The organism is Pseudomonas sp. S06B 330 (assembly GCF_002845275.2).
GTDB lineage: Bacteria > Pseudomonadota > Gammaproteobacteria > Pseudomonadales > Pseudomonadaceae > Aquipseudomonas.
Genome location: NZ_CP088149.1, coordinates 921143 through 1151828, shown reverse-complemented (window position 1 = coordinate 1151828; position 230686 = coordinate 921143). Strand labels below are relative to the sequence as shown.

The window sequence follows — 230686 nt, the reverse complement described above, 5'->3', positions numbered from 1 at the left end:
GCGCTACGCTGCTGTTCGCCTTTGGCTTGGGCACCGTGTTTTCGATCGGGCGCATGCTGCAAGGGGCGCACTTCTTTTCGCATAACGTGTGGACGGCGGTGTTCTGCTGGCTGATCAGCCTGGGCTGTTACTACTGGGTGCTGTACCGCAAGCCTGTGCGGATGAACGCTTCGCAACCGATTACCGACCAACGCCAACTACAGCGTTGAGTCCTAAGCACCCCAAAAACATCCTCCCCTCGACGTTACGTGAACCCAAAAAAAAGATTCTTCACGGGTTATCGGGGAAGATGCTCTTGGGCTTGGGCTTGGGCTTGGGCTTGGGCTTGGGGGCTTATCCATTCAATGCGGCGATGCTGCCGGCCCCTTCCGCCCTTACGGCGGCTGGAACTGTCCCCAGGTAGCGGACGCCAAGAAGCGATACTTAAATCGCTCTCTTGGAGGTTGCCATGTACCCAAGCACTCGCCGTAACTATACCGATGAGTTCAAGGCTCAAGCCGTCGCATTAGCTGAAAGCGTTGGCAGAACCGAAGCTGCCCGCCAGCTAGAGATGTCCGTGAAAACGCTGGATAACTGGGTTGATGCCACGCGCAGAGGCCAGCCGTTGAGTTCACCTGAACGCAAGCCCATCACCAAGGAAGACAGTGAACTCGCTCGCCTGCGGGCCGAGATTGCCGAGCTAAAAATGGAGCGTGAAATCCTAAAAAAGGCGGCGGTATTCTTTGCCAAAGAGTCCAGGTGAGATACGCCTTCGTCGCTACTGAACGGACTCAATACCCCGTACGTGTGTTGTGTCGGGTGATGGATGTCTCGGTTTCAGGTTTCTACGATTACACGCACCGTCAGTCTCGCCCTGACCCTGACGCTCAAATTCGCATTGAGTTGCGTAAGGCCTATGCGGCCAGTCGAAACACCTACGGCCGGCCACGGCTAGTGGCAGCCTTGCGCCAGAAATTGCACGCGGTGGGCCACAAACGGGTTAGGCGGTTGATGCAGGAGGAGCAGATACGGGGCAAGTCCAAAGGCAGTTTCAGGCCCTGCACCACGGACAGCCACCATTACTTGCCGGTTGCAAGTAATGTGCTGGCGCGTCAGTTTTCCATCGATAACCTCACGCCAACCTGGGTCAGTGATATCACCTATCTCCCAACCAAGGAAGGTTGGTTGTATCTGGCCATAGTGTTGAGTATCCAAACCCGCCAGATACTGGGTTACAGCTTGTCTGATCGAATGCCTGACGACTTGGTCGAACGCGCGTTTCTGAACGCCTGGAGCGCCTGCTCTGGCGCCAACGGAGCGGTATTTCACTCCGATCAGGGCCGTCAGTACGCGAGCAGTAAGTTTCGCCTGACACTGGCCAAGAAGGACTTCACACAGAGCATGAGCCGAAGGGGAAACTGTTGGGACAACGCGGTGGCCGAGAGCTTTTTCGCTACGCTGAAAAGAGAGGAGGCTTGCGGGATCTACCCCACGAAAAAACAGGCGCAGTTATCAATCGCCAGTTACATCCATGGGTTTTACAACAGCAGCCGACTGCACTCTGCGCTGGGCTACCGTTCTCCGAACGAATATGCCAAAGGCTTGAGGCAGAGGGCTGGATAACCAGCTTCTTGGCGTCCGCTACCTGGGGGCAGACCCAGCAAAACCGCTGGCTCCTGCATACGGCCCTACGCTACGCTTCGGGTCCCCTCGCTCCGGCACCTTCCGGGGCCACGCGGCCTACGACTTGCTTCGCCAAGTCTACGTCTCGCGTCTTCGGCTACGCCGAAGGTGCTGCGCACTGCCCCTACAGGTACCTCCACTCAGCCTCCTGAAGTCGCAGATTGCGGCGCCTGAATTTACGCGTATGAAGATCAAGATCACAATTGGTCAGCAAGTACCTGCAATGGGGTTCGGCTATCCACTGCAAAACGTGCGCTCGAAGATAACGCCAGCCTAGGCGCCGTCCGTAACTTCGCGACTTCAGGAGGCCGAGTGGAGGTGTCTGGAGGGGGTAGGTGCGCAGCACCCTTCGGCGTAGCCGAAGTCGCGAGACGGAGACTTTGCGAAGCAAGTCGTAGGCCGCGATCCCCCGGAAGGCACCGGAGCGAGGGGACCCGAAGCGTAGCGTAGGGCCGTATGAATGGAGCGGGCGGTTTTGGTTCCTTTTGCCAAGACAAAAGGGACCCGCCGTAAAGGCGGAAGGGGCCAGTAGCGTCGCCACATCGACCGGATAAGTTCACGTTCTAAACACCCAGCACCAGCACCAGCACCAAAAACATCTTCCCGAGATTCCGTGAACCAAAAAAAAGCCCCGCACTAAGCGGGGCTTTTTCTCAAGCGGGTAAGGCTGGCTTACATCATGCCGCCCATGCCGCCCATACCACCCATGCCGCCCATGTCTGGCATACCGCCGCCAGCAGAAGCTTCAACAGGTGCATCAGCAACCATGGCTTCGGTAGTGATCATCAGACCACCGATCGAAGCTGCAGCTTGCAGTGCCGAACGCGTTACTTTGGCTGGATCGAGGATACCCATTTCGATCATGTCGCCGTACTCGCCGGTAGCAGCGTTGTAACCGAAGTTACCCGAACCCTGCTTGACCTTGTCGACCACGACGCTTGGCTCGTCGCCAGCGTTGGCAACGATCTGACGCAGAGGCGCTTCAACAGCGCGACGCAGCAGTTGGATACCAACGTTCTGGTCTTCGTTGTCGCCTTTGAGCTCGGAGATAGCCTGCAGCGAGCGCACCAGGGCAACACCACCGCCAGGTACCACGCCTTCTTCAACGGCTGCACGGGTAGCGTGCAGGGCGTCTTCAACGCGGGCTTTCTTCTCTTTCATTTCAACTTCGGTGCCTGCACCGACCTTGATCACGGCAACACCGCCAGCCAGCTTGGCCAGACGCTCTTGCAGTTTTTCACGGTCGTAGTCCGAAGAAGTCTCTTCGATCTGGGCACGGATCTGCTTGACGCGTGCTTCGATGTCGGCTTCCTGACCAGCGCCATCAATGATGGTGGTGTTTTCTTTGGACAAGGTGACACGCTTGGCGTTACCCAGGTGCTCCAGGGTAGCGGACTCCAGGCTCAGGCCGATTTCTTCGGAGATCACGGTACCGCCGGTCAGAACAGCGATGTCCTGCAGCATGGCCTTGCGGCGGTCGCCGAAGCCTGGTGCCTTGACCGCTGCAACCTTGACGATGCCGCGCATGTTGTTGACAACCAGGGTCGCCAGCGCTTCGCCTTCAACGTCTTCAGCGACGATCAGCAGCGGACGGCCGGCCTTGGCAACGGCTTCCAGAACGGGCAGCAGTTCACGGATGTTGGAGATTTTCTTGTCAACCAGCAGCAGCAGCGGGCCATCCAGCTCGGCGACCATGGTGTCTGGCTTGTTGACGAAGTAAGGGGACAGGTAGCCGCGGTCGAACTGCATGCCTTCTACGACCGACAGTTCGTTTTCCAGGCCCGAGCCTTCTTCAACGGTGATCACGCCTTCTTTACCGACTTTTTCCATGGCTTCGGCGATGATGTCACCGATGGAGTTGTCGGAGTTGGCAGAGATGGTACCTACCTGAGCGATGGCCTTGGAGTCGGCGCATGGCTTGGACAGGGACTTCAGCTCTTTGACGATGGCGATGGTGGCCTTGTCGATACCGCGCTTGAGGTCCATCGGGTTCATGCCGGCAGCAACGGCTTTCAGGCCTTCGCTAACGATGGCTTGAGCCAGAACGGTTGCAGTAGTGGTACCGTCACCCGCTTCGTCGTTGGCCTTGGAGGCAACATCTTTGAGCAGCTGGGCGCCCATGTTTTCGAAAGCGTCTTTGAGTTCGATTTCTTTGGCAACCGACACACCGTCTTTGGTGATGGTCGGAGCGCCGAAGCTCTTGGCCAGAACAACGTTACGGCCTTTCGGGCCCAGGGTCGCTTTTACTGCGTCAGCCAGAACGTTGACACCAACGAGCATTTTTTTACGGGCGGAGTCGCCGAATTTTACGTCTTTAGCAGCCATGATCGTTTAATCCTTGAATACTTTGGAGTAACGGGAAACCAGCGGAATCAGCCTTCGATAACAGCGAGAATCTCGTTCTCAGCCATTACCAGCAGGTCTTCGCCGTCAACTTTCACAGTGTTGCTGCCCGAGTAAGGGCCGAAAACCACCTTGTCACCCACTTTCACGGCCAGCGCACGCACTTCACCGTTGTCCAGGATGCGACCGGTACCTACAGCGACGATTTCGCCACGGTTAGGTTTTTCAGCGGCCGAACCTGGCAGAACGATACCGCCAGCGGTTTTCGATTCTTCTTCGCTGCGACGGATAACGACGCGGTCATGCAGAGGACGAAGCTTCATTGTCGATCTCTCCTAATTGTGGTTTTCATCGGCCGGTATCGACACCGGCAGGTTGATGCTTGCGGCGTAGCCGCTCGTAGCCCGCACTGCGAACTACGCATGTAATGTCCGGGGCAAGCCCCCGGAAACCTTGCGGTAACCCCTACATGAGGTCGCCAAGATCAATTACAAGGCTTGCACATGAAATTTTTTAGCGATTGCGCCTATACAGCAGAACGGCCCCGCTGGGGCCGTTCGAACAATCGCTTACAGGTTACAGATCGCGAGGATCCCGCAGGTTAGGCGGATCACGCGGATCACGGTGCTCGTACTCACCCTCGATCACGTTCGGCTGGCGCGGCTGTCCATTAGCGCTGCCGGGACGCGTCATGAACGGATCATCACCAAAGGCACGCTGGCGCATCGCCTGGGCTTCTGCGCGCGCGCGCATCTTGCGCCCAATCAGTCGACGGGTGAACGGCAACAGGAAGATCAGGCCAATCACGTCACTGATAAAACCTGGCAACAGCAGCAGGCCGCCACCCAGGGCCAGCATCAAGCCTTGGAACATGTCTTCAGCTGGCAATTCGCCACGCTGCATACTCTCACGGGCACGCAGCGCGGTAGCCAGACCGGCCACCCGCACGACCAGCACCCCCAGGGCGGAACCCGCGATGATCAGCAGCAACGCCGGAAAGAAGCCGATCGCGGTGCTGACCTTGAAGAACACATACAGCTCCAGCACCGGAAAAATCAAAAACAGCAATAGAAAAGCACGCATCAATGGTTCCTCTGCGCAAGAAGTCCTTGCAGTACACCTTTAATGGTTGCGATCAAACGCCATTTCAACCCTGAACGCTCTCACGAGCCGGCCATTGATCAGCACGGGCCAGAAAAACCAATGCTTCGCGCACTTGTATCGGCGTATTGCAAGGCGCTGCGAACGGCAGCCAGTGCAGCCCCTGGCCAATGCGCAGGTGCATGCCTTCGCTGTCGACGCCGACCATTTGCGCAGCGACGCCCTGCGGCAGGCCCGTGAGCTGGACATAATGGGCAATGGCATTGGCGTGATCGCTGTTCATGTGTTCAACCATGCTCAACTCAGCCTTGCCAGCGAACGGATTGGCCAGGCTCAGGTGATCAACCCAGTGGATCGCACCAAAGCCGCCGATGTAACGGTGGCGCACCGGCTTGAGCACCCAGAAGTCGAAATCGTGGGCTTTGTGGTAGTTGCTCGATTCAGGGAAATAGCGGTAATAGCGCTCGGCAGCAGCTTCAACCACCGCAGGCTCATCGAGCTTTTGCGCATTGGCCAGAACGGTCAGACGACCAACGGCCTGCACGTCTTCAGCGTCACGCTCGCCCACCAACAGCGAACATTTGGAATCTTTTTGCAGGTTATGGGTGTGCTGGGCGATCCGGCTGATCAGAATCAGCGGATTGCCGTCGGCATCCAGGCAGTACGGCACCACTGAACCAAAGGGAAACCCCGGCATCGACTTGGAATGGGTCGACAGGACTCCCCGGTATTCCTTGAGCAGCAGCTCCCGGGCCTGTTGTGCGACTTTTGCGCTCACGGTGTGACTCCCGACTCGACATCATTCTGAAGGTTGACCGGACACCAGGTCCGACCAGGAAATTAACCGTCAAAATAATCATTATCGTCGGCGGTTGCCAGCAGACTTACCACGTCACGCCAAAGCCTGCGGTGTAACGGGTCTTGTCCAGATCGCTATCGCGGGTACCGCTGATGACATCTTTCTCTGCCTTGAGATTGAGCGAAGCCCACTCGGTGACCTTGTAGCGCAGACCAACTTCGGCATCCAGCGCATAGTTAGCCACACCATCCAGCGGTTTGCCGACTTCACCATTGGTGAAGAACTCGACGCGCTTGCCGATCAGGTAGCGGTTGTAGTCCCATTTCATGGCCAGGGAATAGAAGTTGTCCTTGCCGCCATCGGCATATTCATAGTCGGTGCGGTTGACCAGCGACCCCAGGGAGAACGCGCCCAGTTCGTCATCCCAGAACTGATAACCCGGACCGGTACCGACGGTGCGCTGGCGGGCCAGGTCTTCGATATGGTCACGCTTGTATTCAAGACGTCCTTGCCAGAACCACTTCTCGGTCAGGAAGCGGTCAAGCGCGTACTCGGCGCTCCAGTTATTGGTGGTGGTCTCGTCGTCCTTGCTCTCGCGGTTGTACTCGCCTTCGGCCTGATGACGCCAGCGACCATGGCGGGCCGTGGTCTTGAAGTCGAGGTCATAGTCGTCGCTGTCAGATTCGGCACGCTGGTAGTCCATCGCCAGGTCCACGTTACCTTTGACCACCAGATCTTCGACCACCGGCTTTGGTTTCATGATCTGCTGGATACTGGCCAGTTCGACGGTCTTCGGCGTCTCACCGTTGGCCAGGGTCACCTTGCCGTCATCGGCGGCGTGCAATGACTTGGCTTTCTCACCGCTGTAAGCATCTTGTTTGACCAGCAGTTCCTGGTCGCTTTCCAGGGTCTTGACCTGCTTCCAGTCCAGGGCGATGGAGCCACCGTACTCCGTCTTGATCAGCAGCTTGCCGCCATCGAACACGCTAATCTTGCCACTGAGCCGGTCACCGTTTTTCATCCAGACGGTGTCGGCAAGCGCCGACGAACTGGCGGCAATGATCGCAAGGCTGAACAAGACTCTAGAAGACATAAGCAGTTACGGACTCTGATTTGCAAAAAAGTCGGGCATTATCCTGATACCCGCCCGTAGAGCAAGGACTGACCCACCCCATGCCAATGAGTTCAATACCTGATTGCCCGACGAACGTGCCGGATTCGCCTGCACCCCCTGCGAGGCGGCGATGAACGCGCGCCCTGGCGATCCGACAGAAAATGCCGAAGCCCGACGAATGGCGCTCTATCTGGTGCTGGGTCAAGTGCCGGCGGGCAAGGTCGTCAGCTATGGTCAACTGGCTGACCTGGCAGGCCTGGGCCGCGCAGCGCGCTGGGTCGGGCGTACCTTAAGTCAGCTGCCTGCGGACACTCAGTTGCCCTGGCACCGGGTCCTGGGGGCAGGTGGTCGGCTGAGTCTGGCCTTGGGCACCCCCTCAGGCGACGAGCAGCGCGCACGACTACGAGCAGAAGGCATCACTCTGCACAATAATCGTGTGGATATGTTGCGCCATGGCTGGCGCCCGATGGAGCACAGCGGTTAGAGTGCGCGCTTTGTTTTCGTAAACTTGAGGCAGATGTTGGCCCATGCCCCGTAAAACCTGGCGCGCTGCGCTCGCTGCCTATGCCAGCCCGTCTACCCTGGTGCTGTTACTGCTCGGCTTTGCCGCCGGCTTGCCCTACATGCTGGTGTTTTCGACCCTGTCGGTATGGCTGCGCGAGGCCGGGGTGGCCCGCGAGACCATTGGTTATGCCAGTCTGATCGGCCTGGCCTATGCCTTTAAATGGGTCTGGTCGCCACTACTCGACCAATGGCGCCTGCCACTGCTTGGCAAACTCGGCCGACGTCGCTCCTGGCTGGTGCTGTCACAGGTACTGGTAGTGATTGGGCTGGTGGGCATGGGCTTCTGTGATCCACAAAAGCACCTGTCCTGGCTGATTGCCCTAGCAGTACTGGTCGCCTTCGCCTCAGCCACCCAAGACATCGCTGTCGACGCCTACCGCCTGGAAATCGCCGACGATCAACGCCAGGCCGCCCTCGCTGCCAGCTACATGGCCGGCTATCGGGTTGCTGCGCTGCTGGCCACCGCGGGCGCCCTGTTCTTCGCCGAAGGCTTTGGCTCTACCGGTTTCAGCTATCTGCACAAAGCCTGGACCGGCACCTATGTGCTGTTCGGTGTGCTGATGCTGCCAGCGGTCATCACGACGTTGCTGATGCGCGAACCCCCAGTGCCGCTGCGCACCCAACTATCGGCTGCCCGTTATGGCCTGGTCCATCAACTGGCCTCGGTGTTTGTGCTGATCATTCTGCTGGTGTCAGTACCGGCCACCTTCACCCAGTTGTTCAATACCGATTTCGCCAGCGTACTGTTCGAAGACGCAAGCCTTTTGGACCTGCTGCTCGAAGACCGCGCCTTCCTGCGAGCGATCCTCTACATCACCCTGACTGCATTGTGCCTGTCGTCCATGGGCCGTCGCGGCCTGGCGCCGGTGCTGACACCGGTCAACGACTTCATCCTGCGCTACCGCTGGCAAGCCCTGCTACTGCTTGGGCTCATCGCCACCTACCGGATGTCCGATACGGTGATGGGGGTGATGGCCAACGTGTTCTATATCGACCAAGGCTTCACCAAGGACCAGATCGCCAGTGTCAGCAAGATCTTCGGCCTGATCATGACCCTGGTCGGCGCCGGTATGGGCGGCTTGCTGATCGTACGCTTCGGTATCTTGCCGATTCTGTTCATCGGCGGCGTGGCTTCAGCTGCGACCAACATCCTGTTCCTGATGCTCGCCGACATGGGCCCGAACCTGCAGATGCTGGTGGTGACCATTTCCCTGGACAACTTCAGTTCGGGCCTGGCTACATCGGCATTCGTCGCCTACCTGTCGAGCCTGACCAACCTGAAGTTCTCGGCAACCCAATATGCGCTGCTCAGCTCGATCATGCTGCTGTTGCCGCGTCTGATCGGTGGCTATTCAGGGGTGATGGTGGAAAAGTTCGGTTACCACGACTTCTTCCTGATCACAGCCTTGCTCGGTGTGCCGACGCTGATCCTGATCGCCCTACAGTGGCGTCAGGAGCAAGGCCGCGGCAAGCAGCTGCCCAGCGACAACTCCGTCGCCGAACAGCGCCCCTGACGGCCTCTGAGGCGCTTGCCAGGATTATCCCGGCATCGCCTCAGACTGTGCACAAGCCGCACCCAGAACGATCTTCAGCGGCCATAGCGCCAGGACACCTGCCACCCCCGCCGCCACGGCGAAGCTGAGTAGGCTCGCCCCGGCGCCGAGCAGTGCCAGCAAGGCGCCCCCCAGGCCCAACAGGGCAATGGTGATCATGCCCAGCATGGCCGAAACCAGGCCCTTGCTCTGCTCACTGGAGAACAGCGTCATGCGGTACAGCACCGCGTTGGCGATACCCAGCCCCAAGGCATACATCGACATCCCCGCCACCAGGCTCGGAACACTGGGCACCAACCAAGTGGCCAGCATCATGCCCAGCAGTCCCACCAGGTACGGCCACAGCGCACCACGCACCAGGCTGTTGAGCGCATAGCGGTCGGCGATACGGTTGATGATCAGGTTACCCAGGATCAGGCCGGCGAACACTGGTAGTTGCCACAGTGCATAATCGAGGGTGCTCAAGCCTTCGTCGTGAATCAGCAGCACGGGCGACAGACCGATCCAACCAATCAACGGCAACCCCACCAGGCCCAGCGCCGCGCTACCCGCCACAAAGCGACGGTTGCCCAGCAGCTGGGCATAGCCGGCCAACAGTGACTGCAGGTGGATCGGCTGGAAGTCCAGTCGCGAGCCATCGCGGCGCTCCACACCCAACGTCTCTGGCATGAAGCGGTACAACGCAATCCAGGACAGCACCGCGCAAGCACCGAAGATCACAAACAGCCAACGCCACGACACCCACTCCAGCAGCAGGGTACCCACCAGTGGCCCGAGCAGTGGCGACAGCAGGGCGATATTGGCCAGCAAGGCCATCATTCGCACCGCATCGGCCTCGCTGAACGCCTCGTTCAAGGCCGGGTAACTGACCGTCACCACAAAGCCCAGGCCAATGCCCTGCAGCAGCCTCAGCAGGTTGAACCATTCGATGCCCTCAACCCAGAAGGTCGCCAGGCACGTCACGCAGAACATCGCACAGCCCACCAGCAACAGCGGCCGGCGGCCATAGCGATCAGCCAACGGGCCGATCAGCCATTGCAGCAACACGCCGCCGAGCAGGTAGAGATTCAAGGCATGGGGAATGAATTCAGGGCTGGCGTGCAAATCACCGACCACTACCGGCATGGCGGGCATCACCACATCGCTGGCGAGGTAGGTCAGCAGTTCGAACAGCGCCAGGGTCATCGCAAAGCAGAACGCTCGCAACGGGGTGATGTTGATCAACGGGGTAAGCATGATGAGACCGGCAAACAGAGGTAAGCCAGCCTATATGCCAGAAAGGCGGGAGCGCAGATAGCGCCAAGACGTGAACAAGTGTAATGCCGTGGGGGCGGATTCATCCGCGAAGGGTCGCCACGCGACCGCAATGGACTGCTGTACAGTCCCTCGCGGCAGTCCGGCGCCCCGGTGAATCCGCCCCCACGAAGGCTTTACTGCACCGCTGCTTCCTGCACCACACGGATTACCCGCTGTGGAAAGGGAATGTCGATACCCTCCTCCTTCAGACGATCACGCGCATGCTCGTTGAGCATGAACACCACATCCCAGTAATCGGCAGTGTTAACCCAGATCCGCAAGGACAGGGTGATCGAGCTATCGCCGAGCATCGACACCACCGCCTGCGGCGCCGGATCCTGGTGGACACGGGGGTCTTTGGCCAGTTCCAGCAGCACCTGACGGGCCTTCTGCAGATCGGCTTCGTAATCGACACCCACATCAAATACAACTTTGCGGGTTGGCTGACGGTTGGTGTTGGTGATGATGCCGTTGGACAGGCTGCCGTTAGGCAGAATCACGGTTTTGTTATCACCGGTACGCAGCACGGTATGAAAGATCTGGATGCTGTCGACGGTACCGGCAACACCTTGGGCTTCGATCCAGTCGCCGAGGCGGAATGGACGGAACAGCAGGATCAGCACGCCACCGGCAAAGTTGGCCAGGCTGCCTTGCAACGCCAGACCGATGGCCAGGCCCGCGGCACCAATGGCAGCAACAAACGAGGTGGTTTCGATGCCGATCATCGAGGCTACGCTGACCACCAGCAAAATCTTCAGAATGATGTTCGCCAGGCTGCTGATAAAGCCTTGCAGGGCCAGGTCGGCGTTGCGCAAGGCAAGCAGTTTGCTCAGCCGGTAGGTCACCTTGTTGATCACCCACCAGCCAATGGCAAGGGTCAGCAGTGCCAGCAACAGGCGGCTGCCATATTCCATGATCAAGGGAACCCAGGTTTGCGACGTTTTAACCAGCTGATCGACTTCAGCACTCAAATCCATAATGTTCTCCTGATGCCGAGGGGCAAAAGCTGTATAAATCGCGCCGCAATCGTTTCAGCGGCACCAAGAACCTCGGACGCCAAAACGGCGCCAAGGTTCCCAAGCACGTTGATCAGTCGCGGAAGTTGTTGAACTGCAGCGGCATACCGAACTCTTTGGCGCGCAGGGCGGCAATGGCTTCCTGCAGGTCGTCACGCTTCTTGCCGGTGACCCGCACTTGCTCGCCCTGGATGGCGGCCTGAACCTTGAGTTTGGCGTCTTTGATGTGCGCAACAATCTTCTTCGCCAGTTCCTTGTCGATGCCTTCCTTGAGGGTGGCATCCTGCTTCATCAGTTTGCCGGAGGCGTAGGCATCTTTGACTTCCAGGCACTGGACGTCGATCTTGCGCTTGACCAGGGCCAGCTTGAGGATCTCGATCATCGCTTCCAGCTGGAACTCGGCTTCAGCGGTCAGGGCGACAGTCAGTTCCTTTTCCTTGAACTCGAAGCTGCCCTTGCCCTTGAGGTCATAACGACGGTCCAGATCTTTGACTGCGTTTTCCACAGCGTTGGTGACTTCGTGCTTGTCCAGTTCCGATACCACGTCGAACGACGGCATACCTTCTCTCCAAAAAATAAACGCACGCTCGCCGCTCTAATATAAGAGCGCGATGGAGCGCGCAGGGTTTGACGGTTAAAATACCGGCTCATTATAACGGTTGCGAAACGCTGATGAGCAGCACCTGGCATATTCTCGGCGCCGGCAGTCTCGGCAGCCTTTGGGCCTGCCGCCTGGCCCGTGCGGGCAAAGCGGTCCGCTTGATCCTGCGCGATACCCAGCGCCTGCAGTCCTATGAAACGGCCGGCGGCCTGACCCTGATCGAAAAGGGCGAGGCGCAACTGCACGCGATTCCGGCGCAAACCGTACACGACAGCACGCCCATTCATCGCCTGCTGGTGGCCTGCAAGGCCTACGATGCCGAACACGCGGTTGCACAACTGGCGCCACGCTTGGCCAATGGCGCCGAACTGATCTTGCTGCAAAACGGCCTGGGCAGCCAGGATGCAGTCGCCAATCAAGTCCCCCATGCACGCTGCCTATTCGCCTCAAGCACTGAAGGCGCGTTTCGTGAGGCCGATTGGCAAGTCAATTTCGCCGGTCACGGCTTCAACTGGCTGGGCGACCCGGCCAACCCCTTGACCCCCGAGTGGCTGGATGAGCTGAACGACGCCGGGATTCCCCACCAGTGGACACCGGACATCCTCACCCGCCTATGGCGAAAACTGGCGCTCAATTGCGCCATCAATCCACTGACGGTGCTGCACGACTGCCGCAACGGTGGCCTTCAGGAGCACCATTGCGAAGTGGCGACCCTTTGTGTGGAACTCGCTGAACTGCTGCAATGCTGCGGCCAGCCCGAAGCGGCCGATGGCCTCAACGAGGAAGTTGAACGGGTGATCAAAGCCACCGCCGCCAACTACTCTTCCATGTACCAGGATGTACGCCAGGGCCGGCGTACTGAAATCCACTACCTGCTTGGTCACGCCTGTCGCGTCGCCAGCCGTCATGGCCTGGAGTTGCCGCACCTGGAACGCCTCTATCGTCGCCTGCTCGAACACCTGAGTGCGCGCCGATTGCCCTGCGACTGAAGGCAGCGTTACCCTGCCCTTTCACCCACTGACCGGGATCCCGCTATCACATGACGCTGCGCGAACGCCTGGAAAACCTGCCGGTCGGGCAGAAACTGCTGGCCGCCTTGCTGGTCCTGTTGATCACCATTTTGCTGGTGGCCAACCTGACGTTCATCAGCGCCGCCTACTGGATTTCCCAGGAAAGCATGGCGCCGCAGGCCCTGCAGACCATTGGCCGATTGGTGGCCAATCCGCAACTGTCCTCCCAAGCGGCCAATTCACCCGACGCCGCCAACGCCCTGCTCAAAGAACTCGACAGCTATACGCCGTTGCGCGCAGCGGCAGTGTACGGCAGCGACGGCAAACTGCTCGCACAGCTGCAACACGGTGAGCAACTGCCGCTGCCCACGCGCTACCGGCATATCGAGAACTGGCGTCTGACCGAGTTTCGCAGCACTCAACTGACCAAGTTGAACCGCCCTGGCAGCCCTCCTGGCTACCTGTTGATGGTGGCCAGCAGCGAACTGCCGATGGCCTTCTACACCGGCATCCTCACCGCTAGCCTCGGCATCCTGGTGTTCAGCATTCTGCTGTGGATGGTCATTGCCCGGCAGATCAAGCGCCTGATCACGCAGCCGATCGACCAGCTCGAACAGTTGTCACGCCAGGTCACCCGCGAGGAAAACTATTCCCTGCGCGCCAAGCGCGGCAATGACGATGAGATCGGTAGCCTGGCGGAAGCGTTCAACACCATGTTGTCGCGTATCGAAGCACGCGAGCAGCAGCTCAAGCGCGCACGTGACGAGTTCCAGGACGCCTATGACCAGGCCCAAGGCCTGGCCGAGGAAACCCGCCACACCAACCGCAAGCTGGAGCTGGAAGTTCAGGTCCGCAGCAAGATCGAGAAGAAACTCACCGGCTTTCAGAACTACCTCAACAGCATCATCGACTCCATGCCCTCGGCACTGATTGCCCTCGATGAACAGCTCTACGTGACCCAGTGGAACCAGGAAGCCAGCGCGCTCTCAGGCACGCCGCTGGATGAAGCCCTGAACCAGCCGATCTTTCTCGCCTTCGAGCCGCTCAAGCCGTTCCTTCCACAGCTCAAGGAAAGTGTCGAGAAGCATCGGGTAGCGAAGATTGAGCGGGTGACCTGGACCAAAGGTGAAGATGCCCGGCATTACGCCCTGACCTTCTATCCGTTGATGGGCGGGGGCGGACGCGGCGTAGTGATCCGCATCGACGACATCACCCAGCGCCTGTCGCTGGAAGAAATGATGGTGCAATCGGAGAAGATGCTCTCAGTCGGGGGCCTGGCCGCTGGCATGGCTCATGAAATCAACAACCCACTGGGCGCGATCCTGCACAACGTGCAGAACATTCGCCGGCGCCTGTCGCCAGAGCTGGCGAAGAATCAAGAGCAGGCCAACGAATTGGGCATCGACCTGCCGATCGTCAACCGCTACCTGGAAAGCCGCGAAGTCCCGCAGTTGCTCGATGGCATCCAGCAAGCCGGAGCGCGCGCAGCCAAGATTGTCACCCACATGCTCAGCTTCAGTCGGCGCAGCAATCGCCAGCTGGCCCCCTGCGACTTGCCGGCACTGATCGACCAGGCCGTGGAGATTGCCGGCAACGACTTCGACCTGACCATCGGCTTTGATTTCAAGGGCCAGGCCATCATCCGCCAGTTCGACCCCAATCTGGGGCCGGTGCCCTGCACGGCTAACGAACTGGAGCAAGTGCTGCTCAACCTACTGAAAAACGCCGCGCAGGCCATCCACCTGCGAGAAGACGACAGCGAGCCGGGACGCATCATCCTGCGCACCCGCTTGAACCCGCCGTGGGCAGAGATCCAGGTCGAAGACAACGGCGTCGGCATGCCTGAAACAGTGCGCAAACGCACCTTCGAACCGTTCTTCACCACCAAGGAAATCGGCCAGGGCACGGGCCTGGGCCTGTCGGTGTCGTATTTCATCATCACCAACAACCACAAAGGCCAGATGGAGGTGCAATCAGCACCGGGACAAGGCACCTGTTTTACCTTGCGCCTGCCACTGGCCAACAGCTCGCCGGTTGTCGTCGAGCCACAGAAAATGGAGTCTTGAACATGGGTTTTCGCTTGTCGAAGATCTACACCCGTACCGGCGACAAAGGCCAAACCGGCCTGGGCGACGGCCGTCGAGTACCGAAGGATCATCCGCGGATTGAGGCCATTGGCGAGGTCGACAGCCTCAATAGTCAGATAGGTCTGCTGCTGGCCGGGCTGGCTGAACAGGGGCTTGAGGAAGTCATCGAGGTTTTGGCGCCTTGCCAGCATCGGCTGTTTGACCTCGGTGGCGAGCTGGCGATGCCTAGCTACCAGGCGCTGAACAGTGCTGAAGTGCTGCGTCTGGAGGCGGCCATTGATCGCTGGAACGAGGAGCTGGGGCCGCTGGAAAACTTCATTCTGCCCAGTGGTTCGGCGCTGATTGCCCAAGCCCACGTCTGCCGCAGCCTGGCGCGCAGTGCCGAGCGGCGCTGTCAGCAGCTCAATAGTGTCGAGCCACTGGCGGGGGTTGGTTTGGCGTACATCAATCGCTTGTCGGATCTGCTGTTTGTCGCGGCGCGCTTGATTGCTCGGCGCCAGGGAGTAGCAGAGGTGCTTTGGCAGGCTGCGACGAAACCCTGATACTGATTCGTCGCCGCTGCCGTCAGGCTGCGATCGGGCGTGAAAAGGCCGTCATCCAGGCCCATCGCGGTGACTGGATGACGACTGCTTCGCAGCCGATCGCAGCATCACGGCAGCGGCTACAGGCCCCCAGGCTATTCTGCTGGCCAGAAAGCGCGAATCCCCGCCACACCCTGGGCACCATACTGCCAGGCCTTCTCGCGCTCAGCAGCGCCTACCCCACCCAGCAGATACACAGGCTTGCTGAAACCTTCAATCAGCCGCTGCGCCTGCTCCCAGCCCAACGGCTGAGCATCCGGATGCGTCTGAGTCGCCTGCACCGGCGACAAGGTGACGAAGTCGACCCCCATCTGCTCTGCCAGATCCAGTTCTTCGGCGCTATGACAAGACGCTGCCAACCAACGTTCCTTAGGGAACGGCCGGCCCTTGCTGGCGTACTTGTGCAATTGCTCAGAGGTCAGGTGCCAGCCGGCCGCTGGAAAGTCGCCCAACCACTCCAGCGGCCCCTTGAGCATCAATTGCGCCTTGCCGGCACACAGCCCCACCGCATCCACGGCGACGTCACGGTATTTGGGGTCGTACATGTTCGGCGCACGCAGCTGGACCAGTTTGATCCCACCGGCAATGGCTTTCTGAATACCGCGAAGCATCTGCGGCACTTCCAGCCCTTCTGGGGTAATCAGATACTCACCCGGCAAACGCGCCGCCGCCACGATCGGTCGATTGGCCTCGGGGAAGTCATACTGCGGCAATTCACGGGCGCTTACCCAGGCCAGCGGTTGACCTTCGGCGCCATGGGGCTCGCCGGTAAAACCACTGACTTCCCAGACATCCAGCAACACCTGTTTGTCTGGGTAGTCGTGCTTAATCTTGATCAATGGCCGCGCGGCAGTAACGACAATACCCAGCTCTTCGTTCAGCTCACGACCCAAGGCGACTTCCACCGCCTCGCCATCCTCGACCTTGCCGCCGGGGAATTCCCACAGGCCACCTTGATGCTGGGTATCAGCGCGACGGGCAATCAGGATACGACCGTCAGCACCGCGAATGACCGCTGCGGCTACATGTACACGCTTCACCCTTCACGCTCCGCCAGGCCAGCTTTTTGCCAGGCCTGGAAGGCTGGCCACTGGTAAATGGTTTCGATATAGCTTGCCGCGTCAGCTGGCACGTCCACCCGATAGGTACGCAAGCGCACGGCAATCGGAGCGAAGAACGCATCGGCCAGGCTCGGCTGACCGAACAGGAACGGACCGCTGTCTTTGGCAGCCAGACGACATTCGGACCACAGCGCGACGATACGGTCGATGTCCACCTGAACTTCCAGGGAAACATTCTCCAGCGCTTCATCGCGGGACAGATCGAACGGCATGTTGCCACGCAGGGCGAAGAAGCCACTGTGCATCTGCGCACAGGCAGAACGGGCCTGGGCGCGCGCAGCGACATCGGTCGGCCACAGATTGGCTTCGGGGTGACGTTCAGCCAGGTATTCAGCAATCGCCAGGGAGTCGGCAATGATGCCGTGCTCACACTTGAGCAGTGGCACCTTGGCTGTCGGCGAGAACTCCAGCAGCCGCGTGCGGGTGTCAGGCTGGTTGAGTTTGATCAGGGTTTCTTCGTAGCTAGCACCGGCCAGTTCAAGGGCCAACGCGGCGCGCAGCGACCAGGAAGAATACAGCTTGTCGCCGATGATCAGGTGGTAACTCATGGTTCGGCTCCAGAGTTTGAGAAGAGAAAGGTCCTTTGGACCTTATCGCTGGCAAGGCCAGCTCCCACAGGGCTATGCGTGCCCCTTGTGGAAGCCGGCCTTGCCGGCAATCAGCCGCACAGCGGCTGGAAGTACATCAAGTACGGTACTCAGCGTTGATTTTCACGTACTCGTGGGACAGATCAGTGGTCCAGATGGTTTCGCTGCACTGGCCACGGCCGAGCTCGATACGGATGGTGATTTCCTCTTCAGCCATCACCGCCGAACCTTGAGCTTCGGTGTAACTGGCGCTACGGCCGCCTTTGCTGGCGATGCAGACATCACCCAGGTACACATCGATCAGGCTGACATCCAGCTCAGGCACACCGGCACGGCCGACGGCAGCCAGAATCCGGCCCCAGTTCGGGTCGGAGGCGAACAGAGCGGTCTTGATCAGTGGTGAGTGGGCCACGGCATAACCGACATCCAGGCATTCCTGATGGTTGCCGCCGCCGTTGACTTCGACAGTGACGAACTTGGTCGCGCCCTCGCCATCACGAACAATGGCTTGAGCCACGTCCATGCACACCTCGAACACCGCTTTTTTCAGCGCTTCAAACAGTGGCCCCTTGGCCTCGGTGACTTCAGCGACATCCGCTTTGCCCGTAGCGATCAGCATGCAGCAATCGTTGGTCGAGGTGTCGCCATCGATGGTGATGCGGTTGAACGACTTGTTGGCGCCGTCGAGCATCAGGTCCTTGAGCACCTGCGGGGCGACCTTGGCGTCGGTGGCGATGTAACCGAGCATAGTGGCCATGTTCGGGCGGATCATCCCGGCGCCTTTGCTGATGCCGGTAACCGTGATGGTTACGCCTTCGTGCTGGAATTGACGGCTGGCACCCTTGGGCAGGGTATCAGTGGTCATGATGCCGGTCGCCGCAGCGGCCCAGTTGTTTTCCGACAGATCGTCCAGTGCAGCCTGCAGGGCGCCTTCGATTTTCTCGACCGGCAGTGGCTCACCGATTACACCGGTGGAAAACGGCAATACAGCGCTGGCATCGACGCCTGTCAGTTCAGCCAGCTTGGCGCAGGTACGCTCGGCAGCCGCCAGGCCTGGAGCGCCAGTACCGGCGTTGGCATTACCGGTGTTGGTCAGCAGGTAGCGCACGGTGCCTTGCACGCGTTGCTTGGCCAGAATCACTGGCGCTGCGCAGAACGCATTGAGGGTGAACACGCCAGCAACGCTTGAACCTTCGGCGCAGCGCATGACCACCACGTCCTTGCGCCCCGGGCGCTTGATACCCGCAGAGGCGATGCCGAGTTCAAAACCTGGAACCGGGTGCAACGTTGGCAAAGGACCAAGACCAACAGCCATGAAAGCGCTCCTAGAAAAAGTACACCGGGTCGAATAAGCCGGTGCTTGAGATGGAACAACGCCGCGACGGTACGGGACCGGTCGCGGCGTGGTGTTCGTGAATCAGCGGACTGCCGGGCAGATGGCGTTAGTTGATCTGACCGTGGCAGTGCTTGAACTTCTTACCCGAACCACACCAGCACAGCTCGTTGCGGCCCAGCTTCTGCTCGTTGCGCACCGGGGCAGCGGCGACAGCGACTTCAGCGCCCTCTTCCTCTTGCTCCTCGACGTGCTCAAGCCCTGGGGCCGCCGCGTGCTGGAACTGCATGCGTGCAGCCAGTTCTTCTGCTTCGCGGCGCAGACGCGCCTCTTCTTCGGCCGGATCTTCGCGACGCACCTGAACGTGCGAGAGCACGCGGATGGTGTCGCGCTTGATCGAGTCGAGCAGTTCCTGGAACAGGTTGAACGACTCGCGCTTGTACTCCTGCTTCGGGTTCTTCTGCGCGTAACCACGCAGGTGAATACCGTGACGCAGGTGGTCCATGGTCGACAGGTGGTCTTTCCACAGGTCATCCAGAACGCGCAGCAGAATCTGCTTCTCGAAGGTGCGCAGGGCTTCGGCGCTGGCCTGCTCTTCCTTCTCGTTGTAGGCCGCCAGCAGCTCGGTCATGAGCTTCTCGCGCAGGGTTTCTTCGTACAGGTGATCGTCTTCGTCGAGCCACTGCTGGATTGGCAGCTTAACCCCGAAATCGCTGGCCAGCGCAGCTTCCAGACCGACTACGTCCCACTGCTCAGGCAGCGATTGCGGCGGAATGTGCTGGGCGACGGTGGCGTCGAGCACTTCCTGACGGAAGTCGGCAATGGTGTCACCAATGTTGTCGGCTGCCAGCAGGCTGTTACGCATGTGGTAGATGACTTTACGTTGCTCGTTGGCGACGTCGTCGAACTCCAGCAGCTGTTTACGAATGTCGAAGTTGCGACCTTCGACCTTGCGCTGGGCTTTCTCGATGGCGTTGGTGACCATGCGGTGCTCGATGGCCTCACCGGACTGCATGCCCAGCGCCTTCATGAAGTTCTTCACCCGGTCAGAGGCGAAGATACGCATCAGGCTGTCTTCGAGCGACAGGTAGAAACGGCTCGAACCCGGGTCACCCTGACGACCGGCACGGCCGCGCAGCTGGTTGTCGATACGACGCGACTCGTGACGCTCGGAAGCGATCACATGCAGGCCACCGGACTCGATCACCTGCTGATGACGCTTCTGCCAGTCGGCCTTGATCTGCGCGATCTGCTCCGGCGTCGGGTTCTCCATGGCCGCGACTTCGACTTCCCAGTTACCGCCCAGGAGAATGTCAGTACCTCGACCGGCCATGTTGGTAGCAATGGTCAGCGCACCCGGACGACCGGCTTGCGCGATGATCTCGGCTTCCTTCTCGTGGTACTTGGCGTTCAGTACCTTGTGATCGATGCCTTCCTTTTGCAGCAGGTTGGACATGTGCTCGGAGGTTTCGATAGTCGCCGTACCGACCAGGACAGGACGACCTTGGGTCATGCTTTCCTTGATGTCGGCAATGATCGCAGCGTACTTCTCTTCCGCGGTCAGGTACACCAGGTCGTTGTAGTCCTTACGCGCCAGCGGCTTGTTCGGCGGAATGACCATAACGTTGAGGTTATAGATCTGGGCGAACTCGAAAGCTTCGGTATCAGCAGTACCGGTCATGCCGGACAGCTTGTTGTACAGACGGAAGTAGTTCTGGAAGGTGGTCGACGCCAAGGTCTGGCTTTCGGCCTGGATGTTCAGGTTTTCCTTCGCTTCGATGGCCTGGTGCAGGCCTTCGGACAGGCGACGGCCCGGCATGGTACGCCCGGTGTGTTCGTCGATCAGCAACACCTGACCGTCCTGAACGATGTACTCGACGTTGCGATGGAACAGCTTGTGCGCACGCAGGCCAGCGTAGACGTGGGTCAGCAGGCCGAGGTTGTGCGCCGAGTAGAGGCTCTCGCCTTCGGCCAGCAGGCCGACCTGAGCGAGCATCTCTTCGATGAACTGGTGGCCCGCTTCGTTGAGTTCGACCTGACGGCTCTTCTCATCGATCTTGTAGTGGCCTTCCTGGGTAACTTCACCCTCGACTTCCTCGATGTGCTGCTTGAGGCGCGGGATCAGCTTGTTGATTTCGATGTACAGCTTGGAGCTGTCTTCGGCTTGGCCGGAGATGATCAGCGGAGTCCGCGCTTCGTCGATCAGGATGGAGTCGACTTCGTCGATCACGGCGAAATTCAGCTCGCGCTGGAATTTCTCTTCCATGCTGAACGCCATGTTGTCGCGCAGGTAGTCGAAACCGAATTCGTTGTTGGTGCCGTAGGTGATATCGGCAGCATAGGCCGCGCGCTTTTCTTCAGGCGGCTGGAACGGCGTGACAACGCCGACCGTCAGGCCGAGGAATTCATACAACGGACGCATCCAGTTGGCGTCACGGCGGGCCAGGTAGTCGTTGACCGTGACCACGTGCACACCTTTGCCGGACAGTGCATTGAGGTACACGCCCAGGGTTGCGACCAAGGTCTTGCCTTCACCGGTACGCATTTCTGCGATAGTGCCTTCGTGCAAGGCCATGCCGCCGATCAGCTGAACATCGAAGTGGCGCATGCCCATGACCCGCTTGCCGGCCTCACGCGCGACGGCGAAGGCCTCTGGCAGCAGTTGATCGAGGGTCTCGCCTTTGGCCAGACGCTCTTTGAACTCTGCGGTCTTGGCACGCAGCTGTTCGTCCGAGAGGGCGACCATCTTCTCTTCGAAGGCATTGACGGACTGCACCGCCTTGAGCAGGCGTTTCACCTCGCGCTCGTTCTTGCTTCCAAAAAGTTTTTTTAACAAAGGCGCAAACATATCGACAGGATCTTCCACACATAGGGATGGAGGGCGGCCCCGTGAGTCGCCCGTGCAGCCCTTATGGCCGCATGCGAACGAGCATTCTACCCGGAAACGACGGTGAGGAAAGTGGCGGATGTCCACGATGCTGGCACAGCGCTTTGACGGGGCTTTTTTACAATAAGGGCTTTTTTCACAACTTCAACCCATGGGCAACATGAAGTTTTTTCCATAAACACCCGGACAAGGCGCCGACCGGGGGATCTGATAAGATGCCGGTACTGTAACTTCAGGTGTCCTTTCATGGCTTTTCGCCCCTTGCCGGCCCGCGCACCCGCTGTACTGCTGCGCGAAGCCCGGCCGCTCAAAGCCCTGTTCAGCCAGGCCCAACGCCTGGCGCAACTGCAGAAGCTGCTCGACAGCCAGCTGCAGCCGGCTGCCCGGGAGCATTGCCATATCGCCTCGTGGCGCGAAGGTACCCTGCTGCTGATCGTCACCGACGGTCATTGGGCCACACGCCTGCGCTACCAGCAAAAACGCCTGCAACGCCAGCTGCAGACGCTGGAAGCCTTCAGCAGCCTGACCCGGATTCTGTTCAAGGTGCAACCGCCGACTACCCAGAGTCGGGCTATCGGGCATACCGCCGACCTTTCCAGCCGTGCAGCGGAAAATATCCAGGCAACCGCCGAAGGTATCACTGACCCGAAACTGCGCGCAGCGCTGGAGCGCTTGGCCAGTCATGCGCGAGACAAGGACAGCGCTGGCAGTACTAATTCGTAGCCGCTGCTGCCAGGCTGCGATCGGCTGCGCAGCAGTCGTCATCCAAGCGCTGCGAGGGGCCTGATTGGCGGCCGTTTCACGCCCGATCGCAGCCTGGCGGCAGCGGCTACAGCCCCACGTTCAGTTGTGCAGGCATAAAAAAGGCCACCCGAAGGTGGCCTTAATCAATCACTAGAGAGAGTGTTCGAACTTACACTGCCGCAACCGGACGCATGTAAGAGATCGGTGCCGTACTGGCATCTTCGAAAGTCACCACTTCCCAGGCATCGGTTTCCTCGATCAGCTTGCGCAGCAGCTGGTTGTTCAGCGCGTGTCCGGACTTGTAGCCCTTGAACTCGCCGATCAGGCTGTTGCCCAGCAGGTAGAGGTCGCCGATGGCGTCGAGGATCTTGTGCTTGACGAATTCGTCTTCGTAACGAAGACCGTCTTCATTGAGCACACCGTCCTTGTCGACCACGATGGCGTTTTCGACGCTGCCGCCGAGCGCGAGATTGTGCTTGCGCAGGTACTCGATATCGCTCATGAACCCGAAGGTCCGGGCGCGGCTGACTTCCTTCACAAACGAGGTGCTGGAAAAGTCCACGCTGGCACTTTGGGTCCGGTTACGGAACACCGGGTGATCGAAATCGATCTCGAAACTCACCTTGAACCCGTCGAACGGCAGGAAAGTGGCGCGCTTGTCGCCATCTTCCACTGTCACTTCGCGCAGGATGCGGATGAATTTCTTCGCTGCGTCCTGTTCTTCCAGGCCGGCAGATTGAATCAGGAATACAAAGGGCCCTGCGCTACCGTCCATGATCGGCACTTCGGACGCGGAGAGCTCGACGTAGGCGTTATCGATGCCCAGGCCAGCCATGGCCGAGAGCAAGTGCTCAACCGTGTCTACCTTGGTATCGCCATTGACCAGTGTCGTCGACATGGTGGTCTCGCCGACATTTGCCGCGCGGGCAGGAATTTCCACCACGGGGTCGAGGTCGGCACGGCGAAATACGATGCCGGTATCCACAGGTGCAGGTTTGAGGGTCAGGTAAACCTTTTCCCCGGAGTGCAGGCCGACACCTGTGGCACGGATAATATTTTTCAGGGTGCGTTGTTTAATCATGGCATTGGCCGCTTCAGCGCAAATTGCGAACTGGTATCAACAAAGACTGGGGATAATACCAGACCCGGCCTTTGCTGAACACCAATCACCCTTATACCCCTGATAAATTTCATCAATCGGCCTGACGACGCAGGAATGCCGGGATGTCCAGGTAATCCAGATCGTCTTGCGGATTGAGTTTAGCGGCAGCGGCTGCACCGGCATGCGCCTGATTGCGCATTACGGTCGGGCGCTCCAGGTCACGGTAGTTCACCGACGACTGCTCCTGACGCACAGGTGCCGGAGCGGCAGTCTGCATGGCAGCGGTTTGCATGGTGTTGTCGATGACCTTGACCGGCTTCTCGATCTTCGCGCCCAGGCCCGTGGCAACCACGGTCACGTGCAGCTCGTCGCGCATGTCTGGATCGATAACGGTACCGACCTTGACCATGGCGTGATCGGAAGCGAAGGCTTCAATGATGCTACCGACGTCCGAGTACTCACCCAGCGACAGGTCAGGACCTGCGGTGATGTTGACCAGGATGCCGCGAGCGCCCTGCAGGTTGACGTCTTCGAGCAGCGGGTTACGGATGGCCGCTTCAGTCGCTTCACGCGCACGGTTCGGACCGCTGGCGCAGCCAGTGCCCATCATCGCCATGCCCATTTCGCTCATCACGGTACGCACGTCGGCAAAGTCGACGTTGATCATGCCCGGACGCTTGATGATGTCGGAGATACCGCGAACGGCACCGGCCAGAACGTCGTCAGCCTTGGCGAAAGCCGACAGCAAGCTGGCGTCTTTGCCGAGGATGGTCAGCAGCTTTTCGTTCGGGATGGTGATCAGCGAGTCGACGCTGTCAGCCAGTGCACGGATGCCTTCATCGGCAATCTGCATGCGCTTGCGACCTTCGAACGGGAACGGACGGGTCACCACCGCAACGGTGAGGATACCCAGCTCCTTGGCCACTTCGGCGATGATCGGCGCAGCACCGGTACCGGTACCACCACCCATGCCGGTGGTGATGAACACCATGTTGGTGCCCTGCAGCACTTCAGCGATGCGCTCACGGTCTTCCAGCGCGGCCTGACGACCGACTTCCGGATTGGCACCAGCACCCAGGCCTTTGGTCACGCCGGTACCCAGTTGCAGAATGGTACGTGCGCCAATGTTTTTCAGCGCCTGAGCATCGGTGTTGGCGCAGATGAACTCAACGCCTTCGATGTTGCTCTTGACCATATGATTGACGGCGTTGCCACCGCCGCCACCGACACCGATCACTTTGATGACCGGGCTTTGCGGGACGTTGTCTACGAGCTCGAACATTTTCCCTCTCCTTACAGTTCTCTAGTTTTTGCGCCTACTACTACTGCTTTGAAACTTTAAAAGTTGCCTTTGACCCAGCGGGTGAAACGCTCTAGCGCTGGGGCTTTTGGTTCATCGCCATAGTTGTTGTTACTGGTACCGGTCAGGCTGACGCCGTCGGACTGCTTCTGCAGGCCGTAGGTCAGCAGACCGACACCGGTGGAATAGATCGGGTTGCGCACCACGTCGCTCAGACCCCGAACGCTGTGCGGCACGCCCAGGCGTACCGGCATGTGGAAAATCTCTTCGGCCAGCTCCACTGCACCTTCCATCTTCGAGGTGCCGCCGGTCAGGACGATGCCCGCCGGGACCAGGTCCTCGTAGCCGCTGCGACGCAGCTCGGCCTGGATCAGGGTGAACAGTTCGTCGTAACGCGGCTCGACCACTTCAGCCAAGGCCTGACGCGACAGTTCGCGCGGTGGACGGTCGCCAACACTTGGTACCTTGATGGTTTCACCGGCACCGGCCAGCTTGGCCAGGGCGCAGGCGTAGCGGATCTTGATCTCTTCGGCGTACTGGGTCGGGGTACGCAGGGCCATGGCGATGTCGTTGGTCACCTGATCACCGGCAATCGGGATCACCGCGGTGTGACGGATCGCGCCTTCGGTGAAGATGGCGATGTCGGTGGTACCACCACCGATGTCGACCAGGCACACGCCCAGCTCTTTCTCGTCATCGGTCAGCACCGAGTAGGCCGAGGCCAGTTGCTCAAGGATGATGTCGTCGATTTCCAGGCCACAGCGACGCACGCACTTCTCGATGTTCTGCGCGGCATTGACGGCACAGGTGACCACGTGAACCTTGGCTTCCAGACGCACGCCGGACATGCCCAGTGGCTCGCGCACGCCTTCCTGGTTGTCGATCACATAGTCCTGCGGCAGGGTGTGCAGGACCCGCTGATCAGCCGGAATGGCAACAGCCTGGGCGGCGTCGAGGACGCGCTCAAGGTCAGCTGCACTGACTTCACGGTCGCGAATCGCAACGATACCGTGGGAGTTCAGGCTACGGATGTGATTGCCGGCCACGCCAACAAAGGCCGAGTGGATCCGGCAGCCGGCCATCAGCTGGGCTTCTTCCACTGCCCGCTGGATCGACTGCACGGTCGATTCGATATTGACCACCACGCCCTTCTTCAGCCCGCGCGAAGGATGGGTGCCGATACCGACGATTTCCAGGGTACCGTCGGCCGCGACTTCGCCTACCAGCGCCACTACCTTGGAGGTGCCGATATCGAGCCCGACGATCATTTTGCCGCTATGCGCATTTGCCATGGTCCTGCCTCTCTCTAATTCTTCGCAACGGCGGGTTGGGCCGTCGTCGGTGCAATCGGTTCCCGCCAGCCAACGGCCAGGCCATTGGCGTAACGCAGATCGATGCGGGCGATTTTGGTGATCTGTTCTTTGAGTGTCTTGTCGTAAATGGCAATGAAGCGGCGCATTTTTTCCACCAGATGGTCGCGCCCCAGCAGCAGTTCGATACCTGGCCCAGCGCTGCCAGCGCCGGTGGTCAGGAACCAGCTGCCGCGCTCGCGCACTTCCAGCCGGGCAATCGAAAAGCCCATTGGCCGCAACATCTGGCTCAGTACCTGATATTGCTGCATCACTTGTTGCTGCGCCCGCTGCGGCCCGAACAGCTGCGGCAGGTGCTCGTAGTTGGCCAGCTCGCGCGGGGTAAAGGCCTGGCCCTGGTTATTGAGCAAGGCTTCTTCGCCCCAACGCGCGACCGGCAACTGTTCTTCCAGACGGATCACGACTTCATCCGGCCAGACCCGACGCACTTCGGCATGGGCGATCCACGGCATCTTCTCCAGTTCCGCGCGCATGCTGGCCAGGTCGACAGTGAAGAAGCTGGCAGCCACATACGGGGCAATGCGTTGCTGCACCGCTTGCTGGCTGATGTAACTCAGATCACCCTGCACGGCGATCTTGGTGATCGGCCGGTCGGCGTACGGCATCAACCGTTGCGCACCTTCGTAGGCGCCAAAACCGGCGACAACCAGCAGCACCGGCCAGAGCAGGCGCTTGAAGACGCTGAAGTTGGCCTTGGGCAGGCGCGCCGACAGCGGCTCTTTGGCCACCATCCGGCTGGCACCACGCGGCACCGGCTTGCTGCGGCCGGTGGCGGGTTGCTGATGACGTAACATCGCGCCTTGCATGGGTTTAACCTCGCGCCGGGGCGCTGGCCGCCAGGATCGCCAGCACTAACTGCTGGAAGTCCAGGCCGGCCGCGCGTGCCGCCATAGGGACCAGGCTGTGATCAGTCATGCCTGGTGCGGTGTTGACTTCGAGCAGCCAGAAATTACCCTGCTCATCCTGCATGACATCCAGCCGCCCCCAGCCTGCGATGCCAACGGCGTCACAGGCACGGGCAGTCAGTTCGATCAGTTCTTGTTCCTTTTCAGCGCTCAAGCCACAAGGAATCCGGTACTGGGTATCGGAAGCCAGGTACTTGGCGTCGTAGTCGTAGAACGTGTGCGGCGTGCCCAGGGCGATCGGTGGCAACACCTGACCACGCAGGGTCGCGATAGTGAACTCCGGACCATGAATCCATTGTTCGACCAACACTTGCGAATCGTAGGTGGCGGCGTCCTTCCAGGCGGCGATCAATTCATCGACGCTGGTCACTTTCGCCATACCGATACTGGAACCTTCATGGGCCGGTTTGACGATCAAAGGGAAGCCCAGTTCCGTGCCCGCCAAAATACAGTCAGCTTCGCTGCTCAGCACGGCGTGACGCGGCGTTGGAATCCCCAGGCTCTGCCACACCTGCTTGGTGCGCAGCTTGTCCATGGCCAGGGCCGAGGCAAGGATGCCACTACCGGTGTAAGGAATGCCCAGGCATTCGAGCAGGCCCTGCATGCTGCCGTCTTCACCGCCACGACCGTGAAGGATGATGAAGGCGCGATCGATCTTCTCGCTCTGCAGACGATCGAGCAGGTCGTCACCGACATCGATGGCAACCACGTCGACACCAGCGCTGGTCAGCGCGTCGATCACTGCTGCGCCGGATTTCAGCGACACCTCACGCTCGGCACTCTTGCCACCGTAGAGCACGGCGACGCGGCCAAAGTCTTTCACAGCAATAGTGGAGTGCAATTTTTCGTAGGCGTTCACAGTCATTTCGACTTCCCCTGACTGGCAACAGCACCAGCGAACAACGGACTCTTGAGTAATTGCGGGGCCAGGCCACCGATATCACCGGCCCCCTGGCACAGCAGGATGTCGCCAGTACGCAGCAGCGGCTTGACCAATGGTGCAAGCTCAATGCCACGTTCGATGTAGATCGGGTCGAGCTGACCGCGCTGACGAATGCTGTGGCACAGCTGACGGCTATCAGCCCCCGGGATCGGCTCTTCACCGGCCGGATAGACTTCCATCAGCAGCAACACGTTGGCATCGGCCAGAACCTGAACGAAATCGTCGTACAGGTCACGGGTGCGGCTGTAACGGTGTGGTTGATACACCATCACCAGGCGCCGCTCCGGCCAGCCACCGCGCACCGCCTTGATCACCGCCGCCACTTCCGTCGGGTGGTGACCGTAGTCGTCGACCAACATCACGCTGCCACCGTCCACCGGCAACTCGCCGTAGACCTGGAAGCGTCGCCCTACCCCTTGGAACCCGGACAGGCCCTGGACGATGGCCGCATCGCTGATGCCTTCGTCAGTGGCAATGGCGATGGTCGCCAGGGCGTTGAGCACATTGTGGTTGCCCGGCATGTTGACCGACACATCCAGCGGCTCGCGGTCGCGGCGCAGCACGGTGAAGTGAGTCTGCATGCCTGACTGACGAACATTGATCGCACGCACGTCGGCTTCTTCGCTGAAACCATACGTGACCGCCGGACGCTTGACCTGCGGCAGGATCTCACGCACCACCGGATCGTCCAGGCACATCACCGCCAGGCCGTAGAACGGCAGGTTGTGCAGGAACTCAACGAAGGTTTTCTTCAACTTGTTGAAGTCGCCTTCGTAGGTTGCCATGTGGTCGGCGTCGATGTTGGTGACCACCGCTACCAGCGGCTGCAGGTGCAGAAAGCTGGCGTCACTTTCGTCGGCTTCGGCGATCAGATAACGGCTGGTACCGAGCTGGGCATTGGTACCTGCTGCATTCAGACGACCACCGATGACAAAGGTCGGGTCCAGGCCTCCGGCGGCAAACACCGAGGCCAGCAAGCTGGTGGTGGTGGTCTTGCCATGGGTACCGGCGACCGCGATGCCGTGGCGGTAGCGCATCAACTCAGCCAGCATTTCGGCACGTGGCACCACCGGGATCCGCCGCTCAAGCGCGGTGGCAACTTCCGGGTTGGAGGTATTGATGGCGCTGGAGACCACCAGCACATCAGCGCTGGCGGCGTTCTCGGCACGGTGGCCGATGAAGATTTGCGCACCAAAGGATTCCAGGCGCTCGGTGACGGCCGAGGTCTTGAGGTCGGAGCCCGAGACCTGGTAACCCAGGTTCAGCAAGACCTCAGCGATCCCGCACATACCCACGCCGCCGATACCGACGAAATGGATGCGGCGGATACGGCGCATTTCCGGTTGTGGCATGGCTTTCTTGCTTTCAACCATGGGCCACCTCCAGACAGATATCGACCACGGTGCGGGTGGCCGCGGGTTTTGCCAGGCGCCGGGCAGTGGCGGCCATGGTGGTGAGTTTTTCCGGTTGCATCAGCACCTCGTTCAGGCGTTCAGCGAGTTGCGCTGCGCCAGTTGTCGCTTGTGGCATCAGGAAGGCAGCGCCTTCGCGGGCCAGATAATGAGCGTTGTGGGTCTGGTGATCGTCGATGGCATGGGGCAATGGCACCAGCATCGATGGCAAGCCGGCCGCAGCCAGCTCACTGACGGTCAGCGCGCCGGCGCGGCAGACCACCAGATCGGCCCAGGCGTATGCCTTGGCCATGTCCTTGATGAACGGCTCTACCTGAGCCTCGACTCCAGCTTCGCGGTAACGCTCGGCGGTAATCTGGTCATGCTGTTTACCTGCCTGGTGGAATACCTCGGGACGAACGTCCGCGGGCACCTGGGCCAAGGCTTGAGGCAGCAATTTGTTCAGCGGTTCGGCGCCCAGGCTTCCGCCCAGCACCAGCAAGCGTGGCCGACGTGCGTCCAGCGACTCGCGTGGGGTGTCCATGAACAGTTCGCTGCGCACCGGATTGCCGGTGGTACGCAACTTGTCCGATGTGGCAAATGTGCCGGGGAAAGCTTCGCAGACTCGGCCGGCCAACGGCACCAGCAGCCGATTGGCGGTACCGGCGCGGGCATTTTGCTCGTGCACCACGACAGGCACGCCGCACAGCTTGGCGGCAACACCGCCAGGGCCAGTCACATACCCACCGAAGCCAACCACACAAACCGGCTTGAGCTGGGCAATGATGCGCCGCGCCTGCAACACCGCCTTGATCAGGGTGAACGGTGCCTTGAGCAGCGACAGCTTGCCCTTGCCACGCAGGCCGGTGACCTGGATCAGGTGCAGCGGCAAGCCCGCCTGGGGCACCAGTTCGTTTTCGATACCACGCGGGGTGCCCAGCCAGTGCACGCTGTAACCGCGCGCCTGGAACTCACGGGCGCAGGCCAGGGCCGGGAACACGTGTCCACCGGTGCCGCCAGCCATGATCAGTACATTCTTGCCGTCAGCGGCCATGATGTGGCTCCTCGGCAAAATCGCTTTCATCAAATTCGTGTTCTTCGCTGCCCAAGTGGGTGCGACTCTCCCATTCGATCCGCAGCAACAGTCCAACACAGGCGCAGCAGATCACCAGCGAGCTACCGCCGTAGCTGAGGAACGGCAGGGTCAGACCCTTGGTCGGCAGCAGGCCGACGTTTACGCCGATGTTGATCAGGAACTGACCAATCCACAGGAAGGCCAGACCAAAGGCCATGTAGGCAGCAAAGAACTGCTTGGCTTTCTCGGCCCACAAGCCGATGTACAAAGCACGTACGGTGACGAACACGAACAGCGCCACGGTAACCAGCGAGCCAACGACGCCCAGCTCTTCAGCCAACACCGAAAACACGAAGTCAGTGTGCGCTTCAGGCAGGTAGAACTGCTTCTGTACACTGTTGCCCAGGCCAACGCCGAGCCACTCGCCACGACCGAAGGCGATCAGCGCCTGGGTCAGCTGGTAACCGGAACCGAACTGATCAGACCAGGGATCGGTAAAAGTAATCAGACGCGCCATCCGGTAGGGCTGGGCCTGAACCAGAACAAACACTGCGCCCACCGCCAACACCACCATCAAGCTGAAGCGGAACAACCCCACCCCGCCGAGGAACAACATCGCGGCTGCCGCGCCCATCATCACGACCGTGGCACCGAAGTCCGGCTCCATCAGCAACAGGCCTGCCATGGGCAGCAGGACGATGAACGGTTTGAAGAAGCCCATCCAGCTTTCACGCACCTCGGTCTGACGCCGCACCAGGTAACCGGCCAGGTAAATGACCACGAAGACCTTGGCGATTTCCGAGGGCTGGACGTTAAAGAAGCTGAAACCGATCCAGCGCATCGAACCGTTCACTTCGCGACCAATGCCCGGAATCAGCACCATCACCAGCAAGGCAAAGGCGCCGACCAGCATGGTGAAGCCCATCTTCTGCCAGGTGGCGATCGGCACCATCATGGTGACGATGCAGGCGAACACACCAATGGCCACATACACCAGGTGGCGGAACATGTGATACAGCGGATTACCCGACTGCACCGCGGCGACTTCCGAAGAGGCCGAGGTGATCATCACCAGGCCGAGGCCGAGCAGCGCCAGGCACCCGGCGAGCATGGCGAAATCGAGGTCGACACCGCGACCGCTGATCAGCGGCGACGGATAGGGCTTGATCATGCCGAAGATCATGCCAGCCCTCCTACGGCTTGAGCGAACAGGCGCCCACGCTCTTCAAAATTCTTGAACATGTCGAGACTGGCGCACGCCGGCGACAGCAGCACGGCATCGCCAGGCTGAGCCAACTCGGCCGAACGCTGTACGGCTTCATCGAGGGTCTTGACCCGAATCAGTGGTACTTCATCACCCAGCGCTTGAGCCAACAGCTCAGCGTCGCGGCCGAGCAACACCACTGCGCGGCAGTGAGCGGCAACCGGTGCACGCAAGGCGCTGAAGTCAGCGCCTTTGCCATCGCCACCGGCAACCAGTATCAGCTTGCCGTCGATATCGGCACCCAGGCCTTCGATGGCGGCCAGCGCCGCACCGACGTTGGTGGCCTTGGAATCGTCATACCAGCTCACACCGTTGCGCTCACGTAACCATTGGCAACGATGGGCAAGACCGGCAAAGGTGCGCAGGCTGGAGAGCATGGCATCCATCGGCAGGCCAACGGCATGACCCAGGGCCAATGCCGCCAGGGCGTTGGACTGGTTATGGGCGCCACGAATCTTCAATTCACGAACCGGCATCAGGTTCTGGAACTCAAAGGCCAGGTATTTCTCACCGTTCTCTTCGCGCAGGCCAAAGGCCTTGAAGTCAGGTGCATTGAGACCGAAGGTCCACAACGGTTGGCCCTCGGCCAGCAGCGGACGGCTGAGCGCGTCCTGGCGGTTGACCACCACTTGCCGTGCACCACGGAAAATCCGGTGCTTGGCCAAGTGGTAGGCCGGCAGGCCGCTGTAGCGGTCCATGTGGTCTTCGCTGACGTTGAGCACGGTGGCGACTTCAGCATTGAGCTGGTCGGTGGTTTCCAGCTGGAAACTCGACAGTTCCATGACATACAACTCGACGTCATCGCTGAGCAGGTCCAGCGCCGGGGTACCGAGGTTGCCACCCACCGCCACACACTTGCCGGCCGCAGCGGCCATTTCGCCGACCAAAGTGGTCACCGTGCTTTTCGCATTGGAGCCGCTGATGGCGATGATCGGCGCCTTGGCATTGCGGGCGAACAGTTCGATGTCACCGGACAGTTTCACGCCGCGGGCAGCGGCTTGCTGCAAGGCCGGTGTCGCCAGTGCCAGGCCAGGGCTGACATACAGTTCGTCAGCGCGGCAGAGAAACTCGACGTCCAGTTCGCCACAGCGCACTTCCACCTGCGGGTAATCACGGCGCAGGGTTTCCAGTTCCGGGGGTTGCTCACGGGTGTCGGCGACCGCAAAGGCAACGCCCCGGTTCGCCAGGAAGCGAACCAGGGACATGCCGCTCTTGCCGAGGCCGACAACGATGCGGAAGTGGTCAGAAGCGATCAGTGACACGCGTTTCTACCTCAGTTTCAGGGTGGCAAGGCCGATCAGCACCAGAATCACAGTGATAATCCAGAAGCGGACGATCACCCGTGGCTCGGGCCAACCCTTGAGTTCAAAGTGGTGATGGATCGGGGCCATGCGAAACACTCGCTTGCCGGTCAACTTGAACGAGGCCACCTGGATCACCACCGAGAGGGTCTCCATGACGAACACGCCGCCCATGATGAACAGGACGATTTCCTGGCGCACGATGACCGCAATGGTGCCCAGTGCAGCACCCAGTGCCAGGGCACCGACGTCGCCCATGAACACTTGCGCCGGATAGGTGTTGAACCAGAGAAAACCCAGACCGGCACCGATCAATGCGCCGCAGAACACGATCAACTCACCGGCGCCCGGCACGTAAGGAATCAGCAGGTATTCGGCGAATTTCACGTTACCCGACAGGTAGCAGAAGATACCCAGGGCACCACCGACCATGACCGTCGGCATGATCGCCAGGCCATCGAGGCCATCAGTCAGGTTCACGGCGTTGCTCGAACCGACGATGACGAAGTAGGTCAGGACCACGAAACCGATCCCCAGCGGGATGGTGACATCCTTGAGCATTGGCACGATCAGCGTGGTTTCGACGCTGGTCGGTGCAGTCATATAAAGGAAGATCGCCGCACCGAGGCCAAACACCGACTGCCAGAAATATTTCCAGCGGCTTGGCAGGCCGCGCGAGTTCTTCTCGATCACCTTGCGGTAGTCATCGACCCAGCCAATGGCGCCAAACAGCAGGGTAACGATCAATACCACCCACACGTAGCGGTTGGTCAGGTCAGCCCACAGCAGAGTGCTGATACCGATGGCTGAAAGAATCAATGCGCCACCCATGGTCGGGGTGCCGGACTTGGACAGGTGCGATTGCGGGCCGTCGTTACGAACCGCTTGGCCAATCTGGCGAATCTGCAGGGTACGAATCATCCAGGGGCCCAACCACAGGGCCAGCGACAACGCGGTCAGTACACCCAGAATCCCACGCAGGGACAGGTACTGAAAGACCGCGAAGCCTTTGTAGAACTGTTGCAGATACTCAGCCAGCAGCAGCAGCATTAATGTTTCTCCCCGCTGGAACCGCACAAAGCCACCACGACGTTCTCCATCGCAGCGCTGCGCGAACCCTTGATCAAAATAGTGGTATTGGTGGCCTGCTCGGCGGCGCGAACGGCGGCGATCAGGTCAGCTTGATTAGCGAAATGTTGGGCATTGGCACCGAACGCTGCGACTGCGTGCGTCATGTTCGAGCCCACGGCATACAGTGCCGAAACCTTGTCCTTGGCGTACTCGCCTACCTGCCGATGTCCTTCCTCAGCCCACTGGCCCAATTCGCCGATATCCCCGAGCACCAGGACGGTGCGTCCGGAAAAGCCGGCGAGTATATCAACGGCAGCGCACATGGAGGTGGGGTTTGCATTGTAAGTGTCATCAATTACCCGCACCCCGTTCGGTGCCATCTGCACCACAGTGCGGCCCTTGACCGGTTGCACGGCATTCAAGCCCTGGACAATACCGTCCAGTGTCAGACCAAAGGCATGCGCAGCGGCAGCAGCGGCCAGCGCATTGCTGACGTTATGGCTGCCGAGCAGATTGAGCTGGACCCGCGCTACACCCAAGGGGCTGTGCAGGTCGAACGACGGGCAGCCACGCTCATCATGAGCGATATTGCCCGCGTGAAAATCCGCTGCGCTGTTGTGCAGCGCGAACGTTTGCACCGCACGATTACCAGCGCGCTGTTTCCAGATGCCAAAGGCTTTGTCATCAAGGTTCAATACGGCAACGCCATTCTGATCCAGACCTTCAAGGATTTCGCCTTTGGCTTCGACAATCTTCTCTGGCCCGCCGAACTCGCCAACATGAGCAGTTCCGGCATTGTTGATCAGCGCTACCTGCGGCTTGGTCAAGCCAACGGTGTAGGCGATCTCGCCAATGCGCGAAGCGCCCAGCTCGATGACCGCAGCGGTATGCTCCGGAGCGATTTCGAGCAGCGTCAGCGGCGCACCAAGGTCGTTGTTCAGGTTGCCGCGCGTAGCCAGGACCTGACCACGGGTGCGCAGGATGCTGGCAAGCATTTCCTTGACCGTGGTTTTGCCGCTGGAACCGGTGATGGCGGCGACCGGCTTGTCGAACGCAGCGCGATTGAGTGCACCGAGTTGCCCCAAGGCCAGCCGGCAATCGGCAACCAGCAGTTGCGGCAAATCGCTACCGGGCACTTCGCGCTCGACCAGGGCCGCCACGGCGCCCTTGGCCTGCACGTCATTGAGGTAATCGTGGCCATCGAAACGTGGGCCGGCCAGGGCGACGAACAACTGCCCGGCAACGATTGCGCGGCTGTCGATGCTGACTCCGGTGAAGGTTGCATCGTCACCCACCAGACGTCCCTGCAGAGCGGCGGTCAACTGACTGAGGGTCAAGGGCTTAAGCATCAGCAACCTCCCAGACAGCGAGTGCTTTCTCGGCTTCGACCAGATCGGAAAAATCGTGGCGCTGGCCGTTGATCTCCTGATAGTCCTCGTGGCCCTTGCCGGCCAGGACGATGACATCATCAGCCGCGGCGCCAGCAATCAGCTGGGCAATGGCCGCGCCACGGCCAGTAACGAACTCGACGGCATCAACCTGGACAAAGCCTGGACGGATGTCGGCAAAAATTTGCTGCGGGTCTTCGCTACGCGGGTTGTCATCGGTCACCAAGACGCGATCAGCCAGGCGCTCTGCCACTTCGGCCATCAATGGACGCTTGCCGCGATCACGATCACCGCCGCAGCCGAACAGGCACAGCAACTGGCCCTTGGCGTGCGGACGCAGTGCTTGCAGCACCTGCTCCAATGCGTCCGGCGTGTGTGCGTAATCAACTACTACCAACGGCTTACTGCCACCGCCGAGGCGCTGCATGCGGCCAATCGGCCCTTCCAGCAACGGGGTGACCTTGAGAATTTCATCCAGCGCATAGTCCAGCGCCAGCAGAGTACCGACGGCCGCCAGCATGTTGCTCAGGTTGAAACGGCCGAGCAGTCGGCTGCGCAAGGTGCGCTCACCCTGGGCGGTGACGATCACGGCGCGCACGCCGTCGTCGTCAAAATGCGCTTCGCGGCAATACAGCGAAGCGGCGCTGTCTTTGAGGCTGTAGCTGATCAGGCGCGACTCGGCCTGCTCAGCGGCCAGGCGACGACCGAAGTCATCGTCGAGATTAACCACCCGGCAGCGCAGGTTCGGCCAGGCGAACAGGCGCGCCTTGGCGTCTTCATATGCCTGCATGCTGCCGTGGTAATCCAGATGATCACGCGACAGGTTGGTCATCACTGCGATATCGAATTCCAGGGCGGCAACCCGACCCTGATCCAGGGCATGGGAGGAGACCTCCATGGCGACAGCTTTCGCCCCACCCTTCTTCAAGTCATTCAGGGTTGCCTGCACCGCAATCGGATCAGGCGTGGTCAGCCGACCGCTTTGCAGTTCGCCATAAAAGCCGGTACCAAGCGTGCCGATCAGGCCGCAGCGCTGACCGAGCTTGTCCAATGCCTGGGCAACCAGTTGCGTAACGCTGGTCTTGCCGTTGGTGCCCGTGACCCCCACCAGATCCAGCTGACGGCTCGGTTCGCCATAGAAGCGCCCGGCAATGTCCGAGAGCTGGGCAATCAGGCCCTTGACCGGAATCAGCGGTGCTTCCGTGATTGGCAGCACGGTGGCGCCCTGCGCTTCATAAGCGACTGCAGCCGCGCCGCGCTTGAGCGCGTCGGCAATATGGTCGCGACCATCCACCTGCGCACCTGGCACCGCCAGGAACAGGTCACCTGGGCGAATGTTACGGCTGTCCAGGGTCAGCTCGCGGATCAACGGATCGCGGCTGGCCTGGGCGAAAAGTTTGCTCAACGGCATCGTCATTATCCACGCCCTCCTTTGGCGGGCGCAGCATCAACCTGCTGCTGTGGTGTCGCCGGCGGTAGGTTATCCGGCGGAATATTCATCAGGCGCAACGTGCCGGACATGACCTTGCTAAAGACTGGCGCCGAGACCAGGCCACCGAAGTAGCCGCCCTTGCTCGGCTCGTCGATGACCACCACCACGGCGTAACGCGGATCGCTCATCGGGCCGAAACCGGCGAACAACGAGCGGTAAGAATTCTCGGTGTAACCTTTGGAACCGATGGTCGCCTTACGCGCCGTACCACTCTTGCCGCCCACGTGATAGAACGGCACCTGGGCACGGAACACACCGCGCGGCGCTTCAATAACCTGCTGGACCATACCTTGGATAGTCTTGGCGACGTCCACCGGCACGACCTGCGTGGACTCCGGCGCCTTGTCGACCTTAAGGATGCTCAGCGGCACCATCTTGCCGTCGTTGGCCAGCGCAGCGTACGCATGAACCAGTTGCAAGGCGGTCACCGACAGGCCATAGCCATAGGACAGCGTTGCCGTTTCGGCCTTGCGCCACTCGCGGTGATTAGGCAGGTTACCGACCCGCTCACCTGGGAAGCCCAGACCGGTGTATTGGCCCAGGCCGAGCTGGGACATCACCCGGTAGATCGATTCACCACCGATATCGAAGGCGATCTTGCTCATGCCGACGTTACTGGAATTGATCAGAATGCCAGTCAGGTCGAGGATCGGACCTTCACTGCGCGATACGTCACGAATGGTGTAACGGCCCAGCTGCAAGGTGCCCGGATACACTTCAACCTTGTCGGTCGGCTTCCAGCGCCCGCTTTGCAGAGCAGCACTCATGGACAACGGCTTGACCGTGGAACCGGGCTCGAACACGTCGATGATTGCGCGGTTACGCATGGCCGCCGGGAACATGCTGCGACGGTTGTTCGGGTTGTAGGTGGGCTGGTTGACCATGGCCAGCACTTCACCGGTTTTAACGTCGAGAATCACCAGACTGCCGGCTTTGGCTTCCTGCTCGGCAATGGCGTTGCGCAGTTCACGGGTGGCCAGGTATTGCAGGCGCAGGTCGATGGACAACGCCAAGGTCTTTCCGGCCTTGGCGTTTTTGGTCACCTGGATGTCTTTAATCAACCGGCCACGCCGGTCCTTGATGACTTGCCGCTTGCCGGGTACCCCAGCGAGCCATTCGTCATACGCAAGCTCGACCCCTTCTCGACCGTGGTCATCAAGGTCGGTAAAGCCGACCATGTGCGCGGCGACATCGCCGGCCGGGTAGAAACGCCGAAATTCCTCGATGCCGTAGACACCAGGAATTTTCAGATCGAGGATCACCTGCCCTTGTTCCGGGGTCAAACCCCGCACCAGGTAGATGAATTCCTTGCTGGCTTGTTGTTCCAGGCGCTGGGCCAACTGTTGCGGGCTCTGCTTGAGGGCGGCGGCCAAGGCTGGCCAGCGGTCCTTATAGGCCTGCATTTCCTTGGGGTTGGCCCACAGGGTGGTGACCGGCGTACTGACCGCCAAGGGTTCACCGTTACGGTCGGTGATCAACCCGCGGTGCGCAGGAATCGGGATATGACGCAGGCTGCGAGCGTCGCCCTGACCTTTGAGGAAGTCACGGTCAACCACCTGCAGGTCGATGATGCGCCAGGCAATCGCGCCGACCATCAATGCCAACAAGGCGATGACCACGCGGAACCGCCACGGGTAGAGGGCGCCTTCGAGCTTCATCATGGCGCCACCATCCGTACTTCATCGGCGGCAGGAATGCGCATCTGCAGTTGTTCGCTGGCCAGGTTCTCGATGCGACTGTGGGCAGTCCAGGTGCTTTGCTCAAGAATCAACCGGCCCCACTCGGCCTGGGCCTTGTCGCGCTCGCTGAGTTCACCGTACAGGGTGTTGAGCAACTGACGGTTCCAGTGCGCGCTGTACGACACCGCTACCGATGAAACGAGCACGGCAATGAACAGCAGAAGCATCAGGAAGCTTCCGCCTGGCAAAGGCTTGGCGAACAAGCGGCTCACCGCAGCTTCTCGGCAACGCGCATGACCGCACTGCGTGAACGCGGGTTGGCCTTGAGCTCGGCTTCGGAGGCGAACTGGGCCTTACCGTGGACCTTGATCTTCGGCTCGAAATGCTTGTGCTGCACCGGCAGGTTGCGCGGCAGGTTGTCGGACTCACCCTTGACCAGCTTGCGCATGAACAGTTTGACGATACGGTCTTCCAGGGAATGGAAGCTGATCACTACCAGACGCCCACCGACTTCCAACGCTTCAAGCGCGGCCTCAAGGCCAGCCTCAAGGTCGCCGAGTTCATTGTTTACGTGAATACGCAGGCCCTGGAAGGCGCGGGTTGCCGGGTTCTTGCCCTTTTCCCAGGCAGGGTTGGCAACCTTGAGCACTTCGGCCAGGTCAGCGGTGCGTTCAAACGGCTGAATTTCGCGACGCGCCACCACTGCATTGGCCATACGCTTGGCAAAGCGCTCTTCGCCATATTCTTTGAATACACGGGCGATTTCTTCGGCCGGGGCAGTGGCGATGAACTCAGCGGCGCTAATGCCACGACTCGGGTCCATACGCATGTCCAGCGGACCGTCATTGAGGAAACTGAAACCGCGCTCGGGGTCATCAAGCTGTGGCGACGACACGCCCAGGTCCATCAAGATGCCGCTGACTTTGCCCGCCAGCCCACGCTGGGCAACCTCATCGCCCAGCTCGGCAAAACTGCGCTGCACAATGACAAAGCGGCCGTCTTCGGCCGCCAGCGCTTGCCCAGTGGCAATCGCTTGAGGATCCTTGTCAAAACCCAGCAGCCGGCCCTGCGGCCCGAGCTTGCTGAGGATCAGCCGACTGTGACCGCCACGCCCGAAGGTGCCATCCAGATAGCAGCCATCGTCGCGTACGGCGAGAGCCTCAACGGCTTCGTCAAGCAGTACGGTGATGTGGTTAAAGCCGCTATCTATAGTCACAGGATCAAATCACGCAGTTCATCAGGCATGGCGCCCGGTTGTTGAATAGCTGCAAGATCGGCTGCCGAAACTGCGTTCCAGGCATCCTCATCCCACAGTTGAAATTTGTTCAGTTGCCCTACCAGCATCGCCTTCTTGTCGAGCTTGGCGTATTCACGCAAACGCGGAGGCACCAAGAAGCGCCCACTGCCATCAAGCTCCAGATCCACCGCATTGCCGATCAGCAGACGCTGCAGGCGACGGTTCTCTTCACGCAATGACGGCAAGGCGCGCAACTTGGCTTCAATCAGCTCCCACTCATCGAGCGGGTATACACATAAGCAGGGATCCACCGCGTCGATCGTCACAATCAACTGCCCGGAACTACGCGAATCGAGCTCGTCACGGTACCGGCTCGGCATTGCGAGACGGCCCTTTGCGTCGAGGTTGATGGCGTTTGCTCCGCGGAACACGGCTGCGATTCCCCACTTGTTTGCTTTTTTGTGTTCAGAAAACCCACTTCATGCCACTTTCTGCCACTTGCGCACACTATAGGAATCCGCCTACCACACCGTCAAGGCACGCTTATAAGGAAATCCCTTACAGATCGGAGATTTAGCGCAATGTAGGAAGAAGAAACGACAAAGCGGAGAGGTTTTTGACGAAAAAAATCAAACCCATACAGACAAATAGAGTCCGAAGTTAAAGTGATTTATTAAGAGTAAGATTTTTTCGGTATTACAAAGACACATCTGCTATCGATTCAAGCAGGAGGGGAAGAGGTGGAGAGTCGATCTGTAAGCCGGGTTCTGTCGAGGACAGTCATTCCTCTACGATGGCCATCACTGGACACCTTTAGCAACCTACCCGGTTCCAACGCGGGCCGCGCCATATGGAACCCTATTTGGTCTTGCTCCGAGTGGGGTTTACCTAGCCACGAACTGTTGCCAGTCGTGCGGTGCGCTCTTACCGCACCTTTTCACCCTTACCGGCACCGAAGTGCTTAGGCGGTTGTTTTCTGTGGCACTTTCCGTAGGCTCGCGCCCCCCAGGCGTTACCTGGCACTCTGCCCTATGGAGCCCGGACTTTCCTCCCCCCTCTTTTGCGGAACAAAAGAAGGCAGCGACTGTCCGATCGACTCTCCGCCGCAAAGGTTAACGGCAGCGGCGCTCAAGAACAAGCGATAAAACAAATAGTAGCACCAAGCCACTATTTGTCTTTCTGTTTTTCCAGGGCCGCCTGATACAGCACATTCTTGCGCACCCCGGTAATTTCCGCCGCCAGTGCCGCCGCCCGCTTGAGCGGCATCTCCGCCAGCAGCAGGTCGAGCACACGCATCGCCTCGCTACTGACGGCCTGCTCGTCTTCCGGCGCGGTCCAGCCCGCGACCAGCACCACGCACTCGCCACGCTGCTGATTGCTGTCAGCCTCGACGAACGCACGCAGCTCACCCAGTGGCAGCCCCTTGAGGGTTTCAAAGGTCTTGGTCAGCTCACGGGCCAGCAACGCTGGGCGCTCTGCACCAAACACCTCTTCCATGTCTTGCAAGCACTCCAGAATACGGTGTGGCGCTTCATAGAAGATCAGGGTGCGCGGCTCTTCCTTGACCTGACTTAGACGTGCCCGCCGGCCGACTGCCTTGGCTGGCAGGAACCCCTCAAAGATGAACCGGTCAGAAGGCAGCCCCGCTGCCGACAACGCGGCAACCAAGGCACAAGCGCCCGGCACCGGCACCACAGCAATACCCGCGGCACGCGCCTGGCGCACCAGGTGATAGCCCGGATCGGAAATCAGCGGCGTGCCGGCATCAGAGATCAACGCAACGTTATCACCTGCCAGCAATCGGGTGAGAAAGCGACTGCCTTCATCCCGCTCGTTGTGCTCATGGCAAGCTGCCAAAGGTGTATTGATGCCAAAGTGCTGCAGCAAACGAATCGAATGACGGGTGTCCTCTGCGGCAATCAGGGCCACATCACTGAGCACTTTCAGTGCCCGCGCACTCATGTCATCCAGGTTGCCGATGGGCGTGGCCACCACGTAAAGCGCGCCAGCAGTGGATTGGGAAGCCCCTGGAACATCAGTCACAGCACACACCTATCGTGTTGAACAAAGCGCCATTGTAGCCCGACTGACGGCAACAATGCGTAACCAGCAGTGCCTACACAGTGCGTTCCAGCACCTATATTGAAGGATTAACACCAGTAACATCGCGCCCCGGCCAGCGCTTGGGTACAATTGCCCGTTAATTTGATCGAGTAACAGGACCTTTACATGATCGCTTGCCTGCGGCTGTTCACAGCCCTTTGCCTCGCCGCCCTGCTGGCAGCCTGCGCCAGCTCGCCTTCGTCGAGCCTCGGCGAACTGCCACGCACCCCGGACGCCAGCATCGAGCAATTGCTTGAACAGGCCGCCACCAGCAAGACACCCGAACAAGCCGCCCTGCTGCGCCTGAGCGCCGCCGACCTGGCTTACCGGCAGAAGGATAACGTCCGTGCGGCGAAAATCCTCGAGCAGGTACCAGTCGACCAACTCAAGCCGGCCCAACAGGTTTTCGCCAGTACGCTGAGCGCTGAGCTGGCCATGACCCGCAACCAGCCCAAGGCTGCCCTGACCGCCCTGAGCCATCCAAGCCTGGCGCGCCTGGGCGAACTGCCAGAAGAGCAACAGGCTCGCACCCTCAGCGTGCAAGCTGCCGCCCTGGAAGCCGACGGCCAGACCTTGAGCGCCGCCAAGGCCCGCGTGCAACTGGCGCCACTGCTCAGCGCCAATGCTGCCAGCGCCAACAACGACGCGATCTGGAACCTGGTCGCGGCCCTCCCCAGCGATCAGCTGCAAGGCGTTGCCACTGGCAACGACACCCTGGCCGGCTGGGCCAGCCTGGCCCTGGCCGTGAAAAGCGCCGGGACCCTGGAGCAGCAACAGTCCGCCATCGACACCTGGCGCAGCCAGCACCCTGACCACCCAGCAGCTCTGCAACTGCCGCTGCCGCTGGTCAAGCTCAAGGAACTGGCCAGCCAACCGCTGACCAAAATTGCCTTGCTGCTGCCACAGGAAGGTCAACTGGCCGGTGTTGCCCGCGCCCTGCGTGACGGCTTCATGGCGGCACACTTCCAGGCGCAACAAGCCGGCCAGAAGCCGCCTGCCATCGAAGTGTTCGACAGCTCGCGCCTGACCTCCCTGGATGACTTCTATCGCCAGGCCCAGGCCGCCGGTGTGCAATTGGTGGTTGGCCCGCTGGAAAAACCGCTGGTCAAGCAACTCGCCTCTCGCCCACAACTGCCAATCACCACCCTGGCCCTGAACTACAGCGATGCAGGCCAGAATGGCCCGGCACAACTGTTCCAGTTTGGCCTGGCCGCCGAAGACGAAGCCCGCGAAGTATCGCGTCGCGCCCGCGCCGACGGCATGGTTCGCGCCGTTGCCCTGGTACCTCGTGGCGAATGGGGTGACCGCGTACTCAAGGCGTTCCGCCAGGATTGGGAAGCCAACGGCGGTACCCTGCTCGCTGCCGAACATATTGACCAACCGGTAGCCCTGGCCCAGCAGATCGCCGACCTGTTCCAGCTGCGCCAGAGCGAAGGCCGCGCCAAGAGCCTGCAGAACACTGTCGGCGGCACCGTTTCGGCTCAGCCGTCGCGCCGCCAGGACATCGACTTCATCTTCCTTGCTGCCACCCCACAACAAGGCCAGCAGATCAAGCCGACTCTCAACTTCCAGTACGCCGGTGATGTACCGGTCTACGCCACTTCCCACTTGTACAGTGCCAGCGGTGACGTCAACCAGTACAACGACATGAACGGCATTCGCTTCTGCGAAACCCCATGGCTGCTCGACACCAACAACAGCCTGCGCCAGCAGGTCGTGACCCAGTGGCCACAAGCGGCCGGCAGCCTTGGCCGCCTGTACGCCATGGGCATCGATGCCTACAGCCTGGCGCCTCGTTTGGGTCAGCTCAAGGCACTGCCAGACAACCGCATCGAAGGCTTCTCCGGCAGCCTGAGCATGAACCCGAACCAGCGCATTGAGCGTCAACTGCCATGGGCCGAGTTCTCCGGCGGCCAGGTCAAGCGCCTGCCCGACACCCCACGCTGATGCCTGACAGTTCGCGCCAACAGGCAGGCCAGGCCGCCGAGCGACACGCCCTTGAGTACCTTCAAGGGCAAGGCCTGCACCTGCTGGCGCAGAACTGGCGATGCAAACTTGGCGAGCTTGATCTGGTCATGCTCGACAGCGATACAGTAGTATTTGTCGAAGTTCGCTATCGGTTGCACGCGAACTTTGGCGGTGCACTCGGCAGTATCGACGGGCGCAAGCAGGACAAACTGGTGCTAGCCGCCGAGTCTTTTCTGCACAAGGAAACACGCTGGGCCAACCACCCCTGCCGTTTCGATGTGATCGCCGTGCAAGGCAGAGGCCACTCGGGCCAAGCGCTCCAATGGCTGAAAAACGCCTTCGACTGCTGAGCCCGCCCTGACCCGGCACGTTTACCCCTTTAACTTTTTTGCTCTTTGCTTCGCGGGCCGCACAGTCATGTGCCGGGACCTTTTCTGTACACTCCCGACACGCCCGACCAGCCGCCCTACTTAAGGTCTTACTGATGGACATGCAATCCCGAATTCGCCAGCTTTTTCAGGCCAGCATCAACACCAAGCAACAGGCGATGGAAGTCCTTGCACCGCACATCGAGCAAGCCAGTCAGGTCATGGTCAACGCGCTGCTCAACGAAGGCAAAATGCTCGCTTGCGGCAATGGCGGCTCGGCCGGCGACGCCCAGCACTTCTCCTCCGAGTTGCTCAACCGCTTCGAACGTGAGCGCCCGAGCCTGCCGGCCATCGCTTTGACCACCGACAGCTCGACCATCACCTCGATTGCCAACGACTACAGCTACAACGAAATCTTCTCCAAGCAGATCCGCGCCCTGGGCCAACCAGGTGACGTATTGCTGGCAATTTCGACCAGCGGTAACTCGGCAAACATCATTCAGGCGATCCAGGCCGCACATGATCGCGAAATGATTGTCGTAGCTCTGACCGGACGCGATGGTGGCGGCATGGCCTCACTGCTGTTGCCCGAGGACGTCGAAATCCGCGTTCCAGCCAACGTCACCGCACGTATCCAGGAAGTCCACCTGCTGGCGATCCACTGCCTCTGCGACCTGATCGACAGCCAATTGTTCGGGAGTGAAGAATGACCCCTAAGCGCATCGGCCTGATGGCCCTGACCCTTTGCCTGAGCCTCAGTGGCTGCAGCTCGGTCCTTACCGCCACCCGCGACAAGCCGATCGAAGATGATCGCGGCACCCGCACCTTCGGTAGCAAGATCGATGACTCACTGATCGAAACCAAAGTCGCGGTGAACGTGGCCAAAGCCAGCCCCGATCTGGACAAGAACTCGCATATCGTTGTCAGCAGCTTCAACGGTATCGTGCTGCTGGCCGGACAAACCCCGCGCGCCGACCTCAAGAGCCTGGCCGAACAGGCTGCAGGCCAGGTCCAGCGGGTAAAAAAGGTGCATAACGAACTGCAAGTGCTGCCACCCTCCTCGCTGCTGGCGCGCAACAACGACGCCTGGCTGACCACCAAGATCAAGACCCAAATGCTCACCGACAGCAACATTCCCGGTTCGCGGATCAAGGTAATCACTGAGAACGGCATCGTTTACTTGCTCGGCCTGCTGACTCAACAGGAAGCCACTCGCGCCACCAACCTGGTGCAGGGCGTGTCGGGCGTGCAGAAGATCGTCAAGCTGTTCGAATACATCGACTGAATACCCGGGCCTGCTGTGCAGGCCATCGCTGACAAGGCCAGCCCCCCATAGTTTTGCATTTGTGCACGCCATCCTATGGGAGCCGGCCTTGCCGGAGATGGGACGCAACGCGCCCCTAGCCCTTACATTCAATCTGCCTAGGAAGTACCCATGAAAAACGGCCTGCTGCCAACCCTGCTGATCGGCGCTTTCGCCACACTGGCTGGCTGCTCCACCCCAAGCCTGATCACCCTCAACGATGGCCGCGAATTTCAGGCTGTCGACGCCCCACGCTTTGAGCGCAGCTCGGGCTTCTACGAGTTCGAACAGCTGGACGGCAAAGTGACCCGCGTCAACAAGGACCAGGTCCGCACCATCACCGACCTGTAATCAGGACGGATAAAAAAAGGCGATCCACATGGATCGCCTTTTTTTGTTACTTCACAACCTTCAGACTCGGACGCCCGCTGGGGCGTGGCGGCTGGCCACCGGCCGGTGGGCCATCGTCATCCGGCTCAACACCATCGTCCTCTTCGTATTCATCATCTTCAAGCACGGGCGGCTCGAGCTCAAAGACCATACCCTGGCCATTTTCCCGGGCATAAATACCGAGAATCGCACCGGCAGGCACGAACAGGGTATGAGCAACCCCGCCAAAGCGCCCCTCGAAGCTCACAGCCTCGTTATCCATGTGCAGGTGGCGTACGGCACTGGGTGAGATGTTCAAGACGATCTGGCCATCGCTGGTGAAGCCCTGGGGCACTTGTACCGCTGGGTACTCAGCGTTGACCAGCATATGCGGGGTGCAGTCGTTGTCCACGATCCACTCATAGAGTGCACGTACCAAATAGGGGCGACTGGAGTTCATCGACAGCTCCTTAAAACCTAGCGCATTTCACGTTCAGCAGCGGACAGGCTTGCCTGGAAAGCTTCGCGGGCAAACTGTCGCTCCATGTAATCGAGCAACGGCTTGGCCGGCCGCGGCAGTTCAATTCCCAACACTGGCAAACGCCAGAGTATGGGCAGTAGACAACAATCGACCAGACTTTGCTCCTCACTGAGGAAACACGGCTTGTCGGCAAACAACGGCGACACGCCGGTCAGGCTTTCGCGCAGCTCCTTGCGCGCCTGCACACGCGCCGCTTCCTTGCTGCGCGGGTCGAGAATCAAATCAACCAGTGCACACCAATCGCGCTGGATGCGATGGATCAGCAGCCGGCTGTTGGCCCGCGCCACCGGGTAGACCGGCAACAGCGGTGGATGCGGATAACGCTCGTCGAGGTATTCCATCACCACGGTCGACTCGTACAACGCCAGGTCGCGATCGACCAGGGTTGGCACGCCGCCATAGGGGTTCACTTCGACCAGCTTGGGCGGCAAGCGTCCGGGATCGACATTGATGATCTCGACGCTGACGCCCTTCTCGGCGAGAACGATGCGCACCCGATGAGAATAATGGTCAGCGGGGTCGGAGTAGCAGGCTAACCGGTTGGTCACGCCCATAGTGGTCCTCCTCGCGATGAAATTATAAAAGCTACAAATGCAAACGCGCCCTGCAGGCGCCTCCGTATTCCAGAGGCCCCCCAGGGCGCGCTCAACTACCAGAAACTACTGCGTGATCAGTGCACGTCCTTCCAGTATTCGCGCTTAAGCAGGTAAGCGAATATGAAGAAGAAGGCCAGGTACAGTAACACGTAGGTACCGATGCGCTGACTTTCCAGTTTGACCGGGTTGGCCGAGTAGGCCAGGAAGGTCACCAGGTTCTTGACCTTCTCGTCGAACTGCTCTTCGGTCAGGGTACCGGATTTCGGCTCCACGGTCAGCTGGTCACATGCTTCGTGAGTCAATGGCGTGCCGGTCAACGGGTCGAATTGCTTCTTGCCATCCACCTCCGTCTGCACCTGTTTGCAGCCAATTACCTGATTGCCTTGCAGGCCAACCAGCACGTTAGGCATGCCGACGTTCGGGAACACCTTGTTGTTCACGCCATAAGGACGCGACTTGTCCTCGTAGAAGCTGCGCAGGTAGGTGTACAGCCAGTCAGTACCACGCACCCGGGCGACCAGGGTCAGGTCAGGCGGCGCGGCGCCGAACCAGGTCTTGGCATCGTCAGGCCTCATGCCGATCTTCATGTGATCGCCAATCTTGGCACCCGTGAACACCAGGTTCTCGAGCATCAGCTCGTGGGGAATACCCAGGTCGTCGGCAACACGCTCGTAACGCTGGAACTTGGCGCTGTGGCAACCCATGCAATAGTTGGCAAAGGTGCGTGCGCCGTCCTGCATGGCAGCCTTGTCGGCCAGATCGATATCAACCTTGTCCAGTACCACGCCGGTTTCGGCCGCGAAGGTCAACGAGGGCATCACTGCCAGAATCAATACTGCAAATAGCTTTTTCATCAGCCAGTCACCCTTTCCGGAACCGGTTTGGTCTTCTCAAGCCGGGTGTAGAACGGCATCAGAAGGAAGTAGGCGAAATACAGGAAGGTGCATACCTGCGACAGCAGTGTGCGACCCGGGGTTGGTGACAGTACACCGAGCACACCGAGGATCACGAACGAGATGCAGAACACCAGCAGCCAAACCTTGCTCATCCAGCCCTTGTAGCGCATGGACTTGACCGGACTGCGGTCGAGCCATGGCAGCACGAACAGCACGGCAATCGCAGCACCCATGGCGATAACGCCGAGGAGTTTGTCTGGAACCGCCCGCAGGATCGCGTAGAACGGGGTGAAGTACCAGACCGGGGCAATGTGTTCAGGGGTCTTGAAGGCGTTGGCCTGCTCGAAGTTCGGTTTCTCCAGGAAGTAACCGCCCATTTCCGGGAAGAAGAACACCACGGCACAGAACACGAAGAGGAACACGACGACGCCGACGATATCCTTCACGGTGTAGTAAGGGTGGAAGGCAATGCCATCAAGCGGCACACCGTTCTCATCCTTGTGCTTCTTGATATCGACACCATCAGGGTTGTTCGAACCCACCTCGTGCAACGCCAGGATGTGCAACACCACCAGACCGAGAATAACGATCGGCAGGGCCACCACGTGCAAGGCGAAGAAGCGGTTCAGGGTGATGCCGGAAATCAGGTAGTCACCACGGATCCACTGGGTCAGGTCATCGCCGATCACTGGAATCGCGCCGAACAGCGAGATGATCACCTGGGCACCCCAGTAAGACATCTGCCCCCACGGCAGCAGGTAGCCCATGAAGGCTTCCGCCATCAGCGCCAGGTAGATCAGCATACCGAACACCCAGACCAGCTCACGCGGCTTCTGGTACGAGCCGTAGAGCAGACCGCGGAACATGTGCAGGTAAACGACAATGAAGAATGCCGACGCGCCGGTGGAGTGCAAGTAGCGCAGGATCCAGCCGTACTCGACGTCACGCATGATGTATTCGACCGAAGCAAAGGCTTCTTCGGCCGACGGCGTGAAGCTCATGGTCAGCCAGACGCCGGTGACGATCTGGTTAACCAGCACCAGCAGTGCCAAGGAGCCGAAAAAGTAGAAGAAGTTGAAGTTCTTCGGTGCGTAATACTTGCTGAGATGGTCTTCCCACATCTTGGTCGCGGGGAAGCGGGCGTCAACCCAGTCCATGAACTTACTCATCACGCGTTCTCCTGATCGACGCCGACGACAATGATGTCGTCCGACTCATAAGAGTGCGGCGGCACTGGCAGATTGAGCGGCGCCGGCTGGGACTTGTAGACGCGGCCAGCCAGGTCGTAGTGCGAGCCGTGGCAGGGACAGAAGTAACCGCCAACCCACTTGGGACCCAGATCAACCGGGGCGACTTCAGGACGGAAGGTTGGCGAGCAGCCCAGGTGGGTGCACAGACCGACCAACACCAGGATCTCCGGCTTGATCGCACGGTTTTCCGGGTTGACGTAAGTCGGTTGAACCGATGCCTTGGATTCAGGGTCGGAGAGGTCGCCAGTGATCTTCTTGAGGTTGCCGAGGATCTCTTCGGTGCGACGGACGATGAAGACCGGCTGGCCACGCCATTCAGCAATCATCTGCTGCCCTGGCTCCACCTTGGCAATATTGACCTTCACCGGTGCACCTGCGGCTTTCGCCTTGGCACTGGGGAACCATGACCCCACGAACGGGACCGCAGCCCCCACCGCTCCTGCAGCACCCACCACGGATGTGGCTGCTACGAGGAAGCGACGCCGGCCTGCATTGACGCCGTCATTGCTCATTCAGTCCTCTCCCATCAGCTTTATGGCCTGTTACAACAGGCATCTACTAAGTAATTTCTGAACTGCTAAAAATTTGCCGCATGGTAATGAAAAGACCCTGCTCTGACAAGGTGATTAGCCTGTAACCAAGGCGCAATCCCTTGTAGCTCTTGACTTGCGTCTATGCGGCAAGTTGTCACAGTAAAGAACAGCATAGTTATTCAAGACATAAAAAAAGCCCGGTTCCACAAGGAACCGGGCTTTTTTTGAACGCCGAAGCGAAATTAACGCTTGGAGTACTGAGGACGCTTACGTGCTTTACGCAGACCCACTTTCTTACGCTCAACTTCACGAGCGTCACGGGTAACGAAGCCAGCTTTGCGCAGAGCGCCACGCAGGGTTTCGTCGTAGTCCATCAGTGCACGGGTGATACCGTGACGGATTGCACCGGCCTGGCCGCTGACACCACCACCGATAACGGTGACGTAGATGTCGAACTTTTCGGTGGTTTCGGTCAGTTCCAGCGGCTGGCGTACTACCATGCGCGCGGTTTCACGACCGAAGAACACGTCCAGAGAACGGTTGTTGATAGAGATGTTACCGGTACCTGGACGCAGGAAAACGCGAGCGGTTGCGGTCTTGCGACGGCCAGTGCCGTAATTTTGAGTCGCCGACATAATGAACTATTCCGTTAAATCTTCAGTTCTTGGGGCTGCTGAGCAGTATGAGGGTGAGCAGCGCCCGCATAGACTTTCAGCTTACGGTACATGTCGCGACCCAGTGGGTTTTTAGGCAGCATGCCTTTAACCGCGGTCTCGATCACGCGCTCTGGGGCCTTGGCGATCAACTTCTCGAAGTTGATTTCCTTGATACCGCCCGGGAAGCCGGAGTGGGAGTAGTACATTTTGTCCGTGGTCTTGGCGCCAGTCACACGGATCTGCTCGGCGTTGATGACGACGATGTAGTCACCGGTATCAACGTGAGGAGTGTATTCTGGTTTGTGCTTGCCACGCAGACGGGTAGCGATTTCGGTAGCCAGACGACCCAGGGTCTGACCAGCGGCGTCAACTACGAACCAGTCGCGCTTTACTGTTTCCGGTTTAGCAGTAAAAGTTTTCATTCTTTATAGCCTCAGGGGCCGCCCAGCGAAAATAAGACGGCGGATCTTACTGGATAGTGCGCACCTTGACAAGTCAAGGACACAGCCGCACACGGACGCTATCGGGGGCTCGGGTCAGCGCGTCCAATATTCGGCAGGGTTCTACTATGAAGCGGGGCATCACTCCCACAACACGGAGAGGGGCTGAATTATCCAGATTGCGAAAAAAAATTCAACCTGCTTTTATGCTTCTTTTGTCAGGGACACGCCAATGGACTACCGCCAGCTGGGCCGCACCGACCTCAATGTCAGCGCACTGTGCCTGGGCACCATGACCTGGGGCGAGCAGAATGAGCAGGCCGAGGCATTCACCCAGATCGAACGCGCCAAGGCCGCCGGGATCAATTTCATCGACACTGCCGAGATGTATCCGGTGCCTCCCCGCCCGGAAACCTATGCCGCCACCGAGCGCATCATCGGCAACTGGTTCAAGGCCCGCGGCGATCGCGCCGACTGGATCCTGGCGAGCAAAGTCGCAGGCCCGGGCAACGGCATCAGCCACATCCGCGACGGCCAGCTCAAACACAACCGCCAGCATATCGTCGCCGCCCTGGACGACAGCCTCAAACGCCTGCAGACCGACTGGATCGACCTTTACCAACTGCACTGGCCGGAGCGCAGCACTAACTTCTTCGGCAAGCTGGGTTACCAGCACCTGCCCCAGGACCACTTCACCCCGCTGGAAGAAACCCTGGAAGTGCTCGACGAACAGGTCAAGGCCGGCAAGATCCGTCATATCGGTCTGTCCAACGAAACCCCGTGGGGCACCATGAAGTTCCTGCAGCTGGCCGAGAGCCGTGGCTGGAGCCGCGCGGTGTCGATCCAGAACCCGTACAACCTGCTCAACCGCAGCTTCGAAGTGGGCCTGGCGGAAATTGCCATCCGTGAACAGTGCGGCTTGCTGGCGTACTCGCCGCTGGCCTTTGGCATGCTCTCGGGCAAGTACGAAGACGGCGCACGGCCAGAGAAAGGCCGCCTGACCCTGTTCAGCCGTTTCTCGCGCTACTCCAACCCGCAAACCGTGGCGGCCTGCAGCCGCTACGTGAAGCTGGCCCAGGAGCACGGCCTGGACCCGGCGCAGATGGCCCTGGCCTTCGTCACCCGCCAGCCTTTCGTGACCAGCAACATCATCGGTGCGACCACCCTGGAACAACTGGACAGCAACCTGGCCAGCTTCGACCTCAAACTCTCTGACGAACTGTTGGCAGCCATCGAGGCCATCCATCAGGACCAGCCTAACCCGGCGCCCTGAGTCGCGTGAGCGGTTCCCGTGCAGCGCGCGGGAACCGAGGGTAGACACAACGGCCAAAAAATAAGACGATCCAGCCGGTGATTGACCACTCTACCCTATAAGAATAAAGAAAATGATGTTTACCCAACCCAGCGCCTCCTTGCGCCGCGTCAGTATCCTGGCCATCGACAACGTCTTCGCTTCCACGCTGATGCAGGCAAAAGACTTCTTCCACCTGGCCAGCTTGCGCTACGGCAAACAATTGGGCCTGGGTTTGAAACCCATGTTCGAGACCCGCCTGGTCAGCCCTGACGGCGAGCCGGTGCGCAGCTTCAGCGATGTCCTGCTACCGGTGGACAGCGGCCTGGAACAGGCCGATGTGATCATCCTGCCGGCCTTCTGGGACGATTTCGATGCCATCTGCCAGCGTTATCCACAGGTCTTGCCCTGGCTGCGCGAGCAGCACGCCCGCGGCGCGGTGCTCTGCGGCGAAGCCAGTGGTGTGTTCTGGCTGGCCGAGGCCGGCCTGCTCGACGGCAAGGAAGCGACCACCTACTGGCGCTTCTTCAACCAGTTTGCCGAACGCTTCCCCAACGTCAGCCTGAATCAGGACAAGCACCTGACCGACGCCGACAACCTCTATTGCGCAGGTGGCACCACGTCAGCCTGCGACCTGTACATCTACCTGATCGAGCGTTTCTGCGGCGCCAATGTCGCCCAGGCGGTGGCCCGCGATATCCTCTACGAGGTGCAGCGCAACTACACCCCGGGGCGTATGGGATTTGGCGGCCAGAAGCTGCACCAGGACCTGATCATCCTGCAGATCCAGCAGTGGCTTGAAGAACACTTTGCCGACAAGTTCCGCTTCGAAGATGTAGCGCGCAACCACGGCATGAGCATCCGCAACTTCATGCGCCGCTTCCAGAGCGCGACCGGTGACAAGCCGTTGCATTACCTGCAACGCCTGCGCATCGAAACGGCCAAGGGTTTGCTGTCAGGCACGCGCAAGAGCATCAAAACCATCAGCTACGAGGTGGGCTATGACGATGCTAGTTTCTTTGCCCGGCTGTTCAGGCAACATACGGAGTTGTCGCCGAATCAGTACCGGCAGCAGTTCATGCAGGAGGCCTGAGGCCCCCATCGTCGGCAAGGCCGGCTCCCACAAAGATCGGTGTGGGAGCCGGCCTTGCCGGCGATGAAGGCACCACAGCCTTAAGGCTTATGCGCCCGCGACAGGAATTCGTGGGACTGCATTTCCAGCAAACGGCTGAGGGTCCGCTGGAATTCGAAGGTCAGGCGACCACCGGTGTACAAATCCTTGAGCTCAACTTCAGCCGAGATGATCAGCTTGACGTTGCGGTCATAGAATTCGTCGACCATGTTGATGAAACGCCGGGCGATGTCATCCGTGGCCACGCTCATCTGCTCAACGTCGCTAAGCAGCACGGCATGGAAAATCTTGCCCAGTTCGATGTAATCGTTCTGGCTACGCGGACCGTCGCACAGCTCACGGAAATCGAACCAGGCCACGTCATCACAGGTGCGCAAGGCACGGATTTCGCGGTTTTCGATCATCAGTACATCGTTTTCCACCGCCTGGGTGCACTCTGGCGTCAGCGCCTTGAAACTCTTGCGCAGGCTTTCGTGCGCCGCTGCGTCCAGCGGGAAGTGGAACAGTTCGGCCTGCTCCAGGTGACGCAGGCGATAGTCGACGCCGCTGTCGACGTTGACGATATCGGTGTTCTGCTTGATCAGGGCGATGGCCGGCAGGAAGCGTGCACGCTGCAGGCCGTCCTTGTACAAACCATCAGGGACGATGTTGGAGGTGGCCACCAGGGTCACGCCGTTCTTGAACAGCTCCTCCATCAAGGTGCCGAGGATCATCGCGTCGGTAATGTCGGAGACGAAGAACTCGTCGAAGCAGATAACCCGCGCCTCGTCGGAGAAACGCTTGGCAATGACGGTCAGCGGATTCTTCTCGCCCTTGAGGGTTTTCATTTCCTCGTGCACGCGCTTCATGAAGCGGTGGAAGTGCGTACGCACCTTCTGCTTGAACGGCAGCGCCTCGAAGAAGGTATCGACCAGGTAGGTCTTGCCGCGCCCTACCCCACCCCAGAAGTACAAGCCCTTGACCGGTGCCTGCTCCTTCTTGCCGAACAACTTGCCGAACACACCAGGCTTGTTGTTCTGCGCCGCGATCAGATCGTCGTACAGGCGCTGCAGATGACGCACCGCAGTTTCCTGCGCCGCATCATGGAAGAATTCGGGACGTTTCAGATCTGCTTGATATCGTTCTAGGGGCGTCATAATTCGTTAGCAAGGTAACAAAAACGGGCCGTCACTGTAGCGACGGCCCTGGAGAATGGCAATCAGACTTGCGTCAGACCGTTTAGTCCTGCTGCGGTTGCAACGCTACGCGCAGGCTGTCGATAGCGGCATCGCGTGCAGCCTCATCGGCCAGCTCAGGGCCATCGGCAACGCACTGACCTTCCAGCCACAGGCTGAAGCCCAGGCCCTCTGTACGCACGTCCAGCTCACCGCCCTGTTGCAGCTGCTTACTTACCGCACCCGCAGTCTTGCCATCGGCGAAGTTGCGCGACAGCAGCAATTGCTCGCCATCGGCGGCCAGCAGGCGGAAACGGAAGCTGCCGTCGTCTTCACGGAAGCTGACAAAGCGCGCGGCCTTGGCAGCTTTCTTCTTCACCTGGGCAGGCCCCTGCTCAATGCTGCGGAACGAGCGCAGGCCAACCGCTTCACGCAGTTGCTCAAGGAACGGTGTGGCCACCTTGCGGGCTTTTTGCGCACCGACCAGCAAGATATCTTCAAGGTCGGCCGGGCGGCTGATCAGTTGGTGATAACGCTCGCGAGGCTCGCTCAACTGGCCATCGAGCAACTGGAACAGGCGCTGCTTGGCTTCGCCCCAGCCCAGCCCCTGCAGCAGTTCGCTACGGAACTCATCGGCTTGCGCCGGCGTGGCGAAGGCCTGGAACAGGGTGAACAGGTGCGAGTTGTCCGGGTCTTTGGCTTCACCCGGAGCGCGCGAGTCGGTGACGATCCGCGAGATGGCGTCCTTCATGTCCTTGGCGCTGGTGAACAACGGGATGGTGTTGTCATAGCTCTTGGACATCTTGCGCCCATCGAGCCCTGGCAAGGTCGCCACGCTTTCTTCAATCAGTGCTTCGGGCATGGCAAAGAACTCCTTGCCCTGGCCGAACAGGTGGTTGAAGCGCTGGCCGATGTCGCGGGCCATCTCCACGTGCTGGATCTGGTCACGACCGACCGGCACCTTGTTGGCGTTGAACATCAGAATGTCGGCGGCCATCAGCACCGGGTAGCTGTACAGGCCCATACTGATACCGGCATCCGGGTCTTCACCGCTCTCGACGTTCTTGTCCACCGAGGCTTTGTAGGCGTGTGCGCGGTTGAGCAGGCCCTTGGCCGCGACGCAGGTCAGCAGCCAGGTCAGCTCGGGGATTTCGGGGATGTCGGACTGGCGATAGAAGGTCACCCGTTCCGGGTCCAGGCCACCGGCCAGCCAGGTTGCGGCGATTTCCAGACGCGAGCGCTGGATGCGCTGCGGGTCATCGCATTTGATCAGGGCGTGGTAGTCGGCCAGGAAGTAGAACGAGTCGACACCGGGCTCACGGCTGGCGAGAATCGCCGGGCGAATGGCACCGGCGTAGTTGCCCAGGTGAGGCGTGCCCGTGGTGGTGATACCGGTAAGGATGCGCGTAGTCATGGGTAATCGCTTATCAGGCTTGTATCAGTTCGAAAGGCGCGGCAGCACCAGTTCCTTGAGGTCGGTGAGCTTGCCATGGAAAAAGTGTCCGCATTCTGCCACTTTCAGCAGCTCATGGGGGCGCGTGAGTGCGTCAGACCAGTCGTAGACCAGCTGCGGATCAATCACTTCGTCGGTTTCCGGCTGGATCACACTCAGGGCGCAGGCCTGTGGCAAGGTGTCGTGATCCTTCAGGCGCATCACCGCTGGGGCCACCATGAACAGTTGCTTGAGCGCCACACCCTGAGCCTCCAGGCGGCCGCCAAGGCTGGCGGCGACAAAGCCACCGAAGGAAAAGCCCATCAGCGTCAGGGGCAGACCTGCATGCTGTGCCAGCAGCCAGGTTGCTGCGGCCTGAGCATCGTCCACTTCACCGCTGCCCATGTCATGGCTGCCGGCACTGGCGCCGACGCCGCGGTAATTGAAACGCAAGGTAATGTAACCGGCATCGCGGGCAGTGCGTTGCAGCATCGACACCACTTTGTTGGTCATGGTCCCGCCCTGCACCGGGTTGGGGTGACACAGCAGCACCACGCCGCGTGGCTCGGCGACATCCAGGTACAGGGCTTCCAGTTGGCCGACCGGGCCATCGATGAATACAGGGGTTTCGCGGATAAGCAAGGATAAACTCCGTGACCTCGGAAAGGGTCGACTCGTCTAGCTGAATGATTCTGTCTGAGATATTTGCGATCGTTCGCGGTATACAGCGCAGGTCCGAGCCGTTAACGTAAAGCAAAGCCGTTTATAGAGGAAGGACTCGTGGAACTCTCGCTCTTAGTTTGGTTGTTGCCGACCCTGGCCCTCGTCGTGGGTGTCGTCGTTGGTTTCCTGGTCGCCCGGCTGCTGCCCAATGCTGCACCGAGCAGCACCCAGCGGCAGCTGGATGATATCCAGGAACGCTTCGACAGCTACCAGAATGAGGTGGTTACCCACTTCAACAGCACTGCTGCGCTGGTCAAGAAACTGACTCAAAGTTACCAGGAAGTTCAGGACCATCTAGCCGAAGGCGCCAACCGCCTGGCCCTGGACGAACTGACCCGCCAGCGCCTGCTGGCCTCACTGCATTCGGAAGCGGCCCAGGCCCCGCGTGATCGCCTGACCCCACCCAAGGACGCCGAAGTGCCACGCGACTACGCACCGAAAGCGCCGAACTCGCCAGGCATGCTCGATGAGCATTACGGGCTCAAGCGCTGAAAACACAAACCCCGCCGATTGGCGGGGTTTTTTATTGGGGTCTTGGATTGAGTCACTTTGACGCCAACTGTCACAGCGCACGCCAAAAACCTTAATTGAGCGCAAGAACGCTTTAACTTACCGTCCCAGTACAAACTCGACATCCACGCCTGCAGATGAAAAAAGCGTATTGTAAAATTCCTCAAACCCTGGCGAGATGAAAAACAAATCCCCGCATTCGTTCTGCTCAGCAATATCAACATCACGTGTCAAGCCAGGCTCATGAAGGTGGGTTCTATCCCAGTAATAAACACCCTCACGCCCAGGTGTACTGATTAACACATATGGATTGCCACCTCCATCCTCCCCGATAGCAAGCACATCCCCAACGAATGCTAACTCATCAATGTATTGGTTATTAAAACAAACGAGACAATTGCACTGCTCATCTGGCGACAGCCCAAAAAACCGGTCAAAACTGATGACACCGCCTGCCACCATGGCCAATGAAATCTCTCCATAGTCAGGCAAAGCAAAATAAAGCCCATTCATCCTACGCAAAAAATCTTTATAGGATTTTGGGAGCACTCTATTGATTGCAGACTCAACCGATACGGCTTGCGATTGCGTCAACCCCTGCTTATATACAAAAAGCTCTGACCCTTCCGGGCTAAGGCCCGAGGGTTTCAAAACAGGTCACTCACGCTTTGTCTCCGGAAAAACAAGAAACATTATTTTATTTCCATAGACACCCTGCAAAGTCCCCTGGCCGTTGTAGCCGCTGCCGCTAGGCTGCGATCGGCCGTGAAACGGCCGCAAAACCGGAGTAGCCCAATTGCGACTGCTCTGCAGTCGATCGCAGCCTGACGGCAGCGGCTACGTTGCTAACCGTTCCAAGGCGCCGCCCCCGCCCTTTGGCCATAACGCTCCAAAGCCTGATCCAGCACCCGCCGCTCAAGCCCGCCCTGACGCACCAAACTATGCAAACTGGCCAGCACGATACTGAAACGGTCAACTTCGAAAAACCGCCGCAACTGCTGACGGGTATCACTGCGGCCAAAGCCATCGGTACCCAACGTGGTGTAAGGCGCCTGCACATACTCTGCAATCAACTGCGGCCAAGCACGCACGTAGTCCGTGGCGGCAATCACCGGGGCACTGCCGTTCAGACAACGCTCGACATGGCTGACCTCACTATTGCCCTGCCCTAGCCGACTGTCACGATCAACCTCCCGCGCCTCCCGCGCCAATTCGCTGAAGCTGGTGACACTGAACACTTCACTCGCAATCTGCCAATCACTGGCCAGCAACTCACTGGCCGCAATGACCTCGCGCAAAATCGCCCCCGAGCCAAGCAAGCGCACTTGCCCGTGAGCATCCGCCACCCGCTGTTCGACATAACGGTACATGCCGCGCAACACCTCTTCATGCACCTGCGCTGGCAGGGAAGGTTGTGGATAGTTTTCGTTCATGACCGCCACATAGTGAAACTCGTCGTGCTGCTCGGTGAGCATGCGCCGCGCTGCGTGTTCGAGAATCACCGCCAGCTCGCCTGCAAAGCACGGCTCCCAGGCCCGGCAGTTGGGCACCATCGCGGCCATCACCAGACTCGAACCGTCTTGGTGCTGCAGCCCCTCCCCGCCCAACGTCGTGCGCCCGGCCGTAGCGCCCAGCAGCAATCCACGGGCACGCTGGTCGGCGGCCGCCCAGATCAGGTCGCCGACGCGCTGAAAGCCAAACATCGAGTAATAGATGTACACCGGCAGCATCGGCTCGCCGTGTACCGCGTAGGAGGTTGCCGCCGCGACCCAGGAGGAAATCGCCCCGGCTTCGGTAATGCCCTCTTCAAGCAGTTGGCCATCACGGGCTTCCTTGTACGACAGCAGCGAGCCGGCGTCCTCAGGCTCATAGCACTGGCCCAGAGGTGAGTAGATGCCGATCTGACGGAACAGGCTGGCCATACCGAAGGTGCGCGCCTCATCAGCGACGATCGGCACCAAGCGCGGCCCCAGCTCTGGCGCCTTGAGCCAGGCGCTGAGCATCCGCACCGCAGCCATGGTGGTGGACATTTCCTTGCCGTCAGCCTGTAAGGCAAAACCGCCCATCGTCTCCAGCGCGGGCACCGGCACCGGAGAAGCGTCGCTGCGTCGAGCAGGCAATGCTCCCCCGAGCGCAGCGCGGCGCTCACGCAAATAGCGCATTTCCGGGCTGTCGTCGGCCGGGCGATAAAACTGCAATTGCTCGACCTGAGTGTCGCTGAGCGGCAGATGAAAGCGATCACGAAACGCCAGCAAAGCCTGCACATCGAGCTTCTTGGCCTGGTGCGCAGTCATCCGCGATTCACCAGCGCTGCTCATGCCATAACCTTTCTTGGTCTTGGCCAGAATCACCGTCGGCCGCCCTTTGCAGGCCTTGGCCGCCGCGAAGGCGGCGTACAGCTTGCGAAAATCGTGACCGCCGCGCTTGAGCGCGCTGATCTCGGCAGAGCTCATGTGTTCGACCAGTTTCTGCAGGGCCGGATGCTGGTTGAAAAAGTGTTCAAGGTTGTAGGCACCGTCCTTGGCGCCGAGGTTCTGGAACTGGCCATCGGGTGTCGCCGCCAGCTGACGCAACAATACGTGCTCACTGTCGCGGGCAAACAGTGCATCCCACTCCGAGCCCCAGAGCACTTTGATCACATTCCAGCCAGCACCACTGAACAGTGCCTCAAGTTCCTGAATGATCTGGCCGTTGCCGCGTACCGGGCCATCCAGGCGCTGCAGGTTGCAGTTGACCACAAAGGTGAGGTTATCCAGCTGTTCACGCGCCGCCAGGGTCAGGCCGGCAATGGATTCCGGCTCATCCATCTCACCGTCACCAAATACACCCCAGACATGCCGGACGCGGGTGTCGAGCAGTTGGCGGTTGTGCAGGTAACGCATGAAGCGCGCCTGGTAGATGGCATTGATCGGCCCTATACCCATGGACCCTGTCGGAAATTGCCAGAAGTCGGGCATCAGCCAAGGGTGTGGATAAGAGCACAGGCCATTGCCTGCTACCTCCTGGCGATAACGGGCCAATTGCTCGGCACTGAGCCGTCCCTCAAGAAACGCCCGCGCATAAATACCAGGCGCCGAATGCGGCTGGAAGAACACCAGGTCGGCGGTCCGCTGCCCGGTCCCCGTCTCGCCGCGAAAGAAATGCTGGAAGCCGACCTCGAAGATTTCCGCTGCCGAGGCATAACTGGCGATGTGCCCACCCAGGTCGCCATAGGCGTGGTTGGCGCGCATTACCATGGCCAGGGCATTCCAGCGCAGCAAACTGGTGATCCGCTCATCAAGTTCCAGATCGCCGGGGTAGCCCCCCTGCTGCTCCACCGACAAGGTATTGCGGTACGCTGAAAACGCCTGCGCGCCACGCTCCACGCCCAGTTCACGAGCATGAGCTTCTAGCTGTTCAAGCAGAAACCGCGCGCGTTCAGGGCCGCAGTGCTGCAGCGTTGAATCCAGGGCGTCGAGCCATTCGGCGGTTTCGCCCGGATCACTGTCAGCCTGTGGATCGTCACCGGGGCGCTGCGGCACCCCCTCACCCGGCACAAGGGTCATCATTGCCACCATTGCGTTGACCTCTTCCTTGGCGGTTTCAGGCACAGGCCTTCAGGGCCTGCTCGATATCGGCCAGCAGGTCTTCGATATCTTCAAGACCGACTGACAGCCGGACCAAACCTTCGGAGATGCCATACTGCGCACGCTCCTCAGGGGTATAGCTGGAGTGGGTCATGCTTGCCGGGTGCTGGGCCAGGGATTCAGCATCGCCGAGGCTGACGGCACGGCTGAACAACTGCAGGGCATTCATAAAGCGGCGCCCAGCGCTGATCCCGCCCTTGAGCTCGAAGGCGATCATGCCGCCCGGCAAACGCATCTGCTGCTGGGCTAAATCGTATTGAGGGAAGCTGGGCAAGCCAGGATAGTTGATCAGCTCCACCGCCGGATGCTGCTGCAGGTACTCGGCAATCGTCTGGGCGTTGCTGCAATGACGCTCCATGCGCAAGGTCAGGGTCTTCATGCCGCGCATCAGCAACGCGGCGTCTTGCGGTGACATGACCGCGCCGGTCATGTCTTTGAGCCCTTCGAGTCGCACCCGATCAACCAGCGCCTTGCGCCCGATTACTAGGCCGGCCGTAATGTCGCCATGGCCGCTGAGGTATTTGGTCGCCGAATGCACCACCAGGTCGGCGCCCAGTTCCAGCGGGCGCTGCAGGTACGGCGTGCAGTAGGTGTTGTCGACTACCACGGTGATGTCGTGCTGGTGGGCAAGTTTCGCTACCGCAGCGATATCGGCCATCTGCATGTTCGGGTTGGCCGGCGTTTCGAAGTAGATCACTTTGGTGCGTGCGCTGATCGCGTCTTCCAACGCTTGCAGGTCGGTCATATCGACATGGCGGACCTTGACCCCGAACTCACCAATACCGTGGTGCAGGAAGGCAAAGGTACAACCATACAAGGTACGCCCGACCAACACTTCATCGCCGGGGCGTAGCAGCGTCCATAGCGTGGCAGTGATCGCGCCCATTCCCGACGCCAGTGCCAAACCGGCTTCACCGCCCTCAAGCGAAGCCATGCGGTCTTCCAGCAGGGCCAGGGTGGGGTTGGAAATACGCGTATAGAAATATCCGCCCTGCTCGCCGGCAAAGCAGGCTGCGCCGTACTCAACCGTAGGAAATGCGAACGTGGCGGTCTGATAGACCGGCGGAACCAGTGAGCCGTGGTTGGCCAATGGGTCATAACCGTGGTGGATGGCACGGGTAGCAAAACCTGAATCCTTGGTGGAGCCGCTCATGACAACAGCCTCTTGTGGTTTGATCTAAGCTTATGCCACTGAGGTGCTGATTTTTTTCCAAATACAACCACTACAGACGGTGGTTATTAACAAGAAAACCATGAATTCAGGCCATGGAGGGCAAATCATGCCTACCGCCATCGACCGTACCGACCGCGCCCTATTGGCGGCCCTGCAGGACAACGCCCGACTGACCATTTCCGAGCTGGCCGACAACGTCGCCCTGACTACCTCACCGTGCTGGCGGCGGGTCAAACTGCTTGAAGAGAACGGCTACATCACCGGCTACCAAGCTGTGCTTTCACCCAAGGCATTGGGCTTTGGTGTGACGGCGTTCGTCAGCATCATGATGGACTCGCACTCCAAGGACATGGCCCGAGCCTTTGAGCAGCGGCTGATGGAGATCCCCGAGATTGTCGCCTGCCACAACATCTCTGGGCGCTATGACTTTTTGCTGGAGATCCTGGCGCGAGACCTGGAGTCGTTTGGTGAGTTTGCCAGGGAGGTCCTGCAAACCTTGCCGGGGGTGAAGGAGATCTATTCGAGCTTCTCGTTCAAGGCGGTGAAAGAGAAGCGGGTGATTCCGGTGTCGGAGAAGCATATTTGAATACAAACACGACCATCTGGAAAAGCATTTGTAGGTACTCATGCTCACCGGGAGAGTGACATCTTACGTCAAAGCAGCTTTGGCCTACAGTGAAATGGGAAGCTTAGATATTTCCTCACTACTCGCACCGAGAGATCATTGCACCCTCCCGGCACGAGGCAGTGACACCAAATGAAATATACATTGATTATTATCACAATTACCTTGTCCGCATGCAGCAATGGACGATTTACGCTAACCGAACCACTTTACGAACGACAATTCAAATGTGATATGGACCAAAATATGCAACTGTGCAACAGAGACAACTAAAAATCCCAAGTGTAGACTGGAAAATTAAAGAGCTCTTTGTAAGGCTTAGGTTTTGGGATCCGTCCTGGAACAAAACCGGTCCGCGCCCAACGGACATCACCTGATCGCTGATCATAAATGACCAGATTGCCATCATCCCGAAGAACCAGGCAGTTATTGTACCAATAGGATTTATCAGTTGCATGAGTGCTCTCGGCTATCCATAACCTTCCTCTGGAAGGATCATATAAAAAACCAGAGTTACTCACTATAAAGTGTGTTTTTTCGCGCATCTTCTTTCTATTGATCGTCTTACTGAAGGGTTGTCTAGCATCAGCCACCCAGATCAGTTTTCCATCCTGCTCAACCACTAAGTTTCCGTCAGATCTCAAGCGGCAATAATATCTTCCATTTTCGGATCTCAGAAACTGACCTGGCGAAAGCGTTTGATTAGGGGGCAGGAGCATTGAGCCTGAGCTCTGAAAGTTAGTGTACTTAACAGGCATTGCGAACCTCATCATTTATTCAATGAGATTTCAAAATACGGCTCAGCTGAAAGGATACTGCGGTAAACATATACCTCACCACCTGCACAGGTACTTTTGTCTTGACAACAAAAAACCCCACCAAGGTGGGGTTTTTTTGTTCATCCGCAATGCTTAGATCGCGCCACGCTTACGCAGCAGCTCCAGCACCTGCTTGACGCCCTCTTCCACGCTGACGTTCTGGGTATCGACCACCAGGTCGGCATCCAGCGGCACGTCATACGGGAAGCTTTCGCCAGGAATGTTGTCGCCGCCAGCAGCATACAAGCCTTGCGGGTCACGCTCACGGCAGGCCATTGGCGAGGCCTGGACGTATACGGTGACAAGACGCTCCTTACCGATCAGGGCCTTGGCCTGTTCGCGGCCTTCGGCATCCGGGGCAACGAAGGCGGCCAGGGTCAGCAGGCCAGCTTCGTTAAACTGACGCGCTACGTGAGCAGCACGACGCCAGTTCTCGGTACGCCCGGCGCGGTCCTGTGGCAGGCCTTTGTTCAGGTCGTGACGCAGGTTCTGGCCATCAAGCACATACACCGCACGGCCCATGTCAAACAGCTTGCGCTCCACCGCGTAAGCCAAGGTGCTCTTGCCCGCGCCCGACAGGCCGCTGAACAGCACGGTGGCCGGTTGCTGACCAAAACGCAGGGCACGCTCTGCAGTGTCAACATGGGACAGTTTGCCGTGCTGACCGACGGTGCCGTGTGGCACAACCGGCGGCGCGATGATCATGCCGGCACCCACGGTGCCGTTGGTCAGGCGGTCGATGACAATGAAGGCACCGGTGGTGCGGTTGCTGTCATAGCCGTCCAGGGCAATCGGCGCGTCGAGGCTGACCTTGACCTTGCCGATTTCATTCAATTGCAGAGCACTGGCAGCGCCCTGCTCCAAGGTGTTCACATCAACCTTGTGGGCGATGCTGGCAATCGAGCCCGGCACATAGCTGGTGGCGCGCTTGATGTCGTACTTTTTGCCCGGCAGCATCGGTTCTTCAGCCATCCACACCAACATGGCGTCGAACTGGTCAGTGACCGGTGGAACGTTGTCGGCATGCACCAGCAGGTCACCACGGGAGATGTCGATTTCATCTTCCATGGTCAGGGTCACAGCCTGGCCCGGGCCGGCGTTCTCCAGCTCACCTTCGAAGGTGACAATGGATTTGACCCGGCTGCTCTTGCCCGATGGCAGCACGACGATTTCGTCGCCCTTGTGTACCACGCCACTGGCCAGGGTGCCGGCAAAGCCGCGGAAGTTCAGGTTCGGACGGTTGACGTACTGCACCGGGAAACGCAAGTCGGTGAAGTTGCGGTCGGCAGCCACTTCAACGGTCTCGAGGATTTCCATCAGCGCAGGGCCGGTGTACCACGGCGAACGCTCGCTGCGGTTGACCACGTTGTCGCCCTTGAGCGCCGACATCGGCACAAAGTGCAGGCTGCTCGGGGCCATGTTGATGGCTTCGGCAAACTGCAGGTAGTCGGCCTTGATGCTGTCGAACACGCCCTCATCGAAGCCCTTGAGGTCCATCTTGTTCACCGCCACGACGATGTGCTTGATGCCCAACAGGGACGCGATGTAGCTGTGGCGACGGGTCTGGGTCTGTACGCCGTAACGGGCATCGACGAGGATGATCGCCAGGTCACAGGTGGAAGCACCGGTGGCCATGTTGCGGGTGTACTGCTCATGGCCGGGGGTATCGGCAATGATGAATTTGCGCTTGGCGGTGGAGAAATAGCGGTAGGCCACATCAATAGTGATGCCCTGCTCCCGCTCAGCCTGCAGGCCGTCAACCAGCAGCGCCAGGTCGATATCGTCACCGGTAGTGCCGACTTTCTTCGAATCGCGGGTGATGGCTTCCAGATGGTCTTCGTAGATCATCTTCGAGTCGTGCAGCAGGCGCCCGATCAGGGTGCTCTTGCCGTCATCAACGTTCCCGCAGGTCAAAAAGCGCAGCAGTTCTTTACGTTCGTGCTGGGCCAGGTAAGCGAGGATATCCTCGCTGATCAATTCCGATTGGTGCGACATGGTCTGACCCTAACTTAGAAATAGCCTTGACGTTTTTTGTCTTCCATCGAGCCTGCGCCATCGTGGTCGATGACTCGGCCCTGACGCTCGGACGTACGGGTCAGGAGCATTTCCTGAATGATGTCCGTAAGGCTTTCGGCCTCGGACTCCACCGCCCCGGTCAACGGGTAGCAGCCAAGAGTACGGAAGCGCACTTTCTTTTTGACGATGCGGGCTTTTTCTTCATCCGAGAGGTGCTCAAGGATGCGCTGGTCATCGATCATGATCAGGGTGCCGTTCTTCTCGATTACTTCGCGCTCGGCAGCGAAGTACAGCGGCACAATCGGGATGCCTTCGAGGTAGATGTACTGCCAGATGTCCAGCTCGGTCCAGTTCGACAGCGGGAAGACGCGAATCGATTCGCCCTTGTTGACCTTGCCGTTGTAAACGTTCCACAGCTCCGGGCGCTGGTTTTTCGGATCCCAGCGGTGCTTGCTGTCGCGGAACGAGTACACGCGTTCCTTGGCCCGCGACTTCTCTTCGTCGCGCCGCGCACCACCGAAGGCAGCATCGAAGCCGTACTTGTCGAGCGCCTGCTTGAGGCCCTCGGTCTTCATGATGTCGGTGTGCTTGGCACTGCCGTGAGTGAACGGGTTGATGCCCTGGGCGATGCCGTCCGGGTTCACATGAGTGATCAACTCCAGGCCCATTTCCTCGACCATCTTGTCGCGGAAGCTGTACATCTCCTGGAATTTCCACTGGGTGTCGACGTGCATCACCGGAAACGGCAACTTGCCCGGAAAGAAGGCTTTGCGTGCCAGGTGCAGCATCACGGCCGAATCCTTGCCGATCGAGTACAGCATCACCGGGTTATCGAACTCAGCGGCCACCTCACGAATGATGTGGATGCTCTCCGCCTCCAACTGTTTCAAATGCGTCAGTTTGTCGACCATAGCTACTCACGGAAATACGATCTTATGGACGGCCAGCGGGCCGTGTTCGAGCGGGCCACTTTATCACAGCACTCGATTCTATTTAGGCGCCCAACTAGAACGAAACAGTATAAGAATATACCCTGCCGTTTTAGCCTCAGATCGGGTTCGGACAGTCGATAAACAGGTGCTCCAGGGCGAAACGCCGCGCCAGGTAGTCGCCCAGGGCCTGCACGCCGTAACGCTCGGTGGCATGGTGACCGGCGGCGATAAAACTGATGCCGTTTTCCCGGGCGCTGTGGAAGGTCTGCTCAGACGCCTCGCCACTGAGGAACAGGTCGACACCAGCAGCAATCGCCTGATCGATGTAGCCCTGCCCACCACCGGTACACCAGCCAACCCGGCGAACCACCTGATCACCTTCAATCAACAGCGGTTCGCGGCCCATGACCTCTTGCACCTTGCGAGCAAAGTCGCGCGCCGACATCGGCTCGGCCAGCGAGCCGACCAGGCCGACGACCCGCAGGTTGTCCGGGTCGAGCGGGCCTTCAACGGTAATGTCGAGCTGGCGCGCCAGCTGTACGTTGTTACCCACCTCAGGGTGCAGGTCCAGCGGCAGGTGGTAGGCCAGCAGGCTCAGGTCATTGTTGAGCAAGGTCTTCAGGCGACGTTGCTTCATGCCGGTAATGCACGGGTTCTCACCCTTCCAGAAATAGCCGTGGTGCACCAGCACCAGGTCGGCATCGGCTTCAACCGCCGCATCCAGCAGCGCTTGGCTGGCAGTGACGCCGCTGACGATGCGAGTAACTTGCGGCCGCCCTTCTACCTGCAGGCCATTCGGGCAGTAATCCTGGATTTTTGCGCTGCCAAGGTAGCGTTCGGCTTCCTCGACCAGGGTGCTCAGGGCAACAGCCATGAAAAGACTCCTCAAATTCGCAGTTCAGCGTGGCACAAGGCCCCGTATAATGACCGCTATTATGGGCCGTCGCCGGGTTTGGGGAAACCGACGGCGGTTGCCTGGGGGCCCGCACGCTGTAGCAATGGCTCGTCGCGATTTAACAGTTCCTGCACGGCTTCTGCCGCAGTATGATCGCGCGCGCTCGCTCCCTCGCAGTTCAAGCGGCCCTCTGCCCACTCCCAGGATTCGTTCAATGTTCAAGGCTTTGCGTTACTTTGGCTGGCCGCTGCTGGTCGGCGTGTTAATCGCCCTGCTGATCATCCAGCGTTTTCCGCAATGGGTCGGCTTGCCCAGCCAGGACGTCAACCTGCAACAGGCACCACAAACCTCGCGCATCATGCAGGGCCCGGTGTCCTATGCCGACGCAGTGAGCATTGCGGCCCCTGCGGTAGCCAACCTGTACACCACCAAAGTGGTCAACAAGACCGCCCACCCGCTGTTCGAAGACCCGCAGTTCCGCCGTTTCTTCGGCGACAACCTGCCCAAGCAACGACGCTGGGAGTCGAGCCTGGGCTCGGCGGTGATCATGAGCCCGGAAGGCTACCTGCTGACCAACAACCATGTAACCTCCGGTGCCGATCAGATCGTGGTGGCGCTCAAGGATGGTCGTGAAACCCTGGCACGGGTCATCGGTAGCGACCCGGAAACCGACCTGGCGGTGCTCAAGATCGACCTCAAGAACCTGCCGTCGATCACCATCGGCCGCTCCGACAACATTCATATCGGTGACGTCGCCCTGGCCATCGGTAACCCCTTCGGTGTCGGCCAGACCGTGACCATGGGCATCATCAGCGCCACCGGCCGCAACCAGCTGGGCCTGAACAACTACGAAGACTTCATCCAGACCGACGCGGCGATCAACCCGGGCAACTCCGGCGGTGCACTGGTGGATGCCAGCGGCAACCTGACCGGCATCAACACGGCGATCTTCTCCAAATCCGGCGGCTCCCAAGGCATCGGCTTTGCCATTCCGACCAAGCTGGCCTTGGAGGTGATGAAGTCAATCATCGAACACGGTCAGGTGATCCGTGGCTGGCTGGGGATCGAAGTGCAGCCGCTGAGCCAGGAGCTGGCCGAGTCGTTTGGCATGCAAGGGCGTCCGGGTATTGTCGTGGCGGGCATCTTCCGCGACGGTCCGGCGCAAAAGGCCGGCCTGCAACTGGGTGACGTGATCCTCAGCATCAACGGCGAACCGGCCGGTGATGGTCGTCGCTCGATGAACCAGGTGGCGCGTATCAAACCCAACGACAAGGTGGCGATCCAGGTCATGCGTAACGGCAAGGAGCTGAAGCTGACCGCTGAGATCGGCCTGCGTCCACCGCCTGCGCCGGCGGCCAAAGAAGAAGAGTGATCCCCGTAGCCGCTGCCGCCAGGCTGCGATCGGGCGTGAAACGGCCGCCATCCGAGCCCATTATGGTGACAGAATGGCGACTGTTTCGCAGCCGATCGCAGCCTGGCGGCAGCGGCTACGGGGCAGTTGTCAGTGCAGGATCTGACTGAGGAACAACTGGGTCCGCTCGTTCTGCGGCCGGTCGAAGAAGTCATCCGGCGCCGCCTGTTCAACGATCTCGCCTTTGTCCATGAAGATCACCCGGTTCGCCACGGTTCGGGCAAATCCCATCTCGTGGGTCACACACAGCATGGTCATGCCGTCTTCCGCCAGGCTGACCATGGTGTCGAGCACTTCCTTGACCATCTCTGGATCAAGCGCCGAGGTGGGTTCGTCGAACAACATGATTTTAGGTTTCATGCACAGCGCCCGGGCAATGGCCACACGCTGCTGCTGACCACCGGACAGCTGCCCAGGAAACTTGTTGGCCTGCTCCGGAATCCGCACCCGCTCCAGATAGTGCATGGCGATTTCCTCGGCCTTGCGCTTGGGTAGCTTGCGCACCCACATCGGCGCCAGGGTGCAGTTCTGCAGGATGGTCAGGTGCGGGAACAAGTTGAAATGCTGGAACACCATGCCGACTTCACGGCGGATCGCTTCGATCTGCTTGAGGTCGTTGGTCAGCTCCACGCCATCAACCACGATACGGCCCTGTTGATGCTCTTCCAGGCGGTTGAGGCAGCGGATGGTGGTCGACTTGCCCGACCCCGACGGGCCACACAGAACGATTCGCTCGCCCTGGCGCACATTGAGGTTGATGTCCTTGAGCACGTGGAACTGGCCGTACCACTTGTTCACGCCCTGCATCTGAATAATGCCTTCAGGGCTCACAGGCTGTTTGATCGCTTCACTCATGGGAACACTCCTAACGCTTGTGGCCTGTGTCCAGCTTGCGCTCCAGATGCATGGAGTAGCGGGACATACCGAAACAGAAAATCCAGAAAACCAGGGCGGCGAATACATAGCCCTCGGTCGCCATGCCCAGCCAGGTCGGGTCGGCAGCGGCTTGTTTGACACTGTTGAGCAGGTCAAACAGGCCGATAATGATCACCAGGCTTGTGTCCTTGAACAGGGCAATGAAGGTGTTGACGATGCCGGGAATCACCAGCTTCAGGGCTTGCGGCAAGATCACCAGGCCCATCGAACGCCAGTAACCCAGGCCCATCGCGGCGGCCGCTTCGTACTGGCCCTTGGGGATGGCTTGCAAGCCACCGCGCACCACTTCAGCGATGTACGCCGACTGGAACAGGATCACCCCGATCATCGCCCGCAACAGCTTGTCGAAGCTCATGCCCTCGGGCAGGAACAACGGCAGCATTACCGAGGACATGAACAGCACGGTGATCAGCGGTACGCCACGCCAGAACTCGATGAAGGTCACACACACCACCTTCACCGCCGGCATGTTCGAGCGCCGACCCAATGCCAGCAAAATGCCCAACGGCAAGGCGCCGACGATACCGACGGTGGCGATCACCAACGTCAGCATCAACCCGCCCCATTTGTTGGTTGGCACCGTGTCCAGCCCCAGGTAACCACCGTGCAGCAAGGTGAAGGCAATGATCGGGTACAGCACCAAGAAGCTCAGGCCATAGATTGCCTTGTGCGGGAAGCGCGCAATAAACAAGGGCGCCGCACCGATTACCGCCAGCCACACGGTCAGGTCAACACGCCAGCGCAGTTCACTCGGGTAGTAGCCGTACATGAACTGACCGAAACGCTGCTGGATGAACACCCAACAGGCGCCCTCTTTGGTGCAGTCGGCGCGGGTGGTGCCGACCCAGTTGGCGTCGAAGATCGACCATTGCAGCAGCGGCGGCACGATCAGCCAGACCAGGTACAAGGCCAACAGCGTCAGCAGGGTGTTGAGCCAGCTGGAGAACAGATTGGCGCGCATCCACGCCAGCACGCCGACGGTTTTCACCGGCGGCGGCATATCGGGTTTGAAAACATGGGTAGTCATGCGCGTGTCCTCACCGCTCGATCAGCGCAATGCGCTTGTTGTACCAGTTCATCAGCAGGGAAATGCTGATGCTGATCGCCAGGTAGACGCTCATGGTGATGGCAATCACTTCGATCGCCTGACCGGTCTGGTTGAGCACGGTCCCCGCAAACAACGACACCATCTCCGGGTAGCCGATACCGGCCGCCAGCGACGAGTTCTTCGCCAGGTTCAGGTACTGGCTGGTTAACGGTGGAATGATCACCCGCAGCGCCTGAGGGATAATCACCTTGCGCAGCGTCGGCCCTTCACGCAGGCCCAGCGAGCGGGCCGCCTCGGTCTGGCCGTAGCTGACCGAGCGAATCCCCGAGCGCACGATTTCAGCGATAAAGGCTGCGGTGTAAATGGTCAGGGCCAACGTCAGGGCCAGCAGCTCCGGGATCAACACCCAGCCGCCGACAAAGTTGAAGCCTTTGAGTTGCGGTATTTCCCAGTGAACGGGGCTACCGAACATCAACACACTCAGCGCCGGTATCCCGAAAAACAGAAACAACCCAACCCAGAACTTGTGAAACGGCTCGCCCGAGGCCTCAAAGCGCCGGTTGGCCAGACGTACCATCAGCACAATGGCGATGATCGCCAGTGCCAGGCTGACGACAAATGGCCAGAATCCTTCGGCCATGGAAGCACCGGGCATGTTCACGCCGCGGTTGCTGATAAAGAACGCGTCATTGATGTTGATACTGCCCCGCGGTCCCGGCAGGGTCAGGAACACTGCGAAGTACCAGAACAGGATCTGCAACAGCGGTGGGATGTTACGGAAAGTCTCGACATACACCGTGGCCAGCTTGTTGATCATCCAGTTCGGTGACAAACGGGCCACACCGATGATGAACCCCAGCAGGGTCGCGAAGATGATGCCGATAAAGGTCACCAGCAGCGTGTTGAGCAAACCGATGACGAACACCCGGGCATAACTGTCCTGCTCGGTGTAGGAGATCAGGTGTTGGGCGATACCAAAACCAGCACTACGTTCAAGAAAGTCGAAACCCGAGGTGATGCCCCGGTGCTGCAGGTTGGTCTGGGTGTTGTGGAACAAGTACCAGCCCAGGCCGACCACAAAGACAATAGTGAGAATCTGAAATAGCCACGCACGCACACGTGGATCGCTCAGGGACAGGCCCTTGGGTGCGCCGATTGAATTTTGCATGTAATGCCCCGGAAAAAAGGGAACCGAACACCCTGCGGCGGCCGTTCGCCGCCACAGGGTGTAGCCATCAGCGCACGGGTGGTGCGTACTGGATGCCGCCGTTGTTCCACAGGGCGTTCAGACCGCGATCGATCTGCAGCGGGGTTTCCTTACCCAGGTTCTTCTCGAAGACTTCGCCGTAGTTGCCGACCTGCTTGACGATCTGCACAACCCAGTCCTTAGGCAGCTTGAGGTCCTTGCCGTACTCACCGTCGGCGCCGAGCATACGGGCCACGTCAGGGTTTTTGGTGGACTTGGCTTCGGCCTCGACGTTCTTCGAGGTGACGCCCATTTCTTCGGCATTGAGCATGGCGAACAGGGTCCACTTGACGATGCTGAACCACTCTTCATCGCCTTTGCGTACCACTGGGCCCAGCGGTTCCTTGGAAATGGTTTCTGGCAGTACCACGTAGTCGGCCGGGGCCGCCAGCTTGGAGCGCTGTGCGTAAAGCTGCGACTTGTCCGACGTCAGCACGTCGCAACGGCCGGACTCCAGCGACTTGGCGCTTTCGTCGGAGGTGTCGAAGGTGATCGGGGTGTACTTCAGGCCATTGGCGCGGAAGTAGTCGGAGACGTTGAGCTCGGTAGTGGTACCGGCCTGGATGCAGATGGTTGCACCGTCCAGCTCTTTAGCGCTGGAAACACCAAGCTTTTTGTTAACCAGAAAGCCGATGCCGTCATAGTAGGTAACACCGGCGAACACCAGGCCCATGCCAGCGTCACGCGAGCTGGTCCAGGTGGTGTTACGCGACAGCACGTCGACTTCGCCGGACTGCAGCGCGGTGAAGCGCTCCTTGGCATTGAGCTGGCTGAATTTGACCTTGGTAGCATCGCCAAACACCGCCGCGGCTACTGCGCGGCAGACGTCGGCGTCGATACCGACGATGTTGCCCTTGGCATCCGGAACCGAGAAGCCCGGCAAGCCATCACTGACGCCACACTGAACGAAGCCCTTTTTCTGCACGGCATCCAGGGTCGCACCGGCTTGTGCGATACCACTGATACCCAGCACGGTAGCAGCGGTAACCACTGCCAGGGTGGATTTCAACATCTTCATTCAAACCTCCAGTCTTGCTCTTATTGTGTTGAGCCGGGATTGCACCGCACCCTTATGAGGCGCATCCGACCCGTGTTGGCTTGTTTTTGGGTCAATTGGCGCAATGCGCTGTTCTGTGACAGCCTTGGGGACCGCTAACGGGTGTTACCGTCCAAAACGTGTAACCTCGCATCTGGAGTTTCATAGCAAAGCGCGTACCACACTGAGCGGCTAAAGCGTTTCAGTTCCCGTCAAGAGGGAAACTTGCAGCGTTGCGACAGGTTTTTCCCGGATTTACCCGACGCGCCTTCATTCCATGCACGCAAACAAGAGCGCGCGCACTTTTTCGGAGCACTCATGACCCACCCATTGATTCTTGAACCGCAAAAAACCGCAGACGCCTGTGTGATCTGGTTGCACGGCCTTGGGGCCGACCGTTACGACTTCATGCCGGTTGCCGAAGCCTTGCAGGAAGTACTGTTGACCACCCGTTTCGTCATGCCGCAGGCGCCAACCCGGCCGGTGACCATCAACGGTGGCTATGAAATGCCCAGCTGGTACGACATCAAGGCCATGACCCCGGCACGGGCGATCGACGAGGATCAGCTACAAGCCTCGGCCGATGAGGTGATTAGCCTGATCAAGGCCGAGCAGGCAAAAGGCATCGACCTGGCACGCATTGTCCTTGCCGGTTTTTCCCAGGGTGGCGCGGTGGTACTGCACACCGCTTATATAAAGTGGCAAGAAGCCTTGGGCGGGGTGATCGCCCTGTCGACCTATGCGCCGACCTTTGTTCAGGAGCGCCAGGTGAGCGCCTGCCAACAGCGCACCCCGGCCCTGTGCCTGCACGGTGTCTATGACCCGGTGGTACTGCCGGCCATGGGTCGCAGCGCCTACGAACACCTCAAGCACTGGGGCGTCACCACCGAATGGAAGGAATACCCGATGGAGCATGCGGTACTGCCCGAGGAAATCAACGATATCGGCGTCTGGCTGGCCGAACGCCTGCGCTAAAAGAAGACTTCCCTGTAGTTGTCAGTGCAATCCACTACGCCGCGCCCGTTTCTTGCATTACACTGGCCGGCGTACATTCCTTAACCAATTGATGAGATGACCGTGCTCAAAGCACTCAAGAAGATGTTCGGCAAGAGCGAGGTTGAGCAACTCGCCACCGAAACCGCTGCCCCCGTGAAGCAGCCCCCTGCACCACCCAAGGCCCCTGCCCCGGCCGCACCGCTCAAGCCTGAGGTCGCCACAGCACCGGCACGCGCCGAAAAGCCGGCCGAAGCTAAACCGCGCCGTGAGCGCAAGCCAAAACCTGCAGCCTCCACCTGGAAGCTGGAAGATTTCGTGGTCGAGCCGCAAGAAGGCAAGACCCGTTTCCATGACTTCAAGCTCTCGCCCGAGCTGATGCATGCGATCCATGACCTGGGCTTCCCTTACTGCACGCCGATCCAGGCGCAGGTATTGGGTTACACCCTGAGTGGCAAGGACGCCATTGGCCGCGCCCAGACTGGCACCGGCAAGACCGCAGCCTTCCTGATTTCGATCATCTCCCAGCTGCAGCAGACCCCACCGCCGAAAGAGCGCTACATGGGCGAGCCGCGTGCGCTGATCATCGCCCCGACCCGTGAGCTGGTGGTGCAGATCGCCAAGGACGCCGCTGCGCTGACCAAGTACACCGGCCTGAACGTGATGACCTTCGTCGGCGGCATGGACTTCGACAAGCAGCTCAAGGCCCTCGAAGCGCGCCACTGCGACATCCTGGTTGCCACCCCAGGCCGCCTGCTGGACTTCAACCAGCGCGGTGAAGCCCACCTGGACATGGTCGAGGTACTGGTACTGGACGAAGCCGACCGCATGCTCGACATGGGGTTCATCCCTCAGGTTCGGCAGATCATCCGCCAGACCCCACCGAAGAGCGAGCGCCAGACCCTGCTGTTCTCCGCCACCTTCACCGAAGACGTGATGAACCTGGCCAAGCAGTGGACCACCGACCCCGCGATTGTCGAGATCGAACCGGAGAACGTTGCCAGCGAAACCGTCGAGCAGCATGTCTACGCCGTAGCCGGCGCCGACAAGTACAAGCTGCTGTACAACCTGGTGACCGAGAACAAGTGGGAACGGGTCATGGTCTTCGCCAACCGCAAGGATGAAGTGCGGCGCATCGAAGAACGCCTGGTACGCGACGGCGTCAACGCCGCCCAGCTCTCGGGTGACGTGCCGCAGCACAAGCGCATCAAGACCCTGGAGAACTTCCGTGAAGGCCGCATCACCGTGCTGGTCGCCACCGACGTCGCCGGTCGCGGTATTCACATTGATGGCATCAGCCATGTGATCAACTTTACCCTGCCGGAAGATCCAGACGACTACGTGCACCGTATCGGCCGTACCGGTCGTGCCGGCACCAGCGGCGTGTCGATCAGCTTCGCCGGTGAGGATGACTCCTACCAGTTGCCGGCGATTGAAACGCTGCTGGGTCGCAAAATCAGCTGTGAAATGCCACCAACTGAACTGCTCAAGGCGGTGCCGCACAAGCATCACTGATTGCGCGTGGGTGAAAAAGGCACCGCGGGCTCGTCCCTCGGTGCCTTTTGCATTTTCAGACCAACGATATTGCCCAAATATACAAAGAGTCCATAATAGACAAAATAGTTTATTTGGAGTCTCGTATGTCCGCGCCTCTCGTCATCGATCAACAGCACGCTCGCCAGTTGCTTTCGCAAGTGGATGTCCCCCAGATCCTGCGCAACCTGTTCCGTGACCTGGCGGCCGGACAAGCCGTGCAGCCACCGCAGCAACTGGTGGAGTTTCCGGCGGGCAAGGGCGACTTCATCAATTATGGCGGTGTGCTCGCCAACGAAGGCGTCTACGGGGTCAAGACCTCGCCATACATCGTCCGTGAGCAAGGCCCACTGGTTACCGCCTGGACCCTGCTGATGTCCATGCACAGCGGTCAACCGCTGCTGCTGTGCGATGCCGGTGAATTGACCACCGCCCGTACCGCTGCCACCACCGCAGTCGCGGTCGACGCCCTGGCACCGAACAGTGCCCGCCGCCTGACCCTAATCGGCAGCGGCCCGATTGCCCGGGCGCACCTGCACTATGTCCGTGACCTGCGTGAATGGCAGGATATCCGTCTGTATTCGCCAAGCCTGGCCGAACAAAGCGCCGCCCAGCGCCAGTCATGGCTCGACCTGGATTCACGCCTGACGCTCTGCGACAACCTCGAAGCGGCTGTAGCGGATGCCGATGTGATCATGCTGTGCACCTCATCAGCGATCCCGGTCATCGACCCGGACAGCTTGAGCAAACCGGCCCTGATCACCTCGATCAGCACCAACGCCGTACGTGCCCATGAGGTTCCGCCTACCAGCCTCAGCGCCATGGACGTGTACTGCGACTACCGCCTGACCACACCGGGCAGCGCCGGGGAGATGCGCATCGCCGCCGAACAACATGGTTGGCAAGCCGAAGCCATCGTCGGCGACCTGGCGCAGCTGTTGAGCGGTCAGGCCCCTGCCCCGAGCTACCAACGTCACGCCTTCTTCCGCTCCATCGGCCTGGGCCTGGAAGACATCGCCCTGGCCAATGCCTTGTACCGCTTGCAGTGCGCCGACTGAGGAGACCTTCATGCAACAGGCTGATTTCATCATCATTGGTGCCGGTATTGCGGGGGCCTCTACCGGCTATTGGCTGGCGAGTCAGGGCCGGGTGCTACTGCTCGAACGTGAGCCGCAACCTGGCTACCACTCCACTGGCCGTTCGGCAGCGCTGTACACCGCCGCCTATGGCACGCCGCAGGTGCGTGCGCTGACCTTGGCCAGCCGGGCATTCTTCGACAATCCTCCAACAGGTTTTGCCGAGCACCCGTTGCTCAGCCCACGCGGGGAAATGACCGTTGACCTCAGCGGCGATCCCGACGAACTGCAGCGCCAGTACCAGAGTGCCAAGGCCTGCGTGCCGGAGGTCGAACTGCTCAGCGCCGACCAGGCCTGCGCCCGCCTGCCGGTGTTACGCCGCGACAAAGTCCACGGTGCGCTCTACGACCCAAGCGCCAGCGATATCGACACCGATGCCCTGCACCAGGGTTACTTGCGCGGTATCCGCCGCCAACAAGGCGAGGTCCACAGCGATTGCGAGGTCCAGCACCTGAGCCGTGCTGACGACGGCCACTGGCAGGTGCAGACCAGCCGTGGCACCTTCAGCGCGCCGGTACTGATCAACGCTGCCGGTGCCTGGGCCGACCAGATCGGTGTACTGGCCGGTGCCCAGCCGCTTGGCCTGCAACCCAAGCGCCGCGCCGCCTTCATCTTCGCTGGCCCCGAGGGTATCGACAGTCACGCCTGGCCAATGCTGGTGAGCCTCGACGAATCGTTCTACATGAAACCCGACGCCGGCATGCTGCTCGGCTCGCCGGCCAACGCCGACCCAGTCGAACCGCACGACGTGCAGGCCGAAGAGCTGGACATCGCCATGGGTATCTACCAAATCGAAGAAGCCACCACGCTGAGCATTCGCCGCCCCACCCGGACCTGGGCCGGCCTGCGCAGTTTTGTCGCCGATGGCGACCTCGTGGCCGGCTTCGACCCCCACGTGCCGGGCCTGTTCTGGGTGGCAGCCCAGGGTGGCTACGGCATCCAGACCTCGCCCGCCATGGGACAGGCCAGCGCCGCGCTGGTGCGTGGCGACGACCTGCCCGAGGCCCTCAAAGGGTTTGGCCTGAACGCCGAGATGCTGTCCCCGCGCCGCCTGCACAGGTGACGCCTCGCCGCGATTGCGGCACACTCGCAGCGCCCTTGTGCCAAGGGCGCTGACACCGCCTGGAGCCTGCCTGAATGTCGACACCTCGCCGCGACCCTGCCCTGGACAATTACCGGGCCATCGCCGATGCCATTGCTACCCTGTTCTTTCCCCACGCCGAGGTGGTGCTGCACGACCTGCGCAGCCAGAAGATCGACTACATCGCCAATAACCTGTCCAAACGTGAGATTGGTGATGATGCGGCGCTGGAAGACATGCTTGAGACCGGCACCGAGGAAACCAACATCGGCCCCTACGAGAAGCTCAACTGGGACGGGCAAAAAATCCGTTCACTGAGTACCGTATTGCGCAATGAGGCTGGCACGCCACTGGCGGTGCTGTGCATCAACCTGAACATTTCCCTGTTCGAGAACGCCAAAGCCGCACTGGACCTGTTCCTGTCGCCGAGCAAGCTGATCCCCCAGCCTGATGCGCTGTTTCGCGACGACTGGCAGGAGCGTATCAACACCTTTCTCAACAACTGGCTGCGTCAGCGCCAGCTGAGCCTGAACCTGCTGACCCGCGAGCACAAACGTGAACTGGTGCTAGCCCTGCACGCCGAAGGCGCCTTCAAGGGCAAGAGTGCGGCCAACTACGTGGCCAATGTGCTGGGGATGGGGCGGGCGACGGTGTACAAACACCTGAAGGAACTCAAGGCCTGAATCGCTCCAGGCCTTGAGCGCGGCGATCAATCGCCGTAGATGTCGGACTTGAAGTACTTCGACTGGATCTTTTGATACTCGCCATTGGCCCGCAGTGCGTCGATGGCGCTGTTGAGCTGGCTGACCAGTTCGCCATTGCCCTTGCGTACCGCGATGCCGGCGCCTTCACCGACGTATTTCGGGTCTTTGAGCTCGGGACCGGTGAAGGCATAGTCCGCGCCGCGCGGCATCGACAGGAAGTCATCCAGCGGAATGGTATCGGCGAAAATCGCATCAACGCGACCGGATGCCAGGTCCATGTAGATTTCTTCGTTGTTGCTGTAGCGCTTGATGGTAATGCCTTTGGGTTCGAGCACTTCAGTGGCATAGCGATCGGTGGTGGTGGCGCGCTGCACACCGACGGTCTTGCCCTTGAGGGCGGCATACTGGTCATCGACCACCGCGCCCTTCTTCATCACCAGCCGCGACGAGGTGAAGTAGTACTTGTGGGTGAAATCCACCGACTTCTTGCGCTCGTCAGTGATGGTCATCGACGACAGTGCGGCGTCGATCTTCTTCACTTTCAACGACGGGATCAGGCCATCGAACTCCACCTCGGTCCATGCACACTTGACCTGCATCTGCGCGCATAAAGCGTTGCCGATGTCGTAGTCGAAGCCGACGATCTCACCTTTGTCGTTTTTCGAGGCGAAGGGGGGATAGGCGGCTTCAATGCCAATGCGCAAGGTTTTCTCGGCGGCGAACAGGCTGCTGCTGGCCAACAGGCTCAGGGCCAGACCGCTGATCAGGGTGAACTTCTTCATGCTGGGTCTCTCTCGCTCGTTGTTGGAGGTGTGTTGCAAGACAGAGGGAAAGGGGAGGCACGGGTCGGCCTGGAATTATTTTGTACTTATAATTCCATACTGGACTTTTCCGTATAAAAATACAACATCGAAGTACAGTGCCGTAGCCGCTGCCGACAGGCTGCGATCGGGCGTATAACGGCCGTTATTCAGGCCCATCATAGTGACTGGATGACGACTGCTTCGCAGCCGATCGCAGCCTGTCGGCAGCGGCTACAAATTGCCTACCAACGCCCGGCGGCGTCTTCGTCACTCTGCTTGCCTTCAACCCAACGCGGGCCGTCGCCTGTCTGTTCTTTCTTCCAGAACGGCGCGCGGGTTTTGAGGTAGTCCATGATGAAATTGCAGGCATCGAACGCTGCCTGACGATGGGCGCTGGCCACACCAACAAAGACAATCGGTTCACCCGGCTCAAGCGCGCCAATACGATGCAGCACCTCGACCTTGAGCAGCGGCCAACGCTGCTCAGCCTCAACGACGATCTTGGCCAGTGCCTTTTCGGTCATCCCCGGGTAATGTTCCAGAAGCATCCCGGCCACTTCCTGACCATCATTGAAGTCACGCACATAGCCAACAAAGCCGACTACCGCGCCGACGCCGACATTGGCGGCATGCATGGCATTGACCTCAACACCCGGATCAAACGCCTGGGTCTGGACTCGAACGCTCATCTCAGCCTCCGGTCACGGGCGGAAAGAACGCGACTTCGTCGCCGTCGACTACCGCTTCGTCGAGCTTGCACAGCTCTTCGTTACGCGCGCACATCAGGTTTTGTTCGCTCAGAACTTCGTACTTGCCGCCCTTCGTGAGCAACGCAATGCGCACGTCGTCCAGCGTCGCGAACTCACCTTCAAGCTTCTCGCTATCCATTCCCAGGGCTTCCCGGTAACGGGCGAAATACATCACCTTAATGCTCATTTCACGTCATCCGCCTGGTAATGGCCGCTCTTGCCGCCGAGCTTTTCCAGCACGCGCACGCCATCGATGATCATGCCGCGATCAACTGCCTTGCACATATCGTAAATGGTCAGCGCAGTGACACTGGCAGCGGTCAGCGCTTCCATTTCCACGCCGGTCTGCCCGGCCAGCTTGCAACGGGCAACGATGTAGACGGTGTCATTGCCTTCGGCACTGAGCTCGACCTTGACGCTGGTCAGCAGCAACGGGTGGCACAGCGGGATCAGGTCACTGGTCTTTTTCGCTGCCTGGATACCGGCAATACGCGCCACAGCGAAGACATCACCCTTCGGGTGCTCGCCATCGACAATCATCTTCAGGGTTTCGGGGAGCATGCGCACCCGCGCTTCAGCCACCGCCTCACGCGAGGTCACAGCTTTTTCGGTAACGTCGACCATATTGGCGCGACCTTGGGAATCGAGATGAGTCAGCACAGCCTTCCTCCTGTTCAGGAGCAAAGAGTGTAAACCCTAGGGTCAGGATATCGCAGCGAAAAAAAGCCGGGCGGCATGGCCGCCCGGTGATTGAGGGTTACAGGTGCGATTCGGCGTATTCGGCCAGAATCGACCGTGGCACACCCTGCAGGGTGATGTGCACTCCGTTGGGGAAATCCTTGAAACGCTCGGTCAGGTAGGTCAGGCCGGAGCTGGTGGCGGACAGGTAAGGGGTATCGATCTGCGCCAGGTTACCCAGGCAGATCACTTTCGAACCGGTACCGGCACGGGTGATGATGGTTTTCATCTGGTGCGGGGTGAGGTTCTGGCATTCGTCGATCAGGATCAGGCTCTGCTGGAAGCTGCGACCGCGAATGTAGTTCAGCGACTTGAACTGCAGCGGCACCCGTTCAAGGATGTAATCGACACTGCCATGGGTGTTTTCATCATCCATGTGCAACGCTTCGAGGTTGTCGGTGATGGCCCCCAGCCAGGGCTCCATTTTTTCTGCTTCGGTACCCGGCAGGAAGCCGATCTCCTGATCCAGCCCCTGCACGCTGCGGGTGGCAATGATGCGCCGGTAGCGCTTGCTGACCATGGTCTGCTCAATGGCCGCAGCCAAGGCCAGGATAGTTTTACCGGAGCCGGCAGCACCGGTCAGGTTGACCAGGTGAATGTCCGGATCGAGCAGTGCAAACAACGCCAGGCTCTGATGAATGTCGCGCGGTTTCAGGCCCCAGGCTTCCTGGTGCAACAGCGGCTCCTGGTGCAGGTCGAGTAGCAGCAGCTCGTCTTCCTTGATGCCCTTGATCCAGCCGACGAAGCCCTGCTCATCAATGATGAACTCGTTGATGTGCACCGCAGGCAGGTTGTCGATCATCTGCACCCGATGCCAGGTGCGACCATGGTCCTGACGGGTTTCGACTTTGCTGACCCGGTCCCAGAACGAACCGGTAACGCTATGATAGCCCTTGGACAGCAGCGATACGTCGTCAACCAGTTGGTCAGTACTGTAGTCCTCGGCCGCGATCCCACAGGCGCGGGCCTTGAGGCGCATGTTGATGTCTTTGGTCACCAGCACCACGTCCAGTTCCTTGCGCCGACTGCGCAGTTCCAGCAACTGGTTGATGATGATGTTGTCGTTGAGGTTTTCCGGCAGTAAGCGGTTCGGCTCGTTGCGCGGGCTCATCAGAATCGACAGAAAGCCCTTGGGCCCGCTCTTGCCGCGCTGGATCGGTACGCCCAGCTCGACATCGGCAGGCGACGCATCGCCCAGGGTCTGGTCGATCAGGCGGATGGCCTGGCGACATTCAGCAGCGATGGTTTGTTTTCCGGTCTTGAGCTTGTCGAGCTCCTCCAGCACCGTCATCGGGATGGCGACGTGGTGCTCCTCGAAGTTAAGCAAGGCGTTTGGATCGTGGATCAGTACATTGGTATCGAGCACATAAAGGATTGGCTGGTTGGAGGAAGTGGTGCGTCCTTGATCATCCATACTCGGTCACCTTTGTGGGAGCCATACGACGCAATACCTAAACGGTGCTGCGCCGTGAAGTGGCCGCCGGTTCTCCCCTGCTCCGCGTCGTTACGGTAGGGAAGCTGCCCACAGAGCGTGATGCCCAATGACGCCACCTGTGATGCAGGGTTCGGCGGTCTGTCTTCTTGATACCGCAAAACCCATGACGGGAAAAAGCATTTTTACGTATTTTTGAAGTTTATTTTTCGCCATGGCATTTAGACCTTGGCCTGTGGTCAAAGCACCGCTACAGTCATAAATCCAGCCCCATGAAATGCGCTTAAGATTTTCTTGCTGAGCAGGCCGTTTTCAGCCTGATTTCAGATGTTGCCCGCGTAATGCCGGCAATCTTCCCAGCCAATCCCGCTCTGCGCCGTCTGTTTCAGCAGCCAGGCCACAGCGTCCTGTGCCTTGGGCTGCACGTCATGAAACTGAATCACGCCACGGCGCCACAGCAGCATCAGGGTCAACACCCGTTGCGCCGACTGTTCGGCGCTCAGCGCGCCCTGGTCCTGGGCATCAATGTTCCACAGCAGCACGTGCAGCCCTTGGCTGGCAAAGAACCCTCCGCTGTCGGCACGGCGCTGGCCATAGGGTGGCCTGAACAGCGGCACATACTGATCGGGCAGGTCCGCCTGCACCCGCGCCTGACTGCGCAGCACCGATTGCTGCCAGTCCTGCCATTGCCCATGGGAGCGATACTGCCAACCTTGAATCCCCACGCACTGGCCTTTGTAGAGGGCGCGCAGGTCTGCCAGCGAGGTCTTGTCGCGGCGCATTTGCAGGCTGTTGCCGAGCACGAAGAAGGTCGCGCCGAGCTTCTGTCGACGCAGATAGTCGGTCAGGCTATCGGTGCCGCCGACCGGGCCTGGGCCTGAGTCGAAGGTCAGCATGAACAGCCGGTCGTTGAGTTCATCGCCATTGCGTTCGCTGTCCGAATAACGCTCGATCTCGCTGGCGGTCTGCGGAAACAACGCAGCTTTGCGCAGCAGCTCGTTCAGGTAACGCTGGTGAAACTCGCCACTGGGTTCAGCCCAACTGGCGTAGAAAGAGTCGCTGGCCACTTCGAACTTCGCCGCCTGCCGACGCAGTTCGGCCTGACCGTCAATGGCATAACAGAATGAAGCATCCTGCTCGCAGCTCTGCTGGGCCAGATCATAGTTGCGCCACAACTGTTGCCACAGGCGCAAACGCACTTGATTGATCGAGGCCAGGTTGATCTGTTTAAGCCCCAGGCGCGCTGCCAGTGCCGACTCATCGAGCGCTTCGCTGGCCTCCAGGGCTTGAGCGAAGGCGAGAATTTCGGCCCGTGAGGCCACATCGAACAATGCCGGGCTGTCGATCTGTTCAGGCCAGTAGCTGCGCTCGAAGGTCGCCACTGGCACAGGCGCTGCTTGCACGGCAACGCTCAATAGTCCGCTCAGTAGTAGAAAAGCAATGCGCACGGTCAAACTCTCCGATTTCCTCGCCGCGCACTATAACGTCAAGCGTCGGGATGGTCTGTGGCTATCGACGTCATAGCTGGAGATCAGCGCCCTCGGCCCGTAGAATCGGTCCCACGATTCAAGGAGCCTGACCCATGCTGACGGTGATTTCCCCCGCCAAGACCCTCGACTACGACACCCCGCCGGTAACCCAGCGCTACACCCAGCCGCAGTACCTGGATGATTCCCAGGAACTGATCGTGCAACTGCGCGAGCTGTCGCCTGCGCAAATCAGCGAGCTGATGCACCTCTCCGACAAGCTCGCCGGCCTCAACACCGCGCGCTTCGGCAGCTGGACCCCGGCCTTCAGCCCCGATAACGCCAAGCAGGCGTTGCTGGCCTTCAAGGGTGACGTATACACGGGTCTCGACGCCGAAAGCCTCAGTGAAGACGACTTCAGCTACGCCCAGGACCACCTGCGCATGCTCTCGGGTCTGTACGGCCTGCTACGTCCGCTGGACCTGATGCAACCCTACCGTCTGGAAATGGGCACCAAGCTGGCCAATGCCCGTGGTAAGGACCTGTATGCCTTCTGGGGCACGCGCATCAGCGAATGGCTGAACCAGGCCTTGGCCGAGCAAGGTGACGACCTGCTGCTGAACCTGGCCAGCAACGAATACTTCAGTGCGGTCAAACGCAACGCCCTCAAGGCGCGGATCATCAACACCGAATTTCGCGACTTCAAGAATGGCCAGTACAAGATCATCAGTTTTTACGCCAAGAAAGCCCGCGGCATGATGAGCCGCTTCGTGATCCAGGAACGCATCAACGATCCCGAGCAGCTCAAGCAGTTCGATGTACAGGGCTACTACTACAGTGCCGAGCAGTCGAAGCCGGATAACCTGGTGTTCCTGCGCGATCATCCAGACGCGTAACTCCCCCTCGGGCTGCCCTGCAGCCCATCGCCGGCAAGGCCGACTCCCACAGAAAATACATACACCTGATCCCGTGGGAGCTGGCCTTGCCAGCCGTCAAGTTCGCCATATTTCCGGCGCCAATTAACCGCCTCTTATTTTTTATCGCAAAACGCCATAAGACCGTTCGTAGTTTTTTGACGAATTTCGAAAAATAATTTTCGATACTGGCACAAAAATATCTCCCCTCGCGTTCGTCCTTTATATACAGGGACGAAACTGCCCCGTGCTATCAAAGTGAAAGTACTGGCACTTTGAAAAATAGTTAAAAATCTTTCACGGCCACTGAACCGCCTTCGGAACTTATCCCCTCGCCCATCGCTCATACCACCCGTAACGATTCTCGAGCGTCGTGTGAGAGATGACCTACAGCACTATTGGAGGCGCACAGAAACTGTGCACTTCAATAACGCCGACATGAATGTCGACAATTTAACTTCAGTTACACCCAGGAGATCCGCGCCCAATAAAATCGTCCTAGTGGTTGATTTCAAAGGATTTTATCCACTTGAAAAAGCAAGCACTGCAGTATCTAAAATCAGAACTGCAATAAAGACGGCTGCATTTAAGGGCACGTCCACAATTATTGGCCATTGGCTGCCAACTTAGAGTGCAGACTATTTTGTACTCCCTATTTATATGCCTGCGAACGGTGAAGTGACATCTTTTTGCCACAACTCCGCTCGCCCGGAAACTGCTGGTTAATCAACCCGGTCTGGCTCTGCTAGTTGAGCCGGCATGATAAACACATGAGGTGATAGCGATGCGTATCAGCATCTTTGGTTTGGGTTATGTAGGTGCAGTCTGTGCAGGCTGCCTGTCCGCACGGGGTCATGAAGTGATTGGCGTGGATGTTTCCAAGACCAAGATCGACCTGATCAACCAGGGCAAATCGCCAATTGTCGAACCCGGGCTTGAAGCACTCTTGCAACAGGGCATCGATACCGGTCGCCTGCGTGGCACCACCGATTTTGCCGCAGCGATCCGCGACAGCGACCTGTCGATGATCTGCGTCGGCACCCCAAGCAAAAAGAATGGCGACCTGGGCCTTGAGTACATCGAGTCGGTGTGCCGCGAGATCGGGTTTGTACTGCGCGAAAAAGCCAGCCGCCATACCATCGTGGTGCGCAGCACCGTCCTGCCAGGCACGGTCAAGAACGTGGTCATCCCAATCCTCGAAGACTGCTCGGGGAAAAAAGCCGGTGTCGATTTCGGCGTGGCGGTGAACCCGGAGTTCCTGCGTGAAAGCACCGCGATCAACGACTACGACCAGCCACCGATGACCGTTATCGGCGAACTGGACAAGGCCAGCGGCGACGTTCTGCAATCGCTCTATGAGGAACTCGACGCACCGATCATCCGCAAGGACATCGAAGTGGCCGAGATGATCAAGTACACCTGCAACGTCTGGCACGCGGCCAAGGTGACCTTCGCCAACGAGATCGGCAACATCGCCAAAGCGGTCGGCGTCGATGGCCGTGAAGTGATGGACGTGGTTTGCCAGGACAAGGCCCTGAACCTGTCGCAGTACTACATGCGCCCAGGTTTCGCCTTCGGCGGCTCGTGCCTGCCCAAGGACGTACGCGCCCTGACCTACCGCGCCAGTAGCCTGGACGTCAAAGCTCCGCTGCTCAACTCGCTGATGACCAGCAACGAATCGCAGGTACAAAACGCCTTCGACATCATCGAAAGCCACGACAAGCGCAAGGTCGCCCTGCTCGGCCTGAGCTTCAAGGCCGGCACCGATGACCTGCGTGAAAGCCCGCTGGTGGAACTGGCCGAGCGCCTGATCGGCAAGGGTTATGACCTGAACATCTACGACAGCAACGTCGAGTACGCCCGTGTGCACGGTGCGAACAAGGACTACATCGAGTCGAAGATCCCGCATGTCTCGTCGCTGCTCAATTCCGACTTCGACCAAGTCATCAAACATGCCGACGTGATTGTGCTGGGCAACCGCGACGAGAAGTTCCGCGCCCTCGCCCAACAAGCCCCTGAAGGCAAGCAGGTCATCGACCTGGTCGGTTTCATGAGCAAGGCCACCTCCCCGGCCACCCGCACCGAAGGCATCTGCTGGTAACCCGGCAGGCGGCGCAGGGCCTTAGGGCCCTGCGCAACACCCTATTCTCCCCCCTGGATACGGATGCAGAACATGCAAAGGCTCAAGCACGGCCTGCTACAGGTCGCCGGTTGGTTGTTCTACGTGAGCCTGCTCATGTTGATCGCCCTGGCCTTGCCCAACTCCATTTTCGACCCCGACTCGAAGGATTTCATTTTCCTCGTCGGCGCCGTCGGTATCTGGCGCTATTCCATGGGTGCCACGCACTTTGTGCGCGGCATGCTGTTTCTCTACGTGGTCTACCCACTGCTGCGGCGCAAGGTGCGCAAGCTGGGCAGCGCCGCTGATCCGTCCCACGTTTACCTGATGGTCACCAGCTTTCGCATCGACGCCTTGACCACCGCCCAGGTCTACAGCTCGGTAATCCGTGAAGCGATCGACTGTGGCTACCCGACCACGGTGGTGTGTTCACTGGTGGAAATGTCCGATGAGTTGCTGGTGAAAAGCCTCTGGGAAAAATTCAATCCGCCCGACCGCGTCACCCTGGACTTCGTGCGTATCGCCGGTACCGGCAAGCGTGACGGCCTGGCCTATGGCTTCCGTGCCATCTCCCGCCACCTGCCAGACGAGAACGCCGTCGTGGCGGTGATCGACGGCGACACCGTGCTCGGTGAAGGCGTGGTACGCAAGACCGTGCCCTGGTTCAAGCTGTTCGGCAATGTCGGTGGCCTGACCACCAACGAGTTCTGCGAAGTGCGCGGCGGTTACATCATGAGCGAGTGGCACAAACTGCGCTTCGCCCAACGCCACATCAACATGTGCTCGATGGCCCTGTCCAAACGCGTGTTGACCATGACCGGACGTATGTCGGTATTTCGCGCTGCCGTGGTGACCAACCCCGAGTTCATCAAGGACGTTGAAAACGACTCGCTGCAGCACTGGCGCCTGGGTCGCTTCAAGTTCCTTACCGGTGACGACAAGTCCAGCTGGTTCAGCCTCATGCGCCTGGGCTACGACACTTTCTACGTGCCGGACGCAGCGATCAACACGGTCGAGCACCCACCGGAAAAAAGCTTCATCAAAGCCAGCCGCAAGCTGATGTACCGCTGGTATGGCAACAACCTGCGGCAGAACTCACGGGCCCTGGGCCTGGGTATCCGTCGCTTGGGCCTGTTCACCAGCGTGGTGCTGTTCGACCAGCGGGTGTCGATGTGGACCAGCCTGCTGGGCCTGACTGTCGCGGTGATTGCCAGCCTCAAGTTCGGCCCTGGGTTCCTCTTGGTCTACCTGCTGTGGATCGGCATCACCCGCCTGATCCTGACCCTCATGTTGCTGTGCTCCGGCCACAAGATCGGCCCGGCCTACCCGCTGATTCTTTATTACAACCAGATCGTCGGCGCGATCATGAAGATCTACGTGTTCTTCCGCCTCGACAAGCAGTCCTGGACGCGCCAGCCCACTGCCCTCAAACGCGACCTCGCCAGCTTTCAACAATGGTTCAACACCTGGTCCTCCCGGACCATGACCTTCTCGGCGGCCAGCATCTTCATTGCTGTGCTGTTCATGGTCGTGTGAGCCGGAACCCGATTGGATTAAACAGGAACAAATCGCCATGAATACCGCCGTGAACGTCAATGTCGTGCATGAGTCCGAAGCCCAGCGCCAGCACGCCCGGGTGCGCATCCCGGCCAAGCTGCGCTACCTGGGGAGCAACCGCGAAACCCTGGAAGTGAAGGTCGACGACCTGTCTGCCGGGGGCCTGAGCTTCCATGCCAAGCACCCGCTGAAAGTCGGCGAGGTGTTGCGCGGCCGCTTGCAGTTCACCGTCGACAAACTTGGCCTGGCCATGGACATCGAGTTCCAGGTGCGCTCGTTCGATACCTCCAGTGGGCGTACCGGCGTGCAGTTCCAGAACCTTGAACCCCGCGATATTGCCACCCTGCGCCACATCATCACCTCGCACCTGTCCGGCGAGCTGATCACCATGGGTGACGTGCTCAGCACCCTGCAGCGCGACAACTTCACCAAGGCGCGCAAGCAGAAAGACAGCAGCGGCGGCATGAGTGCGTTCGGCCGCCTGCGTGCGGTGACCTTCAGCCTCGGTGTGTTCGTGGTCGGCGTCGCTGCCTTCGGTTTCATCGCCAAGTCGGTGTACGGCGTGTACTTCGTCAGCCATGCCCAGGCCGGTGTGGTCAGCGTGCCGACCACCAACGTCACCATGCCTCGCGATGGCACCGTGCAAAGCCTGGTCGAGAGTGGCGGCAGCATCGTCAAGGGGGCGCCGTTGGCGTCGTTCAGCACCAGCATGCTGGACATGCTCAAAGGCCACCTGGATGACCAACAACTGGAGCCGAGCAAAGTCGAAGAACTGTTCGGCAAGCAAATGAGCGGCACCCTGACCAGCCCTTGCGATTGCGTGGTCGCCCGCCAGTTGGTGGATGACGGCCAGTACGCAAGCAAAGGCCAGGTGATCTTCCAACTGATTCCGCGCACCACCAATCCCATCGTCGAAGCACGCTTCAGCTATCGCCAGTTCGACGACGTCAAACCGGGTAACCGGGTCGACTTCCAGATTGCCGGTGAAGACCAATGGCGCACGGGCGAGATCGTCAGCAGCACCAGCCTCAACAGCGAAGACCTGTCGTCGGATATCCGCGTGCAGATCAAGCCACAGGGCGCTCTGCCCAGCGAACTGGCCGGTCGCCCGGTAGCGGTCGACAGCAATCGTGGCCCGTCGCTGGACTGGCTGATCGACAAAGCCGTAGCCCGTGGCCTTTAAGGGAGACATGCCGGTGAACGCCAAGAACACCACCCTTTCTGTGGGCGCCGGCCTTGCCGGCGATGGGCTGCACAGCAGCGCCAACGGTTCCAGCGCGCGGATGATGTTGTGCAGCCTGGCCCTCGCGGTCAGCCTGGCCGGTTGCGCCGGCCTGCCCGACCAGCGCCTGGCCAACGAAGCGCTCAAGCGTGGCGACACCGCCCTGGCCGAACAGAACTACCGGCAGTTGGCAGACCTGGGTTACAGCGAGGCGCAAGTGGGCCTGGCCGATATCCAGGTGGAAACCCGCGATCCGGCCAAGCTCAAGGAAGCCGAAGCCACCTACCGCGCCGCCGCCGACATTTCGCCACGCGCCCAGGCCCGTCTTGGTCGCCTGCTGGCTGCCAAACCCGACGCCACTGAAGCCGAACGTCAGGAAGCCGAAACCCTGCTGAAAAAAGCCTTCGCCAATGGCGAGGGCAACACCCTGATCCCGTTGGCGATGCTCTACCTGCAATACCCGCAGAGCTTCCCCAACACCCATGCACAACAGCAGATCGATCAGTGGCGCGCCGCCGGCTACCCGGAAGCAGGCTTGGCCCAGGTCCTGCTGTACCGCACCCAGAACACCTACGATCAGCACCTGGACGAAGTCGAGCGCATCTGCAAGGCCGCACTGACCACCACCGACGTTTGCTACGTCGAACTGGCAACCGTTTACCAGAAACGCGGCCAGACCGAGCAGCAAGCCGCGTTGATCGAGCAAGTCAAAGGCGCCTACCAGCGCGGCATGATTCCAGCCACCCGCGTCGACAGCGTCGCCCGTGTGCTGGCCGACCGTAGCCTGGGTCAGACCGACGAAAAAACCGCCCAGGCACTGCTTGAGCAAGTGGCGCCCGTCAACCCGGCCTCCTGGGTCAGCCTGGCGCAGTTGATTTACGACTTCCCCGAGCTTGGCGACACCGACAAGCTGATGGAGTACATCGACAAGGGCCGTGCGGCTGAGCAACCCCGTGCCGAACTGCTGCTCGGTCGCCTGTACTACGAAGGCAAGACCGTTCCGGCCGATGCAAAAAAAGCCGAACGCCACCTGCAAAGCGCCGCCGACGCGGGTGAAATCAGCGCGCATTACTACCTCGGTCAACTGTACCGCCGTGGCTACCTGGGCAAGGTCGACCCGCAGAAAGCGGTCGATCATCTGCTCACTGCCGCCCGCGGCGGCCAGCTGAGTGCCGACTACGCCCTGGCGCAATTGTTCAGCGAAGGCCATGGCATTCGCCAGGACCTGGTCAACGCCTGGGTCTTCAGCCAACTGGCGCAGGCCAACCCCAGCGAACAATCCCAGGCGCTGGCCGCCGAGCTCGACCAGCAACTCACCCCACCCCAAAAAGCCCAGGCCGAACGCCTGTTGCAACAAGAGCGCCAGGCCCGTGGCGCCATCGGCCAAGGCGCAGGCGCCCTGGCCCTGCAAGCTGTGCAAGCACCTGAAGAAGGCGAGGATTCCCTATGACGCTCAATCCGTGGATGAAAGCCGGCCTTGGCCTTGGCTTCGCCCTGCTGTGGTCGTGCCCGACCCTGGCGGCCATGACCGCTGAAAAGAACTTTGGCCTGGATGTAAAAATCACCGGCCAGTCCGAGGATGACCGAGATCTGGGCACCCGCTCTGGTGGCGACGTCAACGGTGTAGGTCTGGACCTGCGCCCTTGGGTGTACGGCGAGCGTGGTAACTGGAGTGCCTTTGCCATGGGCCAGGCGGTGACGGCCACCGACATCATCGAAACAGACACTCTGCGCCAGTCCGGTGATGGCGCTGAATCCGACAGTGGCCGCGCCGATGGCCGCGAAGCGGACAAAAGTTACCTGGCGATGCGTGAATTCTGGGTCGGCTACAGCGGCTTCACCGCCTACCCGGGCGAGGAATTGCGCTTCGGTCGCCAGCGCCTGCGCAACGAAGATGGCATGTGGCGCGACACCAACATCGAAGCGCTGAACTGGACGTTCGACACCACCCTGCTACGCGCCAACGTCGGCGTTGCCGAGCGTTTCAGCGAATACCGCACTGACCTCACCGAGCTGGCCCCGCAAGACAAGGATCGCCTGCATGTCTACGGCGATATTGCCACCCAGTGGACGCCGGGGCATTGGGTCGGCGTGCGCGCTCACCACACCCATGACGGTGGCAACCTGAAAAATCCAGGCGAGACCGTCGATGAGCTGGACAAGACCCGCACCGGCGATCTGACCTGGCTGGGCCTTGAGGCCAACAGCGACGCCTACAACTGGCGCAACCAGAACCCGGTCAATTACTGGGGTAGCGTGACCTGGCTGACCGGTGATCGCGACAGCCTCAACACCACCACGGTCAACGGCGAACAAGTGGCCAGCGGCAAGCAAAGTGGTGACGTCAATGCCTGGGCCACCGATCTGGGTGTTCGCTTTCGCCTTGATCCAAACTGGCAGGTCGGTGCCGCCTATGCCCGCGGCAGTGGCGGCGGTGGCAGCGACGGTTCGAGCAACTACGAGCAGACTGGCCTTGAGAGCAACCGCTCCAACTTCACCGGCACCCGCTCGCGGGTCCACCGCTTCGGTGAAGCTTTCCGTGGCGAACTCGGCAACCTGCAGGCGGCCACCCTGTTCACCTCCTGGCAACTGCGCGACGACTACGACGCCAGCCTGATCTATCACAAGTTCTGGCGCGTTGACGGTGACCAGAACATCGGCAGCAGCGGCATCAATGCCGTGGTCGATGACAACGGCATCAACCGTCCGCTGATCCAGGGCGAGAAAGACCTCGGTCAGGAGATGGACCTGGTGGTCACCAAGTACTTCAAACAGGGTCTGTTGCCAGCCGCCTTGAGCCAGTCGATCGACGAGCCTTCGGCCCTGGTGCGTTTCCGTGGCGGCGTGTTCAAGCCGGGTGATGCCTATGGCAAGGAAGCGGACTCGTACATGCACCGCGCCTTCGTCGACGTGATCTGGCGCTTCTGATGCCTGGAGTGCACTGATATGAGCCTTCAATCAAACACCCTGCACGGCTTGCTGGCCGGCTCGCTGCTGCTGGCCAGCAGTATCGCCCTGGCCAACAGCCAGGCACCGCTGCCCGTGGCCAAGGAACTGCAACAGGCCAAGACCTACACGGTCAGCAGCGCGCCGATCGAGCCGCTGCAAATTCCGGCGCCGACCCTGCCTGACCTGTCCGGCTACACCTATGACGCCGTGCAGAAAAAGATTCAGCGTGCGCACAAGGGCAAGGTTTCAGTGCGGCGCATGCTGCAGGAAGATGCACTCAAGGAGTTCATCGGCGGCGACAACAAGATGGCTGAATGGGTGGCGCGTCAGCACGGCATCCCCCAGGCGATCTTCATCGACGACGGCCATGTGAACTTCACTGAGCTGAGCAAACGCGTGCCTAAGCAGTACCTCAGTGAAACCTCGCCAGGTGTGTACCTGGCGCGGCTGCCGATCGTGGTCGGGCAAAAAGGCGTGCTGGAGATTGATGGCAAGGTCAAGGAGCTGCGCCTGTCCCAGGAAGGCGGCGCGTTCATCGTCAACGACGGCAAACTGTTCGTCAGCGATACCCAGGTGACCGGCTGGCGCGAAAAGGACAACGGCCCGGCGACCTTCCGCTCGCCCAACGAATTCCGCCCGTTCCTGCTGTCCTGGGGCGGCACCGAGACGTACATCGTCAACAGCAAGATGGCCAGTTTTGGCTATGCCAAGAGTAAGTCGTACGGGGTGAGTATTTCCCAGTACACGCCGAACATGGCCAAGCAGATGAACCGTCCGGAACCTACCGGCTGGATCATCGGCTCGGAATTCAGCGACATGTGGTACGGCTTCTACTGCTACGAAACCAGTGACTTTGTGGTCAAGGACAGCACCTACCGCGACAACATCGTCTACGGTATCGACCCCCACGACCGTTCGCATCGGCTGATCATCGCCGGCAACACCGTGCACGGCACCAAGAAAAAACACGGGATCATCGTGTCCCGTGAGGTCAACGACAGCTGGATCATCAACAACAAGAGCTACGACAACAAACTCTCGGGCGTGGTGATCGACCGTAACAGCGTCAACAACCTGATCGCCTACAACGAGATTTACCGCAACCACACCGACGGCATCACCCTGTACGAAAGCGGCGACAACCTGATCTGGGGCAACAAGCTGATCAGCAACCGCCGCCACGGCATTCGCGTGCGTAACAGCGTGAACATTCGTCTGTACGAAAACGTCGCCATGGCCAATGGCCTGGTGGGTGTGTACGGGCACATCAAGGACCTTTCCGACACTGACCGCGACATCGCCCTCGACCCGTTCGACACCAAGGTCTCGCTGATCGTCGTCGGCGGTGAACTGGCGGCCAACGGCAGCGGCCCGCTGTCGATCGACTCGCCGTTGAGTGTGGAACTGTACCGGGTGTCGATGCTGGCACCGAGCAAGGCCAGCGGTATCAGCTTTTCCGGGGTGCTGGGTGAGCGTCAGGACGAGATCCTCGACCTGATGGTGCGCCAGCAGAAAGCCGTATTGATCGACCCGGTCGAGCGCCAGACCGAAATGGCGGATTAAGGAAGCCACGACATGACTCCACATCTGATGAAATTGCTTGGTCTGAGTGCTGCCGTGCTGGCGATCAGCAACGCCGCGCAGGCCGACACCGTCCAGGCGCCGACCTTCACCGCTGCGCCGTGCTGCCAGTTGTGCCCCGAAGCGCATGACGCCAGCCGCTACACCACCCGCTACCAGCAGAACTTCACCACCCTGGTGCAAGCCCAGGGTGACTGGCTGTTCCGTACTCGCGAAGACCTGCGTACCGAGTTCAACACCACCCCGGCCGGCTACAAACGCTTGCAGCAGTTGCACGACGCTTTCAAGGCCCGTGGCGTCGAGCTGGTAGTGGTCTACCAGCCGACTCGCGGCCTGGTGAACCGCAACATGCTCAAGCCTGCCGAAAAAGCGGCGTTCAACTACGAAAAGGCCTTGGGCAACTACCAGGCCATGCTCGCCCGCTTCAGCAAAATGGGCTACAACGTGCCCGACCTGTCGCCACTGACCAACGAGCAACTGGCCGCTGCTGAACAGGGCAAGGATTTCTACTTCCGCGGTGACCAGCACTGGACGCCTTACGGCGCCGAGCGTGCGGCCAAAATTGTGGCTGACACCGTGCACAAGATGCCCGCGTTCGAGGGCATTCCACGGCGCGAATTCGAAAGCCACAAGTCCGGACGCATGGGCAAGACCGGCACCCTGCACAACGTTGCCGGGCAATTGTGCGGCACCAGCTACGCCGTGCAGTACATGGACCAGTTCACCACCGAGCCCAAGGGCGAGAGCGGCAGTGACGACCTCTTCGGCGACTCCGGCAACCCGCAGATCACCCTGGTCGGCACCAGTCACAGCGGCAAGAACTACAACTTCTCCGGTTTCCTGGAGCAGTACATCGGTGCCGATGTACTCAACGTCGCCTTCCCCGGCGGCGGTCTTGAGGGCTCGATGATCCAGTACCTGGGCAGCGATGACTTCAAGAACAACCCACCGAAAATCCTCATCTGGGAATTCTCGCCGCTGTATCGCCTGGACCAGGAAACCATCTGGCGGCAGATGCTCGCGTTGCTCGACAACGGCTGTGAGGGCCGGCCTGCGCAGATGCACGCCAGTGCCACGCTCAAACCGGGCAAGAACGAGCTGATGGTCAACGGCAAGGGTGGCGTGATCAAGGACCTGACCAATGGCCGTCACCAGCTGGACATCAAGTTCGAGGACACCTCGGTCAAGGTCCTGCAGGCTACCCTCTGGTACCTCAACGGCCGTCACGAAGACGTCAAGATCGAAAAGCCCGAGACCTCCGACACCGATGGCCGCTTCGCCTTCCAGCTGCGCGAGGATGAAGACTGGGCCAGCCAGACCCTGCTTGCCGTAGAAGTTCAGGGCCCAGAAAGCGGTACCCAGAAGGTCGAGGCCACGCTGTGTAAACGCAACAACTTCGCCGGCAATGCGCAACGTACCGCGCACGCCGGCCAGTGAGGCGCACATGAACAGATTCAACAAAATCGCCGCCCCCACCCTGCTCGCCCTGGCCTTGTTCGGCCCGGCCGCGCAGGCTGCCGGGCTGGTGCCGCCACAGGGTTACTACGCCGGTATCGAAAAGCTCAAGACCGGCCCCAGCGACTATAAGTGCGAAGCCATCCCCACGCCTTACACCGGCAAGCTGCAGTTTCGCAGCAAGTACGAAGGCTCGGACAAGGCCCGTGCGACCCTGAACAAGGACTCGGAAAAAGCCTTCCGCGAATCAACCGCGAACATCACCACGCTGGAGCGCGGCGTCAGTAAGCAGGTCATGCAGTACATGCGCGACGGCCGCCCGCAACAGCTCGATTGCACCCTGGCGTGGCTGGGTAGTTGGGCCCGCGCCGATGCGCTGATGTCCACCGACTACAACCATACCGGCAAGTCCATGCGCAAATGGGCGCTGGGTAGCCTGAGCTCGTCTTGGCTGCACTTGAAGTTCTCCAACTCCAAGCCGCTCGCCGCGCACCAGCAGGAAGCCGAGCAGATCGAGAAATGGTTCGCGCGCCTGGCCGATCAAGTGGTCAAGGACTGGAGCGATCTGCCCCTGGAGAAGATCAACAATCACTCCTACTGGGCTGCCTGGTCGGTGATGGCGACTGCCGTGGCCACAGACCGCCGCGACCTGTTCGACTGGTCGGTAAAGGAATACCGGGTGGCTGCCAACCAGGTCGATGCCCAGGGCTTCTTGCCCAATGAGCTCAAGCGCAAGCAGCGCGCCCTGGCTTACCACAACTACGCCTTGCCGCCGCTGGCGATGATCGCCAGCTTCGCTCAGGCCAATGGCGTCGATGTGCGTCCAGAAAACAACGGTGCGCTCAAGCGTCTGGGTGAGCGGGTGCTGTCCGGGTCGAAAGACCCGAGCCCGTTCAAGGCCAAGAACGGTGAAAAGCAGAACATGGACGACCTCAAGATCGACAGCAAATACGCCTGGCTCGAACCCTGGTGCAGCCTCTACCGCTGCAGCGCCGACGAGCTGGAGCGTAAGCGCGACATGCAGCCGTTCAAGAGTTTCCGCCTCGGTGGCGACCTGACCCGGGTCTATGACCCGCAGGCTGAACAGAAAAAGTAAGGCTCACTGCAGAACCTGTGGGAGCTGGCAAGCCAGCCCTCACAGGGTGAGTCAGTTTGGTTGCCTCCGGTGGTTTTCCACGGGGGGTTTGGGGGGCTGCTGCCCCGATATGGATAACGACAAGGAGAGATCGGGATGGTGTTCTCGTCCAATGTGTTTCTGTTCCTGTTCCTGCCGATCTTTCTCGGCTTGTACTACTTGAGCGGGCAACGCTATCGCAACGCCCTGTTGCTGCTGGCCAGCTACATCTTCTACGCCTGGTGGCGGGTGGACTTCCTGGCGCTGTTTGCCGGAGTCACCCTGTGGAACTACTGGATCGGCCTGAAAGTCGGTGCCGCCGGTGTGCGCACCAAGTCGGCGCAGCGCTGGCTGCTGCTCGGGGTAGCGGTCGACCTGTGCATCCTCGGCTACTTCAAGTACGCCAACTTCGGTGTCGACAGCCTCAACGCGATCATGACCTCGTTCGGTCTTGAGCCCTTCATCCTCACCCACGTGCTGTTGCCGATCGGGATCTCGTTCTACATCTTCGAATCGATCAGTTACATCATCGACGTTTACCGTGGCGACACCCCGGCCACGCGTAACCTGATCGACTTTGCCGCGTTCGTGGCGATCTTCCCGCACCTGATCGCCGGCCCCGTGCTGCGCTTCAAGGACCTGGCCGACCAGTTCAACCACCGCACCCACACCCTGGACAAGTTCTCCGAAGGCTGCACGCGGTTCATGCAGGGCTTTATCAAGAAGGTGTTCATTGCCGACACCCTGGCCGTGGTCGCCGACCATTGCTTCGCCCTGCAGAACCCCACTACCGGTGACGCCTGGCTCGGCGCCCTGGCCTACACCGCGCAGCTGTACTTCGACTTCTCCGGCTACAGCGACATGGCCATCGGCTTGGGCTTGATGATGGGTTTCCGCTTTATGGAAAACTTCAAGCAGCCGTACATCAGCCAGTCAATCACCGAGTTCTGGCGGCGCTGGCACATCAGCTTGTCGACCTGGCTGCGCGACTACCTGTACATCACCCTTGGTGGTAACCGTGGCGGCACCCTCGCCACCTACCGCAACCTGTTCCTGACCATGCTCCTTGGGGGGCTGTGGCACGGCGCCAACTTCACCTACATCATCTGGGGTGCCTGGCACGGCATGTGGTTGGCCATCGAGCGGGCCCTGGGCCTTGACACCAACCCGCAGCGCTTCAACCCGATCAAGTGGGCCTTCACCTTCCTCCTGGTGGTGGTCGGCTGGGTGATCTTCCGTGCAGAGAACCTCGACGTCGCCGGGCGGATGTACGGCGCCATGTTCAGCTTCGGTGACTGGCAGCTGTCCGAGCTCAACCGCGCCAACCTCACCGGCCTGCAAGTGGCAACACTGGCGTTGGCCTACGCAACCCTGGCGTTCTTCGGCCTGCGCGACTTCTACCGCAACGCCAAGCCAACGCCCAAAGCCAGCCCGGTGGCCGTGCATGCCGACGGCAGCCTGAGCCTGGACTGGGGCCTGTACGTCACCCGCGCGCTGGTCCTGCTGTTGTTCGTCGCCTCGATCCTCAAACTCTCGGCGCAAAGCTACTCGCCGTTCCTCTACTTCCAGTTCTGAGTGAGCCGACCATGACCCGATCATTACGCAAACTCTACTCCGCGCTGTTCATGCTCCTGCTGCTGGGCCTTGGCCTGTGGTCGCTAGGTGGCTTGGGCAGCTTCCAGCGCACCGCGCAGATGAGTGTGCTCGACGGCAAGCTGGCCAAGGCCGCCGAGACGCACTACGACGAGCAATTCCCGCTCAAGCGCATCGGTACCAACCTGTGGGCGGCGCTGGACTTCAAACTGTTCAACGAAGGCCGTCCCGGCGTGGTCCTGGGCCGCGAGCAGTGGCTGTTCAGCGACGAGGAGTTCAAGCCGGTCGCCAACAGCGATCAGTTCGAGCAGGAAAACCTGGCACTGATCCGCGGTGTGCGTGACACCTTGCAACAGCGCGGTGTGCAGCTGGTGCTGGCCATCGTGCCAGCCAAGGCGCGCCTTTACAGCGAGTACCTGGGCGAGCAGACCCCAGCCAGCCTGCACGGTGACCTGTACAACGAGTTCCATGCTCAGGCCCGTCAGGCTGGCGTGTTTGCCCCGGACCTGCTGGCGCCACTGACAACAGCCAAAGCCCGTGGCCAGCTGTTCCTGCGCACCGACACCCACTGGACGCCAATGGGCGCCGAGGTGGTTGCCCAGCACCTGGCCGAAGCCGTCAGCCGCCAGAACCTGCTCAGCGGCGAGCCGCAGCAGTTCATCACCGAACAGCGCCAGAGTGCACCGTACAAAGGCGACCTGACCAACTTCCTGCCGCTCGACCCGCTGTTCAGCAACCTGCTGCCGGCACCGGACACCTTGCAACAGCGCAGCACCCGCCCGGCCGAAGCAGCGGTAGAAAGTGGCGATGCACTGTTCGCCGACAACGAAATCCCGGTGGCGCTGGTTGGCACCAGCTACAGCGCCAACCCCAACTGGAACTTCCTCGGTGCCCTGCAGCAGGCCTTGCGCAGCGACGTGGTCAATTACGCCGAAGACGGCCATGGCCCGCTGCTGCCGATGCTCAAGTACCTCAAGAGCGACGCCTTCAAGGACAGCGCCCCACAGGTGCTGATCTGGGAGTTCCCGGAACGCTATCTGCCAATGAAGAACGACCTCAGCGACTTCGACCCGCAGTGGATCGCTGAACTGAAGAAAACCCGAACTGCCAACCAAGACCTGGCTCTGTCGTCCACCCGGACGCAAAACTGAAGAGGAAACATCCATGACCTTGCACACTACCAAGCACCGCATCGCCAAAGCCTGCGCCCTGGCCGCAGGTCTGAGTCTGCTCTCCCTGCAGGCCTTTGCCGGCGCCGACGCCGCGCTGTATGGCCCCAGCGCGCCGAAAGGCTCGACCTTCGTGCGCATCTACAACGCCAGCAACCAGGCGGTCAGCGCCAGTGTCGGCAACACCCAGATCAACGAGGTGGCCGCTCAGGCCAGCAGCGACTTCAGCTTCATGCCACAAGGCGATTACAGCGCCAAAGTCGGCAGCCAGAGCGTGCCGGTAAAGCTCGCCTCCGATCACTACTACACCCTGGTCAACAACGCCTCGGGCAAACCGCAACTGGTCGAGGAGCCGCCGTTCAAGAACAAGCAGAAATCCCTGGTGCGGGTGCAGAACCTAAGCGACCAGGCCCTAACCCTGAAAACCGCCGACGGCAAGACCGAAGTGGTCAAGCCGGTAGCCGCCAAGGCCCGTGGCGAGCGTGAGATCAACCCGGTCAAGGTCAGCCTGGCCCTGTATGAAGGCGACAAAAAAGTCAGCGATCTGAAGCCGGTGGCTCTGGAACGCGGCGAAGCAGCGGTGCTTTACGTCACCGGATCCGGCAGCAACCTGTCGCCGGTCTGGGTCAAGCGCCCGGTATCGACCCGTTAATCAACTGCCTCTTTCAATCTTCGGAGAACACTCATGATTCCAGTCATCCTGTCCGGCGGTAGCGGTTCGCGTCTGTGGCCCTTGTCGCGCAAGCAATTCCCTAAACAGTTCCTGGCCCTGACCGGTGAACACACCTTGTTCCAGCAAACCATTGAACGTCTGGTGTTCGAAGGCATGGACACGCCACTGGTGGTCTGCAACAAGGACCACAAGTTCATCGTCAACGAGCAACTGAGCAACCTGAAGCTGCAAACCCAGGGCATCCTGCTCGAACCTTTCGGTCGTAACACCGCTCCGGCGGTGGCACTGGCGGCAATGAAACTGGTCAATGAAGGCCGTGACGAGCTGATGCTGGTGCTGCCGGCCGACCACGTGATCGACGACCAGAAAGCCCTGCAACGTGCCCTGGCCCTGGCCACCGTGGCGGCCGAACGTGGCGAGATGGTGCTGTTCGGCGTGCCGGCGACCAAACCGGAAACCGGTTATGGCTACATCAAATCAAGCCAGGACGCACTGCTGCCCGAAGGTGTCAGCCGGGTTGCCCAGTTCGTTGAAAAGCCCGATGAGAAGCGCGCCAAGGAGTTCGTCCAGGCCGGTGGTTACTTCTGGAACAGCGGCATGTTCCTGTTCCGTGCCAGCCGCTTCCTTGAAGAGCTGAAAAAGCATGACCCGGACATCTACGACACCTGCCTGCTGACCCTGGAACGCAGCATCGAGGATGGCGACAACCTGAGCATCGACGATGCCACCTTCGCCTGCTGCCCGGACAACTCCATCGACTACGCGGTGATGGAGAAGACCCAGCGCGCCTGCGTGGTGCCGCTGAGTGCCGGCTGGAGCGATGTCGGTTGCTGGTCGTCGCTGTGGGACGTGCACGAAAAAGACACCAACGGCAACGTCACCAAAGGCGATGTGGTGGTCCAGGACAGCCGCAACTGCATGATCCATGGCAACGGCAAACTGGTGTCGGTGATTGGTCTTGAGAACATCGTTGTGGTCGAGACCAAAGACGCGATGATGATTGCCCACAAGGACAAGGTCCAGGGCGTCAAGCAACTGGTCAATACCCTCAACGAGCAGGGCCGCAGTGAAACCCAGAACCACTGTGAAGTGTATCGTCCGTGGGGTTCCTACGACTCGGTGGACATGGGGGGGCGCTTCCAGGTCAAGCACATCACGGTCAAACCGGGCGCCTGCCTGTCACTGCAAATGCACCACCACCGTGCCGAGCACTGGATCGTGGTGTCGGGCACAGCCGAGGTGACCTGCGATGAGAACGTGTTCCTGCTCACCGAAAACCAGTCCACCTACATCCCCATCGCCTCGGTGCACCGCCTGCGCAACCCGGGCAAGATCCCGCTGGAGATCATCGAAGTGCAGTCGGGCAGCTACCTGGGTGAAGACGATATTGAGCGTTTCGAAGATATCTATGGCCGCTCGACGCCGCTAGAGCGCGGGATTTCGATCAAGACCATCGCCCAGTAACACAAGCCCGTAGCCGCTGCCGCCAGGCTGCGATCGGCTGCGAAGCAGTCGTCAATCAGTCACCCCCAGGGGTCTGAATGACGGTCGTTTCACACCCGATCGCAGCCAGGCGGCAGCGCTTACGCATCAATAGCTCCGACAAGCAGGCATTTTTGCGGTTAGGATAAAAGCACACCCGCACACAAGGCTGTGTTCATGCTTATCGGCGCTTTTCTCGTCCTCACCTGGCTGGTCCTGCTGCTGCGCTACCCGGCCAAAGCCCTGCCCATTTCCCTGTCGGCAATATTCGGCCTGGGACTGGTGGCGCTCTGGGTGATCTGGCAAGACAACCGCGAAACCCGCCAACTGGCCCGCCTGGACCTGCGTCTGACCTACGCCCCCGACAGTTGCCCGGCCGATCGCCCCCTGCGTGTGCACATGAAAAACGGCAACGACGTGCCCTTGCAGACATTGCGCTGGCGCGTAGCGGCTTATGCGCCAGGCGATAGCGTCAACCTCAGCGAAAATACCTACGGTGCACCACGCTATCGTGGCCCAGGTGATCTGCAACCTGGGACCGAATGGAGTGATTGCCTGCCCTTACCTCCCTTGCGCTCGGGTTATCGCCCGCAATCCCTGGAGTTCAGGGCCGAACAGCTGCGCGGCAACTTTTCCAACTAACGAAGGATCGTCCATGCCCATCGTCCTCATCACAGGTTGTTCCAGCGGTATTGGCCGCGCCCTGGCCGACTGTTTCAAACAGGCCGGCCATGAGGTCTGGGCCACAGCGCGTAAAGCCGAAGATGTAGCGCGCCTGCAGTCGGCCGGCTTTACCGGACGACAGCTGGACGTCAACGACGCCCAGGCCCTGCAACGCTTGAGTGCGGAAATCGAATCGGCCCATGGTGGACTCGACATCCTCATCAACAACGCCGGCTACGGCGCCATGGGCCCGCTGCTCGATGGTGGTGTCGAGGCTATGCACCGCCAGTTCGAAACCAATGTCTTCGCCCTGGTTGGCGTCACCCGCGCGCTGTTCCCGGCGTTGCGCCGCAACAAGGGATTGGTGGTGAACATCGGCAGCGTTTCCGGTGTGCTGGTCACGCCATTTGCCGGGGCCTACTGTGCCTCCAAAGCCGCCGTGCATGCCCTGAGCGATGCCCTGCGCCTGGAGCTGGCGCCGATGGGCATCCGCGTCATGGAGGTGCAACCGGGCGCCATCGCCACGCAGTTTGCCGACAACGCCCAGACCCAAGCCGAACAGGTGCTGGCCGCCGACTCACCGTGGTGGCCGTTGCGCGAACAGATCCATGCCCGTGCTCGCGCCTCTCAAGACCACCCAACGTCGGCTGCGGATTTCGCCCAAGGGCTGCTCGCCGCAGTGCAAAAACAGCCTACGCCAGCATTGGTGCGTCTGGGCAACGGCAGCCGTGCGCTGCCGTTAATGGCCCGCTGGCTGCCGCGCATGCTCCTGGATACCGTGCTGAAAAAGCGCTTCGGCCTTAGCCGCCCGCTGTAACGGCTGCGGTCATTGCCGGATCGAAGGCCTGCCAGCCACCGCCCAGTGCCTTGTACAAACCCACCAAGGCCTGGGACACACTCGCGGAGCTCTCCACCCATTGCTCCTCGCTGGCCAGCAAGGCCCCCTGGACACTGAGTACATTGAGGAAATCCACCGCGCCTTCCACGTACTGCTGCTGCGCCGTCTGCAGGGCAATGCGGTTTTGCCGCACGGCTTCGGCCAACAGGTCGCGGCGCAACTGACTGGCGTTATACAGGCGCAGCACATCGTCGATTTCATGCCAGGCGCGCAGCACCACCTGCTGATAGTGCAAGGCCGCTTCCTGCTGCTGCGCTTCACGCAGTTGGAGCACACCCCGCAGGCGTCCGCCGTCGAAAATCGGCAGGCTCAACTGCGGCCCGATACCGAAACGGCGCGAATCCCACCCGCCAAAATCGGACAACTGCAGCGCTTGAAAGCCAACGCTGCCTGACAGACGAATGCTCGGATAAAAATCCGCCTTGGCCACACCGATGCTGGCGGTGGCCGCATGCAATTGGGCGGCTGCCTGAAGAATGTCCGGACGGCGCTCGGCCAGTTCCGAGGGTACGCCGATGGCAAAGCGTTGCTGCGGCGCCGGCATGGCGCCAGGCGCCAGCAGTTCAGCCTGCAAGCTGCGCGGCGGTTCGGCCAGCAACAGGCTCAAGGCGTTGATCAATTGCGCCTGGCGTTCCTCCAAGGTGGGCAGGCGTGCTTCAATCGAAGCCACTTGCGCACTGGCCTGGGCCACGTCCAGTGCCGTGGCGACACCATCGCGCAAACGCATTTGCGACAGGCGCAAACTATGGCGCGAGACCTCAAGGTTTTCCTGCGTCACAGCCAGGGTACTCTGCACCGCACGCAGCTGAATGTAATTGCCCGCCGTCTCGGCCAGCAACGACAACAGCACGCCCCGACGGTCATTCTCGGCGACCTCCACTACCGCGTCGGCGGCTTCGACTTGCCGCCTGACCCGCCCCCACAAATCCAGCTCCCAACTGGCCGTCAGATCCCCCTGCCACAAGTTGAAGGCTGACTTGCCGCCCTCACCGGACGGATCATTGAGGCCCTGCGCGCTGTTGCGGGCGCGGTTGTAGCCGGCGCCGAGATCGACAGCTGGGGTCTGCTCCGAGGCGATGCTGGCACGCAATGCCCGGCTTTGCAGTAGACGTGCACTGGCAATCTGCAAGTCGAGGTTGCGCTGACTGGCACGCTCGATCAGTTCACTGAGTTTGGCGTCATGAAAGTCCTCCCACCAGCGTTGCTGCAGCGGCTCAGCCTGGGCCTGGCTTGGCGCGGGTTGCTCCTGCAGGGGTGCCCAACTGGCAGGTGCCTGGCTGGAAGGTGTGTGAAAGTCCGGGCCCAGGGTACAACCGGCCAGCAAGCTCAACAGCAAGGGGGATAAGGCGAACGCAGGTTTCATCGGGTGCTGACCTCATTGCCCACGGCCAATTTGGCGCGGGTGTCGATGGTTGCCACCACCGACATGCCCACGCGCAGACGCTGGAGCAAAGGCTGATCGGCATCGAAGACGATCTTCACCGGAATGCGCTGCACCACTTTGGTGAAATTGCCGGTGGCATTGTCCGGCTTGACCGCAGCGAAGGTGACGCCGGTCGCCGGCGCGATACTTTCAACGTGGCCCTTCAGGTACTCATCGGCAAAGGTATCAACACGGATCTGCACCGGTTGCCCGGGCTGCACATGGGTCAGCTGGGTTTCCTGGAAATTACCGAGCACATAGGCGTGTGCCAACGGCACCACCGACAGCAGTTTCGCGCCCGGATTAACGTAGGCGCCAACCCGCAGCGCACGCTCACCGACCATGCCGTCGATGGGCGCCACAATGCGGGTATACGACAGATCCAGCTGCGCCCGCTCCAGGCTTGCCTGGGCATGCTTCAAACCGCCTTCGGCACTGTCAACTTGCGCGCTGAGAATATCCACCTGCTTGCGCGCAGCAGCCAGCGCCGCGTGTGAATTGTTCAGCCGGGCACTGGCCTGATCGACCCGGCTGCGAGCCTGCTGAGCGTTTTGCACAGTACCGGCGCCCTGCTCGGCCAAGCGGCTGTGGCGCGTCAACTCATGGTTGGCGAACGCCAGTTCAGCCTGATCGCCATTCACCGCCGCCTGCGCCTGAGCGATCAGCGAGGCCTGCCGTTCGAGGGTGGCCCGCGCATTGTGCTGCTGCGCAGTGGACACCAACAGTTGCGCCTGCGCCGCCGCCAGGGCGGCCTGATAATCACGGTCGTCAATCAACGCCAGCACTTGCCCGGCCTTGACCTGCTGGTTGTCGTCGACCAGCACCTGTTTGATGAAGCCTGCCACCTTCGGCGCGACCACCGTGTAGTCAGCTGAAACATAGGCATCGTTGGTACTCTGTTCGCTAGCGCCGCCCAGCATCAGCGGTACGCAGAGGCCAACCACGCCGGCAAGCACCAGCGCGGCCACGATCAAGGCGGTTTTTCGATGAGTCGTTATTGTCGTCATGTGTATCTCTCAGAACAGGTACCTAGGCCACCGCTCGCGGTGGATAGATTCGTGTAGGCACAAAAGGAATCAGCAGGATCAAGGCAGCGGCGAGCACCGCCATGCACAGGTAGAGGTCAGCCGAGGTCAGCACCAGGGCTTGCTCGTGAATGCGTTTGGCCAGGCCCGGCGCCGTGCTGTCGGCTAATGGCGAGTTGCCCAGGTTGTCGACCAGCACGTTGGAATGAAAATGGCGGCGCAGCGTGGTCAGGGCCTCGAGCAAACCGGTGGCGACCACCGAGGCCAGGCCCTTGACGGTATTGAACCAGGCGGAAGCGAAGGGACCGTCCTGCGGGCTCATGCCACCAGTGGCAAGCATCAGCAACGGCAGCACGGCCATCGGTTGGCCGAAGATGTGCAGCATCTGCAGCAGGTAGAAGTTGTCGCGAATCCACACACTGGTGAGCTGGCTGCCGAGCCCGCAGGACAACGCCAGCATGCCCAGGCCGATGGCCAGGACCCAACGGCAATCCACCGCACGGATGTTGCACAAGGCGGCGGTCAGCGGCAGCGCGAGCAACTGTGGCAACGCCACCAGCAGCATCAGCGGCGCGGTCTGCGCCGGGCGATAGCCCTGAATCTGGGTAAGGTAACTGGAGGGAATGAGGATCGCCGCAGTCAGCACGATCAACACCCCAAACAGCGTCACCAGCGCGTGGGTTAGGTTGCGGGTCTTGAGCATCTGCAACTTGAAGAACGGCAGCGGCTCAGACCATTCGTTGCACAGGAACACCACCAGCAGCACCAGACCACCGCCGAGCAACCAACAAATCAGCGGCGAGTCGAACCAACCCAGGCGATCGCCCAGGGTCAGGCCGATGACCAACGAGCAGATCGCCGGTAAACCGAGCAGCAGGCCACGCCAGTCGAACTGCTTGAAGCGTTCCAGGCGCAGCGGGTCCTGCGGCAGGCCCCAGGCCACGCAGGCCATGGCCAGCAATGACGGTACAACGATCTGCCAGAAAGCCCATTGCCAACCGACGTACTCCGTCCACAAGCCTGCCAACGGCGTACCGAGGTTGGGCCCGAAGGTGGCCGTCAGGGCATAGCCGGCAAGGCCATAGACTTTGATCCCCGGCGGCAGAAAGCGCAGGGCGACACTCATCAGCATCGGCGGCAAGGCGCCCGACGCCAGGCCCTGCAAAATGCGCAACAGCATCAGGCTGGAAAGGTTGGGGGCATAGGGTTGCAACAGCCCCAGTAGGGCGAAGGCACTGATCGCACAGAGGGTGAAACGGCGCAGGGAAAAGGTCACGGCCAGCCACGGCGAAAAGGCCATGGCCGAGACTGAGGCGGCGGCATACACGGCAATCAACCAGGCGCCTTCATCGGCACCGATGAACATTGCGCCACGGATGTCGGCCAGCGAGGCCTTGGTGACCATCTCATTAAGGCCGGCACAGAGCACCGCCAGCAACACCCCCACTAACCCGACCACGATGCGCAGGCCAAATACCGCAGGCGTTGCGGGGCTGGCCACAGGCACGGGCGCGACAGCAGCGGGCAGCGCGGTTAACGAACTCATTAAAGACATCTCCGGGGGGAACAACTACCGGCAGAAGTCTATGAAGCGGCAATGATGACGAAAACTGACATATTGGCAGTTTACGAGTGCAGCAAACGCAATCCTGGCGTCAAAGGCTCTCGCTACAGCAGGCCTTGAGTGTCTGGCGCAACCAGCGGTGGGCCGGATCGTTGTCAAAACGCGGGTGCCAGGCCTGCATCACCGTCACCCGCTCCATCGGCAGCGGAATACGGAACGAACGCAGCGGCAGGCCGAGCTTGGTCACACTGGTAAGAATGTTGGCCGGCATGGGCAGCAACAGGTCGGAGTCAGGCAGGGAAAACATCGCCGAGTGAAAGCTTGGGGTGATCAACGCGACGTGGCGTTGCACCTTGTAGTTGGCCAATTCCAGATCTATCGGGCCATTGGCGCGACCCCGGCGCGACACGCTGATCTGCGGGTAGGCGGCAAAGCGTTCGGGGGTGATCGGTTCGTCGAAGATCGGGTGATCCTGGCGGGCCAGGCCGACATAGATGGTGTTGAACAGGCTCTGTACCTTGATTTCCGGCCCCAGGTCGATGGTCGAGCTGACAATCAGGTCGTTGCGCCCATCGCGCAAAATCGAGTCGTCATCACCGCCACTTTCCGGCACAAAGCGCAGCACGGTGCGTGGCGCTTGCTCATGCATGGCACGCAGCAACTGCGCGCCATACAGCGCGATAAACAGATCATTGGTGCGAATGCTGAAGGTCCGCTCCAAGGTGGCCAATTCCACTTCCTCTCGGCTGCGAAACACCAGCCCGGCCTGCTCAACCAGCGCCCGCACCTGCTCGTGCAAGGCCAGCGCCCGTGGCGTCGGCACCAGGCCGCGACCGGCGCGGACCAGGATCGGATCACCGATGGCCTCGCGGATACGCCCCAGCGTCCGGCTCATGGCAGCCGGGCTCAGGTTCATGCGCCGCGCCGCGCCAACCACACTGCCTTCATCGAGCAGGGCGTCAAGGGCAACCAACAGGTTCATATCCGGGATCTGCATTGCCAGGCATCCAAGGGGGTCAGAAAGGACAATGTTACCAGCTTGGCAGCGGCGTCCGTGTTGCGCCGGACACAACTACACAGTGCATGGCAGGCCCTTTATCTGCGCCGAGCGTTGGCCAACAATGAGCGGCTCGACTTTGTCCTCGTGGAGCCCTGCATGCTCAGCCCCGTCTTGATCGCCATTGATGGCTCCAGCGCCTCGGAAGGTTTGCTGGAACTTGCACAACAGTACTGTCAGCCGGCCAACCACCGTTTGCATGTGGTGCTGGCTATCGACGGTGCGTTTGCGTTGGACCGCGTGACAGCCTTTGAGCAACAGGAGTATCCGGCCGCCACTGACGAACAGCGCCATGCCAGCCTGGCCCTGCAGCAGGCGCTGCAACGGTTGCGCGGGTTAGGCTTTGAGAGCGAGGGCAAACTGGTTCAGGGCGAACCGGTAGCGGTGATTGTCAGCCAAGCCCGCACGCTTGACTGTGCCTTGATCATCATGGGCCACCGCCACCTGAACCGCCTGGGGCGCTTGCTGGATCCGTCGATCAGCAACAAGGTCATCGATCAGTTGAGCTGCCCCGTGTTGGTGGACTCCCGGCACGCCTGAAACGCATCGCCGGCAAGAACGGCTCCCCCAGTGTCGAGTGCAACACCGATCATTGTGGGAGCCGGCCTTGCCGGCGATGGGTCACCCCCTAACCCTGATCTTTTGCGGGTTTGACCACCACGGTACAGGTCGTCCCCGCCGCCAGCAGAAACCCTTCCGGCACTTCATCGATGTGAATCCGCACCGGCACCCGCTGGGCCAGACGCACCCAGTTGAAGGTCGGGTTTACATCGGCGATCAACTCGCGGCTTTCCGGGTTGTCACGGTCGTAGATGCCACGGGAAATACTCTCCACATGGCCCTTGAGCACTTCCCCGCTCATCATCTGCAGGTCAGCCTGGTCACCGACGTTCACATGCGGCAGCTTGGTCTCTTCGAAAAAGCCGTAGACCCAGAAGGAGTCCTTGTCGACCACTGCCATCTTCGGCTCACCGGTGCGCGCATAGTCACCCCGATGGACGTTGAGGTTGGTCACATAGCCGTCGACGGTCGCCAGAATTCGGGTGCGCTTAAGATCAAGCTCTGCAGCCGCCAGTTGCGCCTGGGCATGCTGATAATCCGCCAGGGCCGAGTTGGCGATGTTGCTGGCGTCGTCGCGGTTCTCGCGGGAGATCACCAGGTTGTCCAAGTCGGCGCGCCGATGCGCGTTGACCTTACGCATTTCCCAGGTGGCTTTGCGTGAGGCGACCAGGGCCTGGGCCTGCTTGACCGCCACTTCATAATGCTCAGGATCGATCTGCAGCAGCACATCGCCCTTCTTCACCAACTGGTTATCACGCACCGGCACATCAACCACATAGCCCGGTACATCGGCGGCAACGTTGATGATGTCCGCGCGCACCCGCCCGTCACGGGTCCAGGGTGTGTTCATGTAGTGCACCCAGAGCTGGCGGCCGATCACCACGGCAGCTGCCAGCACGAGCAAGGTGGCGATCAGGCTGAAAAACTTTTTCATCAACAGGGGTCTCAACGGTAGAGAGTCAGGGCCATGGCGCCGAACAGACAGATAAACAGACACAGGCGCAACAGCGCCGGATGCCAGAAAAACCGGTAACCGTCATAGCTTGCGATGAACCGGTCCAGGCCCCAGGCGAGCCCGGCGGCGAACAGGAACATCAAGGTCATGGTCGGCATGTAGACGCCGTGGAAGGCGATTTCACGAGGCATGGGGCTGTCCTTGGGCCGGGGCCAGGGCGGCCAGCGGCGACTGGGGGTCGAGCAGCGAAGTACGGATGAAGTGCAGGTAGCTCTGCACGCGACGCAGGGCCGAGGTATCGAAGTGCCGGGCAAAAGGTTCGTCGGTGGCCAGCACGCGGCTGATCGCGTGGTCTACCGCTACCAGGGCACGCTCGTGGTTGCTCGCGCTCGGTTGCAGGAACAAGCGCGCCAGGGCCCGGCCCATGACCCGGATCGCCTGACGCCAGGGCTGCGATTCGGCGTAGCACGGGTGCACCGGCAAAATGGCCTGTTCCTTGCGCAGTTCGATGATCGCGTGCCCCACCTCCAGCACCAGGAACATCCAGCGCAGCAGGTTGCTCTGCACCATCGGTTTACCGGCCGCCAGGCCATAGGCCTGGTGCAGCAGGTCACGCGTGCGGCTTTCGAAGGCCGAACCGAGGCCACGCAAGCGACCGCTGATGGCGAACAGCACCTGGCTGCGCAGATCCTGCTCCAGGCGACTCCACAACCAGCGGCTGTTGGGCGGCAGAATGATCGCCCCGGCAGCGGCGCACACCAGCATGCCGATCACCATGGCGATGTAGTCGTTGATGAAGTTGTAGGGGTTGTAGACGGTCAGGTTGTCCGGCACGGAGCCGGTGGCAAAGAAGATCAGCAGCCCCAGGCCAACCCCGGCGTAGGCAGGGCGCGAAGCGAGGAAGGCGCCGAACACGAACACCGGCGCCAGGACCAGGCACAGCAAAGGAAAGCCATCAATCCAGGGGAACACGAAGAAGGTTTCAAAAAAGCCGACGAAGGCACCGAACAAGGTCCCGCAGGCCATCTGAAAAGACATCCGCTTGGGGTTTGGCGAGGCCGCCGACAGCCCTACAGTAGCGGCCGCAATCAGGGTCATCATCGCCCCGCTCGGCCAGGCCGTGGCGATCCAGAAGCTGCCCAACACCAGCAAAATGAACGAGGCCCTCACCCCCGCCGCCAGCGACACCATCCAGTTGGTCTGCGCCACGTAGGGTTCATCCCACTGCTCGCGGGCATGGTTGTGCTCGGCCAGCGAAGCGTGGGTCAGCGCGTAGCTGTACAGGTCATCGACAAAGCGATAAAGCAGTTCGTAAGCGGTGTGAAAATCCAGCAGGTCAGCATCGCTCGGCCCGCTCTCGACATAGGCGGCACGCAAGCTGCGCACCCGCTCCGGCAAGCCTTCCTTGTAGGCGGCCAATTGCTCGGCCAAGCGCGCGGCGTCGGCGCTGGTCAGCGCCCGACCGGCATAGCCTTCGAGCAGATCCGCCAGCGCGTTGAGGCCGGGCTCGATCGCCGGGACGATCTGCAACGGGCCACGCAAACGCAGGCGTTCAAGCAACTGGTGCAAGGCGTTGAAGCGCGTGGTGATGGCCATGAACTCGCTGTTCATGCGCCCCAGCCGGCCATTGCGGCGGCGCATGTGCGGATCTTCGAAGGCGGTGACGTTGCGCAGGCTTTCCAGGCCCACTGCTTCGGCGATGAAACGCACGTTGCTGCTTTCGAAGCGGTCGCGCTGGCTGTCGCCGCGCAGGCCTTCGATAACGAATCCGGCGAACACACCGAAGCGTTGGTACAGGGCATTGCGCATGGCCGCGCCCGCCGACTGCGGCAGGATCGCGGCGCTGACCAGGGTCGACACCAGAATCCCCAGGGAGATTTCCAGCACCCGCCAGACCGCCGCCATAAACGCCCCATCAGGGTGTTGCAACGCCGGCAGGCCGACCATCGCGGCGGTGTAACCGGCGAGCACAAAGCCATAGGCCTGGAAGGTCCGATAGCGCATGGCACCGGCTGAGCACAGGCCCACCCAGATCGCCAGGCTCGGCAGGAACAGTTCGGTGTTCTGTGGAAACAATGCAATCAGCGCGACCATCATCGACGAGCCGGCCAGCGTCCCCAGCAGTCGCCAAAAGCTCTTGGCAAAGACATGCCCGCTCTGCGGCTGCATGACGATGAACACGGTGATCATCGCCGTGCGCGGCTGCGGCAACTCCAGGCGCATGGCCAGCCACAACGTCAGAAACGCCGCGCTAAGGACTTTGAAGATGTAAACCCAGGTCACCCCGTCAGTGCGTGCCCACTCAAAGAAACCACGGCGCCACTCCAGGGTTGCCAACCAGCGAAACGGCAGTGTCAGTGCGCTCATTCGGCGTGGCTCGGCTTATCGAAAACAGCCAGGGTTGCCGGGGTTTTCGGCGCCTGCTGTTTATCTTCGCCCGGCACGTCTTTACCGGCGCCCAAACCGCCGCCCAAGGCGGTGACCAGTTCGGCATGCGCCGTCAAACGAGCGGCCTGCACTTGCTGCTGGATCTGTTGCTGGCGAAACAGCAAGGTTTGCGCATTGAGCACGTTGAGGTAATCGGTCAGCCCGCGCTGGAAGGCGATCATGGCAATGTCATAAGTCTTCTGCGCCGACGCCACCGATTTGGCAGCGAAATGCTGTTGCTCGTTCATCGACTCACGGCGAATCAACTGATCGGAAATACCCTTGAGCGCCTCGACCACGGTCTGGTTGTAGCGCGCCACGGCGATGTCATAACCGGCCGAGGCGACACCCAATTGCGAGCGCAGGCGGCCGCCGTCGAACACTGGCAGGCTGATGGCCGGACCGACGTTGTAGTTGAACTTGCGCCCAGTGAGAAACTCCAGTGGACCACCGCCAGTGGCCATGAAGCCAAGCCCGCCGACCAGGTCGACGTTGGGGAAAAACCCGGCATAGGCGACGTCGATACCGCGCGCTTGGGCGGCGACTTGCCAGCGGCTGGCGACTACGTCCGGACGCTGGCCCACCAGCTCGGCAGGCAAGGCCGAAGGCAACTTCAAGGCGGCACCAAGGGCCAGTTGCGGACGCTGCAGTTGCGCCCCCTCCCCTGGGCCTTTGCCCGCCAGGGCCGCCAACTGGTTACGCGCCAGGGCGATTTCTTCGTTCAGGGCATCGAGCTGGCGATGGGTTTCCGGCAGTGGGGTCTGCGCCTGACTGACTTCAAAATGGGTGCCAATACCACCGGCCAGGCGCCGTTCGGCAAGGGCCAGAATCTGCTCCTGCTGCTCAAGCTCAGCCTTGACGATATCGCGCTGGGCAAAGTGCAGGGACAGCTGGATGTACACCTTGACGATGTTATTCTGCAGTTCCAGCTGAGCCTGACGCAATTGCGCCGCGCTCATGTGGGCCATGTCCACGGCCTGCTCGCTGGCATTGCGTTCGCGGCCCCAGAGGTCCAGGGCATAACTGAAGCCAAGGGCGGCGTTGTTGTCCCAAGTGTTGGCCCCCGACAACGCACCCGGCCCATAGAACTGGTCTTCAGGCCAGTTGTGGCGCTTGAGTGTCGACTCGCCGTTGACCTGCAGTTTCTCGGCCGACTCGACCACTCCGGCCATCGCTTTGGCCTCGCGCACACGGGCGGCGGCCATGGCCATGCTCGGGCTGTTGCTGACGGCCAGGGCGATCCAGCGGTCGAGTTGTGGATCGCCATAGGCACGCCACCACTGCTGCTCAGGCCAGTGGGCATCACGGGCGGCCTCGCGGATCGCCTCGTCGGTGGTCAGGGTATTGGCTTGCAGCGTCTTGCTTTGCGGGGCGATGCCCCAAGTTCCGATACAGCCGCTCAAGGTCAAGCTAAAGGCACAGACACTGAGCGCATTGAGCGCTCTGATGATGCGACGCGGCACAGCTGCAAATTCCCGACATAGAAAGTGGATAACGCTTGGAGACGCAATTCTAGGGGGCGGCTGCACTGGCGATAAGCGTGTATTACTGCGAATCTTTGTTACGAAAACAGCGATAATCCGGCTTTAGTCTGAAGACCGCCTCGGTTACTTCATGTCACAATTTGTCGTCTACTTTGAGAGCGACCCATGGACACCCTGCAAAACATGCGTGCTTTTAGCTGCGTAGCGCAAGTCGGCAGCTTTACTGCCGCCGCTGTGCAACTGGATACGACCACCGCCAACGTTTCGCGGGCGGTCTCCAATCTTGAAGCCCATCTGCAAACACGCCTGCTCAACCGTACCACCCGCCGTATCGCCCTGACCGAAGCCGGCAAGCGTTACCTGATGCGCTGCGAACAGATCCTCACCTATGTCGAGGAAGCTGAGGCCGAGGCCAGCGACGCCCATGCCCGCCCCGCCGGTCAGCTGAAGGTGCACTCGATGACTGGCGTCGGCCAGCACTTCGTCATTGATGCCATCGCCCGGTACCGCGAAACCCACCCGGACGTGACCTTCGACCTGACCATGGCTAACCGCGTGCCAGACCTGCTCGATGAGGGTTATGACGTGTCCATCGTGCTGGCCAGCGAGCTGCCGGACTCGGGCTTCGTTTCCCAGCGCCTGGGGATTACCTACAGCATCGTCTGCGCCTCGCCTGATTACGTCAGTCGCCACGGCGTTGCGCACAAGCCCAGCGACCTGCTCAACCACGCCTGCCTGCGCATGGTCAGCCCGGTGATCCCGCTGGAGAAATGGCTATTCGACGGGCCGGAAGGTCAGGAAGTGGTCAACATTACCCAGGCGCCGTTCCAGGTGAACTCGGCCGATGCGATGAAAACCGCAATCCGCAGCGGCATGGGTGTCGGTGTTTTGCCGATCTACTCGGCCATCGACGGGCTGCGCGATGGCTCGCTGGTACGGGTGATGCCCGATTACCGGTTGCAGGAACTGAACCTGTACGCGATCTACCCGTCACGCCAATACCTGGATGCCAAGATCAAGACCTGGGTCGAGTACCTGCGTAACTCGTTGCCGGAAATCCTCGCCGCCCACGAGGCCGACCTCAAGACCCACGAGTTGCTGATCGCCAACTGAAATCTTGCTGCACAGAGGCGGTGGAGAATGATAGCGTGCTACCCATTCTCCACCGCCCGCAGAGATTTCGCCGATGAAAAAGACCGTCCTTGCCTTCAGCCGTATCACTCCGGCGATGGTCGAACGCCTGCAGCAAGACTTCAATGTGATCGTGCCGAACCCCAAGCTCGGCGATATCAGTGCCCAGTTCAATGAAGCGCTGCCCGAGGCCCATGGCCTGATCGGCGTTGGTCGCAAGCTTGGCGAAGCGCAGCTGGCCAATGCCAGCAAACTCGAAGTGGTATCGAGTGTCTCGGTGGGCTACGACAACTACGACCTGAACTACTTCAATGAGCGCGGCATTGCCCTGACCAATACCCCTGACGTGCTCACTGAAAGCACCGCCGACCTGGGTTTCGCCCTGCTCATGGGCTGTGCCCGTCGCGTCGCCGAGCTCGATGCCTGGACCAAGGCCGGGCAATGGCAAGGCACCGTCGGCCCGGCGCAGTTTGGCAGCGATGTGCACGGTAAAACCCTGGGTATCGTCGGTTTGGGCAACATCGGTGCGGCGATTGCCCGTCGGGGTCATTTCGGCTTCAACATGCCGATCATCTACAGCGGCAACTCGCGCAAGACGGCACTGGAACAAGAACTCGGTGCCCAGTTCCGTAGCCTTGATCAGTTGCTGGCCGAAGCCGATTTCGTTTGCCTGGTGGTGCCGCTCGGTGCGCAGACCAAACACCTGATCAGCAGCCGTGAGCTGCAGTTGATGAAGCCCAGTGCCTTCCTGATCAACGTATCGCGTGGGCCTGTAGTGGATGAAGCCGCACTGGTGCAAGCCCTGCGCAATGGCACCCTCCGCGGCGCCGGGCTGGACGTGTACGAGAAGGAACCGCTGAGCGAATCGCCGTTGTTCCAGTTGCCCAATGCCCTGACCTTGCCCCACGTTGGCTCGGCCACTGCCGAAACCCGTGATGCCATGGCCAACCGGGCGATTGATAACCTGCGCAGCGCCCTGCTCGGCGAGCGGCCGCGTGATCTGGTCAACCCGCAGGTATGGAAATAACCGGGCCCAAGCAGAAACCTTGTGGGAGCCGGCCTTGCCGGCGATGAGCCCCACAGCCGACGGTTACCTCAAGGCCACTGCAGGTGTAGCCACCTTGGCCTTGGGTTTCCTGAACACCAGCACATTCCCCAGCATCACCAGCACCAGGCCAAACAGCGCCGGCGCTGTCCACTGATACCCCTCATAGAACGCCGATACATTCAACGCCACCAGCGGGAACAACACTGTGCAGTAGGCCGCACGTTCCGGGCCCATGCGTCCAACCAATGTCAGGTAGGCCGTAAAGCCGATCACCGACCCCGGAATTACCAGGTACAGCAGCGAACCGATGTAGCGCGTGTTCCACTCCATATCGAAAGGAATGCCGCTGAACAGGCAGTACACCGCGAGCATCCCGGCCCCATAGAGCATGCCCCAGGCATTGGTGGTCATCGGCCGCAGGCCGGTCTTCTGTTGCAAGCTGGAAAGCAGGTTGCCGGCCGAGAAGCACAAGGTGCCGAGCAGGGCCAACGCGAGACCGATCAGGGTTTCACGACTCGCTGCGTGCCCCGAAAGCTCTGGCCAGAACAACAAACCCAAGCCGCCCAACCCTAACGCGCCCCCGCCCAAGACATTGGCCGCGATTTTCTGGCCGAAGAACACCCGTGCGTTGAGCGCATTCCACAGCGTTGCCGTGGAAAACACCACCGCAATCAGGCCACTGGGAATCCATTGACTGGCCGTCAGGAAGCACATGAAGTTAACGCAAAACAGGCAAAGCCCCTGTGCTAGGCAGATGCCATGGCCGCGCCGGTTCATCGGCTGCAAGCGCCGACTGAGCAGGAGGATGGCGAACAGAATCAGACCGGCCAGGGCGAAGCGATAAACAATCGACACGGGAATGGCGACCACGCCCAATTGCAGTTTCAGGGCGATCCAGGTGGTGCCCCAGATCAATACGGTCAGCAGGTACAACGACAGGTTCATGGCAGCACTCCTCGCATCTAGGTCACCAGTCTCCTGCCTGCTGGGCGGTACGCGCTTGCACATTCTTGCGCTTTTGCGCTGCCCACTGCTGCCAGGCATTGCCCAGCGGAGTAGGATGGCCGCCAGAGGTATCGATCATGAATCCGTTGGACCATCTGCACGTTTTCAAAGCCATGCACGACTCGCCCCATGCTCGCCTGGAACACAGCGCGCACCTGGGTGACGGCCTGGCCGCAGCCCTCTGGAACAACCGCCATGATGCCCGCGACTACGAAGCACCCACCCACCACACCCTGTCCTGTTACATCGCCGACGGCACCGGCACCTTTCGCCGCGAGCAACCCGCACACAAAGGCGCGCCGAACAAGCTGTGCATCATGCCCGCCGGCTCGGCTTCCAACTGGGTGGTCAACGGCTCGATTCGCCTGGCGCACCTGTACATCAGCCAGGAACAGTTCGCCCTCGGTTGCGTCAGCCTGCTCGACCGCGAACCGCGTGAACTGCAATTGCAGGAAGCAACCTTCCTTGACGATCCCGAGCAAGCCCGGCGTTTTCGCCAACTGATCGCTCTGAACTGGGATGAACCGGGCGAGCGCCTGCTGACCAGCACCCTGGCCCACGAAATTCTCGATCACGCCGTGCTCAGCCAGGTCGGACTGCGCCAGGGCTTACGCCTTAAAGGGGGGCTGGCCGCGCACCAGCGCCGGCAATTGAGCGACTACATCGAGGGACGTCTGGACCAGCCCTTGAGCCTGGGTGAGCTGGCGGCGCTGTGTAACCTGTCCGAATACCACTTTGCGCGGATGTTCCGCGAAAGCTTCGGTCTGCCGCCGCACCAGTACCTGTTGGCCCGGCGTCTGGCCATGGCCCGTCAGTTGCTGCGTTTTGGCGAGCTACCCTTGGGCGAAGTCGCACTGCAGTGCGGCTTTGCCAGCGCCAGCCATTTCAGCAACCGCTTTCGCCAGGCACTGGGGGCTACACCTGGCGCCTACCGCGCAGCCTTCAGGCGCTAGCGCCGCTTACGCAGCGAGCACCAGCACAGGCCCCAGCACCAGACTCAGCCCCAGCAACCCCAACAACACACGCGGTTGATAGGGCAGCAAGAACACCCACAGCGTGACGCCTGCCATCAACACGGCAAACAGCTCGACCAGGCCCATGGCCCAGCCACTGTGGTGCACGGCCAGGCTCAACGCTGTCAGCAGCAACAACCAACCGCCAATGCGCAAGGCGCGCAAACGCAACGCGCTGGGTGGCGCACCGAGCAGTTCCTTGTAGTGCTTTTCCATCGCCAGACACAGGCAGGCAAAGCCGGCAAAACCGAACAGGGCAATGGCCAACATCAACTCACCTCGCTTTCGATCAGGTTGGCGCTGGCCGCTTTTGCCGCTTTGGGCGCACGCTTGGCCACCGCCGGCGGACGCCACATCTTGCCAGCCCCCCAGGCCAGGAACAGGCCACAACCCAGGGCGGTCAGGTCGAACCCGGCCATCGCCCAGTCACCCGCCGGGATGGAATGAAGCAAACCTTGGCGGGTGGTCAGCTGGTTGAGCAACGGCAAACCAGCCCACAGCAGCGCCGCCAAGCCCAACTGCTCGGCCCACGCTCGGCGCCCCGGGCGCAGCATGGCGTGCAACAGCGACAATGCCCAGAGCAGGAAGAAGCTGTTGACCTCCCAGCCAGCACGCCCCTCCAGCCCCACCGGCAACAAGCGGTTGGCCCAGAAGAAGGCCGCCGTCCCCAGCAGCAAGCCGCTCATGCTGGCGATGTTCAGCACCTCCACCAGACGCAGCTCGAAGGGTTGCGTGCCGCTCTTGGCGTGCTTGAGTTGACGCTTGCCCAGCCACAGGACCAGGCCAGTGCCGATCACCGCCGTACCGGCCACCCCGAAGAAGAAGTACAGCCAACGCAACCAGGGACCCGCAAACATGCCCATGTGCAGGCCGTACATGCCCCCTGATATCAACACTGGTGTCGCTTCATTGCTACTGCTCGTTTGCAGCGTGCCGTTAACCCCGTCAAATACCCAACCACCACCACGCTGGTAGGCAATGCGCTCACCGCCATGGCGAGAGAACCGTACCCGAGCATTCTGGTCACCGGGGTTCTGCACCTCGATCCAGCCCGGGCGACTGCCCGGCGCTTGTTCCTGGAACTTCTGGTACAACGTCGGAAGCGCCAGCAATGGCGCGGCAACGCCGGCCACCTTGACTTGTTCAGGCGCGCCGAACAGGTCGTTGAAGTAGCCGCGGGTGTTGTCACCGTAACTGGCGATGATGCTCGCCGGCATCACCAGCGCCATGAAAATCACCAGGCTGCTGTAGCTGATCATCAGGTGAAACGGCAGCACCAGCACGCCGATGGCGTTGTGGCCATCGAGCCAGGAACGCTGGCCTTTGCCTGGGCGGAAGGTGAAGAACTCCTTGAAGATCTTCTTGTGGGTAATGATGCCGGTCACCAAGCCCAAGAGCATGATGAACGCAGCAAAGGTCGACAACCAGCGCCCCCAGGGGTGAGGCATTTCCAGCTGGAAATGGAAGCGATAGAAGAAGTCGCCGCCGCGCGTTTCCCGGGTCAGGACTTCAGCGCCCGTAGCAGGGTCCAGGGTTTTCTCGATGAAGCCACGGCGCCCGGCACCCTCGGCGCGCCAGCCGACACTCAGCGCCGGCTCACGCGCGTCAGGCAGGCGAATGAACCAGCTGCCGGCGCCCGGCGCATGTTCCTGAAGATAGTCTTGGGCCAGGGCCAGACTGGTCAGCGGCTCCAGTGGCCGAACCTGCACCTCAGGCTGAGCCCAGTGATTAATCTCTTCCTTGAAGTAGGACATCGTCCCGGTGAGGAAAATCGCGAACAACAGCCAGCCGAAGATCAAGCCGGTCCAGGTGTGCAACCAGGCCATGGCCTGGCGAAAGCCCTCTTTCATCCGTTTTTCATCCAGTAGGCCAAGCCATTGATGGCACCCAGTACCAGGCTCGGCAGCAGCACGCCTAGCCATGCCCGCCAGGCGCTACGACAGGCAAAGCACCAGAGGAAGGCCACCAGGTAGAAAAGAAACGACAGCATCATCCCGCTGATCACTGCTTCTGCTTTGGGCAGCGGTGCCAGCAGGGTGATGCAGACGCTGGCCATGGCCGCCAACAGATAACCACCGAACACTGCAGCCAGGCAGCGGGAGGTCACGGCCAGGCGATAACTAAACGCCAGCCCGGCAGCTTTGCTTTTCATGGCATCCATCCATTGTGAAGGGCCAGTGATAGTAATGATTTATATTCTCACAAGCAAAGCCACCGGGCACCGCCTCAGAACGACAGGTCCATACCCACGGTGTAGCGGCGACCATCAAGCACGGTCTGGTAGTCCTCGTAGTCGACTTCCTTGTTGAACACGTTGTACACACCCGCCAGCAGCTTGAGGTTCTTGGTTACCCGGTAAGTACCGCCCAGATCGACAAAGGTGTACGACGGCGTGCCATCGGACATGGTGGTGCGCCCCAGGTAGTCAGAAGTCTTGCCGCGGTAGTTGACCCGCGCCCAGGTGCCCAACTGATCGGTGGTCTGCCAGTCGAGGGTGGCGTTGAACATGTGCCGTGGCATCTGGTTCAGCGGCTTGCCCTTCTGTGGCCCGCTCTTTTGCTCGGAGTCGGTGAAGGTGTAGTTGCTGGCCAGCTTCAGGCTCTGGGTGATCTCCCAATCCAGCGTTGCTTCGATGCCCTGCATCGTCGCCTCGTCAACGTTCACCCGATCACTGATGAACTTGTACGACGTACCACCAATCTGGCATTGGCCCGAGGCATTGCCGGTGCTGTCGGTGCAGCGGCGGGTTTCGGTGATCTTGTCCTTGAAGTCGGTATTGAACACGGTAAGGCCGGTGGAGACCCCTTCCAGGCTGTCCCAGACCACGCCGATTTCCTGGCTCAAGCTCTTCTCAGGCTTGAGGTTGGAATTGCCAACGATGATCGCCGGATCGCCACCACCACCGGTGATCTGCCCCCAGTCATCCACCGCCGCACGGATATCCGGCGAGCGATAACCGCTGGATACACCGCCCTTGACGGTCCAGTGGTCGGTAAAGTGGTACACGCCGTACAAACGTGGCGACCAATGCGTGCCGTAGTTTTCGTCGCGGTCCATGCGCAGGCCGGCGGTCAGCGCGAAGGCTTCGGTCAGACGCCACTCGTCTTCGGCAAACAGCGCCCAGGACCAACGCGTGAGCTGGTTGACGCTGGACGCCGACGCCAGCTGGTTGCCTTCGTCGGTGAGGTCTTCGTACTTGTACTGGCCACCAACCGTGGTGATGTGCGACTCGCTGAAGTACGACATCTGTGTGTTGAGCACAGTGTTTTCCAGCTCCATGCGCCGGGCCGGGTTTTCGATCTTCTCGCGTTGCAGGTAGCTGTCTGTGGTGATGCTTTCCCAACGCCCGGAGTGGGAAATCGAGAAATTGGTGCGGTCGTAATCCTGTTGGCTGTCGGAAGACCGCGCCGAACGCCCTACGTTGGCATAACGCTCCTGCTCGGATTTGCCGGCCTCGAAGGTGATGTCGTTGTGTTCGTCGGGGGTGAACGACAGCTTGGCGGTGCCGCTGTCGGTGCTCTGTTCGTTAAAACCGTTGACGATGTGGTCTTCGTCACGGTGGGAGGTTAGCCCGTACAACTGCAAGCCGACCAGGTTAGGGATCAGCGGCCCGGAAACGAAGGCACTGGTGCTGTTGTAGTCACCCGAATCGGAACGGTCCTGGAAGGTGGCTTCACTGCGCACGCCGCCGTACCAGTTCGGCGTCACCTTGCGAGTGATGATGTTGATTACCCCACCCATGGCGTCAGAACCATACAGCGACGACATTGGCCCACGTACCACTTCAATGCGCTCGATTGCCTCAAGCGGCGGCATCCAGCCTTGCTCGATACCGGCACCGTCACTGTTGGGGCGGGTCGCCCGCGAGTCCTGGCGCTTGCCGTCGACCAGCATCAGCGTGTACTTGGAAGCCATGCCACGGATGCTGATGTCGCTTGAGCTGGCCCCCCCAGTGATCACTACACCCGGAACATCACGCAAGGCGTCGGTGACATCACGGTAGGACTTGTTCTCGATCTGCTCACGGGTAATCACCGAAATCGACGCCGGTGCATCCTTGATTTGCTGGGAGAAGCCGGAGGCGGTGACGACCACGTTGTCCAGTTCCATAGGCTTTTGGCCTTCGGCACTGGCCTGGCTGGTGTAAAGCGAGCAAAGGGTTAGCGCAAGGCAGGATCGGGTGAAAAGCGGGGCCACGTGGAGCTCTCCCTGAGAAATGTAAAGATTCGGTAAACCAATCAGGGGTGAATGCTATTTATTCTCAAATGAGAGTAAAGATTATTTACGATATTTACATTTTCCGATCTGAACTTTCCCGCCAGTCAGGCGCTGATTGCCGAGCAGCCTGTGAAACCACTACAATGAGAACAATTCTTATTCTGTTGCGCATTCTGGCGCCGGAGTGTTCACGGTGCCCAGTGCCCCCTCTTCCTCGCTCGAAGGCCTCTACCACGCCCATCACAACTGGTTGACCGGTTGGTTGCGCCAACGCCTGGGCTGCCCGGACAACGCTGCAGACCTGGCCCAGGACACCTTTATGCGTCTGCTGCAGGCGCGCGAGACACCGGTGCTCAACGAGCCACGAGCGTTCCTCACCACCGTCGCCAAGCGCGTGCTGTTCAACCACTACCGGCGTCAGGATCTGGAGCGTGCCTACTACCAAGCGCTGGCACAGTTGCCTGAGGAACTGGCGCCCTCAGAGGAACACCGGGCAATCATCCTGCAAACCCTGCTGGAGCTTGACCGCCTGCTTGATGGTCTGGCACCGCGGGTCAAGCGCGCGTTTCTGTTGGCTCAGGTCGACGGCTTGAGCTACGGCGAGATCGCCGCGCAACTGAACATCTCGCTGGCCACGGTCAAGCGCTACCTGAACAAGGCAGCCATGCGCTGTTACTTTGCCCTGTGAGCGGCGTGCATCAGGAGTTCTCACCGCGCGTAGCCGAGCAGGCCGTGCACTGGCTGATCGAAATGCAGGGTGGCGCCCTGGATCCGCGCCAACAGCAAGCCATGCAGCACTGGCTGCAGGCCCATGAAGAACATCGCCGGGCCTGGGAGCATATCCAGCGAGTCAATCAGCGCCTGCGCGGGCTGTCTTCACCGCTGGCCCATGCAGCGCTGCAGGCTCCGCGTTCGGCCAGTCGTCGGCGAGCCCTCAAAACCTTGTTGATCCTGGGTGTAGGCGGCGCCGCCGGATTGACTCTGCAACAGCACAACCCGCTGCCGACCTTGCTTGCCGACTACCGCAGCCCAGTGGGCGAGCGTCGCCGCCAGTCGCTCGACGACGGCAGCGTGCTGCAGTTGAATACCCGCAGCGCCGCCGATGTGCGCTTCGATGTCCAGCAGCGCCTGGTGCGCCTGCTCGAAGGCGAAATACAGCTCACCGTCGCCAACGATACGCGCCCCCTGCACCTGCTCACCGATTTCGGCCTGCTGCAATTGAGCAGCGGCCAGTACAACCTGCGCCACTACCCGCACTACAGCCAACTTGCGGTCTATCAGGGTAATGCCAGCCTGGCCGGCAATGAACTGAGCGCAGGTCGGCAAGCCCGTTTCAACGGCCCGCAATGGCAGGCCAACCAGGCCCTGGACCGCAACGCCGGAGCCTGGGTCGACGGCATGCTGGTGGCTGCGCATATGCGTCTGGGCGACTTTCTCGACGAGTTGGGGCGTTATCGCCGCGGTCAGCTCAACTGCGCTCCCGAGGCTGCCGAACTGCTGATTTCCGGCAGTTATCCACTGGCTGACAGCGAGCGCATTCTCGACCTGCTCGAAGTCGCCTTGCCAGTGCGCGTACGACGCTTTACCCGCTACTGGGTGACGGTCGAAGCACGCGCCTGAAAAATGATTGAAACCACCTGAGCCGTTTTTGCATCTCGCGTGACAGAGAAGGCAGAACCCTTTGCTATGACCTTCTCAAGGACCCCTTGCATGCCTCCTCGCCCGAGCCCACTCGCCCAGTCCCTTCGCGCCCTGCTGTTCGGTGCAGGCTTGAGCGCTGTCGCCGTTCCCACCCTGGCCGAAAACGCCGCCGCGCGCACCTATCACATTGCTCCGATGTTGCTGGAAAACGCCTTGAATCAATTCGGCCGGGAAAGCGGCGTGCTGATCTCGTTTGGCTCCCAGGTCACCAGCGGCGTGCAGAGCCCAGGTCTGGATGGCCAGTTCAGCCCACAACAAGCGCTGGACATTCTGCTCCAGGATAGCGGCCTGCAAGCCCGTGCGGAGGGTGAAAACGCCTTCAGTCTGCAACCGCAGGCAGCCACCCATGCCCCTCTGGAGTTGGGTACTTCGACCGTGGTCGGGGACTGGCTGGGTGTGGCCGAGCAGGACAATGTCTTCGAACACCCTGGCGCCCGTGATGTGATTCGCCGTGAAGCGTTCGAACGCCAAGGTGCCACTACCGCCCGTGAAGTGCTCAACCGTATTCCCGGGGTCAACGCCCCGGAAAACAACGGCACCGGCAGCCATGACATGGCACTGAACTTCGGCATTCGTGGCCTCAACCCACGCCTGGCGGCGCGCTCCACCGTACTGATGGACGGCATTCCAGTACCCTTCGCGCCTTACGGTCAGCCACAGCTGTCGTTCGCTCCGATCAGCATGGGCAACATGGATGCCGTCGATGTCGTACGGGGCGGCGGCGCAGTACGTTACGGGCCACAGAACGTCGGCGGTATCGTCAACTTCGTGACCCGGGCGATCCCGGATGAGCCAACGGTCAAAGCCGGTTTCCAGACCCAGACCAGCCCCTCTTCCAGCCACGATGGCTTCAAGACCAGCGCCAACCTGCTCGCCGGCGGCACCAACGACAATGGTTTGGGTGGTGCCCTGCTTTACTCCGGTACCCGTGGCGGCGACTGGCGCGAGCACAGCGATACGCAGATTGACGACCTGATTCTCAAAGGCAAGCTGCAGCTCGACGAGGCCAACAGCCTGCACGCCATGGCTCAGTACTACGAGGGTGAAGCGCAGATGCCCGGCGGCTTGAGCGTTGCCGACTACGACGCCGATCCGTACCAGTCGACGCGCCTTCAGGACAAGTTCTGGGGGCGCCGAACGATGTTCAATTTCGGTTACGACTACAAGGAAGACGCCCGCCAGTTCAGCGTCAACAGCTTCTTCACCAAAACCTTGCGCAGTGGCTATCTGGACCAAGGCAACTTCGTTTCGCTGTCGCCGCGCGAGTACTGGGTGCGCGGTATTGAAACGCGCTTCTCCCAGGGTTTTGCCTTGGGTGAAAGCTGGCATGAAGTCGGCGTCGGCTACCGCTACATCAACGAGGCTGGCCACGAACTACGCTACCGCGAACCGATCAGCGCCAACCAGTTGCCGACCACCGCCAGCCGCAACGATCGCGACACCCGTGGCGGCACCGAAGCCCACGCGATTTTCCTCGATGACCGCATCGACATCGGCCGCTGGACCATCACCCCGGGCATCCGCTACGAGATGATCGACTCCGAGCAGAGCAACAAGCTCACTGGCCAGCACTACCAGGGCGACTACAACACCGCTTTGCCGGCGCTGAACATGATGTACCACCTGACCGACACCTGGAACCTGTATGGCAATACCGAAGGCTCGTTCGGCAGCGTGCAGTACAGCCAGATGCCCAATCGCGTCAGCAGCGGTGAGGTCAAACCGGAAAAGGCCCGCACCTGGGAGCTGGGAACCCGCTACGACGATGGCCTGTTGCAGGCCGAGATCGGCGCCTTCCTGATCAACTTCGACAACCAGTACGAAAGCAACCAGACCAACGATTCAGTGATCGCCCGTGGCGAAACCCGCCACCAGGGAATCGAGACCAGCGTGAAGTACGCACTCGAAGGTCTGAACACGGCATTGGCAGGGTTTGACGTGTATGCAACTTACGCCTTTGTCGATGCGAAAATCCGCGAAGATGGGCCGAACAAAGGCAATCGCGTGCCGTTCTCCTCTCGTCACAAAGGCACGCTGGGCGTTGGCTACAGCGAAGGTCAATGGCAACTGAACCTGGACAGCACTTACCAGAGCGACCAGTTCGCCGACAACGCCAACACCTCCAGCGAAAGTGCCGATGGCAGCAACGGCCGCATCCCTGGCTACATGCTGTTCAGCAGCCGTGCGGCCTATGATTTCGGCCCGCAACTGTCGAACCTGAACGTTGCTGTTGGCGTGAAGAATATCTTCAATCACCAGTACTACACGCGCTCCTTTGATGACAACAACAAGGGCAAGTATGTCGGTGAACCTCGTACGGTATACCTGCAGACCTCTGTCGCGTTTTGATCCACGGCATGCAAAAGCCCGGCCGAGACCGGGCTTTTTGCAACAAGAAATTTATCTTTGCAAAGGGGTTGAAATCTCGCGCCAAGTGCCTGACCTTGTAGTCAAGAGGCGATGGTTCTCACAGGCCGCAAAGGCCCCATCGATTCTCTTGCGAGCTAGCTGAATAAGGGATTGAACTATGCAAATCCAAGTCAATAGCGACAACCATATTCAAGGCAACATTCGACTGAAAGAGTGGGTCCGCAGCACCGTAGAAAGCACGCTCGAACGTTTTGACGAAGACCTCACCCGCGTTGAGGTCCACCTGCGCGACGAGAATGGCGACAAGCCAGGTCCGCACGACAAACGCTGCCAGATGGAGGCACGCCCAAAAGGCCATCAACCGATTTCCGTGAGTCATAAATCCGCATCGCTCGACCAGGCTGTCGAGGGTGCTGCCATCAAGCTCAATCATGCCCTGGAGCACTTCTACGGCAAACTGCGCAGCAAACGCGCCGTTGCCCAGCAAACCGCTGACGACGCCCAGAATGACGGCCTGCTACAGGAAGAGTTCCTGGAAAACGAGCAAGCTCGCAGTATTAGTTGAATGACATAACGCAGACGGTAAAAAGGCGAGCCTCAGGGCTCGCCTTTTTTTTGGTTGTTCACGAATTATCCGCTGGCAATCAGCACGTGCTGTAGCCGCTGCCGAGGCACGAGGTTGCGATCGACTGCAGAGCAGCCGCAACTCGGGCACCTCGTTGGGCCCGGCGAATTGCGACGGCTTGGTTTTGCGGCCGTTTCACGCCCGATCGCAGCCTTACGGCAGCGGCTACCCCACAAAGCCAGTGCCCCTTTCCCATGTAACGGCGAAACGTCAGGCCGGAAAGGTCATTTGCCTTCCTCAATCTCCTTGCCACTAGCATCAATCGCCTTGGTCGACGGGTACTGGTACGAGGCATAGCGCACCACCAGAATGGCAAACGCCAACAGCAGGATGCCACCACACACGTACAGCAAGCCGACATCCGGCGCCTTGTGGTGTGAGACGTCGCCAATCAGCAAGCGGGTCAATGCAGTGATCGCCACGTAGAGCAGGAAGCGGATCGGCATGTGGTTGGTCTTGAAGTAGATCCCCACCATCGCCCCAAGCTCGAGGTAGATGAACAGCAGTAGGATGTCATCGACGCTGATACCGCCCTTGCTGAGCATATCGATGAAGGTCGCCACCGCCGCATAAGCGGTGATTGCACCAATACCGAACAGGGCCAGGTAGTGAAACGCTTCGACGCAGAGATTGCCCAGCGAGTCCGCCGAGCCATGCAGGCCCTTGCGCAGTTTGTCAGCCCATTTGATGTTCACGATTTCGGTTTCCTTGATACGGCTGGAAGGATGATGCGGCATGCGCATGACGCTTTGTCTGCATGCAGTAAAAAGGCCAGGCACCCTAGTTGAGAAGGCGACCAAATGCCGCAAGGCACAGCCATTGCTGGCTGTGCCTTGTCCTATTCAGCGTAACGCGGGAAAAACGCGTTATTCGAGGGCTGACGCTGGGCCGAAGAACTCGTAGCGGCTTTGCTTCTCAGGTACACCCAAGCCCTTGAGGTGGCGCTTGATCGTCGCCATGAAGCCTTTAGGGCCAAGGAAGTAGGCATCCACATCACGCTCTTGTGGCAACCACTCACCCAGTTGCTCGGCGCTGAGCAGGCCGACGGCATCGGCAGGCTCACTGACTCCATCGTCTTCGGCGTAGCAGTAGAAACGCTGGACTTGCGGATGACGCGCCGCCAGTTCATCGACCCAGTCGCGGAAGGCATGCACCGCGCCATTGCGCGCGCAGTGGATAAAGTGCACCAGGCGCCCACTCTCCAGTGCGGCCTCGAGCATCGGCAGGGTCGGGGTGATGCCGACGCCGCCACTGATCAATACCAGCGGTTTGTCGCTAGCGCTCAAGGTGAACTCGCCCGCTGGCGGGAACAGCTTGATAGTGTCGCCTTCGACCAACTGCTCGTGCAGGTAGTTGGAGACTTTGCCACCCGCTTCGCGCTTGACGCTGATGCGGTACTGACCGGCATCGCTCAGGGCCGACAACGAATAGTTACGACGCTGCTCCTCACCATCGATGAACAGCTGCAGGCCAATGTACTGGCCCGGTAGCGCCTTGAGAATCGCGCCACCGTCGACCGGGGCAAAGTAGAAGGAGGTGATTTCACTGCTTTCTTCGACGCGCTGCACCAGTTTGAAATCGCGCGCACCACGCCAGCCGCCAGGGGCAGCAGCTTTTTGATCGTACATATCGCCTTCAGCACCGATGAGGATATCGGCCAATTGCTGATAGGCCGCGCCCCAGGCCGCGATCACCTCAGGAGTGGCGATTTCCTTGCCGAGGACTTCTTCGATGGCGCGCAGCAGGCAGCTACCAACGATCGGGTAATGTTCCGGAAGGATCTGCAAGGCCACATGCTTGTTGATGATCTGACCGACCAGACCGCCCAGCTGTTCGAGCTGGTCGATGTGCCGGGCGTACATCAGTACACCGTTGGCCAGAGCCCGCGGCTGGTCGCCGCTGGCCTGGTGCGCCTGGTTGAACAGCGGACGCACCTCGGGGTATTCGCTGAGCATCAACTTGTAGAAGTGAGTCGTCAGCGCTTCACCGCCGCTTTCCAGCAGGGGAACAGTGGCTTTGACGATCGCACGATCCTGGGCATTGAGCATGGATGACTCCTGAGCCTGTGGCTTCTTGATGAATGTCTTTGCTATTACAGTTTCCATGCCAACTTTAAAAACCATATAAATCAGCTACTTATAAAGTAATGAGTCATAAAGACCACACCTGATATATAGTCAATTAGACCAACTGGAGTCTTTATGACCACAAAACCACTGCTTACCGCCTTGCTGCCGCTGGTCAGCGATCTGGCCCGCGACTTGCCCGAGCGCGAGCGCTACCGACGCCTGCTCAACGCCATGCGCAGCCTACTGCCCTGCGATGCGGCCGCCCTGCTGCGCCTGGATGGCGAATGGCTGGTGCCGCTGGCGGTCGATGGCTTGAGCACCGACACCCTTGGCCGACGCTTCAAAGTCAACGAACACCCACGCTTCGCGGCGATTCTCAGCAACGACGCGCCCACTCGTTTTGCCAGCGACAGCGAACTGCCCGACCCCTACGACGGCTTGGTCGAAGGCCTGCACCAGCACCTGGAGGTCCATGACTGCATGGGCTGCCCGCTTTTTGTCGATGAGCAGCCATGGGGCCTGATCACCCTTGACGCCCTGGATCCGGAGCAGTTCCAGCAGGTCGAACTTGATGCCCTGCAGGCTTTTGCCAGCCTGGCAGCAGCCACGGTCAATGTCGCCGAGCGCATCGAACGCCTGGCATTGCGCGCCGAAGATGAGCACGAACGGGCCGAGGTCTATCGCCAGGCCAGCGGCCAGCAACACAAGGAACTGATCGGTCAGAGTAAAGCGCATAAGCGCCTGCTGGAGGAGATTCAGCTGGTCGGCAGCAGCGATCTGACCGTACTGATCACTGGGGAAACCGGGGTCGGCAAGGAACTGGTCGCCCAGGCCATCCACCAGACCTCGAGCCGTGCCGACAAGCCGATGATCAGCCTCAACTGCGCTGCCTTGCCCGATACCCTGGTGGAGAGCGAGTTGTTCGGCCATGTCCGGGGTGCCTTTACCGGTGCGGTGGGCGAGCGACGCGGCAAGTTCGAATTGGCCAACGGTGGCACGCTGTTTCTCGACGAAGTCGGCGAACTGTCCCTGACGGTACAGGCCAAGCTACTGCGCGTACTGCAGAGCGGGCAGTTACAGCGTCTGGGCTCGGACCAGGAGCACCGCGTCGATGTGCGCCTGATCGCCGCCACCAATCGCGACCTGGCTGATGAAGTGCGGGCCGGGCGCTATCGCGCCGACTTCTATCACCGCCTGAGTGTCTACCCGTTGCTGGTGCCTGCGCTGCGCGAACGCGGGCGCGATGTGTTGCTGCTCAGCGGTTACTTTCTCGAACAGAATCGCTCGCGCATGGGCCTGGGCAGCCTGCGCTTGAGCAGCGAAGCCCAAGCCGCCCTGCTGGCCTATGACTGGCCAGGGAACGTGCGCGAACTTGAGCACTTGATCGGCCGCTCGGCGCTCAAAGCCCTTGGTCAGCACCGCCAGCGCCCGAAAATCCTGACCCTGGACGCCACTGACCTGGACCTTAAACCACTCGAACCTGTGCTCAACCACGCCCCGGCGGCGTTGCCTGCCGATGCAGCGCTGCCGGGTGGCGACCTGCGTCAGGCCCTGGACGACTACCAGCGTCAACTGATCCAGGCATGCCTTGAACGCCATCAACACAATTGGGCCAGCTCCGCCCGCGAATTGGGCCTGGACCGGGCCAACCTTGGTCGCCTGGCCAAGCGCTTGGGTCTACGCTGATTTGAGATTAAAGCCAGGGGATGGCGGGTCGATAACCTGGCATCTCCGCCTAATTCAACCTGTCCTGAAGGTGCCTATGGCCTCGCACAATGCCCGCGCCGACTCGCTGTCGCTGCTGCTGTTCACCCTGCGCAGCGGCAAGCTGATGGCAATCAACCTGCTCAAGGTCAGTGAAATCATCCCCTGCCCGGCGCTGACCAAACTGCCGGAGTCGCACCCGCACGTCAAAGGCGTGGCCACCCTGCGCGGCAACACCCTGTCGGTGATCGACCTGTCGCGCGCCATCGGCGAACGGCCATTGGAAGATCCCCAGGGCGGCTGCCTGATCGTCACCGACATCAGCCGTTCCAAGCAGGGCCTGCATGTACAGGCGGTGAGCAAGATCGTCCATTGCCTGAGCACCGACATCAAGCCGCCGCCCTATGGCTCGGGCAACAAATCGTTCATCACCGGGGTAACCCGGGTCGACAACACCTTGGTTCAGGTGCTGGATATCGAAAAGGTCATCCACGGTATCGCCCCGCCTGCCCCTGAAGTGGTCAACAGCGAACTGAACGCAGATGACGCTGCGGTGCTTGCCGCCACCAATATCCTCGTGGTCGATGACAGCCAGGTTGCGCTGCAACAATCGGTGCACACCCTGCGCAACCTCGGCATCGAATGCCACACCGCACGCAGCGCCAAGGATGCGATCAACACCCTGCTCGAACTGCAAGGCACCGATCAGGAGATTAACGTGGTGGTCTCGGACATCGAAATGTCCGAGATGGACGGCTATGCCTTCACCCGCACCCTGCGCGACACCCCGGATTTCAAGCACCTCTACGTACTGCTGCACACCTCGCTGGACAGCGCGATGAACAGCGAAAAAGCCAGGCTCGCCGGGGCCAACGCTGTCCTGACCAAGTTCTCCTCGCCAGAGCTGACCGACTGCCTGATCGTCGCTGCCCGGGCAGTGGCGTTCGAAGAGAACTGACACATAACCGATGCGTGCAGTGCTTGAATGTGCCTGAACCTCAGGCACAATCGAGCCACTGACTATCGAGTTACTGCCATGAAAGCCATCGGATTCATCCTACTCGGCTGCGCTGCGTTCACGTCCCTCGCCCAGGCCTCCAGCGATCAGGCCTGGAACGCGTACTACGCGCAGATGAACGAACACTGCATCGCCGCCAGTGGGCTGAAAAACGTCACGGTCCTGGGTAAGCCTGCCGAGTTCGACGACCGTGTCGGCTACAGCGCACTGCTGCTCGAAGGCCATTACCCGCAAAAGCACATGAACAACCGCAAAGGCACCGAGCTGTGCCTGTACGAACGCCAGCGTAAAGCCGCCTTCGTCACCGAATGGGCCCCCGCCAAACCGTGAACACTGTACAAGCCCACGATATCCGCTTCGACTGCACCGGCTGCGGCAAATGCTGCACCGGCCACCATGTGCCTTTGACCCTGAGCGAGGCCCGTCAGTGGGCTGGCTCAGGTGGCCAGGTCATCGTCCTCATCGAAGCATTCCTGGCCAATGGCCTGGGTTTGCCGGCCGATCAACATGAACATGCGATGCGTCGCTCCTGGCCGGTGCCTTGCGGCAGCACCGAGGCCCATGTGGCGATTACCTTTGCTGCCTTCAACCCGGAGCGCTGCCGCAATCTGGATGTTGATGACCGCTGCACGATCTACGAAACCCGTCCTTTGGTCTGCCGTATCTACCCGATGGAGATCAACCCGCATATCCCCTTGCGCCCCGAAGCCAAGGACTGCCCCAGCGAGGCCTGGCAAAGCGGCCCGCCGCTGATTCATGGCCAGCAGTTGGTCGACCGCCGTCTAGCCGAACTGATCGAACGCTCGCGCCAGGCTGACCGTGACGATATCCGCGGCAAGGTCGCCATCTGCCAGGCCCTGGGCATCGACACCAGCGCCCTGAAGGGCAATGGCTTTACCGCCTACCTACCCGATACCCAGGCTCTGGCCCAGGCCCTGCAACAGGTGCAGACAGCAGGCCAGATCAGCACTTGGACCCTGCATGTGCTCGACCCACACCTGTGCGAGCAACTGCAAGCGTGCGGTGCTCAGATACGCAGCGAAGCAGCCGATCACTACAGTTTCATCGGCTTCTGATCACGCTCAGTGACAACGCCGCCAGAACTCGGCGGCCAAGCGCCGCAGGTCTTCGGCCAGTGCCGCCACGTCGCTGGCGCTGAGGTGGCTCTGCTGACCGACCTGCACGGTTGACTCACTGGCCTGGCGAATGCTGATGATGTTGCGGTTGATGCTCTCACTGACCTGACTCTGCTGCTCCACCGCCGCGGCGATCTGCACACTCATCTCGCTGATCTGGTTGACCCGCAGGCTGATGCCATCCAGCGCGCTGGCTGCACGCTTTGCCTGATCGACACTGTGCCCGGCATGCTCACTGCTCTGCTGCATCACCTGCACGGCATCGCGGGTGCTGTTCTGCAGGACGCTGATCATGCGCTGAATCTCATGGGTCGATTGTGCCGTGCGCTGCGCCAAACCGCGTACCTCATCAGCGACCACGGCAAAGCCACGACCCTGGTCACCGGCGCGGGCCGCTTCGATGGCGGCATTAAGCGCCAGCAGATTGGTCTGCTCCGCAATCTCGCGGATCACCTCCACCACCCCGGTAATCTCGCTGCTGTGGCTCTGCAGATTGTGGATAACCTCAGTGGCCACAGTCAGCGAATTGGCCAGTTCCTGAATCGCGCAGCGGTTGAGGTCGACCAACTGATGGCCGGCACGGGTCTCCCCTTCGGCTTGATCAGCGGCCTGGGACGCTTGCTGAGCGTTGCTTGCGACCTGAGCGACGCTGGTGGCCATCTGGTTGATGGCCGTTGCGATCTGGTCGGCTTCACCCTGCTGCTCCAGGCTATTGCTATGGCTGCTTTGCAACGACTGCGCCAGCGAACCGCTGTGCCCGGCCAGGCGTCGAGAAGTGTCGCCAATGCGTCCGACCACTGCGCCGAGCTGGCCCTTGAGCATACGCAGGGCAAAATCAATCTGACCGATGCCATCACGCCGGCCGGTGTACAGCTGCTGGCTCAACGGATTATCAGCAATCGCCAGCGCCTCGGCACACAGACGCTGGAACGGTTTGAGCGCCGCGAGAATCACCAACGCGCTCAAACCACTGGCGAGCAACACCTCCAACAGGCCTTGCCAGGGCAGCACCGGTAACAACAGGCGGCTGAGCACCGATACCAACACCAGGCCAAGGGTCACCCCCGCCCACAGTTGCCCACCTAGCCCAAGCACCGGCAAACGCTGCCACCAGGGCTTTCGACCGCTACGCAACTGTGCATAACACCGCTCGGCCGCTTCCACCTGCTCGGCGCTAGGCTTGGTCCGCACCGATTGGTACTCCACCGTGTGGCCCTGACTGGCAATGGGCGAAACAAAAGCGCTGACCCAGTAATGATCGCCGTTCTTGCAACGGTTCTTCACCAGCCCCATCCACGACTGGCCGCTTTTGAGGGTTTGCCACATCTGCTCGAATGCCTGTGGCGGCATGTCCGGGTGACGGACGATATGGTGCGCGTTACCCAACAGCTCTTCACGGCTGAACCCGCTGATCTTGACGAAATCGTCATTGGCGTAGGTGATCACACTGGAGAGGTCGGTGGTGGAAAGGATATTGGCGTCACCGGGATAATCCATATTGCGACCGGTCACAGGCATATTGCTCTTCATCGGAGGCACTCGTTGTTGTTTGGAGAATCGGCAGGGCGTACGACTCTAGTGGCAAATTGACTCGATTCCTTGATCCAACGCAGGATATTGGCAATTTGCCATCAGCGAGTTTTTACTGTGGGAGCTGGCCTTGCCAGCGATACAGACACCGCGCAATCGCTGACACCGCGCCCATTTCAGCGCCAGCAAGACCAGCTCCCACATAGTTCCTACAGGATTCGCGGAATTTGCTGACAGCGCTGTCAGCTAGCCGTCACCCTGCTGACCCGATCTGCCAGCTATAAACTAGGCATCGCCCTGAGATCTCACCTATGCGTATCCACCCCCGCTCTCTTGTGATCTGCATTGCTTTGTTTGCACTGGCAGGTGTCGCCTTTTGGTTGTTCGGCCGCTCGGGCGAGGAAAAAACCGTTCGTACCAGCGTCATTCCCGTGCGTGTCGTTGCGGTCAAACAACAGGACGTGCCGCGCTATGTCAGCGGCATCGGTTCGGTACTGTCACTGCACAGCGTGGTAATCCGCCCGCAGGTCGAAGGCGTGCTGACGCGCTTACTGGTCAAAGAAGGTGAGTGGGTCAAGCAAGGTGATCTGTTGGCCACCATTGACGATCGGGCGATCCGCGCCAGCCTCGAGCAGGCCAAAGCGCAGCTGGGTCAGAGCCAGGCGCAGTTGAAGGTCGCCGGGGTCGACCTCAAGCGTTACCAACTGCTCAGCACCGACAACGGCGTATCGCGCCAGACCCTGGACCAACAGCAGGCGCTGTTCAATCAGTTGCAAGCCACAGTGCTGGGCAATCAGGCGGCGATTGCCGCCGCACAGGTGCAATTATCCTATACCCGGATCCTCTCACCCGTGACCGGCAGGGTCGGCATCCGCAATGTCGATGAAGGCAACTTTCTACGCGTAGCCGATGCTCAAGGGCTGTTCAGCGTCACTCAGATCGACCCGATCGGCGTCGAGTTCTCACTACCGCAAAACATGCTGCCGACCTTGCAAGGGCTGCTTAAAGCCCAACCCGCAGCTGTGGTTCAGGCCTACCTGGAAGGCGATGGCGACAGCAGCGGTACCTTGCTGGCGGAAGGTCATCTGACCCTGATCGACAATCAGGTCGCGGCCAACACCGGGACCATTCGGGTCAAGGCCGAATTTGCCAATGCCGACGCCCGTCTCTGGCCTGGCCAACTGGTTACCCTGAAACTGCAGACTGCCCTTGAACAGGACGCATTGGTGGTCCCCCCACAAGTGGTGCAGCGCGGCATCGATGGCCACTACGTCTACCGCCTGGTCGACAATAAAGTCGAAAGCGTGCCGGTCAACGTGGTGTATCAGGACAGCACCCTGAACATCATTGCCGGGGTCCGCAAGGGTGACAAACTGGTCTCCGATGGTCAGTCGCGGCTCAAACCGGGCGCCACCGTTGAAGTGGCGGCTGAAACCGCCGCCCCCGAAGAAGTTGCCAAGCGCCGGGAGCAACCATGAACGCTCGCGGCTCGATCTCGGCCTGGTGCATCGACCGCCCGATCGCCACCCTGCTGCTGACCTTCGCTCTGGTTCTGCTCGGCGTCATTGCCTTTCCGCGCCTGCCGGTCGCGCCCTTGCCCGAGGCTGACTTTCCGACGATTCAGGTCACCGCCCAACTGCCAGGGGCCAGCCCGGAAACCATGGCCTCCTCGGTGGCGACACCGCTGGAGGTGCAGTTCAGCGCCATTCCCGGCATGACCCAGATGACCTCCAGCAGTGCTTTGGGTTCAACCAACCTGATCTTGCAGTTCACCCTGGAAAAAAGCATCGATACCGCCGCCCAGGAAGTCCAGGCAGCGATCAACACGGCCACTGCGCGTCTGCCCCAGGACATGCCCAGCCCACCCACCTGGCGCAAGGTCAACCCAGCTGACAGCCCGGTGCTGATCCTCACGGTCAGCTCGAACCAGATGCCGGCCAACGAACTGAGCGACTACGCCGAAACCCTGCTGGCCCGGCAATTGAGTCAGATCAATGGGGTCGGCCTGATCAACATTACCGGCCAATTGCGCCCGGCGATCCGCGTCCAGGCCCAGCCGGAAAAACTCGCCGCCCTCGGCCTGACCCTGGCCGATCTGCGCCAGTCGATCCAGCAGACCAGCCTGAACCTGGCCAAAGGCGCACTGTATGGTGAAAGCAGCGTTTCGACCCTGGCAACCAATGACCAACTGTTTCACCCCGACGAATATGCCCAGTTGATCGTCTCCTACCGCGACGGCGCGCCGGTCCACCTCAAGGACGTCGCCAAGGTCATCAACGGTGCCGAAAACGCCTACGTCAAAGCCTGGTCCGGTGAACAGCAAGGCCTGAACCTGGTGGTGTTCCGCCAACCCGGGGCGAACATCGTCGAGACCGTGGACGGCATCATGGAGGCCTTGCCACGGCTGGAGCAGATGCTCCCGGCGGCGGTCCAGGTCTCGGTGCTCAACGACCGCACCCAGACCATTCGCGCCTCATTGCATGAGGTGGAAATCACCCTGATGATTGCAGTGATGCTGGTGATCGGGGTGATGGCGCTGTTCCTGCGCCAATGGTCGGCGACCTTGATCGTTTCCAGCGTGCTCGGCGTGTCGCTGATTGCCAGCTTTGCCCTGATGTACCTGTTCGGTTTCAGCCTGAACAACCTGACGCTGGTGGCCATCGTCATCGCCGTGGGCTTTGTCGTCGATGACGCGATTGTGGTGGTGGAGAACATTCACCGGCACCTGGAAGCCGGCGACAGCAAGCGCGAGGCGGCAATCAAGGGTGCTGGCGAGATCGGCTTCACCGTGGTTTCGATCAGTTTCTCCCTGGTGGCGGCGTTTATTCCGTTGCTGTTCATGGGCGGTGTGGTCGGTCGTCTGTTCAAGGAGTTCGCCCTCACCGCCACCTCGACCATCCTGATTTCAGTGGTGGTCTCGCTGACCCTGGCGCCAACCCTGTGCGCCTTGTTCATGGAGCGTCCCGACCACCATAACCAACACAAGGTCACCTTTGGCGATCGTCTGCTGGCCTGGTACGAGCGCATCCTGGTCAAGGCGCTGGCTCATCAGCGCCTGATGATGAGCATCTTCGGCATCACCCTGGCTTTGGCTGTAGCCGGTTATGTCGCCATTCCCAAGGGGTTCTTCCCGTTGCAGGACACCGGATTTGTCCTTGGCACATCTGAAGGTGCTGCTGACATTTCCTATCCTGACATGATCAAAAAACACCAAGCGCTGGCCAAAATTATCGAGGCCGATCCAGCCGTGCGAGCGTTTTCCCATGCAGTTGGCGTCACTGGCAGCAACCAGACCATCGCCAATGGCCGTTTTTGGATCACGCTCAAGAACCGTGACGAACGCGATGTTTCGGCCAGCGAGTTGATTGACCGCCTGCGTCCAAAACTGGCCAAGGTGCCGGGCATCGTCCTGTACATGCGTGCCAGCCAAGATATCAACCTGAGCTCCGGCCCCACCCGCAGCCAGTACCAATACGTACTAAAGAGCAACGACGGCGCCGCCCTGAACCTGTGGACCCAACGCCTGACCGAGCGCCTGAAAGACAGCCCGGCCTTTCGCGATCTGTCCAACGACCTGCAACTGGGCGCCAGTGTCACCCGCATCGAAATCGATCGCCGCGCCGCGGCACGTTTCGGCCTGACCACCACCGACATCGACCAGGCGCTGTATGACGCCTTCGGCCAGCGCCAGATCAGCGAGTTCCAGACCGAGACCAACCAGTACAAGGTGATCCTTGAGCTCGATGCCCGCCAGCGCGGCAAAGCCGAAAGCCTCAATTACTTCTACCTGCGCTCACCGCTGAGCGGCGAAATGGTGCCGTTGTCGGTGCTGGCCAAGGTTGCGCCGCCAAGTACCGGGCCATTATCGATCAGCCATGACGGCCTGTTCCCGGCGGCCAACCTGTCGTTCAACCTGGCCCCAGGCGTGGCCTTGGGCGATGCCGTGCAGATCCTCGAACGCACCCAGCGGGAACTGGGCATGCCCGATTCGATCATCGGCAATTTCCAGGGTGCCGCCCAGGCGTTCCAGAGTTCACTGTCGAGCCAGCCGTGGTTGATCCTCGCGGCATTGGTGGCGGTGTACATCATCCTCGGCGTGCTCTATGAGAGCTTCGTCCATCCGCTGACCATCATCTCCACCCTGCCCTCCGCCGGGCTCGGGGCGCTGGCTCTGCTGTGGCTCAGTGGTCAGGACTTCAGCATCATGGGCCTGATCGGCATCGTGCTGCTGATCGGTATCGTCAAGAAGAACGGCATCCTGCTGATCGACTTTGCCCTGGATGCCCAGCGCACCCTCGGCTTGAGCCCTGAGCAGGCCATCCACCAAGCCTGCCTGACGCGTTTTCGACCGATCATGATGACCACCCTCGCCGCCTTGCTCGGTGCCGTGCCGTTGATGTTCGGCATGGGGGCCGGGGCCGAGCTGCGCCAACCGCTGGGCATCGCCGTGGTCGGCGGATTGCTGGTCAGCCAGGCGCTGACACTGTTCACCACGCCAATCATATACTTGGCCCTGGAGCGTCTGTTCCATCGGCGTCAGGCGCCGCAAAGCGGGGCGCAGCCCACTGCCAGTTGAGAACCGATCATGCGTGTGCTGATTATCGAAGATGAACAAAAAACCGCCGACTACCTGCATCGCGGTTTGAGCGAACAGGGTTTTACCGTCGACCTGGCGCGTGACGGCATCGATGGCCTGCACCTGGCCCTGGAAGGTGACTACGCGGTGATCGTACTCGACGTCATGCTCCCCGGCCTGGACGGTTATGGCGTGCTGCGCGCACTGCGGGCACGCAAGCAAACACCGGTGATCATGCTGACCGCACGTGAACGGGTCGAAGACCGCATTCATGGCTTGCGCGAAGGCGCCGACGACTACCTGGGCAAGCCCTTCTCGTTCCTAGAACTGGTCGCCCGCCTGCAAGCACTGACCCGCCGCAGTGGCAATCACGAGCCAGTGCAAATCCAGGTCGCCGACCTCTGGGTCGACCTGATCAGCCGCAAGGCCACGCGTGCCGGCCAGCGCCTGGAACTGACCGCCAAGGAATTCTCGCTACTCAGTGTGCTAGCCCGACGCCATGGCGAAATCCTCTCCAAGACCGCCATCGCCGAGCTGGTCTGGGACATCAATTTCGACAGCGACGCCAACGTCGTCGAAGTGGCGATCAAGCGCCTGCGCGCCAAGCTCGACGGCCCTTTTGAAACCAAGCTGCTGCATACCATCCGAGGCATGGGCTATGTTCTGGAAAACCGTGCCGACTAACTCCATTGCCTTGCGCCTGAGCGCTCTGTTTACCCTGGTGGCGCTGGGGGTGTTCCTGCTGATTGGCAGCGCACTGTACAAGCAGGTCGACCGGAGCCTGGACCTGCTGCCCGTCGCGGAGCTGGAAGCACGCTTCAGCGTCCTGGAGTCGTCGCTCACCCGTTATGACACCACCGAGCACTGGGCCAAGATCACCAACAAGCTCAACCTGCTCAGCGAAGAAGACCGGCGTATTCGCTTCTGGGTGGTCAGCGGCCAACTCCCTTTTGAATACGGTCATCCCGATGCCAGTATCCGCGCCTTCGCCCAGGGTTCGCTGGGCATGCGTGACTTGCATCTGGCCGACAACCCCTACCCGTTCAAGGTGCTGGTCAGTGAGTTGCCCGCCATGGGCGCACGCCCGGCACTGCGCTTCTTGATCGCCATCGACACCGAAACGTTCTGGCAGACCCAGCACACCTTGCTGGTGGCGATTATCAGTTTGTCGGTGTTTGGCGTGTTGCTCGCCTCGCTGCTCGGTTACTGGGTGGCGCGCGTTGGCTTGCGGCCGCTGCGCAGGCTGTCAGACGAAGCCCAGAAACTGGCGCCACCGCGCCTGAGCGGCCGCCTGCAGCTCTCGGACCTGCCGCCGGAAGTGGCGCAATTTGCCAGTGCCTTCAACTCCACCCTGGAGCGGGTCGACCAGGCCTACAGCCGCCTGGAAGCCTTCAATGCTGACGTCGCCCACGAATTGCGCTCGCCGCTGACCAACCTGATCGGCCAGACCCAGGTCGCCCTGACCCGCGGCCGCAGTGCCGAGCATTACTTCGAAGTGCTGCAGTCGAACCTGGAAGAACTCGAACGCTTGCGCACCATCATCAACGACATGCTGTTCCTGGCCAGCGCCGACCAAGGCAGCAAGGCCACGGCACTGACCTGCAGCTCACTGGCCGAAGAAGTGGCGGCGACCCTCGACTACCTGGATTACATCCTTGAGGACGCGCAGGTGCGTGTCGACGTCAGTGGCGACGCGCAAGCGCACATTGAAAAAGCCCAATTGCGCCGGGCATTGATCAACCTGATCAACAACGCCGTGCAGCACACCGCCGCCCAGCAGGTCATCCAGGTGAGCATCGAACAGCGCGACGGACAGATCAGCATCGCCGTGAGCAACCCAGGCCCGGCAATCGACGAGGCGCATCTGCCGATGCTGTTCGAACGCTTCTACCGGGTCGATGCGGCGCGCAACAGCGGCAGTGGCAACCATGGCTTGGGCCTGGCCATCGTCAAGGCCATTGCCCTGATGCATGGTGGCAGCGTTTTTGTGCGCAGCCAGGCCGGGGCCAATACCTTCGGGATTCTGTTGCCGGCTTGAGGGCCTCATCGCCGGCAAGGCCAGCTCCCACAAGGAATCAGTGGGAACCGCCATGACTATTGCTTCATACGCAACAGTACTTCTCGAAAAAGTAACTTTTTCTCACGGGCATTTCCGACTAATTTAGTCAAACCTACTTAACACTTGCCCCGCAAGAAGGTTGTTGTAAATGTCCAATAGTATGGGTGTAGCCAGCGTATTTATCCTGTCTTCCCTGTTATTGTCGCCTCTGGCCATGGCCGAGGAATCGCCAGCGTTTGTCGCTCGCAATGCAGAGCTTTCCGCCGCCCACGAACAGGCGCGCCAAGCCTTTGCCAGCCAATCTGAGCAATCGCCAGAAGCCGCAGAACAGACAGCTTCTCAGGTTTCCTCGAGTGACGCAGCAGACAGCTGACCGCCCCTGCGTTTCTCCCCTCGACTCCTTTGGCTCCCACACAGGTGACTTGTGCGCTTGTGCGGTTGTCTTTCAAAGCCGCTGATAATCAGCGGCTTTTTTTTCGCGTGTCGAAAAGTGCCAGTGCACTGGCCCATTTGTTCATAAAAAGATCAGCTTTCGCACAATAAAAATTGCCCTACCTTCACCTCAAGGAGTCCACACCGGTGAACACCGCTTTACGCTTCACCCCCCTGTTCGTTGCAGTTGCTGCAACGATCCCGTTCAACGCCCAGGCTGAAGAGGAAAAAGCTGAAGGCTTTATCAACGGTTCCAGCCTGAACGTGCACGCACGCAACTATTACCTCAACCGCAACCAGCTGGACCGCGGTGTGCGTGATAGTCGGGAATGGGGACAGGGTTTTCTCGGAAAATTCGAATCAGGCTACACCCAAGGCACGGTTGGCTTCGGCCTGGACGCCCATGCCATGCTGGGGCTGAAACTCGATGGCGGCGCGGGCACCTCCGGTACCAGTATCCTGCCGATCAACACCCAAGGCGATGGCGAGCCGGGCAAGGCCCCTGATTCGTTCTCGACTGCCGGTGCCGCGCTCAAACTCAAGGCCTTCGACACCGAACTCAAGGCTGGCGACCTGTTTCTGACCAACCCGGTGATCGCCGGCGGTGAGTCGCGCATGCTGCCGCAGACCTTCCGTGGCGTCAGCCTGACCAACAACAGCATTGCAGGCCTGATGCTCGAAGGCGGCCAAGCGAGTTTCACCAAGCCTTACAACCAGAGCGGCCATCGCCGTATCGACACCTACTACGGCGCCCTGCCGGACGACCGTGAGAGCCGTCACCTGAACTGGGCCGGTATGGCCTGGAGCGGCGTGCCTAACCTGACCTCGAGCCTGTATGCCTCCGAGCTCAAGGATATCTGGAACCAGTACTACTTCGATCTCGACTACACCTACAAGGTCAACGACCTGGTCAGCCTCAACCCCGGCCTGCACTTCTACCACACCCAGGACACCGGCCAGGCGCTACTGGGTAATATCGACAACAACACCTACAGCCTGCACTTCACCGTCAATGTCGGCTACAACAGCCTCACCGCGGTGTACCAGCGGGTCAACGGCAATACCCCGTTCGACTACATCAACCAGGGCGACAGCATCTACCTGGACAACTCGAACATGTACTCGGACTTCAACGGCCCTAACGAGCGTTCGTGGAAGCTGAAATACGCCTACGACTTCACCGGTCAGGGGATTCCCGGCCTGACCTCGATCATTTCCTACTCGAGCGGTGAACTGGACCTGACCAAGGTCGACCCCAACAGCATCGGCTACGGTGAACACTGGTACAGCGCCGAGGGCAAGAACGCCCGTCACTGGGAGCGCGACTTCGACCTGCAGTACGTGTTCCAGGAAGGCAACCTCAAAGACCTTTCGGTACTGCTGCGCTGGGCCAGCCACCGTGGCAGTCAGGGCTACTCGCAGATTGACCGAGACGTCGACGAATACCGGGTGATTATCGACTACCCGCTGAATATCTTCTGATCTCCCCACGGGAACGAGAGCTGGCAATCTAGTCAGCTCTTTCCGTCGGTTCAATACCAAAGTTTCTTGTTCGGCAATCGCGCGGCACCTAGAATACCGCCGCCGCGTGACCATGCCGCGACTCTTCTGACGGTCTTCGCCTGCTGCGACCATGACTTTGCCTTCCCGATCCAAGCGATCTGCCCTGTACAAGTCTCATCCGGAGCTGATCCTGAACCTGGGCAGTTGCCTTGCGGTGCTCGCTATCGTGGCCATCGTCAGCTACCTGGTAGCGCGTGAGCGCAGCAACATCGAGCAGGGCGCCGCGCGCCAGGCGAGCAACATCGTCCAACTGATCGAAAGCGACATCGTGCGCAATGTCGAACTCTACGACCTGTCCCTGCGTGGCTTGATCTGGGCGGTGAAGCAGCCGCAATTGCAGGCGCTACCGGCCCCGGTGCGCCAACAATTGTTGTTCAACCAAGCCTTCACCATGCCGATACGCGGCGACATTCTCTGGCTCGATGCTCAGGGTAATGTAGCGGCCGACTCCACCAGCGTAGTCCCACGCCAGGCCAACTTCGCTGACAGTAAGGTATTTCAGGCCCATCGCCAGAACGCTGACCTGGGGTTGGTGATCAGCCCGCCGTTCAAAGCGCGCCTGGGTAATCTGGACTGGTGCATCAGCTTCAGCCGGCGTATTTCCGGCCCCAACGGCGAGTTTGCCGGGGTGGCCGCTGGCGCCTTGCGCCTGTCGTACTTCACTGACCTGTTCAAGCGTCTGGATATCGGCAAGGACGGCAGCATTAGCCTGATCAATACCAGCGGTGTATTGCTGGCACGTCAGTCCAGTACCCCGGACGACTCGCTGATCGGGGCCAACTTCGCCGAGCGTCCAAACTTCAAGCGCTTGCTCGCGGACGGCAAAGGCAGCTTCAGCGCCTATTCCGGGATCAATGGCAAGCCTCGGCTGTACACCTTCGCCCGGGTTGCCGAGCTGCCGTTGATCGTTCTGGTGGCGCGCTCAGGTGATGAAGTGTTCGCCTCCTGGCGGCGCACGGCCTTGCTGGTCAGTTGCGCAACCGGCGTGTTGTGTATTGGCATCCTCTGGCTGACCTTGCTGCTCGGGCGCGAGCTGCGTCGTCGTCACTGCGCCGAACAGGACCTGGCGGAACTGGCGGCCACCGATAGCCTCACCGGCCTTGCCAACCGCCGCCAGCTCGATCAGGTGCTGCGCCGCGAATGGTCACGGGCGCAGCGCAATCACCGTGCGCTGGCGGTGTTGATGGTCGATGTCGATCACTTCAAGGCCTTCAATGAACGCCATGGTCACCAAGGTGGAGACGAAGCCCTGCGCGCAGTCGCCACGGCCATTGCCCGCAGCATCCGCCGCCCGGCAGACTTGGCGGCGCGCTATGGTGGCGAAGAGTTTCTGGTGGTGTTGCCTGAGACTGAACGCCATGGTGCACAGGTACTGGCTGAACGTATTCGCCGTAGCGTTGAAGCGCTGCCAGCGTTTGCTGATGACACCAAGCCTGTGACCGTGAGTATTGGCATCGGCTGCTACAAACCAGGCACCCAGCAAGATCTGGCGACCTTGCTGGGCAGCGCTGACGATGCGCTCTACTGTGCTAAGCGCAATGGCCGCAATCGCGTGGAAACCGCACCTTAAGAGCGGGCCCGCGCTTCGTTGCGCAGCGCCTTGACCTGGTCATGGTTGCGCTGCACGCCATGGTACTGGCGTTCGACCAGCGCATAAACTTCGGAGCCTGGCGCCATGCTCAGCTTGCCGAGCTTTTCCAGGGCATCCTTATACGCCTTCAAAGCATGGTCCTCACCGCGCTCCACCTCGTTGAGCACTGCTTCTTCGTCCTTGCCGGTGAGCATCGACTTGAGGTTGACCCAACCACGGTGCAAGTCACCGCTGACACTGGTGGACGTTTCAGGGTCGCCACCGAGAGCCCGCACCTGATGCTGAAGCTCAGAAGCGGCAGTGCCGCACTCGCCAGCACGCTGCAGGAAGTAGGTTTTCAGCCGGGGATTTTTCACGTCCTCGGCAGAGGTGTTGAAACCCTTTTCACCATCCTTGCTGAATTCGATCAGTTCGTTGAGGACCGAAATGACGTCTTTGTTTGGGCTGGTCATGACACGACTCCTTTGCATGAGGAAAGATGCAAAGAGATGGAGCAGTGTTCGTGCCAGATTCAGACAAATAATTATTTAGTTAAATTTCAATGACTTACGATTAATTGAACTCTTGTCTTGCAAGCGTTCTGCATGATCTGTCCTTTGGCCTTCATGCAGATTGCATGTATGTTCGAAGCTTCTCTTACAGAATTACGCTCGATGAATCCAGAAACTCTCGAACTGTTGGTCACTCGTGAAATGCCTTTCGGTAAATACCAGGGCCGACTGATCGCCGATTTGCCCGGCCATTACCTGGCCTGGTTTGCCCGCCAAGGCTTCCCCAAGGGCGAGCTGGGTGGCATGTTGGCGCTGATGCACGAGATCGACCATAACGGCCTCGGCGAGCTGCTGGTGCCGCTGCGCAAGAAGCACCGACGGTAGCCGGCGCCGAGGCACGGGGCTGCGATCGACTGCATGGCAGTCGCAACTCGGGCACCTCGTTGGGCCTGGCGAATCGCGGTGGCCAGAATTTGCGGGCGTTTCACGCCCGATCGCAGCCTTACGGCAGCGGCTACCAAGGGCCTGTCAAGGCAGGTACACACGCCCACCCGCCTGTGCTCAGGCTTTCACTGGCTGTACCGCCAACTCGACTACTTCGCTGCGCTTGAGCACGGCATACACCACGGCCGTCAACAGACTGCCAGCGAGGATCGCCAGCAGGTACAGCAAGGCATGGTTGATGGCGTTGGGTATCAGCATGACGAACAGACCACCATGCGGCGCCATCAGCTTGCAGCCAAAATACATCGACAGCGCCCCGGTCAGCGCACCGCCAGCAATACTGGCCGGAATCACCCGTAGCGGATCCTTGGCAGCAAAGGGAATCGCCCCTTCCGAGATAAAGCACAAGCCCAGCACAAACGCCGCCTTGCCGGCTTCACGCTCGCTCTGGGCGAACTTGCGCCGGGCGATGAAGCTGGCGATACCCAAGCCAATCGGCGGCACCATCCCGGCGGCCATGGTCGCCGCCATCGGGGCGTAACTCTGCGACGCCAGCAACCCCACGGAAAAGGCGTAAGCGGCCTTGTTGATAGGCCCGCCCAGGTCCACACACATCATCCCGCCGAGCAACACACCAAGCAGAATCGCGTTGGTGGTGCCCATGCTGTCGAGAAAGTGGGTCAGGCCTTCGAGCATCCCCGCAACCGGCTTGCCAACCACATAAATCATCACTAAACCGGTGAACAAACTGGCCAACAAGGGAATGATCAGGATCGGCTTGAGCGCATCCAGGCTACTGGGCAAGCGCACCCAGCGGCTGATCGCCTTGGCGCTGTAGCCGGCAAGAAAGCCGGCGACGATGCCGCCAATAAACCCGGCCCCCAAAGTACTGGCCAGCAGGCCGCCAATCATTCCCGGCGCCAGCCCAGGACGGTCGGCAATCGAGTAGGCGATGTAACCGGCCAGAAGCGGCACCATCAACTTGAACGCCGCCTCGCCACCGATCTGCATCAGCGCCGCGGGCAAGGTGCCGGGCTCTTTGTAGGCTTCGATGCCAAACACAAATGACAAGGCGATCAGCAATCCACCTGCCACCACCATCGGCAACATGAACGAGACACCGGTTAGCAGGTGCTTGTACACCCCGGTTTTCTCGCTTTTGGTCGCACTGGCATTAGCGTTTTGCCCCGAGGCCTCTTCGCGACCTTCCGCCAAGGCTTTGTTCAAGGTGGCCTGGGCCTGCTTCAACGCAATGCCAGTGCCACAGCGATAGATACGCTTGCCGGCAAAACGCTCGGTGGGCACCTCGATGTCGGCAGCCAGCAGCACCACATCGGCCTCGGCAATGGCCGCAGGCGACAAAGGATTGCGCGCCCCTACCGAGCCCTGAGTCTCGACCGTCAACTGGTAACCCAGTTGCTGCGCGGCCTGCTGCAAGGCTTCGGCGGCCATGAAGGTGTGAGCAACACCCGTCGGGCAGGCAGTGATAGCGACGATTTTTGCGCTGCGTTCGACAGGCGCTGATTGCGCTGCACTGACCGGCTGATACACCTCAGCCTTTTCTGCCGCGTCAGAGAGAAAATGCTGAGCATCCACCAAGGCCTTGGCCGGCGTGCTCTGAAACAAGCGCTTACCGGCAAAGCGCTGCAAGTCCAGCGGGCCGGTGCTGACCACCAGCACCCAGTCGGCGGCAGCGATCACCGCCTCGGACAATTGCCGTTGTGGCTGCTGCGGGTCATGCACCTCGACACTGGTGCTCCAGCCTAAACGCTGCGCGGCCGCTTCCAGCAGGCGTGCGCTGAGTACACTGGAGACCTGACCGTTGGGGCAGGCGGTGACAATGGCAATGTTCATCTGCAGCCCTCTTGTTGTTCTTCGCATAGGCGCACAGCGTGCTCAAGTTGCGCCAGCTGGGTGCGGTCATTGATGCCAAAACCGATCTGGGTCACCGCCTGCGCAGCAATTGCGGTGGCCAGGCGCAAGGTCTGCTGTGGGGTAGCGGGGCTGAGCAGACCATGCACCATACCGGCCAGCAGTGAGTCACCGGCGCCGACCGTGCTGGCTACCTTGACCGATGGCGGCACAGCCGTGATTGCGCGCTCTTGGTGGAACCAATTGACCCCCTGCTCCCCTTGGGACACCACCACATGCTCGACGCCTTGGGCGATCAGCTGGCGCGCCGCCGCTTGTTGTTCGGCAAAGCTGTGCACCGGGCTACCGAGCACTTCGCTCAGTTCATCGGTGTTGGGCTTGACCAGCCAAGGGGCCGATTGCAGGCCCGCGCGCAGGGCTTCACCGCTGCTGTCCAAGGCGACCTTCAGGCCCATGGCCTTGAAGCGCTCAAGGAGCTGCTGCAACCATTGAGGGCTGATGCCACGCGGCAGGCTGCCGGCCACCACTACCGCGTCATGACCTGGGGCGATTCGGACCAGCCTGGCCAGCAATTGATCACAAGCCTGCTCATCGACCTGCGGGCCGGGGCCATTGATGTCGGTGACGCGGCCATCGGCTTCCACCAGTTTGATGTTGCAGCGGGTTTCACCTGGCACGCGAACAAAGCAATCGGCAAAGCCACGGCGGGCAATCAGCGCTTCGAACGGCTGCAGGTTGTCCGCACCAAGGAAGCCTGCGACGGTCACGCTATGACCAAGGTCGGCGAGCACCTGCGCAACGTTCAGGCCCTTGCCCGCCGCGTGGCTGTGCTGGGACTGACTGCGGTTGACCTGGCCGCTGTGCAAGGCGTCCAGGCTGACGGTGAGGTCCAGCGCCGGGTTGAGGGTCAGGGTGAGTATCTTGGCCATTCAATCGTTCTCCACCAGCGCCCGTACGGCGCTGGCACTGCCCTGCAACAACGCTTGCTGAGCAAGTTGCCGGGCGTGTTCATAGTTCAGTTCGCGGACTTGGGCCTTAACTTCAGCAATGCTGCGCGCCGCCACGCTCAGCTCATCGACACCCAGCCCGAGCAGCACGGCGACCGCTTGCGGGTCAGCCGCCAGTTCGCCGCATACCCCCACCCATTTGCCATGGGCATGGGCGGCGCGCACGGTCATGTCGATCAGCTGCAACACTGCCGGGTGCAGGCCATCGGCCTGCGCCGACAGGCTCGGGTGACCGCGGTCGATGGCCAAGGTGTACTGGGTCAGGTCGTTGGTGCCAATGCTGAAGAAATCCACTTCGCGGGCCAGCACCGGCGCCAGCAAGGCCGCCGAAGGCACCTCGATCATGATCCCCAGTTGCAGGTCGCTAACGCTGATTTCTTCGCGCAGGCGCTCGACCATGGCCCGCGCCTGTTGCCACTCCTCAAGCTGGCCGACCATCGGGAACATGATCCGCAACGGTCGGTCCCCCGCTGCGCGCAACAAAGCACGCAACTGGCTCTCCATCACCTGCGGACGTTGCAGGGTCAGGCGAATGCCACGCACCCCGAGGAAAGGGTTTTCTTCCTTGGCTATCGGCCAATACGGCAGCGGCTTGTCACCGCCCACGTCCAGGGTGCGCACGACCAGTGGCCGACCGCCGAGGCCGTCGAGGACACGGCGGTACTCGGCCTCCTGCAGTGCTTCGTCCGGAGCCTGTTGATGGGCCATGAAAATCAGTTCCGTGCGCAGTAGGCCGACGCCTTCGGCGCCCTGATCGACCACCGCGTCGATGCCCTTGCTGTCGCCGATGTTGGCGAACACTTCAATGGCATGCCCATCGCGAGTCACCGCGGGCTCCAATCGATGTTCGCGGGCCAACTGTAAGCGCTGCTCACGACGCTCACGCTCAGCCAGGGCTCGCTGCAGCTCGTCGGCCGGCGGCGCTACCTGCAGGCGGCCACGCTGACCATCGAGCAACAGCGCAGTGCCCGCAGCGATCAACAGCACCGCATCGCCGGCACCGACCACCGCCGCAATGCCCAGGGCGCGAGCGACAATGGCGCTGTGGGCGGTAGCGCCACCACGGGCCGTGAGAATCCCGGCGACGCGGGTCGGGTCCAGGCGGGCGACATCCGATGGGCCGACCTCCTCCATCACTAACACGTAAGGTTGCTCGGGCGCCGGGCTGTCGGCTTCGCCACACAGTTGCGCAAGCACGCGGCGGCCAATGTCGCGCAAGTCGGCCGCGCGCTCAGCGAGCAAGGCATCTTTCAGGGCCTCCTGCTGGCGCGCCGCGTTGTCGATCACCGCCATCCACGCTGCCGGAGCACTTTCGCCCTGACGCAAGCGCTGGTCGACTTCATCACCCAGGTCAGGGTCGGCGAGCATTTCCTGGTGGGTGATGAAGATTTCGCCGATGGCCTTGGCCTGGCTGCGCTGGATCAGTGCTTCGATCTCGGCATTGACCGCCGCCAGCGCCTGCTGCAAACGCTGACGCTCAATCGGCAGCGACTCACCGCGCAGCGGATAGTCGAAGTCACGCGCCACCTGAATATGCGCCGGCCCGCTGGCAATGCCCGGCGCGGCCGCCACGCCCTGGATCACTGCGCCAGCTAGCGGGGCAAGCAACTCAGGCTCGGGGAACATTGCAGGCGCGGCCGCAACCGGCGCGGCCAGCGCCTCGACTTCTTCACCCAGGCCTTGTTCGATAGCGGCCAGCAACGCCGGTAACGCATCGGCGGCAACGTTAGGCTCGGCAATGATTTCCAGCACCTGACCTCGGCGGGCACCGAGGCTGAGCAGTTTGCTCAGGCTCTTGGCCGATACGGCGGCCTGACCACTGTCGACCAGGCGCAAACGAACTTCACCGTCAAAGGCCTTGGCCAGTTGCGCCAGCACCTTGGCCGGGCGCGCATGCAGGCCATGGGCATTGGCTAGAGCGATACGCGCACTGGGCCAATCGGCCGGCACTTCGCCGCCCAGCACTTCAAGCACCGCGCGGCTGCTGGTGGCGCGGCACAGTTCCTGGCCACGGCCCTCAATCAACAGCGTGCACAAGCGTTCAAGCAGGGCCTGGTGGGCCGCACCGAGGCTGGCCAGACAGAATACCCCCTGCACCGGCTGCTCGCGAAAACGCAGAGGTTGCTGCGGGGTGACAAACGCCAGCCCCGGCTGACGCACCGCCTGCTCACTGTGCAACCACCACAGGCCTTCACCCAGAGGCAGCGGCTCGACCTGTTGCAGCACCCCGGCAAAAGCGCCACTGACACACTCAGCGCGGTGCAATAGGCGCGCAGCACGCCAGACCAACTCGTCGAAGTCTTCCGCGGGCACGCCCAGACCGATCATCTGTGCATCCAGTGCCAGCTCCTGCGGTGCGCCTTGCAGCAGCTTCAACAGCGCCTCGGCAGAGCTCGCCCGACGCAAGGCCTCAGCCAGATCGGTTTCGCCCAACGCACGGGTCAGCAGCTGCAGCAAACGCAAATGCTCATCGGAGCGCGCAGCGATGCCGATGGCCAGGTACACCCGCTGGCCATCACCCCAATCCACACCCTCAGGAAACTGCAGCAGACGCACGCCGGTGGTAAACACCTGATCACGGGTTTGCGGTGTGCCGTGCGGGATGGCAATACCCTGGCCCAGAAAGGTCGAGCCCTGCGCCTCACGCGCTTGCAGACCGGTCAGGTAGCCGTCGGCAACCAGGCCATCACGGACCAGGTGCTCGGCCAGAAGCTGCAGCGCCGCCGACTTATCCACAGCCGACTGGCCCATGGATATCTGCTCTACAGTGAGCTCGAGCATGACCTTCTCCTTTGCAGCACCAGGCGGGTGCTGAGGTATTGTTGTGAATTTTTCAACATAGGGCCAGTTGCTAGCAGCCCTCGGCAGGCGTTGGTAGGGCAGAAAAGTCGCCTGCTGAAACGATTAATCTGGAATTGTGAGCACGTTACTCGATAATCTTCGATCAATGAAGCCCCATCTTGTCGGACAATTGCGACAATGGTCGTCTGCGCCTTGATCCCTGGATCGGCGACAATTCCCGGTCAGGCTGCGCAAGCAGCCGCGGTATAACAAGGAATTTGCGGTGAAACTCAGCGATATCGCCCGTCTGGCCGGTGTGTCCGTGACCACTGCCAGCTATGTCATCAATGGCAAGGCCGAACAGCAACGCATCAGCAGCAGCACGGTGGAACGTGTGCGTGCGGTGGTCGAAGCCCATGGCTTCACCCCCAACCCGCAGGCCGCCGGCCTGCGTAGCCGACACACCAAGACCCTGGGGTTCATTCTCCCGGACCTGGAAAACCCCAGCTACGCACGCATCGCCAAACAACTGGAACAAGGCGCCCGGGCCAAAGGCTACCAACTGCTGATTGCCAGCAGCGACGACCAGCCCGAGAGCGAGCGCCAGCTGCAACAGCTGTTTCGCGCCCGCCGTTGCGATGCGCTGTTTGTCGCCAGTTGCTTGCCGGCCGGTGATGACAGCTATCGCCAGTTGCAAGCCAAAGGCCTACCGGTCATCGCCATCGACCGTAGCCTGGACCCGGCGCATTTCTGCTCAGTGGTCAGCGACGACCGCAACGCCAGCCTGCAGCTGACCCGCAGCCTGCTCGACAGCGCGCCCCAGCACATCGCCCTGATCGGTGCGCGCCCGGAGCTGAGCGTCAGCCAGGCCCGTGCCGGTGGTTTCGACGAAGCCTTGCAAGGGTTCAGCGGCAAGATCAGCCGCTACCAGGGCGAAGCCTTCAGTCGCGAATGCGGCCAGCGCCTGATGAACGAACTGATCGCCGACATCGGTGGCCTGCCTGATGCCTTGGTCACCACCTCGTATGTGCTGTTGCAAGGGGTGTTCGATGTGCTCCAGGCGCGCCCGGCCGACTCACGCAGCCTGCGCCTGGGCACCTTTGGAGACAACCAGTTGCTCGACTTCCTGCCGCTGCCGGTCAACGCCATGGCCCAGCAGCATGGGGTGATGGCCGAAACCGCCTTGAAGCTGGCCCTGGCTGCCGTTGAAGAAAAGCACTACGAACCCGGTGTACATGCCGTAGGTCGAACCTTCAAACAGCGGATCAGCAAGGCCTGAACATGCGCCTGATCGATACCCACACCCATCTGGACTTTCCAGATTTCGACCCCGACCGCTCGGCCTTGCTGGCCAACGCACGGGCTGCGGGTGTCGAACGCATGGTGGTGTTGGGCGTGTGTCAGGACAACTGGCAGCGGGTGTGGGATTTGGTGTGCAGCGATCCGCAGTTGTACGCCGCATTCGGCCTGCACCCGGTTTACCTCGATCAGCATCGCGCGGAGCATGTGCGGGAACTGGGTGACTGGTTGAGCCGCCTGCGCGGCGAACGCCAGTTGTGCGCTGTGGGTGAATTTGGCCTGGACTACTACCTGCCCGAGCTCGACCGCGAGCGCCAGCAACAGCTGTTCGAAGCGCAACTGCAACTGGCCGTCGACTTCAACCTGCCTGCCCTGCTGCACGTGCGGCGCAGCCATGCGGCGGTGATTGCCACACTCAAACGCTTCAAACTGCAACGCGGCGGCATCATCCATGCGTTCGCGGGCAGCTATGAAGAAGCCCGCGAGTACCACAAGCTCGGTTTCAAGCTGGGCCTTGGCGGTGCGGCCACCTGGCCACAGGCACTGCGTTTGCACAAAGTGCTGCCGCAGTTGCCATTGGACAGCCTGGTGCTGGAAACCGATGCCCCGGACATGGCCCCGGCGATGTTTGCGGGGGTGCGTAACAGCCCTGAGCATCTGCCGCAGATTGCCCAGGCGCTGGCGCAGGTGATCGGGATCGAGGTGGAACGGTTGGCTGAGGTGAGTACGCATAATGCGTGTGAGGTGTTTGGGTGGTAGCTCACAGACTGCCACACCAACCGTAGCCGCTGCCGCCAGGCTGCGATCGGGCGCGAAGCGGCCGCCGTTCCGCCCCATCTCGGTAGCAGATGACGACTGCTGCGCAGCCGATCGCAGCCTGGCGGCAGCGGCTACCAGGTGGGTTCAAAGCGTCGTCGCCTGCCCATTGCGATCCAGCTCAAACACCTTGTTGCCCTGCAACCGTTCCTTCAGCCAGCGCTGCGCTTTGTCCAGCGGACGTTGCCGGGTCCATAGCAAGTCGACACCAACGTGCCAATCGGTAAACGGATAAGCCGACAATTGCAGCTCCACCAACTCCCCTCGGGCCAGTTCATTCTGAATCAACTGTTGAGGCAAGGTGGCCCAGCCAAGACCAGCACGGACCATTTCCAGTAACGCCAGGTAGCTTTCCGCCTGCCAGGTCTGGGTCGAACGCAGGTATTCACTGCTGGGCAACTTACTGGCATGCGCGCTGAAGGCCAAGCGTCGATGCACATGCAGGTCGTCAAAGGTCACCTGGGCTTTCTGCGCCAGCGGGTGCCTGGCGTGGCAGACGTGCAGCATGATCAGCTTGCCCAACTGCTGAAACGCCAGTTCCTTGGAGTATCCAGGCTGGGAGAACGCCACCCCCAGCACTGCCTCACCCCTGGCCACCAATTCGCTAACGTCACCATGAACCGGGTGACGGACGATCAAGTCCACATAGGGAAAGGTCTGCTCAAACGCTTTGAGTACCGGCATGAGGGGGCCAAAGGGCGTTTCAATCGCCAAGGTCAGGCTGGGCTCGACGCTGTCAGACAAACAATCCGCATGCGCCTCCAGCGTCAGGCAGCGCTCAAGAATAGCCTCGGCCTGCACCAACATCTTGTAGCCACTGGCGGTCAGCGTCGGACTGCGGCTGGCCCGGTCGAACAGTTCGACGCCAAGGTCGGCTTCCAGGTTGGCAATGGCGGCACTGATCGTTGACTGCGTCTTGCCCAACTTGCGCCCGGCAGCTGAGAACGAACCGCTTTTTACCGCCTCGACAAACATCAGCAACTGGTCCAGTGAAAAGCGCAAAGTGCCCGCTCCTTAAGCCGAAAGTGAAAATGCCTGCCGCCCCGGTGATCCTGCCGTTGGCCAAGTCCTTATGCAAGGGCCTCTTCCATCGACCCAGTCGATGGTTACTAACTTGTCTCATCGCCCTCGGCGTTCAACTATAGCCACGACGTCAGTAGTTCCTGCCCGCACGCCCCAACAACAATAAAGCTGCACCCTCAGGAGACATAGGACATGAGCACAAATCGGGTTCATCCAGTGGACGAAGTCTTGCCCCTGCGCCAGTTGTTCACCTTTGGTCTACAACATGTGCTGGTGATGTACGCCGGCGCGGTGGCAGTACCGTTGATTCTCGGCAGTGCCTTGGGGCTGAGCTCGGCGCAGGTGATTCTGCTGATCAATGCCAACCTGTTGACCTCCGGTATCGCGACGCTGATTCAGACCATCGGCTTCTGGAAGTTCGGCGCGCGCCTGCCGATGATCCAGGGCTGTTCGTTCATCGCACTGGCGCCAATGATCATGATCGGCAAGGAGTTCGGCCTCAGTCAGATCTTCGGGGCGGTGATCGCCGCAGGCTTTATCACCATTGCCCTGGCGCCGATCTTCAGTCGCCTGCTGCGCTTCTTCCCACCCGTGGTGATCGGCAGCCTGATCACCATCATCGGTATCTCGTTGATGCCCGCCGCGGCAATTTGGCTGGGGGGCGGTAACCCTGGCGCCGAGGACTTCGGCAACCCCGCCAACTTGCTGCTGGGCCTGGTAACCGTGGCCATCACCCTGGTGATCTACGCCAAGTTTTCCGGCTTTATCGGCAACCTCAGCGTGCTCATCGGTTTGTTCGCCGGCAGCTTGATCGCCGCCGCTTTCGGCATGACCAACTTCAGCCGAGTAGGCGATGCAGCCTGGTTCGAACTGAGCCCGCCGATGGCCTTTGGCGCGCCCGAGTTCTCGTTAATGCCCATCTTGATCATGACCCTGGCAATGCTGGTGATCATGGCCGAGACCACCGGCAACTGCCTGGCCATCGGCAAGCTGACCGGCAAGCCGACCACCCAACAGACGCTGGGCAATGCCTTCCGCGCCGATGGCCTGTCGACCATGCTCGGCGGCTTGTTCAACAGCTTTCCCTACAACGCCTTTACCCAGAACACAGGTTTGATCGCGCTCTCCAACGTCAAGAGCCGCTTCGTGGTCGCCGCGGCCGGCGCGATCATGGTGCTGATGGGCTTGTTCCCCAAACTCGGCGCCCTGATTGCCGCCGTCCCTACCCCGGTGCTCGGCGGTTGCGCAATCGTCATGTTCGGCATGACCACCGTCGCCGGTATTCAAGAGTTGTCGCGCGTGCAGTTCGAAGGCACCCGCAACGGCATCATCGTCGCGGTTTCGGTGAGCGTCGGCGTGCTGCCGATGTCCTTCCCTGCCCTGTTCGAACACGCCAACGGCACGCTCAAGCTGATCCTTGAGAGCGGCATCTTCCTCGGTGCGATCACCGCCATCGTGCTCAACGTACTGCTCAACAACGACAAGAAATCCACCGCCGACGTCAGCGCCGATGCCGTGGAAGTGACGGACTGATAGACCCCTTTAGACTGCCAAGGAGTTACCGATGACCAACCTCAATCAGCTCATCCCCGCAGGCGTTTCCGAGCTCGACCTGCTGTTGCTGCGCCGCAGCATTACCCTGTCCACCGCTGCCCGCGAGCGCGGCCGTCACCCTTTTGCGGCCTTGGTCGCCGACCGCGACGGCAATGTGATTGCCGAAGCCGGGAACAACTCCATGCCCCCTGAAGGCGACCCAACCCAGCATGCGGAACTGGCGGCTGCAGCACTGGCGGCCAAAAAACTTTCACCACAAGAGCTGGCCGACTGCACCCTGTACACCAGTGCCGAGCCGTGCTGCATGTGCGCTGGCGCGGTGTACTGGACCGGCATTGGCCGCGTGGTCTATGCCTTGTCGGAGCATGCGCTGCTGGGCCTGACTGGCGACCATCCGGAGAACCCGACCTTCTCCCTGCCCTGCCGTGAAGTTTTCGCCAAAGGCCAGCGCACAATCAACGTGGTAGGCCCGCTGCTGGAAGACGAAGCGGCCGAATCGCACAAAGGCTTCTGGTCATGAACGGCGGGATTTCCATCCACATCGTCGACGTCGCCAGCGGCCGGGTTGCCGAAGGCCTGGAGGTACGCCTGGAACGTCTGGAGGCAGGCCAGCGGCAGTTGATCTGCCAGGGCCGCATTGGTGGCAATGGCCTGCTGCCGGAGTTGGACGAATGCAAAGCGCAGTGTGCGGTCGGCGTGTATGAAGTGAGCCTGCAGGTGGCCGATTTTTATCGTGCCCAAGGGCTGACGCTGCCGGCCGTGCCGTTTCTGGATGAACTGGTGTACCGCTTTGGTGTGGCCGATACCGCCCAGCACTACCATCTACCGATCAAGCTGACAGCCTGGGGAGTGTCATGCTTTCGGGGCGGGGCCTGATAGTGTTGTAGCCGCTGCCGTGAGGCTGCGATCGGGCGTGAAGCGGCCGCAAAACCTGATCGCAGCGAATCGTCAGGGCCAACGCGGCGCCTGAGTTACGACTGCCCTGCAGCCGATCGCAGCCTCGTACCTCGGCAGCGGCTACAGCTGCAAGATGAACGTGGCCATCGCCTGCAGATCTTCCGCGCTTAGCTGGGTAAACGGTGGCATCGGCACAGCCCCCCATTTACCGCTGCCACCCTGCCGAATGCTCGCCGTCACCTTGGCCAATGCCTGGGAATCACTGGCGTACTTGGCCGCCACGTCGCGATACGCCGGGCCCACCACTTTTTGCTCAATCGTGTGACACGACAGACAGGCATTGTTCTGCAGCAAGGCCATGGCATCGACCTTTGCAGCAGGCGCCGCCGAGGCCTGCGCCTTTGGCGGGAACGAAGCGGCCTGCACATCAGCATCACTGGCCTTGGCACTGCCATAGGTCACCGCCAGGTAGGCGCCGATCACGCTCACATCCTGATCGCTGATCGGCGCGCCATACACCTTCTGCATCTTGCCCGCTTCGGCTGTCCACTGCGCCAGGCTCATGCCCGGCGGTTGGAAGTTGATGTAGTCGGCAGAATGGCAGGTGGAGCATTTTTGCTGGGCCAACGCGTAACCTGGCAGGTCATTGGCTTCGAACGCCGCCGTTTCCGGCGGCAAGGTGATCGTAAGGGGCGCAGCCTCCACACTGGCCATCCAGGTCAGCTGAAATGCACACAGCAGCATCGTCATGCGGGTCATACAGGCCTCCTCAGGCGACGGTCACGTGGGTGGTTTCAACGACGTGACGGCGGTAGCCGCCGGGGTTCCAGTCGGCGCGCAGCGGCTGGGTTTCGCCCGCACTGTTACTGGCGCGCACCATCAGTTGCGTGGCGCCGTTGTGGGTAAAGGTGATCGGCAGCGTCCACTCCCGGAACGAGAAACGCCCAAGGTCCTCGCCAAGCGTGGCGTCTTGCCAACGCTGACCACCGTCAATCGACACCTGCACCTTGTTGACGCCAACACCCCCGTCGAACGCGATGCCCTTAAGCAACACGCTCTTGTTCAGCGGCAACACCTGACCCTGTTTAACGCTGGTGATGAAACTGCGCACCGGCAACTTGGAAATCGGCCGTGTTTTCGCCGCCGTGGTCCCAGGTGCGACACAGAAGCACTCGTTGTCCGGCACCTGATACCCCTTGGCCATGAAGAAACCGTCAAAGGTGTGGTCCAGCACTTCGATCTCGCTCAGGTGCTTGATCCAGTAGGTGCCGAAATAGCCGGGCACCACCAAACGGATCGGGTAACCGTTGAGAAATGGCAGGTCAGTGCCGTTCATCGACCAGGCAATCATCGGCTCACCGTCCATGGCATGGCTGATGTCCAGCGCCTTGATGAACTCCGGCGTGCTCGCCAGCACCGGCTTGTCGAGCCCGCGAAAGGTCACCTGCTTGGCCTCGGCGTTAACCCCGGCCTTTTCCAGAATCGTCTTGACCGACACCCCTACCCAGCGTGCATTGCCCATTGAGCCATTGCCCAACTGCGCACCAAACACCCGAGGCATCGAGAAACCACGGCTGTTGCCCGAACACTGATTTACCGCCACCACCTCGATTGGCTCGGCGAGGGCTTTAAGCTCCGCCAGGGACAGAGACAGTGATGTGTTGACCGAACCTTTGACCGTCAGCCGGTAACTGTCCGGGTCGATGCTGGTAGGAAAGTTGGCCAGATGGTAACGAACAAAAAATGCGTCATTCGGCGTGATTGGCCCTTCGTTGAACACCGAGAACGGCGTTTCCAGATGCGGCGGGCGGGTGGTCACCAAGGTCAACGGGCGCTTCTGTGGGTATTGCACCAGCGGCCGTGGGCCAGCGGCGAAGGTCACCTCTTCGACGTTCTCGTCCGCCGCCTTTACCAGACTTGCCAGCGGCGAGGCCACCACTGCCAGGGCGAAGGCATCGCGCAGAACACGTCGACGGCCAAGGTTGCTGGTGCCTATAAACCTGAACTTCATGCTGCGCTCCCTGTGATGGCGTTCCTGAAAGGCAACTGACAGCGCCCTGTCAGTTTTTGTAGAGCCCTTCAGTATCGTCACCTGCAGATTCACTGCTTTTCATTGAGCGTCAGCGGTTTGGCAATTGATGACAGGCGCGAGGTCGGATATGACTCATCAGAACCAGCCGGTATCTTCCTCCAGCTCTGCACGGCACTGCTTAAGCTGCGCACCGTAATTTCTTGCCTGCTGCTCCACCTTGCGCGCCACCTGCATCAGCCAGGGCTTGCTGCGGTAAGTGCCGCGGCTAAAACCGCCGCGCCCTTCGTGGTACGCCAGGTACTGGTTGTAGGTGTCCCACTTGGAGATGCCCAACTGGCGTTGAGTACCGTCGGTGTACCAACCGATGAACATGACAGCGTCGTCGAAGTTGTCCCGCGAGCCGCCATTGCCCGTGCCACTCTTGTACTCACCCCAGACCGGGTCCTGGGCTTGCGCATAGCCATAGGCCGAACTGACCCGCCCCCATGGAATCACCCACAGCAGGTAGTCACGCGGCGGCAGCGCATCGTGCACAAAACTGCTTTCCTGCTTCATGATCGCCATCGCCACGTTTTGCGGCGTGCCGTACTTTTCCTGCATCTCTAACGAATCTTCGTACCAGTCAGGGTACTCACGGAAGATATTGCAGAGATTGTTCTGGTCCCTGGGTGGCGCGGTAGCACAGCCCGTCAAACCCACCAATAGCAGCAAGAGTGCCCAAATTCGCCCTTGTTTCATCCATCGCCCCAGCAAGAAATGAGGGCTTATTGTGCCCTTCGTATTTAGCGCAGCGCCTGATTCGGAGCAGGTTGCGGTGAGAACCTATGATGGTGCGTGCCTGGGTAGGGTCACCACGGTAGGGAGCGCAATTGTAACCAGTGGTCGCCGAAGGTGGCAGTTTAGAATGACGGGGTTGATAGCGCAGCCGTACAGGCTCCACTACGCTGCGAATCGGCTGATTGGAACGTGGGCGATGTAGGCGCAAATGATGAATGTTGAGATTGTCAGAATTGACCATAAGCAGTGCTTGCCCCTCAGGCAGCAGGTACTGTGGCCGGACTTCCCGCTGAAGCACAGCTATGTGCCTGGGGATGAACAGGCCGAACATTATGCGGTTACCCTCGGCAACCAACTGCTGTGCTGCCTGTCGGTATTTGCCTTGGGCGAGGGCCTGTACCAGATCCGAAAATTCGCCACTGCTGCTGAGTTTCAAGGCCAAGGCCTGGGCAGCGCGTTACTGAGCCATGCCATCAGCGAAACGCAAAAGGCCGATGCGACGGCGATTACGCTGTCCGCCAGAGAAACGGCCACGGGTTTCTATGAAAAGTTTGGCTTTAGCGTCAGCGCAGAGCGTTTCGAGCGCCATGGTGTTCGCTATGTGACCATGCTGCTCGAGTTAAGCAAAAGCGTCGACTGACCTCATCGGACATCAAAGAGAAAAGCACGATGAACCTGACAATCCGTAACGAACAAGCCGGTTCGGGCTCGGGCCCATTTCTGTAGGGCCAGATTGTCAGGGCCAAGGGGTAGGTTCCGCCTTGATGGACTTAAAGGCCAAGTCGACCTGTTCGACCCTGCCCCAGGATCGAACAGGTAATAGCGTTAAAAGCTCCAGTCCTCAGCGTGAACCAATCGACAGAATGGCCCCGCCAAGGTCGCATTATGGTGAGCAATAATCGCCTGCGCACTGAGTTCCGGGGTATCAGCGCAGGTATGCCCATCGGCAACCAACACAGCATCGAAGCCAAGATCGCGCGCTGCGCGGCAGGTGCTGTCGACACAGTATTGAGTCTTCATGCCGGCAATTACCACGCCGTCGCAACCACGCTCACGTAATTGAGTGGCGAGGTCAGTCATGGCAAAGGCATTGGGGCGACTCTTTTCAAAGATCACCTCATCGCCCTGAAGCTGCAGTTCCTGCACCAGCTCCGTAAGCGGGCTACCCGGCTCGATAGGCGAGCCCGCCGGGCCTATGTGACGGGCGAGAAAGATGGGGGCCCCTGCCTTTCTGGCCTTGCCCATCAGAGCATTCAACGTGCTGAGCAGCGCCTCGCTACGCCAAGGCTTTTCCGGGCCGTGAACAAGGCCGACCTGCATGTCGAGAATCAAGAGTGCGTGCATGGAGCGTTTCCTTACGTGCTAGCCAGCGAATCAGGGGCAAAAAAAAGACCCTGTCCATTGCTGGCGGGTCTTTGGGGTTCGCGGACTTTCTAGCTCACGACACCTCACACGACCCGCCTCGGGCGGTCGCGGTGTTGGTGGTTGATTGAATGCAGAGCTTGGTCATGACGTTGACGTTATCTCTAGAACATATGCCTTGCAAGTGAGCAAGGCGCGCGTGACGGTGGTTTTGTAACAGGGAGCCACCGAAGAGGTGCTTCAAGGCATCGAATCTTCAGAATTTCCTGATTCCCTGTAGTCCATTTCCGAATCATACTTTCGCCGCGCTTAAGCCATTGCAGTGGTCCCGCTGGGGTTCTAGTCTCACTCGGTCGTTGCCTATTTCAACGACCGGTTTTGACAGGCCGCCTACACCGTGGACATGTGCAAGTCTTTATGGCGATTGTACGTGGGGCACCTTCGTGTGCGCCGAGTTCTCCGGTGTTCGGTCTGTCAACCCGCGTACAGTTGCCACCCATTTGTTTGACAGCAGATTCGTGGCGGCTCCACTCACCGGGAGGCACCATGTTGAAGATCGTTCCTGATCCCCCGCATCACAGTAACCATTCCCTCGAAGACATCCTCGTCCAAATATCCGAATACCTGGTCTGCGCACTGACTGTCGCTCAGCAGACGGTACTACTCCACCCCAACCCTCCAGGCCAGGTTTTGACCTTGGCCACCATGCATGAAATCGACAATGCCCGCAGTTTGGTTGAAGTGGCGTTGAGCAAGGTGCAGATGAAGCACTGAGGTATCTGTGGATAAGCGCCAGCGTTGCTCAGGCAAGGCTGGCCGCTTGCAACGTAGTACATGCCAGGAGAGGTAGGGATGAACGAGGAATCGATTGAAGGCCGCATTGCAGATCTCAAAACAACAGGGGTGGGCGTGTTCGGCGCAAGCCTGAGCGGGACCTGTTCCGAAAATCTGTTCCGGGTTGAACCAGGGCACAGTGCGGATTTTGTTTTGGAGCAAGCGACGATGCTTATGGCTTATGTGAACAAATTGACCCTGCATGTGATGTTCGAACAGGATGAGGCGATGCTCTGCGCGGCACATTACCTGAGCGGAATGGCCAAGGCGCTGGTTGAGGATGTGGCGCATGGGATGGTGGTGGGGTGTTCAGCAGGTGATAGTAAGGCAGGTTGATGATTGGCGTTGGTCTGAACAATTCGGCGCTTTTCGTTTTGGCGAGGTAACAATGAGACAAGTATCTCAATAGCTTTGATTGCCGGATTAATGTTAGTGCCGATGACATTTACTTATTTCGCCATTGCCTTCATCGCACACAAGCATATTGAGACCATCGAAGAGCATCTAGCCAATTGCTCCTACGTCAAAACCATAAAGGATGTATATTCAAATGCCGGCCGGCTCGGTAAGGTCATGCGCGACGGAATCATTGGCGCACTGCTATTGGTGCCTGCACTTAGTGCCCGAAGATAAAATAGCCATAGCAGGATGCTAAGGACTACTTTGCCCCCGAACTACTGGCGTGACGCAGGTGACTCCACGTTTTGGCCTGCAGCCCACTGCCAACGGTGAACGTCAACAAACGGCTGTGGATTCAACCGGTCGATGCAACACACTAGATTCTGTGTAAGCAGGAGGAGTGTTGCAGATGAAGCAAAGGCCTCGGATCTATTACACCGAAACCCAGAAAGCGCTGATGTGGGAGCACTGGCGAAAGGGAGACTCTCTCCAGCAGATCGCGCAGTTGTTTGACCGTAATCACTCATCGATACAGCGCATTCTGGCGGAGACCGGAGGCATCCAGCCTCCTGTGCGTCATCGCTCACGATTGGCGTTGTCATTGGCAGAGCGCGAGGAGATTTCACGTGCTGTAGTGGCAGGGAAATCGATCCGTTCGGTGGCATCACTACTCGGGCGAGCACCTTCTACTATCAGCCGCGAGATCAAGCGCAACGGCGGTCTTGGAAGCTATCGAGCAAGTCAGGCCGAGCAAGCTGCCTGGAGCCGAGCATGTCGCCCCAAGATCTGTAAACTGGCTAAGAACCCAACAGCGGCGCAGATCGTAGCAAGCAAGCTCCAATTGCAGTGGTCGCCGGAGCAAATTGCCGGATGGTTAAAGCGCGAATTTCCAGATGATGCGAGCTCTCAGGTGTCACACGAAACGATCTATCGAACCCTCTTCATTCAAGCCCGTGGAGCCCTGAAGAAGGAATTGCTAGAGCACTTGCGGCGCACCCGTGCAATGCGCCGTTCGCGCCATCACACGCAGAAGAATGAGAACCACGGCAAGATTAGCGATACGGTCTCAATCAGTGAGCGTCCAGCTACGGTTGAAGATCGAGCAGTACCCGGCCACTGGGAAGGTGATCTGTTGTTCGGCAGCAAGAACAGTCAAATCGCCACGCTTGTCGAGCGCCATACCCGCTATGTGATGCTGGTGAAAGTTGCCAGCAAGGACACCGAGTCGGTGATCAACGCGCTCATCGAAAACGCTCGTCTGCTGCCCCAGGAGCTTTACAGGTCACTGACCTGGGACAGGGGCAAAGAGATGGCCGCCCATAAGCGTTTCACATTGGCGACCGACATAAAGGTCTATTTCTGTGACCCTCAAAATCCTTGGCAGCGTGGGTCAAACGAAAATACCAACGGCCTGCTACGGCAGTATTTTCCCAAGGGCACCGACATTTCGGTCTACACGCAGGACCAGCTCAATGCAGTGGCGAGGGCGCTGAATGAACGTCCTCGGAAGACACTAAACTACGAAACACCGGCAGACAGGTTTAGCCAGTGTGTTGCATCGACCGGTTGAATCCACAACCCATAGTTGACTTTGGCAACAGGCAGCTACGGCCATGCGTAGTCGCTGGTTGATTGCCTCGTATGACGATGGCGTTGGCTAAACAGCTTCAAGGCAGATGTGCGATTCGCTAGCCCTGAAGGCTATAGAAAATTCTGTAATGGCCTATTGAAATCAAAAGATCATGCCTCCATGTGTGAGGAATCCCTAGGAGGACAGCACATGGCTCGCGCGCAAACCCAGTTTGAAAGCTTTCATCGGACGATTCTTTTTGGCTACGACAGCAGCCAGGACCTTCGTGACAGAAGAGATACCCTACTTTCCGACCTGAAGAAAAACATCAGTGCGGATGCGCCTCCTTACAGAACCTTCACTCAGGGTAGCTATGCGCTGGACACCGGTATCCATCCGCTGGATGGCAATCCGGATATGGACGTAGGCGTCCTCTTTGAATGTTCGCCTAGCGACTATCCCGATCCTCTGGTTTTGAAAAAGTACGTTCGCGATGCATTAGTGCGGCACAACCGCACTGTTAACATTCGCCGTCCCTGTGTGACCGTCACCTATTACAGAGACGAAACTCCCCTCCATCACATCGACCTTGCCGTTTATTGCTCGAACGCCACCGGACAAACTCAAATCGCCTGGTGCAGAGAAAGCACTCCACTAGCTGACAGGGAGTGGAAACCGTCCGAAGCCCGGGAGCTTACAGAGAAGATTACCAGTCAGTTCTCTGGTAGCGACCGTGACCAGTTCCGCCGATGTGTCCGAGCGCTCAAGCGTTGGCGAGATGAAAAAATCGGCCACAAAAACACCCCGAGCATTGGTCTGACTGTGGCGGCCTACAACTGGTTCGTACCTCGCTATGACAGCATCGATGGCAAGCCCATCGACCTGCTTGCACTGCGAGACCTCGTAGATGCAATGCTTGCCCGGTGGACGGGCTCGCGCCTGCACGTCAATCTTCCGGTTGCGCCGCACAGCGATCTCTTTGAGCGGATGACAGACACCCAAATGACTGACCTCAAGAGCCGACTTGAAGAGCTGCGTGATGCCTTAAACGAGGCGGATGCACAGGCCGATACCCATGAGGCATGCAAAATACTGAGTAAGAAATTTGGCGAAGACTTCCCGGTCCCAGAAAAGTCCGACACTACCAAGCAAGCCTCTGCGGGGGTGAGCACTTCTGGTCGTTCCGCTTGAGCGAGATCCAAAAGGCTTTTGTCACCAAGGTTGAGCTAACGCTACGAGAGCTTGGCGCAGAAATCGTTGCGTTCGATCAAAAGCTTCAAGGGCCTGCATGGGACATCATACTTGATAGAGACGGATGCACATGGCCGTTGCGACTAGTCACAGCTGGCTGGAGTGTTGATGAGCTTCCTGTAATCTATTGGCGCAGGCCAACACCAATTTGGGGATGGCCTCACGTCAGCAGCGCAGGCGATGTATGCGTAAGTGATCGGGAAGGTCTGGAGTACGATCCAGAGGATGTGCCTGGGGTACTCGAATGGTTACTCCAAGAGGCATTCAGATTACTCGCCCGCGCCTCAGCCATGGCTGAGGATGAGCGCCAGCTTAACTTTGCCGATGAGTTGGAAGGTTATCTGCGCAATGACGGCTCATCGTCAGTAATCCTTGACGAGAAGCTCGATACCACCAAGCCCCTTTATGCCGAGGTCGCCTTCAAGAGAAGGGGTAGAAGTGGCCCTATGACGGCAAAGGTATGCCGGGTAAATCAAGGGACAACACAGCTATCCGACTCTCATCAAGAGCGTTTAGGGCTCCTTGATGTCACCATCCATCAAATCGATGGGCTTATGAGCGAATGGGGAAACGACTGGTGGGACATCTTCCTAAGCAGACTGTCGCCCTCCCAGCACGCTATTGCCGTCGCGCCCAAAAAACGGGGCGTCGTTCTGCGTGTACCTAGCAGCTTTGGGCACTCACTATTACTGCTCTACTGGGGACTGCGCCCAGCAAAGATGCGGTCCACGTATCTCCTACAGCGGCGGGATCATGAGTACTTGGTCCAACGTACAGGCGGAGCACCAGACATGCGCCACGTCATTGTTGCCGGCTGTGGCTCTATAGGGTCCCGCGTGGCCGAACATCTTGCCCTAGCGGGGATTAGCAAAATCACTCTCGTGGACAGTGATAAATTCAGTCCTGACAACCTGGGTAGGCATGTACTTGGGAAGCAGTCGATTTCCAAGTTCAAGGTTGATGAGCTAGCAACCCTGCTGAAAGAGCGGATGCCTGGCATTCAGATCGAAGTTAGAGCAACCAATGTCCAAGCAGTGCTGGCTAATGGAGAGCTAGCCGGGGTTGACGCTATAGTGCTTGCAACCGGTAACTCGACTCTCGAACGCTCCATCGCTCGAAGAGCATTCAGGGAGCGGTGGCCATCGTTGATCGTATCCACAAGTGTTGAAGCAGCTGGCCTGGGCGGCCATGCAATTGCTATGCGCCCAGGCACTCCAGGATGTCTAGACTGCTTATATATAGATCCGGACACGCAGACCCCCCTCCCTAGTATGCGCACCTCCCTAATGGCTCCCGGCCAAAAAGTAACTCGCCAATTGACAGGCTGTGGTGCTTTCACACCTTATTCCGCACTAGACGCGACTCGGACAGCGACCCTCGCTGCTGAGCGTGTGCTAACCGATGTTCCTCTCTACTCACGCTGGGCGGGGGAGGCGGTTCTCGCCAAGACAGAAGGGATACAGTCGTCAGCTACGTACGACGCCCTTCGCACCCGACGCATAGCCTCAGACGTCACGCCATCCGAATACGCCCAGCCGAGGTGTCCATGCTGCAGCGTTTGACTAGTGGGCACGTCGTATGGGAGGCCAAAGAGGGCGCCTGCGGATCTCTATCACCGGACGTGATAAAGAAACTTTCCAAATGGTCGCAAAAGCGCATCTACTCGAAAGAGGCAGGCGGCTTGATACTAGGCTTTGTTGATAGCGAGACGAATGGTTTATTGGCAGAGGAGCTTACAGTCCCTGGACCAGGGGATCAGCGCTCTAGGACAAGCTTTTTCAGAAGCGAGAGGCATCAACGAGAAGCCGAATATTGGAATATGCAAACAAATTGCAAAGGTACTCAGTTAGGCCTTTGGCATACTCATCCTGAGGCTAATCCAACACCTTCCGGTACCGATCTCAGTGATTGTGAGCGAGTATTAAGAAATGGAAGATTTGACTGCAATGGCCTCCTTTATCTGATTGTAGGAACGCAAACTATCGGTTGCTGGCATGCGCAAGTTGGCCGGCCACTCTACCTTCTAGGGCATTTTAAACCATGAAATCTGATAGATTGATGGATCGAATATTTGATCTTCTTACCTTATATTTTCGAAGAACTCCAGCAGGTTTACTTCTCAGCGCCGGAGTCACCTTGATGCTGGGCGGGCCATGGCTTGCTGCAAAATTGGTTTTCCGTAAAGAGTCCGCTGATGGCAGCTACATTACAGGGGAAATAAATACGACTGAAGCAGAGTGGTGGGTCAATGCCGCATGCTTAGGTGTTGGAGCACTACTAATTTCAGTCGGTATATATTTCACCTGGACTACATTTCAGGAGCAGCGCAGAAAACTAGTAGTAGCTCTAGAATTGCGCGGACTGAGTCAAACCGCTGATAGCCCGCTTCAAAGCGCGATTCCCTCTCTGGCTCTCGGCCGGAGAGAATCCATATTCATTGATGTACGCCAGCTCATTCAAGGCACAACAGCACAAAAGCATGAAGCTGTAAGCGCCGTAAACCTAATCCCCATTCGTCTCAAGCAACTCAAAGATGGCAGAGATCGCGAGGATCTGAGCGTCTATGCTGGAGGGCTAGCACCTGTTCCACTCTTGTTTCTCACAGGTAACCTACTAGCAGCGGAAAGCAAAATCCATTGGCTTGACTGGAATAGAAAGACATCCAAGTGGCTGTCGCCGGATGAGGGGGTCGATCTAACTGATTCTCTACCTATAAACTATGAGCCAGTATATCAAGACGTGATTTTGGCTTTTTCGGTCTCGTACCCCATTAATCGACCAGAGCTAGAAACTGCCTTCCCTGAAACTAATATTGTTGAGCTTAAAATAGATAGTCCAGCCCCGGGCATAGTTGTCAGCGAAACGTCTATTCAAAGGCTCATGCAAGATTTCATGAACTGTATAGCCGCCCTAAAGGCCAAAGGCGCAAAGAGAGTCCACCTAATCCTAGCCGCACCCAGTATTCTCTCCATCAGGCTTGGCTCGTGTTATGCGGGGCGCAACATGCCTGAATTAATAATCTACCAATATCAGCAGGCCCAGAAGCAAAACCCTTACCCCTGGGGGATTCGCATGCCAAACTCAGAAAGCAACCATGGCGAACTAGTTGTTAGGCAAGCACTTCAGTCAATAAATCATGCTTAATTGAAGCTCCCCGGAAAATCAGATTCCGGGAAGCGTCTCCTTTTGGCCTTGATCGGCCTTACACGAAGGGCCGCTCTGGGACGTTTTCTGTTGTTCCCCATCTAGGATTTGAAGCGGGTGATCGTAGCCCTCACTGGAGCCAAAATTCTCCCAGTTCGATTCTGATGTCGATTAGCCTGCAGGATATGCACTCTTCGCCCAAGTCCTTCGAAGTTGAAGGGGTAGCTCTCAGCCCGGCGCTGGTCGAAAAGTTGTCGGGCAAGCCCGCTCCGGCACTGAGCGACGCGTATCCTAGCGGCATGTCCGACGAATACGGTCTGGAGTCCATTTCTCAAGGCACCGTCGTGCTTCAGGCCACGGATCCCTCGGTAACCGTTTCCAGATCCAGATGCATCGCCAGTCATAATTCACCGCCCGCTGGGAGGGGGCTCCATCCGACATCAGCGGATGACCGCAGATGTCATTTGTGTCAATTAAGACGCGTAAAAACGTCTTTGCTACTGAATGTGTCAGAAGTAACACGCTCTGTCTGATTCCCCGATTCTGGCCTTGTATTGCACATATTGGATCCATCATGATGATGGCATATCGACCTCGCACCGCTGACGGTCGAATGTGAGATATCGAATCCTCTGGAGGCTGCATGGACGCCCACGTTTCACCCCAGTCGATAGATCGTTTCGATCCATCCCGGAAAACCGAACAGTTTGTCATCCTGCCATCCGAGATTCGTGATGATGGCTGGATGAGCATCAGCACCTATCAGGACATCGCGAAAACGACTGATACCTTGCCTGACAAAGGGCTGGAACTGACTGTACTAGGCCTGTTCGGCGAGGTTGGTAGCCTGCTGAGTGCCTTCAAAAAGCGACAACGCGATCAATCTGCATTCAAGCGTTACAACGCGACGATCATGGAGGAGCTGGGAGACACGCTGTGGTATTTTTCGACGCTCGCAACGCGCGCTCAGCTTGACCTTTCGACCATCGCTCAAAAGGCTTTTCTTGGCCTCACTGATTGGTACAAAGTGAAGCCGGCAGACCCTAGCCTCGGGTTCGCAGAGTTGCAGAATCGTGCAGGCCATCCCATTCCGGAAGAGACGTTCAGTATTCAAGTGCTCGCCTTGGCCGGCTGCGTCGGTGATCTGCTTAACGACTTCAAGGCTGGCTCATTAACTCGCAATGGCGACCACCTTTCTGCTCATATGGTGGAAATCTTCCGGGCCTTAGTCGCCGCAGCAGACTCAGCCAATGTGGACATAGGCGAGGCGGCGCTCGAAAACGTCAAGAAAACCTTCAGCCGATGGCCTGCGCAGATTACTTACCCACGGCGCTTCGACGTTGATATGCCCAAAAACGAACGATTCCCCTCAAGGCTGGAATTCTTCATCGCCGAAGAAACCGCCGGAGAGAAGCAGTACGTCATTCAGAAATGCAACAAGATCATCATTGGTGACCGGCTGACTGATAATAAAATGGAGCGCGATGACTACCGCTTCCACGATGTCTTCCACTTGGCTTTCGCGGTTCACCTCGGGTGGTCTCCCGTACTTAGGGCGCTGCTACACCTGAAGCGCAAATGCGATCCCGAACTTGACGAAAATCAGGACGGCGCTCGGGCAATTCTCATTGAAGAAGGCGTGGCCACATTTATCTTCGGTCGCGGACTAGGCTGCAGCCTGTTCGAAGGCATCGATCGCGTTGACTATGACCTGCTGAAGTCCATTCAAGATTTCGTCAAAGGCTATGAAGTCGACTGGTGTGCTTTGTGGCAATGGGAAAAAGCAATTCTGGACGGCTTCAGCATCTTCCGGCAGCTCGTCGGTAAACGAAAAGGCTATGTCATCGCTGACTTCGAGAATCACACGATCAGTTTTCGCGAAGGCAGTGACGACGATGAATAGCATTTGGCAAGACCCTCAGTCTCGAACGACACCGAGTGCTTAATTCCCTAAAACTCTTTCATCAGCCATAAATCAGTGAGGAGCTCAGATCATGAATAGCGGTAATGCATGTATCGTCTTTACCACAGGGCTTGAGCCGAAAGCCCAGGCAGTCTGTCAACAATTGAACGCGCATGGTTTCAATGTCTGTATGGCCGCGGCCGAGCAGGAAGAAGTCGAAGCCGCACAAGCAGCGCAACCCGTGTCGGAGGAGGTTCAAAGCTGTATTGACAATGCAGTGATCAGTATTTTCCTGATTCCCGAGGAGGGTTACGAGTGCCTTGAAGGGGCAGCAGGGCATGCAGTGACTTGTGGCAAAACCATTGTGGCCATCGCCGAAAATGTTGCGTCGTTGCCCCAAGTATTTGACGACCATGCCAGCTCCGTTTTAACCATAGCCAGCACACGCCTGAGCGACGTTATCCAGGGGACTCAGGTTTGGGAACGAGCGGAGGGCAATCCGAGCACTGAGCGCAAGATTAACCGGGTCAAGTGCCAATGAGCGATGTACCAAGAGTGTTCTCGTACAAGCTTGTGAGGGATTACGGCTTTGCACCGAATCCCTTCCACGGCATCTGCACGCTGGGCACATGCAAACCACAGATCAGAAAATCAGCCCAGGTTGGTGACATCATTGTCGGCTGTGGCAGCACCGCACTGCACCTGGAAGGAAGGGCCATCTTCGCAATGCGTGTCACGCGGAAGCTTTCTTTCCAAGAGTACTGGGAGGATGAATCCTTCCGCATCAAGCGGCCAAATCTATATTCCAGCCAAAGCATGGCTTTTGGCGACAACATCTATCATCGCGACGGTGAGTCCTGGTTGCAGGAAGACTCGCATCACAGCTTTGAAGGTGGCCAGTTAAACCATGCGAACCTCCTACGCGACACCAGCTCGGACAACGTTTTGATTGGAGACGAATTCGTCTACTGGGGGGCAAATGCACTACAAATCCCGGAACATTTGCGTAATCACGCAGGCGAAGACCTCTATCCGGCGGGGCGAAATTATCAGTGCAATTTCTCTCCTGAGTTCAGAGCTCAGGTGGATGCCTGGCTAAAAGGATTTCCTAAGCGAGGCTATCTCGGCAGGCCGGCTTCCTGGCGCTGATCTAATGATGAATGACAACCCCCCCTCAGTTAATGGGGGGTGGATTTTTCAGCCGCTCACCAGATGTCGGAGCCGTCTATCACTAAGCGTTTGATCTCAGGTGCGGTGATCATGAACAATTCCCGCCCGGTTGGCCATGCATTCCAGTCAAACGGCTACGGTTTGTACAACCTAAGGGTCATGCTCCTCAGTGACCAGCCAGCGCAATCGATGACTACCGCTTCCACGAGGCCTTCCTTGTGGTCTACGTTGCCTTCCTCGGTTGGTCGTAGATCCGGTGTGTCCGGCAATAAGAGGACGATGGCGGAGCTGATCGTCAGGGAAGGCATCGCGGTATGGATCATCAACAATTTTTGGAGCCGAAAATGTTGTACCGGCGCCTAGCCAGGCGCGCTGGATTGCAGTGTGCTAAAACAGATCATGAGCATGGTCGAAGGATCCTAGGCCGATACGTACTAGCAGTCAGTGGGAAAAGTCTCCCTCGAACCTGACTTCAGGACTCTCGCAGGTTGAAGAGACACTGGTTCGGTACCGTACATGTCAACGGGCGCATAGCCACAGTGCAACTTGAACCCTTAAAACTAAAGAGCAGCCATGACCCCTAACGCCTTTGTGAATGCACTGTCAGAGCTGAAGCTAGACAACGTGTTCAATCCTTACGCTGACAAATGCCCTGTCCATGATCGCAGCGATGCTGTCGCCGCGCGCCGGCGTAATCTTCGTGGCTACCTCAAAGCTGCGACCGATATCGGTGTTGACACTATCTGGATGGGACGAGACCTCGGGTACCGAGGAGGGCGTAGGACCGGGTTAGCACTGACCGATGAGTTCCACCTACCCGAAATGATGGAGCGCTATCCCGGTTCAACTTTCAAGCAGGCAACGGTTGGCCCTGCGGTGGTCGAGCGTACTGCGTCCGAGATCTGGTCCGTGCTCAGAGCACTTACCCTCCCGCCGCTGCTGTGGAACGTATTCCCGTTTCATCCCCATGAGCCTGGCAATCCATTCACCAACCGGAAATTCACTGCACATGAACTACAAAAGGTCGACCAACTCAACGAGACGCTGATCAAATGGTTGGGAGTACGCCGGGTTGTAGCCATTGGCGGAGATGCTTATAACTACGCAAGCCGCTTCGATGTTGAAGTCGTTCCAATCCGCCATCCGAGTTACGGCGGCATCAAAGATTTCCGCAACGGGATGAGCGCCTTGTACAAAATTCCCGTGGAGACATTCAGCTCGAAACGCCAAGGCTCGCTGTTCTGATCAGGAAAACGCTGCGAGCATCAGGTAAGCGGCGCGTTCGTTGCCTCAATAATGCATGGATGGAAATACAGGTCAGGCGCCTCACTCCCGGTCGGCCTTGTCGTTGACGAACTCGTGCAAAATTATCAGTCCGCGCATGCTTGACTAAGCCTCCTGCCCTCACCAATGCAATTGATGCACCTCCCTCAGTTCTAGCTTGTCATCAGTCAGATACAAACCGGGAGGAGTCGGTCTGGACTTAGTCATCGGATTGCCGCGGTCGGTCTACGGTTTCCACAACAGCATTCAAAGCGAATCCGTCGTGTTCAGGTTTTTCTGGTTCCCGATTGCGGAGGAGCCTTGTGGAAGGTGGGATCAGGTTTTCGAGGATGCGTTGAGGGTTCTCAGGCGGGCGGGTTTTTGCGGTGCATTTGGAGGCGACCGGTTAGGTTCTGGCAAGGCTTTGCCTTACATCGCCAGCAATGTTGGCTCCCAGCATATGCGAAGATGGATCGGGTTTGGCCGGTTGGCGCTGGACGCGGCCGGAGATTTATTGCGCGTCCAAGGGCTTATTCGCCGGCCGCGGCTGCGTAACGCAAAGGGCAGCAATGGGGCTTTTATGCCGCTCCCTACCTAGCATTAAAGTGGGTGGTCGTAGCTCTCATTGGAGCCCAAAAATTTCCAGTTCGATTCCACGGAAAGCCATAACTAGCTGATTTGTTTATAGATACCCTATGAGGTACATCAAAAAATCCACCAAATTCCAGCCCCACGAAAACCGGGCCCTCCCGGCCAACAACCGTCCGTCTGTCTCCGCACCAGTTCAGGTTCCATTGAAGGCTTTCAAAATCTCTGGAACCCCCGAAAAACCCGCCTTCTGGCGGTTTTTTTTCGTTATGGTCGCAAGCTGACCATTCGCGAATGGCAGCAATGGGGTGTGGATTGCTGTCAGTCGTACCCATCGAAATCAGACCCTCGCTCAGAGGTTGAACACCCACGTTTTCTGTAAACGACAAGCGAGCAGCCGCACGGTCAGCAAATAGTAGTACCGCGTCGCATCGCTGCGTCGATTTAGGCGATGCTCAAGAAACCAAGCCACATGCTTTTTCTGCCAAGCCCAAGGCGTCTGTCGCTGCCAGCATTCCGAGATTTCAGCTTGGATGATTCTCGCCTGCCGCAAATGGCGTAACCGCGTTGCGTGCGATCCGGTCAGCACGCCGGCCAAGAACAACTCCATATCGAATGGTTTACTCATGTGCATCCTCCAATGTAGGCAGCGACCACATCGATCCGAGCGTGCCCCAGCTCGTAGCTGATTTGCCTCCGGGCTTCACGATCAAGGTTCCTTTCTAACTGGTGACAGTGGCCGCCATTGATAGGTGCGTGGTGCTGTGTGATTTGCTCATAGCGCTCACAGGCGTACGCCGACCGTAGCTCATGGAAGCCTTTGAGATCGTGTGAATGCAGGATTTCCCGCGCAGGGCGAATGATTTCTCGCAGAAGATTCAGGTAGCTTTCGTGTGGCGCAATCAGGTTGCGGCTACCCCCAGGCGACACTTGCAGTGCAAACTCAAGTGCACCTCGCATATGGTCGTCCACCGCAATCCAACGTGGCGCCGACGCTCCAGCGCGGCCACCTTTGGTGCCGTCCTGAATGTTGATCCTGCCTAGGTCTTCAGCCTCACGGCTCAGCCGTGGCAGATCAGCCAAGATGGCCTCACGCAAGCGCATACCGGTGGTTCGCGCCAACAGAATGATCGCGGCAGCCCTTAGCTGATGATGGCGGCAAAGCGCATCGACGATCTGTTTAACCTGTTCGCGGTCTTGGCCTTGCGGCACCGAGTTGCGAACTCCGCTCCGCTGCATACCCAACGCCTTACTCGGACTTGGAAGTTTCACATGCTGATCACCGCGAAGCGCCGCCATGGTCCTGTTAACGCTGGATAGCCGATTTTGTGCGGTGCTGACGGCGAGGTCACCGCGCCCAACCACGTCGCGCAGATATGCCGCGTAGTCGGCCAACACTTTCCGATCAATCCGCCGCGCATCATTGATACCTGGCCCTTTTTCGGAGCGGCACCACTTCACGAATGCCTGCCATCGACCACTGTGCGCCTTGACCGTACCGTAGTGGCCACCGCCGAACATGTCTTTCAGTGCCTGCGGCCCTGCGTAGCTTAATTGCCTGCCGTAGTCGAAATTACGACCATCGCGTCTACCCATCAATGCCATATCGGTCACCTCATCTGCCGTTCTCCGACCCTCGCCCCACGTCATCCCGCCAAGAATGCTGAGTGTTATCAGGGATCAAGGCCCCTGCGACCTGTGGGGATGTCCTCTAACGCGGGACTGGCGGCTCCTTACGTCCGGGAGCAAGGGCATCTCATGATCCGGCCTCCTGAGCACCGTTACCGGTGGGCGGGTGGAGGCTGCATTGGCTGACGAGACCATTGCGCGAGATCCTGAGCCAGGTGCAAGCAGCAATGCGATGACCGGGGCATGCCTGACTGTCAGTCAGGTGCAGTCCCTCCTTGGCCTGCGGCACCATCATCTACAGCGCTGTTGCTGGTGACATCGGCGTTTGTCACGCCGATTGTCACGAGTGGAGTAGCCGCAAAGCCAGGAGCGATGAGGGCTGCAGCAGTGTCAGGAGAGCCCGTCTCTTTCCAGTGAAAGAGACGGGCGCAGGTTGGCGCAAGATTCGGCCAAGCGGATAGGTTGCTGCAGGGCAGCGAAGTAGGAGGTATTGCCTGGCGCACGAGGACCATGATCTGAAGTAGGCATCCATCACCGGGGAGGTGACCGGGCGAGCTGCCGGACGCGAATCGCCATTTGGGGGGGAGAACCACCGCGAGAGCGGCGTGACCTTTAAGGTTCGGGTCACCTGGGGTGCTGTCATCGACAGCGCTTGCACGGCCAGTTCTACGCCTGTGGATAAACCCGGTCAAGGATCGAAATTCGGCGCTATTGAGGACGTGAAATGCGGTTATCCACCGGTGGAATTCCGTGGTAAATCCTGGACAACATCGTGGCTTTTAGCTCTTCAAAGTGAGGTCCATCCAAACAGGGCGGCTTTGCAGCCCTGCTTGGATGGACCCGCGTGAAAGAGCAGCCAGCGCCGATCTTGCAGGCTCACCCACGATTGAATGCGCCATGGCCATTTGGCAAGGCTGTGACATTATCGCCTACCGGATGGGCAAACTCATGCGGAGTGACATGGCCCGACCTGTTGGCATCGATGTAATTACTCCACCAAGCCATGATCAACCGACGCTGCTCCAAAAATTGGGCCTTATGGATGTACGCAGCGCGCACGCGGTTACGTTCCTGATGACTCATCTGCCGCTCAATCGCCGCGTCCGTCCACAGCCCTGATTCGAGCAAGGCACTACAAGCCATGGTCCTGAAACCATGCCCGCAGATGTCCTTGGTGGTGTCGTACCCCATATTGCGCAGCACCTGGTTAACCGTATTCTCCGACAAGGGTTTCCAGTACCTGTGATCACCGGGCAACACCAGTTCAGAGAACCGATTCAAGCTGCGTAGCCGTTCAAGGATTTCGATGACTTGAGGCGACAGCGGCACTATCTGAATGTCCCCACTCATCTTGGTCCCGCGTGTGGAATAGCGGACACCTTCAATCGGCTTACGGGTATCGGGGATCTCCCACATCGCCCGTTGCAGGTCGAATTCATCCCACCGCGCGAAGCGCAGTTCGCTGGAGCGCACGAATACATGCAGCGTCAGCAGCACTGCGAGCCGGGTCAGCTCGCGACCGGTGTAGTTGTCGATTCGGCTCAACAATTCAGGAAGGCGGTTCAGCGAGAGCGCAGGACGGTGCACGGTACGCGGCGCCTGAATCGAGCCAGCCAGATCGAGCGCCGGATTTTGAGTGATCTGTCGCGCTCGCTTAGCGCCCCGCATGATCGTAGATAGGTAGTTCTGCACACGCAGCGCAACATCCATCGTGCCGCGATCTTTGACTCGCTGGGTGACCTCAAGCAGATCATGGGTGTCGAGCTCAGCGATAGGCCGCTGACCAATCAGTGGAAACACATGGGTGCGCAACCTGCTCAGCACCGTCTTGGCATGGCCCTCAGTCCAGCGCCGGGACATTTCGACGTGCCACTCCAAAGCGACGGTTTCAAACAGAAGACTCGCACGCTGGGCAGCGATCTTGGCCTTCTGCTTTTCTTCCATCGGATCAAGGTTGTCGAGCAACAAAGCCTTGGCCTCATCACGCTTGGTCCTCGCGACGGCCAACGAAACGATGGGGTACTTGCCGATGATCAGCGTGCCTTCCTTGCCACTGGGTTTGAAATACCGCAGCCGCCAAGTCTTCGAGCCACAGGGCGTGACGTACAGGTACATACCCCCGCCGTCGAACAGTTTGTAGGCGCGATCACGCGGTTTGGCCGTGCGGCATTTGAGGTCGCTGAGCGGAATGGCTAGGCGTGGCATAGGGGTACGTTCTCCATTCAGGAAAGACGCTGTACCCCAAAAATACCCCCGGTTATTGGGGATTTTGTTGGTTCCCGACGAAGGGTCGTGGAAACAAAAAACCGGCCAGAAGGCCGGTTTAGAGGGCTTCCAAAGCATTCAGCGGAATGCAGTGGAGCTGGATGTGGTGCCGGAGACAGGAATCGAACCTGCGACCTTCGCGTTACGAGTGCGCTGCTCTACCGACTGAGCTACACCGGCGTGGCGTCAACGCTACCACTGCCGGATCGCTTACGCAATTCACTGTTTAATAACAGCTATTGCTCACTGCGCAGCAGCACTTTCGGCGGCCTTGCAACCGGCTGGGGCGAGGTCTTCGCTGAGGTCGCTGGTGCATGCCCACCCCGTGGTCGAACGGGTCAGGGTGAGGGTTTTGCCCTGAGCGATGGCCGGGGCGTCGGCCAGGGTGCAGACGATGCTGCCAACGCCAGTAGCCGCTGTGCCGGTGGCGGTGATGGCGCAGTTGCTGGTGCTGGCCTGGCCTCCCAGGGCGGCGACGTCGGTGACGTCTTTGCCTTCGTTCAGGCGCAGGTCGAACGGGGTTTTCAGCGCGGATATTTCAACCAGCGCGGCGGTCGCTTTGGTTCGCACCTGGTGGTTGGTGTACAGGGGTAAGGCGATGGTCGCCAGGATGCCAATGATCGCAACCACGATCATCAGTTCAATCAAGGTAATGCCGCGTTGCCCTTTCATGGACGTTCTCCCTCGCAAAATCGGTTCGTGTCGGCAGCGCACCTGGTGTGGCTGCGAACAGGCGCGCCAGTAGGCCCGAATAGACACCTTTTGTCACCCTGCGCCTGTGATTCGGCCATGCTCGCTCGACTACTCTAGTGAGCGGCGGGCACCTCTGCTCGCTGCACCAGCCACGAAGCTGTTTCGGGGTTTGTGCGGGCCACGCCACAAGGATGTCGCGATGACCGAAAAAACCTATTGCTACCGCTGGCAAGGGACCTCTGCACAAGGGGCGCTGGTGTGTGGCGAAAGCCGCGGGCGCAGCCCTGCCCTGCTGCGCGCTGAGTTACGCAAGCGCGGTATTCGCCCTGGCAGGATCGAGCGGGCACACGCGGGGCTCTGGCGCCGACAGAGTACGCTGGGCACTCGCGAGCTGAGCCAGTTCAGCCGCCAACTGGCGAGTTTGATCTGCTCGGGCGTGGCGCTGGTGCAGGCGCTTGAGGTGATTGCCCAGAGCAGCAGCAATTCGGCGCTGACCACCCTGCTTGGCGCGCTGAAAACTGATATCGGCGCAGGCTGCACTCTGGCCGATGCCTTGCGCAGGCAGCCGCGCTATTTCGATGCGCTGTACTGCAACCTGATTGCGGCCGGTGAACAGTCGGGCAGTCTGGAAACGGTGCTGGAGCAGGTCGCCAATCTGCAGGAGCAGCGCCAAGCCATGCGTGCTCGGTTGAAGAAGGCCATGACGTATCCACTGATTGTGCTGCTGACCGGTTTGGGCGTTTCCAGTTTGTTGCTGCTCGAGGTGGTGCCGCAGTTTCAGGCGATGTTCAGTGGTTTTGGCGCTGAGTTGCCGGCCTTTACGCGGCGGGTGATTGGTTTGTCCGATTGGTTGAGGCAGTACTTCGGTTGGTTGTTGCTGTGCCTGCTCGGCGTTGGCTGGAGCCTGCGCCAGGCCTATCGACGTCAGGCGGCTTTTCGGCTGCGCTGTTTGGGCCTGGCCTTGAAGCTGCCGATTGTTGGCGACTTGCTGAGCAATGCCGCCCTCGCCCGCTTCGCCCGCACCTTGTCGACGTCGTTTGCAGCCGGAGTGCCGCTGGTGGAGGCGCTGGGGCCGGTGGCCGGTGCCTGTGGCAATCCGTTGTATGAGCAAGCGGTGCTACGCCTGCGCAAGGACCTCGCCAGTGGCCAGTCCTTGAGCTTGGCGATCGCCAGCAGCGGTCTGTTTCCGCGGCTGATGCAACAGATGTGCGCCATCGGTGAGACAGGCGGGACGCTGGACGCTATGCTCGCCAGAGTCGCCAGCCATTATGAAAGCGCCGTCGAGCGCTTGCTGGACAACCTGGCCAGCCTGCTCGAACCTTTGATTGTGTTGATTCTCGGGCTGCTGGTGGGCAGCCTGGTGATCGCCATGTACCTGCCAATCTTTCAGCTGGGTAGTGTGATCTGAACATGGACCTGATGGATACGCTGGCCAGCCAGCCGCTGCTGTACCTGGGTTTTGCCCTGCTGCTGGGGCTGGTCGTCGGCAGTTTTCTCAACGTGCTGGTGCATCGTTTGCCGATCATGCTGCAACGCCAGTGGCAGGTGGAAGCGCGGGAGGTGCTCGACCTGCCCGAAGAAGCCACGCCTGAGCGTTACAACCTGTGCCTGCCCGCTTCACAGTGCCCGCAGTGCGGGCATCGTATTCGCCCTTGGGAAAACATCCCGGTAGTGAGTTACCTGTTGTTGCGTGGGCGCTGTTCCCGTTGCCGCAGCGCCATCAGCGTGCGCTATCCGTTGGTAGAACTGGGCTGCGCAGCGCTGACGGTGTTTGTCGCCTGGCAACTGGGGGCCAGCAGCAGTACGGTCGTCGTGCTGTTGTTCAGTTGGGGCCTGCTGGCCATGAGCCTGATCGACATCGAGCACCGGCTGTTACCCGATGTGCTGGGGCTGCCGCTGTTGTGGCTGGGGCTTATCGTCAATGCCTTCGGGTTGCTGGTGCCGCTTGAGGATGCGCTGTGGGGCGCGGTTGTCGGCTATTTGAGCCTGTGGTCGATGTTCTGGCTGTTCAAGCTCATCACCGGCAAGGAAGGCATGGGCTACGGCGACTTCAAGTTGCTGGCGCTGATCGGCGCCTGGGGCGGTTGGCAGGTTCTGCCGCTGACGCTGCTGTTGTCGTCGGTGCTGGGGGCGGTGATCGGGCTGATTATGCTGCGGGTTAAAGGCCTCAAGGCCAGTACGCCGATCCCCTTTGGTCCTTATCTGGCCATCGCGGGCTGGATCGCTCTGCTCTGGGGTGGTCAAATAACCACTTCTTACCTGAAATTCTCTGGATTGTGATGACCACCGCTGCTTTCACTCCCTGGATTCTCGGCCTCACCGGCGGCATCGGCAGTGGCAAAAGCGCTGCGGCGCAACGCTTTGTCGAACTGGGTGTGCACCTGGTCGATGCCGATCAGGCCGCGCGCTGGGTGGTCGAACCCGGGCGTCCGGCCCTGGCCAGTATCGTTGAGCGCTTCGGCGCCGGTGTACTGCAGGAGGACGGGCAACTGAACCGTGCGGCGCTACGCGAGCTGATCTTTGCCGATCCGGAGCAACGGCGTTGGCTGGAGGGGCTGCTGCACCCCCTGATCGGTCAGGAGATTTTCAGTTACCTGGCCAAGGCGGAGTCGCCGTATGCGGTGTTCGTTTCGCCGCTGATGGTCGAATCCGGCCAGTTTCAGCGCACCCAACGCCTGCTGGTGATCGATGCCCCGACCGAGCTGCAAGTGCAGCGCACGCTGCTGCGCGACCAGACCAGCCCGGAACAGGTCCAGGCCATTCTCAAGGCCCAGGCCAGCCGCGAAGAGCGCCTGCGCCATGCCCATGATGTGCTGGTCAATGACCGCGACCTGAGCTGGCTGCATTCGGAGGTCGACCGCCTGCACCACTTTTACCTGACTTTGCGAGGAGGCCAAGCATGAGCCAACCCATGACCGTAGAATGCCCAACCTGTGGCGCCCCTGTTGAATGGACCGAAGCCAGTGCGTTTCGGCCGTTCTGTTCCGATCGCTGCAAGTTGATCGACCTGGGGGCCTGGGCCGCTGAAGAGCACAAGATTCCGGTAGCACCGGATGCTGAAGACGATCTGTTCTCTGGCGAGCTCGAGCCACGCGCCCACCATTGATCCTCAGCGCCCGGAGTCGTCGTCCTTCCACGGTGCCTGCAAATAGCGGGTGCGGTTGAAGGTCTCCAGCCACTCCGGGCAGAACACTACCAGGGCGCTGACCACCATGCCGTTGATGAAGGCTTCGGGGAAGATGATCAGCCACAGGTAGCCGATAAAGTCTTCAATCCACTCCGGCATGACGAACAGCCCGTCGTACCACAACAGGCCCAGTCCGATCAGCAGGCACAGCAGTGCCGCCAAGGCTGCGGCAAAAAATCCCGAACAGAAGATGTAAACGAAGAGGTTTTTCGGCTGCGCGCGTTCGACCAGAATGGCGCAGGCTTCGGTGACCAGCACCGGCAGGCCGATGAACAACAGGCCGTTGACGCCCATGGCCGCGAGGTCCTGGCGCCCCATCAATATGAGCCCGATCTGGGCCAGCAAACCGCCAACAATCGCCAGCGGCCAATCCAGCAGCAAGGTCACCGCCGTCATACCGATGAAGTGGTAAGACACGCCGTTGTCAAAGTCGCGCCTGACCAGCCACAAGGCAAACAACGCGAACACCGTGCCGAACAGCAGGTGCTGGCGGCGACTGTCGGTGAACAGTTCAACCCAGCGCGTCCGCGCCACCGCCCACACCAGCAGCACGACATAACCGACCCAGCCCAGGGTCAGGCTGTGGTCAGACAGCACTTGAGCATCAATCACGGACCTGCGCCCTTCTACGATGGAAGTGCTGGCAGTCTACACCTGCAGACAGTGACCAGCGCCGCCAACGACTTTATTCATGAAGCCACAATTGAACGCTAAGCTTGTCCCCATGGACGACTCAGACTACTTGCGCCTGCTCACTATTCAGGCCGAACAAGCCAATGCGTTTCTTTCCAATGCCCGTAAATGGGAACGCGAGCGTTGGGTCTGCCAGCGCCTGCTGCAAGGCTTGAACATTCCTTACCGCAGCGAAGACTTCAGCCCTGCTGGCCAGGAGCCGCCTGATGTACTGTTTCGTGACGCGGCCTTCGAGGTGTTTTTCGTTCTCGACGAAGGCCGTCGGCTCAATGATGAATGGCGCGAGGAGTTGCAACGCCGACGCAGCGCCTTTTCCTTGAGCCAATTGGTACGCCGCGAGGCGCGGCCACGGCGCATCAGTGCCCAGGAGCTGCTGCAACGCCTGGCGCCAACCTTGCGCAAAAAATCCCACAACTACCAGGAACGCGGGCTCGACCTGAGCGAACTGGACATCATCGCCTTCGCCAGCCTCAAGCGCGAAGTGCTTGACCTCAACAGCCACTTCCCACCGCCCACCGAATACCTGCGCCAGGGCTGGCGCTCGCTGTCACTGGTTGGGCCGACCTTCGCCCGAGTGCTGTTTGCCCACCCGGACGCACCGGATTTTCTGCGCGGCAACCTGGGGCGCAGCATTGTCTTCGACGTGGGCATCAGCCTTTGAGCTGGCCCCCTGCCAACGCGTAATGGCATAAATTCGGCGGCGGTGATACAAAGCGCAATCATTCGTCATTAAGACGGCGCTGTGACTGCGCGCTGAGCCCTGGGCAAACTACTACAGTGAACCGTGTAGCTTCTTTTCAGTCACAAGCGTCTACCTGACGAGGCCCTCATGACCAGCCGCCTGAATCCCGAAGACCAACGTCGTGTCGATCAATACCTGCAAGCCCCCCAGCATCAAGTCGAGCGCAAGCCTTTCCGGCCGTGGCTGCTCCTTTGCATGGTGGTGCTGGTGACGATTGGCCTGGGCTTGTTGAGCCGCCTCTTGAGTAACCTGGTGCTATGAGCTGCCTTGCGCTCGCCCGAACCGCCCGCCCTGTGCGGCCGCCCACTCGAGACCCGAATTCCGTAAACCTTATGAGATATCTCCATGACTCACCGTATCGTGATTGTCGGCGGCGGCGCCGGCGGCCTGGAACTGGCGACCCGCCTGGGTAAAACCCTGGGCAAGAAGGGCAGCGCCAGCATCACCCTGGTCGACGCCAACCTGACGCACATCTGGAAGCCATTGCTGCACGAAGTTGCCGCTGGCTCGCTGAACTCCTCGGAAGACGAACTGAACTACGTGGCCCAGGCCAAGTGGAATCACTTCCAGTTCCAGCTCGGGCGCATGAGTGGCCTGGACCGTGAGGGCAAGCAAATCCAGCTGGCCGCGACCCTCGACGAAGAGGGCCGTGAGCTGCTGCCTGCACGTACCCTGGCGTATGACACGCTGGTGATCGCGGTTGGCAGCAACACCAATGACTTCGGCACCCTTGGCGCGGCGCAGAACTGCCTGTTCCTGGATACCCGCAAGCAGGCTGAGCGCTTCCATCAGCAGCTGCTCAACCACTACCTGCGTGCCCATGCCGGTGACCAGGCCAACGAAACCATTAGCGTGGCGATTGTCGGTGCCGGTGCTACCGGGGTTGAGCTGGCCGCTGAGTTGCATCACGCGGCGCACGAGCTGGCGGCCTATGGCCTGGATCGCATCCAGCCCAAGGACATGCACATTACCCTGATCGAAGCGGGCCCGCGGGTGCTGCCGGCGCTGCCTGAGCGGATCAGCGTGCCTGTGCACCAAACCCTGGAAAAACTGGGGGTCACGGTGATGACCAACGCTTCGGTTAGCGAAGTTACGGCCACTGAGCTTAAAACCAGCAATGGGGATGTGATTCCGGCGAGCCTCAAGGTCTGGGCGGCGGGTATTCGTGCACCGGGTTTCCTCAAGGACATCGACGGGCTGGAGACTAACCGGATCAACCAATTGGTGGTGCGCCCTACCCTGCAAACCACCCTGGATGACGATATCTTCGCCTTTGGTGATTGCGCCGCCTGCCCGCAGCCGGGCAGCGACCGTAACGTGCCACCGCGGGCCCAGGCGGCTCACCAGCAAGCGTCGATGTTGGCCAAGTCGTTGAAGGCTCGCTTAGAAGGCAAGCCGTTGCCGACCTATGCCTACCGTGACTATGGCTCACTGGTGTCGCTGTCGCGTTTCTCGGCGGTGGGTAACCTGATGGGCAATTTGACCGGCAGCGTGATGCTTGAGGGGTGGTTGGCGCGGATGTTCTACGTGTCGCTGTACCGCATGCACCAGATGGCGCTGTATGGCACCTTCCGCACGTTGATGCTGATGTTGGGGAGCCGGATTGGGCGTGGTACAGAGCCGCGCTTGAAGCTCCATTAAAATGACTGCCCCCTCGTAGCCGCTGCCGCGAGGCTGCGATCGGGCGTGAAACGGCCGTAAAACCAGGCACCGCAATTCGCCAAGCCCAACGAGGTGCCCGAGTTGCGACTGCTCTGCAGTCGATCGCAGCCTCGTGCCTCGGCAGCGGCTACCGCAAGCAAAAACGCTAGCGCTCCACCACTTGGTGGGGCGTTACGATATCGATTCTTACATCCGCATCGGCCATTTCGGCGACAACGGACGACAGCTGGTCAATAGGAACCACCACTTCAACCGTTTGCCCAGACACCGACAAGCTACCCGGTACCAGCTCCGCGCCATGAGAGGCCAGTTGCTGCTCTATTCCACATTCCCAGTCGAGTAAGGCCGAGCGCCATTTGTCCCGGGTGTAACCCGCCGCAGACAGGCGACATTGAGCGGTCACTCGCACGGCTTCGACCCCAGCAGAGGTTTGCTCGGTCAAACCCAGTTGGCGCAGTTTTTCAATCTCTCTTGTCTCGACCATGGCGATCCACCACTCAGTCCTGTGATCACTACACAGGACAATAGCACCTATCCCACCTAGCTTAACGTGACCCGACCAACGCCTACGACGTTTACCGGCAAGCCCATTGCCGTCGTTGCGTCCAGGATCGCCTTGCGCATTGCCGACACCGTTACGCTCTGGTTCTGACTACGGCGCTGCTGCAGCAACAAGGCCGCCACCCCAGCAACGATAGGCGTCGCCATCGAAGTGCCACTCTTTCTGCCAAACAGATCTGCACGCATTGGCGTGGGTTCCAAGCTACCGTCTGTTTGCCTTGGCACGGGTGTCGTGGACATGATGTTGATGCCCGGCGCGACCAAATCCGGCTTTTCTGTGCCATACGCAGAAGGGCCACGACTGGAGAATTCTGCGGGTAAAAAGGTTCTCTTGGAGATTGCGCCGACGGTGATGGCGCCCCTGGCTTGGCCAGGGCAACCCAGCTCGGTATCAATCAGGTGACCATACCCCATACGCCGCAGGGCATCGGCGCGGGCATGCTCGTTACCCGCTGCCACACAGACAATGGCGCCAAAGGTGCTGGCGTTGTCTACGGCAGTGCACAAGGGGCAACGCCCGTCTGGACAAGCCCAACCATGCCCACGATCTGACCAGGCCGGCAGATGATTGAAGCCAAGGCTCATGGAAATGATGTCGGCCTTGAGATCAAGTGCAGCATCTATGCCCTGGACAATGGAGGTATGTCGGCCACTGCCGTCATGACGCAGGACCTTGATGTTCAGCAGCTCAACATCCGGTGCCACACCTCGATAGAGGCTGTCCCGCGAGGCGATGCTGCCGGCACAGTGAGTACCGTGAGACCCGGGAATGAGAAAGTCCTCACCACACGTCGAGACAGAGTCGGTAACACTGAGGAAGGGGTGTTGAATGTCGATGCCTGAATCCAATACGGCAACCCTTACGCCCGCCCCCGTCAGTTGACCGTGTTGATTGCGATACCCATCCAGGCCAATGTCGATACAGGCGTCATCCATCAATGTGGGATTGACGATGGGGTCGAGCTCTATCAGGCCGATTTCGTTGAGCTGCGCCATGCCTTCAACTTGCTCAGGCCGGAATGCCCCCGCGATGGCCCCCGCCAGATACAGCGGCTTGGCCTGCCCACCACTCAAGACCTGATTGACCGCTGATACTTCGTGATCAAAGCGCTGCTTGTATTCCTCCCACCCCTCACCATGCCGAGGACGCTTGGTCGTTAGCTTCACTACCAAGGGTATTCTGTCCGGGCTTTCGCCACTTCCCACATGAGCAGCTATCGACCACAGCGCCTGGCCTTGCAGCTCAGCGGAAGGGCTTTCGATACGACTTAATACGTTACGTAGCAGGGGTCCGATCTTGGTCATGGCGAGCATCCTGATATGAGTGCAATCGGGATGCTGAGGCCCCACAGGCCCCCACAAAGCGCATCCTTACTCGAGCAAGCAAAGACCAGCCCCCTGCTTTTAGCAAGCGTGTGCAGCTACCCGGACAAGCTGGGGCTGACGGATAAAAAGCGCTATCTGAGTACCCGATACGTGCTCTGCACAAAGCCATTTTCAAACGTGGTGCTGCGCAGGTGCTGCAGCAGCACATCCTTGGCCAAGGCGCCGAACAGGGGAATGCCACTGCCCAGCAATACCGGTATCCGGGTGATGGTCAGTTCATCCACCCGCCCTTCTCGCAAGAAACTCTGTACGACCTGGCCGCCATCGAGGTACAGGCTCTTGGCCCCGGTCTCCTGCAGGTGGTCGATCAACTGCGCCAGCGGCCCAGGATGCACCTCGACATGCGGCCCCGCATCCGCCTGACGCAAGGTACTGCTCAACACCACCACCCGTTTGTGCGGATAGGGCCACTCACCAAAGGTCAGGACTTTTTCGAAGGTATTGCGCCCCATGACCAGGGTATCGATGCTCGCCATGTAGGCGGCGTAGCCGTGGTCGTCGCTGGAGGTGGTGGCAACCATCAACCAGTCCAGCTCGCCGCTTGCACGGGCAATGAAGCCATCGAGGCTGGTGGCGATGTAAACGGAGGCTTTGAGGGTCACGGCGGGCAGCTCCCTTGCAGGTTATTGCCCGATAGTAGCAGGCAAACATTCAGGGCTGCAGAAACGAAAAAAGGGCACCCTTTGCAAGGTGCCCTTTTCTCTGAATATGGTCGGGGTAAGGGGATTCGAACTCCTGACATCCTGCTCCCAAAGCAGGCGCGCTACCGGACTGCGCTATACCCCGGTAAAAAAAAAGCACCGATTAAGGCGCCTTTTTTACGGCTGGACGCTAATGGCGTTCCAACCTTTTAAGATCCAAATCCAGCGAACCGGACTCGAAAATGGTGGGTCGTGTAGGATTCGAACCTACGACCAATTGGTTAAAAGCCAACTGCTCTACCAACTGAGCTAACGACCCAAAAATGGTCGGGGTAAGGGGATTCGAACTCCTGACATCCTGCTCCCAAAGCAGGCGCGCTACCGGACTGCGCTATACCCCGGCTTGAAATTTGGCTCCGCGACCAGGACTCGAACCTGGGACCCAATGATTAACAGTCATTTGCTCTACCGACTGAGCTATCGCGGAACTATCAATTTCAATTACTGCAATTTCGAAAACTGTATCACTACCGCTTCGAACTCTTCGACCTTGTGCATCGCTGCGTTCATGTCTCTGAGGCGCGCTATTCTACAACCTTCAAAACCCTTGTCAACCCCTAATTTGCATTCAACTTACTGATTTGCAACTTTTTTTCAGATTCCCAATTTTGCCGGAAACCTGCGGGGTGACATACAGCGGGGCGCACTTTACAAGCACTCGAGAAAAAATGCAAAGAAAAAAGGCCTCGAATTTCGAGGCCTTAGCGTAACCCACCGAAAAATCAGGCGAAGACGATTTCCTCGCCCTCGACTTTGGCGGTAATCCCGGTGCCTGGCAGGAACTTGCCGGCCAGGATCATCTGCGCCAACGGGTTCTCGATCCAACGCTGGATGGCCCGTTTCAGAGGCCGTGCACCGTAGACCGGGTCGTAGCCGACAGCGATCAGTTTATCCAGCGCTTCGTCACTCAGTTCCAGGCTCAGGTCGCGCTCAGCCAGACGGCTGCGCAGACGGCCCAGCTGGATCTGGGTGATACCCGCGATCTGATCGCGGCCCAGAGGCTCGAACACCACCACTTCGTCGATCCGGTTGATGAACTCAGGGCGGAAGTGCGAACCCACCGCATCCATCACCGCGGCACGCTGTGCTTCCCGATCACCGACCAATTCCTGGATCTGCGCCGAGCCCAGGTTGGAAGTCATGACGATCACGGTATTACGGAAGTCCACCGTACGTCCGTGGCTGTCAGTCAGGCGACCGTCTTCAAGCACCTGCAGCAAGACGTTGAACACATCCGGGTGCGCTTTCTCGACTTCGTCGAGCAGCACCACCGCGTAAGGCTTGCGCCGTACCGCTTCGGTCAGGTAACCGCCCTCTTCGTAACCGACATAGCCAGGGGGTGCACCGATCAGCCGCGCCACGGAATGCTTCTCCATGAACTCGGACATGTCGATCCGCACCATCGCCTCTTCGGTGTCGAACAGGAACTCGGCCAGCGCCTTGCACAGTTCGGTCTTACCTACACCGGTTGGGCCGAGGAAGAGGAACGAGCCACTTGGCCGGTTCGGGTCAGAGAGCCCTGCGCGGGAGCGACGCACGGCGTTGGAGACTGCCACCACAGCTTCTTCCTGACCGATCACCCGCTCGTGCAGCAGGCTTTCCATCTTCAGCAGCTTGTCCCGCTCGCCTTCGAGCATCTTGGCCACCGGAATACCGGTCCATTTGGACACCACTTCAGCGATTTCTTCCTCGGTTACCTTGTTACGCAGCAGCTGGTTTTCGGCCTTGCCGTGCTGGTCGACCATCTGCAGGCTGCGCTCCAGGTCCGGGATCACCCCGTACTGCAGCTCGGCCATGCGGCTGAGGTCGCCCTTGCGGCGCGCGGTTTCCAGCTCCTGACGCGACTGTTCGATTTTCTGCTGAATCTGCGCAGAACCCTGCACTTCGGCTTTTTCCGAGGTCCAGATTTCTTCCAGATCCGCGTACTCACGCTCCAGTCGAGCAATCTCTTCAGTCAGTTTTTCCAGACGCTTGAGCGCCGCTTCGTCTTCTTCTTTCTTCAGCGCCTGGGATTCAACCTTAAGTTGAATCAGGCGGCGCTCCAGGCGATCGAGCACTTCTGGCTTGGAGTCGATCTCCATGCGAATGCGGCTGGCCGCTTCGTCAACCAGGTCGATGGCCTTGTCCGGCAGTTGCCGATCAGTGATGTAGCGATGGCTGAGCTTGGCCGCGGCAATGATCGCGCCGTCGGTGATCGCCACCTTGTGGTGCACCTCATAACGCTCTTTGAGGCCACGCAGGATGGCGATGGTGTCTTCTTCGCTCGGCTCTTCTACCAGTACTTTCTGGAAGCGCCGCTCAAGGGCTGCGTCCTTCTCGATGTACTGACGGTATTCGTTCAGGGTGGTGGCACCGACGCAGTGCAGCTCACCCCGCGCCAACGCGGGTTTGAGCATGTTGCCGGCGTCCATGGAGCCCTCGCCCTTACCGGCGCCCACCATGGTGTGCAGTTCGTCGATGAACAGAATGATCTGCCCTTCTTGCTTGGACAGCTCATTGAGCAGGCCTTTGAGGCGCTCTTCGAACTCACCGCGGAACTTGGCACCGGCAATCAGCGCGCCCATGTCCAGCGAAAGCAGACGCTTGCCTTTAAGGCCGTCTGGCACTTCGCCGTTGATGATGCGCTGGGCCAAGCCTTCAGCGATGGCGGTTTTACCCACACCAGGCTCACCGATCAGCACCGGATTGTTTTTGGTCCGCCGTTGCAACACTTGAATGGTGCGGCGGATTTCATCGTCACGGCCGATCACCGGGTCAAGCTTGCCGTCTTCAGCGCGCTTGGTCAGGTCGACGGTGTACTTATCCAGGGCCTGACGCGACTCTTCGGCGTTGGGGTCATTGACCGCCTCGCCACCACGCAGGTTGCTGATGGCGTTTTCCAGGGCTTTTTTGGTCACGCCCTGGCCGAGCAGCAACTTGCCGAGCTTGCTGTTTTCGTCCATGGCCGCGAGCAGCACCAGTTCACTGGAGATGAACTGGTCACCCTTCTGCTGCGCCAGGCGATCGGCCTGGTTGAGCAGACGCGCCAGGTCCTGCGACATATTCACGTCGCCGGTCGGGTTCTGGATTTTTGGCAGTTGGTCGAGCTCTTTGCTCAACGCCTTGCGCAGGCTGTTGACGTCAAAGCCCACCTGCATCAGCAGCGGCTTGATCGAACCACCTTGCTGATCGATCAACGCTTGCAACAGGTGCGCAGGCTCGATGGCGGGATGGTCCATACCAACGGCCAGGGATTGGGAGTCGGATAACGCCAGCTGTAATTTGCTGGTCAAACGGTCTATTCGCATAAGTTACCTTCCTTTTATGGGCAGGCCGGAGCGATGGACACACCTGATGAAGATAAACCTGCCAGAGATACCCCATTAGATGAGGGTGATTCTGGCGGTTTCAAGCTTAGCGGGGTTGATTCAGATCAGCGCGGATCAAGCCAGACCAGCGACGCGAAGCGTCCACCTTGCGGCGTTTGCCGATAAGAGTAGAAGCGTGGATCGCTGACGGTGCAAAAACCACCCCCATACACCGCCGTTACGCCACGGGCAGCCAGACGCAGGCGCGCCAGCTTATAGATGTCGGCCATCAATTTATCGGGGCCGGCACCGGGCACAAAGGCCTGGGCAGTTTCCGGATGAACGGTCGTGAAGGCGTCGCGCACTTCCAACCCGACTTCGAAGGCTTGCGGGCCAATCGCCGGGCCCAGCCACACCACTACCTCTTCCGGCGCCAGGGCCAGACGATCGAGGGTGGCTTCGATCACGCCATTGGCCAGGCCACGCCAGCCGGCGTGGGCGGCAGCGACTCGGGTACCGGCACGGTCGCAGAACAGCAGCGGCAGGCAATCGGCGGTCATTGCCGTGCAGGCAATACCGGGCGTGGCCGTCCAGCTGGCGTCGGCCTCGGCGATCACGCCCGGGTCGGCATCTGCCACAACCACGCCATGCACCTGCTTGAGCCAGGCTGGCTGGATGCCGAACTCGGTGCTCAGGCGGCGGCGGTTTTCGGCCACCGCAGCAGGCTCATCGCCGACATGATCACCGAGGTTGAAGCTCTCGTAGGGCGGCAGGCTGACCCCGCCCAAACGCGTGGTGACGCACGCACGAACCCCGGCTGGCGCAGGCCAGTCCGGGATCAGCAAGGCGTGCGTCAGCTCACTCATCCAACAAACGCCTCACGGTCCTGCTTGAGCAGCGACAGCAGCCAGACGAAATCGTCCGGCAGCGCCGACTCCCAGCCCATACGCTCGCCCGTCACTGGGTGATCCAGTTCCAGGAAGCGCGCATGCAGGGCCTGGCGCGGGAAGGTCTTGAGGGCATCAACCATGGTCAGGCTGGCCGCTGGTGGAATGCGGAAGCGACCGCCATAGACCGGATCGCCGACCAACGGGAAGTTAACGTGGGCCATGTGTACACGGATCTGGTGGGTCCGGCCGGTTTCCAGCTTGACCCGCACGTGGGTGTGCGAGCGGAAGCGTTCCAGTACACGGTAGTGGCTGACCGCTGGCTTGCCGCCTTCGGTCACCGCCATGCGCTGACGCTGCCCGCCGTGACGACCGATCGGCGCATTGATCTTGCCGCCTGCGGTCACCACACCGATCACGATGCATTCATAGATGCGGCTGACACTGCGACTTTGCAACTGGGCAACCAGTTGGGTCTGCGCCTGAATGGTCTTGGCCACCACCATCAGACCGGTGGTGTCCTTGTCCAGGCGGTGGACGATGCCGGCACGCGGGACATTGATGATGTCCGGTACGTGGTGCAGCAGTGCGTTGAGCAGGGTGCCATCGGCGTGGCCAGCAGCCGGGTGGACCACAAGCCCAGCGGGCTTGTTGATCACCAGGATGTGGTCGTCTTCATAGACGATATCCAGCTCGATGTCCTGGGCCACCCACTCGCCTTGGGCTTCCTGCTCGGCGTCGAGCGCCAGCAGCGCACCGCCGTGGACGATATCGCGCGGACGCAGGACAGCGCCATCCACCGTCAGGCGCCCCTCCTTGATCCAGGTGGACAGGCGCGAGCGCGAGTGCTCAGCGAACAATTGGGCGGCGACTTGGTCGAGGCGTTGCCCGCCCAATTCGGACGGCACCTCTGCGCGAAGTTGAATGATCTCGGACATGCTCGAATCAGCGGGCGGCACAGCCTTTGGTTTCGACTGCACGCTTGTGGTTAAATACGACGTCTTTTGCCCCGGGTGTTGCATCGGGGTGCTCATCATAACAGGACGGCCACGCCCAAGACAGCGGCCGTCATAGGGACGCAAGCCGCCATGCAAGTGAAACACCTGCTGCTGATCGCCATCCTCGGACTGACCGCTGCTTGTTCTTCGAAGGAAGTCGTCGACGAAAACCTGAGCGAAGCCGAGCTGTACCAGCAGGCGCAGGCCGATCTGGACAACCACAGCTACACCAGCGCCACCAGCAAGCTCAAGGCGCTGGAGTCGCGCTATCCGTTCGGTCGCTATGCCGATCAGGCGCAGCTCGAACTGATCTACGCGAACTATAAGAACGCCGAACCTGAAGCCGCCAAATCGGCCGCCGAGCGCTTCATTCGCTTGCACCCCCAGCACCCGAACGTCGACTACGCCTATTACCTCAAGGGTCTGACGTCTTTCGACCAGGACCGTGGCCTGCTGGCGCGCTTCCTGCCGCTGGACATGACCAAGCGTGACCCGGGTGCTGCCCGCGACTCCTACAACGAGTTCGCCCAGCTGACCAGCCGCTTCCCTAACAGCCGCTACTCGCCAGACGCCAAGCAGCGCATGATTTACCTGCGCAACCTGCTGGCGGCCTACGAAATCCACGTCGCTGACTACTACCTGACCCGTCAGGCCTATGTCGCCGCCGCCAACCGTGGCCGCTATGTCGTAGAGAACTTCCAGGAAACCCCAGCAGTCGGCGACGGCCTGGCGGTGATGACCGAAGCCTATATGCGTCTGCACCTGGACGAACTGGCCGCCACCAGCCTGGAAACCCTCAAGCTCAACTACCCGGATCATCCAAGCCTGGTCGACGGCCAGTTCGTGCCTAAGCAGGACGAAGCCGACAACCGCTCCTGGCTGTCCAAGGCCACGCTGGGCCTGATCGAGAGCGATGCGCCGCTGCCGCCGGGCGAAACCCGCGCCAACCAGGACGTCATCCGTCAGTACGAAGATGCCAAGGAAGCCATCCCGGCCGAACTGCAGCCTAAAGAGGGCGACGCGGTTGAGGAAGAAGAACACGAAGCGCAAGGCAACAACGACGACCGTTCCTGGTTCAGCTACATGACCTTTGGCGTGTTCGACTGATCGAACATGTAACAGATAAAGGGAGGCCCAGGCCTCCCTTTTTTCATGCCCGAGCCCTAGACTGAAGGCTCTTCACTGACAAAGCTGGACACCATGGTTCGCCTACTTTTCTGGATTGCCCTGATTGCCGCTGCTTTCTGGCTGTGGCGCAAGTTCAAGGCCAGCAACGCTGCTGCGCCCGACAACGGTCTTGAAGACCCGTTGAAGATGGTGCGCTGCGCCCATTGTGGCGTGCACCTGCCCAATGACCGTGCCCTGCGTTTGGGCTCGCAGTGGTACTGCAGTCAGGCGCATCTGGAACAAGGGCCAGGTTCGCAGCGCTAGCCTGGCCCCTGTAGCCGCTGCCTTGCCAGCGATGCAGGCGCCGAGCAACAACTAACCGTGCGCTGATCCCATCGCCGGCAAGACCGGCTCACACAAAGCCAACAGGCGTTTACATCAAACGCCCTGCCGGCGCATAAGGTAGGGGATCGATGATCGGTTCACGGCCTAGCAGCAGATCAGCGAACAACTGACAGGACGCCGGCGCCAGCACCAGACCATTGCGGTAATGCCCACAGTTCAACCAGAGTCCTTCCCAACCCGGTACTTCACCGATGTAGGGAATGCCTTCAGGCGAGCCAGGGCGCAAACCTGCCCAATGCGCGACCGGCGTGGCATCCGCCAAGGCCGGCAACAACTCCACCGCAGAAGCTTTCAAGCTCTCCAGCGCCTCGGCAGTCGGGGTCTTGTCGTATCCGGCATGTTCCAGGGTGCTGCCGACCAGAATGTGCCCATCACGCCGCGGGATCGCATAGCGCCCTTTGGCCAGGACCATGCTCGGCAAGAAGTCTTCGGCGCATTTGAAGAGAATCATCTGCCCTTTGACCGGCTCGATCGGCAATTCCAGCCCCAAAGGCCGCAACAGATCACCGCTCCAGGCGCCAGCAGTCAACACCACGCAGTCACCTGCAATCACGCCTTCAACGGTCTCTACACCCGTAATCCGCTCGCCGTCGCGGCTGAATCCGGTGATTTCGCAGTGCTCGCGAATGCTCACATTGGGCATGGCCTGCAGTGCCGCGCGAAGGGATTTGACCAAGCGCGGGTTACGCACGTTGGCCACGCCCGCCATATAGATTGCCCGCTGAAATCCCGAGCCAAGCACCGGCACTGCGTCATAGGCAGCCGAGATATCCACAGCGCTCAGGGGGCGCCCTTCCCGCTCAGCCCAAGCCAAAGCCTCGGCTTCGTCTTCCAGGTCCAGCCAATACAGGCCAGTGGTATGCACTTCGGGGTCCACACCCGTACTGGCAAACAAACGCTCAGCCAGCTGTGGATAAAAGTCCTGCGACCAATGCGCCAGCGCCGTCACGGCCGGGCTGTAACGCCAAGGGTAAAGCGGCGAAACGATGCCACCACCGGCCCAGGATGACTCCTGCCCCAGCTCACCGCGATCACACAGCACCACCTGTTCGACCTCGGCCGCCAGGTTGAACGCCGTCAGCAGGCCGATCACTCCGCCGCCGACTATCACTACTTGCTTGGTCATCTATCGATCCAACTTCTGAAGTAAATCGCGAAAGGCTTCAGCCACCCCAGCAGCCCTTGCTGGCATCCTCGGCGCTTTGCCGATTGCCGCGCACACCCGCCTGGTCAAGCACATAGTCGCCGCACCGATCAGCCGTCATCAGGCCGCCAGGCAGGCGTCGTGCCAACAGGGTGAAGGACTCCTTGTCGCGTACTGCGTGCAAGCTGTAGTGATCCGTCCCGCTCACCAGGGGAGTCACCACCGCCTCACTGTCGCTGTACTGCCCCGCACGTGAGTAGTGACACTGCAGTTGCTGTGCACTGGTGAACAGCACGCCGACAACTTCCGTACGTGCCGCTTTTCTGACCTGGTCGCTGTAACTGGGGTAGGCAATGCTCGCCAGAATGCCGACCACGGCGATGACAATCAACAGTTCGATCAAGCTCAATCCTTTCTGCTGGTGCATTCACCTGTTCCTTAATAGACCTGTCGCCATAGGATCCGACGCCATGGCTGCGCTGTTTGTCCGACAGGCTGTGCAACCACGCTTTCCAGCACGCTGCGCGCTGCTCCATTACGTCCTACGGCAGTGACCCGATACAGATTCACCGCAAGCCCTGGCGGTAGTTGCCTGGCCTGGGTGCTCACGCCCAAGGACTGAATGAGATAGAAACCGCCATCAGCGGCTAGCCAGGACAGGCCGGAACTGGCCATAGGGCCTGAATACACACCGCCCGTTGTAATGAAGCCGGCCTCCGGTGGTGGCAGACAGAACTCACAAACGGCCCAAGCTTGCGCAAGCGTCTGCAACTCCCCTTGCTGCAGCACGTGCTGCGTTTGCTCAAACACCTGCAAAGTGGTCACCAGATTGTGCGCCATACGCTCCTGCTGGGTCGCACTGCCCATGGCCGAAAGCCCCAGCAGCCCTAACAGTGCTACCAGTGTCAGGCTGAGCAGTAGTACCAGGCCGCGCTGCCGTATCTTGCCGCGCCCGGTCACGACCCAGCCACCGGATTGCCGAGGGCGATGGTCATTCGGTAGGTCTGCGGCCTGACGCGCTGCTGCGGGTCTATCAGGGTCAAGCCCAGCTTCACGCCGGAAATACCCGCAACACTGTCTCTGAGTAGCTCAAGCTGCAGCTCATCGACCCCGTCCACCAACACGCCATCACTCGCCCCGCTACGCAGGCGTAGCTCGTTGGCCACCAGCCGATAGTCCTGGCGGCGGATGGCCACAGCAAACTGCCCGGTCGCTGGCGCGCGCTCACCCGCGTGCACACTGGCCTGTGTGCGACAGTCGGTGAGCAAGGTCCAGTCGGGACGGCCACTGACCTGGGTAACGTCGGCACTGATCAGACGCAAGCGCTGAACGCGCCCATCGGCACCGCGCGTGATTTGCAGCGGTTGGGCAAACGCTTGGGCGGCCAAGGGGTCGAGAAAATCGATAGCCTGGTCATGCAGGCAACCAAACATGCCCACCATACGAATACTCTGAGCCAGGCGCTGCAGGGCCAGGCGTGCATCCTCCTGCATCTGTGCCGCCAACGCTTGTGCCTGCCAGGACTGGCTGGCGGCAACAAACAGGCGGCTGGCCCCCAACACCAGCAGCATGCCCAGACTCAGGGCCAGCAGCACCTCCAGCAGGCCGACACCCGCTTGCCTGTTCATTGCCCCGCTGACTCAAAGCGCAATGCGCCATCGGCACGCGCCTGCTCGGATACCGCCTGCGCCAGGTACGCGGCCTGGGTGCTGCGCTGCGCACTTTCTGTGGCCTGCAATGCCCGCAACTGCAAGCCGGCAGCCGCAAACAGGCCCAGCCCCAGCACTGCCATCGCCACCAGCACTTCAATCAACGTCATGCCTTGTTGCCGCCAGCCATCCATGGCCCACCTCCGAGACTTTTCCACCATCCTTTGCCAACCCTGCCGACTGGACGTCAGCAACACGGGCCTGGAACCTATAGCGAAGCACTTCCAGGGAGGAATGCACGGTGAGGCAACAGGGCGTAACACTGATACAACTGTTGTTCGCAGCGGCCCTGCTGGGGCTGCTGACACAGATTGGCGCTCCGGCCTACAACGCCATGAGCACCGGGCTACAACGCCAGGCCGCCGCCAAGGACTTAGCGCAGGCGCTACGTACCACTCGCAGTGAGGCGCTGCTGCGCAATAGCGTCGTGCGCCTGCAAGCGCTGGATGCAGACTGGAGCAATGGCTGGAGGATGATTGTTGAGCAAGACATGCAATTGCTGCAGGAATGGCGCCGCAATGGGCGAACGATCATTGTTGCAAACCGACCGGTGGCCCGGCAGGTGCGCTTCAGTGGCCTGGGTGTGCCACTGCTGGAAAGCGGGGCGTTTCAGGCTGGGACGTTGCATGTGTGCCAACGCCCCGAGGCACTGAGTCACTATCAGGTGGTGCTGTCGCGCAGCGGTAGAGTCAGCCTGCGCGACACGCTGAGCCACCTGCCGCTGTGTGCGGCGGGTGGCTCAGATCAGTGAGCGTACACGCAGCTCTTTGGGCATCGAGAAGGTGATGTTCTCCTCGCGTCCATCAAGCTCTTCAGCGCCGGTAGCGCCCCACTCTCTGAGTTGCGCAATAACGCCACGCACCAGCACTTCCGGGGCCGAAGCGCCGGCAGTGATGCCAATACGCTCGACGCCGTCGAACCAGCTTTTTTGCAGGTCTTCGGCGCCGTCGATCAGGTAAGCCGGCGTTGCCATGCGCTCGGCCAGCTCACGCAGGCGGTTGGAATTGGAGCTGTTCGGGCTGCCGACCACCAGAACCACATCGCATTCGTCGGCCAACTGCTTGACCGCATCCTGGCGGTTCTGGGTGGCGTAGCAGATGTCGTCCTTGCGCGGCCCACCGATATTCGGGAAGCGCGCACGCAGGGCATCGATGACGCGGCTGGTGTCATCCATCGACAAGGTCGTCTGGGTAACGAAAGCCAGTTTGTCCGGGTCATTGACCTGCAGCTTGGTCACATCTTCCTCGTCTTCGACCAGGTAGATTGCACCGCCATTGCTGGCGTCGTACTGACCCATGGTGCCTTCGACTTCCGGGTGACCTTCATGGCCAATGAGGATGCATTCGCGACCGTCGCGGCTGTAGCGCGCCACCTCGATATGCACCTTGGTGACCAGCGGGCAGGTCGCATCGAACACTTTCAGACCGCGCCCGGCAGCTTCCTGGCGCACGGCCTGGGAAACACCGTGGGCACTGAAGATGACGATGACGTCATCCGGCACCTGATCCAGCTCTTCGACAAAGATCGCACCACGCGCACGCAGGTCTTCGACCACGAACTTGTTGTGCACCACTTCGTGACGCACATAGATCGGTGGGCCGAAGACTTCCAGGGCGCGATTGACGATCTCGATCGCCCGGTCCACGCCCGCGCAGAAACCGCGGGGGTTGGCGAGTTTGATTTGCATGTTCGGCTCCTGGCTCAAAGCGCCGTGACTTCGAGGATTTGCACCTCAAAGCTCAAGGTTTTGCCGGCCAGTGGATGGTTGAAATCGATGGTCACCTGAGCGTCATCGAAAGCCTTGACCACACCTGGCAGCTCGGCGTTGGCAGCGTCATTGAAGATCACCAACAGGCCTTCAGAAAGTTCCATGTCGTTGAATTGCGACCGTGGAATGATCTGTACGTTCTGCGGGTTGGGCTGACCAAAGGCGTTTTCCGGCTCAACGGTCACGGTGCGCTTGTCACCGGCCTTGAAACCGAAGATCGCCGCTTCGAAGCCCGGCAGCAGGTTGCCGTCGCCGACTTTGAACACCGCTGGCGCCTTGTCGAACGTGCTGTCGACGGTGTCGCCGTTTTCCAGGTGCAGCGCGAAGTGCAGTTTGACTTCGGTGTTCTGGCCAATTCGGGTCTCAGTCATGGACGGGCTCTCCGGACTTCTTGCTCTTGAACATATCCAGCGCCAGCATCACCGCACCCACGGTGATGGCGCTGTCGGCCACGTTGAAGGCCGGGAAGTACCAGCGGTTCTGCCAGTGCACCAGAATAAAGTCGACCACGTGCCCAAGCACGATACGGTCATACAGGTTGCCCAGCGCACCGCCCAGCACCAGTGCCAACGCTACTGCCAGCCAGGTCTCGTTGCGCCCCAGGCGCTTGAGCCAGACTACCAATACGGCACTGACCACTACCGCGATCAGGGCGAACAGCCAACGCTGCCAGCCGGAACTATCGGCCAGGAAGCTGAAGGCGGCACCGGTGTTGTACGCCAGCGTCCAACTGAAGTAGTCAGGAATGACCACGATCTGCTGGTACAGGCTCAGGGTGCCCTCAAAGTAGAACTTGCTGGCCTGGTCAAGGACCAGGACCAGCACGCTCAGCCAGAGCCAGCCAAGGCGCCCGAAGCGCCCTGCAGCAGGGTTAGGCATAGTGGCGCACCTCGCCTTTGCCGCTGATGTTGTCGGCACAACGGGCGCAAATCTCCGGATGCTCCGGATTCGCACCAACGTCGGCGCGGAAGTGCCAGCAACGGCCGCACTTGGCGTGACCGGACTTGACCACTTTCAGCTTCAGGCCTGGCACTTCGGTCTCGACCGCATCGGCAGGTGCCTGGACGAACGGAGCAACGCTGGCGGCCGAGGTGATCAGCACGAAACGCAGCTCGTCACCCAGCTTGTTCAGGTCGGCGCTCAGGGCGTCGTCAGCGAACAAGGTGACTTCAGCTTGCAGGTTGCCACCGATGGCCTTGGCCGAACGCTGGTTTTCCAGCTCCTTGTTGACCGCAGTCTTGGCAGCCATCACGCGATCCCAGTAGGCGCGACCCAGCTCGAAGCCTTCCGGCAGCTCGGTCAGACCCTGGTACCAGGTGTTGAGCATTACCGACTCGTTGCGCTCGCCTGGCAGGTACTGCCACAGCTCATCGGCGGTGAAAGCCAGGATCGGCGCGATCCAGCGCACCAGCGCTTCGCTGATGTGGTACAGCGCAGTCTGGCAGGAACGACGGGCAACACTGTTGGCGCCAGTGGTGTACTGACGGTCCTTGATGATGTCCAGGTAGAAGCCACCCAGCTCCTGCACGCAGAAGTTGTGGATCTTCGAGTAGACGTTCCAGAAGCGGTATTCGCCGTAATGCTCTTCCAGCTCACGCTGCAGCAGCAGGGTACGGTCAACAGCCCAGCGGTCCAGCGCCAGCATGTCTTCGGCCGGCAGCAGGTCACGGGCCGGGTCGAAGCCAGACAGGTTGGAGAGCAGGAAGCGCGCGGTGTTACGGATACGACGGTAGGCGTCGGCGCTGCGCTGCAGGATCTGCTCGGAAACCGCCATTTCACCGGAGTAATCAGTGGCCGAAACCCACAGGCGCAGAATGTCGGCACCCAGGGTGTCGTTGACCTTCTGCGGCTCGATGGTGTTACCCAGCGACTTGGACATCTTGCGGCCGTTCTCGTCGACGGTGAAACCGTGGGTGAGCAGCTCGCGGTACGGCGCGTGGTTGTCGATGGCGCAGCCAGTCAGCAGCGAGGAATGGAACCAGCCGCGGTGCTGGTCGGAACCTTCCAGGTACAGGTCGGCACGCGGACCGGTCTCGTGGCCGATGCTATGCGAGCCACGTAGTACGTGCCAGTGGGTGGTGCCGGAGTCGAACCAGACGTCGAGGGTGTCAGCGATCTTGTCGTACTGGCCGGCCTCGTCGCCGAGCAGTTCAGCGGCGTCCATCTTGAACCAGGCTTCGATGCCTTCTTTCTCGACGCGCTTGGCCACTTCTTCCATCAGCTCGACGGTACGCGGGTGCAGCTCACCGGTTTGCTTGTTGAGGAAGAACGGAATCGGCACGCCCCAGTTACGCTGACGCGAGATGCACCAGTCCGGACGGTTGGCGATCATCGAATGCAGGCGCGCCTGGCCCCAGGCCGGGACGAACTTGGTTTCTTCGATGGCTTTGACCGCACGCTTGCGCAGGGTATCGCCGTTGTCAGGCTGCTTGTCCATGCCGACGAACCACTGCGCGGTAGCGCGGTAGATCAGCGGGGTCTTGTGGCGCCAGCAGTGCATGTAGCTGTGGCTGATGGTTTCGGTGTGCATCAGCGCACCGACTTCCGAGAGCTTGTCGACGATCGCGGGGTTGGCTTTCCAGATGAACTGGCCGCCGAAGAACGCCAGCGATGGCACGTACACGCCATTGCTTTGCACAGGGGTGAGGATGTCGTCGTTGACCATGCCATAACGCTTGCAGGTCACAAAGTCGTCTTCACCGTAGGCTGGCGCGGAGTGAACCACGCCGGTACCGGCGCCCAACTCAACGTAGTCAGCCAGGTAGACGGGCGACAGGCGCTCGTAGAACGGGTGACGGAAGTTGACCAGCTCCAGTGCCGAACCTGGCGCGGTGGCAATGACCGAGCCTTCCAGCGCATAACGCTTCAGGCACGACTCAACCAGCTCTTGCGCCAGTACCAGCAGTTTGTCGCCGACATCGACCAGGGCGTAGGTGAACTCCGGGTGGACGTTCAGCGCCTGGTTGGCCGGAATGGTCCACGGTGTGGTGGTCCAGATCACGATCGATGCGGGCTTGGCCAGCGATGCCAGGCCGAAAGCAGCCGCCAGCTTGGCTTCATCGGCCACCGGGAAGGCGACGTCGATGGTTTGCGATTTCTTGTCGGCGTACTCGACTTCGGCTTCGGCCAGGGCCGAACCGCAATCGAAGCACCAGTTCACAGGTTTTAGGCCCTTGAACACGAAGCCGTGCTTGACCATCTCGGCCAGGGCACGGATTTCACCGGCCTCGTTGGCAAAGTTCATAGTCTTGTAAGGATTGTCCCAGTCACCCAGCACACCCAGGCGGATGAACTCGGTCTTCTGACCTTCGATCTGCTCGGCGGCATAGGCGCGGCACAGCTCGCGGGTCTGATCGGCGCTCAGGTGCTTGCCGTGAGTCACTTCAACCTTGTGCTCGATCGGCAGACCGTGGCAGTCCCAGCCCGGTACGTACGGGGCATCGAAACCGGACAGGGTCTTGGAACGGACAATCATGTCCTTGAGAATCTTGTTCAGCGCATGACCGATGTGAATCTTGCCGTTGGCGTAGGGCGGGCCGTCGTGCAATACGAACTTCGGACGATCCTTGCCAATTTCGCGCAGCTTCTGGTACAGGCCAATGCTGTCCCAGCGCTGCAAAATCTGCGGTTCGCGCTGTGGCAGGCCGGCCTTCATCGGGAAGGCGGTGTCCGGAAGGTTTAGCGTGGCTTTATAGTCGGTCATTTCAGGCTCTTCGTTAGCGGTTGAGCGTGCCAATGGGCACGTGCGGCGGCGATATCCGCATCGATCGCCGACTTCAGCGCCTCCAGGGAGGCGAAACGCTGCTCGTCGCGCAGCTTGTGGTGGAATTCCACCGTCAGGCGCCGGCCATAGAGATCGCCGGCATAATCCAGGAGATGCACTTCCAGGTGGGCACGGCCATCACCTGAAACGGTTGGCCGCACGCCGATGTTGGCGACGCCTGGCCAAGCCTTGCCATCGAGCTCGACGCTGACCAGGTAGACCCCAGTGAGCGGTACGCGATGACGCTTGAGTTGTATGTTGGCAGTCGGCGTACCCAACTGGCGCGCCAGCTTCTGCCCATGCAGTACACGGCCGCTGATCCGGTAAGGGCGCCCCAGCAGGCGCTCGGCGAGGGCGAAGTCGGCCTTGGCCAACGCGCTGCGCACTTGCGTACTGCTGACCCGCAGGCCTTCCTGCTCGACGGTCTGCGCGGCTTCAACAGTGAAACCCTGGCTCAGGCCAGCCTGCTGAAGAAACTCGAAGTCGCCGACGCGATCACACCCAAAGCGGAAATCATCGCCGACCTCCAGGTGCTTAACACCCAGGCCATCAACCAGGATGGTGTCGACGAACTCAGCGGCGCTGAGTTTGCTCAGGCGCTGGTTGAACGCCAGGCACAACACCCGGTCTACCCCTTCAGCGGCCAGCAGCGCGACCTTGTCACGCAGACGTGCCAAACGGGCCGGCGCAGAGTCCGGAGCAAAGTATTCACGCGGCTGTGGCTCGAAAATCACCACGCAGCTGGGTACTCCCAGCGCCACCGCACGCTCACGCAGGCGCGCCAGGATTGCCTGGTGGCCACGGTGAACACCGTCGAAGTTGCCAATAGTGGCGACACAGCCCCGGTGCAGGGGGCGTAGGTTTTGAAGGCCTCGAACCAGCTGCATAACGCGCTTCTTGCTCATAAAGTGGTCGATTATAACCACACCCGGGCGCTGACGACAGGCAGCAGCGTCACCCCGAGGTGTGGAAAAGATAAAACCGACGTCTGGCCGTGTTCGCGGCTCAATGCAGCACCTTGCGTGCAAAGTCACGCGGGCGGAAACCGAACACAAACAGACTGCCGAAATAAGTCACTACACCCGCCAGGATCAGCACACCCAGACGCAGGAAACGTTCGAGCATCTGCCCTTGTTCCCACGCTGGCATGTAATGCATCCCCACCAGCAGCACGGCCGACATCAACACCACGGCCAGCACCAGTTTGGCAAGAAACTTGGCCCACCCCGGTTGCGGCTCGAACAACTGTTGTTGGCGCAGTTTCCAGAACAGCAAACCGGCGTTCAGGCAGGCGCCGAGGCTGATGGCCAGGGCCAGGCCGGCGTGTTGCAGGTGGCTGATGAACATCAAGTTGAACAGCTGAGTGCAAACCAAGGTGAATATGGCGATCTTAACCGGTGTACGGATGTTCTGCTGGGCATAGAACCCGGGGGCCAGGACCTTGACCAGAATGATTGCCAGCAGCCCGACGGAATAGGCGATCAGCGCGCGCTGGGTCATCGCCGCATCGAATGCGGTGAACTTGCCGTACTGGAACAGCGCCACCGTCAACGGCTCAGCCAGGATCGCCATGGCCAGGGTGCACGGCAGCACCAGCAGAAAGCACAGGCGCAGGCCCCAGTCGAGGATCCGCGAGTACTCATGGCGGTCACGATTGGCGTAGGTCTTGGCCAGGGTTGGCAGCAGGATCGTCCCCAACGCCACGCCCAGAACGCCGGAGGGCAATTCCATCAGGCGGTCGGCGTAGTACATCCATGACACTGAACCCGCCACCAGGAAGGAGGCGAAGATGGTGTTGATGATCAGCGAGATCTGGCTGACCGACACCCCGAGGATCGCCGGCAACATCTGTTTGAGCACCCGCCAGACTCCACTATCCCGCAGGTTCAGGCGTGGCAGCACGAGCATGCCGATCTTTTTCAGGTGTGGCAGTTGATACAGTAGTTGCGCCAGGCCACCGGCCAGGACACCCCAGGCTAGCGCCATGATGGGCGGATCAAAGTACGGGGTCAGAAACAGGGTAAAGCCGATCATCGCCACATTCAGCAGGGTCGGCACGAAGGCCGGCACCGAAAAGCGGTTCCAGGTATTGAGAATGGCCCCGGCCAGCGAAGAGAGGGAGATCAGCAGTATATAAGGGAACGTCACCCGCAACAGATCTGTGGTCAGCTCAAACCGTTCGCCGTCGGCGACAAAACCCGGCGCCGTGACCCACACCACCCAGGGTGCCGCCAGGATACCTAACGCGGTAACCAGGGCCAGTACCAGCGTCAACAAGCCGCTGACGTAGGCAATGAAGGTGCGCGTCGCTTCCTCGCCCTGCTGGGTCTTGTACTCGGCCAGGATCGGCACGAACGCCTGGGAAAACGCGCCCTCGGCAAATATCCGTCGCAGCAGATTGGGTAATTTGAAGGCAATGAAGAAGGCGTCGGTCGCCACCCCGGCACCGAACACACGCGCCAGGATGGTGTCGCGGACAAAGCCCAAAACCCGGGAAATCATGGTGATGGAGCTGACGGCGGCCAGGGATTTGAGAAGATTCATTGAAAGTTTTTCACGCCTAAAGATAAAGGGCTGTGCCGGAACGCGCCCAGTTGTGCGATACTCCGCGCCGCAACGCAAGCAGAGCAAAAGCTCCCGAGTTTACAGGTCGTACCGCAGAAGGGAATCTCTCCCTTGTAAGGAACGACCACTCAGCGGATCCATGCAAGTGCCCTTGACAACCGATGAACTCATCGGCATGATTCGCGGCCTATTTTGTTTGCTATTTACCAAGTCTTTCGAGGAGCTCGACGGTGGCCAACTCACCTTCCGCCAAAAAACGTGCAAAACAGGCTGAGAAGCGTCGCAGCCACAACGCCAGCCTGCGTTCCATGGTTCGTACCTACATCAAGAATGTGGTTAAAGCCATCGACGCAAAAGACGCCGAAAAAGCGCAAGCTGCTTACATCCTGGCTGTGCCAGTTATCGACCGTATGGCCGATAAAGGCATCATCCACAAGAACAAGGCTGCTCGCCATAAAGGCCGTCTGAATGGCCACATCAAGGCGCTGAAACAAGCTGCCTAAGCGACACGCTGATTAAAAAACCGACCCTAGGGTCGGTTTTTTATTGCCTGCGATTTGTGCAGACCTTGATAGTTGTCCTGTGGGAGCCAGCCTTGCTGGCGATGATATCGACACGGTATCAGCGGTTACCCGACGTCTGCATCGCTGGCAAAGCCTGCGCCTACAAAAGGGCCGCAGAGCGACCCTTGGCTATCTGTCACTTACCGATCTGAATCTTCGGCGCCCACTGCAGCCATTCATCCTCAGCATCGTCGAACAGCGCGAAAGTCTGCTGCGGCCTGGCCGGGTTGCCCATCTTCTCGCCATCCGGAGTGGCAAAGGCAATGCCGCCCTGGATCAGGGTTTCCAGCGACTCAGTCCGCACCGTAGCGCCCTTGAACAAGCCGATATCGACGCCGAAGCCACTGCTGTTCCAGAACCGGCTACCACCACGCACCAGCGTTGCATAACGCGGTTCGATGAGGATATGGATCAATACACGGTCGGCCGTTTGGCCCAGCTCGAACCCTGTCACCTTCCCGACCGGAATTTCGCGATAGGTTACCGGTACCCCTGGCTTGATCGAGCCGCGCCGCGGCGCACTGAGCACCAGCGCAAGGCCCGCTTCACGCTCGGAGAAATCCGGCGCTTGTGGCAGTGCATTGAACGTACGCTGAGGCCCCTGGTTCTTCGAGGCTGGCTGCACTTCCAGGTACTGCCCGGTTACCAAGGTTTCCAGGTTCGCCGTTTTGACGATGCCCAGTGCTGGCTTAACCACCCAGAACTGCGTACCAACACGAGCAATACGCTCAGGCACTTCAGTGATACGCGCCTTGAGTAGTACTGCCTGTAGATCATCGGTCAGGTCAACTTGTTCGACCTTGCCTACATCCAGGCCCTTGAAACGAATCGGCGTGCCGACTTTCAGGCCGTCCGCTCGCTCAACACGAATGGTCACGGTGGTGCCCGATTGATTGGCCGCCTCCTGATCCGGGTGCAAGCGGAACGTCGGAATACGACGTTTGAGCGGCACATTAGGGGTCGGCGTATCGAAGGAGATCCCCCCCGCCATCAGGCTCTGCAGTGATTCGCTCTTGATCTGCACACCCGACAAGCCTCCCGTGAGGGTGATGCCGCTGGCATTCCAGAAGCGCGTCGAGCCGTTGACCAGGCCGGCGTATTCCTTCTCGATGTGCACACCGATCAGCAGGCGCTTGCTCTTTTTCGAGAACTGATAGCTCTGCACAGAGCCGACCTTGACCTGACGGTAAAGCACCGGGCTACCCACCTCCAGCGAACCGAGGTTGTCACTGAACAGTACCAGGTGCAAACCCGGTGCTTTCAGATCCAGGGGCGGCGCCTTGGCCCGCGCTTCGAATTCGCGCTGTGGAGAGGCGCCCTTCTCACCAGGGCGGATGGCAATATAGTTACCCTTGACCAACGCCTCCAGGCCGGTGATCCCGGCCAGCGAGATCGACGGTTTGACCACCCAGAACTGGGTGCCATCAACCAGGTAATCTTCAGCCAGCGGATCCAAGGTCAGCTCGGCCATGGCACTGGTGAGATCAGCGTCGACTTTCAGGGTTTTCAGCGAACCCACCTGGATGCCTTTGTACATCACTGGCGTACGTCCGGCCTGCAGGCCTTCAAAGTCGCCCAATTTGACTTTGACGCGTATCCCGGCCTGAGCATCATCAAAATCTTCGTACAGGCGGAACGGCAGGTTCGGATCGGTTGGTGGGCTATCTTTGCGGTGCTCTGGGGTAGCAAAGGCAATACCGCCAGCAACGATGCTGGCCAGCGACTCACTGCGCACTTTTACCCCGGACAGGTTGGCATCAATACTGATGCCACTGGCGTTCCAGAAACGCGTGTGCTTACGCACCAGGCTGGTATAGGCCGGCTCGATGAAGACTTTGATCTCCACAGTGCCCTGGTCCTCAGCGAGGCGATAGCTTTTCACCTTACCGACCTGAATCTGCTTGTAGAACACCGGGCTGTCACGGTTCAACGAGCCCAGTCGATCGGCCTTGAGAGTCAGGTGCAATCCAGGCTCACTGTCAGACAGTGGCGGAGCCTCATCCAGCGCCTTGAAACGCTTTTTTGGCTCCCCCTCCCCCGGACTGATAGCAATGTAGTTGCCTGATACCAGGGTCTCCAGGCCGGTGATCCCTGCCAGACTGACACTTGGCTTGACCAGCCAGAAGCGGGTTCCGCTGTTCAGCTGCGGCTCTGCCTCCTTGTTCATCTCGATGGTGGCGATTACACCCGTATTGCTGCCCTTGGCATCCAGTACCAAGTCTTTCACCTTACCCACCGACATGCCCTTGAAGACCACTTCGGTTTTGTTGGCAACAATGCCTTCACCGCTTTCAAAGCGAACCTCGATGTTCACGCCAGCGTCGCGGTACGCCTGCCAGCCAAGCCAGCCGCCAATGACCAGAGCGATCAGTGGCAATATCCATATAGCCGACCAGTTCGAAGCTGGGCGGGTTCTAGCCGTAGGTAAATCACTCATGGTCGTCATCCGACTCCGTGTTATCCCAAATCAGTCGGGGATCGAAGGTTACTGCTGCGAGCATCGTCAGAATCACCACACTGGCGAAGGCGACGGCGCCCAGATTGGCTTCGATGCTGGCGATCCTGCCGAAATTCACCACCGCCACCAAAATGGCGATCACGAAGATGTCCAGCATCGACCAGCGTCCGATAAATTCAATGAAGCGGTACATCAAGATCCGCTGTCGCGCGGAAAGGGGTTGGTGACGCTGCACCGAATAGAGCAACAGACCAATACCCACCAACTTGAAGGTAGGCACCAAAATACTGGCAATGAAAACGACGGCGGCAATCGGCAGCATGCCGAACTTAATCAGGGCAATGACGCCGGACATAATAGTGTCCGGCTCTCCCTGGCCCAGCGTATTGACTGTCATGATTGGCAGCACATTTGCGGGGATATAAAGAATCGCCGAAGTCAGCAGCAACGCCCAGGTTCGTACCAGGCTGTTTGGCCGCCGCGCATGTACGACCGCGCCGCAACGACTGCACGTTTGTGAGGTACTTTCAGGCTCCTGACGATTCAGTTCGTGGCATTCGCCACAAATCAGAATGCCAGCATCAATCGCACGCATGCAGGTCTTCCCCCGATAAAGCACTCCAGATCTGGTGGGGTGACATCACCACCTCCAGCCACACCTGCACCAATAACAAACTGATAAAACAGGCCAGACCCAGGCCAAGACTGATGTCTGCAAGGTCGACCAACTTGACCATCGCGACCAGCACGCCCATGAAATAAACCTCAAGCATGCCCCATTCGCGCAGATGGTGATAAATGCGGTAAATCAACAGCCCGTAACTACGGGCGACATTAAAGCGAATGCTCAGTAGTACAAACAGCTGACATAACAACTTGAGTAAAGGGATAGCCATACTGCAGAGGAACACGACCACGGCGACTTCAGGCATCCCGGTATTGAACAGCCCAACGACACCGCTCCAGACCGTATCCTTGGTGCTCTGCCCCAAGAGGTGGAGTTGCATGATGGGCAAGAAGTTGGCCGGTATGTAGAGCAACAAAGCCGCCAATACCAACGCCAGACTGCGCTGAACGACATTGTGGCGATGGGCATACAGCTCGTAGCCGCAACGTGGGCAATGCGCTTTTTCATCCAGTTTGAGCACAGGCTTACGCATCAGCAGGTCACATTCGTGACACGCCACCAGTTGATCCAGAGGTAGGTCGGCTAGCTGATGGGATTCGACAGGGTCGGACATAGTGAACTTCTAAGTCAACACGAGGGCGGTATTCTAACCGATACGCGGCGCTCTGGATCGCGGGTCAAGCCCGACACCACAAAGCGTTGATCTGAGAACGGGCTGTGGGAGTGGGCTTTGACGACGAGGATACCGCTGGGGTGTCAGCGATTGCGCAGTGGCGGTATCGCCGGTAAGGCCGGCTCCCCCAAGGGCACCTCCCAGGCAACGGCCAGGGCCAGGGCCGGAAAAGACAAAACCCCTACCTGCATACGCAGATAGGGGTTTCGGAATTTAATCTTGACGATGACCTACTCTCACATGGGGAAACCCCACACTACCATCGGCGATGCATCGTTTCACTGCTGAGTTCGGGATGGGATCAGGTGGTTCCAATGCTCTATGGTCGTCAAGAAATTCTGTTGCCAGAAGGTCTTGTTAGACACTCCAGCGAATTGGGTATGTGACAGTTTGTGGTTTTACGAACTTTCGGTTCATTTCGTCTTCACCACCACAATCTGCGTTGCAGATTGCTTGGGTGTTATATGGTCAAGCCTCACGGGCAATTAGTATTGGTTAGCTCAACGCCTCACAGCGCTTACACACCCAACCTATCAACGTCGTAGTCTTCGACGGCCCTTCAGGGAGCTCAAGGCTCCAGTGAGATCTCATCTTGAGGCAAGTTTCCCGCTTAGATGCTTTCAGCGGTTATCTCTTCCGAACATAGCTACCCGGCAATGCCACTGGCGTGACAACCGGAACACCAGAGGTTCGTCCACTCCGGTCCTCTCGTACTAGGAGCAGCCCCTCTCAAATCTCAAACGTCCACGGCAGATAGGGACCGAACTGTCTCACGACGTTCTAAACCCAGCTCGCGTACCACTTTAAATGGCGAACAGCCATACCCTTGGGACCGGCTTCAGCCCCAGGATGTGATGAGCCGACATCGAGGTGCCAAACACCGCCGTCGATATGAACTCTTGGGCGGTATCAGCCTGTTATCCCCGGAGTACCTTTTATCCGTTGAGCGATGGCCCTTCCATACAGAACCACCGGATCACTAAGACCTACTTTCGTACCTGCTCGACGTGTCTGTCTCGCAGTCAAGCGCGCTTTTGCCTTTATACTCTACGACCGATTTCCGACCGGTCTGAGCGCACCTTCGTACTCCTCCGTTACTCTTTAGGAGGAGACCGCCCCAGTCAAACTACCCACCATACACTGTCCTCGATCCGGATAACGGACCTGAGTTAGAACCTCAAAGTTGCCAGGGTGGTATTTCAAGGATGGCTCCACGCGAACTGGCGTCCACGCTTCAAAGCCTCCCACCTATCCTACACAAGCAAATTCAAAGTCCAGTGCAAAGCTATAGTAAAGGTTCACGGGGTCTTTCCGTCTAGCCGCGGATACACTGCATCTTCACAGCGATTTCAATTTCACTGAGTCTCGGGTGGAGACAGCGCCGCCATCGTTACGCCATTCGTGCAGGTCGGAACTTACCCGACAAGGAATTTCGCTACCTTAGGACCGTTATAGTTACGGCCGCCGTTTACCGGGGCTTCGATCAAGAGCTTCGCGTTAGCTAACCCCATCAATTAACCTTCCGGCACCGGGCAGGCGTCACACCCTATACGTCCACTTTCGTGTTTGCAGAGTGCTGTGTTTTTAATAAACAGTCGCAGCGGCCTGGTATCTTCGACCGGCATGAGCTTACGGAGCAAGTCCTTCACCCTCACCGGCGCACCTTCTCCCGAAGTTACGGTGCCATTTTGCCTAGTTCCTTCACCCGAGTTCTCTCAAGCGCCTTGGTATTCTCTACCCAACCACCTGTGTCGGTTTGGGGTACGGTTCCTAGTTATCTGAAGCTTAGAAGCTTTTCTTGGAAGCATGGCATCAACCACTTCGTCGCCTAAAGGCAACTCGTCATCAGCTCTCGGCCTTAAGATCCCGGATTTACCTAAGATCTCAGCCTACCACCTTAAACTTGGACAACCAACGCCAAGCTGGCCTAGCCTTCTCCGTCCCTCCATCGCAATAACTAGAAGTACAGGAATATTAACCTGTTTTCCATCGACTACGCTTTTCAGCCTCGCCTTAGGGACCGACTAACCCTGCGTCGATTAACGTTGCGCAGGAAACCTTGGTCTTTCGGCGTGGGAGTTTTTCACTCCCATTGTCGTTACTCATGTCAGCATTCGCACTTCTGATACCTCCAGCAAGCTTCTCAACTCACCTTCACAGGCTTACAGAACGCTCCTCTACCGCATCACCTAAGTGATACCCGTAGCTTCGGTGCATGGTTTGAGCCCCGTTACATCTTCCGCGCAGGCCGACTCGACTAGTGAGCTATTACGCTTTCTTTAAAGGGTGGCTGCTTCTAAGCCAACCTCCTAGCTGTCTAAGCCTTCCCACATCGTTTCCCACTTAACCATGACTTTGGGACCTTAGCTGACGGTCTGGGTTGTTTCCCTTTTCACGACGGACGTTAGCACCCGCCGTGTGTCTCCCATGCTCGGCACTTGTAGGTATTCGGAGTTTGCATCGGTTTGGTAAGTCGGGATGACCCCCTAGCCGAAACAGTGCTCTACCCCCTACAGTGATACATGAGGCGCTACCTAAATAGCTTTCGAGGAGAACCAGCTATCTCCGAGCTTGATTAGCCTTTCACTCCGATCCACAGGTCATCCGCTAACTTTTCAACGGTAGTCGGTTCGGTCCTCCAGTCAGTGTTACCTAACCTTCAACCTGCCCATGGATAGATCGCCCGGTTTCGGGTCTATACCCAGCGACTAAACGCCCTATTAAGACTCGCTTTCGCTACGCCTCCCCTATTCGGTTAAGCTCGCCACTGAATATAAGTCGCTGACCCATTATACAAAAGGTACGCAGTCACCTAACAAAGTAGGCTCCCACTGCTTGTACGCATACGGTTTCAGGATCTATTTCACTCCCCTCTCCGGGGTTCTTTTCGCCTTTCCCTCACGGTACTGGTTCACTATCGGTCAGTCAGTAGTATTTAGCCTTGGAGGATGGTCCCCCCATATTCAGACAAAGTTTCTCGTGCTCCGTCCTACTCGATTTCATGACTAAGAGATTTTCGCGTACAGGGCTATCACCCACTATGGCCGCACTTTCCAGAGCGTTCCGCTAATCTCAAAGCCACTTAAGGGCTAGTCCCCGTTCGCTCGCCACTACTAAGGGAATCTCGGTTGATTTCTTTTCCTCAGGGTACTTAGATGTTTCAGTTCCCCTGGTTCGCCTCTTGCACCTATGTATTCAGTACAAGATACTCAGCTTATGCTGAGTGGGTTCCCCCATTCAGAGATCTCCGGATCAAAGTCTGTTTGCCGACTCCCCGAAGCTTATCGCAGGCTACCACGTCTTTCATCGCCTCTGACTGCCAAGGCATCCACCGTATGCGCTTCTTCACTTGACCATATAACCCCAAGCAATCTGGTTATACTGTGAAGACGACATTCGCCGAAAATTCATGAAAACTCACAAATTTTACCTTAGCCTGAACAAACACCAGTGAAAGTGCTGTCCAGTCTATCTTTCTATCACATACCCAAATTTTTAAAGAACGATTCTGAAAAAGTTCAGAAATCAATATTCGATGCGAATATTCATTTCTAAGCTTTGACATGGTAACAAGGGGGTGGTGGAGCCAAGCGGGATCGAACCGCTGACCTCCTGCGTGCAAGGCAGGCGCTCTCCCAGCTGAGCTATGGCCCCAACAAGAAACTGGTGGGTCTGGGCAGATTCGAACTGCCGACCTCACCCTTATCAGGGGTGCGCTCTAACCAACTGAGCTACAGACCCAGTTAAGAGCTGTTACCGATATCGTCTTCTTCAATGAATCAAGCAATTCGTGTGGGAGCTTATGAAACAGCTGATGTCGTCGATTAAGGAGGTGATCCAGCCGCAGGTTCCCCTACGGCTACCTTGTTACGACTTCACCCCAGTCATGAATCACACCGTGGTAACCGTCCTCCCGAAGGTTAGACTAGCTACTTCTGGTGCAACCCACTCCCATGGTGTGACGGGCGGTGTGTACAAGGCCCGGGAACGTATTCACCGCGACATTCTGATTCGCGATTACTAGCGATTCCGACTTCACGCAGTCGAGTTGCAGACTGCGATCCGGACTACGATCGGTTTTGTGAGATTAGCTCCACCTCGCGGCTTGGCAACCCTCTGTACCGACCATTGTAGCACGTGTGTAGCCCAGGCCGTAAGGGCCATGATGACTTGACGTCATCCCCACCTTCCTCCGGTTTGTCACCGGCAGTCTCCTTAGAGTGCCCACCATAACGTGCTGGTAACTAAGGACAAGGGTTGCGCTCGTTACGGGACTTAACCCAACATCTCACGACACGAGCTGACGACAGCCATGCAGCACCTGTCTCAATGTTCCCGAAGGCACCAATCCATCTCTGGAAAGTTCATTGGATGTCAAGGCCTGGTAAGGTTCTTCGCGTTGCTTCGAATTAAACCACATGCTCCACCGCTTGTGCGGGCCCCCGTCAATTCATTTGAGTTTTAACCTTGCGGCCGTACTCCCCAGGCGGTCAACTTAATGCGTTAGCTGCGCCACTAAAATCTCAAGGATTCCAACGGCTAGTTGACATCGTTTACGGCGTGGACTACCAGGGTATCTAATCCTGTTTGCTCCCCACGCTTTCGCACCTCAGTGTCAGTATGAGCCCAGGTGGTCGCCTTCGCCACTGGTGTTCCTTCCTATATCTACGCATTTCACCGCTACACAGGAAATTCCACCACCCTCTGCCCTACTCTAGCTCGCCAGTTTTGGATGCAGTTCCCAGGTTGAGCCCGGGGATTTCACATCCAACTTAACGAACCACCTACGCGCGCTTTACGCCCAGTAATTCCGATTAACGCTTGCACCCTCTGTATTACCGCGGCTGCTGGCACAGAGTTAGCCGGTGCTTATTCTGTCGGTAACGTCAAAACACTAACGTATTAGGTTAATGCCCTTCCTCCCAACTTAAAGTGCTTTACAATCCGAAGACCTTCTTCACACACGCGGCATGGCTGGATCAGGCTTTCGCCCATTGTCCAATATTCCCCACTGCTGCCTCCCGTAGGAGTCTGGACCGTGTCTCAGTTCCAGTGTGACTGATCATCCTCTCAGACCAGTTACGGATCGTAGCCTTGGTGAGCCATTACCTCACCAACTAGCTAATCCGACCTAGGCTCATCTGATAGCGCAAGGCCCGAAGGTCCCCTGCTTTCTCCCGTAGGACGTATGCGGTATTAGCGTTCCTTTCGAAACGTTGTCCCCCACTACCAGGCAGATTCCTAGGTATTACTCACCCGTCCGCCGCTGAATCAAGGAGCAAGCTCCCGTCATCCGCTCGACTTGCATGTGTTAGGCCTGCCGCCAGCGTTCAATCTGAGCCATGATCAAACTCTTCAGTTCAATACTGCTTGGGTTTTGAGAAAACCCTAAACTTGGCTCAGCAATCTCAAATGACTAATTCGAAGTCTTTCGACTTCTCGTGCAGTCACTTGTGATGCTGATAATCTTTCTGACTATCAGTCTGAGTCACAAGCACCCACACGAATTGCTTGATTCGATTGTTAAAGAGCGGTGGCTGAAGTCTTTCGCTTCAACCGAGGCGCGCATTCTACGCTTTCCTCAGAGTCTGTCAAGCGTTTATTTTGAAGTTTTTCAGAATTTCTCTTTCAACTTCAACCGCTTAACTCGCTGCGATCTCTCGTCAGCGGGAGGCGAATTCTACAGCGTTTCAATCCGCTGTCAACCACCTTTTTCACCGCTGCCGATCTTTCGATCGAAGCCCCTCCGGTACTACCTGGAACATCTAACTCGTTGAATTTCAAGGAGTTTTCCGTTCCGACTACGCCGGAAGTGGGGCGAATTATAGAGAGATCTACAGGGGCGTCAAGGACTAATTCAGGCTTTTGTTGCAGAAGTTGCTTTTTGCCTCACTAAACGCGGAATACGCCGGGCAAACAGCGGAATACGCAGCGCCAGAAGAAACACGCCAATACCTGCATAGATAGCCCACTCCTTGAGATCCGCCCGCACCACCCAGAGAAAGTGCAGCAAACCCAAGGCCAGAATGACATAGACCAACTTATGCAACTTTTTCCAGCGCGCGCCCAACCGCCGCTGACTGTAGCGATTGGAAGTCACCGCCAAGGCCAGTAAACCGACAAAACCCAAAGCCCCCACAATAATGTAGGGCCGCTTACTCAATTCCACGCCCAACTGCCCCCAGTCCAACCCCAGGACAAAAACCATATATGACGTCATGTGCAGCACTATATAAGCAAAGCACCACAAGCCAAGCTGGCGGCGCGAGACAATCCACCCCGCCCAACCGGTCACACGCTGCAGCGGCGTCATGCTCAGGGTAATCAGTAGAAAGATCAGTGCGCCCAGCCCAAGTCGATCGACCAGGATCTTGCCCGGATCCGGACCCAGCGCATTCATGGCCGCTTCATACAGCCACCACAGCGGCCAGACACTGGCCAGGATGAAAATGCCAAGTCGAAACAGTGGATAGCGCATATCAATAGTTCTTCCGCAGATCGAGCCCGCTATAGAGCCCCGCCACTTCCTCAGCGTAACCATTGAACATCTGAGTGGGTCGCACATTCGGACTGAACAGACCGCTAGGCAGGCGCCGCTCCCGCGCCTGGGTCCAACGCGGGTGATCGACCTCAGGATTGACGTTGGCATAGAAGCCATACTCTTCAGGGGCAATGGCCTGCCAGGTAGTATGCGGCTGCTCGGTCACGAGAGTGATGCGTACAATCGACTTGATACTCTTGAAGCCGTACTTCCACGGCACCACCAAACGTAACGGCGCGCCGTTCTGGTTGGGCAACTCACGCCCGTACATGCCCACCGCCAGAATCGCCAAGGGGTTCATTGCCTCATCCAGACGCAAGCCTTCTATATAAGGCCAGTTGATCAGGGCGAAACTGGAACGCTGCCCCGGCATGCTCTTGGGGTCCTGGAGGGTCTCGAAACGAATGAAGCGCGCCTTCGAGGTTGGCTCCACCTGCTTGAGCAGCGCCGACAAGGGAAACCCAAGCCAGGGGATGACCATTGACCAGGCCTCGACACAGCGCAGGCGATAGATACGCTCCTCAAGCTGGTAAGGCTTGATGAAGTCTTCCAAGGCATAGCGCCCCGGCTTACCCACCTCCCCGTCCACCACCACTGTCCAGGGCTCAGTCTTGAGGCTGCCGGCGTTGGCCGCCGGATCGCCCTTGTCGGCACCGAACTCATAGAAGTTGTTGTAATGGGTAGCGTCTTTATAGGGTGTGATGGCCTCCCCTGGCGCCGTTACCGCCTGCCACTGGGTAGCGGCAAGCTTGTCGTTGAACCAGGCGGGGGCAGCGCCCGCCTCGACGTCTGCGTAACGTGACATCTCGGCGGCATTGGCCCAGCGTGGCAACGCTGAAACCGCAAGCGCAGCCGCAGTACCGCCTAGCAACGCCCGACGCGAGACATACAAGGATTCAGGGGTTATGTCCGATTCGTGACAATCGGAGGCTTTGGACAGCTTGATAAGCATGAGGGCTCCGTAGAACTGGAGGGCTGATGCACCAGTAGACTACGGAGCCCGAGTGAAATTACATCACTCGATGTTTTTCCGGCGACGCATGCGCAGCAAGTACTGCACCGGCCCGGAAGCCGCATAGCCAAGGAACACCAACAGCAAAATACGGGGTGGATCACTGAAGACTACTGCGAACACCAGCACCACCGCGAGGATTGCTACGAATGGTACGCGACCTTTGAGGTCCAGCTCCTTGAAGCTGTTGTACTTGATATTGCTGACCATCAGCATACCCGCGGCCGCCACCAGCAGGGCAACCAGGAACGAAAGCTTCGAACCCTGAATACCGTAATCACTGAAGGCCCATACGGTACCCGCTACCACGCCCGCCGCAGCCGGACTGGCCAGGCCGATGAAGTAGCGCTTGTCGGCCTTGCCGACCTGGGTGTTGAAGCGCGCCAGGCGCAGGGCAGCACCCGCGACATAGATGAAGGCAACCATCCAGCCGACCTTACCCATGTCGCCCAGAGCCCAACCGAAGGCCAGCAACGCCGGGGCAACACCGAAGGCGACCATGTCCGACAGGGAGTCGTACTCGGCACCAAAGGCGCTTTGGGTATTGGTCATGCGGGCCACACGGCCATCGAGGCCGTCGAGGACCATCGCGACAAAAATGGCAATGGCGGCAAACGCAAAATACTTGCTCGCTTCGCGCGGATCACCCGCACTCAGGGCAGCCTGGGCACTCATGGAGTTGATGATGGAATAGAAACCGGCGAACAGGTTCGCGGTGGTGAACAGGTTGGGCAGCAGATAGATGCCGCGATGCCGAACCTTGCGTCCTTCGGCGTCATGCCCTTCTTCAACATGCTCATCGATCGGTAGCAGGCTTTCGGCGTCAGAGGCCTTGTTCGGCTCTTCGGGACGTTCGCTCATGGACATTACCTTGCAACGGTGTGGAAAGTTTCGACAGAGGTCTGCGCCGAGGGTTCGACGACAGACGATGAAGCTTTATACCAGAAGCTGACCGCCTAAACGAAAAAACGCGGCCGAAGCCGCGTTTTCATCGCATCAGAACAAGATCAGTTCTTGCTCTTGTCGACGATTTTGTTGGCACCGATCCACGGCATCATCGAGCGCAGCTGCTCGCCGATGACTTCAATGCCGTGCGCGGCGTTGTTACGACGCTTGGCAGTCATCGATGGGTAGCCGGTAGCACCTTCGCTAATGAACATCTTGGCGTATTCGCCGTCCTGAATACGCTTCAGAGCGTTGCGCATAGCCTGACGGGATTCGGCGTTGATGACTTCTGGGCCGGTCACGTACTCGCCGTATTCGGCGTTGTTGGAGATCGAGTAGTTCATGTTGGCGATACCGCCTTCGTACATGAGGTCAACGATCAGCTTCAGTTCGTGCAAGCACTCGAAGTAGGCCATTTCTGGCGCGTAGCCTGCTTCAACCAGGGTTTCGAAACCGGCTTTGACCAGTTCGACGGTACCACCGCACAGAACGGCTTGCTCGCCGAACAGGTCGGTTTCGGTCTCGTCCTTGAAAGTTGTTTCGATGATGCCGGTACGGCCACCACCAACGCCTGCAGCGTAGGACAGGGCGACGTTCTTGGCGTTGCCCGAAGCGTCCTGGTAGATAGCGATCAGATCAGGAATACCGCCGCCTTTGACGAACTCGGAACGCACGGTGTGACCTGGCGCTTTTGGCGCGATCATGATCACGTCCAGGTCAGCGCGTGGCACAACCTGGTTGTAGTGAATGGCGAAACCGTGGGAGAAGGCCAGGGTGGCGCCCTTCTTGATGTTCGGCTCGATCTCATTCTTGTACAGCTGAGATTGGAACTCGTCCGGGGTCAGGATCATGACCAGGTCGGCACCGGCAACAGCAGTCGCCACATCGGCAACTTTCAGGCCGTGGGCTTCGGCCTTGGCAACGGTAGCCGAACCTTTACGCAGACCGACAGTGACATCCACACCGGAGTCTTTCAGGTTGCACGCTTGCGCGTGGCCCTGGGAGCCGTAACCGATGATGGCAACTTTCTTGCCCTGGATGATCGAAAGGTCGCAGTCTTTGTCGTAGAAAACTTTCATGAACATACCCCTGTTATCTCGGCCCGATAGGGCCATCGCTAATTTTTTGAGTTAGATGCTGAGCACTTTGTCGCCACGGGCAATGCCGGTGACGCCACTGCGCACTGTTTCGAGAATGGACGCGGTACCGATGGCCTGAATGAAGCTGTCAAGCTTGTCGCTGGCGCCAGTCAGCTGCACGGTGTAGACGCTGCTGCTGACATCGACGATCTGCCCACGATAAATATCGGTGGTGCGCTTGATCTCGGCACGCTGTGCGCCCGTGGCCTTGATCTTGACCAGCATCAGTTCACGTTCGATGTGCGCGCTTTCCGAGAGGTCGACCAGCTTGACGACTTCAACCAGCTTGTTCAGGTTTTTGGTGATCTGCTCGATCACCTCATCATGACCGACCGTGGTCAACGTCAGACGCGACAGGGTCGGGTCTTCCGTAGGCGCTACGGTCAGGCTTTCGATGTTGTAGTTACGCTGCGAGAACAGACCCACCACGCGAGACAAGGCACCGGGTTCGTTTTCCAACAGCAGGGAAATAATGTGCCGCATGATTAGGTACGCTCCGTCTTGCTCAGCCACATGTCGCGCATAGAGCCGTCTTTGATCTGCATCGGGTAGACGTGTTCGCTGTTGTCGACCTGAATGTCAATGAACACCAGGCGGTCTTTCATAGCGAACGCTTCTTCGAGCTTGGGCTTGAGGTCCTTCAGGCTGGTGATGCGAATGCCCACGTGACCATAGGCTTCAGCCAGCTTGACGAAGTCAGGCAGCGATTCCATATAGGAGTGCGAGTGACGGCTGTTATAGGCCATGTCCTGCCACTGGCGGACCATACCCAATACACCGTTGTTCAGGTTGACGATTTTCACCGGCAGGTCGTACTGCAGGCAGGTCGACAGCTCCTGAATGTTCATCTGGATACTGCCCTCACCGGTTACGCAGGCAACGTCCTGGTCCGGGAAGTTCAGCTTGACGCCCATGGCCGCCGGGAAACCGAAGCCCATGGTGCCCAGGCCACCGGAGTTGATCCAGCGGTTGGGTTTGTTGAAGCGGTAGTACTGTGCCGCGAACATCTGGTGCTGACCAACATCGGAAGTCACGAAGGCATCGCCCTTGGTCACTTCGCAGAGGGTTTCGATCACCGTCTGTGGCTTGATGACGCTACCGTCGCCCTTGTCGTAAGGGAACATGTCGCGATCGCCACGCCACTCTTCGATCTGTTTCCACCAGGCGTCCATCGCGGCTTTTTCTGGCTGCTCGCCGATTTCACGCAGGGTCGCAACCATTTCGTTCAGCACGCTATCGACCGGACCAACAATCGGCACGTCGGCCTTGATGGTCTTGGAGATCGACGCCGGGTCAATATCGATGTGGATAACCTTGGCGTTCGGGCAGAACTTGGCCGGGCCGTTAACCACGCGATCGTCAAAGCGCGCACCGACCGCGAAGATCACGTCGGCATGGTGCATGGCCAGGTTGGCGGTGTAGCTGCCGTGCATACCGAGCATACCGAGGAACTGGCGATCGGTGCCTGGATAGCCACCCAAGCCCATCAAGGTATTGGTGACCGGCAGATTGAGCATTTGGGCGATTTCGGTCAGGGCGGCAGAGCCATCCCCGAGGATCACGCCACCACCGGCGTAGACCACTGGACGCTTGGCCGCCAAGAGCATTTCGGCTGCCTTGCGGATTTGCCCCGAGTGACCGCGAACGGCCGGGCTGTAAGAGCGCAGCTTGACCTTTTTCGGGTAAACGTATTCGAACTTTTCCGCTGGGTTGGTCATATCTTTCGGGATATCGACCACAACCGGGCCTGGACGACCAGACTGCGCCAGATAGAAAGCTTTTTTCAGGACTTCCGGGATTTCCGAAGCATGTTTGATCATGAAGCTGTGCTTCACGATCGGCCGGGAAATACCGATCATGTCGGTTTCCTGGAAGGCATCGGTACCGACCATGGTGCTAGGCACCTGACCGGAAAGAATGACCATTGGAATGGAATCCATGTACGCAGTGGCAATACCAGTAATGGCATTGGTTGCGCCCGGGCCGGAAGTTACCAGTACCACACCGGCCTTGCCGGTGGCACGGGCATAGCCGTCCGCCATATGGGTAGCAGCCTGCTCGTGACGAACCAGAATGTGGTGCACTTCCGGTTCTTTGAACAGGGCATCGTAAACATGAAGGAGAGCACCACCAGGGTACCCGTAGATGTGCTTAACGCCTTCGTCACGCAAAAAGCGGACGACCATCTCAGCGCCAGATAAAAGCTCCACGTTGTTCACCTCTAAAACGCCAGAATACCGTCCACGGTGGACGGGTCTTAATAGGTTTACTGCCAAGCAGAGCATGAGCGACGGAATCGCCGACTACGTCAGCACTGACTGAGCAAGTATTGGGAGCGCCCCAAAGTGTTGCGGGGGTTTCCCACCCAGCGCGAGGTAACGCGTTGCGGGGTGTAACAGGTCGGCGCGGGTGTGCGCCTCATGATCTGCTTAGCGGGTCTGCTTCTGGCAGTCCCTCTACAGCGGAATCTGGATTCTTATTTTTCGGCGTGCGCAAGTCAAGAAAAATTATTGCCAATTTCACGCAAGGACGATCTATCAGCACCACGATTACCAACGACAGCAGCAGAAAAACCAAGAATACAAACAAAAAGAGCCACAATCTGTGGCTCCAAGAGGGAAAAGAGGGAAATTCAGGCAGATGGACTGATCAATTGATCAAACTCTGCTAGCAAGCGGCGTAGCTCGCGACTTTCTTCCGGGCGATCAACATAAACCGTTTCAGCCATGACCAGGATGCCGGAGGCGTTGGGCAATGGCAGGCCTTTTTCCAGAATCTCTTTCATTTTCGGCAGAAAGATCCACTGCAGCCACTGATCGAAACTCATGCTGTCGACGGCAAAAGGCACCGTGCTTGCCAGTGCCTGAGCACTGGGCGAAATCTCACTCCACCACCCTTGAGCGTGAAGTTCGTGTTCAATCAGCAACAGGTGATCGGCGATATCCAGAATGCGCGGGTCCATTACAGGTTGACCTGGGCTTTCTGCCGCGCAAGCGCCGCGCCAGCTGAGTCGCCTTGCTTCTCACGTGCCTGGGCGATGATGCCCCAGAGACCGGCCTGCAGGTCCGGGCGGCCGTTGGCATAAGTCAGGGCACGACGGGCCAGCTGTTCCGACTGCGCCGCATCGCCCTGGGCCAGGCGCACCTGGGCCAGACGGTAAAGCACCTGCGGCTCGCGTGGGGCGATACGCTGGGCGCGCTCCAGGCTAGACGAAGCGCCGTTGTAGTCACCGCTGCTTTGCTGCTGCTGGGCAGTGGTCAGTAGCGCCAGCACTGGACCGTCGAGCTGTTCGTCGGCCGACAGGCCGCCACCACTGACAGCACCGCTGCGTGGAATGCCGCTTGGCGCACTCGGTGCGGTGCTGGGGGCGGTGTAGCTGCCAGTATTCATCGAAGCGCTGTCAAACGGCGCAGCGCTGGTTGGCCCCGGCGTGATCGGGCCGGTGCTGATCGGCGCTGACGCGGTCGATGCCGGGAATGTCTGGATCGGTGCTGCACCAGCACCCTGTGGAACCATTACGGTCACACCTGAGTCCTGCGGCACAGCCTGGGCCTGACGGGTGCCGGCATTGGCCTGGGCACCACGATTGGCCGTGACCCGCTCGCTGTTGGACACACGGGTGCTCGAGTCGACCACGGGAATTGAGCCACGCTGAACGCTGGCGCAACCATTGAGCAAAGCCAGTGCCGTCAAGGCAGGAAACCACCACTTGTTCACTTCACACCCTCTTTGCCTAGTGCTTAATTCATCCAGCCTTTGACCCAGTCCATAACGGACTCGGCGGGATCCTGCGTGCCGCCACAGGCGGCGCCGGCAGGCGGCTCACTGCCGCGAATATACGGCATCTGTACCGCGCCTGGGCAACTGCTGTCAGAGCCCTGACCGGAGTGTGGATCAATCCAGGCCTGAACCACGTTATCAGGCAGCGGCATATCCAACGGCAGCGGGTCCGCCTTGCGCATGAAACTGGTCCATACCTGCAGGGCACCGGTGGCACCAGTAAACGGCGTCTTGCCGTTATCGTCACGACCGAGCCAGACCACGGCCAGCAGATCCTGGCTGAAACCTGCAAACCAACTGTCACGCGAGTCGTTACTGGTGCCTGTCTTGCCCGCCAGGTTCAACGAGCTTGGCAGCACACTGTAGACCGAGCGGCCGGTACCTTCGCGCATCACCCGCTGCATAGCGTTCTGTACCAGATAGATTGCCCCCGGATCGAAGGACTGCTGGATCTGGAACGGATAACGCTTGAGCGGCTCGCCCTCGGCCGTCAGCACGCTGCGAATGCCGCGCATCGGCGTGTTGAAACCACCGTTGGCCAGGGTCTGGTACATGGTCGCGACCTGCATCGGCGACATGCCACCGGCGCCCAACAGCATCGACGGGAATGCCGGCCAATCGACATTTACCCCCAGACGCCCAATAGTTTTGAGCACATTGGGTACACCCAGTTCCAGGCCAAGCTTGGCCGTCGCCAGGTTGTAGGAGTTAGCCAGCCCCTGGTACAGATAGATGGTGCCGTGGGAACGGCGATCATAGTTCTGCGGCCGCCAGACCTGACCATCGCCGCCCTTGACCGAGAACGGCTCATCCTGCACCCAACTGGTCAGGGTGTACTTGCTTGGTTTTTCCAGGGCGGTCAGGTACACCGCCGGCTTGACCAGCGAGCCGATCGGGCGCACCGCATCAATGGCCCGGTTGAACCCGGCAAAGCCTGCCTGACGACTACCGATCAAGGCTTGCACCTCACCGGTTTCAGGGTTGGTCACCACCATCGCCGCCTCGACCTCATCGGCACCTTTGCGTCCCGCCAGGCGCTTGAAGGTCTCGGACATGGCCGATTCCGACTTCATCTGCAGGATCGGGTCGAAACTGGTGAAAATACGCAGGCCTTCTTCGGTCAAGTCTTCGTCGCGGTAGTCCTGACGCAGTTGGCGTTTGACCAGGTCAAGAAAACCGGGGTACGAACTGTCGGCCAGGCTGCCTCGCTTGGTCACGCCCAGAGGCATTTTCTTCGCTGCAGCAACGGCCTCCGGGGTGGCCACGCCCTGCTCGGCCAACAGGTCAAGTACCAGGTTACGGCGGACGATGGCGCGATCCGGGTGGCGGCGCGGGTTGTAGTAGGACGGTCCTTTGACCATGCCCACCAGCAAGGCCACCTGATGCAGCTTCAGCTCCGAAAGCGGCTGACTGAAGAAGAACTGACTGGCCAAGCCAAAGCCATGTACCGCACGCTGACCGTCCTGGCCAACGAACACTTCGTTGAGGTAGGCCTCAAGGATCTCGCGCTTGTCATAGTGCAGTTCCAGCAGCAAGGCCATCATGGCCTCGGTCAGCTTACGACTCAGGCTGCGCTCATTGGTCAGGTAGAAGTTCTTGACCAATTGCTGGGTCAAGGTACTACCGCCCTGGCGCATGGCACCGGAGGAGGTGTTGACCCAGACGGCACGGGCAATCGATTTCGGCGACACGCCAAAGTGGCTGTAGAAGTCACGGTCTTCCACAGCAACAAGGGTTTCGAGCAGGTACGGCGGCACCTGGTCAAGCTTGATCAGAATCCGGTCTTCGAGGTTCTTCGGGTACAGGCCGCCGATCAGCAGCGGCTCCAGACGTACCACGTCGAGCTTGGAACCATTGACACCGCTAAGCCCGGCAACATAGTCACCAGAAAAGCGCACCCGCACCGCTTGCGCCTGTTCCATCCCTTCATAGAACTGGAAACCACGGGTATTGAGTTCGACGGTATTGCCATTGACCGCGGCAGCGCCCGGGCCGTTGGCGACGCTTTCACGGCGATAGCCCAGCGCATCGAGCTCGATGAGGAAATCGCTCTTGCTCAGCTTTTGTCCGACAAACAGCTCCAGCGGCCGGGCATAGACCTTGGCCGGGATAGTCCAGCGCTTGCCGGAGAATTTCTCCTGGACCACTGCGTCGAGGTAGATGGCAAAGCCGGCCAGCACCACAAGGCCGACCAGACTGAGCTTGATGGCCCAGCCGAGCCAGGCGCGCGAGGAGCCAGACGGGCGTTTTTTCGGGGTACGGGGGGATCGGGTACGAGTCATGGCGGCGGATTATACGCACTTTATTGATCGTCGACAGGCGCCCTCCGGCGGTTTGCACCAGCCTCGCTTGGCGCCATAATGGTCGATTCGAATCTCCACGACCCAGAAGGATCGCCCGTGAGCCAAGCCTTGATCGCCGCGCTGCAAAACCCCGCCCTGTTCCCTCACCCGGTGAAGGCGTTTCAGCTCATCGAGACGCATATTTCCTGGGTGCTGTTGACCGGCGAGTATGCCTACAAGATCAAGAAGCCGATGAACTTCGGCTTCCTCGATTTCACCGAACTGTCCGGCCGCAAACACTTCTGTAATGAAGAGCTGCGCCTGAACCAGCGCCTGACCGATGGCCTGTACCTGGACGTCTTGCCGATCACCGGTAGCGTGGAAGCGCCGCAACTGGGTGGCGACGGCGAGGCAATCGAGTACGCCTTGAAAATGCGCCAGTTTCCACAAGATCAGATGCTCAGCACCTTGCAGGCCAACGGCGAACTGACCGCCGAGCACATCGATCAGATGGCCCGGCAGATTGCCGAGTTCCACTTGCAGGCTCCCAAGGTCGCAGTCGAGCATCCACTGGGTACGCCGGACAGCGTCATGGCACCGGTTGAGCAGAACTTCGAGCAGGTTCGCCCATTCCTCACCGACAAGGCCGACCTGCAGCAGCTCGACGCCCTGCAAGCCTGGGCCCAGGATAGCTTCAAGCGCCTGCACAGCCTGCTTGAAGCGCGTAAAACCGAAGGCTTCATTCGCGAGTGCCACGGCGACATCCACCTGGGTAACGCCACGCTGATCGATGGCAAGGTGGTGATCTTCGATTGCATCGAGTTCAATGAACCGTTCCGTCTGACCGACGTCTACGCCGACGCTGCGTTTCTGGCCATGGACCTCGAAGACCGCGGCCTGAAGTCGTTGTCACGACGCTTCATCAGCCAGTACCTGGAGCTGACCGGCGACTACGCTGGCCTGGAACTGCTGAATTTCTACAAGGCCTACCGCGCCCTGGTGCGGGCCAAGGTTGCTCTGTTCAGCATGCCGGCCAATGCCGACGCGGTGCAGCGCGCCACGACCCTGCGCACTTACCGCAACTATGCCAACCTGGCTGAAAGCTACAGCGCCATCCCGTCGCGCTTCCTGGCCATCACCCACGGTGTTTCTGCTGTCGGCAAAAGCCACGTCGCCATGCGCCTGGTCGATGCCCTGGGCGCCATCCGCCTGCGCTCGGACGTAGAACGCAAACGACTGTTCGGTGAGCAAGCCACCCACAGCGAAGGGCAACTGCAAGCCGGCATTTACAGCAATGACGCCAGCCAGGCCACCTATGAGCGCCTGCACCAGTTGGCCGGAACCATCCTGCGTGCCGGCTTCCCGGTGGTCATTGATGCCACCTACCTCAAGCAGGCCCAGCGCCGGGCCGCAGCGGGCGTTGCCAGCGAGACCGGGGTGCCGTTCCTGATTCTTGACTGCAATGCACCACACGCCGTTATCGCCAGCTGGCTCGCTCAACGTCAGGCCGATAAAAACGATCCTTCCGATGCAACCTTGGAAGTCGTCGAAGCTCAACAAGCCAGCCGCGAGCCACTGACCGCTGAAGAGCTGCTGCAAAGCAAGCGCGTGGAAACCAATGAAAGCGGCAGCCTCGACCAACTGGTCGAACAGATCCGCCAGCGCCTGCCAGGGCTCTGAAGCTCTTCAGGACGTGAAGCAGTCGACACTTCACACCTGAACCTGCGCGCCTCCCGAATGATGGCACTATAGTGTCACCATAAGTCCACCAGGGAGGCGCCTTTATGAATCAGCCACGGCAACTGGACAGCGCACTGTACGCGCTGGTGCATGACGAACAGATCGTCAGCTTCAACCGCGAAAAACCCAAGGACGTCAGCATTGATTTTCGCGGTGGCGATTTCCGCGGCCTCGACCTGCGCGAACTGGACACTGCCGGTATCGATTTCACCGATGCCTACTTCCGTGCCGCCGACCTGCGCGGGCTGGATCTGCGTGACAACGGCCTGGAAGGTGCAAGCCTTGCCCATGCACAAATCTCCGGCACCTACTTTCCTGCGCAGCTGAGCGCCGACGAAATCCTCATGTCGGTTAATTTCGGCACCCGCCTACGCTATCGCAGCCGCTAAGTCACTTGCCCAAACGTCCGCCAGCTGCAGCCTGGCGGGCCCCTTTCAGCTACCCGTCGGCACATGGATGGCAAAACGCCGCGTATTTTCCAAGTGCCGCTACACTCCTCTTTGACCTGCTCGCGATTCCCCTAATAAGACCCGTTCAGCCGTCGCAAGGAGGCTTGATGAACGATGAACTCCAGCATCTGAAAAATCTGGGCAAGACTTCTGCGCAGTGGCTGCATGCGGTCGGCATCCACAGCGCTTCGGATTTGCGTCGCCTTGGTGCGGTTGACGCTTACCGGGCGGTACGCACCCGCGGCTTCCGGGCCTCGAAAGTACTGCTCTACGCCATTGAAGGCGCCTTGCTTGATATGCACTGGAATGACATTCCACCCGAGCGCAAGGAAGCCCTCAATCAGCAGTTGGACGCCAAGACCTTGAGGAAAAATAATTGAAAATAGTTTGTCACGGTGATTGACACCGTAATGAGAATCGTTATGATTATCACAACTGGTCGCGAGACTGGTTGGATAACCTGAAAGTCCCTGGTTCGGACGCTCAGATTATCTCCTCATCAGGCTAATCACGGTTATTGACCCGGCTCTTTTGCCGGGTCTTTTTTTGCCCAGCGCCTCCCCCTCACTCTGTGCAACCTATCAGCGGGTGATGATCAGCGGGTGCCCACGCTCTGGGTGAGGTTGAACCAACACATCGATCCCGTACACGGCTTTGAGTGACGCAGGGCTCAATACCCGCTCCGGCGTATCCAAGGCATGCATTCGGCCCGCTTCAAGCAGTAGGATGCGGTCACAGTAACGGGCAGCCAGGTTGAGGTCATGGAGGATCACCAGGACCGCCGCTCCCCGATCGGCAAAATCACGCACAGCCTGTAAGGTGGTGTGCTGGTGCAGGGGATCAAGCATCGAAGTCGGTTCGTCGAGTAGCAAGATGCGCCCCTGCTCTCCCGGCCACAGCTGCGCCAGCACCCGGGCCAGATGTACCCGCTGGCGCTCGCCGCCAGACAATGCCAGGTAGCTGCGCCCCACCAGATGCCGGGCATCGGCAGCTTGCAGTGCCGCCTCGATAATCGCTTGATCGCGTTCAAGACCTGTTCGGTGTGGCAGGCGCCCCATGCCAACCACTTCTTCAACCCTGAAGGCAAAACCCAGACTTGATACCTGTGGGAGCACCGCCAGACGCTGAGCCCGCTCCTGCCCTGGCCATTGCGACAGCGCTCGGCCTTCGAGGGTTACTCGCCCCTCGTTGGGTATCAATTCGCCGCACAACACACTCAACAAACTGCTTTTACCCGCCCCGTTGGGACCGAGCACACCTACTACCTGATTCGATTCAAGCGCCAGGCTGACATCGCTCAGCACTTGATTGCTGCCCCGTCGCAGCGACACGCTTTCGCCACACAGCATCAGGTACGCCCTCGCAGCAACAAAAAGAGGAAAAACGGCGCGCCAATAAAGGCGGTGACAATGCCGATCGGTAACTCCGCCGGTGCCAGCGCCAGCCGCGCGATCAGGTCTGCAAACAGTAACAACGAAGCACCGGCAAGCAATGACGCAGGCAACAGCACGCGATGATCGGGACCGCACAGCAGGCGGACCAAGTGCGGAATCACCAGGCCGATAAAACCGATCAGTCCCGCTGCTGCCACCGCTGCCCCTACCCCTAAGGCAGTACAAAATACGAGTTCACGCTTGAGCGACTCTACTTCGATACCCAAATGACGCGCCTCAGACTCTCCCAGCAGCAAGGCATTGAGCGCCTGGGCACGGCGCGGCAGCCACAGCGCCACGGCAACGGCCACCAGCACCAATGGCCACAAGCGCTCATAGCTGGCGCCATTGAGGCTACCCAGGTTCCAGAAGGTCAGGGTGCGCAGGGTGGCGTCATCGGCCAGGTAGGTGAACAGACCAACCACCGAGCTGGCCAGGGCGGTCAGGGCGATACCGGCCAGCAGCATGGTTGCCACACTGGTCTGGCCGTCACGTCGTCCCAAGCGATAGACCAGCGCGGTCACGCCCAGGCCCCCGAGAAAAGCACACACCGACAACAAATAGGGCGCGAAGACCTCCGGGATACCCCCCAACCAGGTACTGCCAACAATCGCCACGGCTGCACCGAGCGCCGCACCACTGGAGACCCCGACCAGGCCTGGATCGGCCAGTGGATTGCGAAACAGGCCTTGCATGGCTACCCCAGACAACGCCAGCACGGCACCGACCGTCAGGCCCAGCAGCGTGCGAGGCAGGCGGATCTGACCAAGGATCAGTTCGGCCTGCTCCAAGCCATCAGCGGCAATGGGCACACCCAGCAGACGCAAACCAGCACGCAAGGTATCAAACAACGGCAGGCTGACTGGACCAAGGGCCAGCGATAACCACACCGCCAGCAGGCACAGCATCGTCAGGACGACAAACAGCGTCCGCGGAGCCACCAGGCGGGTCATGGCGCAGCGGGGTAAAAGGCGTTCGACAACTGCTGCAGCGCACTCGGCAGACGCGGGCCCAGACCACCAACCAACAACGTGGGATCAAGTTCGACCAAGCGCCCATCACGTGCTGCCTGTGAGGCTTTCAGCGCGGGATTTTCCTTGAGCAGTGCTTGCAGGGCTTGCTCACCGCTCAAGCTACGGTCGGCGAACACCAACACGTCGGGGTTGAGCGCCGCCAGGGCCTCAACCGAGAAGTTCTTGTAGCCGTCATTGTCAGCCAGGTTGCGTGCACCGGCCTGCTTGAGCAGCCAGTCACCGGCGGTCCCTTTACCGGCGATCATTGGCTTGGCGCCACCATGCCCCACCAGGAGAATTACCCCTGGCGCCGGTTGCTTGGCCTGCGCCTGCTTGAGTGCGTCTTGCAAGGCCTGCAACTGTTGACGGTAATCGGCAAACACCTGCTCGGCTTGTTTTTCATTACCGAGCAAGCGTCCCAAGTGCTTGAGGTTGGCTTCAACCGCCTGCAGATCAGCCTTGCTGGAAAACATTTCGACCTGAACCCCGGCGCCGCGGATCTGCGCCAGCACCGGTGGTGGGCCCATTTCCTCAGTGCCGACCAGTACATCCGGCCGCAGGCTCAACACACCTTCGGCAGACAGTTGACGCTGGTAACCAATGCTCGGCAAGGCCTTGAGCGATTGCGGATGTTGGCTGGTGGTGTCGACACCGACCAATCGCTGCTCTGCACCTAACGCACTGACCCACTCGCTCAATGCCCCTCCGGCACTGACCCAGCGCTGGGGAGTATTTTCGGCCAGCGCCAGGCTGGTAAACACGAGGCCGATACAAAGCGTGATCAGGCGGGCATTGCGGCGCATAACGGGCTTCCTTGGAAAGGGCTGGCCATCCGGGTGGATAACCCAGGCGCCACGCGGTATAAAGCGTCCGACGTGGCTTAGTGGAACTAATTTGATAATTATTTGCATTTGAACGTCAAGCCGACACTGTGACTTCAGGTAAACCTTCGTTATGCATTTTCTCTGTTTGCCCGCCGAACTGGCCGAAGGCCACAGTCGTGGTTTCACCGTCGAAGGCATCGCCGTGCTTGCCGTGCGCCGCGCGGGTCGCGTGTACCTGTACCACAACCGCTGCCCCCACCGTGGCATCCCCCTGAACTGGGAACCCGACCAGTTTCTCGACCCCAGCGCCAGCCTGATCAGTTGTAGCCGACATGGTGCGCTGTTTCTCATCGAGTCAGGCGAATGTGTGGCCGGGCCTTGCGCCGGGGAACACCTGAGCACCCTGGACTGCCACGAAGACAGTCAGGGCATTTGGCTCATGGCGTGAGCATTACCGGCAATGCCCGGTCGATGTAGACCTTCTCGCCATCGATGCGGGTACCGTAGGCCAAGACCTCGACACCATCGGCCACGGCGGCGCGTAACGCTGCTGCATAGGCCGCATCGATTTCCTCTGCTGGTCGCACGGCCTCTATGCCAGTGAGGTTCACGCAATACAGCTGCACCGCGCGAACGCCCTGGCGGGCCAATGCCGCCAGTTCACGCAGGTGCTTGGCACCGCGCTGGGTAACCGCATCAGGAAAGGCTGCAACGGCTGAGTCCTCAAAGCCCAGGGTCACGCTCTTGACTTCGACATAGGCGGGCCCATCGGCAAACTCCAGGCGAAAGTCCACCCGGCTGCGCTCTTCGCCATAGGCTACTTCGCGCTTCAATCCGGTAAAGCCGGTCAGTTCGCTGATCACCCCAGCGCGCAGGGCTTCCTCGACCAGGGCATTGGCCCGCCCGGTGTTGACGCAGGCGAGACGCCCTTGTGGCGTCTCACTAATTTCCCAGGTGCCTGGCAACTTGCGTTTGGGATCATTGGAACGACTGAACCAGACCTGACCGCCTTCTACCATGCAGTTGAACATCGAGCCGGTATTGGGGCAATGAATGGTCAGTTGCTCGCCACTGGCCAGTTCGATGTCGGCCAGAAAGCGTTTGTAGCGACGCAGCAACCGTGCGCGTTCAAGTGGTGGAGAAAAGCGCATCAGCCTTGCCAACTCCGTAGACCACGCGCAATCCGCTCTACCGCTTCCTGCAGGCGTGGCAGGCTCTGGGTGTAGGCGAAACGGACATGATGTCCGGCCTGATAACGGCCAAAGTCCAGGCCAGGGGTGAAGGCGACATGTTCGGTTTCGAGAAAGTGCTGACAGAAGGCAA

General features: G+C 59.7%; 210 protein-coding genes, 7 tRNA genes, 3 rRNA genes, 1 other RNA gene and 1 pseudogene (2 of these 222 cut by a window edge). 91 read left to right on the top strand and 131 right to left on the bottom strand.

Annotated elements, in window-relative coordinates; genetic code table 11:
* The 3 genes from CX511_RS05440 to CX511_RS05430 all read left to right on the top strand — a co-directional run.
* Positions 1–209: the 3' portion of a phosphatase PAP2 family protein gene (locus CX511_RS05440; RefSeq protein WP_045189924.1), read on the top strand. Its footprint begins 535 nt before the window's first position; only the last 209 of its 744 coding nucleotides appear in the window; its start codon lies beyond the left edge, outside the window; its stop codon occupies positions 207–209.
* A 239-nt stretch (positions 210–448) separates the two neighbouring features.
* Entirely contained in the window at positions 449–742 is a 294-nt protein-coding gene (locus CX511_RS05435) for a transposase (RefSeq protein WP_220639103.1), read from the top strand.
* Positions 739–1602: an IS3 family transposase gene (locus CX511_RS05430; RefSeq protein WP_220639111.1), complete on the top strand. Its 864-nt coding sequence runs from the start codon at positions 739–741 to the stop codon at positions 1600–1602. Before CX511_RS05435 ends, CX511_RS05430 begins: the two co-directional genes overlap by 4 nt.
* 732 nt (positions 1603–2334) lie before the next feature.
* On the opposite strand, the gene groL is transcribed toward CX511_RS05430, so the two are convergent.
* From groL to CX511_RS05405, 5 genes are all read right to left on the bottom strand, one after another.
* Entirely contained in the window at positions 2335–3987 is a 1653-nt protein-coding gene (gene groL, locus CX511_RS05425) for a chaperonin GroEL (protein WP_045183489.1), read from the bottom strand.
* Between the two features lie 47 nt (positions 3988–4034).
* A complete protein-coding gene (locus CX511_RS05420; protein WP_009050540.1) occupies positions 4035–4328 on the bottom strand; it encodes a co-chaperone GroES in 294 nt (97 codons plus the stop codon).
* A 253-nt stretch (positions 4329–4581) separates the two neighbouring features.
* Positions 4582–5088, bottom strand: a complete 507-nt coding sequence (locus CX511_RS05415) for an FxsA family protein (protein ID WP_045183492.1) — start codon at positions 5086–5088, stop codon at positions 4582–4584.
* 64 nt (positions 5089–5152) lie between these two features.
* Complete coding sequence (locus tag CX511_RS05410; protein WP_045183494.1) at positions 5153–5884, bottom strand: HugZ family pyridoxamine 5'-phosphate oxidase; 732 nt, start codon at positions 5882–5884, stop codon at positions 5153–5155.
* Between the two features lie 106 nt (positions 5885–5990).
* Positions 5991–6998 (bottom strand): DUF481 domain-containing protein, encoded by a 1008-nt coding sequence (locus CX511_RS05405; protein ID WP_101293241.1) that lies wholly within the window; start codon positions 6996–6998, stop codon positions 5991–5993.
* A gap of 151 nt (positions 6999–7149) precedes the next feature.
* On the opposite strand from CX511_RS05405, the gene CX511_RS05400 reads away from it, so the two are divergent.
* Positions 7150–7503, top strand: a complete 354-nt coding sequence (locus tag CX511_RS05400) for an MGMT family protein (protein WP_045183499.1) — start codon at positions 7150–7152, stop codon at positions 7501–7503.
* Between the two features lie 43 nt (positions 7504–7546).
* Positions 7547–9097 (top strand): AmpG family muropeptide MFS transporter, encoded by a 1551-nt coding sequence (locus tag CX511_RS05395; protein ID WP_045183501.1) that lies wholly within the window; start codon positions 7547–7549, stop codon positions 9095–9097.
* A gap of 24 nt (positions 9098–9121) precedes the next feature.
* Here the strand turns inward: CX511_RS05395 and CX511_RS05390 are convergent, their stop codons facing one another.
* The 3 genes from CX511_RS05390 to CX511_RS05380 form a co-directional block, all read right to left on the bottom strand.
* Positions 9122–10372 (bottom strand): MFS transporter, encoded by a 1251-nt coding sequence (locus tag CX511_RS05390; protein WP_045183502.1) that lies wholly within the window; start codon positions 10370–10372, stop codon positions 9122–9124.
* Positions 10373–10566: 194 nt separating this feature from the next.
* Positions 10567–11409, bottom strand: coding sequence for a mechanosensitive ion channel family protein (locus tag CX511_RS05385; protein ID WP_045183504.1), 843 nt, complete (start codon positions 11407–11409; stop codon positions 10567–10569).
* A gap of 112 nt (positions 11410–11521) precedes the next feature.
* A complete protein-coding gene (locus CX511_RS05380) occupies positions 11522–12007 on the bottom strand; it encodes a YajQ family cyclic di-GMP-binding protein (protein ID WP_045183506.1) in 486 nt (161 codons plus the stop codon).
* 113 nt (positions 12008–12120) lie between these two features.
* Between CX511_RS05380 and CX511_RS05375 the strand changes: the two genes are divergently transcribed.
* The 3 genes from CX511_RS05375 to CX511_RS05365 are packed head-to-tail and all read left to right on the top strand — an operon-like array spanning position 12121 to position 15688.
* Positions 12121–13038 carry a putative 2-dehydropantoate 2-reductase gene (locus CX511_RS05375; RefSeq protein WP_045183507.1) on the top strand — a complete coding sequence of 306 codons (918 nt, stop codon included), beginning with the start codon at positions 12121–12123 and terminating at the stop codon, positions 13036–13038.
* A gap of 50 nt (positions 13039–13088) precedes the next feature.
* Positions 13089–15125 carry a sensor histidine kinase gene (locus CX511_RS05370; RefSeq protein WP_045183508.1) on the top strand — a complete coding sequence of 679 codons (2037 nt, stop codon included), beginning with the start codon at positions 13089–13091 and terminating at the stop codon, positions 15123–15125.
* A gap of 2 nt (positions 15126–15127) precedes the next feature.
* On the top strand, positions 15128–15688 hold the full coding sequence (locus tag CX511_RS05365; protein ID WP_045183510.1) for a cob(I)yrinic acid a,c-diamide adenosyltransferase: 561 nt from the start codon (positions 15128–15130) through the stop codon (positions 15686–15688).
* 134 nt (positions 15689–15822) lie between these two features.
* On the opposite strand, the gene CX511_RS05360 is transcribed toward CX511_RS05365, so the two are convergent.
* The 4 genes from CX511_RS05360 to secA form a co-directional block, all read right to left on the bottom strand.
* Positions 15823–16767: a Nudix family hydrolase gene (locus CX511_RS05360; protein WP_045183512.1), complete on the bottom strand. Its 945-nt coding sequence runs from the start codon at positions 16765–16767 to the stop codon at positions 15823–15825.
* Positions 16764–17396 (bottom strand): glutathione S-transferase, encoded by a 633-nt coding sequence (locus CX511_RS05355; protein WP_045183514.1) that lies wholly within the window; start codon positions 17394–17396, stop codon positions 16764–16766. The genes CX511_RS05360 and CX511_RS05355 overlap by 4 nt, the downstream gene beginning before the upstream one ends.
* Before the next feature lie 136 nt (positions 17397–17532).
* The gene (gene argJ, locus CX511_RS05350) at positions 17533–18750 is read right to left on the bottom strand and encodes a bifunctional glutamate N-acetyltransferase/amino-acid acetyltransferase ArgJ (protein WP_101293240.1); all 1218 of its coding nucleotides are present in this window, start codon (positions 18748–18750) and stop codon (positions 17533–17535) included.
* A 127-nt stretch (positions 18751–18877) separates the two neighbouring features.
* Positions 18878–21616: a preprotein translocase subunit SecA gene (gene secA / locus CX511_RS05345; RefSeq protein ID WP_045183518.1), complete on the bottom strand. Its 2739-nt coding sequence runs from the start codon at positions 21614–21616 to the stop codon at positions 18878–18880.
* A 285-nt stretch (positions 21617–21901) separates the two neighbouring features.
* Here secA and CX511_RS05340 point away from each other — a divergent pair, with 285 nt between their 5' ends.
* Positions 21902–22378, top strand: coding sequence for a DUF721 domain-containing protein (locus CX511_RS05340; protein WP_101293239.1), 477 nt, complete (start codon positions 21902–21904; stop codon positions 22376–22378).
* 190 nt (positions 22379–22568) lie between these two features.
* On the opposite strand, the gene lpxC is transcribed toward CX511_RS05340, so the two are convergent.
* The 18 genes from lpxC to rsmI form a co-directional block, all read right to left on the bottom strand.
* Positions 22569–23480: a UDP-3-O-acyl-N-acetylglucosamine deacetylase gene (lpxC, locus tag CX511_RS05335; RefSeq protein WP_028943297.1), complete on the bottom strand. Its 912-nt coding sequence runs from the start codon at positions 23478–23480 to the stop codon at positions 22569–22571.
* Positions 23481–23592: 112 nt separating this feature from the next.
* Entirely contained in the window at positions 23593–24783 is a 1191-nt protein-coding gene (gene ftsZ, locus CX511_RS05330; protein WP_045183523.1) for a cell division protein FtsZ, read from the bottom strand.
* A 56-nt stretch (positions 24784–24839) separates the two neighbouring features.
* Positions 24840–26093, bottom strand: coding sequence for a cell division protein FtsA (gene ftsA / locus CX511_RS05325; protein WP_045183524.1), 1254 nt, complete (start codon positions 26091–26093; stop codon positions 24840–24842).
* 14 nt (positions 26094–26107) lie between these two features.
* Entirely contained in the window at positions 26108–26977 is an 870-nt protein-coding gene (locus CX511_RS05320; protein ID WP_045183526.1) for a cell division protein FtsQ/DivIB, read from the bottom strand.
* Between the two features lie 4 nt (positions 26978–26981).
* Complete coding sequence (locus CX511_RS05315) at positions 26982–27941, bottom strand: D-alanine--D-alanine ligase (RefSeq protein WP_045183529.1); 960 nt, start codon at positions 27939–27941, stop codon at positions 26982–26984.
* Positions 27938–29392: a UDP-N-acetylmuramate--L-alanine ligase gene (gene murC, locus CX511_RS05310; RefSeq protein WP_101293238.1), complete on the bottom strand. Its 1455-nt coding sequence runs from the start codon at positions 29390–29392 to the stop codon at positions 27938–27940. The genes CX511_RS05315 and murC overlap by 4 nt, the downstream gene beginning before the upstream one ends.
* The gene (murG, locus tag CX511_RS05305) at positions 29385–30464 is read right to left on the bottom strand and encodes an undecaprenyldiphospho-muramoylpentapeptide beta-N-acetylglucosaminyltransferase (protein ID WP_101293237.1); all 1080 of its coding nucleotides are present in this window, start codon (positions 30462–30464) and stop codon (positions 29385–29387) included. Before murG ends, murC begins: the two co-directional genes overlap by 8 nt.
* A complete protein-coding gene (gene ftsW / locus CX511_RS05300; protein ID WP_045183536.1) occupies positions 30454–31668 on the bottom strand; it encodes a putative lipid II flippase FtsW in 1215 nt (404 codons plus the stop codon). Before ftsW ends, murG begins: the two co-directional genes overlap by 11 nt.
* On the bottom strand, positions 31665–33011 hold the full coding sequence (gene murD, locus CX511_RS05295) for a UDP-N-acetylmuramoyl-L-alanine--D-glutamate ligase (RefSeq protein WP_101293236.1): 1347 nt from the start codon (positions 33009–33011) through the stop codon (positions 31665–31667). The genes ftsW and murD overlap by 4 nt, the downstream gene beginning before the upstream one ends.
* 6 nt (positions 33012–33017) lie before the next feature.
* Positions 33018–34100, bottom strand: a complete 1083-nt coding sequence (gene mraY / locus CX511_RS05290) for a phospho-N-acetylmuramoyl-pentapeptide-transferase (protein WP_036996790.1) — start codon at positions 34098–34100, stop codon at positions 33018–33020.
* Entirely contained in the window at positions 34100–35470 is a 1371-nt protein-coding gene (locus tag CX511_RS05285; protein ID WP_101293235.1) for a UDP-N-acetylmuramoyl-tripeptide--D-alanyl-D-alanine ligase, read from the bottom strand. Before CX511_RS05285 ends, mraY begins: the two co-directional genes overlap by 1 nt.
* Entirely contained in the window at positions 35463–36926 is a 1464-nt protein-coding gene (locus CX511_RS05280) for a UDP-N-acetylmuramoyl-L-alanyl-D-glutamate--2,6-diaminopimelate ligase (protein WP_101293234.1), read from the bottom strand. The genes CX511_RS05285 and CX511_RS05280 overlap by 8 nt, the downstream gene beginning before the upstream one ends.
* On the bottom strand, positions 36926–38659 hold the full coding sequence (locus tag CX511_RS05275) for a peptidoglycan D,D-transpeptidase FtsI family protein (protein WP_177327772.1): 1734 nt from the start codon (positions 38657–38659) through the stop codon (positions 36926–36928). Before CX511_RS05275 ends, CX511_RS05280 begins: the two co-directional genes overlap by 1 nt.
* Positions 38659–38952, bottom strand: coding sequence for a cell division protein FtsL (gene ftsL / locus CX511_RS05270; protein WP_045183548.1), 294 nt, complete (start codon positions 38950–38952; stop codon positions 38659–38661). Before ftsL ends, CX511_RS05275 begins: the two co-directional genes overlap by 1 nt.
* Entirely contained in the window at positions 38949–39896 is a 948-nt protein-coding gene (gene rsmH, locus CX511_RS05265) for a 16S rRNA (cytosine(1402)-N(4))-methyltransferase RsmH (protein WP_045183550.1), read from the bottom strand. The genes ftsL and rsmH overlap by 4 nt, the downstream gene beginning before the upstream one ends.
* A complete protein-coding gene (mraZ, locus tag CX511_RS05260; RefSeq protein WP_010220775.1) occupies positions 39893–40348 on the bottom strand; it encodes a division/cell wall cluster transcriptional repressor MraZ in 456 nt (151 codons plus the stop codon). Before mraZ ends, rsmH begins: the two co-directional genes overlap by 4 nt.
* Before the next feature lie 309 nt (positions 40349–40657).
* Positions 40658–41017, bottom strand: an RNA gene (gene rnpB / locus CX511_RS05255) — RNase P RNA component class A.
* A 67-nt stretch (positions 41018–41084) separates the two neighbouring features.
* Positions 41085–41960, bottom strand: coding sequence for a 16S rRNA (cytidine(1402)-2'-O)-methyltransferase (rsmI, locus tag CX511_RS05250; RefSeq protein ID WP_101293233.1), 876 nt, complete (start codon positions 41958–41960; stop codon positions 41085–41087).
* A gap of 186 nt (positions 41961–42146) precedes the next feature.
* Between rsmI and CX511_RS05245 the strand changes: the two genes are divergently transcribed.
* The 5 genes from CX511_RS05245 (at position 42147) to CX511_RS05225 (ending at position 46010) form a co-directional block, all read left to right on the top strand.
* On the top strand, positions 42147–43967 hold the full coding sequence (locus CX511_RS05245) for a penicillin-binding protein activator (protein ID WP_101293232.1): 1821 nt from the start codon (positions 42147–42149) through the stop codon (positions 43965–43967).
* On the top strand, positions 43967–44338 hold the full coding sequence (locus CX511_RS05240) for a YraN family protein (RefSeq protein WP_045183558.1): 372 nt from the start codon (positions 43967–43969) through the stop codon (positions 44336–44338). Before CX511_RS05245 ends, CX511_RS05240 begins: the two co-directional genes overlap by 1 nt.
* A 134-nt stretch (positions 44339–44472) precedes the next feature.
* Positions 44473–45066 (top strand): phosphoheptose isomerase, encoded by a 594-nt coding sequence (locus CX511_RS05235; RefSeq protein ID WP_026001179.1) that lies wholly within the window; start codon positions 44473–44475, stop codon positions 45064–45066.
* Positions 45063–45641 (top strand): BON domain-containing protein, encoded by a 579-nt coding sequence (locus CX511_RS05230; RefSeq protein WP_045183561.1) that lies wholly within the window; start codon positions 45063–45065, stop codon positions 45639–45641. The genes CX511_RS05235 and CX511_RS05230 overlap by 4 nt, the downstream gene beginning before the upstream one ends.
* Positions 45642–45791: 150 nt before the next feature.
* Complete coding sequence (locus CX511_RS05225) at positions 45792–46010, top strand: YgdI/YgdR family lipoprotein (RefSeq protein WP_045183562.1); 219 nt, start codon at positions 45792–45794, stop codon at positions 46008–46010.
* 46 nt (positions 46011–46056) lie between these two features.
* Here CX511_RS05225 and CX511_RS05220 read toward each other — a convergent pair whose 3' ends face one another.
* The 7 genes from CX511_RS05220 to rplM all read right to left on the bottom strand — a co-directional run bounded on the left by CX511_RS05220 (position 46057) and on the right by rplM (position 50922).
* On the bottom strand, positions 46057–46488 hold the full coding sequence (locus CX511_RS05220; RefSeq protein ID WP_045183564.1) for a ClpXP protease specificity-enhancing factor: 432 nt from the start codon (positions 46486–46488) through the stop codon (positions 46057–46059).
* A gap of 17 nt (positions 46489–46505) precedes the next feature.
* Positions 46506–47123 carry a glutathione S-transferase N-terminal domain-containing protein gene (locus tag CX511_RS05215; protein ID WP_038607195.1) on the bottom strand — a complete coding sequence of 206 codons (618 nt, stop codon included), beginning with the start codon at positions 47121–47123 and terminating at the stop codon, positions 46506–46508.
* A gap of 116 nt (positions 47124–47239) precedes the next feature.
* Positions 47240–48019 (bottom strand): cytochrome c1, encoded by a 780-nt coding sequence (locus tag CX511_RS05210; protein ID WP_045183567.1) that lies wholly within the window; start codon positions 48017–48019, stop codon positions 47240–47242.
* Entirely contained in the window at positions 48019–49230 is a 1212-nt protein-coding gene (locus tag CX511_RS05205) for a cytochrome b (protein ID WP_045183570.1), read from the bottom strand. The genes CX511_RS05210 and CX511_RS05205 overlap by 1 nt, the downstream gene beginning before the upstream one ends.
* Positions 49230–49823, bottom strand: a complete 594-nt coding sequence (gene petA / locus CX511_RS05200; protein WP_028943272.1) for a ubiquinol-cytochrome c reductase iron-sulfur subunit — start codon at positions 49821–49823, stop codon at positions 49230–49232. The genes CX511_RS05205 and petA overlap by 1 nt, the downstream gene beginning before the upstream one ends.
* 263 nt (positions 49824–50086) lie before the next feature.
* A complete protein-coding gene (gene rpsI, locus CX511_RS05195; protein ID WP_028943271.1) occupies positions 50087–50479 on the bottom strand; it encodes a 30S ribosomal protein S9 in 393 nt (130 codons plus the stop codon).
* Positions 50480–50493: 14 nt separating this feature from the next.
* Positions 50494–50922 (bottom strand): 50S ribosomal protein L13, encoded by a 429-nt coding sequence (gene rplM / locus CX511_RS05190; RefSeq protein ID WP_045183573.1) that lies wholly within the window; start codon positions 50920–50922, stop codon positions 50494–50496.
* Between the two features lie 250 nt (positions 50923–51172).
* Here rplM and CX511_RS05185 point away from each other — a divergent pair, with 250 nt between their 5' ends.
* A complete protein-coding gene (locus tag CX511_RS05185) occupies positions 51173–52213 on the top strand; it encodes an NADP(H)-dependent aldo-keto reductase (RefSeq protein ID WP_045183576.1) in 1041 nt (346 codons plus the stop codon).
* 214 nt (positions 52214–52427) lie between these two features.
* On the top strand, positions 52428–53324 hold the full coding sequence (locus CX511_RS05180; RefSeq protein WP_177327773.1) for a GlxA family transcriptional regulator: 897 nt from the start codon (positions 52428–52430) through the stop codon (positions 53322–53324).
* Between the two features lie 80 nt (positions 53325–53404).
* Here the strand turns inward: CX511_RS05180 and zapE are convergent, their stop codons facing one another.
* The 3 genes from zapE to CX511_RS05165 form a co-directional block, all read right to left on the bottom strand.
* Positions 53405–54499, bottom strand: coding sequence for a cell division protein ZapE (gene zapE / locus CX511_RS05175; RefSeq protein WP_045183578.1), 1095 nt, complete (start codon positions 54497–54499; stop codon positions 53405–53407).
* An 82-nt stretch (positions 54500–54581) separates the two neighbouring features.
* On the bottom strand, positions 54582–55931 hold the full coding sequence (locus CX511_RS05170) for a tryptophan--tRNA ligase (RefSeq protein ID WP_101293231.1): 1350 nt from the start codon (positions 55929–55931) through the stop codon (positions 54582–54584).
* A gap of 24 nt (positions 55932–55955) precedes the next feature.
* The gene (locus tag CX511_RS05165) at positions 55956–56591 is read right to left on the bottom strand and encodes an alpha/beta hydrolase (RefSeq protein WP_045183582.1); all 636 of its coding nucleotides are present in this window, start codon (positions 56589–56591) and stop codon (positions 55956–55958) included.
* Positions 56592–56729: 138 nt separating this feature from the next.
* On the opposite strand from CX511_RS05165, the gene CX511_RS05160 reads away from it, so the two are divergent.
* A complete protein-coding gene (locus tag CX511_RS05160) occupies positions 56730–57164 on the top strand; it encodes a Z-ring associated ZapG family protein (protein ID WP_045183584.1) in 435 nt (144 codons plus the stop codon).
* Between the two features lie 117 nt (positions 57165–57281).
* Here CX511_RS05160 and CX511_RS05155 read toward each other — a convergent pair whose 3' ends face one another.
* The 3 genes from CX511_RS05155 to CX511_RS05145 all read right to left on the bottom strand — a co-directional run bounded on the left by CX511_RS05155 (position 57282) and on the right by CX511_RS05145 (position 61961).
* Positions 57282–57776 (bottom strand): SMI1/KNR4 family protein, encoded by a 495-nt coding sequence (locus CX511_RS05155; RefSeq protein WP_082071323.1) that lies wholly within the window; start codon positions 57774–57776, stop codon positions 57282–57284.
* A 251-nt stretch (positions 57777–58027) separates the two neighbouring features.
* On the bottom strand, positions 58028–60739 hold the full coding sequence (gene mdeB / locus CX511_RS05150) for an alpha-ketoglutarate dehydrogenase (protein WP_373432762.1): 2712 nt from the start codon (positions 60737–60739) through the stop codon (positions 58028–58030).
* Positions 60740–60764: 25 nt separating this feature from the next.
* Positions 60765–61961: a methionine gamma-lyase gene (locus CX511_RS05145; RefSeq protein WP_101293230.1), complete on the bottom strand. Its 1197-nt coding sequence runs from the start codon at positions 61959–61961 to the stop codon at positions 60765–60767.
* A 127-nt stretch (positions 61962–62088) separates the two neighbouring features.
* On the opposite strand from CX511_RS05145, the gene CX511_RS05140 reads away from it, so the two are divergent.
* Positions 62089–62568: an Lrp/AsnC family transcriptional regulator gene (locus CX511_RS05140; RefSeq protein WP_045183592.1), complete on the top strand. Its 480-nt coding sequence runs from the start codon at positions 62089–62091 to the stop codon at positions 62566–62568.
* Between the two features lie 950 nt (positions 62569–63518).
* Here the strand turns inward: CX511_RS05140 and cysN are convergent.
* From cysN to CX511_RS05125, 3 genes are all read right to left on the bottom strand, one after another.
* On the bottom strand, positions 63519–65420 hold the full coding sequence (cysN, locus tag CX511_RS05135) for a sulfate adenylyltransferase subunit CysN (RefSeq protein WP_045183594.1): 1902 nt from the start codon (positions 65418–65420) through the stop codon (positions 63519–63521).
* A gap of 14 nt (positions 65421–65434) precedes the next feature.
* Positions 65435–66352 (bottom strand): sulfate adenylyltransferase subunit CysD, encoded by a 918-nt coding sequence (cysD, locus tag CX511_RS05130; RefSeq protein WP_045183597.1) that lies wholly within the window; start codon positions 66350–66352, stop codon positions 65435–65437.
* Between the two features lie 136 nt (positions 66353–66488).
* Entirely contained in the window at positions 66489–67247 is a 759-nt protein-coding gene (locus tag CX511_RS05125; RefSeq protein WP_045183600.1) for a Nif3-like dinuclear metal center hexameric protein, read from the bottom strand.
* Between the two features lie 235 nt (positions 67248–67482).
* Between CX511_RS05125 and algW the strand changes: the two genes are divergently transcribed.
* Positions 67483–68640, top strand: a complete 1158-nt coding sequence (gene algW / locus CX511_RS05120) for a Do family serine endopeptidase AlgW (protein ID WP_045183602.1) — start codon at positions 67483–67485, stop codon at positions 68638–68640.
* Positions 68641–68769: 129 nt separating this feature from the next.
* Here algW and CX511_RS05115 read toward each other — a convergent pair whose 3' ends face one another.
* The 4 genes from CX511_RS05115 to CX511_RS05100 form a co-directional block, all read right to left on the bottom strand.
* Positions 68770–69534 carry an amino acid ABC transporter ATP-binding protein gene (locus CX511_RS05115; RefSeq protein ID WP_045183605.1) on the bottom strand — a complete coding sequence of 255 codons (765 nt, stop codon included), beginning with the start codon at positions 69532–69534 and terminating at the stop codon, positions 68770–68772.
* Between the two features lie 10 nt (positions 69535–69544).
* Positions 69545–70642 (bottom strand): amino acid ABC transporter permease, encoded by a 1098-nt coding sequence (locus CX511_RS05110; RefSeq protein WP_045183606.1) that lies wholly within the window; start codon positions 70640–70642, stop codon positions 69545–69547.
* Positions 70643–70652: 10 nt separating this feature from the next.
* Complete coding sequence (locus CX511_RS05105; protein WP_045183608.1) at positions 70653–71831, bottom strand: amino acid ABC transporter permease; 1179 nt, start codon at positions 71829–71831, stop codon at positions 70653–70655.
* A gap of 67 nt (positions 71832–71898) precedes the next feature.
* On the bottom strand, positions 71899–72927 hold the full coding sequence (locus CX511_RS05100; RefSeq protein WP_045183609.1) for an amino acid ABC transporter substrate-binding protein: 1029 nt from the start codon (positions 72925–72927) through the stop codon (positions 71899–71901).
* A 336-nt stretch (positions 72928–73263) separates the two neighbouring features.
* Between CX511_RS05100 and CX511_RS05095 the strand changes: the two genes are divergently transcribed.
* The 5 genes from CX511_RS05095 to CX511_RS05075 all read left to right on the top strand — a co-directional run bounded on the left by CX511_RS05095 (position 73264) and on the right by CX511_RS05075 (position 78371).
* Entirely contained in the window at positions 73264–73920 is a 657-nt protein-coding gene (locus CX511_RS05095) for an alpha/beta hydrolase (RefSeq protein ID WP_045183611.1), read from the top strand.
* 102 nt (positions 73921–74022) lie between these two features.
* On the top strand, positions 74023–75453 hold the full coding sequence (rhlB, locus tag CX511_RS05090; protein ID WP_045183756.1) for an ATP-dependent RNA helicase RhlB: 1431 nt from the start codon (positions 74023–74025) through the stop codon (positions 75451–75453).
* Positions 75454–75578: 125 nt separating this feature from the next.
* Positions 75579–76529: an ornithine cyclodeaminase family protein gene (locus tag CX511_RS05085; protein ID WP_045183615.1), complete on the top strand. Its 951-nt coding sequence runs from the start codon at positions 75579–75581 to the stop codon at positions 76527–76529.
* 10 nt (positions 76530–76539) lie between these two features.
* Positions 76540–77670 (top strand): NAD(P)/FAD-dependent oxidoreductase, encoded by a 1131-nt coding sequence (locus tag CX511_RS05080; RefSeq protein WP_045183618.1) that lies wholly within the window; start codon positions 76540–76542, stop codon positions 77668–77670.
* A gap of 74 nt (positions 77671–77744) precedes the next feature.
* Positions 77745–78371: a helix-turn-helix transcriptional regulator gene (locus tag CX511_RS05075; protein WP_101293228.1), complete on the top strand. Its 627-nt coding sequence runs from the start codon at positions 77745–77747 to the stop codon at positions 78369–78371.
* A gap of 26 nt (positions 78372–78397) precedes the next feature.
* Here the strand turns inward: CX511_RS05075 and aotJ are convergent, their stop codons facing one another.
* The 6 genes from aotJ to CX511_RS05045 form a co-directional block, all read right to left on the bottom strand.
* Positions 78398–79174 (bottom strand): L-arginine-binding protein AotJ, encoded by a 777-nt coding sequence (gene aotJ / locus CX511_RS05070; RefSeq protein ID WP_045183623.1) that lies wholly within the window; start codon positions 79172–79174, stop codon positions 78398–78400.
* A 263-nt stretch (positions 79175–79437) separates the two neighbouring features.
* Positions 79438–79884 carry a molybdopterin synthase catalytic subunit MoaE gene (moaE, locus tag CX511_RS05065; protein WP_045183624.1) on the bottom strand — a complete coding sequence of 149 codons (447 nt, stop codon included), beginning with the start codon at positions 79882–79884 and terminating at the stop codon, positions 79438–79440.
* 1 nt (position 79885) lies between these two features.
* Positions 79886–80131: a molybdopterin converting factor subunit 1 gene (gene moaD / locus CX511_RS05060; protein WP_045183626.1), complete on the bottom strand. Its 246-nt coding sequence runs from the start codon at positions 80129–80131 to the stop codon at positions 79886–79888.
* Complete coding sequence (gene moaC, locus CX511_RS05055) at positions 80128–80604, bottom strand: cyclic pyranopterin monophosphate synthase MoaC (protein ID WP_045183628.1); 477 nt, start codon at positions 80602–80604, stop codon at positions 80128–80130. The genes moaD and moaC overlap by 4 nt, the downstream gene beginning before the upstream one ends.
* A gap of 97 nt (positions 80605–80701) precedes the next feature.
* Positions 80702–82096, bottom strand: coding sequence for a PhoH family protein (locus tag CX511_RS05050; RefSeq protein WP_045183630.1), 1395 nt, complete (start codon positions 82094–82096; stop codon positions 80702–80704).
* Positions 82097–82437: 341 nt separating this feature from the next.
* Positions 82438–83562, bottom strand: a complete 1125-nt coding sequence (locus CX511_RS05045) for a polysaccharide deacetylase family protein (protein WP_101293243.1) — start codon at positions 83560–83562, stop codon at positions 82438–82440.
* A 134-nt stretch (positions 83563–83696) separates the two neighbouring features.
* On the opposite strand from CX511_RS05045, the gene yaaA reads away from it, so the two are divergent.
* The 15 genes from yaaA (at position 83697) to CX511_RS04970 (ending at position 102888) form a co-directional block, all read left to right on the top strand.
* Positions 83697–84476, top strand: coding sequence for a peroxide stress protein YaaA (yaaA, locus tag CX511_RS05040; RefSeq protein WP_101293227.1), 780 nt, complete (start codon positions 83697–83699; stop codon positions 84474–84476).
* Between the two features lie 802 nt (positions 84477–85278).
* Complete coding sequence (gene algD, locus CX511_RS05035) at positions 85279–86595, top strand: GDP-mannose 6-dehydrogenase (RefSeq protein ID WP_045183635.1); 1317 nt, start codon at positions 85279–85281, stop codon at positions 86593–86595.
* 63 nt (positions 86596–86658) lie between these two features.
* Positions 86659–88149 (top strand): mannuronan synthase, encoded by a 1491-nt coding sequence (gene alg8 / locus CX511_RS05030; protein ID WP_177327769.1) that lies wholly within the window; start codon positions 86659–86661, stop codon positions 88147–88149.
* A gap of 37 nt (positions 88150–88186) precedes the next feature.
* The gene (locus CX511_RS05025; RefSeq protein ID WP_045183637.1) at positions 88187–89353 is read left to right on the top strand and encodes an alginate biosynthesis protein Alg44; all 1167 of its coding nucleotides are present in this window, start codon (positions 88187–88189) and stop codon (positions 89351–89353) included.
* 100 nt (positions 89354–89453) lie between these two features.
* Positions 89454–90842 (top strand): alginate biosynthesis TPR repeat lipoprotein AlgK, encoded by a 1389-nt coding sequence (gene algK, locus CX511_RS05020; RefSeq protein WP_231353420.1) that lies wholly within the window; start codon positions 89454–89456, stop codon positions 90840–90842.
* The gene (locus tag CX511_RS05015) at positions 90839–92320 is read left to right on the top strand and encodes an alginate export family protein (RefSeq protein ID WP_045183638.1); all 1482 of its coding nucleotides are present in this window, start codon (positions 90839–90841) and stop codon (positions 92318–92320) included. Before algK ends, CX511_RS05015 begins: the two co-directional genes overlap by 4 nt.
* Before the next feature lie 18 nt (positions 92321–92338).
* Complete coding sequence (gene algG / locus CX511_RS05010; protein WP_045183640.1) at positions 92339–93904, top strand: mannuronan 5-epimerase AlgG; 1566 nt, start codon at positions 92339–92341, stop codon at positions 93902–93904.
* Positions 93905–93916: 12 nt separating this feature from the next.
* The gene (locus CX511_RS05005) at positions 93917–95359 is read left to right on the top strand and encodes an alginate O-acetyltransferase (protein ID WP_101293225.1); all 1443 of its coding nucleotides are present in this window, start codon (positions 93917–93919) and stop codon (positions 95357–95359) included.
* Between the two features lie 7 nt (positions 95360–95366).
* A complete protein-coding gene (locus CX511_RS05000) occupies positions 95367–96473 on the top strand; it encodes a mannuronate-specific alginate lyase (protein ID WP_101293242.1) in 1107 nt (368 codons plus the stop codon).
* A 135-nt stretch (positions 96474–96608) separates the two neighbouring features.
* Complete coding sequence (locus CX511_RS04995; protein ID WP_045183647.1) at positions 96609–98066, top strand: MBOAT family O-acyltransferase; 1458 nt, start codon at positions 96609–96611, stop codon at positions 98064–98066.
* A gap of 11 nt (positions 98067–98077) precedes the next feature.
* On the top strand, positions 98078–99235 hold the full coding sequence (locus CX511_RS04990; RefSeq protein WP_045183649.1) for an alginate O-acetyltransferase: 1158 nt from the start codon (positions 98078–98080) through the stop codon (positions 99233–99235).
* Between the two features lie 13 nt (positions 99236–99248).
* Entirely contained in the window at positions 99249–99905 is a 657-nt protein-coding gene (locus tag CX511_RS04985) for an alginate O-acetyltransferase AlgF (RefSeq protein WP_045183651.1), read from the top strand.
* Positions 99906–99938: 33 nt separating this feature from the next.
* The gene (locus tag CX511_RS04980; RefSeq protein WP_101293224.1) at positions 99939–101390 is read left to right on the top strand and encodes a mannose-1-phosphate guanylyltransferase/mannose-6-phosphate isomerase; all 1452 of its coding nucleotides are present in this window, start codon (positions 99939–99941) and stop codon (positions 101388–101390) included.
* Between the two features lie 195 nt (positions 101391–101585).
* On the top strand, positions 101586–102050 hold the full coding sequence (locus CX511_RS04975) for a hypothetical protein (RefSeq protein WP_045183654.1): 465 nt from the start codon (positions 101586–101588) through the stop codon (positions 102048–102050).
* Positions 102051–102063: 13 nt separating this feature from the next.
* The gene (locus CX511_RS04970) at positions 102064–102888 is read left to right on the top strand and encodes an SDR family oxidoreductase (RefSeq protein WP_101293223.1); all 825 of its coding nucleotides are present in this window, start codon (positions 102064–102066) and stop codon (positions 102886–102888) included.
* On the opposite strand, the gene CX511_RS04965 is transcribed toward CX511_RS04970, so the two are convergent.
* The 4 genes from CX511_RS04965 to CX511_RS04950 all read right to left on the bottom strand — a co-directional run bounded on the left by CX511_RS04965 (position 102872) and on the right by CX511_RS04950 (position 107978).
* Positions 102872–104332, bottom strand: a complete 1461-nt coding sequence (locus tag CX511_RS04965; RefSeq protein ID WP_045183658.1) for an efflux transporter outer membrane subunit — start codon at positions 104330–104332, stop codon at positions 102872–102874. The genes CX511_RS04970 and CX511_RS04965 overlap by 17 nt on opposite strands.
* The gene (locus CX511_RS04960) at positions 104329–105312 is read right to left on the bottom strand and encodes an HlyD family secretion protein (protein ID WP_373432763.1); all 984 of its coding nucleotides are present in this window, start codon (positions 105310–105312) and stop codon (positions 104329–104331) included. The genes CX511_RS04965 and CX511_RS04960 overlap by 4 nt, the downstream gene beginning before the upstream one ends.
* Positions 105313–105421: 109 nt before the next feature.
* On the bottom strand, positions 105422–106963 hold the full coding sequence (locus tag CX511_RS04955) for an MFS transporter (protein WP_101293222.1): 1542 nt from the start codon (positions 106961–106963) through the stop codon (positions 105422–105424).
* A gap of 109 nt (positions 106964–107072) precedes the next feature.
* Positions 107073–107978, bottom strand: a complete 906-nt coding sequence (locus tag CX511_RS04950) for a LysR family transcriptional regulator (protein ID WP_045183661.1) — start codon at positions 107976–107978, stop codon at positions 107073–107075.
* Between the two features lie 159 nt (positions 107979–108137).
* Here CX511_RS04950 and CX511_RS04945 point away from each other — a divergent pair, with 159 nt between their 5' ends.
* On the top strand, positions 108138–108578 hold the full coding sequence (locus CX511_RS04945) for a universal stress protein (RefSeq protein WP_101293221.1): 441 nt from the start codon (positions 108138–108140) through the stop codon (positions 108576–108578).
* A gap of 88 nt (positions 108579–108666) precedes the next feature.
* On the opposite strand, the gene CX511_RS04940 is transcribed toward CX511_RS04945, so the two are convergent.
* From CX511_RS04940 to CX511_RS04925, 4 genes are read right to left on the bottom strand one after another with little or no spacing between them, the layout of a single operon-like run.
* On the bottom strand, positions 108667–109533 hold the full coding sequence (locus tag CX511_RS04940) for an efflux RND transporter periplasmic adaptor subunit (protein ID WP_045183665.1): 867 nt from the start codon (positions 109531–109533) through the stop codon (positions 108667–108669).
* A gap of 11 nt (positions 109534–109544) precedes the next feature.
* Positions 109545–109745 carry a DUF1656 domain-containing protein gene (locus CX511_RS04935; protein ID WP_045183667.1) on the bottom strand — a complete coding sequence of 67 codons (201 nt, stop codon included), beginning with the start codon at positions 109743–109745 and terminating at the stop codon, positions 109545–109547.
* Complete coding sequence (locus CX511_RS04930) at positions 109735–111921, bottom strand: FUSC family protein (protein WP_045183669.1); 2187 nt, start codon at positions 111919–111921, stop codon at positions 109735–109737. Before CX511_RS04930 ends, CX511_RS04935 begins: the two co-directional genes overlap by 11 nt.
* On the bottom strand, positions 111918–113444 hold the full coding sequence (locus CX511_RS04925) for an efflux transporter outer membrane subunit (RefSeq protein ID WP_101293220.1): 1527 nt from the start codon (positions 113442–113444) through the stop codon (positions 111918–111920). The genes CX511_RS04930 and CX511_RS04925 overlap by 4 nt, the downstream gene beginning before the upstream one ends.
* Positions 113445–113630: 186 nt before the next feature.
* Between CX511_RS04925 and CX511_RS04920 the strand changes: the two genes are divergently transcribed.
* Positions 113631–114578, top strand: a complete 948-nt coding sequence (locus tag CX511_RS04920; protein ID WP_045183673.1) for a LysR family transcriptional regulator — start codon at positions 113631–113633, stop codon at positions 114576–114578.
* Positions 114579–114651: 73 nt separating this feature from the next.
* Positions 114652–115623 (top strand): 2-hydroxyacid dehydrogenase, encoded by a 972-nt coding sequence (locus CX511_RS04915; protein WP_045183675.1) that lies wholly within the window; start codon positions 114652–114654, stop codon positions 115621–115623.
* 63 nt (positions 115624–115686) lie between these two features.
* Here CX511_RS04915 and CX511_RS04910 read toward each other — a convergent pair whose 3' ends face one another.
* Positions 115687–116589, bottom strand: a complete 903-nt coding sequence (locus CX511_RS04910; RefSeq protein WP_101293219.1) for a DMT family transporter — start codon at positions 116587–116589, stop codon at positions 115687–115689.
* 137 nt (positions 116590–116726) lie between these two features.
* Here CX511_RS04910 and CX511_RS04905 point away from each other — a divergent pair, with 137 nt between their 5' ends.
* Entirely contained in the window at positions 116727–117602 is an 876-nt protein-coding gene (locus CX511_RS04905; RefSeq protein WP_101293218.1) for a helix-turn-helix domain-containing protein, read from the top strand.
* Between the two features lie 6 nt (positions 117603–117608).
* Here the strand turns inward: CX511_RS04905 and CX511_RS04900 are convergent, their stop codons facing one another.
* The 4 genes from CX511_RS04900 to CX511_RS04885 form a co-directional block, all read right to left on the bottom strand.
* On the bottom strand, positions 117609–117932 hold the full coding sequence (locus tag CX511_RS04900; RefSeq protein ID WP_045183681.1) for a DUF3325 domain-containing protein: 324 nt from the start codon (positions 117930–117932) through the stop codon (positions 117609–117611).
* On the bottom strand, positions 117932–119512 hold the full coding sequence (locus tag CX511_RS04895) for a PepSY-associated TM helix domain-containing protein (protein ID WP_045183683.1): 1581 nt from the start codon (positions 119510–119512) through the stop codon (positions 117932–117934). The genes CX511_RS04900 and CX511_RS04895 overlap by 1 nt, the downstream gene beginning before the upstream one ends.
* Positions 119509–119814, bottom strand: coding sequence for a DUF3649 domain-containing protein (locus tag CX511_RS04890; protein WP_045183684.1), 306 nt, complete (start codon positions 119812–119814; stop codon positions 119509–119511). The genes CX511_RS04895 and CX511_RS04890 overlap by 4 nt, the downstream gene beginning before the upstream one ends.
* A 74-nt stretch (positions 119815–119888) precedes the next feature.
* Positions 119889–121859 carry a ligand-gated channel protein gene (locus CX511_RS04885; protein WP_045183686.1) on the bottom strand — a complete coding sequence of 657 codons (1971 nt, stop codon included), beginning with the start codon at positions 121857–121859 and terminating at the stop codon, positions 119889–119891.
* 214 nt (positions 121860–122073) lie between these two features.
* On the opposite strand from CX511_RS04885, the gene CX511_RS04880 reads away from it, so the two are divergent.
* From CX511_RS04880 to CX511_RS04865, 4 genes are all read left to right on the top strand, one after another.
* On the top strand, positions 122074–122568 hold the full coding sequence (locus tag CX511_RS04880; protein WP_045183765.1) for a sigma-70 family RNA polymerase sigma factor: 495 nt from the start codon (positions 122074–122076) through the stop codon (positions 122566–122568).
* Between the two features lie 62 nt (positions 122569–122630).
* Positions 122631–123500: a FecR domain-containing protein gene (locus CX511_RS04875; RefSeq protein ID WP_231353417.1), complete on the top strand. Its 870-nt coding sequence runs from the start codon at positions 122631–122633 to the stop codon at positions 123498–123500.
* Positions 123501–123590: 90 nt separating this feature from the next.
* Positions 123591–125930, top strand: coding sequence for a TonB-dependent Fe(3+) dicitrate receptor FecA (gene fecA / locus CX511_RS04870; RefSeq protein WP_101293217.1), 2340 nt, complete (start codon positions 123591–123593; stop codon positions 125928–125930).
* Positions 125931–126108: 178 nt separating this feature from the next.
* Positions 126109–126516, top strand: coding sequence for an HPF/RaiA family ribosome-associated protein (locus tag CX511_RS04865; RefSeq protein ID WP_101293216.1), 408 nt, complete (start codon positions 126109–126111; stop codon positions 126514–126516).
* Between the two features lie 284 nt (positions 126517–126800).
* On the opposite strand, the gene CX511_RS04860 is transcribed toward CX511_RS04865, so the two are convergent.
* Positions 126801–127271, bottom strand: coding sequence for a phosphate-starvation-inducible protein PsiE (locus tag CX511_RS04860; RefSeq protein ID WP_045183769.1), 471 nt, complete (start codon positions 127269–127271; stop codon positions 126801–126803).
* Positions 127272–127442: 171 nt separating this feature from the next.
* Positions 127443–128624: an NO-inducible flavohemoprotein gene (gene hmpA, locus CX511_RS04855; RefSeq protein WP_101293215.1), complete on the bottom strand. Its 1182-nt coding sequence runs from the start codon at positions 128622–128624 to the stop codon at positions 127443–127445.
* Between the two features lie 153 nt (positions 128625–128777).
* On the opposite strand from hmpA, the gene norR reads away from it, so the two are divergent.
* The 4 genes from norR to CX511_RS04835 all read left to right on the top strand — a co-directional run bounded on the left by norR (position 128778) and on the right by CX511_RS04835 (position 132443).
* The gene (gene norR / locus CX511_RS04850) at positions 128778–130331 is read left to right on the top strand and encodes a nitric oxide reductase transcriptional regulator NorR (RefSeq protein ID WP_045183694.1); all 1554 of its coding nucleotides are present in this window, start codon (positions 128778–128780) and stop codon (positions 130329–130331) included.
* 76 nt (positions 130332–130407) lie between these two features.
* A complete protein-coding gene (locus CX511_RS04845; RefSeq protein WP_045183696.1) occupies positions 130408–131307 on the top strand; it encodes a chemotaxis protein in 900 nt (299 codons plus the stop codon).
* A 78-nt stretch (positions 131308–131385) separates the two neighbouring features.
* Positions 131386–131697, top strand: coding sequence for a hypothetical protein (locus CX511_RS04840; RefSeq protein ID WP_045183698.1), 312 nt, complete (start codon positions 131386–131388; stop codon positions 131695–131697).
* Positions 131676–132443: a YkgJ family cysteine cluster protein gene (locus CX511_RS04835; RefSeq protein ID WP_101293214.1), complete on the top strand. Its 768-nt coding sequence runs from the start codon at positions 131676–131678 to the stop codon at positions 132441–132443. The genes CX511_RS04840 and CX511_RS04835 overlap by 22 nt, the downstream gene beginning before the upstream one ends.
* A 6-nt stretch (positions 132444–132449) precedes the next feature.
* Here CX511_RS04835 and CX511_RS04830 read toward each other — a convergent pair whose 3' ends face one another.
* Together CX511_RS04830 and CX511_RS25555 are read right to left on the bottom strand one after the other, a co-directional pair.
* A complete protein-coding gene (locus CX511_RS04830; protein WP_373432764.1) occupies positions 132450–133538 on the bottom strand; it encodes a methyl-accepting chemotaxis protein in 1089 nt (362 codons plus the stop codon).
* 213 nt (positions 133539–133751) lie between these two features.
* Positions 133752–134000, bottom strand: a pseudogene (locus tag CX511_RS25555) (PAS domain-containing protein); the annotation flags it as partial.
* 344 nt (positions 134001–134344) lie between these two features.
* On the opposite strand from CX511_RS25555, the gene CX511_RS04825 reads away from it, so the two are divergent.
* The 7 genes from CX511_RS04825 (at position 134345) to CX511_RS04795 (ending at position 144233) form a co-directional block, all read left to right on the top strand.
* Positions 134345–135511, top strand: coding sequence for an efflux RND transporter periplasmic adaptor subunit (locus tag CX511_RS04825; RefSeq protein ID WP_101293213.1), 1167 nt, complete (start codon positions 134345–134347; stop codon positions 135509–135511).
* Positions 135508–138609 carry a multidrug efflux RND transporter permease subunit gene (locus CX511_RS04820; protein ID WP_101293212.1) on the top strand — a complete coding sequence of 1034 codons (3102 nt, stop codon included), beginning with the start codon at positions 135508–135510 and terminating at the stop codon, positions 138607–138609. The genes CX511_RS04825 and CX511_RS04820 overlap by 4 nt, the downstream gene beginning before the upstream one ends.
* 9 nt (positions 138610–138618) lie before the next feature.
* Entirely contained in the window at positions 138619–139293 is a 675-nt protein-coding gene (locus CX511_RS04815) for a heavy metal response regulator transcription factor (RefSeq protein WP_045183708.1), read from the top strand.
* Positions 139268–140647 (top strand): heavy metal sensor histidine kinase, encoded by a 1380-nt coding sequence (locus CX511_RS04810; RefSeq protein WP_101293211.1) that lies wholly within the window; start codon positions 139268–139270, stop codon positions 140645–140647. Before CX511_RS04815 ends, CX511_RS04810 begins: the two co-directional genes overlap by 26 nt.
* 169 nt (positions 140648–140816) lie before the next feature.
* Positions 140817–141041, top strand: a complete 225-nt coding sequence (locus CX511_RS04805) for a hypothetical protein (RefSeq protein WP_045183711.1) — start codon at positions 140817–140819, stop codon at positions 141039–141041.
* A 206-nt stretch (positions 141042–141247) separates the two neighbouring features.
* Positions 141248–142582, top strand: coding sequence for an OprD family porin (locus CX511_RS04800; RefSeq protein WP_045183713.1), 1335 nt, complete (start codon positions 141248–141250; stop codon positions 142580–142582).
* Between the two features lie 157 nt (positions 142583–142739).
* Positions 142740–144233 (top strand): GGDEF domain-containing protein, encoded by a 1494-nt coding sequence (locus CX511_RS04795; protein WP_045183771.1) that lies wholly within the window; start codon positions 142740–142742, stop codon positions 144231–144233.
* Here the strand turns inward: CX511_RS04795 and CX511_RS04790 are convergent.
* On the bottom strand, positions 144230–144706 hold the full coding sequence (locus CX511_RS04790) for a PA2169 family four-helix-bundle protein (protein ID WP_045183715.1): 477 nt from the start codon (positions 144704–144706) through the stop codon (positions 144230–144232). The two genes, CX511_RS04795 and CX511_RS04790, sit on opposite strands and share 4 nt — an antisense overlap.
* Positions 144707–144907: 201 nt before the next feature.
* On the opposite strand from CX511_RS04790, the gene CX511_RS04785 reads away from it, so the two are divergent.
* The gene (locus CX511_RS04785; RefSeq protein ID WP_045183717.1) at positions 144908–145129 is read left to right on the top strand and encodes a DUF3820 family protein; all 222 of its coding nucleotides are present in this window, start codon (positions 144908–144910) and stop codon (positions 145127–145129) included.
* A gap of 177 nt (positions 145130–145306) precedes the next feature.
* On the opposite strand, the gene CX511_RS04780 is transcribed toward CX511_RS04785, so the two are convergent.
* The 3 genes from CX511_RS04780 to ptsP are packed head-to-tail and all read right to left on the bottom strand — an operon-like array spanning position 145307 to position 150849.
* Positions 145307–147043, bottom strand: coding sequence for a PTS fructose-like transporter subunit IIB (locus CX511_RS04780; RefSeq protein WP_045183719.1), 1737 nt, complete (start codon positions 147041–147043; stop codon positions 145307–145309).
* Positions 147040–147990, bottom strand: a complete 951-nt coding sequence (gene pfkB / locus CX511_RS04775; protein WP_101293210.1) for a 1-phosphofructokinase — start codon at positions 147988–147990, stop codon at positions 147040–147042. Before pfkB ends, CX511_RS04780 begins: the two co-directional genes overlap by 4 nt.
* Complete coding sequence (gene ptsP / locus CX511_RS04770; RefSeq protein WP_101293209.1) at positions 147991–150849, bottom strand: phosphoenolpyruvate--protein phosphotransferase; 2859 nt, start codon at positions 150847–150849, stop codon at positions 147991–147993.
* Between the two features lie 283 nt (positions 150850–151132).
* Here ptsP and cra point away from each other — a divergent pair, with 283 nt between their 5' ends.
* Entirely contained in the window at positions 151133–152128 is a 996-nt protein-coding gene (gene cra / locus CX511_RS04765) for a catabolite repressor/activator (RefSeq protein ID WP_045183724.1), read from the top strand.
* Positions 152129–152130: 2 nt separating this feature from the next.
* The gene (locus CX511_RS04760; protein WP_101293208.1) at positions 152131–152907 is read left to right on the top strand and encodes a TatD family hydrolase; all 777 of its coding nucleotides are present in this window, start codon (positions 152131–152133) and stop codon (positions 152905–152907) included.
* Between the two features lie 144 nt (positions 152908–153051).
* Here the strand turns inward: CX511_RS04760 and CX511_RS04755 are convergent, their stop codons facing one another.
* Positions 153052–153966 carry a LysR family transcriptional regulator gene (locus tag CX511_RS04755; RefSeq protein ID WP_101293207.1) on the bottom strand — a complete coding sequence of 305 codons (915 nt, stop codon included), beginning with the start codon at positions 153964–153966 and terminating at the stop codon, positions 153052–153054.
* A 213-nt stretch (positions 153967–154179) separates the two neighbouring features.
* Here CX511_RS04755 and CX511_RS04750 point away from each other — a divergent pair, with 213 nt between their 5' ends.
* From CX511_RS04750 to CX511_RS04740, 3 genes are read left to right on the top strand one after another with little or no spacing between them, the layout of a single operon-like run.
* Positions 154180–155520: a nucleobase:cation symporter-2 family protein gene (locus tag CX511_RS04750; RefSeq protein WP_045183730.1), complete on the top strand. Its 1341-nt coding sequence runs from the start codon at positions 154180–154182 to the stop codon at positions 155518–155520.
* Positions 155521–155551: 31 nt separating this feature from the next.
* Positions 155552–156061 carry a nucleoside deaminase gene (locus CX511_RS04745; protein WP_045183734.1) on the top strand — a complete coding sequence of 170 codons (510 nt, stop codon included), beginning with the start codon at positions 155552–155554 and terminating at the stop codon, positions 156059–156061.
* Positions 156058–156417 (top strand): hydroxyisourate hydrolase, encoded by a 360-nt coding sequence (locus CX511_RS04740; protein WP_101293206.1) that lies wholly within the window; start codon positions 156058–156060, stop codon positions 156415–156417. The genes CX511_RS04745 and CX511_RS04740 overlap by 4 nt, the downstream gene beginning before the upstream one ends.
* 141 nt (positions 156418–156558) lie before the next feature.
* On the opposite strand, the gene sorB is transcribed toward CX511_RS04740, so the two are convergent.
* The 3 genes from sorB to CX511_RS04725 all read right to left on the bottom strand — a co-directional run bounded on the left by sorB (position 156559) and on the right by CX511_RS04725 (position 159208).
* Positions 156559–157197, bottom strand: coding sequence for a SorB family sulfite dehydrogenase c-type cytochrome subunit (gene sorB, locus CX511_RS04735; protein ID WP_101293205.1), 639 nt, complete (start codon positions 157195–157197; stop codon positions 156559–156561).
* 10 nt (positions 157198–157207) lie between these two features.
* Complete coding sequence (gene sorA, locus CX511_RS04730; protein ID WP_101293204.1) at positions 157208–158449, bottom strand: SorA family sulfite dehydrogenase catalytic subunit; 1242 nt, start codon at positions 158447–158449, stop codon at positions 157208–157210.
* Positions 158450–158605: 156 nt separating this feature from the next.
* A complete protein-coding gene (locus CX511_RS04725; protein WP_045183742.1) occupies positions 158606–159208 on the bottom strand; it encodes a transglycosylase SLT domain-containing protein in 603 nt (200 codons plus the stop codon).
* Between the two features lie 250 nt (positions 159209–159458).
* Between CX511_RS04725 and CX511_RS04720 the strand changes: the two genes are divergently transcribed.
* Positions 159459–159887, top strand: coding sequence for a GNAT family N-acetyltransferase (locus tag CX511_RS04720; protein WP_158240007.1), 429 nt, complete (start codon positions 159459–159461; stop codon positions 159885–159887).
* A 185-nt stretch (positions 159888–160072) separates the two neighbouring features.
* On the opposite strand, the gene CX511_RS04715 is transcribed toward CX511_RS04720, so the two are convergent.
* Positions 160073–160591, bottom strand: coding sequence for a cysteine hydrolase family protein (locus tag CX511_RS04715; protein WP_101293202.1), 519 nt, complete (start codon positions 160589–160591; stop codon positions 160073–160075).
* Between the two features lie 564 nt (positions 160592–161155).
* On the opposite strand from CX511_RS04715, the gene CX511_RS04710 reads away from it, so the two are divergent.
* The 11 genes from CX511_RS04710 (at position 161156) to CX511_RS04670 (ending at position 172125) form a co-directional block, all read left to right on the top strand.
* Positions 161156–161383: a hypothetical protein gene (locus CX511_RS04710; protein ID WP_101293201.1), complete on the top strand. Its 228-nt coding sequence runs from the start codon at positions 161156–161158 to the stop codon at positions 161381–161383.
* A 78-nt stretch (positions 161384–161461) separates the two neighbouring features.
* Positions 161462–161779 carry a DUF3077 domain-containing protein gene (locus CX511_RS04705; protein WP_158240006.1) on the top strand — a complete coding sequence of 106 codons (318 nt, stop codon included), beginning with the start codon at positions 161462–161464 and terminating at the stop codon, positions 161777–161779.
* A 472-nt stretch (positions 161780–162251) separates the two neighbouring features.
* The gene (locus tag CX511_RS04700) at positions 162252–163412 is read left to right on the top strand and encodes an IS30 family transposase (RefSeq protein WP_220639173.1); all 1161 of its coding nucleotides are present in this window, start codon (positions 162252–162254) and stop codon (positions 163410–163412) included.
* A gap of 210 nt (positions 163413–163622) precedes the next feature.
* Positions 163623–164603, top strand: coding sequence for a cyclic GMP-AMP synthase DncV-like nucleotidyltransferase (locus CX511_RS04695; RefSeq protein WP_101291938.1), 981 nt, complete (start codon positions 163623–163625; stop codon positions 164601–164603).
* A 350-nt stretch (positions 164604–164953) separates the two neighbouring features.
* The gene (locus CX511_RS25550) at positions 164954–166225 is read left to right on the top strand and encodes a ThiF family adenylyltransferase (RefSeq protein WP_101291937.1); all 1272 of its coding nucleotides are present in this window, start codon (positions 164954–164956) and stop codon (positions 166223–166225) included.
* Complete coding sequence (locus tag CX511_RS25545) at positions 166210–166707, top strand: Mov34/MPN/PAD-1 family protein (RefSeq protein ID WP_101291936.1); 498 nt, start codon at positions 166210–166212, stop codon at positions 166705–166707. The genes CX511_RS25550 and CX511_RS25545 overlap by 16 nt, the downstream gene beginning before the upstream one ends.
* Positions 166704–167807, top strand: coding sequence for an SAVED domain-containing protein (locus tag CX511_RS04690; RefSeq protein ID WP_143527684.1), 1104 nt, complete (start codon positions 166704–166706; stop codon positions 167805–167807). The genes CX511_RS25545 and CX511_RS04690 overlap by 4 nt, the downstream gene beginning before the upstream one ends.
* Positions 167808–168450: 643 nt before the next feature.
* Complete coding sequence (locus tag CX511_RS04685; protein WP_101291934.1) at positions 168451–169710, top strand: nucleoside triphosphate pyrophosphohydrolase family protein; 1260 nt, start codon at positions 168451–168453, stop codon at positions 169708–169710.
* Between the two features lie 91 nt (positions 169711–169801).
* Positions 169802–170251 carry a hypothetical protein gene (locus CX511_RS04680; protein WP_101291933.1) on the top strand — a complete coding sequence of 150 codons (450 nt, stop codon included), beginning with the start codon at positions 169802–169804 and terminating at the stop codon, positions 170249–170251.
* On the top strand, positions 170248–170859 hold the full coding sequence (locus tag CX511_RS04675; protein ID WP_143527682.1) for an Nmad2 family putative nucleotide modification protein: 612 nt from the start codon (positions 170248–170250) through the stop codon (positions 170857–170859). Before CX511_RS04680 ends, CX511_RS04675 begins: the two co-directional genes overlap by 4 nt.
* Positions 170860–171453: 594 nt before the next feature.
* Positions 171454–172125, top strand: coding sequence for a uracil-DNA glycosylase (locus CX511_RS04670; RefSeq protein WP_101291930.1), 672 nt, complete (start codon positions 171454–171456; stop codon positions 172123–172125).
* A gap of 958 nt (positions 172126–173083) precedes the next feature.
* Here CX511_RS04670 and CX511_RS04665 read toward each other — a convergent pair.
* The 5 genes from CX511_RS04665 to CX511_RS04645 all read right to left on the bottom strand — a co-directional run bounded on the left by CX511_RS04665 (position 173084) and on the right by CX511_RS04645 (position 177297).
* A complete protein-coding gene (locus tag CX511_RS04665) occupies positions 173084–173359 on the bottom strand; it encodes a hypothetical protein (RefSeq protein WP_101291928.1) in 276 nt (91 codons plus the stop codon).
* On the bottom strand, positions 173356–174336 hold the full coding sequence (locus tag CX511_RS04660; protein ID WP_101291927.1) for an integrase domain-containing protein: 981 nt from the start codon (positions 174334–174336) through the stop codon (positions 173356–173358). The genes CX511_RS04665 and CX511_RS04660 overlap by 4 nt, the downstream gene beginning before the upstream one ends.
* A gap of 900 nt (positions 174337–175236) precedes the next feature.
* On the bottom strand, positions 175237–176565 hold the full coding sequence (locus tag CX511_RS04655) for a tyrosine-type recombinase/integrase (protein WP_101291926.1): 1329 nt from the start codon (positions 176563–176565) through the stop codon (positions 175237–175239).
* 164 nt (positions 176566–176729) lie between these two features.
* Positions 176730–176805: transfer RNA gene (locus tag CX511_RS04650), tRNA-Thr, on the bottom strand.
* Between the two features lie 63 nt (positions 176806–176868).
* Positions 176869–177297 (bottom strand): pilin, encoded by a 429-nt coding sequence (locus CX511_RS04645; protein ID WP_101291925.1) that lies wholly within the window; start codon positions 177295–177297, stop codon positions 176869–176871.
* 220 nt (positions 177298–177517) lie between these two features.
* Between CX511_RS04645 and CX511_RS04640 the strand changes: the two genes are divergently transcribed.
* The 4 genes from CX511_RS04640 to yacG are packed head-to-tail and all read left to right on the top strand — an operon-like array spanning position 177518 to position 180424.
* Positions 177518–178726 (top strand): type II secretion system F family protein, encoded by a 1209-nt coding sequence (locus CX511_RS04640; protein WP_101291924.1) that lies wholly within the window; start codon positions 177518–177520, stop codon positions 178724–178726.
* Between the two features lie 2 nt (positions 178727–178728).
* A complete protein-coding gene (locus tag CX511_RS04635) occupies positions 178729–179598 on the top strand; it encodes a prepilin peptidase (RefSeq protein ID WP_101291923.1) in 870 nt (289 codons plus the stop codon).
* Positions 179598–180221 carry a dephospho-CoA kinase gene (gene coaE, locus CX511_RS04630; RefSeq protein WP_101291922.1) on the top strand — a complete coding sequence of 208 codons (624 nt, stop codon included), beginning with the start codon at positions 179598–179600 and terminating at the stop codon, positions 180219–180221. Before CX511_RS04635 ends, coaE begins: the two co-directional genes overlap by 1 nt.
* Entirely contained in the window at positions 180218–180424 is a 207-nt protein-coding gene (yacG, locus tag CX511_RS04625; RefSeq protein ID WP_101291921.1) for a DNA gyrase inhibitor YacG, read from the top strand. The genes coaE and yacG overlap by 4 nt, the downstream gene beginning before the upstream one ends.
* A gap of 3 nt (positions 180425–180427) precedes the next feature.
* Here yacG and CX511_RS04620 read toward each other — a convergent pair whose 3' ends face one another.
* Complete coding sequence (locus CX511_RS04620; RefSeq protein ID WP_045190403.1) at positions 180428–181117, bottom strand: energy-coupling factor ABC transporter permease; 690 nt, start codon at positions 181115–181117, stop codon at positions 180428–180430.
* Positions 181118–181229: 112 nt separating this feature from the next.
* On the opposite strand from CX511_RS04620, the gene CX511_RS04615 reads away from it, so the two are divergent.
* The 3 genes from CX511_RS04615 (at position 181230) to CX511_RS04605 (ending at position 183581) form a co-directional block, all read left to right on the top strand.
* Positions 181230–181859 (top strand): DUF1780 domain-containing protein, encoded by a 630-nt coding sequence (locus CX511_RS04615; RefSeq protein ID WP_045190402.1) that lies wholly within the window; start codon positions 181230–181232, stop codon positions 181857–181859.
* Positions 181860–182027: 168 nt separating this feature from the next.
* On the top strand, positions 182028–182201 hold the full coding sequence (locus tag CX511_RS04610) for a DUF3094 family protein (protein ID WP_036989987.1): 174 nt from the start codon (positions 182028–182030) through the stop codon (positions 182199–182201).
* An 84-nt stretch (positions 182202–182285) separates the two neighbouring features.
* A complete protein-coding gene (locus CX511_RS04605; protein ID WP_045190401.1) occupies positions 182286–183581 on the top strand; it encodes an NAD(P)/FAD-dependent oxidoreductase in 1296 nt (431 codons plus the stop codon).
* 166 nt (positions 183582–183747) lie between these two features.
* On the opposite strand, the gene CX511_RS04600 is transcribed toward CX511_RS04605, so the two are convergent.
* The 10 genes from CX511_RS04600 to rluD form a co-directional block, all read right to left on the bottom strand.
* Positions 183748–184086: a hypothetical protein gene (locus CX511_RS04600; protein WP_045190400.1), complete on the bottom strand. Its 339-nt coding sequence runs from the start codon at positions 184084–184086 to the stop codon at positions 183748–183750.
* A 56-nt stretch (positions 184087–184142) separates the two neighbouring features.
* Positions 184143–185468, bottom strand: coding sequence for a S8 family serine peptidase (locus tag CX511_RS04595; protein WP_158239990.1), 1326 nt, complete (start codon positions 185466–185468; stop codon positions 184143–184145).
* A gap of 152 nt (positions 185469–185620) precedes the next feature.
* On the bottom strand, positions 185621–186151 hold the full coding sequence (locus CX511_RS04590) for a dihydrofolate reductase family protein (RefSeq protein ID WP_045190397.1): 531 nt from the start codon (positions 186149–186151) through the stop codon (positions 185621–185623).
* A 107-nt stretch (positions 186152–186258) separates the two neighbouring features.
* A tRNA-Pro gene (locus tag CX511_RS04585) sits at positions 186259–186335 on the bottom strand.
* 98 nt (positions 186336–186433) lie between these two features.
* Positions 186434–186509: transfer RNA gene (locus CX511_RS04580), tRNA-Lys, on the bottom strand.
* 5 nt (positions 186510–186514) lie between these two features.
* Positions 186515–186591 (bottom strand) — tRNA-Pro (locus CX511_RS04575).
* A gap of 10 nt (positions 186592–186601) precedes the next feature.
* Positions 186602–186677, bottom strand: a tRNA-Asn gene (locus tag CX511_RS04570).
* Positions 186678–186972: 295 nt separating this feature from the next.
* Positions 186973–189537: an ATP-dependent chaperone ClpB gene (gene clpB, locus CX511_RS04565; RefSeq protein WP_045190394.1), complete on the bottom strand. Its 2565-nt coding sequence runs from the start codon at positions 189535–189537 to the stop codon at positions 186973–186975.
* A 125-nt stretch (positions 189538–189662) separates the two neighbouring features.
* Positions 189663–190403 (bottom strand): peptidoglycan editing factor PgeF, encoded by a 741-nt coding sequence (gene pgeF, locus CX511_RS04560; RefSeq protein WP_045190392.1) that lies wholly within the window; start codon positions 190401–190403, stop codon positions 189663–189665.
* Positions 190400–191362: a 23S rRNA pseudouridine(1911/1915/1917) synthase RluD gene (rluD, locus tag CX511_RS04555; protein ID WP_038998723.1), complete on the bottom strand. Its 963-nt coding sequence runs from the start codon at positions 191360–191362 to the stop codon at positions 190400–190402. The genes pgeF and rluD overlap by 4 nt, the downstream gene beginning before the upstream one ends.
* Before the next feature lie 150 nt (positions 191363–191512).
* On the opposite strand from rluD, the gene CX511_RS04550 reads away from it, so the two are divergent.
* Together CX511_RS04550 and CX511_RS04545 are read left to right on the top strand one after the other, a co-directional pair.
* A complete protein-coding gene (locus tag CX511_RS04550; RefSeq protein WP_045190390.1) occupies positions 191513–192529 on the top strand; it encodes an outer membrane protein assembly factor BamD in 1017 nt (338 codons plus the stop codon).
* A gap of 93 nt (positions 192530–192622) precedes the next feature.
* Positions 192623–192853: a PP0621 family protein gene (locus CX511_RS04545; RefSeq protein ID WP_045190387.1), complete on the top strand. Its 231-nt coding sequence runs from the start codon at positions 192623–192625 to the stop codon at positions 192851–192853.
* Positions 192854–192962: 109 nt separating this feature from the next.
* Here the strand turns inward: CX511_RS04545 and thiO are convergent, their stop codons facing one another.
* The 5 genes from thiO to pilV are packed head-to-tail and all read right to left on the bottom strand — an operon-like array spanning position 192963 to position 195921.
* Entirely contained in the window at positions 192963–194060 is a 1098-nt protein-coding gene (gene thiO, locus CX511_RS04540; RefSeq protein ID WP_101291879.1) for a glycine oxidase ThiO, read from the bottom strand.
* A 37-nt stretch (positions 194061–194097) separates the two neighbouring features.
* Positions 194098–194505, bottom strand: coding sequence for a type IV pilin protein (locus tag CX511_RS04535; protein WP_101291878.1), 408 nt, complete (start codon positions 194503–194505; stop codon positions 194098–194100).
* A gap of 11 nt (positions 194506–194516) precedes the next feature.
* Entirely contained in the window at positions 194517–195038 is a 522-nt protein-coding gene (locus CX511_RS04530; RefSeq protein ID WP_101291877.1) for a pilus assembly protein PilX, read from the bottom strand.
* Positions 195035–195706 (bottom strand): hypothetical protein, encoded by a 672-nt coding sequence (locus CX511_RS04525; protein ID WP_101291876.1) that lies wholly within the window; start codon positions 195704–195706, stop codon positions 195035–195037. Before CX511_RS04525 ends, CX511_RS04530 begins: the two co-directional genes overlap by 4 nt.
* Positions 195703–195921, bottom strand: coding sequence for a type IV pilus modification protein PilV (gene pilV / locus CX511_RS04520; RefSeq protein ID WP_177409668.1), 219 nt, complete (start codon positions 195919–195921; stop codon positions 195703–195705). Before pilV ends, CX511_RS04525 begins: the two co-directional genes overlap by 4 nt.
* Before the next feature lie 107 nt (positions 195922–196028).
* On the opposite strand from pilV, the gene CX511_RS04515 reads away from it, so the two are divergent.
* Positions 196029–196538: a GspH/FimT family protein gene (locus CX511_RS04515; protein WP_045190374.1), complete on the top strand. Its 510-nt coding sequence runs from the start codon at positions 196029–196031 to the stop codon at positions 196536–196538.
* On the opposite strand, the gene ispH is transcribed toward CX511_RS04515, so the two are convergent.
* From ispH to murJ, 6 genes are all read right to left on the bottom strand, one after another.
* Positions 196527–197474: a 4-hydroxy-3-methylbut-2-enyl diphosphate reductase gene (gene ispH, locus CX511_RS04510; protein WP_045190372.1), complete on the bottom strand. Its 948-nt coding sequence runs from the start codon at positions 197472–197474 to the stop codon at positions 196527–196529. The two genes, CX511_RS04515 and ispH, sit on opposite strands and share 12 nt — an antisense overlap.
* A gap of 14 nt (positions 197475–197488) precedes the next feature.
* On the bottom strand, positions 197489–197926 hold the full coding sequence (gene fkpB, locus CX511_RS04505; protein WP_045190370.1) for an FKBP-type peptidyl-prolyl cis-trans isomerase: 438 nt from the start codon (positions 197924–197926) through the stop codon (positions 197489–197491).
* Complete coding sequence (gene lspA / locus CX511_RS04500; RefSeq protein WP_045190368.1) at positions 197919–198434, bottom strand: signal peptidase II; 516 nt, start codon at positions 198432–198434, stop codon at positions 197919–197921. Before lspA ends, fkpB begins: the two co-directional genes overlap by 8 nt.
* The gene (gene ileS, locus CX511_RS04495) at positions 198427–201258 is read right to left on the bottom strand and encodes an isoleucine--tRNA ligase (protein WP_045190365.1); all 2832 of its coding nucleotides are present in this window, start codon (positions 201256–201258) and stop codon (positions 198427–198429) included. The genes lspA and ileS overlap by 8 nt, the downstream gene beginning before the upstream one ends.
* Positions 201255–202205 carry a bifunctional riboflavin kinase/FAD synthetase gene (ribF, locus tag CX511_RS04490; protein ID WP_045190364.1) on the bottom strand — a complete coding sequence of 317 codons (951 nt, stop codon included), beginning with the start codon at positions 202203–202205 and terminating at the stop codon, positions 201255–201257. The genes ileS and ribF overlap by 4 nt, the downstream gene beginning before the upstream one ends.
* A gap of 118 nt (positions 202206–202323) precedes the next feature.
* Entirely contained in the window at positions 202324–203862 is a 1539-nt protein-coding gene (gene murJ / locus CX511_RS04485; RefSeq protein WP_045190363.1) for a murein biosynthesis integral membrane protein MurJ, read from the bottom strand.
* 251 nt (positions 203863–204113) lie between these two features.
* Between murJ and rpsT the strand changes: the two genes are divergently transcribed.
* Complete coding sequence (rpsT, locus tag CX511_RS04480; RefSeq protein ID WP_045190361.1) at positions 204114–204386, top strand: 30S ribosomal protein S20; 273 nt, start codon at positions 204114–204116, stop codon at positions 204384–204386.
* Positions 204387–204582: 196 nt separating this feature from the next.
* Here rpsT and CX511_RS04475 read toward each other — a convergent pair whose 3' ends face one another.
* The 17 genes from CX511_RS04475 to mrcB all read right to left on the bottom strand — a co-directional run bounded on the left by CX511_RS04475 (position 204583) and on the right by mrcB (position 223904).
* Positions 204583–206883, bottom strand: coding sequence for a PqiB family protein (locus CX511_RS04475; RefSeq protein WP_045190358.1), 2301 nt, complete (start codon positions 206881–206883; stop codon positions 204583–204585).
* Entirely contained in the window at positions 206876–207499 is a 624-nt protein-coding gene (locus CX511_RS04470; RefSeq protein ID WP_045190356.1) for a paraquat-inducible protein A, read from the bottom strand. The genes CX511_RS04475 and CX511_RS04470 overlap by 8 nt, the downstream gene beginning before the upstream one ends.
* On the bottom strand, positions 207486–208145 hold the full coding sequence (locus tag CX511_RS04465) for a paraquat-inducible protein A (protein WP_045190355.1): 660 nt from the start codon (positions 208143–208145) through the stop codon (positions 207486–207488). The genes CX511_RS04470 and CX511_RS04465 overlap by 14 nt, the downstream gene beginning before the upstream one ends.
* 277 nt (positions 208146–208422) lie before the next feature.
* Positions 208423–208538 (bottom strand): 5S ribosomal RNA (gene rrf, locus CX511_RS04460).
* A gap of 131 nt (positions 208539–208669) precedes the next feature.
* Positions 208670–211560, bottom strand: a 23S ribosomal RNA gene (locus CX511_RS04455).
* A gap of 223 nt (positions 211561–211783) precedes the next feature.
* A tRNA-Ala gene (locus tag CX511_RS04450) sits at positions 211784–211859 on the bottom strand.
* 10 nt (positions 211860–211869) lie between these two features.
* Positions 211870–211946, bottom strand: a tRNA-Ile gene (locus tag CX511_RS04445).
* Positions 211947–212030: 84 nt separating this feature from the next.
* A 16S ribosomal RNA gene (locus CX511_RS04440) occupies positions 212031–213567 on the bottom strand.
* Together the 16S, 23S and 5S rRNA genes with 2 tRNA genes alongside form the textbook arrangement of a ribosomal RNA operon.
* 495 nt (positions 213568–214062) lie before the next feature.
* The gene (gene msrQ / locus CX511_RS04435) at positions 214063–214683 is read right to left on the bottom strand and encodes a protein-methionine-sulfoxide reductase heme-binding subunit MsrQ (RefSeq protein ID WP_045182842.1); all 621 of its coding nucleotides are present in this window, start codon (positions 214681–214683) and stop codon (positions 214063–214065) included.
* Between the two features lies 1 nt (position 214684).
* On the bottom strand, positions 214685–215698 hold the full coding sequence (gene msrP / locus CX511_RS04430; RefSeq protein ID WP_045182840.1) for a protein-methionine-sulfoxide reductase catalytic subunit MsrP: 1014 nt from the start codon (positions 215696–215698) through the stop codon (positions 214685–214687).
* A 63-nt stretch (positions 215699–215761) separates the two neighbouring features.
* Positions 215762–216619, bottom strand: coding sequence for a CDP-diacylglycerol--serine O-phosphatidyltransferase (gene pssA / locus CX511_RS04425; RefSeq protein ID WP_010223018.1), 858 nt, complete (start codon positions 216617–216619; stop codon positions 215762–215764).
* A gap of 146 nt (positions 216620–216765) precedes the next feature.
* Positions 216766–217782 carry a ketol-acid reductoisomerase gene (gene ilvC / locus CX511_RS04420; protein ID WP_045182838.1) on the bottom strand — a complete coding sequence of 339 codons (1017 nt, stop codon included), beginning with the start codon at positions 217780–217782 and terminating at the stop codon, positions 216766–216768.
* Positions 217783–217833: 51 nt separating this feature from the next.
* Complete coding sequence (gene ilvN / locus CX511_RS04415) at positions 217834–218325, bottom strand: acetolactate synthase small subunit (RefSeq protein ID WP_010223016.1); 492 nt, start codon at positions 218323–218325, stop codon at positions 217834–217836.
* Positions 218326–218327: 2 nt separating this feature from the next.
* Positions 218328–220052, bottom strand: a complete 1725-nt coding sequence (locus CX511_RS04410) for an acetolactate synthase 3 large subunit (protein WP_101292259.1) — start codon at positions 220050–220052, stop codon at positions 218328–218330.
* Between the two features lie 422 nt (positions 220053–220474).
* Complete coding sequence (locus tag CX511_RS04405; protein ID WP_101292244.1) at positions 220475–220804, bottom strand: YqcC family protein; 330 nt, start codon at positions 220802–220804, stop codon at positions 220475–220477.
* On the bottom strand, positions 220804–221559 hold the full coding sequence (locus CX511_RS04400) for a tetratricopeptide repeat protein (protein ID WP_101292245.1): 756 nt from the start codon (positions 221557–221559) through the stop codon (positions 220804–220806). The genes CX511_RS04405 and CX511_RS04400 overlap by 1 nt, the downstream gene beginning before the upstream one ends.
* Positions 221560–221582: 23 nt before the next feature.
* Positions 221583–223904 (bottom strand): penicillin-binding protein 1B, encoded by a 2322-nt coding sequence (gene mrcB, locus CX511_RS04395; RefSeq protein ID WP_101292246.1) that lies wholly within the window; start codon positions 223902–223904, stop codon positions 221583–221585.
* A 117-nt stretch (positions 223905–224021) separates the two neighbouring features.
* Between mrcB and CX511_RS04390 the strand changes: the two genes are divergently transcribed.
* From CX511_RS04390 to CX511_RS04380, 3 genes are all read left to right on the top strand, one after another.
* Positions 224022–225584: a bifunctional aminoglycoside phosphotransferase/ATP-binding protein gene (locus CX511_RS04390; RefSeq protein WP_101292247.1), complete on the top strand. Its 1563-nt coding sequence runs from the start codon at positions 224022–224024 to the stop codon at positions 225582–225584.
* Between the two features lie 104 nt (positions 225585–225688).
* The gene (locus CX511_RS04385; RefSeq protein WP_045182824.1) at positions 225689–226033 is read left to right on the top strand and encodes a pentapeptide repeat-containing protein; all 345 of its coding nucleotides are present in this window, start codon (positions 225689–225691) and stop codon (positions 226031–226033) included.
* A gap of 167 nt (positions 226034–226200) precedes the next feature.
* Positions 226201–226473 (top strand): TfoX/Sxy family protein, encoded by a 273-nt coding sequence (locus CX511_RS04380; protein ID WP_045182822.1) that lies wholly within the window; start codon positions 226201–226203, stop codon positions 226471–226473.
* 201 nt (positions 226474–226674) lie between these two features.
* Here the strand turns inward: CX511_RS04380 and CX511_RS04375 are convergent, their stop codons facing one another.
* The 3 genes from CX511_RS04375 to CX511_RS04365 are packed head-to-tail and all read right to left on the bottom strand — an operon-like array spanning position 226675 to position 229342.
* On the bottom strand, positions 226675–227442 hold the full coding sequence (locus tag CX511_RS04375) for a heme ABC transporter ATP-binding protein (protein ID WP_045182819.1): 768 nt from the start codon (positions 227440–227442) through the stop codon (positions 226675–226677).
* Entirely contained in the window at positions 227442–228425 is a 984-nt protein-coding gene (locus CX511_RS04370) for a FecCD family ABC transporter permease (protein WP_177327762.1), read from the bottom strand. The genes CX511_RS04375 and CX511_RS04370 overlap by 1 nt, the downstream gene beginning before the upstream one ends.
* 50 nt (positions 228426–228475) lie before the next feature.
* Positions 228476–229342, bottom strand: a complete 867-nt coding sequence (locus CX511_RS04365) for a heme/hemin ABC transporter substrate-binding protein (protein WP_101292248.1) — start codon at positions 229340–229342, stop codon at positions 228476–228478.
* A 151-nt stretch (positions 229343–229493) separates the two neighbouring features.
* On the opposite strand from CX511_RS04365, the gene CX511_RS04360 reads away from it, so the two are divergent.
* Positions 229494–229811, top strand: coding sequence for a Rieske (2Fe-2S) protein (locus CX511_RS04360; protein ID WP_045182810.1), 318 nt, complete (start codon positions 229494–229496; stop codon positions 229809–229811).
* Here the strand turns inward: CX511_RS04360 and sfsA are convergent.
* Both sfsA and CX511_RS04350 read right to left on the bottom strand, forming a co-directional pair.
* Complete coding sequence (sfsA, locus tag CX511_RS04355; RefSeq protein WP_045182807.1) at positions 229801–230514, bottom strand: DNA/RNA nuclease SfsA; 714 nt, start codon at positions 230512–230514, stop codon at positions 229801–229803. The two genes, CX511_RS04360 and sfsA, sit on opposite strands and share 11 nt — an antisense overlap.
* A protein-coding gene (locus CX511_RS04350; protein ID WP_045182805.1) for a pyridoxal phosphate-dependent aminotransferase crosses the window boundary here: on the bottom strand, positions 230514–230686 show its 3' end. Its footprint extends 1000 nt past the window's final position; only the last 173 of its 1173 coding nucleotides appear in the window; the start codon falls outside the window, past its right edge; it ends in the stop codon at positions 230514–230516. The genes sfsA and CX511_RS04350 overlap by 1 nt, the downstream gene beginning before the upstream one ends.

Coding starts and splice junctions, on each gene's coding strand:
- CX511_RS05435 (WP_220639103.1), top strand. CDS start 449: ATGTACCCAAGCACTCGCCGTAACTATACCGATGAGTTCAAGGCTCAA.
- groL (WP_045183489.1), bottom strand. CDS start 3,987: ATGGCTGCTAAAGACGTAAAATTCGGCGACTCCGCCCGTAAAAAAATG.
- CX511_RS05420 (WP_009050540.1), bottom strand. CDS start 4,328: ATGAAGCTTCGTCCTCTGCATGACCGCGTCGTTATCCGTCGCAGCGAA.
- CX511_RS05415 (WP_045183492.1), bottom strand. CDS start 5,088: ATGCGTGCTTTTCTATTGCTGTTTTTGATTTTTCCGGTGCTGGAGCTG.
- CX511_RS05405 (WP_101293241.1), bottom strand. CDS start 6,998: ATGTCTTCTAGAGTCTTGTTCAGCCTTGCGATCATTGCCGCCAGTTCG.
- CX511_RS05400 (WP_045183499.1), top strand. CDS start 7,150: ATGAACGCGCGCCCTGGCGATCCGACAGAAAATGCCGAAGCCCGACGA.
- CX511_RS05395 (WP_045183501.1), top strand. CDS start 7,547: ATGCCCCGTAAAACCTGGCGCGCTGCGCTCGCTGCCTATGCCAGCCCG.
- CX511_RS05390 (WP_045183502.1), bottom strand. CDS start 10,372: ATGCTTACCCCGTTGATCAACATCACCCCGTTGCGAGCGTTCTGCTTT.
- CX511_RS05385 (WP_045183504.1), bottom strand. CDS start 11,409: ATGGATTTGAGTGCTGAAGTCGATCAGCTGGTTAAAACGTCGCAAACC.
- CX511_RS05380 (WP_045183506.1), bottom strand. CDS start 12,007: ATGCCGTCGTTCGACGTGGTATCGGAACTGGACAAGCACGAAGTCACC.
- CX511_RS05375 (WP_045183507.1), top strand. CDS start 12,121: ATGAGCAGCACCTGGCATATTCTCGGCGCCGGCAGTCTCGGCAGCCTT.
- CX511_RS05370 (WP_045183508.1), top strand. CDS start 13,089: ATGACGCTGCGCGAACGCCTGGAAAACCTGCCGGTCGGGCAGAAACTG.
- CX511_RS05365 (WP_045183510.1), top strand. CDS start 15,128: ATGGGTTTTCGCTTGTCGAAGATCTACACCCGTACCGGCGACAAAGGC.
- CX511_RS05355 (WP_045183514.1), bottom strand. CDS start 17,396: ATGAGTTACCACCTGATCATCGGCGACAAGCTGTATTCTTCCTGGTCG.
- argJ (WP_101293240.1), bottom strand. CDS start 18,750: ATGGCTGTTGGTCTTGGTCCTTTGCCAACGTTGCACCCGGTTCCAGGT.
- secA (WP_045183518.1), bottom strand. CDS start 21,616: ATGTTTGCGCCTTTGTTAAAAAAACTTTTTGGAAGCAAGAACGAGCGC.
- CX511_RS05340 (WP_101293239.1), top strand. CDS start 21,902: ATGGCTTTTCGCCCCTTGCCGGCCCGCGCACCCGCTGTACTGCTGCGC.
- lpxC (WP_028943297.1), bottom strand. CDS start 23,480: ATGATTAAACAACGCACCCTGAAAAATATTATCCGTGCCACAGGTGTC.
- ftsZ (WP_045183523.1), bottom strand. CDS start 24,783: ATGTTCGAGCTCGTAGACAACGTCCCGCAAAGCCCGGTCATCAAAGTG.
- ftsA (WP_045183524.1), bottom strand. CDS start 26,093: ATGGCAAATGCGCATAGCGGCAAAATGATCGTCGGGCTCGATATCGGC.
- CX511_RS05320 (WP_045183526.1), bottom strand. CDS start 26,977: ATGCAAGGCGCGATGTTACGTCATCAGCAACCCGCCACCGGCCGCAGC.
- CX511_RS05315 (WP_045183529.1), bottom strand. CDS start 27,941: ATGACTGTGAACGCCTACGAAAAATTGCACTCCACTATTGCTGTGAAA.
- murC (WP_101293238.1), bottom strand. CDS start 29,392: ATGGTTGAAAGCAAGAAAGCCATGCCACAACCGGAAATGCGCCGTATC.
- murG (WP_101293237.1), bottom strand. CDS start 30,464: ATGGCCGCTGACGGCAAGAATGTACTGATCATGGCTGGCGGCACCGGT.
- ftsW (WP_045183536.1), bottom strand. CDS start 31,668: ATGATCTTCGGCATGATCAAGCCCTATCCGTCGCCGCTGATCAGCGGT.
- mraY (WP_036996790.1), bottom strand. CDS start 34,100: ATGCTGCTGCTGCTGGCTGAGTATCTGCAACAGTTCTACAAAGGCTTC.
- CX511_RS05285 (WP_101293235.1), bottom strand. CDS start 35,470: ATGCTTAAGCCCTTGACCCTCAGTCAGTTGACCGCCGCTCTGCAGGGA.
- CX511_RS05280 (WP_101293234.1), bottom strand. CDS start 36,926: ATGACGATGCCGTTGAGCAAACTTTTCGCCCAGGCCAGCCGCGATCCG.
- CX511_RS05275 (WP_177327772.1), bottom strand. CDS start 38,659: ATGAAGCTCGAAGGCGCCCTCTACCCGTGGCGGTTCCGCGTGGTCATC.
- CX511_RS05245 (WP_101293232.1), top strand. CDS start 42,147: ATGATCGCTTGCCTGCGGCTGTTCACAGCCCTTTGCCTCGCCGCCCTG.
- CX511_RS05240 (WP_045183558.1), top strand. CDS start 43,967: ATGCCTGACAGTTCGCGCCAACAGGCAGGCCAGGCCGCCGAGCGACAC.
- CX511_RS05235 (WP_026001179.1), top strand. CDS start 44,473: ATGGACATGCAATCCCGAATTCGCCAGCTTTTTCAGGCCAGCATCAAC.
- CX511_RS05230 (WP_045183561.1), top strand. CDS start 45,063: ATGACCCCTAAGCGCATCGGCCTGATGGCCCTGACCCTTTGCCTGAGC.
- CX511_RS05225 (WP_045183562.1), top strand. CDS start 45,792: ATGAAAAACGGCCTGCTGCCAACCCTGCTGATCGGCGCTTTCGCCACA.
- CX511_RS05220 (WP_045183564.1), bottom strand. CDS start 46,488: ATGAACTCCAGTCGCCCCTATTTGGTACGTGCACTCTATGAGTGGATC.
- CX511_RS05215 (WP_038607195.1), bottom strand. CDS start 47,123: ATGGGCGTGACCAACCGGTTAGCCTGCTACTCCGACCCCGCTGACCAT.
- CX511_RS05210 (WP_045183567.1), bottom strand. CDS start 48,019: ATGAAAAAGCTATTTGCAGTATTGATTCTGGCAGTGATGCCCTCGTTG.
- CX511_RS05205 (WP_045183570.1), bottom strand. CDS start 49,230: ATGAGTAAGTTCATGGACTGGGTTGACGCCCGCTTCCCCGCGACCAAG.
- petA (WP_028943272.1), bottom strand. CDS start 49,823: ATGAGCAATGACGGCGTCAATGCAGGCCGGCGTCGCTTCCTCGTAGCA.
- rpsI (WP_028943271.1), bottom strand. CDS start 50,479: ATGTCGGCGACTCAAAATTACGGCACTGGCCGTCGCAAGACCGCAACC.
- rplM (WP_045183573.1), bottom strand. CDS start 50,922: ATGAAAACTTTTACTGCTAAACCGGAAACAGTAAAGCGCGACTGGTTC.
- CX511_RS05185 (WP_045183576.1), top strand. CDS start 51,173: ATGGACTACCGCCAGCTGGGCCGCACCGACCTCAATGTCAGCGCACTG.
- zapE (WP_045183578.1), bottom strand. CDS start 54,499: ATGACGCCCCTAGAACGATATCAAGCAGATCTGAAACGTCCCGAATTC.
- CX511_RS05170 (WP_101293231.1), bottom strand. CDS start 55,931: ATGACTACGCGCATCCTTACCGGTATCACCACCACGGGCACGCCTCAC.
- mdeB (WP_373432762.1), bottom strand. CDS start 60,739: ATGGTGGCAATGATGACCCTTGTGCCGGGTGAGGGGGTGCCGCAGCGC.
- CX511_RS05145 (WP_101293230.1), bottom strand. CDS start 61,961: ATGAGCGGCTCCACCAAGGATTCAGGTTTTGCTACCCGTGCCATCCAC.
- CX511_RS05140 (WP_045183592.1), top strand. CDS start 62,089: ATGCCTACCGCCATCGACCGTACCGACCGCGCCCTATTGGCGGCCCTG.
- cysN (WP_045183594.1), bottom strand. CDS start 65,420: ATGTCGCACCAATCGGAATTGATCAGCGAGGATATCCTCGCTTACCTG.
- cysD (WP_045183597.1), bottom strand. CDS start 66,352: ATGGTCGACAAACTGACGCATTTGAAACAGTTGGAGGCGGAGAGCATC.
- CX511_RS05125 (WP_045183600.1), bottom strand. CDS start 67,247: ATGGCTGTTGCCCTGAGCACCCTGGTCGAGGAAGCCGAACGCTACCTT.
- algW (WP_045183602.1), top strand. CDS start 67,483: ATGTTCAAGGCTTTGCGTTACTTTGGCTGGCCGCTGCTGGTCGGCGTG.
- CX511_RS05115 (WP_045183605.1), bottom strand. CDS start 69,534: ATGAGTGAAGCGATCAAACAGCCTGTGAGCCCTGAAGGCATTATTCAG.
- CX511_RS05110 (WP_045183606.1), bottom strand. CDS start 70,642: ATGACTACCCATGTTTTCAAACCCGATATGCCGCCGCCGGTGAAAACC.
- CX511_RS05105 (WP_045183608.1), bottom strand. CDS start 71,831: ATGCAAAATTCAATCGGCGCACCCAAGGGCCTGTCCCTGAGCGATCCA.
- CX511_RS05100 (WP_045183609.1), bottom strand. CDS start 72,927: ATGAAGATGTTGAAATCCACCCTGGCAGTGGTTACCGCTGCTACCGTG.
- CX511_RS05095 (WP_045183611.1), top strand. CDS start 73,264: ATGACCCACCCATTGATTCTTGAACCGCAAAAAACCGCAGACGCCTGT.
- CX511_RS05085 (WP_045183615.1), top strand. CDS start 75,579: ATGTCCGCGCCTCTCGTCATCGATCAACAGCACGCTCGCCAGTTGCTT.
- CX511_RS05080 (WP_045183618.1), top strand. CDS start 76,540: ATGCAACAGGCTGATTTCATCATCATTGGTGCCGGTATTGCGGGGGCC.
- CX511_RS05075 (WP_101293228.1), top strand. CDS start 77,745: ATGTCGACACCTCGCCGCGACCCTGCCCTGGACAATTACCGGGCCATC.
- aotJ (WP_045183623.1), bottom strand. CDS start 79,174: ATGAAGAAGTTCACCCTGATCAGCGGTCTGGCCCTGAGCCTGTTGGCC.
- moaE (WP_045183624.1), bottom strand. CDS start 79,884: ATGAGCGTTCGAGTCCAGACCCAGGCGTTTGATCCGGGTGTTGAGGTC.
- moaD (WP_045183626.1), bottom strand. CDS start 80,131: ATGAGCATTAAGGTGATGTATTTCGCCCGTTACCGGGAAGCCCTGGGA.
- CX511_RS05050 (WP_045183630.1), bottom strand. CDS start 82,096: ATGGATGATCAAGGACGCACCACTTCCTCCAACCAGCCAATCCTTTAT.
- yaaA (WP_101293227.1), top strand. CDS start 83,697: ATGCTGACGGTGATTTCCCCCGCCAAGACCCTCGACTACGACACCCCG.
- algD (WP_045183635.1), top strand. CDS start 85,279: ATGCGTATCAGCATCTTTGGTTTGGGTTATGTAGGTGCAGTCTGTGCA.
- alg8 (WP_177327769.1), top strand. CDS start 86,659: ATGCAGAACATGCAAAGGCTCAAGCACGGCCTGCTACAGGTCGCCGGT.
- CX511_RS05025 (WP_045183637.1), top strand. CDS start 88,187: ATGAATACCGCCGTGAACGTCAATGTCGTGCATGAGTCCGAAGCCCAG.
- algK (WP_231353420.1), top strand. CDS start 89,454: ATGATGTTGTGCAGCCTGGCCCTCGCGGTCAGCCTGGCCGGTTGCGCC.
- CX511_RS05015 (WP_045183638.1), top strand. CDS start 90,839: ATGACGCTCAATCCGTGGATGAAAGCCGGCCTTGGCCTTGGCTTCGCC.
- algG (WP_045183640.1), top strand. CDS start 92,339: ATGAGCCTTCAATCAAACACCCTGCACGGCTTGCTGGCCGGCTCGCTG.
- CX511_RS05005 (WP_101293225.1), top strand. CDS start 93,917: ATGACTCCACATCTGATGAAATTGCTTGGTCTGAGTGCTGCCGTGCTG.
- CX511_RS05000 (WP_101293242.1), top strand. CDS start 95,367: ATGAACAGATTCAACAAAATCGCCGCCCCCACCCTGCTCGCCCTGGCC.
- CX511_RS04995 (WP_045183647.1), top strand. CDS start 96,609: ATGGTGTTCTCGTCCAATGTGTTTCTGTTCCTGTTCCTGCCGATCTTT.
- CX511_RS04990 (WP_045183649.1), top strand. CDS start 98,078: ATGACCCGATCATTACGCAAACTCTACTCCGCGCTGTTCATGCTCCTG.
- CX511_RS04985 (WP_045183651.1), top strand. CDS start 99,249: ATGACCTTGCACACTACCAAGCACCGCATCGCCAAAGCCTGCGCCCTG.
- CX511_RS04980 (WP_101293224.1), top strand. CDS start 99,939: ATGATTCCAGTCATCCTGTCCGGCGGTAGCGGTTCGCGTCTGTGGCCC.
- CX511_RS04975 (WP_045183654.1), top strand. CDS start 101,586: ATGCTTATCGGCGCTTTTCTCGTCCTCACCTGGCTGGTCCTGCTGCTG.
- CX511_RS04970 (WP_101293223.1), top strand. CDS start 102,064: ATGCCCATCGTCCTCATCACAGGTTGTTCCAGCGGTATTGGCCGCGCC.
- CX511_RS04965 (WP_045183658.1), bottom strand. CDS start 104,332: ATGAAACCTGCGTTCGCCTTATCCCCCTTGCTGTTGAGCTTGCTGGCC.
- CX511_RS04960 (WP_373432763.1), bottom strand. CDS start 105,312: ATGCTGGGCGGCGCTAGCGAACAGAGTACCAACGATGCCTATGTTTCA.
- CX511_RS04955 (WP_101293222.1), bottom strand. CDS start 106,963: ATGAGTTCGTTAACCGCGCTGCCCGCTGCTGTCGCGCCCGTGCCTGTG.
- CX511_RS04950 (WP_045183661.1), bottom strand. CDS start 107,978: ATGCAGATCCCGGATATGAACCTGTTGGTTGCCCTTGACGCCCTGCTC.
- CX511_RS04945 (WP_101293221.1), top strand. CDS start 108,138: ATGCTCAGCCCCGTCTTGATCGCCATTGATGGCTCCAGCGCCTCGGAA.
- CX511_RS04940 (WP_045183665.1), bottom strand. CDS start 109,533: ATGAAAAAGTTTTTCAGCCTGATCGCCACCTTGCTCGTGCTGGCAGCT.
- CX511_RS04935 (WP_045183667.1), bottom strand. CDS start 109,745: ATGCCTCGTGAAATCGCCTTCCACGGCGTCTACATGCCGACCATGACC.
- CX511_RS04930 (WP_045183669.1), bottom strand. CDS start 111,921: ATGAGCGCACTGACACTGCCGTTTCGCTGGTTGGCAACCCTGGAGTGG.
- CX511_RS04920 (WP_045183673.1), top strand. CDS start 113,631: ATGGACACCCTGCAAAACATGCGTGCTTTTAGCTGCGTAGCGCAAGTC.
- CX511_RS04915 (WP_045183675.1), top strand. CDS start 114,652: ATGAAAAAGACCGTCCTTGCCTTCAGCCGTATCACTCCGGCGATGGTC.
- CX511_RS04910 (WP_101293219.1), bottom strand. CDS start 116,589: ATGAACCTGTCGTTGTACCTGCTGACCGTATTGATCTGGGGCACCACC.
- CX511_RS04905 (WP_101293218.1), top strand. CDS start 116,727: ATGAATCCGTTGGACCATCTGCACGTTTTCAAAGCCATGCACGACTCG.
- CX511_RS04900 (WP_045183681.1), bottom strand. CDS start 117,932: ATGTTGGCCATTGCCCTGTTCGGTTTTGCCGGCTTTGCCTGCCTGTGT.
- CX511_RS04895 (WP_045183683.1), bottom strand. CDS start 119,512: ATGAAAGAGGGCTTTCGCCAGGCCATGGCCTGGTTGCACACCTGGACC.
- CX511_RS04890 (WP_045183684.1), bottom strand. CDS start 119,814: ATGAAAAGCAAAGCTGCCGGGCTGGCGTTTAGTTATCGCCTGGCCGTG.
- CX511_RS04875 (WP_231353417.1), top strand. CDS start 122,631: ATGCAGGGTGGCGCCCTGGATCCGCGCCAACAGCAAGCCATGCAGCAC.
- fecA (WP_101293217.1), top strand. CDS start 123,591: ATGCCTCCTCGCCCGAGCCCACTCGCCCAGTCCCTTCGCGCCCTGCTG.
- CX511_RS04865 (WP_101293216.1), top strand. CDS start 126,109: ATGCAAATCCAAGTCAATAGCGACAACCATATTCAAGGCAACATTCGA.
- hmpA (WP_101293215.1), bottom strand. CDS start 128,624: ATGCTCAATGCCCAGGATCGTGCGATCGTCAAAGCCACTGTTCCCCTG.
- norR (WP_045183694.1), top strand. CDS start 128,778: ATGACCACAAAACCACTGCTTACCGCCTTGCTGCCGCTGGTCAGCGAT.
- CX511_RS04845 (WP_045183696.1), top strand. CDS start 130,408: ATGGCCTCGCACAATGCCCGCGCCGACTCGCTGTCGCTGCTGCTGTTC.
- CX511_RS04840 (WP_045183698.1), top strand. CDS start 131,386: ATGAAAGCCATCGGATTCATCCTACTCGGCTGCGCTGCGTTCACGTCC.
- CX511_RS04835 (WP_101293214.1), top strand. CDS start 131,676: ATGGGCCCCCGCCAAACCGTGAACACTGTACAAGCCCACGATATCCGC.
- CX511_RS04825 (WP_101293213.1), top strand. CDS start 134,345: ATGCGTATCCACCCCCGCTCTCTTGTGATCTGCATTGCTTTGTTTGCA.
- CX511_RS04820 (WP_101293212.1), top strand. CDS start 135,508: ATGAACGCTCGCGGCTCGATCTCGGCCTGGTGCATCGACCGCCCGATC.
- CX511_RS04815 (WP_045183708.1), top strand. CDS start 138,619: ATGCGTGTGCTGATTATCGAAGATGAACAAAAAACCGCCGACTACCTG.
- CX511_RS04810 (WP_101293211.1), top strand. CDS start 139,268: ATGTTCTGGAAAACCGTGCCGACTAACTCCATTGCCTTGCGCCTGAGC.
- CX511_RS04805 (WP_045183711.1), top strand. CDS start 140,817: ATGTCCAATAGTATGGGTGTAGCCAGCGTATTTATCCTGTCTTCCCTG.
- CX511_RS04790 (WP_045183715.1), bottom strand. CDS start 144,706: ATGACCAGCCCAAACAAAGACGTCATTTCGGTCCTCAACGAACTGATC.
- CX511_RS04785 (WP_045183717.1), top strand. CDS start 144,908: ATGAATCCAGAAACTCTCGAACTGTTGGTCACTCGTGAAATGCCTTTC.
- CX511_RS04780 (WP_045183719.1), bottom strand. CDS start 147,043: ATGAACATTGCCATTGTCACCGCCTGCCCCAACGGTCAGGTCTCCAGT.
- pfkB (WP_101293210.1), bottom strand. CDS start 147,990: ATGGCCAAGATACTCACCCTGACCCTCAACCCGGCGCTGGACCTCACC.
- ptsP (WP_101293209.1), bottom strand. CDS start 150,849: ATGCTCGAGCTCACTGTAGAGCAGATATCCATGGGCCAGTCGGCTGTG.
- CX511_RS04760 (WP_101293208.1), top strand. CDS start 152,131: ATGCGCCTGATCGATACCCACACCCATCTGGACTTTCCAGATTTCGAC.
- CX511_RS04750 (WP_045183730.1), top strand. CDS start 154,180: ATGAGCACAAATCGGGTTCATCCAGTGGACGAAGTCTTGCCCCTGCGC.
- CX511_RS04745 (WP_045183734.1), top strand. CDS start 155,552: ATGACCAACCTCAATCAGCTCATCCCCGCAGGCGTTTCCGAGCTCGAC.
- CX511_RS04740 (WP_101293206.1), top strand. CDS start 156,058: ATGAACGGCGGGATTTCCATCCACATCGTCGACGTCGCCAGCGGCCGG.
- sorB (WP_101293205.1), bottom strand. CDS start 157,197: ATGACCCGCATGACGATGCTGCTGTGTGCATTTCAGCTGACCTGGATG.
- sorA (WP_101293204.1), bottom strand. CDS start 158,449: ATGAAGTTCAGGTTTATAGGCACCAGCAACCTTGGCCGTCGACGTGTT.
- CX511_RS04725 (WP_045183742.1), bottom strand. CDS start 159,208: ATGAAACAAGGGCGAATTTGGGCACTCTTGCTGCTATTGGTGGGTTTG.
- CX511_RS04720 (WP_158240007.1), top strand. CDS start 159,459: ATGAATGTTGAGATTGTCAGAATTGACCATAAGCAGTGCTTGCCCCTC.
- CX511_RS04715 (WP_101293202.1), bottom strand. CDS start 160,591: ATGCACGCACTCTTGATTCTCGACATGCAGGTCGGCCTTGTTCACGGC.
- CX511_RS04710 (WP_101293201.1), top strand. CDS start 161,156: ATGTTGAAGATCGTTCCTGATCCCCCGCATCACAGTAACCATTCCCTC.
- CX511_RS04705 (WP_158240006.1), top strand. CDS start 161,462: ATGAACGAGGAATCGATTGAAGGCCGCATTGCAGATCTCAAAACAACA.
- CX511_RS04700 (WP_220639173.1), top strand. CDS start 162,252: ATGAAGCAAAGGCCTCGGATCTATTACACCGAAACCCAGAAAGCGCTG.
- CX511_RS04695 (WP_101291938.1), top strand. CDS start 163,623: ATGGCTCGCGCGCAAACCCAGTTTGAAAGCTTTCATCGGACGATTCTT.
- CX511_RS25550 (WP_101291937.1), top strand. CDS start 164,954: ATGGCTGAGGATGAGCGCCAGCTTAACTTTGCCGATGAGTTGGAAGGT.
- CX511_RS25545 (WP_101291936.1), top strand. CDS start 166,210: ATGCTGCAGCGTTTGACTAGTGGGCACGTCGTATGGGAGGCCAAAGAG.
- CX511_RS04690 (WP_143527684.1), top strand. CDS start 166,704: ATGAAATCTGATAGATTGATGGATCGAATATTTGATCTTCTTACCTTA.
- CX511_RS04685 (WP_101291934.1), top strand. CDS start 168,451: ATGGACGCCCACGTTTCACCCCAGTCGATAGATCGTTTCGATCCATCC.
- CX511_RS04680 (WP_101291933.1), top strand. CDS start 169,802: ATGAATAGCGGTAATGCATGTATCGTCTTTACCACAGGGCTTGAGCCG.
- CX511_RS04675 (WP_143527682.1), top strand. CDS start 170,248: ATGAGCGATGTACCAAGAGTGTTCTCGTACAAGCTTGTGAGGGATTAC.
- CX511_RS04670 (WP_101291930.1), top strand. CDS start 171,454: ATGACCCCTAACGCCTTTGTGAATGCACTGTCAGAGCTGAAGCTAGAC.
- CX511_RS04665 (WP_101291928.1), bottom strand. CDS start 173,359: ATGAGTAAACCATTCGATATGGAGTTGTTCTTGGCCGGCGTGCTGACC.
- CX511_RS04660 (WP_101291927.1), bottom strand. CDS start 174,336: ATGGCATTGATGGGTAGACGCGATGGTCGTAATTTCGACTACGGCAGG.
- CX511_RS04655 (WP_101291926.1), bottom strand. CDS start 176,565: ATGCCACGCCTAGCCATTCCGCTCAGCGACCTCAAATGCCGCACGGCC.
- CX511_RS04645 (WP_101291925.1), bottom strand. CDS start 177,297: ATGAAAGGGCAACGCGGCATTACCTTGATTGAACTGATGATCGTGGTT.
- CX511_RS04640 (WP_101291924.1), top strand. CDS start 177,518: ATGACCGAAAAAACCTATTGCTACCGCTGGCAAGGGACCTCTGCACAA.
- CX511_RS04635 (WP_101291923.1), top strand. CDS start 178,729: ATGGACCTGATGGATACGCTGGCCAGCCAGCCGCTGCTGTACCTGGGT.
- coaE (WP_101291922.1), top strand. CDS start 179,598: ATGACCACCGCTGCTTTCACTCCCTGGATTCTCGGCCTCACCGGCGGC.
- yacG (WP_101291921.1), top strand. CDS start 180,218: ATGAGCCAACCCATGACCGTAGAATGCCCAACCTGTGGCGCCCCTGTT.
- CX511_RS04615 (WP_045190402.1), top strand. CDS start 181,230: ATGGACGACTCAGACTACTTGCGCCTGCTCACTATTCAGGCCGAACAA.
- CX511_RS04610 (WP_036989987.1), top strand. CDS start 182,028: ATGACCAGCCGCCTGAATCCCGAAGACCAACGTCGTGTCGATCAATAC.
- CX511_RS04605 (WP_045190401.1), top strand. CDS start 182,286: ATGACTCACCGTATCGTGATTGTCGGCGGCGGCGCCGGCGGCCTGGAA.
- CX511_RS04600 (WP_045190400.1), bottom strand. CDS start 184,086: ATGGTCGAGACAAGAGAGATTGAAAAACTGCGCCAACTGGGTTTGACC.
- CX511_RS04595 (WP_158239990.1), bottom strand. CDS start 185,468: ATGACCAAGATCGGACCCCTGCTACGTAACGTATTAAGTCGTATCGAA.
- clpB (WP_045190394.1), bottom strand. CDS start 189,537: ATGCGAATAGACCGTTTGACCAGCAAATTACAGCTGGCGTTATCCGAC.
- pgeF (WP_045190392.1), bottom strand. CDS start 190,403: ATGAGTGAGCTGACGCACGCCTTGCTGATCCCGGACTGGCCTGCGCCA.
- rluD (WP_038998723.1), bottom strand. CDS start 191,362: ATGTCCGAGATCATTCAACTTCGCGCAGAGGTGCCGTCCGAATTGGGC.
- CX511_RS04550 (WP_045190390.1), top strand. CDS start 191,513: ATGCAAGTGAAACACCTGCTGCTGATCGCCATCCTCGGACTGACCGCT.
- CX511_RS04545 (WP_045190387.1), top strand. CDS start 192,623: ATGGTTCGCCTACTTTTCTGGATTGCCCTGATTGCCGCTGCTTTCTGG.
- thiO (WP_101291879.1), bottom strand. CDS start 194,060: ATGACCAAGCAAGTAGTGATAGTCGGCGGCGGAGTGATCGGCCTGCTG.
- CX511_RS04535 (WP_101291878.1), bottom strand. CDS start 194,505: ATGCACCAGCAGAAAGGATTGAGCTTGATCGAACTGTTGATTGTCATC.
- CX511_RS04525 (WP_101291876.1), bottom strand. CDS start 195,706: ATGAACAGGCAAGCGGGTGTCGGCCTGCTGGAGGTGCTGCTGGCCCTG.
- pilV (WP_177409668.1), bottom strand. CDS start 195,921: ATGGATGGCTGGCGGCAACAAGGCATGACGTTGATTGAAGTGCTGGTG.
- ispH (WP_045190372.1), bottom strand. CDS start 197,474: ATGCAAATCAAACTCGCCAACCCCCGCGGTTTCTGCGCGGGCGTGGAC.
- fkpB (WP_045190370.1), bottom strand. CDS start 197,926: ATGACTGAGACCCGAATTGGCCAGAACACCGAAGTCAAACTGCACTTC.
- lspA (WP_045190368.1), bottom strand. CDS start 198,434: ATGCCTAACCCTGCTGCAGGGCGCTTCGGGCGCCTTGGCTGGCTCTGG.
- ileS (WP_045190365.1), bottom strand. CDS start 201,258: ATGACCGACTATAAAGCCACGCTAAACCTTCCGGACACCGCCTTCCCG.
- ribF (WP_045190364.1), bottom strand. CDS start 202,205: ATGCAGCTGGTTCGAGGCCTTCAAAACCTACGCCCCCTGCACCGGGGC.
- murJ (WP_045190363.1), bottom strand. CDS start 203,862: ATGAATCTTCTCAAATCCCTGGCCGCCGTCAGCTCCATCACCATGATT.
- CX511_RS04475 (WP_045190358.1), bottom strand. CDS start 206,883: ATGAGTGATTTACCTACGGCTAGAACCCGCCCAGCTTCGAACTGGTCG.
- CX511_RS04470 (WP_045190356.1), bottom strand. CDS start 207,499: ATGCGTGCGATTGATGCTGGCATTCTGATTTGTGGCGAATGCCACGAA.
- CX511_RS04465 (WP_045190355.1), bottom strand. CDS start 208,145: ATGTCCGACCCTGTCGAATCCCATCAGCTAGCCGACCTACCTCTGGAT.
- msrQ (WP_045182842.1), bottom strand. CDS start 214,683: ATGCGCTATCCACTGTTTCGACTTGGCATTTTCATCCTGGCCAGTGTC.
- msrP (WP_045182840.1), bottom strand. CDS start 215,698: ATGCTTATCAAGCTGTCCAAAGCCTCCGATTGTCACGAATCGGACATA.
- pssA (WP_010223018.1), bottom strand. CDS start 216,619: ATGAGCGAACGTCCCGAAGAGCCGAACAAGGCCTCTGACGCCGAAAGC.
- ilvC (WP_045182838.1), bottom strand. CDS start 217,782: ATGAAAGTTTTCTACGACAAAGACTGCGACCTTTCGATCATCCAGGGC.
- ilvN (WP_010223016.1), bottom strand. CDS start 218,325: ATGCGGCACATTATTTCCCTGCTGTTGGAAAACGAACCCGGTGCCTTG.
- CX511_RS04405 (WP_101292244.1), bottom strand. CDS start 220,804: ATGGACCCGCGCATTCTGGATATCGCCGATCACCTGTTGCTGATTGAA.
- mrcB (WP_101292246.1), bottom strand. CDS start 223,904: ATGACTCGTACCCGATCCCCCCGTACCCCGAAAAAACGCCCGTCTGGC.
- CX511_RS04385 (WP_045182824.1), top strand. CDS start 225,689: ATGAATCAGCCACGGCAACTGGACAGCGCACTGTACGCGCTGGTGCAT.
- CX511_RS04380 (WP_045182822.1), top strand. CDS start 226,201: ATGAACGATGAACTCCAGCATCTGAAAAATCTGGGCAAGACTTCTGCG.
- CX511_RS04375 (WP_045182819.1), bottom strand. CDS start 227,442: ATGCTGTGTGGCGAAAGCGTGTCGCTGCGACGGGGCAGCAATCAAGTG.
- CX511_RS04365 (WP_101292248.1), bottom strand. CDS start 229,342: ATGCGCCGCAATGCCCGCCTGATCACGCTTTGTATCGGCCTCGTGTTT.
- CX511_RS04360 (WP_045182810.1), top strand. CDS start 229,494: ATGCATTTTCTCTGTTTGCCCGCCGAACTGGCCGAAGGCCACAGTCGT.
- sfsA (WP_045182807.1), bottom strand. CDS start 230,514: ATGCGCTTTTCTCCACCACTTGAACGCGCACGGTTGCTGCGTCGCTAC.